Genomic DNA, 227,025 nt, shown 5'->3' on the forward strand with positions numbered 1-227,025 from the left:
GGCCATCGCGGACACCTGAGATACGATGAACCCAGTCACCCGCATGCCCTGTGCGCTGTCCGCCATCGGCGTGAAACGGTGTCCGCGATCAGCGTGAAACGGGTGTCCGCGATCGCTGAAATGCGCATCCGACGAAGGCTGGCACGCAGGATCGAAGGAAGCCGAGGGCGTGATGAAGGGCCTCATCACGGAGCCGACGCTGGTCATCGAAGGCAAGCACAAGGACGCTCGGGGCGGTGTACCGAACCGGCTCAAGCTCATGGTCTTGTCGAACTACGACTGGGTGGTGCCAGCCGGCGCGGACGAGCGCCGCTACTGCGTCATCGACGTGCCCGGCGACCGTGCACAGGACCAAGGCTACTTCGGCAAGCTGAACGCCTGGCTTGACGCCGACGGTGCGCGCATCTTCCTGCACTACCTACTGAACCGCGACCTGTCAGGGTTCAACCCACGTGTCGCGCCCCGCACTGCGGCACTGGACGCCCAGAAGATCGCCGCGATGTCGGCGGTGGATCGGTGGCTGCTCGAAGCGCTGGACACCGGCATCCTCCCGCGCTATCACCTGCCAGCCGCTGAGTGGAGCGAAGCCGGAGTCGAGCTTCGCTGCGATGAAGCCGTCGGCTCCCTCGCGGAGCGCGGGGTGCGACTGAGAAGCCGGGCAGCCGGCAAGGACGCCAGAGAAATCGGAAAGCGCCTGCAGCAGGTCTTCGGCTGCGGCCCCGCCGCCGCCAGGGCAGGTCAACAGCCCGCTGAACGGGACACCCCGCGGCCGACGTGGCGAGCGTGGTCATTGCCAGGTCTGACGGAGGCCAGGGCGCGGGCCGCCAAGGCGTTCGGCCTGACGTACTACGCGTGGGGGCAAGCGTGACGGCGGGCACACGTCCCCACCCACGCACTGGCGGCAGGGCCAGGGCGGAGCCCCTGCTGCATACGCTGAATACGAGGGCCGTCCCGGAGCGTGTGCACGGATGGCCAGCATTCATGCGGCTTGTAGCGATGAATACGATGAATACGATCTTTCTCAAAAGTTTAGAGAAAGCACACAGAGCCAGTGCCAGTCAAAAGCACGCACTGACATTGGCAACAAGTTGCTGGACTGCACATTCATCGTATACATCGTATTTCTTCAATGAATTCAAAGACTTAGCGTGTAGCGCAACTCCGCGTGTTCGTATTCATCGTATACAGGCGGCCTAGATGCGGACGCCGACTGACGACGTTCGGCCTGGTGCCAAGGGCACTGCCCGTGCCCGCCGCCGACTAGCCAAACTAGCCCGGCTCGTCGAGCGATGGTGGCACGCCGTGCCCGATGCCGAGCGCCACGCCTACTACAGCCCCGCCGAACTAGCCGCGCACGTCGGCGCCCCGATCAGCGCCCTGGCTGCCGCCCTGGAATTGCTGGGCTGGCAACGCGGCGCCGTGACGCTCAAGGGCAAACGCATCGCCTACTGGGCCGCGCCCGGCCATCCACCTATCCAACTGCAGCGGGGCCGCCCTGCAGAAGTTGCACGTGACGACAGGGGGAGATACGCATGAGCCACCAATACACCAACGAGATGGAAGACACCAACGACATCGCGTCCGAACTCGCAGCAGTCGCTGCCGCGATGCTCAGGTACACCGACGGCGGGCATCCGTATCGCGTTGCCCAGACTCTGACCGGATCGCCACGGCGCTTTGAGCGCCGAGAGACTGTTGCAGCGTATGCGACGCTGATTCATCAGGCATCCGAAGCCTGGGCCGGCTTGCGGTCGCTGCGGGATGCCTTGCCCGACCCAGATCTCGCGGCGTGGATCTCCGAGCGCCATGCGCGGCTGCAACCTGCGGACGCCTTCGAGCAGCGTGGCGAACTGCTGGCCGATGCTGGTGATGCGTTCGCTGCGCTTGTGCATGCGGTAGTCACCGCCCGTGACGACCTCGAATGCCCCCGCCGCGATACGGGCAGCCGCGCCCGCCGTGTTCGGGCATTGGCCAGCCTGCGCAGCGCGCCGGCCACGCTAGCCGCGCTGATGGTCGAGCAGCTCGTGCCAGCCGCCCAGCAGGTCGGGCACGCCCTCACGTTCATGGAGGTGCCCGGGTACGAGCACAAGCACCGCGCCGTCGAGCACTTGCAGCGGCACCTGAACAGCACGCTTGACCTGCTGGTGCGCGCGTCCACCACAGTGCGCCAGATGGATCGCGCAGCGCTGCAGGCGGAACTGCGAAAGTTCGGCAGGTTCTGGGCGCCGTTCTTCATGGTTGCATCTGTCGTGGAACTGCTGGCGCTGCTGATCCATGAGAACGCCGACGAACTGATTCTGCGTCTTCCCGCCAGGGGCTGGGCCGCTGACTTCCCGGAGGCAGCGAGTCATGCAAACGGCGCCGTGCGTAATGGTCTGCAGTTGGCCCTGGCGAATGGCGGCGGCGGTGCGCACTTGCTTTCCTTCATGGAGGGGCGCTATCGGACACGAGGCGATGCGCTCGACCTGGCTGCGCGGGCCGGGCTAGTGCCGATGCGCGTCGCGTCGTGGTTCATGCCCAAACGCTGGTAAGGCACCTCGTCCAAATCCGTAGCCAAAGCCCCTGGGTAGGCCGCCATCACGGAGGGAGCGCAGGCGGGGGGCCAGGCTATCGAGGCCCGTTGTCCCATGGCACCCCCACCCCTCCGGTGGGGGTGCCCGGAGACGGCGGGCGGTTGCAGTTTTCAATTGGCATGCAACCCAATTGAGTTGCCGCTAGCGTCTCTCTAACGCATTAGCGCAAAGACTAGTCGGGATTGCTTTGCGGCGGTTTCGTGTGAATTGCTATCGTTTAGTTGCGCATTCGAGATGCACGAATCATTGAACTAACTGGAGCAATTCATGAACGCCTGCCGATTCCAGCGAATCACCGCTGAAGAACTCGACGCAGCACTCGGCACCCCGGCCACGTCCCGCCCGACTAGCCGCACCAGCCTGGCCGACTACCTGGAGCGTGCCGCGTCGTGCGACGCCGACCTGTCAGACCTGGACGACCTGGACGACCTGCTGACCAAAGCGGCGGACGGCGCCGCCACCGCCGCACAGATGGCCGAGCTAGAAGCGTGGACACGCTTCTTGCAGCAGGAAGCCAACACCCTTGCCGCCATTGTCGCCTGCCCGGACGAGCGGGCCAGCATCAACCCGATGCCCTGACCAACTCGCCATGCCCGCCCGGAGAGCCGGGCGGGTGAATCCCCGCGCACACCACGAGGCCCACGCAATGAGACGCAAGGCAGCGCCCGCCCCTGCGTCTGCACAGGCCCGCCTAGCCGCGCTGGAACAGTCGCCGATACAGACGCACAGCCATTTGGCCGCTCCGCTGGCCGAGGTGTGCGACAGCCACTTCGGCATGACCTACCGCGAAGCCTGCATGGTAGCAGCGCGCCACTTGTTACCGGTGCCGACCTTCGAGCTGCGCGCCGGCCGGAAGTCGCCATGGAGCCATGGAAACTGAGCGTCGCACACCTGGCCGAGCACATCGAAGCTGCGGCACAGGCTAGCACTAACGAGAGGGAACGCATGCGCATCTAGACCTTGAACAATCACCCAATGCCCGAAGCACCATTCGGGAACTTCCCAGGCCGCTGCATTGCCACTCACTATGCGAACAGCGGCTTGCCTACATTGGCATCCGTGAATCGCATGGCTTTGGCGCTCAGCTAGTAGGGCTGCTCAGACAAAAGCCAGGTAGTTTAAAAGCGCAGATACTTGCTTTCTGTCGGTCACTTCATGACCAAGGTCTGGCAGGCGGCCATGGATTCGCTGCGATCCTCAATGCTGGTTGGGTCGGACCAGCACCGTGAGCGATTCGACACGCTCCAAGATGTCGATACCTTCGGCCCGTCGCGGTGCGTGAGCAAACCGCCGGGCTTTCAACCTAGACAGCATGCTCCGACGCAAGCTGAGCGGCCACCGACGGGTCTGCGTAGGATTGCGGCGCCGACGAGGCTTAAGATTGGTGCCCAAGCTAGGCGCGGGGAAGCACCGGCGACGCATGCGCGACCGCGCAGTGGGACAACTGCTGCAGAAGGTGCGTCACACCGGATTGCCATGACACAGAACTATTGACAAGGGGAATGCACTTGGAAGATCTCGATCTGGATCAGATTGCGACGCTGCTGTCGGAACTATCGCAACCCAGTGTGCTGCCAAAGGTCGATGGACGCCACCACGTGCGGGCGTTCGACGCGGCTGATGTCGATTTCTGCACGAGCAACTGGCTGTACCGAGTTCTGGACGTCATGCCTTGGCTCAACTTGGACGCCAGCTTTGACTCGCAAGAACTTCCCAAGGCAGTGGCGTTTCGCCTGTTTGACGAATTATCTCCCGGGAAGTCCGAGGCGAGCTTTCAGATCAATGACACGTATGTTGTGATTACGGCCTTGGGTGCGCAGACGCTTGAGGATCGGCTAAGCCGGGCCGTTGGCCACCGCAGTGTCTTCTTGCAGATGCTTGAGGACGAACTGTCGATTGCGGCCGCGACAGAAGCTTGGATCGAAGCGTGGAACGAGGCGCCGGCGACAGAGCCGCTGTCTATCAACGCAACGGTCGACAAATGGCGGATTCAAGATTTTGCCGGCCGCGCGAGATCGATGCAACTTGATCTGAACCCAACCTACCAGCGGGACTTTGTCTGGTCAAACGCGGATTCGCAGACGCTGATCGAGTCGATCCTTCGAGGCATTCCACTGCCTTCGATTATTCTTGCGCGCGGTTCGGGCAATCAAAGATATCAGATTGTGGATGGCAAGCAACGCTTGACTGCAATATTGCGCTTCATGGGTGCGCACCCGGAAGGGTTGCAAAATGCCAAAGCAATGGTGGACTTTAATATATTTGATACAAACTTTGCACAGTTCGCGAGGCGCAACAACCTTAGGGCAACAGACATCAGAGAAAAGTACCTGCCGTTTAAGACCAAGAAATACGCTGACGAGAACGATCCGCTGACGTCTCTTGGTGGCCGTTACTACTGCGAGATCAGGGACAAGTCAGTTCGGATTGCGGGCGAAAACATAACCGTCGCTGACTTGTTCGAGCGTACGTGCGATTATTTTATCCCAGTGTTAATCTATCGTGACACCCAAGTTCGGGATATCCACAAGGTCTTCAGAATCTACAACCAACAGGGCACAAAGCTGAATGCGGAGGAGATCCGCAATGCAGTTTTCAACCATCTAGTGATTTCGAGGATGATGCTCTTCGTCAGCGGCGACAGACCTGAGCCGGAGATCGCTCCCGAACTCGTGAGCGCCGGAATCGATCCGACGTCAACGCATGAGATCATTGATGCCCTAGGATTTCGCGTCAATCGGTTTCGCCGAACGAAGGTCCTCTTGTGGACCGTGGCTACCCTCATCCTCAAACCAACCCAGGCGCCGGACGGCGTGTACAGAACGCCGTCAACTGCCAGCCATATTGACGAGTTTTTGCGCGCCATTGAGGATGGGACGCTACGTCAGTTCCGTTCGCGGTCAACCCTTGAGAATCTGGCCCGGGATCTCGTCGGCGCGCTCGCGCTCCACCAAAGCAGCGAGGCCGCCTGGCATCCAAAGTTTCGCCGTAAGGGCAAGAGCGAAATGGCCTCCAAGTGGGAGGAACTCCCCGTCGTCGGAAGCTTGATCGCCTGCTTGGTGCTGACGATCACGGGTCAAGAACAAAGGCTAGAAGAGGGAATTGATGCCGTGCGAGAGTTAACCTCCAAGATGTTGGGACCGCAGAGCACACAGAACAAGACGCAGTGGGCACACATCGCTAGTTCTGCAACCAGGATACTTGAGGAGTTGGGCATCGGCTTGGAGGACGCTCACTCCGCGGTACTCGAGAGGTACGGCGAGAGCGCCATCGAAGCGTTGGCCAACATCCGCAAGCTCTCGACAAACTGATGCGTGGCGTAGAACCGGGCTTCGGCCCAGCCACGGTTGTGCCCGCTGATGACCCCCCGACGACGGGTGATACCACTGCGCCCGGCGACGGCGGCGGGGTATGGTGGACACGCTACCGTGATGCAATATCGGGGCGGCTGTCGAAAGCGGCACTGACGGTACTCGAGGCTGACGCGCGGTACATCGCTGGCAAGGCACTTCCTCGAATCGGCAGCGCGCTTGACGTAGGCGCATGGCCCGAATCCAGAGTCCGTACCGGCATGGTCGTCGGCTCTGTGCAGTCCGGCAAGACTGCCAGCATGCTGGCAGTAGCGGCGATGGCGTTAGACGCGGGGGTCGATTTGCTCATCCTCCTTGCAGGCACGCGGGTGGGCTTGTGGCTCCAAACCTATGAGCGTCTACTGGCGCAACTCGATGGATCCACCGTAGACAATGCCTACAGGCGGCGACACACGCGTCTCATCCTGCCACAGCCGTCTGACGTCTTGAATGATCAGCGCGCCGAGCCGGCGCGCTACCTGCAGCGCCCGCTTGCGCGTCAGGCGCTGCGGTCCGGCATTCCAATCATCTGCGTCGTGCCCAAGGAGGACGACCATCTCTTGATGGTGCGCCGATTCCTGTCCGATGTCGTCACCGGTGAATTTCTAGGCAAGCGCGAAAGGCTGTACTCCATTCTGTTGCTAGACGATGAGGCGGACGACGCAAGCATCCTCGACAGCCAGCGCTCCCAAAAGGTGACGCCGCGGTTCATCACAGCGCTTTGGAGCGGTGACCAGGAGGCGTCCACCACGCGCCATGAAAGGATGTATGCGACGTATGTGGCGTACACAGCAACCCCACAGGCGAACATTCTTCAAGCCACACACAATCCTCTCAGTCCGAGAGACTTCGCTGCAGCCTTGCGGACACCAGGGGTTGCGGGAAACGTGCTCCCTCGATCACTAACGTACGCTGAACCGGCCGGCATAGCCTCCTACTACTGCGGGGGAGAGATGTTCTACGAGCGGCTCCGGCACGCGGGGGATGGCTCGCTTTGCGTTTCGGTGCCCTTCCCCGAGTTACGTCCTGTAGAGACGCAGGCCGACTTGTTGGCTAGAAGGGAAGCCCAGCGTTGGGCGATGCTGTCCGATGCTCTGCGGTGCTTCCTCGTCGGGGCTGCGATCCGTAGCCTTGCGCCGGGCTGGGAGCACGCCTTCGATCGTCAACATTTGTTTGGCACGGAGCCAGAGGCGCGGCGCACTTCGGCCCTTGCGCACACGATGTTGATTCATCCGTCGGCGCGCAAAGAGGACCACTTCACCACTGCGGTCGACATCATCCGCTGGGCGCATGCGGAGCCAGGTCTCGAAGGGGAGACCGAAGTCAGTACCGAGATTGATGAAGCGCCGGGTCTCTTCGCTGCAGCTCTTGCGACGCGAATGGCGAAAGAGGAGTCAGCATGGTCCGTTTGGTTGCAGCGGTTTGAAGCGTCGCGCATAGCGCTGTCGACGCAGCCGCGGGCCCCCTTTACCCCAATCACAGCGACCGATTGGCCAAAGGTAAAGGCTGCGCTTCTCGAGCGCGTCTTCCCTAACGTGAGGCTGCGCGTCCTCAACAGCGATCCAGCTTCGGATGACCGCCCCTGCTTTGAGCCGATCGGCGAAGACAGCGGCTTTCGTGTAGCGCCAGATTGCTTGTCGATCTTCGTTGCGGGCAACGTTCTTTCGCGAGGTCTAACCCTCGAGGGATTGGCCACGAGCCTCTTTCTGCGCGCTGCCACGGAACCCGCAGCAGACACTCAGATGCAAATGCAGCGATGGTTTGGCTATCGCGGTGGGCATCTCCCGTTTTGTCGAGTGTTTCTCTACGAGGACCAACTGGACCTGTTCAGGCGCTACCACGTCAACGACAACACGCTGAAGACCGAGGTGATGGCGTCGATGGACGGCGCGTCGCAGCCAAGCCGCTCGGGACTAGTCTTGGAGGGAGCAGCATTTGTAGCAACTAGCAAAGTGGACGCCCGCAAGGTCCCGCTGTCCCCGGGTCCGCGGCCTTCAGTTCGGCTAATCAACAGTTCAGACAACAAGTCGGCCAACCACAACTTGGGCGTCGCGGCGGACTTGCTTGACGATGGCGAATGGCGACCTCTTGTAGACGACCGGGGACTAGAGCGTGGTGTCATCCGTTCCGAACCGGTAACTCTCGTGCGCCTCGCGGAAATTCTGGAGTCCCTACGCTACTCGCACCACGACCCTGACCTCAGGGCCGAACTAAGCCAGCGCTGGATCCACTATGCGCGGTTGCTCAGCATCCGCGAGCCGCTGTTTAAGCCGCCGATGCGCACGCCGGGCACCTACGACATAGAACCGCAGTCGTGTCCGTACTCGATCGCAGCTTACTTCAGACTCTGGTCCAGCCTTACTGACAACCGCACTGCCCCGGGCTTTTATCCGACAGATTGGCCCGATATCCCTTGGAACTACGCGGAAGCCCCTCGCACGAGCCCGCCGGAGTTCTATGTCGCCTTTCGGTATGGGGAGCACCGAGCGCGTGATCCGCGTCTGGCGATTAGAGGCGTTCGGGCCGTCGCGCGACAAGCACATTCGAATGGGCGCTCGCTCCAGACGCTATGGGGAACTCGAGGGTACGGGGGGAGCTACTACGGTGACGAGTTCGTCGACTACTATCACCATCAAACTAGGCCCGTTCCAAGTATCCAAGGCGGAGCCACCTGGCGTCCGAGAGGCCATCCGGGCCTTGCCTTGTTTCACGTCGTTAACATTCCAGATGTGCCAATCGATCAACTAGCGATCGGACTAGGAATACCGCATGGCGGACCGGATCACATCGCTGCCTTGAGACCATGAGCGAGATTCAGTATGAATCCTTGCGCTCGGAACTCGAGGCGCTTTCTGTTCCTCGCTCGCAGGCGCGGCACCTCAGATGGCTCGCGGCGCCACTCGCCGTCGCGCGCACAGCTTCTGGTGATTTCGAGGTCTTCATCCGCGGGCCGGAACTGCGGGCGGCTTCGCCGCTCGTTCGACGGCAACTGCAGCATGGTTCCTGGCGCCCTGAGGAGGGCGGCGCGGCATTCTCTGCAAGCCGGGTCGCGCTGCCCTCTGCGCCACACTTCGCGTCGATTGCCGCCCTGATCGCCATTGAGTTGATCCGCGCTGGAGTCGCAGGGCCTCGCGGCGTTCAAGCCGCATTTTCAGACGTCGAGCCGATCATCGAGATGGCCATGCGGCGTGGCGCATTGGCCGACAGCGCGATCATTGGTCTCATAGGGGAACTCACGGTCCTGCGCCAGTTGATCCTGCCGCGCGCCCAGCAGCCTGAGTCGCTGATGCGCTGCCTTGAGTTTTGGCAGGGCTGGCAAGACGGCGGCCGGGACTTTCGAATTGGCGTTCACGCGATAGAGGTGAAGGCAACGCAAGCCGAATCCTCCATCCATGAGTACAGCGGCCTGCATCAACTCGAGCCGCAAGTGCTCCCCTCCGGCCAGTTGGAGCAACTGCACTTACTTAGCATCGGGCTGGCTCCCTCGACCTCTGCAGGCGAGTCGCTGCCGGCGATGGTGGAAAGTATTGCCTCGACCCTGCGATTGGCCACGGGCAGCGAAGAACTAGCGACTGAGTTTGTCAGGCGGGTGGCACTCTATGGACAGCGCTCGGGGGTCGGATATTTGCATGACAGCATGGCCGATTGGAGCGTCTACGCGACGCGCTATGCGCACACCTTTGTGCCCAGGCTCTACCGCCTTGATGACCCGGGGATGCTGCTCCTGACTCGCGCCATGCTTGCCCAGACATTCGTCCAGCCGCACGACTTGGCGTTCACGATGCATGTGCCCGAGTCGGTCTCTGCATTCAACCCAGCGCAGGATTGGGCGTCCGAACTTCAAGCGATGAGCAGTGACTGAGACGCGCCGGCTGCGCTGTACGCACATACAGTCCTGGGTTTACACTAGCGTGGATGTTGCTCGCGGCCCCGGGGTCGCGATTGGGGATGACGTGCACAGAAAGTTCAAGTTTGTTGACCTGTTTGCGGGTTTGGGAGGCTTCCATGTGGCGCTTGAAAGGCTCGGCGGCACCTGCGTATTTGCTGCCGAATGGCAGCCGCACCTTCAGGATCTTTATCTTCAGAACTTCGGCCTCGCACCACACGGTGACATTCGCAGAGTGAAGCTGGCAGCAGTGCCGGACCACGACATGCTGTGCGCAGGCTTCCCATGCCAGCCCTTTTCTAAGGCCGGAGAGCAGCGAGGCTTTGAGTGCACGCGGCAGGGCGACCTGTTCTTCAATGTGGCCGACATCCTAGAGGAGAAGCGGCCGCGCTACTTCATCCTTGAGAACGTCCCGAACCTGCTCCAGCATGATGGCGGTCGAACCTTTGAGCGCATCAAGGGCGTTCTCGAAGAGCTCGAATACAAGGTCGATGCCAAGCGACTCTCCCCACACCAGTTTGGCATTCCGCAGATTCGAGAGCGCGTCTACATCGTCGGCTCCTTAGTTGGCCTCGATGGCTTCAAGTGGCCAATGCCCACGAACTTAGACACTAGCATCACCTCGGTACTCGAGGATCATCCTTCAGACGCGAAGCCGTTGTCGAGGCAAGTAGAGAGTTGCCTTGAGGTGTGGGACGACTTTCTAAGGCGAAGCCCCCCTTCAGTTGACTTGCCCTCCTATCCGCTGTGGTCCATGGAGTTCGGCGCAGACTATCCGTACGACGACGAGACGCCCTTTGCAGTGCTATCGGCTAAGGGGACGCGGGGACTAGCGAAATTCAAGGGGGCGCACGGAGTCTCGCTGCGGCAACTCAGGCCCGATGTCCGATGGGAAGCCCTACCGAGCCACGCGCGCACCGAGCAGTTAGAGTTTCCAAAGTGGAAGCGAGATTTCATTCGTCAGAATCGAGAGTTCTACGCGCAGAACCGCAAATGGATCGATCCGTGGCGGTCCAAGATACTGCGCTTTCCTTCCAGCCTGCAGAAATTTGAATGGAACGTCAAAGGTGGCGAGCGCGACATCTGGCGCTATGTCATTCAGTTTCGGGCATCGGGCGTTCGCGTGAAGAGGCCGACGACTGCGCCTAGTCTGATTGCGATGACAGATACGCAGGTGCCCATCATCGGCTGGGAAAGGCGCTACATGACGCCACGGGAGTGTGCAAGGCTCCAGAGTCTCGAGGACCTTGCGCTCCCGGAAAGCCGCCCTCGCGCATTTGCTGCGCTGGGTAACGCAGTCAATGCGAAGGTCGTGGGCAGCATTGCCTCTTACCTGATCGCTGGTTTCAACGAGTTCATCCCAGCCACCGGACCGGCGCACCGAATGCTCGCGGGTGCGTGACGGATCTTTACTGGACCGACCGAACTTGGACGCACAGTTCGGAGACCGCATCGTCATCGACGGCAAGCCGTGTCGGCTGGGCTGCGAGCCTGGCCTGGCCGCTCATCTCCGCATCGTTGAACGAACGCCAGAGGAAGCCGACGCATCGAACCCTCGAACTACAGCAACGTCATGCTGGCGCGGTGACGTCGTTGAGTGGTGCATCGAGGGCGGGCGGCTGTACCTGACGGGCATAACTGGGCGCTACCGGCTGACAGACGGCCCGCCGCTGTTTGCCGACTGGGTCAGCGGGACGCTGGCCGTTCCGACCGGCAAGATCGTCGAGTACCTGCACCGGGGATATCAGACGCGGACAGAGGGACGGCTGGAACGGCGCATATCCGAGGGTGTAGTGCTTGGTCTGCGTGAGACCGCTATCGAGACTGAGCCCGCAAGGCGGCCACGGGCAGAGGACTCGGAGCGTTCAATCTTCGAGATCCTGCCCATCCAACGGCAGGGAGCTGCCGACATATGACGCGCTTCCGTGCGCGGGTCTTGGTATTGTTCCTGGCCCCGGTCGGAATGGCAGTCGCAGAGGACGCCAGCTACAACCCGTTCGGGATTCCCTTCGGATGGCTGCTGTTGCCTGCGGTATTGTTGCTCGTGGGCGGGTGGCGCCTCCTCGGCCATTTCTTCGCATCGCAGGTGGCGGTTGTCTTTGCCATCGTCGGCGGTGCGCTGGTTGCAGGGTTTGTCGCTCGGCACATGCTTGGTGCCGGCGATTTCTTGACGATCGTCGCAGGCATCGGCGGTGCAGTGCTTGGCTTCCGGGCGCTAACTCGGGCGATCGACAAGTCTGGGTCGGACACTAATGCAGCGCCAGAACCATCAGCAACGGTAGCGCGGCCGCCTTTGCCTGGAGATGCGAATCGTCAGGAAGACAGACCTGTAGACGTCGATCCAGTCCTTCTTCGGGAGGTCGAGGCGGGCAACTTCGCGCGCGTCAAGGTCCTGTTAGACCTGGGCAGGCGCCCTGAGGGTCAGGACAGCGCGGGACGCAGCCTCGTACAGATCGCTGAAGCCCGCCGCGACATTCCGATGATTAGCCTCTTGCGCAGCTACCAACTGTCGCAGGCTGGCCAGACAGGCCACCCGCTTGGCCGGTGCCCGAACTGCGACGAGCTTGCCCTGCTGAGTGCCGTCCACTGCCCGAAGTGTTCGAAGCGCTTAGGCAACACATGGGCGTGCCGGCTCGAACGGACTGACTAACGCGCCAGAGTACGAGCCCCAAGTGCGGCGCTTTGAGGCACCGGATAGGCACCGAGGAGCCCCCAAAGCCGATATGGCGCCCTGCTGTTAGCAGGCACTACCGCTGGACGCCGCGTGAAATATGGTCGGGGTGACACGATTCGAACGTGCGACCCTCTGGTCCCAAACCAGATGCGCTACCAGGCTGCGCTACACCCCGAGACGATTCATTCTACCGGTGCCGGCAGCGCCAGCTGCCGCGCCACGGCAGCACACTGCTGGATGTGCTGCTCGCACACGTAACGCAGCGCCGTGTAGGTGAGCGCCGCAGACACGGCCTGGCCTGCCAGCGGCACGTACTTGGCGGCCTGCTGCGTGGTCAGCCGCACGCCGACGATCTTCAGCAGCTTGAGCACCACGTCGCGCGTGATCACCTTGCCGATCACCATCGCACCGCCGGTGCTGATGGCCTTGTAGACCACCATGCGGCGTTCCGGCGAGAGGCGCTCCACCTGGTCAGGCGACAGGCCAAAGGCCTCGTTGATCTTCGGCAGCAGCTTGATCAGGATGCCGACGTCGGTCACCCAGTCCAGCCCCGGCACCGGCACCGTGGCCACGCCGGCAGCCAGCAGCGCACGCTGCGACACCATGCGCCGGCAACGGCGCACGATGGCCTCGACCTCAGGCGGGAGCGGGGGTGACGACGACACCGTCTTCGTCGGCATACAGCCAGTCTCCCGGGCGCACCCACACGCCCTCGATCTGCAAGGCCACGTCCACCTGACCCGGCGCCTTGCGGTCGCTGGGCATGGGGATCAGAGCGCGGGCAAACAGGCCCACGTCGGCCGCGGCCAGTTCGGCCTTGTCGCGCACGGCGGCATTCACCACCACGCCGGCCCAGCCATTGGCGGCAGCGGCGGCGGCGATGTTGCCGCCCACCAGGGCGCGCCGCACCGAGCCACCGCCGTCGACCACCAGCACCGCACCCGCGCCAGGTGACTCCAGCAGCGCCTTCACGGAAGTGTTGTCCTCGAAGCAGCGCACGGTGCGCACGGGGCCGCAGAACTTCGCCCGCCCACCGTAGCTGGCAAACACCGGCGGCAGCACACGGAATGCACCGTCCGTGTCGCCCTTGCGCGGATCGCAGAGGTCGCAGGTGGAGAAGTCGGCGGCGGTCATGGTCGATGGATCACAGCGGCGGGATGCGCAGCATCTGGCCCGGGTAGATCTTGTCCGGGTGCTTGAGCATGGGCTTGTTGGCCTCGAAGATCACCGGGTACTTGTTGGCGTCGCCGTAGAACTTCTTGGCGATCTTCGACAGGTTGTCGCCGCTGACCACGGTGTGGTACTGCGCCTCGGGCGCCGGCGTGACGACAACGATCAGATCGTTGACCTTGGCCACGCCGGCCACGTTGCCGCAGCACAGGAGGATCTTCTCCTTCGTGGCCTGGTCGGCCACCTGGCCGTCGACGGTCACCGTCTCCGTGGCGGGATCGAAGGCCACGTTCAAGCCGTCGGTGGCGATGCCCTGCTGCTGGATGTAGTCGACGATGGACTTTGCCGCGACCTCGGGCTTCGGCGGCTCGGCGGCCTTGGCGCTGCCGATGCCGAACAGCTTCTCACCGGCTTCCTTGATGAAACTCAGCAGACCCATGGTTCCTCCTGTTGGTTGGGTTCGGTCGGTTGGATTTGGACAAACCGACTTTACCGCCCCCGCTGCCGGGCACTGTCGCGGATGGCCGTGAGCGTCGTGCGGCTGGTGATCACGTCGGTGTCGAGCTTGAGGTGCAGCAGCGCCGGGCGGCCGGCAGCCAGGGCTTCGGTGAAGGCCGGCTCGAAGTCCGCGGTGCTTTCCACCCGCGCCGCGTGCCAGCCGAAGGCGCGGGCAAAGGCGGCGAAATCGGGGTTGAACAGGTCGCTGCCGCTCACCCGCCCGGGGTACTCGCGCTCCTGGTGCATGCGGATGGTGCCGTAGCTGCCGTTGTCGACCACGATGCTGATCAACCGCTTCGCGCCATAGCCGGTGGCGGTGGCCAGTTCCTGGCCGGTCATCAGGAAGTCGCCGTCGCCGGCCACGTTGACCACCGTGCGCTCGGGGTACAGCAGCGCCGCACCCACGGCGGCCGGCAGGCCGTAGCCCATGGCGCCAGAGGTCGGCGCCAGCTGCGTGCGGCCGTGGTGCTGCAGGCCGAAATAGCGTACGTAGCGGTGCAGCCAGCCGCTGTAGTTGCCGGCGCCGTTGGTGTAGACGGTGTCGGCCGGGGCCAGTAGCTGCACGGTCTTCATCACCACCGCCAGGTCCAGCGGCGCCACCGGCGGGGCCTCGTGGTTGGCCACGTAGTCGGCCGCGGCGGCATCGGTCCAGGCGCGCCAGGGCAGTTCCGGCGGCGCCGTCAGCGATTCCAGTGCTTTGGCGGCCGCACTGGGCGCGGCCTGCAGCAGCAGGTCGGCGGCATAGACGCGGCCCAGTTCTTCCGGGCCGGCATGCACGTGCACCAGCTTCTGCGCCGGCTTCGGCGGCGTCAGCAGCGTGTAGCCGCCGGTGGTCATCTCGCCCAGGCGGATGCCCAGGGCGATGATCAGATCCGCCTCGCGCACGCGGGCCGCCAGCTTCGGATTGATGCCGATGCCCACGTCGCCGGCGTACTGCGGGTGGCGGTTGTCGAAGGTGTCCTGGAAGCGGAAGCCGCAGGCCACCGGCAGTTGCCAGTTCTCGGCGAAGCGCTGCAGCGCGGCGCAGCCTTCGGCATCCCAGCCGTTGCCGCCGGCAATGACCAGCGGGCGCTGCGCCTCCAGCAGCATCCGCCGCAGGTCCCGCAGCCCCCCGGGTGCGGGCCAGGCCACGGCCGGCTTCGCCACGGGCAGCACGGGCGCGGCCGTGGGCTGGGTCAGCATGTCTTCGGGCAGGGCCAGCACCACCGGGCCGGGGCGGCCCTGCAGCGCGGTGTGGAAGGCGCGCGCCACGTACTCCGGCACGCGGTCGGGGTCCTGGATCTCGGCCACCCACTTGGCCATGCCCAGGGTGCCGGGTGAGAAGAACTGGCGGTAGTCCAGTTCCTGGAAGGCCTCGCGGTCACGCTGGTCGCTGGCCACCTGGCCGACGAAGATCACCATCGGCGTGGAGTCCTGGAACGCCGTGTGGATGCCGATGCTGGCGTTGGTGGCCCCAGGGCCGCGGGTGACGAAGCAGATGCCCGGCCTGCCGCTGAGCTTGCCCTGCGCTTCGGCCATGAAGGCGGCGCCGCCTTCCTGCCGGCAGGCGATGAAGCGGATCCGCTCGCGGTGTTCGTGGAAGCCGTCCAGCACGGCCAGGAAGCTCTCGCCGGGCACGCCGAAGGCGGTTTCCACGCCCTGGGCGACCAGGGCCTCGACCAGCGCATGGCCGGCGGGACGGGTCGGGTTCGTCGTCATGCCGGCGACTGTACCGCCGGCCGCCGGATGCGCAGCCCCACCAGGCCGGCCGACGCGACGCCGAGCCCCAGCGCAACCGCCGCGCCGACGAAGACGCTGGCCGGCTGGCCATGGTCCATCAGCCAGCCGAACACCGGTGCGGCCAGCGCAAAGCCCACGTCCAGGCCCGAGTACACGGTGCCATACACGCGCCCGGTGGCGCCGGGCGGCGCGGCACGCTTGATCAGCATGTCGCGCGACGGCCCGGCCAGCCCGGTGCCGAAGCCGGCCATGGCCGCCAGGGCCATCGCCAGCGTGCCGGGCAGCGCGCCGCTGGCCACCACCAGCAGCGCCACGGCCGAAGCGCTCATGGCCAGCCCGATGACCCGCTCCAGCCGTTCGGCGCGCGCCACCAGGAAGCCGCCCACCACCATGCCGGCCGCGCCGCAGAGCATGTAGCCGGTGACGACGAAGGCGGTGGCCGCCAGCGGCAGGCCATGCATCGCACCCAGCGCCGGGCCGGCGAAGCTCTGCATCGCCGACAGCGCCGCCGTGCTCCAGAAAAAGAAGCTGAAGCACAGCCACACCGACGGCAGACGCAGAAAGGCCAGCGGATGCTCCGGCGCCAGCGCGGCGGCGCCAGCCGGTTTTTGCCAGGCGCCCTGGCTGTCGTCGATGGCGCCGCGGCCGATCCACAGCGCCACGATCACCAACGCCGCCCAGGCCGCCGCGCCCAGGCAGGCGAGGCGCCAGCTCCCGGTGGCCGACTGCAGGCCGATCAGGAACACCGGCGCAGCCGCCCACCCCAGGTTGCCGGAGATGCCATGCACCGAGAAGGCATGGCCCAGCCGCGGCTGCGAGACGCGCTTGTTCAGCACCGTGAAGTCCGCCGGGTGGAACGGGCAGTTGCCCACGCCGGCCAGCGCCGCGGCCAGCATCAGCGTCCAGAACCCCTGCGCCATCGACGCCGCCACACCGGCACCGACGAAACACGCCAGTGCCGCGAACAGGATGGGGCGCGCGCCCACGCGGTCGACGACGAAGCCCGCCAGCGCCTGGCCGATGCCCGAGATGACGAAGAAGCTGCTGACCAGCAGCCCGAGTTCGGCGTAGCTCAGCCCGAAGTCCCGGATGAACACCGGGAACAGCGGCGGCAGCAGCATGTGGAAGAAGTGCGAAGTGCCATGGGCGACGCCGATCAGCGAGATCGTGGTCAGGTCCTGGCGGCGGCGTTGGGGCGTCATGACCGCACTGTAGAAGGGCGTTCGCCGGCCGCGTTACGATAGAAAGCCAAGTTCTGTCGTAAATCGGCCATGCCTGCCACTGCGCGTTCCGCGGGGTCGCTGCGACGCCGCATGCCGTCGCCCGACGCCCTGCTGCCGCTGGACCCGTTGCGCTATGCACCGACGCCGTTGCGCCCGGTACGCGCCAAGGTGCGGGTGCTGGACACCCAGGCCCGTGTGGTGCCGCACAGCCACCCCTGGGCGCAGGTGGTGTTCTCCACCGCCGGCGTGTGCCGCGTGGAGGCCGAGCAGCACAGCTTCATCGTGCCGCCATCGCGCGCCGTGTGGGTGCCGCCCGGCGTGGAGCATGCGGTGACCGTGGTGGAACGCGCCGAGCTGCGCACCCTGTACCTGCTGGAAGCCGGCGTCGGCCAGGGTCCGGCCCCTCTGGACGGCCACCCGTCCGGAGACTGGACCCGCTGCCGCGTGCTCGAGGTCTCGCCCTTGCTGCGCGAGCTGGTGCCGCAGCTGGCCTCCGACCCGGGCGACGCCCTGCCGCCCGCACGCGAGGCCCTGCTCGCCTGCCTGGTGGCCGACGAACTGGCCCGCGCCCGGCCGGTGCCGCTGGGTGTCGAACTGCCCACCGACAAGCGGCTGCGTGCGCTGTGCGAGGCCGTCATCGACGACCCGCTGCGCCACGACCGCCTGGACGCCTGGGCCGCAGAGGCCGGCGCCAGCGTGCGCACCGTGGCGCGCCTGTTCCGCAGCGAGCTGGGCACGAACTTCGGCGCCTGGCGCCAGCAGGTGCTGTTGGCGCGCGCGCTGGCCATGGCCGCTCAGCGGCGGCCGATGGCGCACATCGCCGCCGAACTGGGCTACGCCAGCGCCAGTGCCTTCAGCGCGATGGTGCGGCGGTCGGTGGGCCTGCCGCCCACGCAGCTGCTGGCCGGCGCCGCGGTGCATCCCCCTGTAGCATCCCCCTCCCCCGCCGCGAACCGTGCGCGCTGAGCGCACGCGGAGACTGCCCCACCATGGAACAAGTGCTCTACGACTACACCCGCCAGGACCACGACGGCGCCAGCTGCACCGCGCACGCCTGGGCCAAGGTGCCCGAGGCCCTGATGCCGCCCGAGCGCGACGCCGCCAAGGCGCGCATCAAGGCGCTGCTGAAGGCGCACGACGCCGTGCTGGTGGCGCACTACTACGTGGACGGCGACATCCAGGACCTGGCGCTGGAGACCGGCGGTTGCGTGGCCGACTCGCTGGAGATGGCACGCTTCGGCCGCGACCACGCCGCGAAGACGCTGGTGGTCGCCGGCGTGCGCTTCATGGGCGAGTCGGCCAAGATCCTCAGCCCGGACAAGCGCGTGCTGATGCCCGACCTGGACGCCACCTGCAGCCTGGACCTGGGCTGCCCGGCCGACGAGTTTGCGGCCTTCTGCGACGCCCACCCCGACCGCACCGTGGTGGTCTACGCCAACACCAGCGCCGCGGTGAAGGCGCGCGCCGACTGGATGGTGACCAGCTCCTGCGCGCTGGGCATCGTCAACCACCTGAAGGACCAGGGCAGGAAGATCCTCTGGGCGCCCGACCGCCACCTCGGCCGCTACATCCAGGAGCAGACCGGCGCCGACATGCTGCTGTGGAACGGCGCCTGCATCGTGCACGACGAGTTCAAGGGCCTGGAACTGGACCTGCTCAAGCGCGATCACCCCGAGGCCAAGGTGCTGGTGCACCCGGAGTCACCGGCCAGCGTGGTGGCCCAGGCCGACGTGGTCGGCTCGACCACGCAGATCCTCAACGCCGTGCTCAAGGGCGACGCGCCGGCCTACATCATCGCCACCGACAACGGCCTGATGCACCGCATCCGCCAGCTGGCACCCGACAAGACGCTGATCGAGGCGCCCACCGCCGGCCGCAGCGCCACCTGCAAGAGCTGTGCGCACTGCCCCTGGATGGCGATGAATGCGCTGCAAGGCATCGTCGCCTGCCTGGAACAGGGCAGCGGCGAGATCCACGTGCCCGAGCCCACCCGCGCCCAGGCCCTGGGCTGCATCGAGCGCATGCTGGACTTCACCGCGGCGCACCCGGCGGTGCTGCAGACACCGGGCCTGGTGCGCAACATCGGTGCGGCCTGAAGCGGAACGAACATGTTCGAACACAACGAGACCCTCGAGGACGCCCGCCAGCGCAACATCATGGAGGCGCTGGCCGAGGACATCGGCCGCGGTGACTGGACCGGCATGCTGGTGCCCGCCGGCCGTCGCGTGCGCGCCCGCGTGATCGCGCGCGAACGCGCCGTGCTCTGCGGCCGCGACTGGTTCGACGGCGTGTTCAAGCGCCTGGACACCAGCGCCCACCTGGACTGGGCCTTCGAGGACGGCGCCTGGACCGTGCCCGACCAGCCGGTCGTCACCATCGAGGCCGACGGCCGCGCCCTGCTGGCCGCGGAGCGCCCGGCGCTGAACTTCCTGCAGCTGCTCAGCGGCACGGCCACGATCACCCGCCGCCATGTGGACGCCGTGGCCGGCGCCAGCCCGCGCGCGCATGGCTGCGCCATCCTGGACACCCGCAAGACCATCCCCGGCCTTCGCCTGGCGCAGAAGTACGCGGTACGCATGGGCGGCGGCCAGAACCAGCGCCTGGCGCTGTACGCCGGCATCCTGATCAAGGAGAACCACATCGCCGCCGCCGGCGGCATCCCGCAGGTGCTGGCCGCGGCCCGCGCGCTGGACGCCGGCGTGGAGATCCAGATCGAGGTCGAGACCCTGGACCAGCTGGCCGAGGCGCTGGAACACGGCGCGAAAAGCGTGCTGCTGGACAACTTCGACCTGCCGCGCATGCGTGCGGCGGTGGCCATGGCCGGCGAACGCGCCGAGCTGGAGGTCTCCGGCGGCGTCGGCATCGAGCAGCTGCGAGACATCGCCGCCACCGGCGTGCACCGCATCTCGATCGGCCGGCTGACCAAGGACGTCACCGCAGTCGACTTTTCGATGCGGGTGGTCTGACGCTCAAGTCGATGCGGAAGCGGCCGACAACCGACGGATGAGCGCCGACTTCACCTCCATCCGCAACCACAACGAGCAGGCGGTGTTTGCCGCCGTGCAGGACGCCACGGACCGCTACCCCGGTCTGGCCGACCGCGAGGACCTGCTGGCCGACGTGGCCTGCGTGGCGCTCAACCGGCTGCAGCCACGCTACATCCGGCACAAGGTGGACCTGGCCTTCTACCAGACCGAGCGCGAGCGGGCCGAGCACGACAAGGCCGTGGCCGACGCGGTGGACTACGCCTTCGGCTTCGTGCAGGCGCGCACCGCAATGCGCGCCAGAGCGTAACGCTCCGACCTTCCCTCCGGTCGCTTCTTCACCGAGGGGGCGCCTTGCGACGAGGCCGGAACCTCACCAGTACGTGAAAGATTCAGCGGCTGCTCTTGGCCGCGCGCGTCAGCACGGTCGGGAAGCTCACCGGCAGCGCCCGCGGGAAATCGCGGCTGAAGTGCAGCCCGCGGCTTTCGTGCCGGCGCAGCGCCGAACGCACGATCAGTTCCGCGTTGACCACCAGGTTGCGCAGTTCCAGCAGGTCGCGGTTGACGCGGAAGCTCGCGTAGTAGTCCTGGATCTCGTCACGCAGCAGCTTGATGCGGTGCAGCGCACGCTCAAGCCGCTTGGTGGTGCGGACGATACCCACGTAGTTCCACATCACGAGTCGCAGCTCGTCCCAGTTGTGCGCAATGACCACCTGCTCGTCGGCGTCCTCGACCTGGCTGTCGTCCCAGCCAGGCAGGCGCGCGGGCGGTTCCACCGCGTCGGTCAGCAAGGCACCAGCGCAGCCGCGGCCGAGCACCACACACTCCAGCAGCGAGTTGCTGGCAAGCCGGTTGGCGCCGTGCAGGCCTGTGTACGTGGTCTCGCCGACGGCGAACAGGCCTGGCAGGTCGCTGCGGCCGTCCAGGTCCGTGACGACGCCGCCGCAGGTGTAGTGCGCCGCCGGCACCACCGGGATCGGCTGGTGCGTGATGTCGATCCCCAGCGCCAGGCAGCGGGCATGGATGGTCGGGAAGTGCTCGCGCAGGAAGGCCTCGCCCTTCTCCGCCACGATGGGCCGGGCATCCAGCCAGACGTGGTCGACGCCGTGCTTCTTCATCTCGAAGTCGATGGCGCGGGCCACGATGTCACGCGGCGCCAGTTCGGCCCTGTCGTCGTGCCCAGGCATGAATCGTTCGCCCACGCCGTCGGCCGCGGGCAGGTGCAGCGTGGCACCTTCGCCGCGAAGCGCCTCGGTGATGAGAAAACTGCGCTCCTGCGGGTGGTAGAGGCAGGTCGGGTGGAACTGGATGAACTCCATGTTCGCCACCCGACAGCCGGCGCGCCAGGCCATGGCGATGCCGTCGCCGGTGGCCGTGTCGGGGTTGCTGGTGTAGCGGTAGACCTTGCCCACGCCGCCGGTGGCCAGCACCACGCCGGCGCAGCGCAGGGTCTCCACGTGGCCGCGGTCGATGTCCAGCGCGTAGACGCCGTGGCAGCGCGGCTCGCCGCCCACGTGATGCTGCGTGATCAGGTCCACCGCCATCCAGCGCTCACGCAGCTCGATGTTGGGGTGAACGCGGGCGCGCGCCAGCAATGCGTCGTGGATGGCCTTGCCGGTGGCGTCGGCCGCGTGCGCGATGCGCCGCACCGCATGGCCGCCCTCGCGTGTGAGGTGCAGGCCCAGCGGGCCGGCCGGGTCGTGCGTGAAGGGCACGCCCGCCTCCACCAGCCAGGCCACCGCCTCGGCGCTGTGGCGCGCCACATGGCGGGCCGTGTCCTCGTCGACCAATCCGGCGCCCGCTTCTTGCGTATCCCGGACATGCGACTCGATGCTGTCGTCCTCACCCAGCACGCCGACGATGCCACCCTGGGCCCAGGCCGTGGCGCCTTCGTCCAGCCGCCGCTTGGCCAGCACGATCACCCGGCGGTGTGCCGCCACGTCCAGCGCCACCGTCAGGCCCGCCAGGCCGGCGCCCACCACCACCACCGGCGCGTGCGCGCAGGTTTCGTCTCTTGTTGTCATGAGTGGGCAGGAGTCCGCAGAAATGAAGGGGTCGGGGTATGCCTGAAGTTCATTCTAGAAGTGGCGTCGACCAACCGAAGGGGGATGCCATTTGGCAGCGGCCTGCCTATCATCCCCCCCAAACAAGGGGGGTCAGCATGAACGATGTTTCCAATGCCGCGCGGGGTCAGGCCAACCGCGATGACCTGCTCTCGCCGGCCACGCAGATCGTGCGCAACCGCGCCGACTACCTGGGCGAAGGCCAGGACGACGTCGGCCAGCGCATTGCGGACGACAAGCTCGAGCTGTTCGTCGCCGTCGATCCGGCACAGGCCATGCTGCAGCAGTTCGCCGCGCTGCAGCCGGAGTTCATCGCGCTGCACGACGTGGGCAGCAGCCAATCCCTGCGCCTGCTGGGTGCCATTGCTGGCGCCTTGAACACGCGCGTGCAGACCCTGTCCATCCGCCGCCAGGGCCACGGCGTGGCGCTGGCGGTGTTGCCGTTCGTCGAACTGCCCGGCCGCGGCAACCAGCATCTGCGCGTATACAGCACCGACATCGACACCGATTCGCAGTCCCGCAAGCAGCTGGCCTCCGTGCTGCTGGGGCACGCACGCCTGGGCGTGCTGCTCGTCGGCGAGATGCCCGGGCATCTGCTGACGGGTGCCCTGCAGCCGGTGCGCGAGGCCGTGGTCCGCGGGCCGTGGCCAAACCGCGACCTTCTGATGGTGCCGTTGGGTTCGCCCGGTGCGCTGGCAGCCCAGGCCGCCGCCATCAACGGCCCTCGGGGCCTGAACGTCCGTGTGACGCCGCAGGCTGCGTCGTCGAACGACGCCTGGGGCTACGTCACCGGTGCCTGGAACCGCTTGCGCGAGTCGTCGGCGCCTGCCGCCAAGGCCCCGCTGGCGCAACGGCCGATGCCGTCCAGCACGTCGGAAGCCCCGACCGAGGCCATGCCGCTTCCGGGCGCCGAACCCGACCCGCAGGACCTCAGGGCGGGCCGCTGGGCCGACTACCTGCGGGCATGCCAGGCCATCAAGGGCCTGGTCAGCGCCTGCGTCTTCGAGGCCCGTAGCGGCCACCCCCTGGCCCACTGCGGTGCCCGCCCGGACGCCCGTCATCTGGTGACCGAAGGACTGAAGCTCTTCAATGCGATGGCCGAGTGTGGCCGCGGCCTGGGCCTCGGGCCGTCGCAGCCCGATGCGGCGATCACGCTGACGGGCCACCACCTGCTGATGCACCCGCTGCCAGGCCATCCGGGCATCGTGATGCACGCCGTGCTCGACGCCAGCGTGGCCAACCTGACGCTGGCGCGCATGCAACTGCAGCGCGTCGACACGGCGGTACTGGGCGAGCACTGACCCGTCGGCGACCGGCAGGCGAGGCGGGCGCCGGGCCGGTGGTCAGGCCAGGTGCTGCGCCAGAACGCGCGCCACGTGCAGCGCTTGGCGCTGCGCGCCGTCGGCGATCTGGTGCCGGCAGCTGGTGCCGTCGGCCACGATGATCGCCTCGGGCGCCGCACGCACGGCCGGCAGCAGGGCCGACTCGGCCATCTGCATCGACACCTCATGGTGCACCGCCTCGTAGCCGAAGGCACCGGCCATGCCGCAGCAGGAGCTCTCGATGGCCTGCACGTCGGCTCCGGGGATCAGCTTCAGCACCTCGAGCACGGGTGGCATGGCGCCGAAGGCCTTCTGGTGGCAGTGGCCGTGCACGCGGATCGGCTGGGTGGCCGCTTTCAACGTCGGCGCAAAGCGGCCAGCACGGTGCTCCAGCGCCAGGAACTCCTCCAGCAGCAGCGCCCGGTCGGCCTGCCGCTGCGCCGCCGGGCCCAGGCCCATGACGAGGAACTCGTCGCGCAGGCTCAGCAGGCAGGACGGCTCCAGGCCAACGATGACGATGCCGGCGTCGACAAAGGGCGCGAAGGTGTCCAGCAGCGCGCGGGCGCGCACCTTGGCCTCGTCGGCCAGGCCGGCGGCCAGCAGCGTGCGGCCGCAGCAGGGCGACCGCCCGTCGGCCTGCCGCGCCACGTGCACCGCATAACCCCCGGCCTGCAGCACGCGCACCGCATCCACGGCGTTCTCGGTCTCGAAGGCACCGTTGAAGGTGTCGACGAACAGCACCACGCCCTTGCCGTGCTTCGCGGCGGCCAGCACCTCGTCGCGGCTGGCGAGCTTCAGCGTGGGCGCGGCAGCCTCGAAATCGTCGGCGCGGAAGCGCGGCAGCGAGCGTTTGGCCGACAGCCCCAGCCAGCGCTCCGACAAGGCCGCGGCGCCCGGCACCACATCACGCAGGTTGAACAGCCACGGCAGCCGCCGGCCCCAGCGCGCGATCTCCGGCAGCCGGGCCACCAGGCGGTCCTTCATCGGCACGCCGTGGGTGCGGGCCCGCTGGGCGGCGACCTCCAGCTTCATCTTGGCCATGTCCACGCCGGTGGGGCAGTCGCGCCTGCAGCCCTTGCAGCCCACGCAGAGGTCCAGCGCCTCGGCCACGGCGTCTGACGTCACGCCGCCCTCGATCTGCCCCGACAGCGCCAGCCGCAGCGTGTTGGCGCGGCCGCGCGTGAGGTGCTGCTCGTCACGGGTGACGCGGTAGCTCGGGCACATGGTGCCGGCGTCGAACTTGCGGCAGTGCCCGTTGTTGTTGCACATCTCCACTGCCTTGGCCAGGCCGCCGGTGGTGTCGCCACCGGTGCCGGGTGCCGTGGTCCGCTCGGTGACGGGGTCGTTCTGCACGTCCCAGGCCGACCAGTCGAACACCGGCGTCAGCGGGATGGTGCGGTAGCTGGGCGGGAAGCGGAACAGCGCCGCATCGTCCATCTTCGGCGGGTCGACGATCTTGCCCGGGTTCAGCAGGCCGGCCGGGTCCAGGTGCTGCTTGATGGCGCGGAAGGCCTCGTCCAGCTTCGGGCCGAACTGCCAGCGGATCCACTCGCCGCGGCACAGGCCGTCCCCGTGCTCGCCGCTGTAGGCGCCCTTGAACTTGCGCACCAGGGCCGCTGCTTCCTCGGCGATGGCGCGCATCTTCACGGCGCCGTCGCGGCGCATGTCCAGGATGGGCCGCACGTGCAGCGTGCCCACCGACGCATGCGCGTACCAGGTGCCCCGCGAGCCGTGGCGTGCGAAGACCTCGGTCAGCGCGTCGGTGTACTCGGCCAGGTGCACCAGCGGCACGGCGCAGTCCTCGATGAAGCTCACCGGCTTGCCGTCGCCCTTGAGGCTCATCATGATGTTCAGGCCGGCCTTGCGCACCTCCCACAGCGCCTTCTGTGCTGCCTCGTAGGGCATCTCGACCACACTGCCAGGGAGACCCAGGTCGCCCATCAGGGTCACCAGCGCGGCCAGCTGCTTCAGCAGCACGGCGCCGTCGTCGCCGCTGAACTCGACGAGCAGGATGGCCTCGGGCTGGCCGATCAACGCGGTCTCGATCACCGGCCGGAACGCGGGGTTGGCGCGCGCCAGCTCGATCATCGTGCGGTCCACCAGCTCCACCGCGCTCGGGCCCAGCGTGACGATGTGCTGGGCCGAGTCCATGGCCGCGTGGAAGCGGGTGTAGTTCACCACGCCCAGCACCTTGTGCTTCGGCAGCCGCGCCAGCTGCAGGTGCAGCCGCCGCGTGACGGCCAGCGTGCCCTCGCTGCCCACCAGCAGGTGCGCCAGGTTGACGCTGCCGTCGCCGGTGTAGGGGCGTTCGCTGCGCGGGTGGAAGATGTCCAGGTTGTAGCCGGCCACGCGGCGCAGCACCTGCGGCCAGTGGGCTTCGATCTCGGCGCGGTGGGTGTCGGCCAGGCCGCGCACGAAGTCGGCGATCGCGACGGCATCGCCACTGAGCCGGTCCACCGGCCCGAAGTGCAGGCGGCGGCCGTCGGCCAGCCAGGCGTCGATGCCGCGCACGTTGTGCACCATGTTGCCGTAGGCGATGCTGCGCGAGCCGCAGGAGTTGTTGCCCGCCATGCCGCCCAGCGTGGCCTGCGCGCTGGTGGAGACGTCCACCGGATACCAGAGGCCGTGCCGCTTCAGCTGCGCGTTCAGATGATCCAGCACCAGGCCGCCGTCCACCTCGGCTGTCATGCCGTCCACGTCTACCGCGTGCACCTGGCGCAGGTGCTTGGTGAAGTCGATCACCAGCGCGTCGCCCGTGGTCTGGCCGCACTGCGAGGTGCCAGCACCCCGCGGCAGCACCGGCGTGCCGGTCTCGCGTGCGATGGCCAGCGCGGTGGCCACGTCGTCCTCGGTGCGCGGCACGAAGACGCCGCGCGGCACGATCTGGTAGATCGACGCGTCGGTGGCGTAGCGGCCGCGCGAGGCGGCGTCGAACAACACCTCGCCCGCGGTCTCCCGCTGCAGACGCGCCGCGAGTTCGCCGTTCATGCCACCCCCTGCTGCAGCAACTCCAGCACCGCGTCGCGCTTATGGTTCAGGTGCTGCACCATCAACGCGCGCAGGCCCGCGGCGTCGCGCGTGGCCAGCATGTCGATCATGGCCTCGTGTTCCTTGACCGCGCGCTGCCACTTGCGGTCGTCGAAGTTGGAGCGGAAGCGCAGCGCCTGCAGGCGGGCGTTGACGGTGCGGTAGGTCTGCTGCAGCACCGGGTTGCGCGCCGCGGCGTTGATGGCGTCGTGGATCTGCGCGTTCAGCCGGTAGTAGCCCGACAGGTCGCGCCGCGTGAACGCGGCCAGCATCTCGTAGTGCAGCGCGCGCACCTCGGCCAGTTCGGCGTCGGTGATGCGCTGCGCCGCCAGTTCGCCGGACTGCGCCTCCAGCCCCGCGATGACCTCGAAGGTGTGCGCCACGTCCTGTGCCGAGAGCTGCACCGCCACCGCGCCGCGGTTGGGCAGCAGTTCCACCAGGCCCTCGGCCGCCAGCGTGCGGATGGCCTCGCGCAGCGGCGTGCGCGAGACCTGCAGCCGCTCCGACAGCTCGCGCTCGTTGAGCTTGGCGCCGGGCGCAATCACGCCCTCGACGATCAGCCGGCGCAGGCGCCCGGCCGCGGCCTCGTGCAGCACCTGGCGCGGGATCGTGATCGCGTCGTCGAGGTCGCTCGCAGGGTTTTCCCTTGTTTGCATGCAAATCCGAATCGAGTTCAGCCGTAGTCTACGACGCAACCCGATTGACAAAGGCATTTTGTATGCAAAACTGAATCGCATTGGAGCCTTGCATGCTGACCCTCGACCACCACCCCAGCGGCCGCCACTTCCTGCAGATCCCGGGTCCCAGCCCGGTGCCGGACCGCATCCTGCGGGCGATGAGCCTGCCGACCATCGACCACCGCGGCCCCGAGTTCGGTGCACTCGGCCTGAAGGTGCTGGCCGGGCTGAAGCAGGTGTTCCAGACCGAACATCCGGTGGTCGTCTACCCGGCATCGGGCACCGGCGCCTGGGAAGCGGCACTGGCCAACGTGTGTTCGCCGGGTGATCAACTGCTGATGGTGGAGACCGGCCACTTCGCCACGCTGTGGAAGAAGCTGGCCGAGCGCCTGGGCCTGCAGCCCGAATTCATCACCCTGCCCGGCACCTGCGCGCAGACCGGCCTGCCCAACGCCTGGCGCCACGGCGTGCCGGCCGAGCGCATCGCCGAGCGCCTGAAGGCCGACACCGGCCACGCCATCAAGGCCGTGTGCGTGGTGCACAACGAGACCTCCACCGGCGTCACCAGCGACATCGCCGCCGTGCGCCGCGCCATCGACGCCGCCGGCCACCCGGCGCTGCTGATGGTGGACAGCATCTCCGGCCTGGCCAGCGCCGAGTTCCGGCACGACGCCTGGGGCGTGGACGTCACCGTCAGCGGCTCGCAGAAGGGCCTGATGCTGCCGCCGGGCATCAGCTTCAACGCCCTGTCGCCCAAGGCGCTGGCGGCGGCCCGGACGGCCACGCTGCCCAAGGCCTTCTGGGCCTGGGACGAGATCGTGGAGATGAACCAGAGCGGCTACTGGCCCTACACGCCCAACACCAACCTGCTCTACGGCCTGCACGAGGCGCTGGACATGATCCTCGGCCAGGGCCTGGACGTGATCTTCGCGCGCCACCAGCGCTGGGCCGCCGGCGTGCGCGCCGCGGTGCAGGCCTGGGGCCTGCCCATCCAGTGCGCCGACCCGGCGGTGTACTCGCCGGTGCTCACCGGCGTGGTGACTCCCGAAGGCGTGGACGCCGACGCGCTGCGCAAGCTCATCCACACGCGCTTCGACCTCTCGCTGGGCACCGGCCTGGGCAAGGTCAAGGGCCGCATGTTCCGCATCGGCCACCTCGGCGACTGCAACGACCTCACGCTGATGGCCGCGCTCTCGGGCTGCGAGATGGGCCTGAAGCTGGCCGGCGTCCCGCTGGCCGGCAGCGGCGTGGCCGCTGCGATTGCGCATTTCGCCGCACACCCGGCGCCGACCGCAGGCTGAACGCCTTTCCTTCTTCCACGACGACACAGGAGACACCACCATGCCGATCCGCCGCACCCTGCTGGCCGCCGCCGCCCTCGGCGCCCTGGCCGCCGCCCTGCCCGCCCACGCGCAGATGGAGCTCAAGCTCGGCCACGTCGGCGGCCCGGGCTCGTTGTTCGAGCTTTCGGCCAACGAGTTCGCGCGCATCGCCAACGAGAAGCTGGCCGGCAAGGCCAAGGTGGTCACCTTCGGTTCCAGCCAGTTGGGCGGCGACCGTGAGCTGATGCAGAAGCTGCGCCTGGGCACGGTGGACTTCGCGATCCCCTCCAGCGTGATGTCCAGCGAGGTCGACGCCTTCGGCATGTTCGAGATGCCCTACCTGGTGAAGAACCGCCAGCACATGCAGAAGATCGAGGCCGAGGTGGTCTGGCCGTCGCTGGCGCCGCTGGCCGAGGCCAAGGGCTACAAGATCCTGGCGGTGTGGGAGAACGGCTTCCGCAACATCACCACCAACACCAAGCCCATCGTCAAGCCGGCCGACCTGGCCGGCATGAAGCTGCGCGTGCCGCAGGGCAAGTGGCGCGTGAAGATGTTCCAGGCCTACGGCGCCAACCCCAGCCCGATGGCGCTGTCGGAAGTCTTCGTGGCGCTGCAGACCGGCGTCATGGACGGCCAGGAGAACCCGCTGACGCAGATCTACTCCAGCAAGTTCCAGGAGGTGCAGAAGTTCCTGTCGATGACCGGCCACGTCTACACCCCGGCCTACCTGGTCAGCGGCGCACGCCGCTTCGGCAGCCTGCCGGCCGACGTGCAGGCCGCCCTGGCCGCCGCGGCCAAGGAGACGCAGGCCTACGTCTACGCGCAGGCCGCCAAGCTCGACGACGAACTGCTGGCCAAGATCAAGGCCGCCGGCGTGCAGGTCAACGAGGCCGACAAGGACGCCTTCATCGCCGCCAGCAAGGCGGTGTACGAGGAGTACGCCAAGGAGGTGCCGGCCGGCGGCGCCCTGGTGGACAAGGCCATCGCGCTCGGCAAGGGGATGTGATTCCGTGACCCTGCTGCGCACCGCCTTCGAGCGGGCGCTGACGGCCTTCGTGATCTTCCTGCTGGCGCTGCTGGCGGTGGTGATCCTGGTCGGCGTCGCCTGCCGCAAGCTCGAGATCCCGCTCGTCTGGTACGACGAGGGCGCGTCCATCATGCTCGCCTGGCTCACCTACTACGGTGCGGCGCTGGCGGCGCTCAAGCGCGCCCACATCGGCTTCCCGGGCCTGGTCAACGCCATGCCGCCGCGGCTGCGCGTGGCGGCGGTGCTGTTCGGCGAGGCCTGCGTGATCGGCTTCTTCGGCCTGCTGACCTGGTTCGGCGTGCAGGTGCTGCAGATCCTGGAAGGCGACACCATGGTCAGCCTGACCTGGGTGCCCACGCAGTTCACGCAGTCGGTGATCCCGATCGGCGGCGCGCTGTTCATCGTGGCGCAGCTGCTCAGCCTGCCCGAGGTGCTGCGCCAGGCCCGCGGCGCCGGCATCGTCGACCACGAGCAGGCCCCCGTGGCCGAGGTCATGCAGCAGGGCGAGACCGCCGTCGAAGGGCGTGCGCGGTGATCGTCGCCTTCATGTTCCTGGGCCTGGTGGGCCTGATCCTGCTGAACGTGCCCATCGCGGTGTCCCTGGGCATCGTGGCCATGGGCGCGATGAGCTGGTCCGGCGGCTTCGACAGCCTGCTGAACTCGGCCATCGTGATGTTCAGCGGCGCCACCAGCTTCCCGCTGCTGGCCATTCCGCTGTTCATCTTGGCCGGCGCCATCATGAACTCGTCCAGCCTGTCGCGGCGGCTGATCGCCTTTGCGTCGGCGCTGTTCGGCTTCGTCAAGGGCGGGCTGGCGATGATCAACATCGGCACCTCGATGTTCTTCGCCGAGATCTCCGGCTCGGCGGTGGCCGACGTGGCCGCGATGGGATCGATCCTGATCCCGGCGATGAAGAAGAAGGGCTACCCCAAGGAGTTCGCCGCCGCCATCACGTCCAGCTCGGCCACGCTGGCGGTGATCATTCCGCCGTCGATCCCGATGATCCTGTACGCGGTGATGGCCGATGCCTCGGTGGTGCAGATCTTCGTCGCCGGCATCATCCCCGGCATCCTGGGCGGCGGCGGCATGATGGCCCTGGCCTGGTGGTACGCGAAGAAATACAACTACCCGGTGGAGGAGGTCTTCAACTGGAAGCGGGTGAAGTCCACCTTCAAGGACGCGGCCTGGGCCTTCCTGCTGCCGCTGATCATCCTGGGCGGCATCTTCGGCGGCGTGGTCACCGCCACCGAAGGTGCAGCGCTGGCGGTGCTGGCGGCACTGTTCATCGGCGGCGTGATCTACCGCGAGCTGGACTGGAAGCACCTGTACGCCGCCATGATGGACGGCGCCATGCAGACCGCCACCGTGATGCTGCTGGTGGCCGCGTCGGCCCTGCTGGGCGTGTACCTGACGGAGCAGCAGATGCCGCAGCAGCTGGCGGCCTGGATCTCCGGGCTGACCAGCGACCGCACCGCGGTGCTGATGATCCTGAACGTGTTCTTCCTGATCATCGGCCTGTTCCTGCACTCGGCGGCGGCCATCATCCTGGTGGTGCCCATCGTCATGCCGCTGGTGCACAAGGTGGGCATCGACCCGGTGCACTTCGGCCTCATCGTCACGCTGAACCTGGGCATCGGCCAGCAGACGCCGCCGGTGGCCAGCGTGCTGATGGCCAGCTGCTCCATCGCCAAGGCCGACATGTGGGCCGTCACGCGCGTGAACCTGCCCTTCATCGGCGTGCTGCTGGCGGTGCTGATGCTGGTGACCTACGTGCCGGCGGTGCCGATGTCGCTGGTGCAGCTGTTCTACCGATGAGTGACGAGTTGATCCTGTGCGCGCGAGACGAAGGCGGCATCGCCACCGTCACGCTGAACCGGCCGGACAAGCTCAACGCGATGACCCGGCCGATGTGGCAGCGGCTGGGGGCGCTGATGCGCGAGCTGTCCGCCGACGGGTCGCTGCGCTGCGTGGTCATCCGCGGCGCGGGCGGCAAGGCGTTTTCGCCGGGCAACGACATCGGCGAGTTCGCCACCACCCGCAGCAACTTCGAGCAGGGCAAGGCGTATGGCGCCATCCTGCACGGCGCCCTGGGCGCGATCGCCGAGTGCCCGCACCCCGTCGTGGCGCTCATCGAGGGCATCTGCGTGGGCGGCGGGCTGGAGATCGCGGCGCTGTGCGACCTGCGCATCTGCGGTGAGAGCAGCCGCTTCGGCGTGCCGATCAACAAGCTGGGCCTGGTGATGGCGCACGCCGAGCTGGCGGCGCTGGTGCAGCTGGCCGGCCGCGCCACGGCGCTGGAGCTGCTGCTGGAAGGCCGCATCGTCGGCGCCCGCGAAGCGCTGGACAAGCAGCTGGTGCACCGCGTGGTGGCCGACGATCAGGTCGAGACCGAGGCCTACGCCACGGCCCGCCGCATCGCCGCCGGCGCGCCCCTGGTGGCACGCTGGCACAAGCAGTTCCTGCGGCGGCTGGCGGTGGATGCGCCCTTGTCGGAGGCGGAGCGCGATGAAGGCTTCCGCTGCTACGACACCGAGGACTTCCGCATCGGCTACCGCGCGTTCCTGGACAAGACGACGCCGGAGTTCATCGGCCGATGACCGGCCCGCTGGACGGCGTCGTCGTGCTGGAGCTGGCCCAGATCATGGCCGGCCCCACCTGTGGCAGCCTGCTGGCCGACCTGGGCGCCGACGTCGTCAAGGTCGAGAAGATGCCCGGCGGCGACGACACGCGCCGCTACGCCGAGCCCAGCGTGAACGGCGAATCGGCGGCCTTCATGATGATGAACCGCAACAAGCGGGGCATCGCGCTGGACCTCAAGACCGAAGGCGGGCGCATGGTGCTCAAGCGCCTGGTGCAGCGTGCCGACGTGCTGACCGAGAACTACCGCCGCGGCGCGCTCGACCGCCTGGGCCTGGGCGTGGCCGACCTGCGGGCCCTCAACCCGGCGTTGATCTACTGCTCGATCTCCGGCTACGGCCGCACCGGCCCATCGGCCGACAAGGGCGGCTTCGACCTCATCGCCCAGGGCGTCTCCGGCCTGATGAGCATCACCGGCGAGCCTGGCCGGCCGCCGGTGAAGGTGGGCAGCCCGGTGACCGACCTCAACGCCGGCATCCTGGCCGCGCTGGGCATCGTCAGTGCCTACGTGCACCGGCTGAAGACCGGCCAGGGCCAGTTCGTCGACACCTCGCTGCTCGAGGCCGGCATCCACCAGACGGCCTGGCAGGCGGCCATCTTCTTCGCCACCGGCGAGCCGCCCGGCCCCGGCGGCTCGGCGCACGTGATGGCCGCGCCCTACCAGGCCTTCCCCACTGCCGACGGGTACATCACCATCGGCGGCGCCAACCAGGCGAACTGGGAGCGCATCGCGAAGCTGGTGGACGCGCCGGAGCTGATCGCCGACCCGCGTTTCGTCGACAACACGGCGCGCATGGCCAACCGGGACCAACTCGCTTGGCTGCTGGGCGAACACCTGAAGCAGCGGCCCACGGCCGAGTGGCTGACCCGGCTGGACGAGGCCGGCATCCCGGCCGGGTCGATCCACGACATCGAGGCGATGGCGAACGACCCGCAGACGCTGGCCCGCGAGATGGTGGTGGACCTGCAGCACCCGGTGGCCGGCGCGACGAAGGCGCTGGGGCTGCCGATCAAGCTGGGCGCGACGCCCGGTGGCGTGCGGCGGCCGGCGCCGACCTTCGGGCAGCACACACGCGAGGTACTGCGCGAAGCCGGGCTGGATGACGCCACCATCGATGACCTGCACGCGCAAGGAGCCGTCCACGCGCCAGCCTGAGGTGCACGCGGCGTCGTCCGGGCCCACAGCGCAGGACGCTGCCAGCTCGGACAAGCCACGCTTGCGCCCTGCGCCCGGCCAGATGCCGGCGTCCTCAGGGTGGTAAAAGCGCAGCATGCAGGACTTCGAGCGTCAGGTCACCACGGCCGCGCTGTTCGTGCTGGCCGCCCTGGGCCTTTGGTTGGTCACCGCACTGTGGCGCCTGAAGCGTCTGCACCGACGTGGCCGTCTGGACGCACCGACGGACACCCGCCCCCACCCAGGCCTGCGCCTGCTGCGTGCGCTCGGTTCGCTCGGGCTCGTCGGGCTTGCGATCGGTCTCGCCGATGCCTGGCTCAGCAGCCTTCGGGGCGCACTCTTCCTGTCGATGTCGCTCAAGATCGCGCTGACGGCGACCCTGGTCGTCTGCGTGGCCCTGGAAGTCACCCTTCGCGCGCGGGCCCATGCCCGCCCCGGGGCCTGGCCGTGGATCCGCTCGGGCGTGGCGGCGCTGGTCTTCCTGGCGGCCACGGTGGTGCTGGCCCTGCGGCACCAGGCCTTGCACGCACATCCCCCGGCGTCGGCAGACACGCTGCTGGCCGCCCCGTTCGCCGGCCGGTGGGTGTCCACCGGCGCAGGCCCCACGGCCGCCAGCAACCACCACCATCGCATCGCCTCGCAACGGCATGCGGCCGACATCGTGCGCTTGTGCGACGACGGTCGGCTCTACCACGGGAACGGCACGGCCCCGGCCGACTCATGTACCTGGGGTGCCGAAGTGCTGGCGCCGATCGACGGCAGGGTCGTGCAGGCCGTCGACGGCCTGCCGGACCAGGGCAGCCGAAGCACGCTGGCGGGCAACCATGTGGTGATCCGGCTGGACGACCAGCGCTACGTGGCCCTGGCCCACCTGAAGCAGGGCAGCGTGCGCGTGGCCGTGGGAGACACGGTCCGCTGCGGTCAGTTCATCGCCCTGGCGGGGGCTTCGGGCAACACCGACTTCCCGCACCTGCACGTGCATGTCCAGGATTCGGCGTCGTACGACCTGCACACCAGCCGGTCGATCCCGTTCCGGTTTCGTGACGTAGAACTCCGGCGCCACCTGTGGTGGCAGCGTGTGGATTCGATCGACCTGATCGCCAACGACACGGTGCGTGCCGACGGCACGTGCCCGGGAGTACGTTGATGCGCATCCTGGGCCTCGGCGCCGGAAGCATCGGCGGATGCCTCGGCGGTCGCCTGATCCAGGCGGACGCTGCCCTCATCTTTGCCGTCCGCCCTCTCCGCGCGGCTTAGCTCGCCGCCGACGGCCTGGTGGTCCAGAACCCGCACGCCGACTTCCAACTCGCGCCACCGGCGTTCCACTGTGTCGAAAACAGCGCGCGCATGGCCCACCGCGAGCAGTTGGCGGGGCTGCCGATCAAGCTGGGCGCCACGCCGGGCGGCGTGCGTCGGATTGAAGCGGTGCTGACGCTGCGGCCCGCGCGCCTGCTCCACGCCAAAGGCAGCGGCGGCCTGACGCAGGTCAACGACAGAACGCCGCGGCGTCCTATCGTGCCCCTACCGTCGACATGACGGGGCATCACAAGGCGGAACGTGTCATGAAGTGCCCACAACAGCGTACCCAGTGGCTCGGCATCGGCCTGGCTCTGGTACTGGGCGGGGCGGCCCTGTGGCCGACGCATGCCTCCGCGGATGAGCTTCGACTCAGGCATGCCCACACCTTCGACCGTTATGAGGACGGCGGTTACCGGCGTGTCGGCGTCGCCATGCTGGCGTTGCCCGGAGGACAGCGTGAACCTGCCACGCTCGACCTGCGCGGCTCGCTGACCGGGGCACAGGGGGATGGCTGGTTCGGCATGCGGGTCACGCTGCGCTACCGCTTCGACGATGGCTCCACCATCGAAGGGCGCATGGAAGGCCGGTTTCGGCGCAGCGATATGGGCGAGGTGTCGGGGCCGCAGGAGGCCACCGGCGAGCTCACGGGCGGCAGCGGTCGCTTCCAAGGCATCCAGGGCCGCTTCACCATGGCCGGTGCGGCGGGCCTGTCGGTCCTGTCGCCCGGGGTGATGGCCGAGGTGTATGGCGACCTGATCGGCGAGTACCGCCTGCCGACGCGACCGTAGTCGGGGCCCAGCGTCCCGCGGCGCCCGCCTGGCGGGCTAGCATCGTTGTCCTCAGGAGGTCCACGATGCGCATCCTCGTTCTCGGTGCCGGCGGCATTGGCGGCTACTTCGGCGGGCGGTTGATCCAGGCAGGCGCCGACGTGAGCTTTGCCGTGCGTCCCCGGCGCATGGCGCAACTCATGGCCCAGGGTCTGGTGGTGCAGAGTCCGCACGGCGACTTCCAGCTCGCGCCCACCACCTTCCGCTGCGTGGATTCGAGCACCGTCCGAGGCACCTGGGACCTGATCGTGCTGGCGCCCAAGGCCTACGACCTGGACAGCGCGCTGGACGCCATCTCGCCTGCGGTCGGCTCGGGCACCGCCATCGTGCCGCTGCTCAACGGCCTGCGCCACATCGACGCGCTGCAGGCGCGCTTCGGCGCCGCCCACGTGGCCGGCGGCACCTGCGGGATCCCGGCCACGCTGCGGCCCGACGGCACGGTGGTCCAGCTCGGGCCGCTGCACCGCATCGTCTTCGGCGCCCTGCCCGGCACGTCTGCATCGGCCGCAGCGTTGCTGGCCGCGCTGCGCGACGCGTTCGCACGCACGCCGGTCGAAGCCATCCTCGAACCCGACATGGTGCGCGCACTGTGGGAGAAGTTCGTCGGCCTGACCACGCTGGCGGCGATGACTTGCCTGATGCGCGGCAGCGTGGGCGACATCTTGGCCACCGACGAGGGCGAGGCCTTGTTCGCTGAGACGATGGCGGCCTGCGTCGCGACCGCCACAGCCGCCGGCCAAGCACCGCGCGAGGCGGCCCTGCTACCCTTCCGGAAGATGATGGCGGCACGCGGGTCGAACGTCACCGCGTCGATGCTGCGCGACCTGGAAGCCGGCCACGCCACCGAGGGTGCACACATCGTCGGCGACATGCTGGCCCGGGCACGGTCCTTCGGCATCGACCCCGGCCCCCTGCGGCTGGCGTGGTGCCACTTGCAGGCGGCGGACCACCGCCGGCGGCGCGAGGCCGACGGCGGCTGACTCAGCTCAGTGCACGGTGCGCTCGAAGACGAACTGCCCGCCTTCCACGTCCACCGGGATCACGTCCTTCGGCCCGAAGCGCCCCTGCAGGATCAGCTTGGACACCGGGTTCTCGATCCGGTGCTGGATGGCGCGCTTGAGCGGCCGGGCACCGAACACCGGGTCGAAGCCAGCCTTGGCCAGTTCGGCCAGCGCCTCGGGCGAGACCTCGAGCTTCATCTCCATCTTGGCCAGCCGCTGCTCCAGGTGCTTGAGCTGGATCTTCGCGATGTTCTCGATGTGCGCCTGGTCCAGCGCGTGGAAGACCACCGTCTCGTCGATGCGGTTCAGGAACTCCGGGCGGAAGTGCTGTTTCACCTCGGCCCACACGGCTTCCTTGATGTCCTCGCTCGGTTGCCCGGCCATCTGCATGATGACGTGGCTGCCCAGGTTGCTGGTCATCACGATCACGGTGTTCTTGAAGTCCACGGTGCGGCCCTGGCCGTCGGTCAGGCGGCCATCGTCCAGCACCTGCAGCAGCACGTTGAACACGTCCGGGTGGGCCTTCTCCACCTCGTCGAGCAGCAGCACGCTGTAGGGCTTGCGGCGCACGGCTTCCGTCAGATAGCCGCCCTCGTCGTAGCCCACGTAGCCCGGCGGCGCGCCGATCAGGCGGCTCACGGAGTGCTTCTCCATGAACTCGCTCATGTCGATGCGCACCATGTGGTCCTCGCTGTCGAACAGGAAGCCCGCCAGCGCCTTGCACAACTCGGTCTTGCCCACGCCGGTGGGGCCTAGGAAGAGGAAGCTGCCCAGCGGCCGGTTGGGGTCGCTCAGGCCGGCGCGGCTGCGGCGGATCGCGTCGGCCACCGCGACGATGGCCTCGTCCTGGCCCACCACGCGCTCGTGCAGCTTGCTCTCCATCTGCAGCAGCTTGTCGCGCTCGCCCTGCATCAGCTTGCTCACCGGGATGCCGGTGGCGCGGCTGACGACCTCGGCGATCTCCTCGGCGCCGACCATGGTGCGCAGCAACTGCGGGCCGGCCTTGCCGTCCTTGCCGGCTTCCTTCTTGCCGGTTTCCTTGGCCTGGGCCTCGTGCAGGCGCTTCTCCAGCTCCGGCAGCTTGCCGTACTGGAGTTCGGCCACGGCGTTGAAGTCGCCCTTGCGCTTGAGTTCCTCGATCTGCTGGCGCGCGCGGTCGATCTCCTCCTTCACCTGGGCCGAGCCCTGGGCCTGCGCCTTCTCGCTCTTCCAGATCTCTTCCAGGTCGGCGGCCTCGCGCTCGAGCTTGGCGATCTCCTCCTCGATCAGGCCCATGCGCTTGATCGAGGCCTCGTCCTTTTCCTTGCGCACCGCCTCGCGCTCGATCTTCAGCTGGATCAGCCGGCGGTCGAGCTTGTCCATCGCCTCGGGCTTGGAGTCGATCTCGATCTTGATCTTGGCCGCGGCCTCGTCGATGAGGTCGATGGCCTTGTCGGGCAGGAAGCGGTCGGTGATGTAGCGGTGGCTCAGTTCCGCCGCGGCCACGATGGCCGGGTCGGTGATCTCCACGCCGTGGTGCACCTCGTACTTCTCCTGCAGGCCGCGCAGGATGGCCACCGTGGCCTCCACCGTGGGCTCGTCCACCAACACCTTCTGGAAGCGGCGCTCCAGCGCGGCGTCCTTCTCCACGTACTTGCGGTACTCGTTGAGCGTGGTGGCGCCGATGCAGTGCAGTTCTCCGCGTGCCAGCGCCGGCTTGAGCATGTTGCCGGCGTCGATGGCGCCTTCGGCCTTGCCTGCGCCCACCATCGTGTGGATCTCGTCGATGAACAGGATGATGCGGCCTTCGTCGGCGGCCACTTCCTTGAGCACGGCCTTGAGCCGCTCCTCGAACTCGCCGCGGTACTTGGCACCGGCCAGCAGGCCGGCCATGTCCAGCACCAGCACACGCTTCTCGCGCAGGCTGTCGGGCACCTCGCCGTTGACGATGCGCTGCGCCAGGCCCTCGACGATGGCGGTCTTGCCGACGCCGGGTTCGCCGATGAGCACCGGGTTGTTCTTGCTGCGCCGCTGCAGCACCTGGATGGCGCGGCGGATCTCGTCGTCACGGCCGATCACCGGGTCGAGCTTGCCGTGGCGGGCGCGTTCGGTGAGGTCCAGCGTGTACTTCTTCAGCGCCTCGCGCTGGCCCTCGGCCTCAGCCGAATCCACCGTCTGGCCGCCGCGCACCGCGTCGATGGCGGCTTCCAGCGCCTTGCGCGTCAGGCCATGACCGCGCAAGATGCCGCCGAAGTCGCTCTTGGCGTCGGCCGCCGCCAGCAGGAACATCTCGCTGGCGATGAACTGGTCACCGCGCTTGCTGGCCTCTTTGTCGGCCGCCTGCAGCAGCGTGACCAGATCGCGCGACGGCTGCACCGGCTGGCCGCCGCTGACCTGCACGCTGGGGAAGCCGCCGATGGCGGTCTCCATCGCGGTCTTCAGCGCGGCGGTGTTGGCGCCGGCACGGTCCAGCAGTGCCTTCGGGCCGTCGGGCTGCTGCAGCATGGCCGCCAGCAGGTGCGCCGGCTCGATGTAGGGGTTGTCTCGCGCCACGGCCAGGCTCTGGGCATCACCCAGGGCCTGCTGGAACGCGGTGGTCAGCTTGTCGAAACGCATGGATGAATCCTCCGATTGCGATCAGACATGGGGCCGGGTGCGGGGCTTTCAAGCGAAACGGCATTGCGCCAGCGCAAGGTGCGGCGCCCCTGCCGCTACAGTGTGCAGCGAATCCATGCCCTCGCCCCCCCTGCTCCCACCCCTGCCCCCGGCCCTGTCCGCCAGCCTGCCGGCCAACCTGCCCGATGCGCCCGACGCACTGCGCGCCCTGGCCCGCGAACTCGACCGCACCGACCGCCACGACGACGCCGTGGCCGTGTACCAGCGCCTGCTGGCCCTGCAGCCGGGCTGGCTGGACGGCTGGTACAACCTGGGCCAGGCCCTGTGGCGCGCGCGCCGGTTCGACGATGCGCTGGCGGCCTATCAGCGGGCCCTGGACGGCGGCATCACCCGCCCCGAGGAAGTGCACCTGAACCGCTCGGTGCTGTATGCGCAGCACCTGGCCGATCCTGGCGCCGCACGGCACGAACTCGACCGCGCGCTGGCGCTCAACCCGCACTACCTGCCGGCGTGGCTCAACCTGGGCAACCTGCATGAGCAGGCCGGTGACCGCGTGGCCGCCGCCGACGCCTACGAGCGCGTGCTGGTCATCGACCCCCGGCACGCCCTGGCGCTGTCGCGCCTGCCCAACCTGCGCCGGCTGCACGACCCGCAGGACCCGCTGATCGCGCGCCTGCATCAGGCCCTGGCCGACCCACGACGCCACCCGGCCGAGCGTGCCGACCTGGGTTTCGGCCTCGGCAAGGCGCTGGACGACGTGGGCCGGCACGACGATGCCTTCGCGGCGTATGGCGCGGCCAACGCGGCCAGCCGCCAGGCGGCGGGGCCTGCGGCCCGGTACGACCGGGCCGCACACGAACGCCATGTGGACCGCCTGATCGCCACCTTCACCGCTCCCGCGCCGGCGCGCAAGGGAGATCCCAGCCAGGCGCCGATCTTCATCTGTGGCCTGTTCCGCTCGGGCTCCACCCTGGTGGAACGCATGTTGGCGGCGCACCCGCGCGTGACCGCCGGCGGCGAGCTGGACCTGCTGCCCGCGGTCGCGCGCAAGCACTTGGCTCCCGGCGCCGACTGGACGCTGCTGCAGGACCCGACCTTGCTGCAGGCGATCGCCGACGGCTACTGCGCCGACCTGGCCCGCCGCTTCCCACAAGCGGACCTGCTGACCGACAAGCGCCCCGACAACGTGCTGCACGTCGGCCTTATCAAGACGCTATTCCCGTCGGCGCGCATCGTGATCACGCGCCGGCACCCGCTGGACAACGGGCTGTCGATGTACTTCCTGCACCTCGGCTGGTCCATGGCCTACGCGCTCGACCTGGGTGACCTCGGACACTGGATCGCGCAGCACGAGCGCCTGGTGGCGCACTGGTGCCGCGTCTACGGCGACGACGTGCACGTGGTGGACTACGACGCGCTCGTCGCCGATCCCGAGCCGCCGCTGCGCGCCCTGCTGGCGTTCTGCGGGCTGGGCTGGGACCCGGCCTGCCTGGCCTTCCACACCACGGCCGGCGCCGTGCAGACGGCCAGCCTGTGGCAGGTGCGGCAGCCGCTGTACCGCCATGCCTCCGGGCGCTGGCGCCATTACGCCCGCCACCTCGGCCCGCTGCGCGACGCGCTGGGCTGGCCGGCGGGCCGCGAGGTCTAGGCGCCGCCATGGGCATCCACCAGCTCCAGCTGCGCTACGACCCGGTGGCCGACCGTCTGCTGCTGTCGGTGCGAACGCACCAGGCCGAGCTGTACCGCGTCTGGCTCACGCGACGCATGGTGGCGCGGCTGGCCGCGCCGCTGCGCCAGGCCGTCATGCGCCTGGCGCTGCCACGCCGGCCGGACGCGCCGATGCCGGTGCCCGAGGCCCAGCCACTGCTCGAGCAGGTGGCCCGCGAACGGCCGCTGAAGGACGCGGTCTTCGGCCAGCCCTTTGCGGCCGGCGACCAGGACAGCCACCCGCTGGGCACCGAGCCGCTGCTGCCGGACGAGATCGACGTGCGCACGCCGGCGACCGGCGGCCTGCACATCGCGCTGCGCGAAACGCGTGGCCGCCGCCTGGAAATGGCGCTGGGCGACGACCTGGCCACCGGTCTGACGCGGCTGCTCGACCAGGCCCTGGCCCAGGCCGAATGGGCCCTCCCGCAGCCCGTCGCCGCGACCGATACCGGCGACTCGCCGAAGTTCAGTTGAGCGGATGGACCGCCTGCCCAGCCGCCGCCGTTTCATCGTCCAGGCCATCGGTCGGTCGGCGGCCGTGGCCGCATGCACCGCCTGGCAGGCAATGGGCCGGGCCGCTCCGGCGGCATCGGCCTCGGCGCAGGTCGAGACGCTGCTCGCCCGCGCCGACACGATCGACCGCACCGGTCCCACGATCAACGCCATCGTGGAGCGCAACCCGCTGGCGCTCGCCATCGCCCGCGCGATGGACCACGAGCGCGCGCAGGGCCGTGTGCGCGGCCCGTTGCATGGCGTGCCGGTGCTGCTGAAGGACAACATCGACACCGGCGACGACATGCTCACCACCGCCGGCTCGCTGGCCCTGGCCGAGCGGCCGGCGCCGGCCGATGCGGCGTTGGTCGAACGCCTGCGCGCCGCCGGCGCCGTGATCCTGGGCAAGACCAACCTCTCCGAATGGGCCAACTTCCGCGGCGCACGTTCGGTCAGCGGCTGGAGCGCCCGCGGCGGCCAGACGCGCAACCCGCACGTGCTCGACCGCAGCCCCAGCGGATCGAGCTCCGGCTCGGCCGCGGCCGTGGCCGCCGGCCTGGTGCCGCTGGCCGTGGGCACCGAGACCGACGGCTCGCTGGTCACGCCGGCCTCGATGTGCGGCGTGGTGGCAGTCAAGCCGACGCTGGGCACGGTCAGCCGCCGCGGCGTGGTGCCCATCGCCCACAGCCAGGACACGGCCGGGCCGATGGCCACCAGCGTGGCAGACGCTGCGCTGCTGCTGCAGGTGATGGCCGGCGCTGATGCCGCTGATCCCGCGACGGCGTCACCGGCAGCGGTGCTCGCACGCCGGGGCCTGGCGGACCTGCAGTGGAACCCTGGCGCGCTGGCCGGTGTCCGCCTAGGCGTGGCGCGCGAACACTTCGGCGTCCACCCGGCAGCGGACACGCTGGCCGAGGCCGCGCTGCGCACGTTGCGCAACGCCGGCGCTGTGCTGGTGGACCCGGTGCGCGTGATCGCCGACCCGGCCGCCCTCGGCGCCGCGGAATTCGAGCGCCTGCTGCACGAGTTCAAGGCCGACCTGAACGCCTACCTGGCCTACCGCGGGCCGACGAGCCGGGTGCGCGATCTGGCGGCGCTGATCGCCTTCAACCGCGCCCACGCCGACCAGGAGATGCCCTGGTTCGGCCAGGAGACCTTCGAGGCCGCACAGCGGCGCGGCGGCCTGGACAGCCCGGTGTACCGGAAGGCGCAGGCCACCTGCCACCGGCTGGCCTGGCAGCAGGGGTTGGGGGCGGCGCTGCGGCGTCACCGGCTGGATGCCATCGTTGCGCCGACCACCGGCCCGGCCTACCCGATCGACCCGGTCGGCGGCGACCACTGGGCCGGTGGCTGCTCTCAGCCCGCGGCGGTGACCGGCGCGCCACACGTGACGGTGCCGATGGGCACGGCCTTCGGTTTGCCGGTGGGCCTGTCGTTCTACGGCGCACCGGGGCGGGACGCGCGGCTGCTGCAACTGGCCTGGGCCTACGAACAGCAGGCCCCGGCGCGGCCCGTGCCGGCCTTCCGCCCCTCAGTGTCGGTGCGTCGCTGACGAGCCGCTGCTCGCCACCACCGTGGCGAAGGCTGGCGGTCGCGACGGGCCGAACGCTAGGCCCGCCGCGTGCGGCGCGTCAGGCCGAACAGGGCCAAGGTGCCGGCCAGCCACATGGCCGATGTGCCGGGCTCCGGCACCGCGCTGACACTGACCACCTGGCCAGGCACCAGCGGCGCCGGATCAGCATTGGGGCCGAAAACGGCCAGCCCATACTGCACGACGCCGTCGCCCGACGTGTTCATCAGGGCCTCGAAGGGCAGGCCCGCCACCAGGGGGACGATCACCTGATCGCGCTGAACCGTGTAGCCCGGCGCGAAGTCGCGGATCCAGGCGTAGGCGGTGTAGCCCGCCGGCAGGGACTGGGACAGGGTCTGGCCGCTGAACCGCACCGTCTGGCCGGACAGGTCTACCCCGCTGAAACCCTCGTCGACGTAGACGTTGGACTCCAGCACCTTGTTCGGCTGGTAGCCGCCCTGGCCGTCGGGCTGCCACCAGTACGGGTCGCCGGGTGGCGCGCCGCCGACGCGGTCGTTCGGGCCTACGACCAGCGCCCCGGCGCTGAACACGGCCGGCACCTGGGCGATGTCGGTGCCGAGGAACAGGCCCTCCACGTAGTCACCCCGATCGGTGCCGGGTGCCGTGGGAACGGCGAAGACATTGACGAAGCCGATCCACGGCAACCGGGCGTCGACCACCACGTCGATCACGTCGGACCGCGCCGGTCCGGCGCTCAGCATCAGCATCGCAGCGGCCGAAACGGTCGCCAGCACGCGCAAGCCATCGGACATGACACCTCCTGACGATCGACCTTCATCGACGCCGGATGCCCATCGCGATCCGGCGTCGTGACGCTATCAGAAGCAAGAGGTCTCCGCGAGCGCGCCGTGGCCCGGCCTCCTCAAACGGGTGGAGGCAGGCCCGGCCTACGGCGCTTCAAGCGGCACCCTTCCCGCCCGGAGTCTGCAGGCTGGCCGCGAGCACCGGCCGCTGCACCTTGCCCAACGCCGTCTTCGGCAGCGATGCCGCCACGACCATGCGCCGGGGGTGCTTGAAGCGCGCAAGGCGCGCGTCGAACAGCACACGCAGCACCGCCTCGTCCACCATACGGCCCGCGTGCGGCACCACCACCAGCACCGGCACCTCTCCCCAGCGCGCGTCGGGCAGGCCCACCACGCAGCACTCGGCCACGTCGGGATGCTGCGCGAGCAGGTTCTCGATCTCGGCGGGGTGGATGTTCTCGCCGCCGGAGATGATGAGCTCCTTGCTGCGGCCGACGATGCGGTAGCGGCCATCGGCGTCCTGTTCTGCCAGGTCGCCGGTGTGGAACCAGCCTTCGGCGTCGGAGGCCGGCGTGTCGCTGCGGTGGTAGGCCCGCAGCAGGTTGGGTGCCTTCAGCAGCACCTCGCCATCGGGCGCCAGCTTCACCTGCACGCCCAGCGCCGGACGGCCGCAGGCCCCGACGGCGGACATCGCCTCCCCCGGCCGCAGCACGATGGACACCGGCCCGGTCTCGGTGCTGCCGTACACCTGCGCCACCGGCACGCCGCGCGCGTGGAAGGCCTGGATGAGCGATGGCGGCACCACCTGCGAGCCGCTGTTGACGAAACGCAGCGACGACAGGTCGGTTCGCGCCCAGTCCGGATGCTCGACGATGGCCTTCATCACCGCCGGCACCAGCAGGCTGGTGGTGGGCCGCCACGAGGCCACGTCATGCAGCCAGGCGCCGGGGTCGAAACGTGCATGCAGGCGCACCGTGCCGCCGGCGGCCAGCGTGGGCAGCACCTGTATGCACAGCCCGCCCACGTGAAACAGCGGCAGCACGGCCAGCGTGCGCGTGTTTGCATCAAGGCCTTGGGCGTCGATGGCGGCAGCGATGTTGGCCGCCATGCCGGCGGCCGTGTGCACCGCGCCCTTGGGCGTGCCGGTGGTGCCCGAGGTGTAGACGAGCAGCCGGTCGCCCGGCAGGTGGCCTTCAGCGCGTTCGCGTGGCAGGGCCGCGATGGATGCCACGGCAGCGGCCAGGTCGGCATGCGCCTCGTCGTGCAGCAGGCACTGCACGTCGGCATGCTGGACGATCAGGCCCAGTTCCATGCCGGCCAGGCGCCAGTTCAACGGCAGATAGCGTGCGCCGATGCGCCCGCAGGCCTCCAGCAGCGCCAGCGGGCGCAGGCCGTTGAGACCCAGCCAGGCGACGGTGTCGCCCGCGCCCAGGCCGGCGGCGCGCAGCGCGGCCACTTCGGCATCCGCGGCCCGCGCGACGTCGTCGGCCTGCAGGTCCACGGCCCCGGTGTTCACGCGTCGATCGCTTCGTCGCGCTCGCCCGGCTCGTACAGGCACTCGCGGCCCAGGCGGTCCACGCAGAGCTCGGCCGTCCAGGGCAGCATCAGGCTGCCGCAGCGGCTGTCGCGGTAGATGCGCTCCAGGTGCAGGCTCTTGAGCATGCTCTGCCCGCCGCAGGTGCGGATCGCCAGGCGCGCGATGTCGTTGGCGTTCTCCATGATGGTGTAGTGCGCCGCGTACAGCCGCATGCGGGTGTCGCGGTCGGGGTCCACCTGGGCGTCGCGGGCGTTCTGCAGGAACAGCGCACGCGTCTGTTCCAGCTTGATGCGCATCTCGGCCGTGGCCACCTGCTTGGTGGGGTACATGCGGCGCTTGACCGGCGGCGTGCCCGGCATCTCGCCGCGCAGGTACTGCACCGTGAAGTCGTAGGCCGCCTGCGCCAGGCCCATGTAGGTGGGCGACAGCGTGGCGAACATGTGCGGGAAGCGGCTGGCGGCCTGGAAGTACAGGCCTTCGGGCATCATGCGCGCGTCGTCGGCCACGAAGACGTCCTTGAACTCGAGGTTGCGCGAGACGGTGCCGCGCATGCCCAGCGGGTCCCAGGGGCCGCTGACGCTGACGCCTTCGGCATCGGCCGGCACCGCGAGGTACATGGAGTCGCGCATGCCAGCGCCCGGCTTGTCCAGCGTGCACAGCACGCCGTAGTAGTCGGCGGCACCCGACAGCGACGCGAAGATCTTGCGGCCGGTGACGAGGTAGCCGCCGTCCACCTTCTTTGCCAGCGTGCCCCAGGGCGCCTTGCCGGCGGCGGCGCTGCCGCCTTCGCTGAAGGGCTGGGCGTAGACCTTGCCCTCCTCCACCACGCGCTTGAAGTGCACGGCGCGGCAGCGCTCGTGGTCGGCGCGCTGCTCGGGCGTCATGTCCAGCGCGTCGGCGATGAAGCCGGCCCACATGGCGCTGCAGACGTGCATGTTCCAGGTCAGCGCGGTGGCGCCGCAGTGACGGCCGATCTCGGCGGCCACCATCACGTAGGTCGGGAAGTCGGCGCCCAGGCCGCCGTAGGCCTGCGGCACGCAGATCTTCAGCAGGCCGGCGTCGCGCATGTCGGCATAGTTCTCGAACGGGAACACGGCGTCGCGGTCGATCTGCGCGGCGCGCGAGGCGAACTTCTCGCGGCCCAGCGTCGCAGCGATCTCGATGAGTTCGCGCTGCTGCGCGGTGAGCTTGGCGGGGTTGCCGGCGATGTGGCTGGGGGTCATGGCAGCACCTCGTTCAGGAAGGCAGTGACGGCGGCGTCGAAGGCGGCCGGCGTCTCGACGTTGGCGATGTGGCCGGCACCGGCCAGTTCGGCGTAGCGGGCGCCGGGGATGCGTTCGGCCATGCCGCGCAGCACCTTGGGCGGCGCGGTGCGGTCGTGTTCGCCGGCCAGGCACAGCGTGGGCACGGCGATGGCGGGCAACGCGGCACGGCGATCGAAGGAGACGATGGCCGCCAGCACGGCGCGGTAGGTGGCCTCGGGCACGGCAGCCATCACGCGCGCGGCCAGCGCAGCGCCGGCAGGGTCGGCCGCCGGGCCGAGCATCGGCGGCACCAGGGCGGCGGCCAGGCCGGGCATGCCTTGGCCGGCGTCCAGCGGCTGCAGGCGGCTGGCCACGAACCGGGCCTGCCAGTCGCCGTCGGGCTTGCCGAAGGCCGGCGAGGTGCAGGCCAGCACCAGCGCGCTCACGCGACGCGGTGCGACGGCAGCGACTTCCTGCGCCACCATGCCGCCCATGCTGTGGCCGACCAGCGCGGCGCGGTCCAGGCCCAGTGCATCCATCGTGGCCAGCACGGCCTGCGCCATCACCGGCATGCCACCGGGCGCGACACCCTGCGAGTCACCGTAGCCCGACAGATCGACCGAGATCGCATCGAAGCCCGCGGCAGCCAGCGCGGCCACGCTGCCGGCCCAGATGGCCTTGCCGCCGCCGATGCCGTGCAGCAGGATGACCGGGCGACCAGTCGGGCTGGAAGGGCCGGAACGGGTGAACGCCAGGCTCACGGCAACCGCCCTGAATCGACTTCCACCCGCTCGTCCAGCGTCACCGTGCAGCCGCGCAGCGGCAGGTCGAAGTGCCCCAGCGTGTGGCGCCCGGCCACCTCGTTGGCGCCGGTGCTGTAGAGGAAGTTGCCGCCGAAGGCACGCAGTTCTGTGCCGTTGAAGTCGGCCTTGTCGTAGAAGGTCATCGCGTCCCAGCGCGCGCGGCGGTTGAGGCCCCAGCCGACATGGGACACCGCGTAGGCGCTGCGGTCCCCCCAGGCCTCGAAATAGCCGCGCATCAGGTCGGCGTCCACGCTGGCGCCTTCGATGGCCACCACGTGGTCGTGCTCGATGCGCAGCGTCACCGCGTCCTGCAGGTAGCGCTTGAAGGTCAGGTTGACGTCGCCGCGGTCCATCACCAGCGTGCCCTGCACGGTACCCGCCGCCGGGAAGGCCAGCACCAGGCCACCGGGCCAGTGGGACAGGCTGCCCGGCCGGGCGCTGAAGCCCCAGACGCCGCCCACGCGCGCGTCGGCCAGCGACACCGTCAGGTCGGTGCCGGCGGCGGAAGTCACGCGCATCTGCTTCGCCGCCTTCAGGCGCCGCATGGCGTCGCGCACCGGGGCTTCGTCCTCGGCGCGCGGTGCGGTGCGCTCCAGGATCTCCGGGTGTTCGTTGCTGATGGCCAGCACGCGGGCACCGCCCTTCAGGATGGCCGGCAGCTCCGGCGCGTGCTGCAGGCCCTCCACCGTGCAGTCGGCGATGAAGACGCTGCCCGCCAGCGCCTGCACCACCGGGCCGAGGCCACCGATGGCATCCGACGCGCCCGTGCTGCGCACCGGCACCGGCGCCGTCTGCCGGGGCGTGGGCACGGTGATGTGGAACCAGCGCGCGCCCAGTTTCGCCAGCGCCAGTTCGCTCAGTTGCACGATGGCCGGGCGGGACTGCGTCTCCGACAGGATGGCGCAGGCGTCACCCGCCTGCACGCCGCAGAGGGTGAACACCTCGGCAAAGGTGTCGATCCACTTCGGGTCGAGTCTCATCGGGGCCTCACAGGATCTCGCCGAGCAGGTGGTAGTGCCCGCCGTGGAACAACAGCGGCGGTGTGGCGATGTCGGACAGGGCTACGACGCGGCCGATGAAGAGCACGTGGTCGCCCGCGTCCTGCGCCTGCACGCTGGCGCACTCGAACACGGCCGCGGCGCCCGTGAGCACCGGCGCACCACCCTGCCCGGCGCTCCAGACGCCTTCGGCGAACTTGTCGGCCACCGGTGACGCGAAGCGGCGCGACAGTTCCACCTGCGACTCCGCCAGCACGTTGATCGCGAAGTGGCCGGCCTCGCGAAAGGCCGCGACGCTGGGGCTCGCCTGGCGCAGCGACCACAGCACCAGCGGCGGGTCCAGCGACAGCGCGTTGAAGGAATTGGCGGTCAGCCCGATGCGCTGGCCCGCTTCGTCCACGCAGGTGACGATGGTCACGCCGGTGGCAAAGCGCCCCAGCGTCTGGCGCAGCTGGCGCGCATCGAAGGTGGGTGCCAGGGCCGGGGGCGTGAGAGGGCTGGTCATCACGGCTCCAATATATGAAAATTCATTGACTTTGCGCAAGCCCCGGGCAGACCCGAAGTCATGGCCCCGGACCACAGGACTCGAATGCACCCCGACCGATGACCCACCGTTTCGTCCACCGCCACCTGCCATACCTGCTGGCGCGCGCCAGCCATGCGCTGTGGCGCGGCTTCGAACCGCAGGTGAAGGCGGCGGGCCTGAACTCGCTGGAATGGCGGGTGATGGCCACGCTGTCCGACGCGGAGCCGATGCCGGTAGGCCAGCTGGCATTGGAAGTGCTGGCGCAGCAGCCCACGTTGACCAAGTCGCTGGACCGGCTGCAGGCTCAGGGCTGGGTGGAACGGCGCGCCGACGCCGGCGATGCCCGCCGGTCGCGCGTGGCACTGACGGCGGCGGGCCTGCGCAAGGTGGCGCCGCTGATCGCCGCGGCCGACGCCCACCAGCGGGCGCGCCTGCAGGCTTTGGGCGTGGCCGACGAGGAGACGCTGCGCGACGCCCTGGCGTCACTGGTGCGTCACTTCGACGCCGTGCCCTGATCGGTCGGCCCGGCGTTGTCCGAGGCGATGCCCCAGCGCGCCAGTGCCGCGTCGTCGGCCACGCGGGCGTCCACCCAGCGTGCGCCCTCGGGCGTGGTCTCCTTCTTCCAGAACGGCGCCTGTGTCTTCAGGTAGTCCATCAGGAACTCGCAGGCCTGGAAGGCCTGGCCGCGGTGGGCGGAGGTGACCACCACGAGCACGATCTGGTCGCGCGGCAGCAGCGGTCCCACGCGGTGCACCACGCGTGCGCCGCGGATGTCGAAGCGGCGGTGCGCCTCGTCGATCATGGCCTCGATGGAGGCCTCGGTCATGCCCGGGTAGTGCTCGAGCTCCATCGCGCTGACCTCGCCGGGCGTGCCGCCGTTGCGGTCGCGCACGGTGCCGACGAAGCTGGCCACGGCGCCGACACCGGCGTCTTCCGCGCGCAAGGCCGCCACCTCGGCGGAGAGGTCGAAGTCGGCGGTCTGGATGCGGACGCGGGGCTGGGTCATGTTCAGCCTCCCGTCACCGGCGGGAAGAACGCCACCTCGGCGCCATCCGTCACCGGCGTGGTCTCCGGCACCATGGCCTGATTCAGCGCGCAGCGCACGGGGCGGTTGCCGGCCAGCAGTTCGGCGTGGCGGCCGCCGCGGGCCACCAGGGCCGCGCGCACGTCGGCCACGGTGGCGCCGTCGGTGATCTCCAGCGCTTCGCTGGCGCCGAGCGCCTCGCGCAGCGCGGCGAAATAGCGGATCGTCAGCTTCATCGGTTCACCAGCGCGTCCAGCGGCAGGAAGCGCACGAGGTCGCCGCGCGCGATCGACTGCCCGGCCGGCGTGTCCACCAGGCCGTCGGCCCACACCGTGCTGGTCAGCACGCCGGAGCTCTGGTTGGGGAACAGGTCCAGCCCGCCATCGGCATTGAGCTTCACGCGCAGGAACTCGCGCCGGCGGTCGGGCTTGGGCCAGTCGAAATCGGCGCGCAGCAGTTGTGCCGACGGGCCGGCCGCATCCATGCCCTGGAGTGTGCGCAGCACCGGTGCCACGGCCAGCAGGAAGGTCACGAAGCTGGACACCGGGTTGCCGGGCAGGCCCATGAAGATCGCCTGACCCTGCCCCGATCGCACCGTGCCGAAGGCCAGCGGCTTGCCCGGCTTCATCGCGATCTGCCACAGGTCCAGCGTGCCTTCGGCCATCACGGCCGGACGCAGGTGGTCTTCCTCGCCCACCGACACGCCGCCGCTGGTGAGGATCAGGTCGTTGCCATCGGCCGCGCGCTTGAGCGCATCGCGCGTGGCCTCCAGCTTGTCCGGCACGATACCCAGGTCGGTCACCTCGCAGCCCGCGGCCTGCAGCAGGCCGCGCAGCGTGAAGCGGTTGGAGTTGTAGATGGCGCCCGGCTTCAGCGGCTGGCCGGGCATCACCAGTTCGTCGCCAGTCGAGAACACGGCCACGCGCGGGCGGCGCCAGACGGTCAGCTCCGCCGCGCCGACCGAGGCGGCCAGGCCCAGGGCCTGCGGCGTCAGGCGCGTGCCGGCGGTCAGCACCACGGCGTCGTGCATCACGTCCTCGCCGCGGCGGCGGATCCACTGGCCGCTCTGCGGCACGGTGTTCACGCGCACGGCGCCGTCCAGCGCCTCGCACTGCTCCTGCATCACCACGGCATCGGCGCCCGGCGGCACCTGTGCGCCGGTGAAGATGCGCGCCGCGGTGCCCGGCTGCAGCGGCTGGCCCACCACACCGGCGGGAATGCGCTGGCTCACGGGCAGCACCGTGCCCTCGGCCGGCACGTCGGCCGCGCGCATCGCATAGCCGTCCATCGAGGTGTTGTCGGCCGGCGGCACGTCCAGGCCGCTGCGCACCTCGGCGGCCAGCACGCGGCCCAGCGCGTCGAAGGTGCCGACGGTCTCGGTGCGGTCGATCCGGTGCGCGGCGGCGCCGGCCACGAGGCGTTGCAGCGCCTCGTCCAGGCTCATCAAGGGGGGACGCTTGGGCTCAGTCACAGTGCGATTCGATGTACGCCTTCACACGGTCAGTATCGGCCGGCAGCACCGTGAAGCGCTTGGGCAGCGCCTCGATGCCCTCCAGGCCGGCGGGGCGTTCCGGCTCGCGGCCCAGGGCCTCGCGGATGGTCTCGGCGAACTTGGCCGGCAGCGCGGTCTCGAGCACGAGCATCGGCACGCCGGCATCCAGGTGTTCGCGCGCCACCTTCAAGCCGTCGGCGGTGTGGGTGTCGATCATCGTGCCGCAGCGCTGCCAGGCGTCGCGGATGGTGGCCAGGCGGTCAGCGTGCGTGCTGCGGCCGGAGACGAAGCCGAAGCCGGCCACGCGGGCGAACTCGTCGGCCGTCAGCGTGAAGCCGCCCTCCTTGGCGATCGCATCGGCGAACAGCGCCTTCGTGCGGCCACCGTCGCGCCCGAGCAGGTCGAACACGAAGCGCTCGAAGTTGCTGGCCTTGCTGATGTCCATCGACGGGCTGGAGGTCTCGTGCGTCTCGGCCGTGCCGCGCACGCGGTAGGTGCCAGTGCGGAAGAACTCGTCGAGCACGTCGTTCTCGTTGGTGGCCACCACCAGGCGGTGGATGGGCACCCCCATCATGCGCGCCACGTGGCCAGCGCAGACGTTGCCGAAGTTGCCGGACGGCACCGCGAAGCTCACCCGCTCTGGCGTGGCCTGGACGCGACCGGAGGTCGCTTGGAAATACCCGGCGAAGTAATACACCACCTGCGCCAGCAGCCGCGCCCAGTTGATGGAGTTGACGGTGCCGATCTTCCAGCGGCGCTTGAAATCCAGGTGATTGCTGACGGCCTTGACGATGTCCTGGCAGTCGTCGAACACGCCCTCGATGCTGAGGTTGTGGATGTTGGCGTCCTGGAGGCTGAACATCTGCGCCTGCTGGAACGCGCTCATGCGGCCCTTGGGGCTGAGCATGAAGACGCGCACGCCGCGCTTGCCGCGCATGGCGTACTCGGCCGCGCTGCCGGTGTCGCCGCTGGTGGCGCCCAGGATGTTGAGCTCCTCGCCGCGGCGCGCCAGTTCGTACTCGAACAGGTTCCCGAGCAGTTGCATGGCCATGTCCTTGAAGGCCAGCGTGGGGCCGTTGGACAGGGCCTCGATGTGGATGCCGTCCTCCACCCGGCGCAGCGGCACGATGGCGTCGGTGCCGAAGACCTCGCGGGTGTAGGTCCTGTGCACCAGCGCCTTCAGGTCGGCCGCGGGGATGTCGTCGATGTACAGGCTCAGGATCTCGAACGCCAGGTCGGCATACGACAGGCGACGCCAGCGCGTGAGCGTGGTCTCGTCCACCTGCGGGTAGTGCGTGGGCAGGTACAGGCCGCCGTCGGGCGCCAGGCCCTCGAGCAGGATGTCGGAGAAGCCGCGCGGCGTCGTGTCGCCTCGTGTGCTGAGGTACTTCACATCGACCTCCGCCGGGCCGCCCCAAGGAGGTCGATCGCCCCCACGGGGGGCAGCGAGCGCGAGCGAGCGTGGGGGCTCATTTCAGTTCTTCTTTCCGGAGCTTGACGATCGGCGCCAGCACCGTCGGCAGCGCCTGCATCTGCGCCAGCGCCGCGTCCATGCGGCCTTCCACCGTGTCGTGCGTCAGGATGATGAGGTCGGTCTGGCGCTCGCCCTCGCCGGATTCGCGCTGCAGCACGGCGTCGATGCTGATGTCGTGTTCCGCCAGGATGCCGGTGATGCGCGCCAGGACGCCGGCCTGGTCGGCCACGACCAGGCGCAGGTAGAAGGAGGTCACCACCTCGCTCATCGGCAGGATGGGCGTGTCGGCCATCGCTCCGGGCTGGAAGGCCAGGTGCGGCACGCGGTGGTCGGGGTCGGCGGTGTGCAGGCGGGTCACGTCCACCAGGTCGGCGATCACGGCACTGGCGGTGGGCTCGGCGCCAGCGCCCTTGCCGTAGTACAGCGTCGTGCCCACGGCGTCGCCGTGCACGACGACGGCGTTCATCGCGCCTTCGACGTTGGCGATCAGGCGCGTCGCGGGGATCAGCGTCGGGTGCACGCGCAGCTCGATGCCATGCTGCCGCCGTCGCGTCACGCCCAGCAGCTTGATGCGGTAGCCCAGCTGCTCGGCGTAGCGGATGTCGGCCGCCTGCAGGCTGCTGATGCCCTCCACGTGGCAGCGGCTGAACTGCACCGGCACGCCGAAGGCGATCGCGCTCATGATGGTGGCCTTGTGCGCCGCGTCCACGCCCTCGATGTCGAAGGTGGGGTCGGCCTCGGCATAACCCAGGCGCTGGGCCTCGGCCAGCACGCTGCCGAAGTCCAGGCCCTTGGACCGCATCTCCGACAGGATGAAGTTCGTGGTGCCGTTGATGATGCCGGCCAGCCACTCGATGCGGTTGGCCGTGAGGCCTTCGCGAAGCGCCTTGATGATGGGGATGCCACCGGCTACCGCCGCCTCGAAGGCCACGACCACGCCCTTGGCACGGGCGGCCTCGAAGATCTCGGTGCCGTGCACGGCCAGCAGCGCCTTGTTGGCCGTGACCACGTGCTTGCCCGCGCCGATGGCCGCCAGCACCAGCTCTCGCGCGCGCTCGACACCGCCGATGAGCTCGACGACGATGTCGATCTCCGGGTGCGTGGCCACCGTCATCGGGTCGGCCACCACCTCGGCCGCGTCGCCGACGATCTCGCGCGCCTTGGCCACGTCGCGCCGCGACACCATGCGCACCGCGATGCCGCGCCCGGCGCGGCGGCGGATCTCGTCCTGGTTGCGGCGCAGCACCTCGAAAGTGCCGGTGCCGACGACGCCGAGGCCGATCAGGCCGACTTGAAGGTCTCTCATGCGGAGTGCCGTTTGCGGTAGTGGCCCAGGAAACGCTCGATGCGGTTGAGCGCATCGTCGAGGTCGTCCATGTTGGGCAGGAAGACGAGGCGGAAGTGGTCCGGCGTGGGCCAGTTGAAGCCGGTGCCCTGCACGATCAGCACCTTCTCGTCGGCCAGCAGCTCGTAGGCGAAGTCCTGGTCGTCGGCGATCGGGTAGAGCTTCGGGTCCAACCGGGGGAACATGTACAGCGCCGCCTTGGGCTTGACGACGCTGACGCCGGGCATCGCACTCAGGCGTTCATAGGCCAGGTCGCGCTGCTTGCACAGGCGTCCGGTGGGCGCGACCAGGTCGTTGATGCTCTGGTAGCCGCCCAGCGCCGTCTGGATGGCCAGCTGCCCCGGTGTGTTGGCGCACAGGCGCATCGAGGCCAGCATGTTCAGGCCCTCGATGTAGTCGCCGGCATGGCGCTTGTCGCCCGAGACCACCATCCAGCCCGCGCGGTAGCCGCAGGAGCGGTAGTTCTTGCTCAGGCCGTTGAAGGTGACCGTGAGCACGTCGTCCGACAGTGCGGCCAGGCTGGTGTGGCGATTCCCGTCGAACAGCGTCTTGTCGTAGATCTCGTCGGCGAAGACGATGAGCTGGTGCTGGCGCGCCAGTTCGACGATGTCGCGCAGCAGATCATCCGGATACAGCGCCCCGGTGGGGTTGTTCGGGTTGATGACGACGATGCCCTTCGTGCGCTCGGTGATCTTCGAGCGGATGTCGTCCAGGTCCGGCACCCAGCCGGCGCCCTCGTCGCACAGGTAGTGGCGCGGCGTGCCGCCGGAGAGCGACACGGCGGCCGTCCACAGCGGGTAGTCGGGCGCCGGCACCAGGATCTCGTCGCCGTCGTCGAGCAGCGCGTTGAGCGCCATCACGATCAGCTCCGACGCGCCGTTGCCCAGGTAGACATCGTCCACCGTGACGCCGGCGATGCCCTTTTCCTGCGTGTAGTGCACCACCGACTTGCGCGGCGCGAACAGGCCCTTGCTGTCGGTGTAGCCGGCCGCCGCCGGCAGGTTGCGGATGATGTCCTGGACGATCTCTTCCGGCGGCTCGAGCCCGAACACGGCCAGGTTGCCGATGTTGAGCTTGATGATCTTGTGGCCTTCTTCCTCCATCTGCCGGGCCTTGTCGAGCACCGGGCCGCGGATGTCGTAGCAGACGTTGGCCAGCTTGCTGGACTTGGCAATGGGCTTCATGAAGCGGGGAAGACGCGACGAAACTAGAATTATCGCCGCATGAAGTTCCAGCCCGACACACTGCCCGGCGTCAACGTGTTGACCCGCCATGAACCTGGGCAGGTGTGGGTCGGCGCCACACCGTACACGCACAGCGTGCTGGTGCCCCACCGCGGCGATGTGCTGCACTGGGACGCTGCGCGGTTCGAGGACCTGGGGCCCGCGAGTTTCGACGCGCTGATTGCGCTGGCCCCGGAGGTCGTGCTGTTCGGCAGCGGCGCACGACTGCGTTTCCCGCAGCCGGCGTGGCTGCGCGGTCTGATCGAGCGCCGCATCGGCGTCGAGACCATGGACACCGCGGCAGCGTGCCGCACCTACAACGTGCTCGCGGCCGAGGGCCGTGCCGTGGCCGCGGCGCTGCTGCTGGCCCCGGAGCCGCGGGCGTGATGGGGAGGGTAGTGCCTGAACCGGGCCGCCCTGACACTGGATTTATAATCACCTGTTAGGCCGCAGCCGGCGAAGCACACCATGACCATGACACCCGTCGTCAACAAAGCCCTCCCCGATTTCGAAGCGCAGGCCACCAATGGTGTGACGTTCACGCCGCACGCCTACATCGGCAAGTCCGTGGTGCTGTACTTCTACCCCAAGGATGCCACGCCCGGTTGCACCACCGAAGCCATGCAGTTCCGCGACAAGCACAAGGAATTCGTCAAGGCCGGCGCGGTGATCTTCGGCGTCTCGCGCGACAACATGGCCAGCCACGACAAGTTCAAGGCCAACCTCGAACTGCCGTTCGAGCTGATCGCCGACACCGAGGAAAAGCTGTGCCACATGTTCGGCGTGGTCAAGAACAAGATCATGTACGGCAAGAAGGTCAAGGGCATTGAGCGCTCCACCTTCCTGATCGACGCCGAGGGCGTGATGCGTGCCGAATGGCGCGGCATCAAGGTGGCTGGCCACGTGGACGAGGTGCTGGCCGCCGTGAAGGCGCTGAAGGCCGGCTGACCCCGACCGCGGGCCCAAGCGCCTGTGTATGATGGCCGCATGCCGCTGAGCACGCGCGCTGCACGCCCCCGACGAACAAGCCGCACGGTCTCCCGTGCGGCTTTTTTGTTCACACCCACCTGAACCCCCTGGCCTCGCCGGAGATCCTCGCCCCCATGCCGCTTCCCAAGCCGCCGACCCGCAAGGCCGCCCTGCTGTCCGCCACCGATTTCGAGAAGCAGGCCGCACCACGGGCCAAGGCCCGCAGCAGTGCCCGTAGCGTCTCACCCGCCGAGCCGGCATCGGCGCCGACGGAACTGCGTGCGGCCGTCACCGCGGCGCCGCCTGTCCTGGATCGCCCCGCACCGACCGCGGTGCGCGCTGCCCCTGCGCCGGCAACGGTAGCCAAGGCGACGCCGAAGCGGCAGCGCGGCACCGGGCCGGCCAAGCTGTTCGTGCTCGACACCAACGTGCTGATGCACGACCCGACCTGCCTGTTCCGCTTCGAGGAGCACGACGTCTTCCTGCCGATGATCACGCTGGAGGAACTCGACGGCCACAAGAAGGGCATGAGCGAGGTGGCGCGCAATGCACGCCAGGTCAGCCGTGAACTGGATGCCCTGGCCACCGAGGGCAGCCTGGATCCGAAGGCCGGCATCCCGCTGGCCAAGACCGGGCAGAAGCAGGCCGGCGGCAAGCTGTTCTTCCAGACCACGCTGCTGGACGTGAAGCTGCCCGAGGGCCTGCCGCAGGGCAAGGCCGACAACCAGATCCTGGGCGTGGTCCAGAGCCTGCGCGAGCAGCAGCCGCAGCGCGAGGTGGTGCTGGTGTCCAAGGACATCAACATGCGCGTGAAGGCGCGTGCGCTGGGCTTGGCCGCCGAGGACTACTACAACGACAAGACGCTGGAGGACGGCGACCTGCTGTACACCGGCGTGCTGCCGCTGCCGGCGGACTTCTGGGAGCGCCACGGCAAGACGATGGAGAGCTGGCAGCAGGGCGGCCACACCTTCTACCGCATCAGCGGCCCGCTGGTGCCGGCACTGCTGGTCAACCAGTTCGTCTACCTCGAGACCCCGGGGGCGGCGCCGCTGTACGCCCGCGTGGCCGAGATCACCGGCAAGACCGCGGTGCTGAAGACGCTGCGCGACCACACGCACGCCAAGAACGCCGTCTGGGGCGTGACGGCCCGCAACCGCGAACAGAACTTCGCCCTCAACCTGCTGATGGACCCGGAGTGCGACTTCGTCACGCTCGCCGGCACCGCCGGCACCGGCAAGACCCTGATGACGCTGGCCGCCGGGCTGGCGCAGGTGCTCGACGAGCGCCGCTACAGCGAGATCATCGTCACCCGCGTGACGGTGCCGGTGGGCGAGGACATCGGCTTCCTGCCCGGCGACGAACAGGAGAAGATGGGCCCCTGGATGGGCGCGCTGGACGACAACCTCGAGGTCCTGGCACGCACCGACGGCAGCGCCGGCGAATGGGGCCGTGCCGCCACCAACGACCTGGTCCGCGCCAAGATCAAGATCAAGAGCATGAACTTCATGCGCGGGCGCACCTTCCTGAACAAGTACGTGATCATCGACGAGGCGCAGAACCTGACGCCCAAGCAGATGAAGACGCTGATCACGCGCGCCGGCCCCGGCACCAAGATCATCTGCATGGGCAACCTGGCGCAGATCGACACGCCGTACCTCACCGAGGGCTCGAGCGGCATGACCTATGCCGTGGACCGCTTCAAGGGCTGGCCCCACGGTGGGCACGTCACGCTGGCGCGCGGTGAACGCTCGCGGTTGGCGGACTACGCCAGCGACGTCCTCTAGTGCCGTAGCGTCCAAACCGCTGAAGAAGAAAAGATCGCGGCCGCCGAACGGCCGCAGGGAGTCCGCATGAACGAGTCTGCATGGCGCCGCCTCGGCGCGATGGTCGCCTGCGCGTGGCTGGTGGCAGGCTGCGGTGGTGGTGGCGGTGGCGACACGCCACCGGCGGCCGACACGCGCCCGCCTCCGGCGGCGTCCCGCACCGAGAGCTTCCCGACTGGTGACCTGCTGCCCACCGGCGGCCGCGAGTACCTGCCCTTCGCCCAGGTCGGCCGCTGGGTGTACGAACGACAGGCGGACTCCGGCACGCGCCTGGGCGACGCCGTGATCACGTCGACGCCAGGTGCAGCCGGGCGGTCGACGGTGACGGAGGTCGCCGACGGCACGACCACCACGACCGATTACCGCTGGACGACCCGAGGCTGGGAGTTCGATGGCCAGCAGGCGCTGGACCTGCCACCGGCCACCGCCGAGGTGCTGAGCAGCCTGCTGCTGTACCCGGTGCGTTTCACGGCCACGTCCATGCCGGCCGTCCAGTCCCGCCGCGGCAGCCTCGGCGAGGACCTCGACGGTGACGGCGTCGACGACGGCGTCGATGTCTCGGTCGTGCAGTACGTCTTCGGCCAGGAGATGGTGGCCAGCCCGGGCGGTCCCGTGCTGGCCCTTCGCGTGCGCACGACGGTGACGCTGACCCTGCTGCCGTCCGACTACACGCGCTACGTCGATCTGACGATCGACTTCCAGCAGACCGAGTGGCTCGTCGAAGGCGTGGGCCCCGTGCGCATCGAGTCCACCTACAGCGCCAATGATGGCAGCGCCAGCGAGAGCGAGGTCTGGACACTGAGGTCCGTCACGGTCGATGGGGTCGACCCGTTCACGAGTGGGCGTTTCCCGGTCACCCGCGTGGTGCCGCTGCCGAACGAGGACGTCGTGGCCGACCGCGCCCGCGGTGTGTACTACGCGAGCGTGCCGGCCACCGATCCCACTCGCGGCAACCGGATCGCGACGATCGCCCCCGACACCGGTGAGGTGACGCTGTCGGCACCCGTGGGCTCCTCGCCCGGCGCGATGGCGCTTTCGGCGGACGGGCAATCGCTCTTCGTCGCGCTCGACGGCAGCGGCGAACTCCTGCAACTGCGCCTGCCGGGCATGACCGAGGTGGCACGCCACCGCCTGCCCGTGGTGCCGTTCTACGGCCAGTTGCTGGCCGAGTCGATCGCGCCGTCACCGATCGAGGCGGACACCGTGGCGATCTCGCTCATGCGACCGGGCATCTCGCCCAAACACGCGGGTGTGGTGCTGTTGCGCCAAGGTGAGCTCCAGCCACGGATGACGCAGGACCACACGGGCTCGAATCTGGTCGCCTTCGACGCCACCGGCACGCGCGTCTTCGGCTTCAACAACGAGACCACGGAGTTCGGGCTGCGGCAGCTGGCCGTGCAGTCGGATGGCCTGGTGGAAGAGACCGTCGTGAACGCCGGCGGTGGCTTCTACATCAGCGCCCTGGACCGCATCGGCAACCTTCTGGTCTTCGGCAACCGTGCCCATGGCACGGACCTGTCGGCGCGAGGCACGCTCGCGGGGGCACGCTACTGCCGCGGGCTCTCCGCCACGCGCATCGCCTGCCTGAACGACGACTTCGGAACCACCCGTGCCGTGCTGGTCTTCGAGGCGGCCACGTTCACGCAGGTGGCAGCCCTGCCCTGGGCGGGCACGGAGCCGCTCGACCACGCGGTGCTCGAGCCCGGCACCACCGGCCAGGTGGCCCTGCGCGACGGGATCCAGCACCCGGCCCACCGCACGGCCCAGCGGCTGGTTCTGCTGAGCCAGGACGCCCTACCCTGACCGGGCCTCAGGGCACGCGGCGCACGCGCAGGAAACTGGCGAAGCGCGGCAGGCCAGCCTCGGTGAGGCCGCGATAGGTGTAGGTGACGACGGCGCCCACCGGGGGTGGCGCATCCCGCTCGGCGTCGCTGAGGCCAGTGCCCAGCCGAAACCGTCGGCCATCGGGCGCCTGCACGGCCAGGGCGCCCAGGCGCCCCGCATGCCGCCCCCGCCCGGGCTCGTACCCCAGCACGACGGCCTCGGCATCGGCCAGCGGCTTGAGCTTGAGCAGATCCCCACTGCGACCCGGGCGCCAGTGCGCGGTGGCTCGGTGCAGCATCAGACCCTCACCGCCTTGGGCCACCACGCGCCCCAGCTGCCGTTGCAGCGCGGCCGGGCTTTCCAGCGTCATCTGCGCCACCGCCTGCAGGTGCGACACGCCGGCCTGCGACACGAGGTCGCGGAGCTGCGCGGCGCGCGCGGCGAACGGGTCGGGCGCACCGGGCCGGTCGAACAGCTGGTAGCGCACGTCGTCCCACGCCGCGTCGTCGGGCGTTTGCCGGCGCACCGTGCTCACGAGGGTTTCGAACCGGCCGCGGCCGGCCCAGAGTTCGCCGTCGAGCGGAGTGGCCGGCAGCGCAGCGGTGAACCACCCAGGCGCCACGATGGGAGCGCCGCTTCGAAACCGCAGCGCCTGCCCGTCCCAGACCGCGCGCACGCCATCGAGCTTTTCGCTGACCAGCCAGCCTCGCGGGTCGACGTCGTCAGGCGCGTCCCGCGCCTCCATCAACGACGCGCGCGGTGCGCCGCCGGCCACAACGAGTCCGTGCATGCCCAGGCCCAGTCCGGCCAGGCACTGCAGACAACGGCGACGATCCAACGACATGGTCGGCTCCTGCAAAACGATGCAGGCAGTCTCCCTCCGCCGCCGCCACGCGACCATCGCCAGCACGGGGCCCCACCGGCGGGGGCCCCCGATGGCACGAGGTTCAGCCGCCGACCAGGTCCTTGATCTGCTGGAGTGCCGTCGGGTCCTCGATGGTCGTCAGGTCGCCGGGGTCACGGCTTTCGCAGACCGCCTGGATCGCCCGCCGCAGCAGCTTGCCGCTGCGCGTCTTGGGCAGCACGGTCACGAAGCGCACACGCGCCGGCCGCGCCACCGCCCCGAGCTGGCCATCGACCACCTTCATGATCTCGCCTTCGAGCTTCAGCGCCGCGTTGGCGTCGGTCAGCGCCGTGGTGTCCTTCAGCACCGCAAAGGCCATCGCCACCTGGCCCTTGAGGTTGTCGGCCACGCCCACCACGGCCACCTCGGCGACGTTGGGATGGCTGGCGATGCTTTCCTCGATTTCGCGCGTGCCCAGGCGGTGGCCGGCCACGTTGATCACGTCGTCGGTGCGGCCGAGGATGAAGTAGTAGCCGTCGTCGTCGCGGATCGCCCAGTCGAAGGTGCTGTAGACCTGCCGGCCGGGGATGCTGCTCCAGTAGGTCTTCACGAAGCGGTCGTCGTCGCGCCAGACGGTCTGCAGGCAGCCCGGGGGCAGCGGGCCCTCGATGGCCAGCACACCCTTCTGGTGGGCGCCGGTGAGTTCCTCGCCGGTGTTCTCGTCGAAGAGCTTGACGTCGTAGCCGTAGACCGCCTTGCCCGGGCTGCCGAACTTGCTGGGCGCCCTCTCCACGCCGTTGCAGATGGTCAGGATGGGCCAGCCGGTCTCGGTCTGCCAGTAGTTGTCGATGATGGGCCGGCCCAGGGCCTCGGCGATCCACTGCGCCGTGGGCTCGTCCAGCGGCTCGCCGGCCAGGAACAGCGCCCGCAGGCTGGACAGGTCGTGCTGCTTCAGCGCCGCCGGGTCCTGCTTCTTCAGCACGCGCACGGCGGTGGGCGCGCTGAACATCGAGGTGACCTTGTACTTCTCGACCAGGCTCCACCAGACGGCGGCGTCGGGCCGCGTCGGCAGGCCCTCGTACATGATGGTGGCCATGCCGGCGATCAGCGGGCCGTAGACGATGTAGCTGTGGCCCACGACCCAGCCGATGTCGCTGGTGCTGAAGTAGGTCTCGCCCGGGTTGCCCAGGAAGATGTGCTTCATGCTCGCGGCCAGCGCCACCGCGTAGCCGCCGGTGTCGCGCTGCACGCCCTTGGGCTTGCCCGTGGTGCCGCTGGTGTAGAGCGTGTAGCTCGGGTGGTCAGCCGCGACCCAGGTGCAGGGCACGCGGGCGTCCAGGTGCTGTTCACGCAAGGCGGCGTAGTCCTCGTCGCGACCGACGGTCATCGGCATCTCCGCCAGGCCGCGGTTGACCATCAGCACCTTCGCCGGCTTGTGCGTGGCCAGGCGAATGGCTTCGTCCAGCAGGCCCTTGTAGGGCACGACCTTGCCACCGCGGCTGCCGGCGTCGGCACTGACGATGACGGCGGGTTCGGCATCGTCGATGCGGCTGGCCAGGCTGTGGCTGGCGAAGCCGCCGAAGACCACCGAGTGCAACGCGCCGATGCGCGTGCAGGCCAGCATCGCGAACGCGGCCTCCGGGATCATCGGCATGTAGACCAGCACGCGGTCGCCTTGCTTGACGCCCAGGCCCTGCAGCATGGCGGCCATGCGCTCGACCTCGGCCTGCAGTTCGGCGAAGCTGTAGATGCGCTCCTGGTTCGTTTCGGTGGAGACGAAGATCAGCGCGTTGCGCTCCGGGTGCGTGGCGGCGTGCCGGTCTACCGCGTTGTGGCACAGGTTGGTGGTGCCGCCCACGAACCAGCGCGCGAACGGCGGCTGGCTGTGGTCGCAGACCTGGGTGAACGGGGTCTGCCAGTCGATGAGGGCGGCCTGTTCGGCCCAGAAGGCGTCCCGGTCCTCGATGGAACGGCGATAGAAGTCGGCGTAGGACATGCAGGTCTCCTCCAGTGCAACCCACCACCCGTGCCCAAGGGCGGGCACGACTGGCAGACGATTCTGAATTAATAATTATGGATGGCCCGCTTGCAGGGCGCTGACGCTGGACACCGGCGCCGCGCGTGAGTCGGTCTGTCCTTGATCGAACGCAAGGCTCGTCACCGCACCCTCCGCCGGCCATAGTCGACCCGCAGTGGCGGGTTTCAGCCCACGCGCACCACGCAGCGGCCACGCACCTGGCCGGCCATCAGGCGCTCGGCCCAGGCCGGCGCGTCGGCCAGTCCGATTTCGGTGGTCATGGCCTCCAGCCGCGCCGGATCGAGGTCCTGGGCCAGCCGGTCCCAGGCCTGCTGGCGCAGCGCACGGGGTGCCATCACGCTGTCGATGCCGGCCAGCGTGACACCACGCAGGATGAAGGACGCCACCGAGGCCGGCAGGTCCATGCCCTGCGCAAGCCCGCACGCGGCCACCACACCGCCATAGCGGGTCTGCGCCAGCGCGTTGGCCAGCGTGTGGCTGCCCAACGCGTCGACCACACCGGCCCAGCGTTCCTTCTGCAGCGGTTTGCCGGCGGCGGCGAACTCGGCGCGGTCGACCACGGTAGCGGCGCCCAGACCAATCAGGTAGTCGGCCTCCTGTGGTTTGCCGCTGGCGGCCACCACGCGAAAGCCCAGCTTCGCCAGCAAAGCGATGGCCACGCTGCCGACGCCGCCGGTGGCGCCGGTGACCAGCACCTCGCCGTCGCCGGGCTGCAGGCCGTGGCGCTCCAGCGCCATCACGCACAGCATCGCGGTGTAGCCGGCAGTGCCGATGGCCATGGCCTGGCGGGGGCTGAAGGCCGAGGGCAGCTTCACCAGCCAGTCGCCCTTCAGGCGCGCGCGCTGGGCCAGGCAGCCCCAGTGCGTCTCCCCCACGCCCCAGCCGTTGTGCACGAAACGGTCGCCGGGCTGCCAGTCCGGGTGCGTACTCTCCAGCACCGTCCCCGCGCCATCGATGCCCGGCACCATCGGCCAGGCGCGCACCACGGGCGACTTGTTGGTCAGCGCCAGCGCGTCCTTGAAATTGATGGTCGAGTACGCGGGCTGCACCAGCACGTCGGCACGGTCGGGGCCGGGCAGGCGCGATTCATCGACGTCGGTCAGCGTGCAGGCGAAGCCCGCATCGCCCTTCTCCAGCAGCAAGGCCTGGAACATGGGGAACCTCTCTTGTCTCGGAAACCAGGGAACCGGCATGGCGTCGATTGACAGCCCGCCGTCGGCGCAACTATTGTGCGCGCCGTGTCGATGCCCCGACTGCTCCCCCTGCTGCTGGCCGCCGGCCTGGCCCTGCCCTGCGTCGCCCAGGAGGCCGACGATGCGCTGGGTGCGCTGCTGGCGGAGCGCGGCGTGTGGCCGGCGGCGGCCGAGGCGCCTGCCCCATTTGCTGCCCCTTCACCTGCCGATCACGCAGGAGATCTGGTGATCGCGGCACTGAACTTCCTGGACGTGCGCTACCACCGCGGCGGCGACAGCGCCAGCGAAGGCTTCGACTGCAGCGGCTTCACACGGCACGTGGTCTCGTCGGTGCTGGGCATCACGCTGCCACGCCGCTCGGCCGAGCAGGCGCAGCAGGCCGGCCTGCCGCCGGTGTCCCGCCAGGCCCTGAAACCCGGCGACCTGGTGTTCTTCAACACCCTCAAGCGCGCCTTCTCGCACGTGGGCATCTACATCGGCGACGGCCGCTTCGTCCACGCGCCGCGCAGCGGGCAGCAGGTGCGCGTGGAGCGCATGGACACGCCCTACTGGTCCAGGCGCTTCGACGGTGCCCGCCGGGTCACCCCCACGTCAGGGTCTTGAGCCGCCCGGGCACAATCCGGGCATGGGCGAGAACATCATTCCCCTGGTCGACACCCGCGTGGCGGCGCAGGTGCCGCGCATCCCCGACCGCATCGCGGCACCGCAGGGTCTGCTGTCCGACACGCTGGGCCGGCCGCTGCGCGACCTGCGCATCTCGGTCACCGACCGCTGCAACTTCCGCTGCAGCTACTGCATGCCCAAGGAGGTCTTCGACAAGACCTACCGCTTCCTGCCGCAGACCTCGCTGCTGAGCTTCGAGGAGATCACGCGGCTGGCCCGCCTGTTCGTGGCCCACGGCGTGCAGAAGCTGCGCCTGACCGGCGGCGAGCCGTTGCTGCGCAAGGGCCTGGAGACCCTGATCGGCATGCTGGCCGAACTGCGCACGCCCGACGGTGCACCGCTGGACATCACGCTCACCACCAACGGCTCGCTGCTGGCGCGCAAGGCGCAGGCGCTCAAGGACGCCGGCCTGCAGCGCGTGACGGTGAGCCTGGATGCGCTGGACGATGCCATCTTCCGGCAGATGAACGACGTCGACTTCCCGGTGGCCGACGTACTGGCCGGCATCGACGCCGCGCAGAGCGTGGGCCTGGCACCGATCAAGGTCAACATGGTGGTGCGCAAGGGCACGAACGACCACGAGATCGTGCCGCTGGCGCGCCTGGTGCGTGACCGCTACGGCCCGGGCGTGGTGCTGCGCTTCATCGAGTTCATGGACGTCGGTGCCACCAACGGCTGGCGCATGGACGAGGTGCTGCCGTCGGCCGACGTGGTGCAGCGCCTGGGCGAGGCCTTCCCGCTCGAGCCGCTGGACCCCAACGCGCCGGGCGAGACGGCCGAGCGCTGGCGCTACACCGACGGCGGTGGCGAGATCGGCGTGATCTCCAGCGTCACCCAGGCTTTCTGCCGCGACTGCAACCGCGCCCGCCTGTCCACCGAGGGCAAGCTGTTCCTGTGCCTGTTTGCCAGCCGCGGCCACGATCTCCGTGCCCTGCTGCGCGGCGGCGCAGGAGAGGATCAGATCGCCGCCGTCATCGGCGACATCTGGGGCCGGCGCGATGACCGCTACTCGGAATTGCGCGGCAGCATGGCGGCCGACACGGGCTCGGGCGAGCGCCGTGTGGAGATGCACTACATCGGTGGGTGAGTGTGGACGTGAAACGGTCCCTGCGGACCGTTTCACGCCTCACGAACCGGCTGAGCTCTGCGAAGCCGTGGATGAGCCAGGACGAGGAACGGTCCCTGCGGACCGTTCCTCGCCTTGTGAACCGGGTGAGCTCTGCGAGCCCATGGAGAGAGGGTCAACAGCGGTCAGGCCGCCTGCCCCACGCCCTCCTCCGGCGTGGTGATCTCCCCCGGGATGCCCTTGCGTGCGAGCAGCGTGTAGACCGCCGGCACGACGAAGATCGTCAGCAGCGTGCCCACGCTCATGCCACCGACAATCACCCAGCCGATCTGCTGCCGGCTCTCGGCGCCGGCGCCGGTGGACAGCGCCAGCGGCAGCGCGCCGAGCACCATGGCGCCGGTGGTCATCAGGATCGGCCGCAGCCGCATGCCCGAGGCCTTGACCACGGCATCGGTCAGCGCCAGACCCTGCTGGCGCAGTTGGTTGCTGAACTCCACGATCAGGATGCCGTGCTTGGCGATCAGGCCGATCAGCGTGATCAGGCCGATCTGCGAGTACACGTTCAGCGTGCCTTCGGTGAGGTGCATGGCCCCCAGCGCGCCGACCATCGACAGCGGCACCGCCAGCAGGATGGTGAACGGGTCGATGAAGCTCTCGAACTGCGCCGCCAGCACCAGGTAGATGAACAGCAGTGCCAGCACGAACACCAGGCCCAGCGAACCGGACGAATCCCGGTACTCGCGGCTGACGCCGTTGAGCTCGGTGGCATACCCGGGCGGCAGCACGCGCGCGGCCAGTTCGTCCATGTAGGCCAGCGCATCGCTGAGCGCATAGGTCGGCGTCAGGTTGGCCGTGATCGTGACCGAACGCCGCTGGTTGAAGTGATTCAGCTCGCGCGGGCTCACCGCCTCGCGCACCTTCACCAACTGAGACAGCGGCACCATCACGTCGCCGCGCCCGCGCACGAACAGGCGCTCGATGTCCTCCGGCCGGGTGCGCTCGCGCGCATCGGTCTGCACCAGCACGTCGAACTGGTCGGCGTCGCGCTTGTAGCGCGTGACCACGCGGCCGCCCAGCATGGTCTCCACCGTGCGCGCCACGGCGTCGACCGACACGCCCAGGTCGGCCGCGCGGGCGCGGTCGACGTCCATGAAGATCTCGGGCTTGTTGAGCTGCAGGTCGATGTCCGGCTGCACCAGGCCGGGATTGGTGCGCATCTCGGCGAGCATGCGCTGGGCGTTGGCGGCCATGTTCTCGTAGCTGTCGTTGGCCACCAGCACCACGTTGACCGGCACCGAGCGGAAGCTCTGGCCCAGGCTGGGCGGCGTGGACGGGAACACGCTGACCCCGGGCAGCGCCAGCAGCTTGGGCAGCAGCTGCTGCGCCAGTTCGCGCGTGGTGCGGTCGCGTTCGGCCCAGTCCACGGTGCGCAGCACGCCGAAGGCGCTGGAGACGCCGCCGCCGCCGACGAAGGTGAAGCGGCGGTCGAACTCGGCGTACTGGCTGGTGATGTCCTCGATCGCGTCGAGGTAGCGCGCGGTGTATTCCAGCGTCGCCCCATCGGGCGCGCGCACCGGCATCGCGATCACGCCGCGGTCCTCGTAGGGCGCCAGTTCGCTCTTGGCGGTGCTGAACAGCCACCAGCTGCCGCCAGCCGCCGCCACCATGATGCCCAGCGCGATCCAGCGCGCCCGCAGCGACAGGCGCAGCACGCGTTCGTAGGCACCACCCAGGCCGTCGAGCAGGCGTTCCATGCCGCGGTCGAACGCGCCGGGCTTGGGGTTGTGGCGCAGCAGCTTGCTGCACATCATCGGCGTCAGCGTCAGGGCCACGAAGCCCGAGACCAGCACCGCGCCGGCCAGCGTCAGCGCGAACTCGCTGAACAGGCGCCCTGTGCGCCCCGGGGTGAAGGCCAGCGGCGCGAACACCGCAGCCAGCGTCAGCGTCATCGCCACCACGGCGAAGCTGATCTCGCGGATGCCCTTGAGCGCCGCCTGGAACGGCGTGAGCCCGTCCTCGATGTGGCGGTAGATGTTCTCCAGCACGACGATGGCGTCGTCCACCACCAGGCCGATGGCCAGCACCAGGGCCAGCAGCGTCAGCGTGTTGATCGTGAAGCCGAAGGCGGCGATAAGCGCGAAGGCACCTACCAGGCTCACGGGAATCGTCACCAGCGGGATCACCGACGCCCGCATCGTGCGCAGGAAGACGAAGACCACCAGCGCCACCAGCACCACGGCCTCGGCCACCGTGGTGTAGACAGCCTTGATCGAGCGGTCAATGAACACCGACAGGTCGGTGGCCTGCACCACGGTGACCGACGGCGGCAGGTCGCGCTGGATCTGCGGCAGCACCTTGCGCACGCCGTCGGCCACGTCCAGCGGGTTGGCGGTGGCGTTGCGGATGATGCCGGTGCTCATCGACGGCACGCCGTTCAGGCGCACGCGCGAGCGTTCGTTGGCCGCCGCCTCGGCCACGCGGGCCACGTCGCGCAGGCGAACGGTGTAGCCATTGATGGTGCGCAGCGCCACCTGCTCGAACTGCGCCACCGTGTTGAGGTCGGTACGGGCGGTGACGCTGAACTCGCGCTGCTGGCTCTCGATGCGGCCGGCCGGCACCTCCAGGTTCTGGCGGCGCAGCGCGTCCTCGACGTCCTGCACCGTCAGCCGGTAGGCGGCGAGCTTGTCGGGATCGACCCAGATGCGCATCGCGCGCTGGCGCGCGCCACCGATCTGCACGTCGGCCACGCCGGGCACCGTCTGCAGGCGCGGCTTGACGACGCGGTTGATGATGTCGGTGAGTTCCAGCGGGTCGATGGTCTCGCTGACGTAGGCCAGCCACAGCACCGGCGTCGCGTCGGCCTCCACCTTGGCGATCACGGGCTCGTCGGCCGCATCGGGCAGCCGGCCGCGCACGCGCGAGACGCGGTCGCGCACCTCGGCGGCGGCGGTGTCCGGGTCCTTGCTGAGCTTGAAGCGCACCGTGATCTGGCTCTGCTCGGTGCGGGAGATCGAGGTCAGGATGTCCACGCCGTCGATGCCGGCGATGGAATCCTCAAGCGGCTTGGTCACCTGCGACTCGATGACCTCCGACGAGGCCCCCTGCAGCCGCGTGGAGACGTTGACCAGCGGCTCGTCGATGCGCGGGTACTCGCGCACGCTGAGCTGCTGGAACGACACCAGACCGACCAGCAGCACCAGCAGCGACATCACGCTGGCCAGCACCGGCCGGCGCACCGAGGTTTCCGACAGTTTCATGGTCCGACTCCCGGGGTCTGCCGGATCACGGCGCCGGGCGGGCTGCGCTGCCGGCCCGCGCGGGTGCGGGCGCACCGCCCGCGCCACCCGCGCCACCACCACCGGCCTTGGCCGGGGCCGCGCCGAGCTCGATGATGCGCACCGGCTGGCGATCGCCCTTGCCCCGCATCAGTCGCGCCTGGCCGGCCGTGACCACCCGGTCGCCCGCGGCGAGGCCCTGGAGCACCTCGACCTTGCCCGGCACGCGCATGCCCAGCTGGGCTTCCAGGCGCTCGGCCATCGGCCCCTGGTCGGTGTCGACCACGCGCAGGATGTACTGCTTGCCACCTTCGGGCACCAGGGCCTCCTCGGGCACCACCAGCGCCTGCTCGCGCACGCCGAACTCGGTGCGCGTGCGGGCGAACATGCCCGGGGTCAGCAGGCCGTCGCGGTTGTCCAGCCGCGCACGCACCAGCAACGCACGGCCGTCGGCCTCGACCCGCGCCTCGACGGCTTCCACGCGGCCGGCGAAGCGCCGGTCGGGCAGCGCGTCGAGCGCCACGTCGACGGTCTGGCCCGGTCGCACGCGCGCGGCGTAGCGTTCCGGCAGCCGGTAATCCACCCAGACCTGGCTGGCATCGACCAGGGTGACGATGTCGGCGCCGTCCTTGACGTAGTCGCCCACGTTGACCTGCCGGATCCCGGCCTGGCCGTCGAAGGGCGCGAGCACCCGCAGCCGGGCCAGCTGGGCCTGCGCCAGCGCCACCTGGGCCATGGCCACCTCCAGACCCGCCTCGCTCTGGTCCACGGCACTCTGGCTGACGAAGCCCTGCGCCACGAGTTCGCGGTTGCGGGCCAGCTGCGTGCGGGCGATGGCCGCCTGCGCCTGCGCCTGCTGCAGCTGCGCGCGCTGCAGCGTGTCGTCCAGCTGCACCAGCAGCTGGCCTCGGCGCACGCGGGCGCCGTCGGTGAAGCCCAGCGCCGCCACCCGGCCGCTGACCTCCGGCCGCAGCGTGACCGCCTGGCGCGACTGCAGCGAACCCACGGCCTCGGCCGCGTCGACGATGCGCAGGGCCTCGACCCGGCCGACCTCGACACCCGCCGGCCCGCCACGCCCCCCGGGCACACCCCCGCCCGGCGCCTTGGCGGCGGGCGGGCCGCCAGCGGCCACGTTGCGGGCATCACCGCCGGCCAGCGGTGCCGGGCGCTGCACCCACCACGCCAGCACACCGGCGCCGGCCAGCGCGATCACGGCGATCCCGGTCTTCAAGCTCTTGTTCATGGGCGCTTCCTGGGCAATCCGCCACTGTAGCCGGTCGGCGGCCTGCGTGCCGGTACCGGGGCTTGCGGCGACGGCGTCAGCGCGCGCCAGCGGAGGCCACGCCGCGGTTGGCCAGCGCGTCGGCGCGCTCGTTGCCCGGGTCCCCGGCGTGCCCCTTGACCCAGCGCCAGTCCACCTTGTGCTGCAGCCGCAGCGCGTCCAGGCGCTGCCACAGGTCCTGGTTCTTCACCGGCTTGCGGTCGGCCGTCAGCCATCCCTTGGCCTTCCAGCCGTGGATCCAGGTGGTGATGCCGTTCTTCACGTAGGCACTGTCCGTGTGCAGCGTCACCCGGCTGGGCTGCTTCAGCGCCGACAGTGCCTCGATGACGGCGATCAGCTCCATGCGGTTGTTCGTGGTCAGCGGCTCGCCGCCCCAGAGCTCGCGCTCGTGCGGGCCGGACTTCAGCCACGCCCCCCAGCCACCAGGCCCCGGATTGCCCTTGCAGGCGCCGTCGGTCCAGATTTCGATCTCGCTCATCCTTCGTCGTTCTTTCGTTCAGACATCGGTCTTCTGCGTGGCCGCCGCCGGGCGCCGCTGTGCCACGGCCCGCTGCGCCTGGCGGCTGGTGCGCAGGTCGCGCTTGGCCAGTCCCACCAGCCGCATGCCGCGCACGCGCTTGACAGCGTGCAGGTAGTACACCGCCCCCAGCACCGGCCACCAGCGGTCGCCGATGGGGTCCATCCACGCATAGCGCTGCAGCCAGCGCTCGGTTTCGCAGGGCGGCCGCCAGCAGCCGAAGCGTCCGACCTCGACCTCGAAACCCAGCAGACGCAGCCAGTCGCGCAACCGCCAGTAGCCGATGAAGTCGCCGGCGCGCGGCATGAACAGGTCGTGGGCGCCACGCAGCCGGGCGACGCGCTGGCGCAGGCCCCACAGGCTGGCCGGGTTGAAGCCGGTGATCAGCAGCCGGCCTTCGGGCATCAGCACGCGCTCGACTTCGCGCAGCGTCAGGTGCGGGTCGCGCGCCAGTTCCAGGCTGTGCGGCAGCACCACCAGATCGAGGCTCCCGGCCGGGAACGGCAGCGCGTCGAACTCGCTGCGCAGGTGCACGCGGTCGCCGTCGAGCTGGGTCGTCGAGATGCCGTCTGCCGGCGGCGGCGCCGGCAGCGGCTCGGGTGTGGAGAGCACGTCGCTGGCCACCCAGCGGTGCGGCATGCGGTTGGCACGCAGGCCGTCGAGCTCCGGCATGCCCAGCTGCAGCGCGTGGAAGCCGAACGCGTCGGCCACGTCGTGGTCCAGGCGGTCCTGCTCCCAGGCCAGCAGATAGCGGCCGGGCGGGCTCTGCAGCCACGCGCCCAACTCTACAATCTGCGCTTCGCGCGTCATCAACTGCGACATGACCCTGCTTCCGCTGCCGGCGTTCGACGACAACTACATCTGGATGCTGCACGACGGCCGCGAGGCCGTGGTGGTCGATCCGGGCGACGAAGGCCCGGTGCTCGCGGCGCTGCAGGCCCACGGGCTCACGCTCGTCGGCATTCTAGTGACCCACCACCATGCCGATCACGTGGGCGGCGTAGATGCCCTGCGCCCGCATTTGAAGGGCCCGGTCTGGGCGCCTGCGGGTGAACGTACCCCGGAGCCCCACGTGCCGTTGGCCGACGGCGACACCCTGGAGGTGCTGGGCCGCACGTTCGAAGTGATCGAGGTGCCCGGCCACACCGCCGGCCACATCGCCTACGCCGAGCGCGGCGCCACCCAGGCGCCGCTGCTGTTCTGTGGCGACACGCTGTTCTCCGCCGGCTGCGGCCGCATGTTCGAGGGCACGCCGGCCCAGTTCCACCATTCGCTGCAGCGGCTGGCCGCCCTGCCCGGCGACACCCGGGTGTGCTGCACGCACGAGTACACGCTGTCGAACCTGCGTTTCGCCGCCGCGGTCGAACCCGGCAACGCGGCACGCCAGACCCACCAGGCTTGGTGCGAGGCCGAACGGGCGGCCGGCCGCCCCACCCTGCCGTCGCAGTTGTCGACCGAACGCGCCATCAACCCCTTCCTGCGCTGCGCCGAGCCGGGCGTGATCGCCGCCGCACGTGCGCATGGCGCCGTCGACGACAGCGGCCCGGCCGTCTTCGGTGCGCTGCGGCGCTGGAAGGACGGCTTCCGATGAGCCGCACGCGCCTGCTTGCCACGCTGTCGTTGCTGGCCGCGTTCACCGTGCTGGCTGGCTGTGCCGGCCTGCCCGCCGCCGCGCCGCCCCCGTCGCCCGCGGTCGCCGCGGCGGACGACATGCCGCCGGTGCTGGTGGCGCCGCCCGCGGCGTCGCCCGCTCCCGCGGTGGTGCACCCGAAACCCGTGGACGTCGCCGCTGCACCGCTGCAGGAACCGCTGAGCATCCCCACCGACCTGTGGTTGCGCGTGCGCCAGGGCATGGCCATGCCCGACCTGGACGACCCGCGCGTGGCCAAGTGGGAGGCCTACTACGCGGCCCGGCCCGCCTATGTGGCGCGAATGATGGAGCGCGGCGGGCGCTACCTGTTCCACATCGTCGACGAGGTCGAGGCCCGCGGGCTGCCGATGGAACTGGCGCTGCTGCCCTTCATCGAGAGCGCCTTCAATCCGCAGGCGCGCTCCAGCGCCGCCGCCGAAGGCATGTGGCAGTTCGTGCCCGCCACCGGGCGCGCCTTCGACCTGCGGCAGAACCTGCTGCGCGACGACCGGCGCGACGTGATCGCCTCCACCCGGGCGGCGCTGGACTACCTGACGTCCCTGCACCAGCGCTTCGACGACTGGCACCTGGCGCTGGCCGCCTACAACTGGGGCCAGGGCAGCGTGTCGCGCGCCATGAAACGCAACGCCGCCCGCAGCAAGCCGACCGACTACGCGGCGCTGCGCATGCCCGAGGAAACACGCAACTACGTGCCTAAGCTGCTCGCGATGAAGCACATCGTGATGCGGCCCGAGGCCTTCGGCCTGACCCTGCCGCCACTGGAGGACCACCCGGCGTTCCTGGCCGTGCCGATCGAGCGCGACATCGACGTCGAACTGGCCGCACGCCTGGCCGGCCTGGACGAGGACGATTTCCGCGCCTTCAACCCGCAGCACGCCAAGCCGGTGATCCTGGCCGCGGGCACGTCGGAGGTGCTGCTGCCCTACGACGTGGCGCAGCGCTTCCAGGCCGCGCTGAAGGCCCACCCCGGGCCACTGGCCAGCTGGACGGTGTGGGTGGCGCCGCGCACGATGACACCGGCCCAGGCCGCAGCCATCGTCGGCGCCAGCGAGACGGAACTGCGCAGCATCAACCGCATCCCGCCGCGCATGAAGCTGCGCGCCGGCTCCGCCATCGTCGTGCCGCGGCAACCGGCCCAGAAGGCCGACGTGGCCGAGCATCTGGCGGAGAACGCCAGCATCGCGCTGGTGCCGGAGGCCGGCAACCTGCGCCGCGTGGTGCTCAAGGTCGGCAAGAAGGGAGACTCGGTGGCCGGCGTGGCACGCCGGTATCGCCTCAAGGCTACGGACGTGGCGCGCTGGAACGACGTCGGCGTGAAGGCCAGGTTCCGTGCGGGCACGAAGGTCGTCGTGATGCTGCCGCCGAAGAAGCGCAGCACGCGCAGCGCCGGTGGTGGCAGCAGCCAGGCGAACAAGCCCGTGACCCGCACGGCGAAGTCCAAACGCTGACCGCGCGCGATTCAAGCCCCGCGCACGGGCTGGTCCAGGGACGGCTCAGCCGCTCGCGTCGACGATGGCGTAGGTCTTGGTCAGCGGCTCCAGCACTTCGAACGAGCCTTCGAAACCGGCCGGTAGCACGATGGCCTCGCCCGGCCCGGCCTCGACCACGTGGCCATCGATGCCATGGATGCGGCAGCGGCCCGCCAGCACGGTGAACAGCTCGTGCTCGTGCGGCCCCATCGCGATGCGCCAGCGGCCCGGTTCGCAGCGCCAGACGCCAGCGTAAAGCCGCCCAGGCGGCAACGCTGCATCCACCAGGTTCCAGGTCTCGCGCTTCGGGTTGCCGCGCTCCAGCCGCTCGGGGCGGGGGTGATCCACCTCCGGCGTGCCAGGCATGGTGGCGGTGAGCCTGAAGGCGCGTGGGGTGCTTGTCGTCATCGTCGATCCACCAGCGCGTAGGCGATGGTGCCCAGGTCCACGTACTCCAGTTCGCTGCCCGCCGGCACGCCACGCGCCAGCCGCGTGACGCGCAGGCCGCGCGCGCGCAGGGCCTCCGACAAGGCATGCGCCGTGGCCTCGCCTTCGGCGGTGAAGCTGGTGGCGAGGATGACCTCCTGCACGTCACCATCGGTGGCGCGCGCCAGCAGCCCGCGCGCCTGCAGCGCCTCCACGCCGATGCCGTCCAGCGGCGACAGGCGACCCATCAGCACGTAGTAGTGCCCGCGGTAGCTGCCGCTGCGCTCCAGCGCCGCCTGGTCGGCCGGCGTCTCCACCACGCACAGCAGCCGCGGGTCGCGCTCCGGGTCGCCGCAGGTGGCGCAGACCTCGGCCTCGGTGAAGGTGTGGCAGCGCGCGCAGTGGTGCATGGCGTCCACCGCATGCTGCAGCGCGCCGGCCAGGGCCTGGGCGCCGGGGCGGTCGTGCTGCAGCAGGTGGAAGGCCATGCGCTGCGCCGACTTGCGGCCCACGCCGGGCAGACGCTGCAACGCGTCGATCAGACCCTCCAGGGCCGGCTCGGCCACCGTCGGCGCCCGTGGTTCAGAACGGGAATTTCATGCCGCCGGGCATCGGCAGGCCGGCGGTGAGCTTGCCCATCTTCTCGGCGCTGGTCTCCTCGGCACGGCGCAAGGCGTCGTTGAAGGCGGCAGCCACCAGGTCCTCCAGCATGTCGCGGTCCTCGTCGAACAGGCTGGGGTCGATGGTGACGCGCTTGACGTCGTGCTTGCACGTCATCAGCACCTTCACCAGGCCGGCCCCCGACTGGCCCTCGACCTCGATGGTGGCCAGTTCCTCCTGGGCCTTCTTCAGGTTCTCCTGCATGGCCTGGGCCTGCTTCATCAGGCCGGCGAGCTGGTTCTTCATCATGGCGGCAACCTCTTTCTCGAAGGGGGTCAGACGGGTTTGATCGAACCGGGCACGAGCTGGGCGCCCGGGAACTGGGCCAGCAGGTCCTGCACCAGCGGGTCGTTGCGGATCACGGCCTCGGCCTCGCGCTGGCGGCGTTCGCGTTCGGCCGCTTCGCGCCGCGCCGGCGTGTCGGCCGGCGCGCCGGGCTGCACGGTCAGCGAAATGGTGCCGCCGCTCAGGTCGGTCAGCGCGGCGGCCAGGCGCTCGGCCAGCGCCGGGGCACGCAGGGTCTCGCGCTCCACCTGCAGGGTCCAGCGCGTGCCGTCCACGCGCACCAGGCCGGCCTGCCAGGCGAGCTCGCGCGTCAGCGTGGTGATGGCACCGGCATCGATGAGCTGTGTCACCAGCGCCTGCCACCGGTCGCCCAGCGCCGGGTCGGCCGGCGCTTCTGGCGGCGCAACCGCCACGGCCGGCGCGGCGGGCGGCGTCGCGCGGGGCTGTGGCTCGGCCACGCGAGCCGGCGATGGGGGTGCCGGATCGACGGCCCGAGGCGGCGACGGGTCCGCAGCCAGGGGCGCGGGTGGCCGCACCGCCATCGCCGGCGGCGGCGGCGCTCGCAGCGGCTGTTCGCGGGCCGGCCGCGCGGCCGGCGGCGCCGAACCTGCCGCCGGGAAGGCGAACAGGCGCAGCAGCACCATCGTCAGCGCGCCATATTCGTCGCTCATCAGCGCCAGCTCGGGCCGCCCATGCACGACGATGCTGTAGAGCAGCTGCAGCTCGTCGGCCGGCATCTGCACCGCCAGCGCACGCGCGGCCGGGGTTTCGGGGTCGGTGTCGTCCAGTGCGCCGGGCACGGCCTGCTCCACTGCCGCCTGCTGCAGCAGCGTCGCCATGGCCTCCAGCGTGGCCGCGGCCGACAGGCCGGCTGCGCGCAACGCGTCCACGCCCTGCAAGAGGGCTGGGGCATCGCGCTCGGCCAGGGCCTGCAGCAGGGCCGCGGCCTGGCTGCGGTCCACGCTGCCGAGCATGCCGCGCACCACGGCCTCGTCGACCCGGCCGCCGCCGTAGGCGATGGCCTGGTCGGTGAGCGACAGCGCATCGCGCATCGACCCGCGTGCGGCCTTGCCCAGCACGCGCAGCGCCGCCGGCTCGAAGGGCACGCCCTCGGCGTTCAGCACGGTCTCCAGGTGGCCCTGCACCGTCTCCGGCGCCATTGGCCGCAGGTTGAACTGCAGGCAGCGGCTGAGCACCGTCGGCAGCATCTTCTCCGGGTCGGTGGTGGCCAGCACGAACTTCAGGTATTCGGGCGGCTCCTCCAGCGTCTTCAGCAGGGCGTTGAAGGCGTCCTTGGTGAGCTGGTGCGCTTCGTCGATCATGAAGACCTTGAAGCGGCCGACACTGGGCTTGTAGGCGGCACGCTCGATGAGATCGCGGATCTCGTCGATGCTGCGGTTGCTGGCAGCGTCGAGCTCGATGTAGTCCACGTAGCGGTCGGCATCGATGGCCGTGCACGCCGGGCACACGCCGCAGGGTTCGGCGGTGATGCCGCCCTGCCCGTCGGCCCCGGTGCAGTTCAGGCTCTTGGCCAGGATGCGGCTGATGGTGGTCTTGCCGATGCCCCGCGTGCCGGTGAACAGGTAGGCGTGGTGCAGCCGGCCGCGTTCCAGCGCGTTGCCCAGCGCCTGCACGACATGCGGCTGCCCCACCATCTCGGCAAAGCTGCGCGGCCGGTACTTGCGGGCCAGGACGACGTACGACATCGCGGTCATTCTACGGGTGGGCCCCCGGCGATAATCCCGGCCCATGAGCGCTGAGACCCCTGCCGAGACCCCGGCATCGCCCCCTGCCCCCAGCACCCCGCTGACCTACGAACAGTCCGGCGTCGTCTACGACCTGATCGACCCGTTGAAGGTGGCCGCGCAGCGTGCGGCCGCGTCGACGGCGCCGCTGCTGGGCGCCCATGGCTTCGGCGAAGTGGCCGCGTCGCGCGGCGAGTCAGCCTACGTGGTCGATGTCGGCCCGTTCTACCTGGCCAGCATCGTCGAGTGCCTGGGCAGCAAGGCCCTGGTGGCCGACGAGATGCAGCGCCTCACGGGCCGCAGCTTCTATGCCGGCATCGCGCAGGACACGATCGCGATGGCGGTCAACGACCTCATCACCGTGGGCGCCACACCGCTGGTGGTGCAGGCCTACTGGGCGGCCGGCGGCAGTGACTGGTTCGGCGACGCCGCGCGCGCGCAGGCCCTGGTGGACGGCTGGAAGCGTGCCTGCGAGGTCTGCGGCGTGGCCTGGGGCGGCGGCGAGACGCCGGCGCTAGCCGGCATCGTGGAAGCTGGCCGCATCGACCTGGCCGCGTCCTGCACAGGCCTCGTGAACCCCAAGACACGGCTGACGCTGGGCGACCGGCTCGCGGAGGGCGACGCCATCGTGCTGCTGGCCTCCAGCGGCATCCACGCCAACGGCCTGAGCCTGGCGCGCAAGCTGGTGGAGCGGCTTCCGCAGGGCTACCTGACGCCGCTGGCGGACGGCAGCACCTACGGCGAGGCCCTGCTGGCGCCCACGGTGCTGTACTCGCCGGTGACCGAGGCGCTGGCGAAGGACGGCATCGTGCCGCACTACGCGGCCAACATCACCGGTCACGGCTGGCGCAAGCTGCTGCGCCACCCGGGCACGTTCACGTACCGGATCACCGATGTGCCCCCGGTACCCCAGGTGCTGCGCTTCATCCAGCAGCAGGCACAGCAGGACGACGAGGAAGCCTACGGCACGCTCAACATGGGCGCCGGATTTGCGCTCTACGTGTCGGCCGAAGACGCGGAACGCACCGTGAAGTTGGCACGCGATTGCGGTGTGCCGGCCTGGGTGGCTGGCAGCGTGGAAGTCGGCCCGAAGCGCCTGATCGTGGAACCGCTGAACCTGACCTGGGACGCGGACGCGCTGCAACTGCGCTGAAGGCCCACACACGCCGGTCGATCCGGCGCTGTGGCTAGAATGCGTCCCGCCGGGCCTCCCCGCATGGAAGCGCGCCCAACCGGGTCAGGTGGGGAACCAAGCAGCCCTCAGCGTTGCAACCAGTGCCGGGGTCAGGCTCGGCACCCTTCACCCCACGCCGCGGCGCAAGGCCGTGCTCGCCGAGCAGGCGTCAGGACCCCAGCTGCCTGAAGGCCATCACCGCCTGGTTGCGCAGCGTGCGCAGCAGCGACAGCTCCTTCTCGTCGACCTCGATGCCGCCCGGTCTGCCCTTGTCGGCGTAGATCAGCGCGAAGGTCTTGCCCTTCATCGCCATCGGCAGCAGCAGGAAGGTCGGGGCATTCACGCTGCTTCGGTACCAGGCCGGCAGGCGCTGCGCCACGTTGGCCGCGGTGGCATCGGCGATCAGCGTGTCCATGCCCTTGGTGCAGATGGCGGTGAACAGGTCGGGCGCCCCGGCGGGTTTCAGCGGCACCTTGAACGCGGCCTTGACCGCGTCGACATCGTCGCCGAGGCCGAAGCGGCCGGTCAGCGTCTCGGTCTTCGGGTCGCGCAGGCAGAAGATCACGCGACGGAAGCCCAGGGCCCGGTACATGGTCTCCAGCACCATGCGCAGCACCTCGTTGAGCTTGAAGCCGTCGGCCACCATGCTGTTGGTGATGTCCTGGATGCCCGAGGCCAGCAGTTCCGACGCCGGTGGGCCGGCGGGCTCGTCCGCGGGCCGGTCGTCGAGCACGATGGTCAGGCCGTCGTCCAGCGGCGAATGCGCCGTGGCGGTGAGTTGGTGCGGGGCCAGCGTGTCGGTGGGCGCCTCGTGCGGCGGCACCATCAGCCGGCTGGCCGGCGCGTCGGGCGTCACGTGCAGGCCGAGCGCGTCGGCCAGTTGGGTCAGGCGTTCCCGGGCGGCTTCGGCGGCCCCGAGCACGGTGCGCCGCGGCAGGCCGAGCGCCGGGGCGAACTCGTCGGCCAGGCGGCCGATGCGCGCATCGACACCGGCCACGTCGTCGCCGAGCATCGTGTCGGTGATCTCGTTGGCGATGCGGCCGATCCAGCGCTGGCGCTCGGTGCCCTTGTCCACGCCCTTGGCCGGCGGCTCCCCGTCGGGCATGGCCATCATGCGCTGCAGCGTGTCGGGCAGGTCCCAGGACTTGGCCACGCCCACGCCCAGTTCCCCATAGCTCAGGCCCAGCACCTTCACGGCGGCCTTGTCCTCGGCCGCCATGCCCGACCCCTTGGTGCTCTGCCGGATCTGCTGCGCCTCCTCCGGGAAGTAGTACTGCGTCAGCATGCGCCCGAGGTTCTGGAACATGGCGCCGATGAAGGTCTCCTCGGCCTCGCGCGGGTTGGGCGTGAGTTCGGCAGCCAGCGTGCCGGCCATCAGGCCGCGCAGGAACTCCTCGCGGATCTGTGCTGCGTGCTCTTGGTCCTGCATGTGGTCCAGCAGCACCACGGACAGCGCCATGTTGCGGATGCCGGCAAAGCCGACCAGGGCCACCGCCCGCGAGATGGTGCTGATGTTGCCAGCCCCTGCGTTGGCGAAGTGCACGGTGTTGACCATGCGCAGCAGCTTGTTGGTCAGTGCCACGTCCTTCAGGATCTCGGCCGACAGGCTGGCCAGGCTCTCGGTCTCGGAACTGGCGATACGCTGGATGCGAACGATGGACTCGCCCAGCGCCGGGAAGTCCCGCTTGTGCTTCATGCGCCGGAGCAGGAACTCCAGCGTGCCGTGCCCGCCGCCGGCCGCGGCATCGCCCTGCTCTGTGGGGTTGGCCCAGGCGACAAGGGCATCCCGGAACGAGGCCGCACCGTCGTAGCGCTGGCGCGGGTCGCGGGCCACGGCACGGGCCACGATGGCGCGCAGCGTGTCGTCGATGCGCACATGCGCTGGCACGGCGAAGTCCTCGTGCTGCACGCGGTGGATGGCGCGGTAGGGGTCACGCTCGCGCATCAGGGGCATGCCCGCCAGCAATTCGCCCAGCAGCATGCCGGCGGCAAAGACGTCCATCTGCGGCGCTGGCGGCTCGCCACGCGCCGCCTCGGGCGACATGTAGCCCGGCGTGCCGGCGATGCGGCCGTCGCCGCCACCGGCCACGCGTGCCGCGATGCCGAAGTCCATCACGCGTGCGCGGCCATCGGTGGAGAGCAGCAGGTTGGACGGCTTCAGGTCGCGGTGCACGATGCCCTGCGCATGCGCCGCGGCCAGCGCGGCCAGCACGCCGGTCATCAGCGCCACCGCCTCACGCGGCGGCATCGGTCCCTTGCCACGGCGCGCATCGGCCAGGGTGCCACCGTCGACGTACTCGAACACCAGCATGGGCTGGCCATCGGCGGTGTCGGCCTCGAACACCGGCACGATGTTCGGGTGGGTCAGCCGGCTGACGGCTCGGGCCTCGTGCAGCCATTCCTGCAGTTCGGCGGCCTGGGGATCGAGCAGCTTGATCGCGACCTCACGGTCCAGCCGCGCGTCGTAGCCCAGCCAGACCGTGGCCTGCGCGCCGCGGCCCAGCTGGCGTAGCAGCTCGAACCGGCCTACGCGACGCCCTGCCACGTGCGCCGCGTTCACGCTGCCCTCCGGGCGACGTCGTCGGCGCCGGCGGGCAGGAGCTCGAGTGCCATCTGCAGATCCTTCAAGGTCAGGCCCAGCGGGCGGGCGTATCGCTGCAGCAAACGCTGCAGGGCCTGTTGCACATGCGCCGCAGGCTGCGCCAGCGCGTCGACGGCTTCGATGCCGCAGCTGGCGGTCAGGCGCAGGGTGTCGTCATCGGTGTCGGGTTGGCGTACGGGCGCCGACAGTGGCAGGCGCCTGACCATGTGCTGCACGGCGGTGTCCAGGCCCCAATGGCGCGCGACGGCCACGCCCAGGTCGTCGATGCCAGTGCCCAGCACCGCCCAGGATGCCGCCTCCTCGGTCATGCCCGGGTCGTCCGGCTCGCCGTCCTTCGGGTTCGGCGCCGGCTGCATCAGGCGCGCGATCTGCTGCGCCTCGTCGGGGAAGTGGTAATGCACCGCCAGCCGCCCGAGGTTCTGCAGCAGCGTGACCAGGTAGACGACCTCGGGGTCGTAGCCGGCGGGCCGCAGACTCTGAGCAACGCGGGCGGCACGCTTGACGCGGTCGAACTGTTGCTGAAGCCGCGTGGCGTTGGCCTCGTCCAGCGGCCCGGGCCAGGCACGCAGGGACAGGGCGGCACGGCGAACGCCGTCCAGCCCCAGCATCGCGATGGCACGGCGGATCGTGAGCACCGGGCCGGCACCGGCGACCTGTCCGCCACGCACCTGGGCGGTGTTGACCGCACGCAGCATCTCGAAGGTCAGTGCCAGGTCCTGCAGCACGATGCCGGCGAGTTCGATGGTGCGCTCACGCTCCATCAGTGCCAGCCGCGCGGCCCGATCGGCCACGCCCGGGGACGCTGGCAGCAGGCCCACGGCGTGCAGGCGGTCCAGCAGCAGCGCCAGCGGGCCGGCACCGCCGTCGGCATCGGTCTTCAGCCAGCCCTGCAGGGCCCGCAGCAGCGTGCGTGCGTTGCGGTAACGCTGGCGCTCCTGTCGGTCGGTCGCGCGGTTGACGATGGCCCGCAGCGCGTCGGGCACGGGCTGGCCGGTGGTGAAAGGCAGCCGGATGATCTCGCGGCCCCAGGGCGGCAGTTCGCGCAGGGCCAGTCCGACGTCGGGCTGGTCGAGTGCCGGAGCACCGGCCAGCGCGTGATGGACGATCAGGCCAAAGGCCAGCACGTCACGCTGGGCGGCATCACGCTGGGCCGCCAGGCTGGCCGCGTCCGTCGCGCCCGATGCTGCGTCAGGTGGCATGGCGACGGCCGCGCCCATCAGGCGCACCTGGCCCTGCGGCGACACCAGCACCAAGTACGGCTGCAGGTCGGTGTGCGCGACGCCGGCATCGTGGGCGAAGGCCAGGCCCTCCAGGCCCTGGACCGCCCAGGCAGCGACGTCCGGGGCCGGCTCTCCCTTGCGGCTGATGCGTTCGGACAACGTGGCATCGTCCCGCGGGTCGTGCGCCACGAAGGGCCAGTGGTCGACCACACCACTGTCGACCACCGCCGCAAGGTTGGGGTGGCTCAGCCTCCCGGCACGCCGAACGGCGGCGATCCAGGCGTCCAGCGCGGCGGCGGTCTGGGGCTGGTGCCGCGGCATCACGAGCACGAGGTCCTGCCCGCTGCGGGGATCGTTCACGCGCCAGGCCATGGTCTGCTCGCTCTTGCCCAGCAACTGCAACAGCTGATAGCGACCGAACGTGCGCACGGCTTGCGCACGCGCGGACGTGGCCTGGGGCGACGGCGGGGCAGCGGCAGTCATCGGATCCGATTGGACGCCCATCCGTGAGCGGCGAACCCATGAACAGCCCGGCTATCCGCGTGTTGTTCACGTGCGCCGGCGCATCGGTGACGTTCGGGCGGTCCGGGTGCCTTGGACGCGACGGCATCGGCCGCCGGGCCTTTATGTCAGAATTCCCGGGCAGCCTAGCGTCCGACCGTCACTGGTCGTGCCGTGTGCCCGTTGCACCGCGAGTGGTCGCCCATTGCGCCAGCCGGGGCGGGCCGCTGTTTCCTCAGGAGAACCCCCATGAGCAGTGAGTTGATCAAGCACGTCACCGACGCGACCTTCGGCACCGATGTGCTGAAGTCTGACAAGCCGGTCCTGGTCGATTACTGGGCCGAGTGGTGCGGCCCGTGCAAGATGATCGCCCCGGTGCTCGACGAGTTGTCGAAGACCTACGAGGGCCGGCTGCAGATCGCCAAGCTCAACGTCGACGAGAACCGCGAGATGCCGGCGCAGTACGGCATCCGCGGCATCCCGACGCTGCAGCTGTGGAAGAACGGCGAGCTGGTGCGTTCGCTGGTCGGCGCCAAGCCCAAGGCCGAACTGGCCGCCTTCCTCGACGCGCATCTATAATCCGGCCCGAGCCGGCGGCGCCTGACCAGGCGCGGCAGCCGGCCGCGGCAACACCAGCGCGCACAGGGCCACGACATCGACCTGTCGGCCCCGCCTCCCGAGCGCGCTGGGCTCCTCCCACCGAAGTCCCACCGGGTCGACCCCGGCCGCCTGAACCGCGATGACGCGTCTGGCAGGCCGGCGTCCGGACACCGGCGCCCCACCTGAGGGCCCATCCCCATGCACCTGTCAGAACTGAAGTCCCAGCATGTCTCCGAGCTCATCAAGATGGGCGAGGAACTGGAGATCGAGAACGTCGCCCGCCTGCGCAAGCAGGAGCTGATGTTCGCGATCATGAAGAAGCGCGCCAAGGCCGGCGAGCAGGTCTTCGGCGACGGCGTGCTGGAAGTGCTGCCCGACGGTTTCGGCTTCCTGCGCAGCATCGAAGCCAGCTACATGGCCAGCACCGACGACATCTACCTGTCGCCGAGCCAGATCCGCCGCTTCAACCTGCACACCGGCGACATGGTCGAGGGCGAGGTGCGCGTGCCCAAGGACGGCGAGCGCTACTTCGCGCTGGTGAAGGTGGACCGCGTCAACGGCCTGTCGCCCGAGCAGTCCAAGCACAAGATCATGTTCGAGAACCTGACCCCGCTGTTCCCGAAGGAACAGTTCAGGCTCGAGCGCGACATCAAGGCCAGTGCCGAGAACGTCACCTGCCGCATCATCGACCTCATCGCGCCCATCGGCAAAGGCCAGCGTGCACTGCTGGTCTCGCAGCCCAAGAGCGGCAAGACGATGATGATGCAGCACCTGGCGCACGCGCTGATGGCCAACTACCCGGACGCTCACCTGATCGTGCTGCTGGTCGACGAGCGCCCCGAGGAAGTGACGGAGATGCAGCGCACCGTGCGCGGCGAGGTCATCAGTTCGACCTTCGACGAACCGGCGGCGCGCCACGTGCAGGTGGCCGAGATGGTCATCGAGCGCGCCAAGCGCCTGGTGGAACTGAAGAAGGACGTGGTGATCCTGCTCGACAGCATCACCCGCCTGGCCCGCGCCTACAACAACGTGCTGCCGTCGTCGGGCAAGGTGCTGACCGGCGGCGTGGACGCCAACGCGCTGCAGCGCCCCAAGCGCTTCTTCGGCGCCGCGCGCAACGTCGAGGAAGGCGGCAGCCTGACCATCATCGGCACCGCGCTGATCGACACCGGCTCGAAGATGGACGAGGTCATCTACGAGGAGTTCAAGGGCACCGGCAACTGCGAGATCCACCTCGACCGCCGCATGTCCGAGAAGCGGGTCTACCCGTCGATCCTGATCAACAAGTCGGGCACACGCCGTGAGGAACTGCTGCTCAAGCCCGAGATCATGCAGAAGACCTGGATCCTGCGGAAGCTGCTCTACAACATGGACGAGATCGAGGCGATGGAGTTCGTGCTCGACAAGATGAAGGCGTCGAAGAACAACATCGACTTCTTCGACATGATGCGCCGCGGGGGGTGAGTCAGGACATGAAACGGTCCCTGCGGACCGTTTTGTGCCTGACGAACCGGCTGAGCTCTGCGAAGCCGTGGAGGAGCGTGGACGTGGAACAGTCCTTGAGGACTGTTCCACGCCTCGCGAGCCGGTCGAGCTCTGCGAGACCGTGGACGAGTCAGGACGGGAAGTGGTCCCTGCGGACTGTTTCGTGCATGACGAACCGGCCGGGTTCTGAGAAGCCGTGCAGACGCCCCGCACCCCTTGGCCTCGTCACCCGCTCCGTTCCCCCTATAATCCGCTGTTTCCCTCTTCGGCAAGTGCGCTGCATGGTGCGGCGTGGCTCCCGGCAACATCCGAGGCTCCCATGAAAGAAGGCATCCACCCCAACTACCGCGACGTCTGCTTCGTGGACCTGTCCAACGGCTTCCAGTTCGTCACCCGGTCCTGCCTGCAGACCAAGGAGACGATCAAGCTCGACGACGGCCGCGAACTCCCGCTGATGAAGCTGGAAACGACCAGCGAGACCCACCCGTTCTACACGGGCACGCAGAAGAGCGTGGACAGCCTGGGTGGCCGCGTCGAGAAGTTCCGCAACAAGTTTGCGCACCTCAGCGGCAAGAAGTGAGCCTGCGGGCCACCTCCTGGAACAAGGCAGCTGCGGCTGCCTTTTTTGCGCCTGCCGGAACCGTTCGTACTGCATGACATCATCCGCCGCGTGAACACGCCGACCCCTGCCCTGGTCACACGGCGCGGTGCGGTGCCGCTGCCGCGTCTCGCATTGCTGCTGCTGTGCGCGGCCTATGTGCTGCCGGGCCTGTTCGGGCGCGATCCCTGGCGCAATGCCGACCTGACGGCCTACGCGCTGATGGAGGCCATGGCCAGCGGTCGCACCGGCTGGCTGAACCCCACCCTGGGCGGGATGCCGCTGGACACGCCGCTGCTGCCGCATTGGCTCGGCGCCGCCAGCGTGACCCTGCTGGGGCCGTTGCTGGGCGGCCCGCTGGCTGCACGCCTGCCGTTCGCGCTGCTGCTGGCGGCGACGCTGGTGCTCCTCTGGTACGCCGCCTACCACTTGGCGCGCACCGAGGCCGCCCAGCCGGTGGCCTTTGCCTTCGGTGGCGAAGCGGCACCGGTCGACTATGCGCGCGCCATGGCCGACGCTGCGCTACTCGCCTTCATCGCCACGCTGGGCCTGCTGCAGATGGGCCACGAGACCACCCCGGAACTGGCCCAGCTGGCCGCCATGGCCGGCGTGCTGTGGGCGCTGGCCGCCGCACCGTTCCGGCCGCGACTGGCGCGCGTGGCCGCCTTGATCGCCTGGCCGACGCTGGCCGTGTGTGGCGCCCCGGCCGTGGCCTTGATCACCGGCATCGGCGGCACCGTGGTCTGTCGGCAATCCGGGTATGCCGAGGTGCGCGTGATGGCGCGCTGGGTCGCTGGCGCCACGCTGCTCGCGGTGACGCTGGCAACACTCGGCGGCACCTGGGCCTGGCGCGTCGGCAGTGGCTGGAGCCCGGGCGATGCATGGTCCATCGGCCGACAGTGGCTCTGGTTCCTGTGGCCCGCCTGGCCGGCTGTCCTGTGGACGCTCTGGCGCTGGCGGCGGCACCTGGGTCATCGGCACGTCGCGGTGCCACTGGTGCTGCTGGTGGCCGCGCTGGCCGCCAACCTGGCCATGCGCGGCTCCGACCGCGCACTGCTGCTGGCGCTGCCCGGTGCCGCCGTGCTGGCCGCCTTCGCCCTGCCCACGCTTCGCCGCAGCGCCACCGCCGCGATCGACTGGCTGTCGATGTGCTTCTTCACCACCTGCGCCATTGCCGTGTGGGTGATCTACGTGGCCATGATGACCGGGGTGCCCGCCAAGCCCGCCGCCAACGTCGCCAAGCTGGCACCGGACTTCGCACCGGCGTTCCTGTGGGCCGACCTGCTGCCGGCCCTGCTGGCCAGCGGGGTCTGGCTGTGGCTGGTGCACTGGCGCACCGGGCGTCACCGCGAGGCGGTGTGGAAGAGCATGGTCCTGCCCGCCGGTGGCGTGGCCCTGGTGTGGCTGCTGCTGATGAGCCTGTGGCGCCCGCTGCTCGACCACGCACGCAGCGCATCACCCTGGGTCGAGACCCTGCGCCCACACCTGTCGGCATCGCCCGACTGCCTGGCCGCGCCCGATCTGCCGATGGCCCTGGTGGCCGCGCTGGAAGTGCACGGGCCCTGGCGCGTACAGGCCCGGGCCGATGCCGACTGCGGATGGCAGCTGAAGGTGCTGCGCGACCAGCCGCGCGGCGCGCAGCCACCGCCCGCGCCCGCGGGCTGGGTGTTGCAGGCTGCAGTCCGTCGGCCGACGGACCGCGAGGAACTCACCGTGCTGTGGCGTCGCCTGCCACGTTGAGCATCGGGCCGCCCTGCACCGGCGGCAGGCCAGGCGCATCGCGGCGCACGCGTGCCGGCGGAAACACCAGCCGGAAGGTGGAGCCGGCCCCCGGCGCGCTGTCCACCTCGATGGCGCCGCCATGGCGCTGCATCACGTGCTTGACGATCGACAGCCCCAGGCCGGTGCCACCGGTTTCCCGCGACCGGCTGCCGTCGACGCGGTAGAAGCGCTCCGTCAGCCGCGGCAGGTGTTCACGCGCGATGCCGGGCCCGGTGTCGACGACCTCGACGGCCCCACCGCCATCGGCACGGGGCAGCCAGTTCAGGCGGATACGCCCGCCGTCGGGCGTGTAGCGCACGGCGTTGCTCAGCAGGTTGCCCACGGCACTGAGCAGTTCCGATTCGCTGCCGGCCAACGCCCAGCCATCGACCACCGTGGCGCTGACATGGTGGTGTCCGCCCGACAAGGCGCGCGCATCGGCCAGCGCCTGTTCGAACAGCGCAGGCAGCGCAACCCAGCGGTCCGGCGCCGGCCGAGGGCTGCCTTCCAGCTGCGCCAGCGTCAACAGGTCGGCCACCAGCGTCTTCATGCGTTCGGTCTGCTGGCCCATCAGGGCCAGCACCCGCTGGCGCTCGGCCGCATCCAGCGGCAGCGTGGCCATCGACTCCACGAAGCCCGACAGCACGGTCAGTGGGGATCGGATCTCGTGCGAGACGTTGGCAACGAAGTCGCGCCGCATCGCCTCGTGCCGCTCGCGTTCGGTGATGTCCTGCGACAGCACGAGTTTGAGCCCGTCACCGTACTGGCGCACCACCACCGACAGCGTCGTGTGGCCATCCGGCGCCACGAAGACCACCGGTTCCTGCCACCGCCCGGCGTCCAGGTGCGCCTTGAACGCCGGCGAGCGCACCAGGTTGGTCACGCGCTGGCGGCGGTCGCGGTCGGGCTGGAGGTCGAAATGCAGCGCGGCCACAGAGTTGCACCAGTCGATCTGCTCGTCGGCGTCGATCAGCAGCACGCCGTTGGGCGAGGCTTCCATCGCGGACAGGAACTGCGCCAGGCGCTCGCGCTCGGCCTCCGCGCGGCGCTCGCGGGCCTTCAGGCCCTTCTCGACGCGGTAGCCCACCTCACCCCAGAAGCCGGCGTCCCGTGGCGCGCTGCCGTCGAGCGACCCACGCAGCCACTTCAGCAGGCGGCGCCCACGCCACGCGTCGCGGCCGACAACCGCCCCGATGGCCAGCACTGCCCCTGCCACGGCGCCAACCCGGGGCAGATCATTCAGGCCACCGACCAGCAGACCGGCCAGCGCACCGGCACCACCCGCGCCCAGCACGGCCAGCACGCGAGTGGCCACCCAGCTCACCGGGCAACGCTCCGCGCTGCCATCGTCGGCACACGCGCCTGGCCGCTGCGTGCGCTGCGTGCGCTGCTCATGCGGTCGTCTCCGATGGTGGCTGCACGAACCGGTAGCCAGCGCCACGCACGGTTTCCACCCGCGCCGCCAGGCCGGCAGGCTGCAGAGCCTCGCGCAGCCGCTTGACATGCACGTCGACGGTGCGGTCCTCGATGAAAACGTGGTCGCCCCAGACGCGGTCCAGCAGCTGGGCGCGGCTGTGCACGCGCTCCGGATGGGCCATCAGCACGTGCAGCAGGCGGAACTCCGTCGGCCCCAGGCGCAGTTCCGTGGTCGTGCCGCCGAGCGTGTAGGTCACGCGGCGCGTCGCCGGGTCCAGCTTCAGGCCTGCGCTCTCCAGCGCCGCCTCCAGCGCCTCGGGCAAGCGCCGCCGCAGCACGGCGCGAATGCGCGCCAGCAGCTCCTGCGGCGAGAAGGGTTTGGTCAGGTAGTCGTCTGCACCCGCGTCGAGGCCGGCCACCTTGTCGGCCTCTGCGTGGCGCGCCGTGAGCATGATCACCGGCAGGTCCCGCGTGCGCGGCTGCGCCCGCCAGCGCTGTGCCAGCTGCAGCCCGGACGAGCCCGGCAGCATCCAGTCCAGCAGCACCAGATCGGGAAGCTGGCGGTCGAGGTCGGCCTGCGCCTGCTCGGCCGTGCCGGCGAGCGCCACCTCGTAGCCGGCATGGCGCAGGTTCAGCGCCACCAGCTCGGCGATCGCCGGCTCGTCCTCGACGACCAGGACCCGTGTCACCACCCTGCCCGGCCCGTCACTTGACGGCGTCCTCGACCGCCTGCACGGTGTGGTGCCGCACGTCCGTGCCCTTGACGACGTAGATCACGGCCTCCGCCAGGTTCTTGGCGTGGTCGCCGACGCGCTCGATGGCCTTGGCCACGAAGACGAGGTCGATGCTCGACGAGATCGTGCGCGGGTCCTCCATCATGTAGGTCACCAGCTTGCGCAGCAGGCCGTCGAACTCGGCATCGATCTGGTCGTCGTGCTTGAGCACCTCCAGCGCCTGCTGGGTGTCCAGCCGCGCGAAGGCATCCAGCGCACGGCGCAGCGACGCGATGGCCAGTTCCGACTCGAAGCGCAAGTCGCCCACCGGAAGGCGCAGCCTGGACGGCAGACCCGACGCGATCAGCTTGTCCACCGCGCGCGCGATGCGCGCCGCCTCGTCACCCACGCGCTCGAGGTTCGCGATGGCCTTGCTCACCGCGATCAGCAGGCGCAGGTCGCGCGCCGTCGGCTGGCGGCGCGCGATGATGGTGGACAGGTCGCGGTCGATCTCGACCTCCATCTGGTTGACCCGTTCCTCCTCGCGCAGCACCTGGGCGGCGAGTTCGCCGTCGAAGGCCGCCAGCGCCTGGACCGCCTGGGCCACCTGGGCCTCGACGAGGCCGCCCATCTCGAGCACACGGCTGGAAATGCCGCTGAGCTCGTTGTCGAACTGGGTGGAGAGGTGCTTGTCGCTCATCGTATGGCTCCTGCAGGCCGCCGGCGCTTCAGCCGAACCGCCCGGTGATGTAGTCCTCGGTCTCGCGCTTCTTCGGCTTCATGAACAGGTCGGTGGTGGCGCCGAACTCCACCATCTCGCCCAGGTACATGTAGGCGGTGTAGTCGGAGCAGCGCGCGGCCTGCTGCATGTTGTGGGTGACGATGAGCACGGTGTAGTCGTTCTTGAGCTCGGTGATCAGCTCCTCGATCTTGCCGGTGGAGATCGGGTCCAGCGCCGAGCAGGGTTCGTCGAGCAACAGCACCTCGGGCTTGATCGCGATGCCGCGCGCGATACACAGCCGCTGCTGCTGGCCGCCGGAGAGGCCGGCACCGCTCTGGCCGAGCTTGTCCTTGACCTCGTTCCACAGGGCCGCCTTCTTCAGCGCCCATTCCACGCGCTCGTCCATCTCCACCCGCGGCAGCCGCTCGAACAGGCGCACACCGAAGGCGATGTTGTCGTAGATGGACATCGGGAACGGCGTGGGCTTCTGGAAGACCATGCCGATGCGCGCGCGCAGCAGCGAGACGTCCACGCCGCGGTCGAGCACGTTGCCGCCGTCGACGACGATCCGGCCTTCGGCCCGCTGTTCGGGGTAGAGCTCGAACATGCGGTTGAAGCTGCGCAGCAGCGTCGACTTGCCGCAGCCCGACGGCCCGATGAACGCGGTGACCTTGCGCTCCGGGATGTCGAGGTTGATGTTCTTCAGCGCGTGGAACTTGCCGTAGTAGAAGTTCAGGTCGCGCACGGCGATCTTCGCGGTCTCGCCGGGGGCCAGGGTATGCAGGGCTTCCATGGGGGAACTCGTTCGAATCCGGTCAGTGCTTCTTCTTGAACAGCACGCGCGCTGCGATGTTGAGCAGCAACACGCCGGCGGTGATGAGGAACACGCCGGTCCAGGCGAGCTGCTGCCAGTTCTCGTAGGGGCTCATCGCGAACTTGAAGATCGTGACCGGCAGGCTGGCCATCGGCTCGCCGAGGTCGCTGGTCCAGAACTGGTTGGACAGCGCCGTGAACAGCAGCGGCGCCGTCTCGCCGGCGATGCGCGCCACCGCCAGCAGCACGCCGGTGATGACGCCGGCACGCGCCGCCTTGAGCGTGATGGTCAGGATCACCCGCCACTTCGGCGTGCCCAGCGCGTAGGCCGCTTCGCGCAGCGAGTTCGGGATCAGCAGCAGCATGTTCTCGGTGGTGCGGATGACCACCGGGATCACGATCAGCGCCAGCGCCAGCACCCCGGCCCAGGCCGAGAAGCCACGCATCGGCGCCACCACCACGGCGTAGATGAACAGGCCGATGACGATGGAAGGGGCCGACAGCAGGATGTCGTTGATGAAGCGCGTGAGGCTGGCCAGCCGACGACCCTGCCCGTACTCGGCCAGGTAGACACCGGACATCACGCCCACCGGCGTGCCCACGGCGGTGGCCAGCGCCACCATCACGAGCGAGCCGAAGATGGCATTGGCCAGACCACCGCCTTCGGCCTGCGGCGGCGGGGTCATCTCGGTGAACACACTCACCGCCAACCCGCCGATGCCCAGTCGTACGGTCTCGAAGAGGATCCAGATCAGCCAGAACACGCCAAAGGCCATCGCCGCCAGCGACAGCGTCAGGGCGACGGCGTTCACGCGCCGGCGCCGGGCGTACATCGCGCGGCGGGCCGAATCCATTGCGGCTGCAGTGGTGGGACTCATGCCTTGCTCCCCTCGCTCTTCTGCAGCTGCATCAGCAGCACCTTGGACAGGGCCAGCACGACGAAGGTGATGAAGAACAGCACCAGGCCCAGGTAGATCAGCGACGCCTGGTGCAGGCCCTCGGTGGCCTCGGCGAACTCGTTGGCCAGCGCGGAGGTGATGCTGTTGGCCGCCTCGAACAGCGACAGCGACTCCAGCTGGTTGAAGTTGCCGATGACGAAGGTGACGGCCATGGTTTCGCCCAGCGCGCGGCCGAGACCGAGCATGATGCCGCCAATGACGCCGGTCTTCGTGTACGGCAGCACCACCTGCCAGACGACCTCCCAGGTCGTGGAGCCCAGGCCGTAGGCCGACTCCTTCAGCAGCGGCGGCGTGACCTCGAACACATCGCGCATCACCGACGCGATGAAGGGGATGATCATGATGGCCAGGATGATGCCGGCCGACAGGATGCCGATGCCCACCGGTGGGCCGGACACCAGGGCCTCGAGCAGCGGCACGCCGTCGAAGGCCTGCTGCAGCGGCTGCTGCACGTACTCGGCCAGGATGGGCCCGAAGACCAGCAGGCCCCACATGCCGTAGACGATGGACGGCACGGCCGCCAGCAGTTCCACCGCGATGCCCAGCGGCCGCTTCAGCCAGCCGGGGGCGAGTTCGGTCAGGAACAGCGCGATGCCGAAGCTCACCGGCACGGCGATCAGCAGCGCGATCAGCGAGCTGGCCACCGTGCCGTAGATCATCACCAGGCCGCCGAAGCGTTCCTGCACCGGGTCCCACTCCGCCGACCACAGGAAGGCGATGCCGAATTCCTGGATCGCCGGCCAAGCGCCGATGACCAGCGAGCCAATGATGCCCGCCAGCAGGGCCAGCGTCAGCCAGACCGCGCCATGGGCCAGAGCGGCGAAGAGCGCGTCGCCCCAGGGCGCGCGCGGCCGGCGAACGGGCACAGGGCCCTCGGGAGACACGCGGGACATGCGCTCGACGCTCTCGGATGACGGATGGGCGGGCAGTGTAGCGGCCATGGTGACGGGTTCTGCAGGACGGCTGGGCTTCACGTGCGACAGCGCCGGGAGTGACCCTCCCGGCGCCGTCGGACAACGAAATCAGACGCCGGTCACTGCCAGGCGATCGCCTTGCCGGAAGCGTCCTTGAGCGCCTGGCTCCACTGCTGGCGGGTCAGGTTCTTCACCGAATCCGGCAGCGGCACGTAATCCAGGTCGGCGGCCATCTTGTCGCCATTGGCGAAGGCCCACTGGAAGAACTTCAGCGCGTTGGCCGCCTGCTCGGGCTTCTCCTGCTGCTTGTGCATGAGGATGAAGGTGGCGCCGGAGATCGGCCAGCTGTCCTTGCCGGGCTGCTCGGTCAGCACCTGGTAGAAGCTGCGGGCCCAATCCGCACCGGCGGCGGCAGCCTTGAACGTGGCGTCGTCCGGCGCCACGAACTGGCCATCCTTGTTCTGCAACAGCACGTAGGACATCTTGTTCTGCTTGGCGTAGGCGTACTCCACGTAGCCGATGGCGTTGGGCAGGCGCTGCACGAAGGCCGAGACACCCTCGTTGCCCTTGCCGCCGGCGCCGGTGGGCCACTTGACCGCCGTGCCCTCCCCCACCGACGCCTTCCACTCGGCGTTCACCTTCGACAGGTAGTTCGTGAAGATGAAGCTGGTGCCGGAACCGTCGGCCCGGCGCACGGGGGCGATGCTGCTGTCGGGCAGAGGCAGGCCGGGGTTCAGCGCCGCGATCGCCGGGTCGTTCCAGCGCTTGATCTTGCCCAGGTAGATGTCGCCCAGCACCTGGCCGGTGAGCTTCATCTGGCCGGGGCCGATGCCCTTGATGTTGACCACCGGCACCACGCCGCCGATGACCATCGGGAACTGGATCAGGCCATCGGCGGCGAGCTGCTCGTCGGTCAGCGGCGCGTCCGACGCGCCGAAGTCCACGGTCTTCGCCTTGATCTGCCGGATGCCGGCACCGGAGCCCACCGACTGGTAGTTGATGCGCGCACCGGTGGCCTTGTTGTAGGCGTCGGCCCACTTGGCATAGACCGGCGCCGGGAAGGAGGCACCGGCACCGGTGACGTCCTGGGCCTGGGCCGACAGGGCCGCCAGGGCGACGGTGGCCGCCAGGGCGGCGGAGCGGAACAGGGCGTGCGACATGCGGGACCTCACGACGGGTGTTGTTTCGACGTGAGGAGATGCTAGGGACTGTCTGTGACAGTCCTATGACAGTCGTCACATGGCACCTGGGGCCACAATGGGCCGGAGGTCAGCGACCGCTGACGGCGCCGAGGCGGTGCTCAGGCCGTCAGGGCGGCCGCCAGCCGTTCAGCGCAGCGGCGCGCCAGCGCCGGATCCTGCGCTTCCACCATCACCCGCAGCACCGGCTCGGTGCCCGACGCGCGGATCAGCACGCGGCCCCGCGAGGCCAGTTCCCGTTCGACGGCTTCGCGCTCGCGGGCGAGGCCCGCGTGCTGCTGCCAGCCGTCCAGCCGCGGCAGGCGCACGTTGATCAGGGTCTGCGGAAACAGCGTGACCTCGTCCAGCCACTGCGCCAGGGAACGTCCGCCGCGCTGCACCGCGTGCAGCACCTGCAGCGCACTGACGATGCCATCACCGGTGGTGTGACGGTCCAGCGCCAGCAGGTGGCCGGAACCCTCGCCCCCCAATTGCCACCCTCTGGCCGTGAGTTCCTCCAGCACGTAGCGGTCGCCCACCTTGGCGCGTACCAGCGGCACGTCGCGCGCCTGAAGGGCCAGCTCGACGGCCATGTTCGTCATCAGCGTGCCGACGACACCGGGCACCGGGCGCTGCTGGTTCAGGCGGTCGGCCGCCATCACGTAGAGCAGTTCGTCGCCGTTGTAGAGGCGGCCGTCGCCGTCCACCAGCTGCAGCCGGTCGGCGTCGCCGTCGAGCGCGATGCCGTAGTCTGCACCGTGCTTCTTCACCATGTCCACCAGCGCCTCGGGCGCTGTGGCGCCAACCCCTTCGTTGATGTTGGTGCCGTCGGGCTCGCAGCCCAGGCGGATCACTTCGGCGCCCAGCTCGTGGAAGACATCGGGCGCCACATGGTAGGCCGCTCCATGGGCCGCGTCCACCACCACCGTCATGCCGCGCAGCGACATCGAGTGCGGAATGGTGCTCTTGCAGAACTCGATGTAGCGGCCGGAGGCGTCCTCCAACCGGCGCGCCTTGCCCAGCGCCGACGAGTGCACCCAGGACGGCTCTTCGTCCATCGCTGCCTCGACCTCGAGCTCCCAGCCGTCGGGCAGTTTGGTGCCGTCGGCAGAGAAGAACTTGATGCCGTTGTCGTCGAACGGGTTGTGTGAGGCGCTGATCACGACGCCCAGGTCCAGGCGCAGGGCGCGCACGAGGTAGGCCACGCCTGGCGTCGGCAGCGGGCCGCTGAGCAGCACATCGACGCCGGCAGAAGCGAAGCCGGCCTCCAGCGCCGACTCGATCATGTAGCCCGACAGCCGCGTGTCCTTGCCGATGAGCACGGTCGGCCGCTCATGGGAGCGGCGCAGCACGCGGCCCACCGCATGCCCCAGCCGGAGCATGAAGTCGGGCGTGATCGGTGCCGTGCCGACGGTACCGCGGATGCCGTCGGTGCCAAAGTAGCGTCTGCTCATTCTTCTTCCTCCTCAGCCTGTCCTGCCGGCGGCCCGAAGGCCGCCGCCCATACCTTCAGTGCGTCCACGGTCTCGGCCACGTCGTGCACGCGCACGATGCGGGCCCCCTCATGGACCGCGAGCACCGCGGCCGCCACGCTGGCCGCCACCCGCTGCGCGGCCGGCCGGCCTGTCAGCGCACCCAGCGTCGACTTGCGTGACCAGCCCAGCAGCATCGGCCGCTGCAAAGCCAGCAGTTCCCGCTGCCGCCGCAGCAGTGCCAGGTTGTGTGCCGGCGTCTTGGCGAAGCCGATGCCGGGATCCAGCACGATACGCTCGGGGGCAATGCCCGAGGCCACCGCGGCGGCCATCCGCTTGCGCAGGAAGTCACGCACGTCGGCCACGACATCGGGGTAGTCGGGCACCTCGGCCTGCATCGTGGCCGGCTCGCCGTGCATGTGCATGAGGCACAGACCTGCCGCCGGATGGGACGCCACGGCCTGCAGCGCGCCGGGCCGGGCCAGCGACCGCACGTCGTTGACGATGTCGACGCCCGCGTCCAGCACGGCGCGGATCACCTCGGGGTTGCTGGTGTCCACCGACACCGGCACGCCCAGGCTCACCACCTCACGCAGCACCGGCATCAGCCGGGCCAGTTCCTCCGTGGTGTCGGGGCTTCGCGCACCGGGCCGCGTCGACTCCGCGCCCAGGTCCAGGATGTGTGCACCGTCACGCACCAGTCGCTCGGCGTGCGCGATGGCTTCGCCGGGCGCCAGGAAGCGGCCGCCGTCTGAGAACGAGTCGGGCGTGATGTTGACGATGCCCATCACGCGCGGGCGCGTGAGGTCGATGCGGTAGCGGGTGGTCTGCCAGTGCATGCGGTTTGGCTCGCAGAAACAGAAACGGGGCCCGGCGTTGGCCAGGCCCCGTAGGGAACGGTCTGCGGTCGACTCAGGCCGCAGCCGGCGCGCCGTCGGGATTCACCGGCGGCGTGCTGCCACCACCCGGCTTGGACGACGAAGGCGTCCAGTCCTTCGGTGGCCGCGGTGGCTTGCCGCCCATGATGTCGTCGATCTGCTCGCTGTCGATGGTTTCCCACTCCAGCAGGGCCTGGGCCATCGCGTGCATCTTGTCCTGGTTGGACTCGATGAGCTGGCGCGCCATGGCGTACTGCTCGTCGATGATCCGGCGCACCTCGCGGTCCACCTTCTGCATCGTGGCCTCGGACATGTTGGTCGTCTTGGTCACGCTGCGGCCAAGGAAGACCTCGCCCTCGTTCTCGGCATAGACCATGGGGCCCAGCTCGTCGGTCATGCCGTAGCGCATGACCATGTCGCGGGCGATGGAGGTGGCGCGCTCGAAGTCGTTGCTGGCGCCGGTGGTCATCTGGTTCATGAAGACCTCCTCGGCGATGCGGCCGCCGAACAGCACGCTGATCGTGCTGAGCATGCGCTCCTTGTCCATGCTGTAGCGGTCGGTCTCCGGCAACTGCATGGTGACCCCCAGCGCGCGACCGCGCGGGATCACGGTCACCTTGTGCACCGGATCGGTCTTGGGCATCAGGCGCGCCACCAGAGCGTGGCCGGCCTCGTGGTAGGCGGTGTTCTTCCGCTCCTCCTCGGGCATGACCATGGACTTGCGCTCGGGGCCCATCATGATCTTGTCCTTGGCCTTCTCGAAGTCGACCATCTCCACCACGCGGGCGTTGCGCCGCGCGGCGAACAGGGCCGCCTCGTTGACCAGGTTGGCCAGGTCGGCACCGCTGAAACCGGGCGTGCCGCGGGCCAGGATGTCGGCCTTGATGTCGCTGCCGACCGGCACCTTGCGCATGTGCACGCCCAGGATCTGCTCGCGGCCGCGCACGTCAGGAAGGGTCACGTAGACCTGGCGGTCGAAGCGGCCCGGGCGCAGCAGCGCCGGGTCCAGGATGTCGGGCCGGTTGGTGGCCGCCATCACGATGACGCCGAGGTTGGTCTCGAAGCCGTCCATCTCGACGAGCATCTGGTTGAGCGTCTGCTCGCGCTCGTCGTTGCCGCCGCCCAGGCCGGCACCACGGTGGCGACCGACGGCGTCGATCTCGTCGACGAAGATGATGCAGGGCGCGCTCTTCTTGGCCTGCTCGAACATGTCGCGCACGCGCGCCGCGCCGACGCCGACGAACATCTCGACGAAGTCCGACCCGCTGATGCTGAAGAACGGCACCTTGGCCTCGCCGGCGATGGCCTTGGCCAGCAGCGTCTTGCCGGTGCCCGGAGGGCCGACGAGCAGCACGCCGCGCGGGATGCGGCCACCGAGCTTCTGGAACTTCTGCGGGTCCTTGAGGAAGTCGACGAGTTCCTTGACCTCCTCCTTGGCCTCGTCGCAGCCCGCGACGTCGGCGAAGGTGGTGGTGTTGTTGCTCTCGTCGAGCATGCGCGCCTTGCTCTTGCCGAAGCTGAAGGCACCGCCCTTGCCGCCGCCCTGCATCTGGCGCATGAAGTAGATCCACACGCCGATCAGCAGCAGCATGGGGCCCCAGCTGACGAGGATGCTCATCAGCAGCGAGGGCTCCTCGCGCGGGCGCACGTCGAACTTGACGTTGTTGTTGATCAGGTCACCGACCAACCCGCGGTCAAGGTAGGTCGCGGTGCTGCGCACGCGGCGGTCGTCGCTCGTGAGCGCCACGATCTCGGTGCCGCCGTTGCCTTCCTGCAGCGTCACCGACTTGATGCGCCCGGCGCGCACCTCATCGAGGAAGTCCGAATACGCGATCTGGTTGCCGGCGGTCGTCGTGCGGTCGAACTGCTTGAACACGGTGAACAGCACGAGCGCGATCACCAGCCAGACTGCGACCTTCGAAAACCATTGATTGTTCACCGGGGCTCCTTGAAGACGATGGCGGCCAGCACGCTGCCGAAGGCAATGCACGCCGGACCATCGGCATATATGGCCAATTCTAGTTCAGGCAAGGGTTTGCGCCCTTGATCGGGGACTATCGGAAACATAGTGAAAACCGGCGCTATTCGGACCGCCGCGCCTTCAGACCCATGCCGACGACAAAGGTTTCCGCCGATCGGTCGCGCGACGCCTTGGGCTTGATCGGCTTGACGACCCGGAAGTGCTGCTTGAAGAGGGCCACCAGCTGACTGTAGCCGCTGCCGTGAAAGACCTTGCACACCAGCGCGCCTTCCGGGCGCAGGTGGCGGGTGGCGAACTCCACAGCCAGCTCGACCAGGTGAGAAATGCGTGCTGCATCCGACGCCGGGATGCCCGACAGGTTGGGCGCCATGTCGGACACCACCAGGTCCACCGGGCGGCCGGCCAGCTCGGCCTCCAGCGAGGCCGTGACCTCGTCCTCGCGGAAATCGCCCTGCAGGAAGGTGACCCCGTCCACCGGCTCGAAGTCCAGCAGGTCCAGCGCGATGATGGTGCCCGTGGTGCCCAGCTTGCGTCGCAGGTACTGGCTCCAGGCGCCTGGCGCCGCACCCAGGTCCACCACGACCTGGCCGGGCTTGACCAGCTTGAGCGTCTCGTCGATTTCCTTGAGCTTGTACGCCGCGCGCGCGCGGTAGCCCTCCTTCTGCGCCAGTTTGACGTAGGGATCGGTCAGGTGGTCGTGCAGCCAGGCGCGGTTGACCTTCTTGGACTTGGACGACTTCATCGATTCACCGCAGTTCTCGCCGTGGGGCCGGGATTCCGACCGGATAATAGGCAGATGCCCGCCATCGTTCTCTCCCCGGCGCAGCGCAAGGAACACCGCGCCGCCGCCCACCACCTCGACCCGGTCGTCATGATCGGTGCCGAGGGCCTGACCGATGCGGTCGCCAAGGAAGCCGACGCGGCGCTCAAGGCCCACGGCCTGATCAAGGTGCGGGTGTTCTCAGACGACCGGGCCACCCGTGAAGCGTTGCTGGCCACGCTGGCCGACCGGCTGAACGCCGCGCCCATCCAGCACATCGGCAAGCTGCTGGTGCTGTGGCGGCCGATCCCCCTGAAGGCCGCGCCGGAAGCGGTCGACCGTGGCGCCGGCCCGCGCGTGGTCAAGCTGGTCAAGTTCTCCAAGAGCGGCAACCATCGGGCCACGGTCAAGAAGGTCAAGGTGCTGGGCAACGAGCGCGTGACCGCCGGCGGCCTGATCAAGCGCGCCAAGCCGCGCGCGGCTGGCGGCGTCAAGAAGAAGACGCTGGGCTGACCGGGGGGCGGGCCGCGCGCCAGGCCAGCGCCAGCACCAGGAGCAGCTTGACGCCGTAGAAGGCGCTGCTGATGGCGTGCAGCTGGCCGAAACTCAGGCTGCCCTGCCCGGCCCGTGCCGCATCCATCATCGGCTGCACGCCAAAGTACCCGGCCACGGTGCAGAACAGCGCGCCGGCGGCCAGGCCCATGCCCACGCTGAACTGGCTGCCGCGGCCGGCCTCTGCGTCATCACGGGCCGCGATCCGTTCCAGCATCAGCAGCAGCAGGGCCAGCGCCAGGCTCACGTAGGCCTCCTGGCCCAGGATGCGCGCCACCATGCGCCCGGCATCGGGCCGCTGCAGCAGCGCAAAGGCCGCTGGCGTGGCCACCGCTGCCACGCACAGCAGGAAGCCGGCCCAGAGGCCGGGCAGCAGTCTTCGCAGGCGCTCGGCCATAGCGCTCTGTTGGCTCAGACGTAGCGGACGGCGATGATCTCCCAGTGCTTCAGGCCACCGGGCGCCTGTACCTCGGCCACGTCGCCGGCTTCCTTGCCGATGAGCGCACGCGCGATCGGGCTGCTGATGGAGATCAGACCGAGCTTCAGGTCGGCCTCGTCGTCGCCGACGATCTGGTAGGTGGCCTTGGCGCCGCTGTCCTCGTCCTCGAGGTCGACGGTGGCGCCGAACACCACCTTGCCACCCGCGTCCAGCGACGACGGGTCGATGACCTGGGCCGCGGCCAGCTTGCCTTCGAGTTCCTGGATGCGGCCTTCGATGAAGCCCTGCTTGTCCTTGGCCGCGTCGTACTCGGCGTTCTCCGACAGGTCACCCTGGGCACGGGCCTCGGCGATGGCCTGGATCACGGCATGGCGCTCCACGGTCTTCAGCCGGTGCAGCTCTTCCTTCAGCTTCTCGGCGCCGCGTTGGGTCAGAGGGATGGTGGGCATGGGAATTCCTGATCAGCCAAAAGCAAGACCGCCGCAAGCGGCTGGACGGTCACCCGTGAAGCCTGCCCTGCGGCGGAATGTGCGCGTAGTTTAAGTCAGTTCGGCGTGCAGTTCCTGCAGCGACAGCACGCTGAGGTCGTCGTCGTGCTTGAGCGCCTCGGTCACGGCCTCGCAGCCGGCCATCGTGGTGTAGTAGCTCACGCGGTTGGCGATGGCGGCGGTGCGGATGTAGCGGGAGTCCGCAATTGCGGTGCGCGTTTCATCGACGGTGGTGAACACCAGCTGGATCTCGCCGGCCTTGACCATGTCGGCGATGTGCGGCCGGCCGTCCTTGACCTTGTTGACCAACGTCACCGGCACGCCGGTCTCGGCGATGGCCGCGGCCGTGCCCTTGGTGGCCACGATGCGGAAGCCCAGGTTCACGAGGTCGGACGCCACCTTGACGGCGCGGTCCTTGTCGGCATCCTTGACGGTGATGACCACCGTGCCCTCGTCCGGCAGCTTGGAGCCGGCGCCGAGCTGGCTCTTGAGCATGGCCTCGCCGAAGGTCGTGCCCACACCCATGACCTCGCCGGTGGAGCGCATCTCCGGGCCGAGCACCGGGTCCACGCCCGGGAACTTGTTGAACGGGAACACCGCCTCCTTGACGCTGAAGTACGGCGGGATCACCTCGCGCGGTGCGCGGCCGTCCGTGCCGCGCTGGTCGCGCAGCCGGGTGCCGGCCATGCAGCGCGCGGCGATCTTGGCCAGCGGCTGGCCGGTGGCCTTGCTGACGTAGGGCACGGTGCGGCTGGCGCGCGGGTTGACCTCGAGCACGTAGACCTGCGCCTCGTCGCCTTCGCCCTGGATGGCGAACTGGGTGTTCATCAGGCCCACCACGCCCAGCGCCTTGGCCATCAGCGCGGTCTGGCGGCGCAGTTCGTCCTGCAGCGCGGGGCTCAGCGAGTACGGCGGCAGCGAACAGGCCGAGTCGCCGCTGTGCACGCCGGCTTGCTCGATGTGCTCCATGATGCCGCCGATCATGACCTCGTCGCCGTCGGCGATGCAGTCGACGTCGACCTCCACCGCGTCGTCGAGGAAGCGGTCCAGCAGCACCGGGCTCTTCTCGGACACGCGCACGGCCTCGCGCATGTAGCGTTCGAGATCCTTGTCGCCGTGCACGATCTCCATCGCGCGGCCGCCGAGCACGTAGCTCGGGCGCACCACCAGCGGGTAGCCGATCTCCTGCGCCATCAGCAGCGCGGCCTCTTCGGTGCGCGCGGTGCGGTTGGGCGGCTGCTTCAGGCCGAGTTCGTGCAGCAGCTTCTGGAAGCGCTCGCGGTCCTCGGCGATGTCGATGCTGTCGGGGCTGGTGCCGATGATGGGCACGCCGGCACGTTCCAGGTCCAGCGCAAGCTTCAGCGGGGTCTGGCCGCCGTACTGCACGATGACGCCGGTCGGCTTTTCCTTGTCGACGATCTCGAGCACGTCCTCCAGCGTCACCGGCTCGAAGTACAGGCGGTCACTGGTGTCGTAGTCGGTGGACACGGTCTCCGGGTTGCAGTTGACCATGATGGTCTCGTACCCGTCCTCGCGCATCGCGAAGGCCGCGTGCACGCAGCAGTAGTCGAACTCGATGCCCTGGCCGATGCGGTTGGGGCCGCCGCCCAGCACCATGATCTTCTTCTTCGTCGACGGCTCGGCCTCGCACTCCTCGTCGTAGGTGGAGTACATGTAGGCCGTCTCGGTGGCGAACTCCGCCGCGCAGGTGTCCACGCGCTTGTAGACCGGGCGCACGCCCATCGCATGACGGGCCGCGCGCACCGCGTGCTGGTGAGTGGACATCAGCGTGGCCAGGCGCTTGTCGGAGAAGCCCATGCGCTTGAGGTGCCGCAGTTCGGCCGCGCTCAGGCTGGCCAGCGTGCGGCTCTTCACCTGCGCCTCGGTGGCGACGATCTCCTCGATCTGCGCCAGGAACCACGGGTCGATGGCCGTTTCCTCGTGGATCTCGTCCAGCGTCATGCCGATGCGGAAGGCGTCGCCGACGAACAGGATGCGCTCCGGTCCCGGCTCGCCGATCTCCTGAACGATGTCCTCGCGGTCGGTGCTGCGCTCGTCCAGGCCGGAAATGCCCGTCTCCAGGCCACGCAGCGCCTTCTGGAAGCTCTCCTGGAAGGTGCGGCCGATGGCCATCACTTCGCCCACCGACTTCATCTGCGTGGTCAGGTGCGGGTCGGCCTCGCGGAACTTCTCGAAGGCGAAACGCGGGATCTTGGTGACCACGTAGTCGATGCTGGGCTCGAACGACGCCGGCGTGGCGCCGCCAGTGATGTCGTTCTTCAACTCGTCCAGCGTGTAGCCCACCGCCAGCTTGGCCGCGATCTTGGCGATCGGGAAGCCGGTGGCCTTGGACGCCAGCGCCGAGCTTCGGCTCACGCGCGGGTTCATCTCGATGACGATCATGCGCCCGGTCTTCGGGTCGATCGAGAACTGCACGTTGGAACCACCAGTGTCGACGCCGATCTCGCGCAGGATCGCGATCGAGGCGTCGCGCATCAGCTGGTATTCCTTGTCGGTCAGCGTCTGCGCCGGGGCCACGGTGATGGAATCCCCGGTGTGGATGCCCATCGGGTCCAGGTTCTCGATCGAGCAGACGATGATGCAGTTGTCCGCACGGTCGCGGACCACCTCCATCTCGTACTCCTTCCAGCCGATCAGGCTCTCCTCGATCAGCAGTTCATTGGTCGGCGAGAGGTCGATGCCGCGCTTGCAGATCTCCTCGAACTCCTCCGGGTTGTAGGCGATGCCGCCGCCGGTGCCGCCCATCGTGAAGCTCGGGCGGATGACCATCGGGAAGCCGGTGCTGCCGGTCTCGGCCTGGATGCGCTTCTGCACCGCCCAGGCTTCCTCCATGCTGTGCGCGATGCCGCTCTTGGCCGAGCCGAGACCGATCTTGGTCATCGCGTCCTTGAACTTCAGGCGGTCCTCGGCCTTCTCGATCGCGTGTTCGTTGGCGCCGATCATCTCGACGCCATACTTCGCCAGCACGCCATTGCGGTGCAGGTCCAGCGCGCAGTTCAGCGCCGTTTGGCCGCCCATCGTCGGCAGGATGGCGTCCGGCCGCTCCTTGGCGATGATGCGTTCCAGCACCGGCCAGGTGATGGGCTCGATGTAGGTGGCGTCGGCCATGCCGGGGTCGGTCATGATCGTCGCCGGGTTGCTGTTGACGAGGATGACGCGGTAGCCCTCCTCGCGCAGCGCCTTGCAGGCCTGGGCGCCGGAGTAGTCGAACTCGCAGGCCTGGCCGATGACGATCGGGCCGGCGCCGATGATGAGGATGCTCTGGATATCGGTGCGCTTCGGCATCTCAGTCCTCCCGCCGGGCCGCCCCAAGGGAGGACGCTGCCCCCTCGGGGGGCCGCGAACGCAGTGAGCTTGGGGGCTCCATCTTCTTCTCCATCAGATTCACGAAGCGATCGAACAGGTAGCCGATGTCGTGCGGGCCCGGGCTGGCCTCGGGGTGGCCCTGGAAGCAGAAGGCCGGCTTGTCGGTTCTCGCCAGGCCCTGCAGCGTGCCGTCGAACAGGCTCACATGCGTGGGGCGCAGGTTCGATGGCAGCGATTGCGCATCCACCGCGAAGCCGTGGTTCTGGCTGGTGATGCTGACGCGGCCGTTGTCCAGGTCCTTCACCGGGTGGTTGGCCCCGTGGTGGCCGAACTTCATCTTGAAGGTCTTCGCACCCGAGGCCAGCGCCATGATCTGGTGACCCAGGCAGATGCCGAAGGTGGGCAGGCCGGATTCGATCAGGTCGCGTGCCGCGGCGATGGCGTAGTCGCAGGGCTCCGGGTCGCCCGGGCCGTTGGACAGGAAGATGCCGTCCGGCTTCATCGCCAGCACGTCGGCCGCCGGCGTCTGCGCCGGCACCACCGTCAGCCGGCAGCCGCGGCTGGCCAGCATGCGCAGGATGTTGTGCTTGACGCCGAAGTCGTAGGCCACGACGTGGAAGCGCGGCGCGTCCTGCGTGCCGTAGCCCTGGCCCAGCGCCCACTCCGTGGTCCGCCAGTCGTACGCGGTGTCGGTGGTGACGACCTGGGCCAGATCCTGGCCCGCCATCGACGGTGCAGCGCGGGCCGCAGCCACGGCCTCGGCGATGCGCGTCTCGTCGATCGCCATGCCCGGTTCGAAGGCCATGATGCAGCCGTTCTGCGCACCGGTGGTGCGCAGCCGGCGCGTCAGGCGCCGGGTGTCGATGTCGGCGATGGCCACCGTGCCCTCGGCGCGCAGGTACTCCGGCAGCGTGCGGCTGGCGCGGAAGCTGGACGCGCGCCGCGGCAGGTCGCGGATCACGAGGCCGGCGGCATGCACGCGGCGGGCTTCGACGTCCTCGTCGCTGACCCCGTAGTTGCCGATGTGCGGATACGTCAACGTGACGATCTGCCGGCAGTACGACGGGTCGGTGAGGATCTCCTGGTAGCCGGTGAGCGCGGTGTTGAACACCACCTCGCCCACCGTGCGACCGGCCGCGCCGATCGAGGTGCCCAGGAAGGTCGAGCCGTCTGCAAGTGCCAGGAGGGCGGGGGGCAGGACAGGCAGCAAGACAATGGCTCCGGTGTGTGCAGCCCAGCCCGGCCGCCGCGCCGGCCGGATGGGCTGGGCGGCAGGCCGTCCTGAGGAAACCGAAGGCGGATTTCGCTAGGCTGCGCTGTTGGCAGGTAAACCGCCGAAGTATAGCCTGTCCAGCACTCTTCCCCGGGACAACCCTCAGCCGCCGGCGGTGCCGGGAGACCTCAGCTGGCCGTCAACGCCGCGATGCCGGCGCGCGCGATCTGGGCATCCTGTTGGCTCTGGACCCCGCTGACCCCCACTGCACCAAGGTGGTGCCCATCGACGATGATCGGCACGCCGCCCTCGAGCATGCCGCGCAGAGCCGGCGCGCTGAGGAACGAGGTGCGCCCCTGGTTGATCGTCTCTTCGTAGACACGGCTCTCGCGCCGGCCCAGCGCCGCGGTGTTGGCCTTGGCCGGGGCGATCTGCGCCGAGATCGGCGCGGCGCCGTCCAGGCGCTGCAGCCACAGCAGGTGGCCGCCGTCATCGACGATGGCGATGCTCACCGCCCAGCCGTTGGCCAGGGCCTCGGCCTCCGCGGCGGCAGCGATGCGCTTGATGTCGGCCAGTTCCAGGGTGGGTTTGGATTTCATGGTCAGATTCCTCGTCGTGAATACGGACAACGATAGCGCCCGGATTGATGACGGGAACTAAAATGACTTTCGACAAGTCCACCGCTGGACCTGTATCCACAACCCCCACCCCTGGAGGCTCTTCGATGATCGACAACGTGCAAACCTACCCCGGCCACGCGGGCGCAGGCGCACTCTCGTCGCAACGCAACCGCGTCCTGCGCAACACCTACTGGCTGCTGGCCCTGTCGATGGTGCCCACGGTGCTGGGTGCCTGGATCGGGGTGAGCACCGGGCTGGCGGCGGCCATGTCGCCGGGTATCGGCCTCGTCGTGTTCCTGGTCGGCGCCTTCGGCTTCATGTTCGCCATCGAGAAGACCAAGAACTCCGCCGCCGGCGTGCCGGTGCTGCTGGCGTTCACGTTCTTCATGGGCATCATGCTGGCGCGCCTGATCGGCGTCGTGCTGGGCCTGGCCAACGGCATGAGCCTGATCATGACCGCCTTCGCCGGCACGGCCGCCATCTTCTTCACGATGGCGTCGCTGAGCACGGTGATCAAGCGCGACCTGAGCGCGATGGGCAAGTGGCTGATGATCGGTGCCGTGATGGTGCTGGTGGCCGGCATCGCCAACTTCTTCATCCAGTCCAGCGCGCTGATGATCACACTGTCGGTGTTGGTGATCGGCATTTTCTCGGCCTTCATCCTGCACGACCTCAAGCGTGTGCAGGACGGCCTTGAGACGAACTACATCACCGCCACGCTGGGCGTGTACCTGAGCATCTACAACGTGTTCCAGGCCCTGCTCTCGCTGCTGGGCATCTTCGGCGGCGAAGACTGATCCAGGCGCTGAAGGATCGAAAGGGGCCCGCGGGCCCCTTTTTTTCGTTCATTCAGGGCCGCTCGAACACCGCCATGCTCTCCACGTGGGCGGTGTGGGGGAACATGTTCACCACACCCGCCTGCGTACAGCGGTAGCCCGCCTGATGCACCAGCAACCCGGCATCCCGCGCCAGCGTGGCCGGGTTGCAGCTGACGTAGACGATGCGCTTAGGCGGTGCCCATGACGCGCCAGCCTGCACCAGATCCGCGGCCGCCTTGGCGAGTGCGAACGCCCCCTCGCGGGGTGGATCGACCAGCCAGCGATCGACCGGGCCCAGCGCCTGCAGGTCGTCCGCCGTCAGCTCGAACAGGTTGCGCACCTCGAAGTCGGCCCGCAGCCCGTTTCGCCCAGCATTCTCTCCGGCCCGCTGCACCAGCGCCTGGCTGCCCTCGATGCCCAGCACGGTGGCACCGCGCCGTGCGATCGGGAGTGTGAAGTTGCCCAGACCGCAGAACCAGTCGATCACGCGCTCGCCCGGCAGCGGGTCCAGCCGCGTGAGGGCACGCTGCACCAGCACGCGGTTGATGTGCGGATTGACCTGGGTGAAGTCCGTCGGCTTGAACGGCATGTGCACGCCGAACTCCGGCAGGTCATAGGCCAGTTCAGGACCGTCGTCGTCAAGGCGATGCACGGTGTCCGGGCCCTTGGGCTGCAACCACCACTGCACGCCGTGTTCCGCGGCGAAGGCCCGCAGGCGGGCCAGGTCGCCATCGGGCAACGGGGCCAGGTGGCGCAGCACCAGCGCCACCACCGCGTCACCCATCGCGAGCTCGATCTGCGGCAGGCGGTCGCGTTCGGCCATCCCCGCCACCAGCGCACGCAGCCTGGGCAGCAGTGCGCTCACCGCCGGCGGCAGCACCTCACAGCGGCCCATGTCGGCCACGTAGCGCGACTTGCGCTCGTGGAAGCCCACCAGCACCACGTCCTTGCGGGCCACGTAGCGCACCGACAACCGGGCCCGGTAACGGTAGCCCCAGGCCGGGCCTTCGATGGGCCGCAGCAGGCGCTCGGGCTTGACCTTGCCCAGGTGCCAGAGGTTGTCCTCCAGCACGCGCTGCTTCACCGCCACCTGCGCCGCCGGGTGAAGGTGCTGCATCTTGCAGCCGCCGCAGGCCTCGCGGTGCAGGCCGAAGTGCGGGCAGCCCGGCGCCACACGCTGCGCACTTTCGCGCGCGATGGCCGTCACCTGGCCCTGCTCCCACTGGTTCTTGCGCCGGCCCACGTTGACCTGCACCCGCTCACCCGGCAGGGCGCCCTCGATGAAGACCACCTTGCCATCGGCGCGGTGTGCCACGCCCTGCCCGTCGAGGTCGAGCGACTCGACCTCCAGCCATTCGTCATTCAGTGCCGACATGCCCGGGATTATCCGGTCGCCATGAAGAAGGGCCGCCCGAAGGCGGCCCATGCTTGCCAAGAACCGATCGTGCTCAGGGCTTCATGTAGTCCGACACCACCTTCCAGCGCTGGCCCTGCAGCTGCGACAGCCGCGAGGTGTCGTTGCCCAGGCGCTTGGTGGCGGTGAACGTGGCCGGCGGGCTGCCGAAGATGTCGGCCGGGATGGTCATCGAGTCCATCGCCTTGATGAAGCTGTCCACCGTCAGGTTCGGACCAGCCTTCTGCGCCGCCTTGGCAAAGGCATCGATGGCGTTGTAGCCATAGACGGAGAAGACGGTGGGGTCCTCGTTGAACTTGGTCTTGTACTTCTTGGCCCAGAAGCTGATGGCCGGCGAGGCGTCGTCCAGGTAGGGATGCTGCGACGTGTGGGTGGCATACAGGCCGTCCATGGCGGCGCCGCCGAGCTTGTGGATCAGGTCGGTATACGACGCGCTCGAACCCAGGAACGTCGGGCTGAAGCCCAGCTTGCGTGCGGTGGCGATGCCCCCGATGGTCTCGCGGATGATGGTGCCCATCACCACCATGTCGCAGCCGGCCGACTGCAGCTTGGCCATCTGCGACGAGAAGTCGGTGGCGCCGCGCTTGTACGAGGTCTTCTCGGTCATCTCCATGCCGGCGGCCTTGAGACCATCCTCGGCGCCGCGCAGCACCTCCAGGCCGAACTCGTCGTCCTGGTACATCGAGCAGACCTTCTTGGCGCCCTTCTCCTTGGCCAGCTTCGGTGCGGCGATGCGCATCTGGTCGTAGTACGTCGCGGCGAACGCGTACTTGAGCTTGTGGAAGGGGTCGTACATCTGCCGCGCCGCAGTCACCGGAAAGAAGTTGAAGACGTTCTTCTGGAACTGCACCGGCATCGCGGCCATGTTCTGCGCGGTGCCAATGTGGCCGATCATCGCGAAGATCTTGTCGCTGTTGACCAGCTTCTGCGCCGCCAGCACGGCCTTCTTGGGGTCGTAGGCCGAATCCTCGACCTGCAGCTTGAGCTGGCGGCCGTTCACGCCCCCGAGCTCGTTGATCTCGTCGACGGCCAGCAGCATGCCCAGGCGCACCTGCTTGCCGAAACCGGCGATGGGGCCGGAGAGATCCTGGATCGAGCCCAGCATGATCTCGTTCTTGCTGACACCCTGGGTCTGTGCCCAGGTGCTGCCCACGGCCATCGCGGCGGCGATGGCAACCAGGTGGCGGATCTTCATCTCAGGTCTCCTTCGAAGGGTCGAACGGCACGATGGTCGCACCGGGCGGGACGGCTTCCCATTGGCGTTAGTGCTGAATCGGGCCCCGGTCAGCCGGCGTACATGGCCTCGATCTGCGGGGCGTACTTCTTCTGCACCAGCTTGCGCTTGAGCTTCATCGTCGGCGTGAGTTCCTCGTCCTCGGCCGTGAGCTGGGCGTCGATGAGGTGGAACTTCTTGATCTGCTCGACGCGGGCGAACTTCTTGTTCACGCGGTCGATCTCGGCCTGGATCAGCGCCCGCACCTCCGGCGCGCGCGTCAGGCTGGCGTAGTTGCTGAAGGGCACGTCGTTGTCCTGCGCGTACTTCTCGACGTTCTCCTGGTCGATCATGATCAGGACCACGAGGTACGGTCGTGCGTCGCCGATCACCACGGCGTCGGTCACGTAGGGCGAGAACTTCAGCTCGTTCTCGATCTCGGTGGGCGTGACGTTCTTGCCGCCGGCCGTGATGATGATGTCCTTCATCCGGTCGGTGATGCGGAAGGTGCCTTCGGCATCAACCTGACCCACGTCGCCGGTGTGCAGCCAGCCGTCCTTGTCGATGGTCTCGGCCGTCTTCTCCGGCTGGTTCAGGTAGCCCGTGAAGACGTTGGGGCCGCGCACCAGGATCTCGCCGGTGACCTCGTCGATGCGCACCTCGTTGTACGGCGCCGCGATGCCGATGCGGCCGGGGCGGATGCGGTCAACCGGCGTGTAGGTGCTGATGCCGCCGGTCTCGGTCATGCCCCAGACCTCGGCCATCGGCACGCCCAGGGCCATGTACCAGCGCACCAGGTCGGGCGAGATCGGCGCGGCGCCGGTGATGCAGGCGCGCGCGCGGTGGATGCCGATGAGCTTGCGCACGTTGTCCAGCACCAGCAGCCGCGCCAGGCGGAACTTCAGCTTCAGGCTACCCGGCACCGGCTGGCCGGCCATCACCTTGTCCACCACCTGCATGCCGGTGGCCACGCCCCAGGCGTAGGCCAGCTGCTGCAGGCGGCCGGATTCCTTGATAGCGATCGTCACCGCCGAATAGAACTTCTCCCACACCCGCGGCACGGCCACGGCCACCGTGGGGGCGATCTCGCGCACGTTCTCCGGCACGGTCTCCGGGTTCTCGACGAAGTTCAGCTTCGAGCCGGTGTACATGCAGAAGTACTCGCCGCCCATGCGCTCGGCGATGTGGCACAGCGGCAGGAAGCACATGCGCTCGTCCTGCTCGTCCTGGCCGCCGGTCAGGTTGTAGCCGCGCATCGACGTGACGAGCGTGCGATGGCTGTGCATCGCGCCCTTGGGCTTGCCGGTGGTGCCCGAGGTGTAGACCAGGATGGCCAGGTCGTCAGGCTGCACGGCAGACACCCGCTGCGCGATCGCGTCGGGATGCTGCTGCCGGTGCGCGCGGCCGAGTTCGCGCAGCGCCTCGAGCGAGATCACGCCGTCGTCCTGGAGATCGTGCAGGCCTTCCATGTCGAAGACCACGATCTTGCGCAGCAGCGGCAGCTGCGCGCGCACCTCCAGCGCCTTGTCGAGCTGCTCGTCGTTCTCGACGAACAGCACCACGGTGCGCGAGTCCTCGCAGAGGTAGTGCACCTGCGACGCGGCGTCGGTGGGGTAGATGCCGGAACTGACGCCGCCGCAGCTGAGCACGCCCAGGTCGGCCAGCACCCATTCGACGACCGTGTTCGACAGGATGGAGACCGTCTCACCGCGCTCGAAGCCCAGCGCCATCAGGCCGTGGGCGATCTCGGTCACCGCATCGGCCACCCGCTGCCAGGTCCAGGCGCGCCAGATGCCCAGGTCCTTCTCGCGCAGCCAGGTCTGGTCGGCGCGCTGCTTCGCCGCGTTCCAGAAGATCGCCGGCACCGTCTCGCCGGGCACGACGATGGTCTCGATCCGCCGAGGCTGCACATCCCAGAGGTTGGACATCGTGGTTCTCCTCAGCGCCAGGTCTTCTTCTTCTTCCAGCGCCGCTCGCCGCGCACGCCCTCTTCCTTCATGCCGAGGTAGAACTCCTTGACATCCTCCTTCTCGCGCAGCACGGCGCAGCGGTCCTCCATCACGATGCGGCCGTTCTCCAGCACATAGCCGTAGTCGGCCACGTTGAGCGCCATGTTCGCGTTCTGCTCCACCAGCAGGATGGTGGTGCCACGCTCGCGGTTGATGCGCACGACGATCTCGAAGATCTCCTTGGTGAGCTTGGGGCTCAGGCCCAGGCTGGGCTCGTCGAGCAGGATCATCTGCGGCGAGGCCACCAGCGCGCGGGCGATGGCCAGCATCTGCTGCTGGCCACCGGACAGCAGGCCCGCGTCCTGGCGCTCGCGCTCGCGCAGGATCGGGAAGTAGGTCATCGCCGCCTCGATGTCGCGCGCCACGGCGTCGCGATCGCTGCGCGTGTAGGCGCCCATCAGCAGGTTGTCGTGCACCGAGAGCAGCGGGAACACCTCGCGGCCCTCGGGGACGTGGCTCAGGCCACGGCGCACCACGTCGGCCGGGTCCTTCGCGGTGATGTTCTCGCCGCGGAAGTGGATGCTGCCGCGGTTGGGGTCGATGATGCCGGAGATGGTCTTGAGGATGGTGGACTTGCCCGCGCCGTTACTGCCGAGCACGGTGGCGATCTCGCCCTGGCGCACCTTCAGGCTCACGCCCCGGATGGCCTTGATGGGGCCGTAGGCGCTCTCGACGTTGGAGAGGACCAGGATCTCCTCGGCACCCTGGCTCATGCCGGCCTCCGCAACGACGCCACGTCCTCGGCCGTGCCCAGGTAGGCCTCGATCACGCCCGGATGCGCCTGCACCTCGGCCGGCGTGCCCATCGCCAGCACCTGACCCTGGTTCATCGCCAGCACGCGGTCGGACACGCTGGAGACCAGCGACATGTCGTGCTCCACCATCAGCACCGTGATGCCGAACTCGCGCCGGATGTCGTCGATCCAGAACGCCATGTCCTGGGTCTCCTCGACGTTCAGGCCCGACGAGGGCTCGTCCAGCAGCAGCAGCTTCGGCTCCGCGCACAGCGCGCGGGCCAGTTCCACCACCTTGCGCACGCCATAGGGCAGACCGGCGATGAGCGATTCGCGGTGGTGCTGCAGGTCCAGGAAGTCGATCACGCGCTCGACCTTCTCACGGTCGTCGAGGGCCGCTCGGCGTGCCTTCGGCGTGAACAGCAGGTCGTCCAGCAGGTTCGTGCGACGGTGCGTGTGGCGGCCGATCAGCAGGTTCTGCAGCACGCTGGCGTGCTCGAACAGCTCGATGTTCTGGAACGTGCGCGCGATGCCCAGGCTGGCAACGGCATGCGGCGGCTGCGCCGTGAGGTCCATCCCGTCGTACTGGATGCGCCCGCTGGTGGGCGTGTAGATGCGGCTGATGAGGTTGAAGACCGTGGTCTTGCCGGCACCGTTGGGGCCGATCAGCGTGAACACCTCGCCGCGCTTCACGTCGAAGCTGACACGGTCGACCGCCAGCACGCCGCCGAAGCGCACGCTGATGTCCTGGGCCGACAGAAGAAAATCGCCGCTCATTTCAATCGATCCGACTTCTGGAACGATTTCTGCCGCTTGAACATGCCCTTGCGGTAGAACGGGAACACTTGGAAGAAGGTGCGGACCTTCAGCCAGCGGCCATACAGGCCCATGGGTTCGAAGAGCACGAAGGCCACGAGCACGATGCCATAGACCGTGCTCTGAAGACCTGGCGCCTCACCGATGGCAGGAGGGAGCCAGTCCTTGCCCAGCGCGATCAGCTGCGGCATGGTGATCAGGAAGATCGCGCCCAGGAAGGCGCCATGCACCGACCCGAGCCCGCCGATGACCACCATCAGAAGCAGGTCGATCGACTGGATGATGCTGAACTGCTCTGGCGACAGGAATTGGATCTTGTGCGCGTACAGGGCGCCGCCCAGCCCGGCCAGTGCAGCCGAGAGCGCAAAGGACAGCGTCTTGTAGCGCGCCAGATGGATGCCCATGCTCTGCGCAGAGATCTCGGAATCCCGGATGGCCACGAAGGCACGCCCGGTGGGCGAACGCAACAGGTTCAGGATCGCCAGCGTAGACAGCACCGCGATCACCAGGCACAGGAAGTAGAAGCCGGTGCCGGAGTCGATCTGCCAACTGCCGATGGCGGGCGGGTTGACGAACAGGCCGGCATTGCCACCCGTCACGTGCTCCCAGCGCGCGAAGACCTCCTCGACGACGAAGCCGAAGGCCAGCGTGGCAATGCCCAGGTAGATGCCCTTCACACGCAGCGCCGGCATGCCGACGACCACGCCCACCAGCGCCGACAGCAGCCCCGCCGCCGCGAGCGCGATCGGGAACGGCACGCCCATGTTGTTGAGCACCGCCTGCGTGTACGCACCGACGCCGAGGAAGGCAGCGTGTCCGATGGAGAACAGCCCGGTGAAACCGGCCAGCAGCATCAGGCCCAGACCCACCACCGCATAGATCAGCACGAAGGTCAGCTGCGCCAGCCAGTACTCCGGCAGAAGCCACGGCGACAGCGCCAGGAACACGCCGAGCGCGGAGTACCAGAACACATGGCCGCCGTGCTTGGCCAGGCGCACGTCCTGCTCGTAGCTGGTCTTGAAGATGAACCGCATGCGACCCTCAGACCTTCTTGCGCAGCGATTCGCCGAACAGCCCGTTGGGCCTGACCATCAGCATCACGAGCACGACCACGTAGGCGGCGATGTCCTTCACGCCCTCGGGCAGGTAGAAGCCGGCCAGCGACTCGACGATCCCGATGATCAGCCCGCCGACGATGGCGCCCGGCAGGCTGCCGAATCCACCCACCACCGCGGCCGGGAAGGCCTTCAGGCCGATGAAGCCCATGTTGGCGTGCACGAAGGTGATGGGCGCCAGCAGCAGGCCGGCGATGGCCGCCACCGCCGCCGCCAGGCCCCACACCATGCCGTTGAGCCGCTTGACCGGGATGCCCATGTAATACGCCGCCAGCTGGTTCTGCGACGCGGCCTGCATCGCGATACCGATGCGGCTGTAGCGGAACAGCGCGAACAGCGCCCCGCAGAGGATGGCAGTGACCACGATCACCACCACCTGCTCGACGTTGAACACCAGTCCGCCCAGGCGCCAGATCTGGTCCTTGTAGGGCACCGGCAGCACGTGCGTCTCGGTGCCGATGCCGGGGATCATGGTGATGAGGCCACGCGCGATATAGCCGATGCCGATGGTCAGCATCACGATGGAGAACGCCGGCTGGCCCAGGATGGGCCGGATCACGGCGCGCTCGGCCAGCATGCCGAAGGCAGCCATCGCGGCGATGGCGGACAGCACGGCCAACCAGAAGGGCCAGCCGAGGAAGGTCATCAGCGCCAAGCCGCAGAAGGCGCCCAGCATCATCAGGTCGCCCTGGGCGAAGCTGACGGTCTCGGTGGCCTTGTAGATGAGCACGAAGCCCAGTGCGATCAGGCCGTAGATGCAGCCTTGCGCGATGCCGCTGATGATCAGCTGGACCAGTTGCAACCCATCCCCCTGCGCTGCCGAACGGCCCATTGCCGTCCGTGTCGAAGCCAACGCATGCTAGCGGCCGAGGCCCGCTGCATCACTTCAGGGAAACGCTGACGCCTGCGTGACACCGCGGCTCCGGCGTGGAACGCCTCGGCGCGCGATGACCGCGCCGATGGGGCGCGTCAACGCGGCGGCAGAAAGCGTGTGGGGTCCACCGGCTTGCCGAGGCGCCGGATCTCGAAGTGCAGCTGCACGCGCTCCGCATCGCTGGAGCCCATCTCGGCGATCTTCTGGCCACGACGCACCACCTGGTCCTCCTTCACCAGCAAGGCCTGGTTGTGCGCGTAGGCGCTCAGGTAGGTGGCGTTGTGCTTGACGATGACCAGATTGCCGTAGCCACGCAGGCCCGAACCGGCGTAGACAACGCGGCCGTCGGCGGCCGCCAGCACGGGATCTCCGGCTTGGCCGCCGATGGCCACGCCCTTGGTCCGGGCCTCGTCGAAGCCGCGCAGGACCGCACCGGTCGCCGGCCACTGCCAGGCCAGTCCATCCTCGGCGTCCCGGGTGGCCGCCGTCGACGCGGCTGCGGGCGGAGGCGTCGTCGGTGCGGCTGCGGTTGCCGTGCCACCTGCCGCACCGGCTGCGGACGGCAGCGGCTTGGCATCGGCACGTGCCGGTGGTGCCACGGCCTGGGTCACGGCCGCGCCGGGCGCAGGCTCGGGCGGCGCCACCCGCAACACCTGACCCACCTCCAGTGCGTTCGGATTCTCCAGCCCGCTCCAGCGCGCGATGTCGCGCCAGTTCTGTCCGGTCTCCAGGCCGATGCGGATCAGCGTGTCGCCAGGCCTGACCACGTAGGACCCCGCCGCCACGCGCGCGGTCTCGTCCGGCTGCGTGGCCGGTTTCATCGGTTCGGCGACGGCCGGCAAGGACGCCGCAGGCGCAGGCGCCGTGGCCACGACAGGCGGCCGCGAGACGGTGCCCCGCTCCTCGACCGGGGCCCGGTGCCTGGGCGACGTGCAGGCGGCCAGCGTGATCGCTGCGCCCGCCAGGGCGATAGTCAGAGGTCTCATTCCACGCCGGATTTTAAAGGGACGAACAGCACCGTCTCGCAGCGTTGCCGCAGGTAACGTTCACCGTCACGGTCGATCACGACCAGCGCCTGCTGTGCACCCTGGTGCACCGGCGCCACCAGGCGCCCACCGTCGGCCAGTTGCGCCAGCCAGGCCGGCGGCACGTCCTCGCCACCGGCGGCAGCAACGATGGTGTCGTACGGTGCCTGCGGCGCGTGACCGATGCGGCCGTCGCCCCAGACCAGGCGCACGCGAGGGCGCCCTGCATCGTCGGCCAGGTTGGCACGAGCCTTCTCGTGCAAGGGCTGCAGCCGCTCGATCGACACCACGCTGCGCCCCAGCCGGGCGAGCAGCGCGGACTGGTAGCCGCAGCCGGTGCCGATCTCCAGCACCCGGCCCAGCGACCCGCGCTGCCGCGCAGCGGCAGAGGCCAGCGCGAGGGCCAGCATGCGCGCCACGACCGAGGGCTTGGAAATCGTCTGCCCGAGGCCGATGGGCAGGCTCGTGTCCTCGTAGGCCTGGGTGGCCAGGGCGCTGTCGACGTACCGGTGCCGCAGGACATCGCCGAAGGCCGCCAGCACCTGCTCGTCACTGATGCCATCGGCCCGCAAGCGCTGCACCATGCGGGCCCGCACGGCGGCCGAGTCCAGGCCCAGCCCGGTGGGCGTACTGCGCCTCGCGGCTTCGCGCGCCGCATCGGCCAACGGGCGTTGGGGCCGACTCAGTGGCGGCGCCGCCCCAGGGCGGGCAGTCGGCGCCGCCAGCACGGCCGGGAATCGACGTTTCGGCGGCGGGGTCAATCCGCGTCCCCATGCAAGGTCGGCGGTGCAGCCGTGAGCCCTGCGCGGCGGCAGGCCCTCAAGCCCGGCTCCGCGCCAGGCGTGTGGCCCAGACCCCCAGCCGGGCGTGGTCGGTCAGGTCCACCTGCAGCGGCGTGATCGACACCTGCCCCTTCGCCGCGGCATGGAAGTCCGTGCCCTCGCCGGCCTCCCGCGCATCGCCCGCAGGGCCGATCCAGTAGAGCGGGTCGCCACGCGGGCTGTCCTGGCGGATGACCGGCTCGCTAGCGTGACGGCGCCCCAGCCGCGTGACGTGCCGCGGCAGCGCGTCGGCGTCGGGTCGGTTGGGGACGTTGACGTTGAGCAGCCACGGGCCGTCTGGCATGCCGCCACCGAGCAGTTCGTCGATCACCGCACGCGCCGTGCGTGCCGCGGCGTCCAGGTGCTGCCAGCCCTTGTCCACCAGCGAGAACGCGATGGCCGGGATGCCGAACAGGTAGCCCTCCATCGCAGCGGCCACGGTGCCCGAATACAGCGTGTCGTCGCCCATGTTGGCACCGTTGTTGATGCCCGAGAGCACCAGGTCCGGGCGGCGCGGCAGCAGCCCCGTGAGCGCCACGTGCACGCAGTCCGACGGCGTGCCGTTGACCACCCGCCAGCCGGCCGGGTTCTCGAACACCGACAGCGGCCGGGTCAGCGTCAGCGCGTTCGACGTACCGCTGGCGTTCTGCTCCGGCGCCACGACGTCGATCGTGCCCAGGCCTTCACACGCCGCCACCAGGGCGGCAATGCCGGGCGCGAGGTAGCCATCGTCGTTGGCGATCAGGATGTGCATGGCCTCATTGTAGGGATCGCGAATGATCGGCACGCCGAGCCACCCCCAAGGGTGCGAGTCGCGCAGGGCACTGCCTGCGCTAGGATCAATGGCTTTCCAGCCATGGCTCGAGAAGGGCCGGGAATCCGTGCTGCCGCAGCCGTTCGAGGTCGCTGGACGACCCTCGAACAGCCCCGAGAAGTCCGCACGGCAGATTCCTGAGGAGAACACGATGCCGGTGAAAGTGCTGATCCTGGAGGACAACCCCGTCGCGCGCAGCTTCCTGTGCCGCGTCGTGCGCGAGAGCTTCAGCGACGCAAACGCCATCACCGAGGCTGGCGACCTGGAAACCGCGCGCAAACACATCGCGCTGGCCGGTGGCGCCACCGGGCTACATGGTGTGGACCCGTTCAAGCTGATCCTCGTCGACCTGGAACTGCCCGACGGCAACGGCATGGAACTGCTGGCCGAACTGGCGCACTATCCGGCGACCAAGATCGTCACCACGCTCTACTCCGACGACGACCACCTGTTCCCGGCGCTGCAGCGCGGGGCGGACGGCTACCTGCTCAAGGAAGATCGCTTCGAGGTGCTGGTGGAGGAACTGCAGAAGATCGTGCGCGGCCAGCCGCCGCTGTCGCCGGCCATCGCGCGGCGCCTGCTCACCCACTTCCGCGACAGCAGCCTGGGCGATGCCCAGGCGCCCGATTCCGGCCTCATGCGGGCCACCGGCTTCACCACCAGCCGCCCGGTGCCGATGGAGAAGCTGCCCGACCACGAGCGGCTGACCCCGCGCGAGAGCGAGGTGCTCACGTACCTGAGCAAGGGCTTCACGATCAAGGAGATCGCCAGCCTGATGGGCATCAAGTGGTTCACCGTGAACGACCACATCAAGTCCATCTACAAGAAGCTCAACGTGTCCAGCCGGGCCGAGGCGGCCGTGCTGGCCAGCAAGCAGGGCCTGGTGTAGCGGCACAGCGCCGCGTCTCGTGATGGCCGCTGTCGCGCCCGGCGCAGACGACTCGCTGTTCGAGGCCAGCGCCTTCGAGCGCGTCATCGCGCGGCGGCCGTCGCGCTGGATCGGCTGGCGCCGGCGGATCATGATGGGCGTGGCCCTGGCAGCGTGCCTGGGCCTGTTCGTCGTGATCCGACTGCTGGTCCAGGCACCGGCGCTGGACGCCCAGTGGCAGCCGGACCCGCGTGGCAAACCCATGCTGCTGGCCACCGGCGAGCCATTGTTGCAACCCTTCGTAGGCCGCCGTCTCGAGCGCCTGACGGCCAACGGCGCCAGCCTGGTGCCACGGCACATCAACGCACTGGGTGCCCCACGCTGGACCGTGGACGACCAGGAGCGCGCGGCGCTGGTGCAGGCACGGACGGCCCTGAACCGCGTGCTTGCCAGCGGCATCGTCACGCTGCACTTCGACGACGGCAGCCAAGCCAAGGTGCGCACGGTCCCGCGTGGCCATGCCGGGCTGGGGGTGGCCTTCTGGCTGCTGGCCATCCCGGCGCTGGCGCTGCTGCTCATCGGCGCCGTCGTGCTGGTGGCCAAGCCCATGCTGCCCAACGTCCTGTTCGCCCTGATGACCCTGTGCCAGTCGGTGAGCCTGCTGTGGATCGGCGTCGAGTCCGGCAGCACGCTGACGCCGGTGCCGGGCTGGCTCGTCGACGATCTGCCGTGGCGCCTGGGGCTGGATCTGGCCACCGGCGCCGCAGCCGTGCATGCCTTCGCCCTCTACCCGCGCCGCATCGCCGGGCACCACGCCGCTGCCGCGGTGGCCTGGCTGATCGCGGCCGGCACCACGCTGGCCGTCGCCCTGCCCAACCTGACGCACGCGTGGTGGTGGGGCCAGGGGGCGATCCTGGCCCTGGGCCTCGCGGCGCTGGTGGTGCTGACGCGCTCGTACGCCGAGGAGCCCAACCCGTTCGCGATGGTGATGCGCCGCTTCGGCTTCGCCGCGCTGGGCACGATGGTGGTCGTCAATGCGGCCCTGGTCGCTGCCGACTGGCAACCCGGCCTGGCCAGCAGCGTGGCGGCCTCGGCGGTCATCGTCTGGTCGCTGTTCTTCGCGTCGCTGATGGCGCTGGTGCCGTTCCTGTCGCGCGCGCGCCGCCTGCTGCGCGAGTTCGCCATGCTCGCGGGGCTGTCCACCGTGGCCACCTCGCTGGACCTGCTGTTCATCACGCTGTTCTCGCTCGAGCCCTTCGCGTCGCTGACGCTGGCGGTGTTCATCGCGCTGGCAGGCTACGCCGCCGCGCGGCAGTGGATGCTCGACCAGATGGTCGGCAGCCGCGTGATGACCACCGAGCGCACCTTCGAGCAGCTCTACCGCATCGCCCGCGAGGTGCAAAAGGCGCCCGAACGGCGCCCTGCCCTGCTGTCCCAGCTGCTGCGCAGCCTGTTCGATCCGCTGGAGGTGCTGCACGTGCCGCGCGCCGCGCCGCGCTCGCGCGTGCTGGCCGATGGCTCGGCGCTGGTCGTGCCGGTACGCGGCCAGGGCGAACGCGAGCCGCTGTCGCTGGTGCTGCGCTTCTCGCGCCACGGCCGGCGCATCTTCACGCGCGAGGACGCACGCCTGACCGACCGCATCGTCGACCAGTTGCGGCGTGCGGTAGCCTACGATCAGGCGGTCGAACGCGGCCGTACCGAGGAGCGCCAGCGCATCGCCCAGGACCTGCACGACGACATCGGCGCCCGGCTGCTGACGCTGATGTACAAGGCCCAGGACCCGGAGATCGAAGACTACCTGCGTCACACGCTGCAGGACCTGAAGACGCTGACCCGTGGCCTCGCCGCCAGCGACCACCGGCTGTCGCATTCGGTGGCCGAGTGGAAGGCCGACATTCAGCAGCGGCTCACGGCGGCGCACATCGACCTCGACTGGTCGTTCGCCTTCAACGACGACCCGGAACTGGGCGTCGTGCAATGGTCGGCGCTGACACGGGTGCTGCGCGAACTGGTGAGCAACGCCATCTACCACGCGCGCGCCACCCGCATCCAGATCGACGCCGGTCTGACCGCCGGCGTGCTCAGCCTGCGCGTGGCCGACGACGGCATCGGACGCAACCCGCAGGCCTGGTCCCACGGCCTGGGCCTGGGTGGCGTGCGCAAGCGCGTGAAGCTGCTCGGCGGCGAGGTGGCCTGGCGCGAGAACGGCGCCCAGGGCATCGTCTGCGAGGTCCGTATCCCCGACCTGTTCAAGCGCGGGTGACCCCGCGCGCCGTGCACCGCCGGCCGGCGGCGCACTGGCGCGAAGCGATCACTGCAGCGGCACGCCGGTCTTGCTCTGCAGTTCGTCGCGGGTCACGCCCGGCGCCATCTCCACCACCTTCAAGCCGTGTGGCGTCACGTCCAGCACGGCCAGGTCGGTGATGATGCGGTCGACCACGCCCACGCCGGTCAGCGGCAGCGTGCAGGCCGGCAGGATCTTCAGGTCGATCGTGCCGTCCTTCTTCCTGGCCACGTGCTCCATCAGCACGACCACGCTGCGCACGCCGGCCACGAGGTCCATCGCGCCGCCCATGCCCTTGACCATCTTGCCCGGGATCATCCAGTTGGCCAGGTCGCCCTTCTCGCTGACCTGCATCGCGCCGAGGATGCTCAGGTTGATCTTGCCGCCGCGGATCATCGCGAAGCTGTCGTGGCTGCCGAAGATGCTGCTGCCGGGCAGCGTGGTCACCGTCTGCTTGCCGGCGTTGATGAGGTCGGCGTCGACTTCGGCCTCGTCGGGGAACGGGCCGATGCCCATCATGCCGTTCTCGCTCTGCAGCCAGACCTCGATGTCCGCCGGCACGTGGTTGGCCACCAGGGTCGGCAGGCCGATGCCCAGGTTCACGTAGAAGCCGTCCTGCAGTTCCTTGGCCGCGCGCGCGGCCATCTCGTCGTGGGTCCAGGGCATGTCAGACTCCCTTGGGGTTCTGTTTGGTCGTGCGCTTCTCGATGCGCTTCTCGGGCGAGGCATTGAGCACCAGGCGGTGCACGTAGATGCCGGGCAGGTGCACCGCATCCGGGTCGAAGCTGCCGGTCTCGACGATCTCCTCGACCTCCACCACCGCGATCCGCCCGGCCATGATGCAGGCCGGGTTGAAGTTGCGCGCCGTGCGGCGGAAGATCAGGTTGCCGCTCTTGTCGGCCTTCCAGGCCTTGGCCAGCGCCACCTCGGGGTTCAGTGCACGCTCCATCACGTAGGTGTGGCCGTCGAACTCGCGCAGCTCCTTGCCCTCGGCCACCATGGTGCCGACGCCGGTGCGCGTGAAGAAGGCCGGGATGCCGGCGCCGCCCGCGCGCAGCTTCTCGGCGAGCGTGCCCTGGGGCGTGAACTCCAGCTGCAGTTCGCCGGCCAGGAACTGGCGTTCGAACTCCTTGTTCTCGCCGACGTAGCTGCTGATCATCTTGCTGATCTGGCGCGTCTCCAGCAGCTTGCCCAGGCCGAAGCCGTCGACACCCGCGTTGTTGGAGATCACCGTCAGGTCGCGCTTGCCGCTGTCGCGCAGGGCGTCGATGAGCGCTTCGGGGATGCCGCACAGGCCGAAACCGCCGACGGCGATCAACTGGCCGTCGCGCACGATGCCGTCCAGGGCCGCCGCGGCGCTGGGATACAGCTTGTTCATGGGAGGGACCTCCTTCGGGGGTCGGACAAGGGTTGAGCGAGAATGCGAGCGTACTGCGTAACCCCTTACGCAGTCTGTACGTCGAATCGCTTAAATCGAATCACCGAGGAGAGGAGCAGGGATGACGGCTGCGGAACTTGACGTGGCGGCGCTGAACGCCATCCTGGCCGACGTCACGGCCCCGTTCGTCAAGGTGCTGGACCTCAGCGTCACGGCGGCCACGCCGCAGCAGGTGACGCTGCGCATGCCGGTCACCCCCACGGTGGTTCACGCCGGTGGCGTGGTCTGCGGCCAAGCCCTGATGGCGGCGGCCGACACCGCCATGATCCTGGCCGTGGCGGCCAGCCTGGGCGAATTCCGGCCGATGACCACCGTGCAGCTGCAGACCAGCTTCCTCAAGCCGGTGCCGAAGGACTGCCCAGAGGTGCAGGTGGTGTGCACGCTGCTGCGCCGGGGCAGGAGCCTGGCCTTCGGCGAGGTCGCGCTGCGCACACCCGACGGCACGCTGGCAGCGCACGCCACCACCACCTACGCCCTGCTCTGATCCGTACCCGCGTGGCCGAGGACCTCGACTACCGCACCGCCTTCGAGCAGGCGCCCATCGGCCTGGCCCTGTCGCGGGCGCGCCAGATGGTCGACGTCAACCACGAGGCCCTGGCCATGTTCCGCGCGCGGCCCGACCAGCTCGTCGGCCGTTCGTTCGAGGTGCTCTACCCCACCCTCGAGGAGTTTGAGCGCACCGGCGCGCGCATCACCGCCAGCCTCGATGCCAGCGGGCGATACGCCGACGAGCGGGTGATGAAACGCATGGACGGCGAGCTCTTCTGGTGCCACGTCACCGGTCGCGCGCTGAACCCCGCTGATCCGCACGCGGCCGGCATCTGGACCTTCGAGGACCTGTCGGCCCGGCGCGTGCTGAAGGTCGATTTCACGCCGCGCGAGCGCGAGATCGCCGCGCTGCTGGTCGACGGCCTCACCAGCAAGGGCATCGGCAAGCGGCTGGCCATCAGCCCGCGCACCGTGGACGTGTACCGCGCCCGGCTGATGCGCAAGCTCGGCGCCTCCACGACGCCGGAACTCGTCAACAAGCTGCTCAGCGGATGACGCACGACGACGCCCTGCGCACCGAATGCGCCAACTGCGGCGCCGCGCTGGCCATCGACCCGCACCCCCACTTCTGCCCGCTGTGTGGCCAGGAAACGCGCGTGCACCCGCCGAGCTTCGCCGAGTTCGTCCACGAGTTCGTCGGCCACTACGTGGCGCTGGAAGGCGCCCTGTGGCGCACGCTGGGCCTGCTGCTGCTCAAGCCCGGGCGTCTCACGCGCGAGTACCTCGACGGCCGGCGCCGGCGCTACGTGCTTCCGCTGCGGGTGTACCTGAGCGCGAGCTTCCTGTTCTTCCTCGTCGCCAAGTTCCTGGCGGCCACGCCCGCCGGCATGCCAGCGGTGCAGGTGGACGCCGCGCCCGAAGGTCCTGTCGCCTCGGCCCAGGTGGAAGGTGACGGGGGTGCGTTCCAGGCCTGGCTCGAGCGTTGCGCGAGGCCCGACGCCTGCGGCTGGCTGGAGGCGCGTGCGGCCCGCGGACTGCAGCGCATCTCCACCACCGACGGCACACACGCGGTCAGCGCGCGCATGGCCGGCGCCGCCCCCTATGCCGTGTTTCTGATGGTGCCTGTCTTCGCCGGCCTGCTGCGCCTGGCATGGCGCGGCACCGGCCTGACCTACGGGGCCCACTTCGTGATGGCGCTGCACCTGCATGCCTTCGCGTTTCTGGTCCTGCTGGCGGCCGACCTGCTGCCGGCCAGCCTGGACGGCGTGGCCATGCTGCTGATCGGCGCCCACGCCGTCCTGGCGGCACGGTGTGTCTATGGCACCGGTTGGCTCGGCACGCTGGCCCGGGCGCTGATGGTCGGCACCGTGTACGGCCTGCTGCTCGCACTGGGCACGGCAGCGCTGCTGCTGCTCAGCATCTTCCTGGCCTCTGGAGCCTGAACCATGATCACCGTCCACCACCTCGAACATTCCCGCTCGCAGCGCGTGCTCTGGCTGCTGGAGGAACTGGGCCTGGACTACGAGGTCAAGCGCTACGCGCGCGACCCGAAGACCATGCTCGCGCCGCCGGAGCTGGCCGCGGTGCATCCGCTGGGCAAGTCGCCCGTGATCACGGACGGCGACGTGGTGGTGGCCGAGTCCGGCGCCATCGTCGAGTACCTGGTGGACACGCACGGCGGTGGCCGGCTCAAACCACCGGCGGGCACGCCGGCGCACCGCCAGTACGTCTACTGGCTGCATTTCGCGGAAGGCACGGCCATGCCGCCGCTGCTGATGAAGCTGGTGTTCGACAAGGTGCGCAGCGCCAAGATGCCCTTCTTCGCCAGGCCCATCGCGCGCGGCATCGCCGACCAGGTGGAGAAGTCCTTCCTGCGGCCCAACCTGGAGCGCCAGTTCGCCTTCATGGAAGCCGAGCTGAAGGAGCGCGACTGGTTCGCCGGCGGCGACTTCAGCGCCGCCGACGTGCAGATGAGCTTCCCGCTCGAGGCGGCCAGCGCCCGCGGCGGCCTGGACCAGCGCTTCCCGCGGCTGAGGGACTGGCTGGCCCGCATCCACGCCCTCCCAGCCTACCAGCGTGCCCTGGCGCGCGGCGGCCCCTACAAGATCCTGGATTGACGCCGACCCGCGGCGTCAGCTGACCAGCGCCCGCAGCCAGTCGGGCATCGGCGCCGACTTCTGCGCCGCGAAGTCGGTCCACACCGTCGTCGCGCCGCCTTCGGCATCGATGCGGCCCGGGCAGTCGGTGCGCTCCATCGTGATGAAGGTGTCGAAGCTGCTGCGCCCCGGGTTGGCCACGTAGTGCTTCGCCAGGATCTCGCCGGGGAACTCGAACTGGCGGATGAAGCTGCAGAAGGCGTTGACGATCACCGGCCCGCACCCCTTGGGGTCCGGCGGGCCGCCGACCTGGTACAGCCACTCCAGGCGCACGATTTCCATGTAGCGGAAGTAGATCGTGTTGTTGACGTGGCCCATCGCGTCCATGTCGCCCCAGCGGATGGGGATCACGGTCTCGTGGACCAGCTTCTTCTCGGCGGGGATGAGGAAACGCATCGGTGGATTCCGGGGTTCAGTCGGTCGACGACAGGTCGACGCGGCAGCAGTGTTCGCGCACCGGCGTGCCGTGCGCGTCGAAGACGTTGTGCCCGACGGGCAGGGCTCCCATCGCCGCGTAGAAGCGCTCGGCCGGGTTGCCGGCGATGACCCACAGCCGCAGCGCCGGGTAGCCGATCTCGCGCGCGGCCTGCAGCACCGCTTGCCACAGCGCACGGCCGATGCCGCGCCGGAAGTGGCCCGGGCGCAGGTACAGCGCCGTGAGTTCACCCTCCCCGGCCCCTGCCTCCGCAGCTTCATGCGGCTGCCTGCGGTAGGGGCCCAGGCAGGCAAAGCCCAGCACCGGTGCGTCGCTGGCCGGCAGGTCGGCCACGGCCACCAGCAGGCGCCGCCCGGGCGCCGTGTTCGCCGCCTCGCGCTGCCAGACCTCGCGCCGCGCCGCCAGCGGAAAGGCGTCGAAGCTGGCTTGAGGGAACACACCAGTGTAGGTGGCCACCCAGCTGTCCCAGTGCACCTGCGCGATCGCCTCGGCATCGGCCGGCGTCGCCACGCGCACCCGCCAGCTCACTGGATGCCCAGCTCCGCGGCCATGCGCTGGACCAGCGCGCGCAGCTCGGCCAGTTCCGCGCCCTGGCGCGTGACCTCCGCCTTCAGTGCCGCCAATTCGCCTGCGGCCACGCTGGCGCCGGCCGCGACGGCCAGCGCGGCGGCCGACGCAACGTCAGGCAGCGCCACCTCGCCGCACAGCAGGTGCGCCCAGCGCGCCTCCCGCTCGCCCGGGCCACGCGGCAGCTTGACCACGCGCGGTGGGTCCTTCGCGGCCAGTTCCTCGAGAAAACCTTCCACCGACGAGATGTCGGCAAAGCGGTGCAGCCGCTCGCAGTTCAGCCGCAGCTCGGCCGCGGTCTGCGGCCCGCGCAGCATCAGCACCGCCAGCAGCGCCACTGCCGCCCCCGGCACACCCAGCACACGCGCCGTGTTGTGCTCGAACTTGACCACCCGGCTGCCGCTGCCCTCGAAGACCAAGCTCAGGGCCTTGAGCCCGTCCACCGCCGTCAGCACTTCCGCGTCCGTGGCCTCGATGACCGGCTGGCGCGCCGTCTTCTGGTTGCAGCCGGCCACCAGCGCGTTCAGGCTCAGCGGGTAGGTGTCGGGCACGGTGGCCTGCTTTTCCACCAGCACGCCCAGCACCCGGGCTTCCAAGGGCGTCAGTGCGCGCATCGGCCTTCCGTGATCGGGTCACTACTGAGGCGTGCAGATTCCGTCGCGAGCGGGCCGAGGTCACGCCGAGCAGCGCAGCCGTACTCCTGTACGGCGAGCAGCACAGGCGTGAGATCGGATCGCGCAGCAGGAAGATGCATGCCTCAGACGCCGAAGCCGTCGTCGGCCGAGATGATGGCGCCATTGACGAAGTGGCTCTCGTTGGCGCACAGCATCATCAGCACCGCGTCCAGGTCCTTGGGCTGGCCCACGCGCTTGCGCGGCAGCATCGCCACCAGTTTCTGCCCGGCCTCGGTCTGCCAGTGGTGATGGTTGATCTCGGTGTCGATGTAGCCCGGGCAGATGGCGTTGACGTTGATGCCGTAGCGCCCCCACTCCAGCGCCATCGCGCGCGTCATGTGGACCACCGCCGCCTTGCTCATGCAGTAGACGCCGATCTGGCCCAGCACGCGCAGCCCGGCCATCGACGCGATGTTGACGATGCGCCCGCCGGTGAAGGTGCCCGGCGCCGCGCCGCGGCTGCGCGCGATCATGCGCTTGCCCACCTCCTGCGCGACGAAGAAGGCGCCGCGCGCATTGGTGTTCATCACGTAGTCGAAATCCTCCGGCTGCACGTCCACCAGCTTCTGCGTGGTGCTGACGCCGGAGTTGTTGACCAGGATGTCGATCGTGCCCATCTCCGTCTCGGCATGGGCCACCGCGGCCTTGATGCTGTCGTGATCGGTGACGTCCAGCGTGACCACATGTGCATCGCCACCGGCAGCCTCGATCTCGGCACGCAGCGTCTTCAGGCGCTCCACGCGTCGTGCGGCCAGCACCACGCCGGCGCCGGCCGCGGCCAGCGTGCGCGCGAACTGCGCGCCCAGACCCCCGGACGCCCCTGTCACCAGCGCGACACGGCCGGAAAGATCGATGTCGTAACCCATGCTCGCTCCCGAGAACTGCCTCTAACGGATGCGGGAAACGATAGCACGCGCACTTCTAGAATCGCCGGCCATGACCTCCGCAGAACTGCTCGCGCAACACGGCCCTCGCGAAGCCATGGAATACGACGTCGTGGTCGTCGGTGCCGGCCCGGCGGGGCTGTCCACGGCGATCCGCCTCAAGCAGCTCAATGCCGACCTGTCGGTGGTGGTGCTCGAGAAGGGCTCGGAGCCCGGCGCGCACATCCTCTCCGGCGCCGTGATGGACCCGCGCGCGATCACCGAGCTCTTTCCCGACTGGAAGGACCGCGGTGCACCGCTGAACCAGCCGGTGACAGAGGACGAGGTACTGTTCCTCGACGCCGGCGGCGCCAAGCGAACGCCGCAGTGGCTGATCCCCGGCGTGTTGCACAACGCCGGCAACTACGTCATCAGCCTGGGCGCGCTGTCCAAGTGGCTGGGCGAACAGGCCGAGGCCCTGGGCGTGGAGATCTTCCCCGGCTTCGCAGCGGCCGAGGTGCTCTACGGCGATGATGGTGCGGTGCGGGGCGTGGCCACGGGCAACATGGGCGTGGGCAAGGACGGCCAGCCGCACGGCGGGTTCCAGCTCGGCATGGAGCTGGTGGGCAAGTACACCGTGTTCGCCGAAGGCGCGCGCGGCCACCTGGGCAAGCAGCTGATCGCGCACTACAAGCTCGACGAGGGCCGCGACCCGCAGAGCTACGCGCTGGGCATCAAGGAGCTCTGGGAGATCGACCCCGCCAAGGCCAAGCCCGGCCTGGTGGTGCACACGGCTGGCTGGCCGATGGACGGCCAGACCTACGGCGGCGGCTTCCTCTACCACCTGGAGGGCAACAAGGTCACGCTGGGTTTCGTCACCGGGCTGGACTACCAGAACCCCTGGCTCAGCCCCTTCGAGGAGATGCAGCGCTGGAAGACGCACCCGTCCATCCGCGCGCACCTGGAAGGCGGCAAGCGCATCGGCTACGGCGCACGCGCCATCACCGCCGGCGGCCTGCTGAGCCTGCCCAAGCTGGTCTTCCCGGGCGGCTGCCTGGTGGGCTGCGACGCCGGCACGCTCAACGCCGCCCGCATCAAGGGCAGCCATGCCGCCATCAAGACCGGCATGCTGGCCGCCGAGGCCATTGCCCCGGCGCTGGCCGCCGGCCGCAGCGGCGACGAACTCGCCGCCTACCCCGAGGCGTTCGCCAAGAGCTGGCTCCATGAAGAGCTGCACGCCAGCCGCAACTTCAAGCAGTGGTTCAAGAAGGGCAACCTGGTCGGCACCGCGATGACCGGCATCGAGCAGTGGCTGCTGCCCAAGCTGGGCCTCAAGAGCCCGCCGTGGACGATCCACCGCCACGGCCCCGACCACGCGCGCCTCAGCGGCGCCGCCGCCTGCGAGCCCATCCGCTACCCCAAGCCCGACGGCGTGCTCACCTTCGACCGCCTGAGTTCGGTGTTCATCAGCAACACCAACCACGAGGAGAACCAGCCGGCCCACCTGACGCTGAAGGACGCAGCGGTGCCGGTGGCGGTGAACCTGAGCCAGTACGCCGGCCCCGAGAGCCGCTACTGCCCGGCCGGCGTGTACGAGTTCGTGAACACCGACGGCGAGGACCGCCTGGTGATCAACGCCCAGAACTGCGTGCACTGCAAGACCTGCGACATCAAGGACCCGACGCAGAACATCGTCTGGGTCACCCCCGAGGGCGGCGGCGGGCCCAACTACGCCGGCATGTGATGCCTCACGCAGCGCCGGCCTGATGTGAACCTGCCCCGGCCGTCGTACCGCCAGTGGCTGGTGCTGGCCTTCGTCGGCGTGGCGGCGCTGCTGTCGGCCGCCACGCTGCGTGGGCTGGGCACGCTGGAACAGCTGCTGACCCAGAGCCGCGACGGTGCGGCACGCGCGCTGCAGCTGTCCACCGCCGCCGAGCGGCTGGGCGAGCAGGTCACGGCGATGGAACGTGCCGCGCGTCAGTACCTGGTGCTGGCCGACCCGGCACTGGAACGCAACTTTGTCGCCCATGCGGCCGAAGCGCAGCGCGAGGTCGGCCTGCTGTCCCCCGTGCTGCCCACGGCACTGAAGACGCAGTGGCAGGACAGCCTGGCCGCGTTGCGCGAGCAGGTGCGGGAGGGTGCCGACGACACCACGCTGGTCGACGGATTCCGTGCGCTGGCCGCGCTTCAGCAACGCATGAGCGAAGCGGCCCGGCGCCACACCGAGGCGCGCAACGCCGCGCTGCAGCAGGAGCTCGAGGCCGGCCGGCTGGCGCTGGGCCAGCAGCTGCTGGGCACCGTGGCCCTGGCGCTGACGCTGGCGCTGGGCTTCGCCTGGTGGCTGGCGCGGCCGCTGCAGCGCGTGGAGCAGGCCATCCGCGGCCTCGGTGAAGACGGTCTGGAGACGCCGGTGCACATCCGCGGGCCGTCGGACGTGCAGCGCATCGCGCGCCGGCTGGACTGGCTGCGCCAGCGCCTGGCCGAGACCGAGGCCGACAAGGCGCGCTTCCTGCGCCACGTCTCGCACGACCTGAAGACCCCGCTGGCCGCGCTGAAGGAAGGCGTCTCGCTGCTCGAGGACGGCACCGCCGGCCCGCTGACCGACAACCAGCGCGAGATCGTGCGCATCCTGCACGACCACGGCGCGCTGCTGCAGCAGCGCATCGAGGACCTGCTGCGCTGGAACGCCAGCGCCTTTGCCGCGCAGCACGTCGTGCGCAGGCCCGTGGAGCTTGGTGCGCTGATCCAGGGCTTGGTCGACGCCCAGCAACTGGTCTGGCGGGCGAAGTCGCTGCGCATCGTTGTGCAGGGCGTGCCGTTGACGGCCGAGGTCGACGGTGACCTGCTGGGCAGCGCGCTGGGCAACCTGCTGTCCAACGCCATCCGCTTCAGCCCGCCGGGCGCGCGCGTGCTCATCGACGTGCAGCGCATCGGCAGCGGGCTGCGCATCGAGGTCACGGACGCCGGGCCTGGCGTGCCCGCCGACGAGCAGGCGCGCGTGTTCGAACCTTTCTTCCGCGGTCGCGTGCAGCCCGTGGACGGCCTGCCGGGCACCGGCATCGGCCTGTCCATCGTGGCCGAGACGGTGCGCGCCCATGGCGGCCAGGTCAGCGTGCTGGCCCCAGAATCCACCACGGCGGGTGCCACCCCGGGCAGCCGCTTTCGCATCGACATCCCCCATGCCCTGTCGGACTGATCCCTGGCGCCCCTGGCGGTGGCCCGCCGCCCTGCTGGCCGGCGCCCTGCTGGCGGCCGGCTGCGGCACCGCCCCGCCAGTGGCCGATCCGCCGGCACCACCACCCATGGACCCACCCGTGGCGGCCCAGGCGCCGGCGGCCAGCGCGCCCACGGTGGCGGCTGCGCCCGCGGCAGCGCCGTCGACACCGTCGCATGCCCCGGCAGCGGACGCCCTGCTCGGCCGTCTGCTGGCGTTCCACGAGCGCTTCCGCACCCTGCCCGCTGCCGACGCCGCCCGCGAGCAGGCAAGGCTGGCCGCCGACGGCAGCGCCGAGGCCACGCTGCAGCTGGCCTGGGCGCTGGGTCTGCCCCAGGCGCCGGGCCGTGCGCCGGGCGACCTCACGCGCGCACTGGCCCTGCTCGACCCGCTGGCGCGCGGGGACAGCCCGGAAGCGCCCCTGGCCCGCCTGCTGCTGGCCCGGCTGACCGAGCAGCGCCGGCTGGAAGAGCAGCTGGACCGCCAGGCCCAGCAGCAGCGCGACCTGCAGCGTCGCAACGACCAGCTGCGCGAACAGCTCGACGCGCTGCGGGCCATCGAACGCAGCCTGGGGCCGCGCCAGTCCGCGCCGGCGTCGGCGCCACGCACACCCTGACGGCCCGATGAGCACCGCCGGCGCCCACATCCTCGTCGTCGACGACGACCCCGACCTGCTGCGCCTGCTGGGCATGCGGCTTAACGCGGCCGGCTACCGCGTCGAGGGTGTGCCCTCGGCCGAGGCGGCCCTGGATGCCCTGGCCCTTCAGCGGCCGCGGCTCGTGATCAGCGACGTGCAGCTGCCCGGCGCCGACGGGCTGGCCCTGTTCGACGCCATCCGCGCGCGCCACCCGTCGCTGCCGGTGATCCTGCTCACCGCCCACGGCACCATCCCCGACGCCGTGGAAGCCACGGCCCGCGGCGTCTACACCTACCTGACCAAGCCCTTCGACGGCAAGGCCCTGCTGGACACCGTGGCCCAGGCCCTGGCGCTGTCGGCGCCCGAGCCAGCCGCCGGCCAGGCGCCGGAGGCCTGGCGCGCCGACATCGTCAGCCACAGCCCGCGCATGCAGGACCTGCTGGAGGAGGCGCGCCTGGTCGCCGCCAGCGATGCCAGCGTGCTGATCCGCGGCGAAAGCGGCACCGGCAAGGAACTGCTGGCCCAGGCCATCCACCGCGCCAGCCGGCGTGCCAGCCGGCCCTTCGTCGCCGTCAACTGCGGCGCGATCCCGGAGGCACTGCTGGAGTCGGAGCTGTTCGGCCACGTCAAGGGCGCCTTCACCGGCGCCACCAAGGACCGTGACGGCCTCTTCCGGGCCGCCGATGGTGGCACGCTGTTCCTCGACGAGATCGGCGACATGCCGCCGGCCCTGCAGGTCAAGCTGCTGCGCGTGCTGCAGGAGCGGGCCGTGCGGCCGTTGGGCGCCAACCGCAACGTGCCCATCGACGTGCGCGTGCTCTCGGCCACCCACCGTGACCTGGAAGCGCTGCTGGCCGACGGCAGTTTCCGCGAGGACCTGTTCTACCGCCTCAACGTGGTCACCCTGCGCCTGCCGCCGCTGGCCGAGCGGCGCGAGGACATCCCGCTGCTGGCCCAGCACTTTCTGACCACGCTGGCCGCCCGCCATGGCCGCACGCTGCACGGCTTCGCGCCCGATGCGCTGCGCGCGCTGGCCACCGCGGCTTGGCCGGGCAACGTGCGCCAGCTGCACAACGTGGTCGAGCAGGTCTGCGCGCTGAGCACCAGCCCGCTGGTGCCGCTGGCCCTGGTGCAGCGCGCGCTGCGCACGCCGGACGTGGCCGTGCTGCCCTACGCCGAGGCGCGCCGCCGATTCGAGCGCGAGTACCTGGTCGGCCTGCTCAAGCTCACCGACGGCCAGGTGGCCGACGCCGCCCGCCTGGCCGAGCGCAACCGCACCGAGTTCTACCGCCTGCTGCAGAAGCACGACCTGGCGCCGGAGCGTTTCCGTGACGCTGTCGCCGAAGAGCGACAGGACAAAGACGAGGCCTGACAGGCACTTGCGCGCACAGGCCGGGAAAGCTGTCGCCGATCGGCGACAGGACCACCGTGGACAACGACCCGGAATCGCGCCTAAGCCCTTGATTTGACTGGACCCGGAGGGGTGGCACGCCGCTTGCGCTGTGAACGTGCATGTGGCGAACCCTGTGGCTGTCCCTGTGCCTGGCCTGGCCTCTGGCGGGCTGGGCCTTCGGCTTCGACGATGTGGCGGCGCTGGCGCAGCGCCAGGCGGCCGCCCCGTGGCAGGGCACCGCCACGCCGATGCCGGGGGCGCTGGCCCGCCTGACCTACGACGAGGCGCGTGAGATCCGCTACCGCCCCGACCACGCCGTCTGGCGCGGTGGGGACTTCGAACTGCAGTTCTTCCACCGCGGCTACGTGCAGCGCGATCTGGTGGCCGTGCATCTGGTGGAAGGCGACCAGGTGCGCCGCATGGGTTACGACCCGGCGGCCTGGGACTTCGGTACCTTGGGCCCCAAGCGCGGACTGAACCCCGATCAACTCGACGAGCCTGGCCCGGCGGGCTTTCGCATCCACCACGCGCTCAACGGCCCGGCCTACAAGGACGAGCTGGTGGTGTTCCTGGGCGCCAGCTACTTCCGTGCACTCGGCCGCGGCCAGCGCTACGGGCTGTCGGCACGCGCCCTGGCCATCGACACGGTCGGTGGCGGGCCGGAGGAGTTTCCGCGCTTCACCGCCTTCTGGATCGAGCGGCCCGCCCCCGGCGCCGATGGCGTGACCGTTTACGCGCTGCTGGACAGCCCGCGCGCCAGCGGCGCCTGGCAGTTCGTGATCCGCCCCGGCGAGGACACCGTGATGGACGTGCGCGCCCGTCTGTTCCTGCGCGCGCCGGTGGCCATGCTGGGCCTGGCGCCGCTGACCAGCATGTACCAGCACGGCGAGAACCAGCCGCGGCCGGGCGACTTCCGCCCCGAGGTGCACGACTCCGACGGCCTGTCCGTCGCCGCCGACGGCGAATGGCTGTGGCGCCCGCTGGTCAACCCCGGCACGCCGCTGGCCAGCAGCTTCCAGGTTCGCCGGCTCCAGGGCTTCGGCCTCATGCAGCGCGACCGCCGCTTCGCGGCCTACGAGGACGACGAAGCGCACTACGAACGCCGCCCGTCGGCCTGGGTCGAGCCGGTGGGCGACTGGGGCCCGGGCCGCGTGGTGCTGCTGCAGCTGCCCACACCCGACGAGACGCACGACAACATCGTCGCCGCCTGGCAGCCCGACAGGCCGCCCGCGCCAGGTGAAGCCCTGGACCTGGCCTACCGGCTGCACTGGCAGGGCGAGCAGGCCGCGCGCCCGGCCACCGGCTGGACGGTGCAATCCCGCCGCGGCCGCGGCTGGGCGGCGCCGACACCGGGCGAGCTGCAGTTCATCGTCGACTTCGACGGCCCCGCGCTGCAGGCGCTGCCGGCCGACGGCAGCGCCGATGCCGCCGTCGCCCCCGTGATCACCCCGTTGGCCAACGCCCGCGTGCTGCAGGCCCACGCCTGGCGGCACCCGGCCGGGGGCTGGCGCATGGCGCTGCGCGTGCAGCGACCCGACCCCGCGCAGCCGATGGAGCTGCGCGCCTTTCTCCAACGCGGCGCGCAGGCGCTGACCGAGACATGGACCGCACTGATTCCACAGGACTGACCGGCGTGACGGGCCTGAGCACCGGGCTGCGGGCCCTGCGCCGCTACACCCACCACGCCGCGCCACCGCTGCAGCGGGGCTCGATGCCGGCCCGCCCGTGGGGCCAGGCCTGGCAGGGCGGAGATGCGCCGGACGCCGGCCAGCCCGCCGGCCGCCGGCGGCTGCTGGTGGCCGTGGTGCTGAGCGTGGCCGCGCTGGCCGCCGTGGCCCTGCTGCGCACGCAGCCGCTGGGCGTGGCCCTGGACGCGCTGCGGCTGCTGCAGGTGGCGCTGTTCGCGCTGCTCTTCGGCTGGGTGGCCGCCGGCTTCGCCACCGCGCTGATGGGCTTCGTCGTGCTGCGCCGCGGCGACCGCCAGATGCTGTCCTACGCCGACGTGGCCCGCCAGCCACTGGCCGCGGACGCCAGCACCGCCGTCATCATGCCCATCTGCAACGAGCACGTGGACACCGTGTTCGCCGGTCTGACCGCCACCGCCGAGTCCGTGGTGGCCAGCGGCGGCGCCCGGCTGCTGGCGTTCTACGTGCTGTCGGACACGTCCAACCCGGCGGTGCGCGAGGCCGAATTCGCCGCCTGGCAGGCCCTGCGCCAGCGCATGGCGCCGCACGGTCTGCAGGTGCACTACCGCTGGCGTGCCCGGCGCACGCACCGCAAGGCCGGCAACGTGGCCGACTTCTGCCGCCGCTGGGGCGCGCGCCACCGCTACATGGTGGTGCTGGACGCCGACAGCGTGATGAGCGGCGAGGCCATCCTGGGCCTGATGCGGCTGATGGAGGCCCACCCGCAGGCCGGCATCATCCAGTCGGCCCCGATCTCCTGCGGGCTGGACACGCTGCACGCACGCGCCCAGCAGTTCGCCAGCCGCGTCACCGGCCGCCTGTTCGCCGCCGGCATGCAGTTCTGGCAGCTGGGCGAGTCGCACTACTGGGGCCACAACGCCATCATCCGCATCGCACCCTTCATGGCCCACTGCGGCCTGGCACCGCTGCCCGGGCGCGGCGGCCTGTCGGGTTCCATCCTGTCGCACGACTTCGTCGAGGCGGCACTGATGCGCCGCGCCGGCTGGCAGGTCTGGCTGGTGCCCGACCTGCCCGGCAGCTGGGAACAGCAGCCGCCGCACCTGCTGGCGGAACTGCAGCGTGACCGCCGCTGGTGCCAGGGCAACCTGATGAACGCGCGCCTGATCGCCGAACCCGGCCTGCACCGCGTGCACCGCGCCATGCTGGCCACCGGCGCCATGGCCTACCTCTCGGCGCCGCTGTGGCTGGGTTTCGTGGCCCTGGGCATGGTGCTGTGGCTGGACGGCCGCCACCTGCTGCAGGTGCCGGCCGGCGCGGCCATGGTGCTGTGGGCGCTGACCGGCACCATGCTGCTGCTGCCGCGCGTGCTGGGCGCGCTGACCGTGTGGCTGGAGGGCCAACAGCGCGCCTTCGGCGGCACGCCGGCCCTGATGGCCAGCGCCGTGGCCGAGGCCCTCTGGTCGGCCCTGACGGCCCCGATCCGCATGGCGGCGCACACGCTGTTCGTCGCCACCGCGCTCAGCGGCCTGAAGCTGGACTGGCGCAGCCCGCCGCGCGAGGCCGAGGCCCTGCCCTGGCGTGACGCGGCAAGGCTGCTGCTGCCGCTGTCGGCGGTGGCCGCGGCAGTGCTGGCCGCCGTGGCCTGGCGCGACCCATCGGCCGCGCTGTGGCTGGCGCCGGTGGCGCTGCCGCTGCTGGCGGCCACGCCGCTGGCGGTCTGGGGGGCACGCCCGGTCATCGGCCAGGCCTTGCGCCGCGCCGGGCTGCTGCTGATCCCGGAAGAGACCCAGACCGCGACGGAACTGCGCCGCGCCTGGGGCGCACCGCGCCTGGCCATGGCCTGAGACGGACCACCACGGGCCACGCCTGCGGGCGTGGCGTCGCCGCCGTGTGAAATCTGGCGTGATCGCACCCCGGCCAGCGGCGTCCGCCGCTGGGGCCGGGGTGACGCACCCCTAGAATTTGGGGGTCATTGCCCCTGCCATGGTCGCTGCGCCCCTACGCCCTCACGCTCCGTTCGCGGCCGACCGTTCTCATCGACAGCACCGACCGTGTACCGCCGCCGCGTGGCACTGGGTGCGATGCAGCCTGGCGTGGCTGCAGTTGATCTGGCTGCTGCTGGGGGCGACGGCCGTGCTGGCGGCGGCACCCGCCCCTGCCGGTGCGCCACTGGCACTGGACGACCGCGTGGCGCGTGTCGACGCCTGGCCGGCGCTGAGGGTGCTGGCCGATCCTGACGGCCACTGGACCTTCGACGACGCGCTGGCCCGACGCACCGACTTCGGCCCGCCGGAAGGCGCCCCGGGCACGCTGGGCCTTCAGCGCGGTGCCGCGTGGCTGCACGTGCCGCTGCAGGCGTCGCCCGACTCCGAAGGCCGCTGGGTGCTGGACCTCGGTTACGCCGTGCTCAACCGCGTGGACGTCTGGCTGCTGCTGCCCGGCCGGCCGCCCCAGCACTGGGCAACAGGCAACGAGGTGCCACGCGCCGAGCGGCCACTGGACAGCCGCACCCCGGCGGTGGTGCTGGATCTCCCGCCGGGCACGACGGCCGAACTGCTGCTGCGCGTGCGCAGCGCCGGCGCGCTGATCCTGCCAGTGACCCTGTCCACCCCGACGGCCTTCCACCGCCAGGCGCTGGACGAACAGGTGCTGCAGGGCCTGCTGTCCGGGCTCGGCCTGTTCCTGGTGCTCTACAGCCTGTCGCAGTGGTGGAGTGTGCGCGAGTCGATGTTCCTGCGCTATGCGCTGCTGACCTTCGCCAGCGTCATGTTCTCGGTGGCGCAGTTCGGCCACGGCGCGATGTACCTCTGGGGCGACAGCCAATGGTTCGAGCGCCATGTGCCCGGGCTGGCCGCGCTGATCGCCTCCACCGGCAGCTGCCTGTTCGTGCAGGCGGTGCTGGCCGACGACCGGCCCCAGGGCTGGATCAGCCGCGCCCTCTACGGCTGCGCCGCGTTGCTGGTGGCCACCGCGCTGGCGTTCGCGACCGGCCTGATCGACGTGCACGCGGTCAGCGCCGTGGTCGGATCACTGGGCCTGGCACCGGCGCTGCTGGGGCTGCCCGGCGCGCTGCGCCGCCTGCGGCGGGGCGATGCCGTCGGCGGCTACTTCCTGGTCGCCTGGATCGGCTATTTCTTCAGCACCTGGGTCATGGTGCAGGTCATCTACGGTCGGCTGCCCGCCACCTGGAGCACGCTGCACGCCTTCCAGTTCGGGGCCACGCTGGACATGCTGATCTTCCTGCGCGTGATCTCGCTGCGGCTGGCGGCGGTGCACGCCGCCGCCCTGGAGCGGGATGCCCTGCGCTCGATGGCGCACACCGACCCGCTCACCGGGCTGCCCAACCGGCGCGGCCTGCCGGAGCAGATCGAGCAGCGCCTGCTGGCCGTGCGGCCAGACCGCCTGCTGGCCCTGGTGGTGCTGGACCTGGACGGCTTCAAGGCCGTCAACGACCGACTCGGCCACGCGGTGGGTGACGCGCTGCTGGTGGACGTGGCCCGGCGGCTGCGCACCAGCGTGCGCGAGCACGACCTGGTGGCACGCATGGGTGGCGACGAGTTCCTCGTTGTGGCCGATGGGCTGCGCAACGAGGCGCAGGCGCAGGCCATGGCCCAGCATCTGCTGCAGGCCTTTGCCGAACCGTTCGAGGTGGCGGGCCACCGCTGCGAGGTCGGGCTCACCGCCGGCTACGTGCTGGCCCCGACCGACGGCCGCAACGCCCACGAACTGCTGCGCGCGGCCGACAGTGCGATGTTCGACGGCAAGCGCAGCGGCAAGGGTCGGGTGATCCGGGCGACCGCGCCGCAAGCCCTCTGACGCGCCAGGCCAGGGTGGTCAGCCGACGTCGGTCTCCAGCCGCCCCTGCTGCGCCAGCACCTGCAGCGCGTGCTCGTAGCCGATCTGCACGATGCGGTCGAAGCGCTTCCACTGCAGCAGACCCACACGCTCCAGCGGCGGGTGGAAGTACAGGTCGGCCAGTGCCCTGGCCTGGCGGCCGCGCGCCATGCTGTTGAGCACCATCACCGTCATCAGGTAGGCCGGCAGCGACGGCAGGCGGTATTTGCGCTTGCGCAGCGGGCGCAGCCAGTCCAGGAACAGGTCCCAGCCGCCCGGCACCTCGTCCAGGTCCACGCGCAGCGGCTGGCGCACGTCCAGGTCGACGCCGATCACATGACCCACGCCGCGCTGGCGCCGCATCACGTCGACCGGGAAGTTGTTGAAGCTGCCACCGTCGCAATGCAGCTCGCCATCGATCAGCACCGGCGGCAGCGCGCCCGGGATCGAGGTGCTGGCCAGCAGCAGCCGCGCCAGCGGGCCGCGCTGCAGCACCTGCTCGCGCGCCTGGCTGTAGTTCGTGGCCACGCAGAAGAAGCCCTTCCACAGGTCCTCGGCATCGGCCTCGTGCCCTGTGAGTCCACGCACGCCATCGTCGAGCACGCGCCGCAGGCGCCGGCCGCGGAACACCGACAGCCAGGGCCAGGGGCTGTAGTCGCCGGTGGGCTTGGCCTCGAAGGCGCGGCGGGCATTGAGCATGACGTCGTCCCAGCTGCGGTCGGACGCCACGTAGGTGGCCATCACCGCACCGATGCTGGTGCCGCCGACGAAGTCCACGGTCACGCCCTGTTCGCGCAGCGCACGCACCACGCCCAGGTGCGCCAGGCCGCGCGCGCCGCCGCCGGCCAGCACCAGGCCCGTGGCGCTGCGGTTGAGGAAGCGCGCCAGGCGGCCGACGTCGTCGTCGTGATCCGTGCGCAGGTGCAGGTGGCCGGCCACCGGGCGGCGGTCCAGCCACGCGCGGGTGCCGCGTGGCATGGCCGTGCCCGGCGGATGCAGCAGCAGCAGGATCTCGGCCGCATCGGTCGTCTCGGCGCGGCCCATCAGGCACAGCCGCTCGGTCGGATGGATGTCGGGCGCGGCCGTGGCGTCGGCCAGCAGCAGCAGCTCGTCGGCACCGCGGCAGCAGCGGGCCGTCCAGGCCGTGGGCTCGTCGTCGGCCACCAGCAGCACGAACTCGGCACGCGACTCGATGCGGTCGAGCAGCATGGCCACGCGGCGCTCCTCGGCCAGCATCGACGCCGGGCCCAGCGTCGCGTCGCCCGCTTCGGCATGACCGTGCACACGGGCTGCGTCGACCACTTCCACGCGGCCGAAGACGGCCAGCGCCGCCGCCAGCCGATCCGCGAACGCGCGCACCGGCAGCCCGCGCGAGATCGGCACCAGCGTGACCGTGCCGGGCCGCGGGTGCAGGCCGTCGCTGGCCGGGCTTTGCAGCCGGCGCACCATCTGCCGTGTCAGCGCCAGGTGGCGCGTGAGCGCCATCGACAGCGCGGCGTGGCTGGCCAGCAGATCGTTGAAGGCGGTGCGGTCCAGGCGCGCGAGCAGCGAGTCGCGCACCGCGATGACGGTGGCATTGCGCGCGTCGCCGGTGATCAGCGCGAGCTCGCCGACGATCTGGCCGCGGCTGATCTCGCCGACGATGCGCTGCCCGCCCGGGACGCTGGCATCCACGATGGTGGCGCGCAGGCGGCCGCTGACCAGCAGGTACAGTGCATCGCCCGGTTCGCCCTGGCGCATCAGCACCTGGCCGCCGGCGAGCTCGGTCCACGTCATCGCCTGCTGCAGGCGTTCCAGCGCCGCGGCGTCGACGTCGCCGAAGTCCTCCTGCAGCAGCCGCGACAGCAGCTCGTCGTGGTACGGCTGGCGGCCCGCGCTGCCGCCGGGCCGGCGCGCGCCCGGGGCGCTCAAGACCAGGCCGGCGGACGCTTGTCGATGAAGGCCTGCACGCCCTCCAGCGCCGACGCGTCCATCATGTTGCAGGCCATGGTCTCGGCCGCGAGGTCGTAGGCGGCGGCGATGCCGGTCTCCAGCTGGCGGTAGAACAGGCCCTTGCCGGCCGCGATGGCCACGCGCGGCTTGGCCACCACGGCGGCGACCAGACGCTCGACCTCGGCGTCGAGCTCGGCCGCGTCCACCACACGGTTGACCAGGCCCTTCTCGCGCGCCTCGTCGGCGGAGATGAAGGCCCCGGTGACCAGCATCTCGAAGGCGGCCTTGCGCGGCAGGTTGCGGCTGAGCGCCACGCTGGGCGTGCTGCAGAACAGCCCCAGGTTGACGCCACTGACCGCAAAACGTGCGTCTCGCGCTGCCACCGCCAGGTCGCACATGGCCACCAGCTGGCAGCCGGCGGCGGTGGCGATGCCCTGCACCTGGGCCAGCACCGGCACCGGCAGGCGCTGGATCGTCATCATCATGCGGCCGCACTGCGCGAACAGCCGCCGGTAGTAGTCCAGCGACGGCTCGGCGCGCATCTCCTTGAGGTCGTGGCCGGCGCAGAAGGCCTTGCCGGCGGCCCGGATCACGACGATGCGCGCCGTCTCGTCGGCGGCGATGGCATCGAGCTGCGCCTGCAGCGCGTCGAGCACGCCTTCGGACAGCGCGTTAAAGGCCTGCGGCCGGTTCAGCGTCAGCGTCACCACGCCGCGCGCATCCTTGGCGCAGAGAACCGGTGCGTCGTCGTTCATCGCTCCCTCGTTCGTTCGGTCGGTCATGTCACTCGATGGCCGAGGCGCTCTTCGCGCGCTCGCGCAGCTGGAACTTCTGAATCTTGCCGGTGCTCGTCTTCGGGATCGGCTCGAAGCGGATGTCCCTGGGCACCTTGTAGCCGGCCAGCAGCTGCCGGCAGTGTGCCACCAGCGCCTCGGCCGTCACCTCGGCCCCGGGCTTCAGTTCGACGAAGGCCAGCGGCGTCTCGCCCCACTTCGGGTCGGGCCGGGCGACCACCGCGCAGGCCAGCACGGCCGGGTGGCGGTAGAGGGCGTCCTCCACCTCGATGGAGCTGATGTTCTCGCCGCCGCTGATGATGATGTCCTTGCTGCGGTCCTTGATCTTCACGTAGCGGTCGGGCTCCAGCACCGCCAGGTCGCCGGTGTGGAACCAGCCGCCTTCGAAGGCCTTCGCGGTCGCCGTGGGGTTCTTCAGGTAGCCCTTCATCACGATGTTGCCGCGGAACATGATCTCGCCCATGGTCTGGCCATCGGCCGGCACCTCGGTCATGGTCTCCGGGTCCATCACGGTCATGCCTTCCTGCAGCGGGTAGCGCACGCCCTGGCGGCCGTTCAGGCGCGTCTGCTCCGACAGGTCGGCCTGGGCCCAGCTGGCGCGCTTGGACGCCACCGCTGCCGGGCCATAGACCTCGGTCAGGCCGTAGACGTGCGTGATGTCGAAGCCCAGCTGCGCCATGCCTTCGATCATCGCCGCCGGCGGCGCGGCGCCGGCGACCATGCCGCGCACGGCGCCGATGCCCTCGCGCAGCGCCGGGTCGGCCGCCACGGCACCGAGGATGCCGTTGTGCACGATGGGTGCGGCGCAGTAGTGGTCCACGCCGTGCGCGCGCATGGCCGCCAGGATGCTGGCCCCGTCCACCCGGCGCAGGCACACGTGCACGCCGGCCTGCATGGCCACCGTCCACGGGAAGCACCAGCCGTTGCAGTGGAACATCGGCAGCGTCCACAGGTAGCGCGGGAACTGCGGCATCGTCCAGGTGACGGCATTGCTGACCGCGTTCAGGTAGGCGCCGCGGTGGTGGGTGACCACGCCCTTGGGGTCGCCGGTGGTGCCGCTGGTGTAGCTGACGGCGATGGCATCCCACTCGTCGGCCGCGCCGTCCAGACGCGGCAACGGGTCATGCGCCGCCAGCAGGGCCTCGTAGTCGTGGGAGCCCAGCCGATCGCCGGGACCGGTGTACTCGCTGTCGCAGACGTCGATGACGACGATCTCGCGCCCCATGTCCTTCAACTGGGCCAGGGCGGCCGACACCGTGGGCGAGAACTCGCGGTCGGTGATCAGCACCTTGGCGGCGCAGTGGTTCATCTGCCAGGCCAGCAGCGCCGCATCCAGCCGCGTGTTGAGCGTGTTGATCACCGCACCCAGGGCGGGCACGGCGTAGTGCGCCTCCACCATCTCCGGCGTGTTGGGCAGCAGCGTGCTGACCGTGTCGCCGCGGTCGATGCCCAGGGCCTGCAGCGCCGCCGCCAGGCGCGCGGATCGGTCGCGCAGCGTGGCCCAGTCGCAGCGCCGCGCGCCGTGGATGATGGCCGGCAGGTCGCCAAAGACCTCGGCCGTGCGCTCGACGAAGCTCATCGGCGTCAGGGCCACGAAGTTCGCCGGCGTGCGGGGCAGGTCTTGGTCGTAGATGTTCATGCCGGCATCGTAGCCATTCGGCCGCCCCGCCGACCCGGGGACAGCCCTGGGAACGGCCAGGAACAGACCCGGCTGGTGCCGGGGCTGTGGTATCACCGCGCCCCATGTTCCGGGTGCAGATCATCGGCGGCAGCGGCGCCGGCAAGACCACGCTGGGCCGGCGGCTGGCCCAGCGCCACGGCCTGCCCTTCATCGACCTGGACGATCTGTTCTGGGAACCCGGCTGGGTGGACGTGGGCCACGCCGAGCTCGCCCGCCGGCTGGCGCCACGCGTGGCCGGCGACGGCTGGGTGGTGGCCGGCAACTACGGCCCGACCACCGAACCGCTGCTGTGGCCGCGCCTGACCCACCTGCTGGTGCTGGACCTGCCCTACCCTCTGATGATGCGGCGCACGGTGTGGCGCACCGTGTGGCGGGGACTGACCGGCGCACCCTGCTGCAACGGCAACCGCGAGTCGCTGCGGCGGATGTTCGACGAGGGCGGCGTCATCCGCTACCTGCACCGCACCTGGGACAAGCGGCACGCCCGCTTCGCCGGCATCGCCGACGAGCCGAAGCTGGCCCACGCGCAGGTGGAGCGGCTGCGCCACCCGCGCGAGGTGGCCGCATTCGAGGCGCAGGGCCTCGGATGACGCCGATCACATGACGCCGAACGTGCGGAACGCCTCCATCGTGCTCATGCCGGCCTGGATGGCGTCGCGCACCTTGTTCTCCGTTTCCGACTTCTCCAGCGCGCGGCGGATGGCCTCCTGCTCCACCGCACGCGGGATCACCAGCACGCCGTCGAGGTCGCCGAAGACAATGTCGCCCGGCGCCACTCGCACGCCGGCGATCTCCACCGGCACGCGCCAGTCGACCACCTTGCCGCGCGGCCCCTGGTCCTGCGCGTAGCCACCGAAGCCGAACACCGGCAGGCCACTGGCGGCCACCTCCGGCGTGTCGCGCCAGTAGCCGTCCAGCACCGCACCGGCAGCCTTCAGGTGCATCGCGCGGGTGGTCATCAGCCCGCCCCAGAGCGCGAAGCGCGGCGCGCAGCCGGTGGCCACGTAGACCTCACCCGCCTTCAGGTCGTCCAGCGCCTCGAACAGCAGGCCAAAGGGACGCTCGCTGAGCGGGCCACGGCCGTCGGGCTCCCTGCTGCCGAAGGCGTTGGCCTCCAGCACCGGCATCGCGCGGCCGACGATCACGTGCTCCGGCTTCAGCGGCCGGATCTCCGGCTTCAGGAACTGATGCAGGTGGCCCATCGTGTCGAGGATGTCGCCCACCAGGGCCGGGAAGAGCTTCGCGCGCATCAGCGCGAAGAGTTCGGTGTCGTCGGTCCAGGGTCGGGTCACGTCGTCTCCTTGTCGTTTTGGGGGGTGGCGACGCCGTGGCTATGCGGTGGCCTTGGCGAGCGCCTGGTCCACGTCCCACAGGATGTCGTCCACGTGCTCCAGCCCCACCGACATGCGCACCATGTCCGGCAGCACGCCGGCGGCCAGCTGCTGCGCTTCGTCGAGCTGGCGGTGCGTGGTGCTGGCCGGGTGGCTGATCAGCGTGCGCGTGTCGCCGATGTTGACCAGGTGGCTCATGAACTGGGCCGACTCGATGAAGCGCACGCCGGCGTCCAGCCCACCCTTGACCCCGAAGGCCAGCAGGCCGGAACCAGCGCGCATCTGCCGCTGCATCAACGCATGCTGCGGGTGATCCGGCAGGCCCGGGTAGCTGACCCAGGACACGCGCGGGTCGGCCTGCAGCGCCCGCGCCACGGCCAGCGCGTTGGCGCTGTGGCGCTCCATGCGCAGCGGCAGCGTCTCCACGCCCTGCAGGATCTGCCAGGCACTCATCGGGCTCAGCGCGGCGCCGTAGACACGCAGCGCCTCCATGCGGCAGCGCATCGTGAAGCCGAAGTCGCCGAAGGTCTCGTAGAACTTCACGCCGTGGTAGCCCGGAGACGGCTCGGTCATGCCCGGGAACTTGCCGTTGTCCCAGGGGAACTTGCCGCCCTCGACGATGACGCCGCCCAGCGTGGTGCCATGGCCGGCCAGGTACTTGGTCGCCGAGTGCACGACGATGTCGGCGCCGAAGGCCAGCGGGTTGCACAGCGCCGGGGTGGGCACGGTGTTGTCGATGACCAGCGGCACGCCGTGCGCATGCGCCACGTCGGCCACCGCGGCGATGTCCAGCACCACCAGGCTGGGGTTGCCCAGGCTCTCGGCGAAGACGGCACGCGTGTTCGGCCTCATCGCGGCCGCGAAGGCCTCGGGCTGCGTGGCGTCGACGAAAGTGGTCTCGATGCCGAACTTGGCCAGGTTCACCGCCAGCATCGTCACGCTGCCACCATACAGCGCCCCGGCGGCCACCACATGGTCGCCAGCCTGCAGCAGCGTCATCAGCGCCATCGCCTCGGCCGCCATGCCGGACGCGGCGGCCACCGCGGCCCGGCCGCCTTCGAGCGCGGCCACGCGTTCCTCCAGCGCGGCCACGGTGGGGTTGCTCAGCCGGGAGTAGACGTTGCCGAAGGTCTGCAGGTTGAACAGGCTGGCCGCGTGGTCGGCGCTGTCGAAGACGAAGCTGGTGGTCTGGTAGATCGGCAGCGCACGCGCGCCGGTGGCCCCGTCGGGGATCTGGCCGGCGTGGATGGCCAGGGTCTCGGGGCGGAAGACGTGGTCGGACATCGTCGGTTCAAGGTTCAGACCGGCCGCCGCGCGGAGATCACCTTGGTGTCCACGCCGGCCCAGTTCAGCCCGCCGAACAGGCGCGCGTGCTCGATCTTCGTGCAGCGGTCCATCACGCTGTCCAGCCCGGCGGCGCGGGCCGCGGCGTCGGCCTCGGTGCTGGTCACGCCGATCTGCTGCCACAGGCACTTCGCCCCGATGCGGATGGCCTGTTCGGCGATCGGCGGCACGTCGGCGCTGCGGCGGAACACATCCACCATGTCCACCGGCACCGGGATGTCGTCCAGGCTGGCGTAGACCATCTCGCCCAGGATCTCGCCGCCGGCATAGCGCGGGTTCACCGGGATGACGCGGTAGCCGTGCTGCTGCAGGTACTTGGCGACGAAGAAACTCGGGCGGTGCCACTCGGACGAGAGCCCGACAACCGCCACCGTGCGGCAGGACTTCAGGATGCGGCGCAGCGTCGCGATGTCGTCGTGCATGGCGGCACTGTAGCGCCGGCGGTGATGATGCAACATCTGTTTCACTGATGCGTCTTTGCTACACTTGGCGCATGCTTCCCGACATGGCCTTCGTCGAGCAACGGCTGGACGAGCAGTTCGACAGCCTGAGCCCCGAGCTGCAGCGTGCCGCCCGCTGGCTGCGCCAAAACGGGCCGGCGGTGGCGGTGCATTCCATGCGCCAGTCGGCGCGGCTGGCCGGCGTGGCGCCGGTGACGATGACACGGCTGGCGCGCCGCCTGGGCTTCGCCGATTTCGACAGCCTGCGTGCCCCGTACGCCCGGCGGCTGGTCAGCGGCCATGCATCCCCTCCGCGCCGACAGGCAACGGCGCGCGGCGGCAGCCTGCCGGCGCAGCTGGGCGCGCTCAACGCGGCGCAGATCGCGCACGTGGGTGCCGTCACGGCGCACAACCCGGCACCGGCGCTGCAGGCGGCCGCGAAGACCCTGCTGCGCGCCCAGCGCGTGGGTTTCCTGGGCCAGCGCATCTCGCATGGCGTGGCCTTCCAGCTGCACTACGGCTACGGCCTGCTGGCGCCCAACGGCGTGCTGCTGGGCGATGCCGGCGGCACGCTGGCGGACCAGCTGGCCACCTTCGGCCCCGGCACCGTGCTGGTGGCCATCAGCCAGTCGCCCTACACACGCAGCGTGGTGGAGGCGGTGGCGCGTGCGCACCAGCAGGGCGCGGCCGTGGTGGCGCTCACCGACAGCCCGCTCTCCCCCATTGCGCGCGGCGCCGCCCATACCCTGCTCTACGGCGGGGGCGCGCCCGCGCTGCTGCACTCCACCTGCGGCGCGCTGGCCCTGGCCGAAGCGCTGCTGGCGGCCGTGGCCCACGCCGGCGGCACCGCGGTGCAGACGCACTGGGCGCAGCGGCAGCGCCAGCTGGCCCTGGACCGCGCGTACCACGAATCCCCCAAGGACACCCCATGAACGCCCCCGACACCCGCATCCTGCACCGCCAGATCCACCACCGCCTGCCGGTGGCCGCCCACGCCAGTGGCGTGACCATCACGGACACCGCCGGCCGCGACTACATCGACGCCAGCGGCGGCGCGGCCGTCTCCTGCCTGGGCCACGGCCACCCGGAGGTGATCGCGGCCATGCACGCGCAGATCGACCGCGTGGCCTACGCCCACACCAGCTTCTTCACCACCGACGTGGCCGAGGAACTGGCGGCCGAACTGGTGCGCACGGCGCCCGAGGGCATGACGCATGCCTACTTCGTCTCCGGCGGGTCGGAGGCCGTGGAGGCAGCGCTGAAGATGGCGCGCCAGTTTTTCGTGGAGATCGGCCAGCCGCAGCGCCGGCACTTCATCGCCCGCCAGCAGAGCTACCACGGCAACACGCTGGGCGCGCTGGCCGTGGGCGGCAACGAGTGGCGGCGGCGGCAATTCGCGCCGCTGCTGATCCCGGTGACGCACGTGTCGGCCTGCTACGAATACCGCGGCCGCGCCGACGGCGAAACGGCCGAAGCCTACGGCCAGCGCCTGGTGCAGGAACTGGCCGGCGCCATCGACCGCCTGGGCGGCGAGAACGTGATCGCGTTCGTTGCCGAGACCGTGGGCGGCGCCACCTCGGGGGCGCTGACGCCGGTGCCCGGCTACCTGAAGGGCGTGCGCGACCTGTGCAGCCGGCACGGCATCCTGCTGATCCTCGACGAGGTGATGTGCGGCATGGGCCGCACCGGCACCCTGCACGCCTGCGAGCAGGAAGGCGTCGTGCCCGACCTGATCACCATCGCCAAGGGCCTGGGCGGCGGCTACCAGCCCATCGGTGCGGTGCTGGCGCAGGGCCGGATCGTCGACGCCTTCGCCAAGGGCTCGGGCCTTTTCCAGCACGGCCACACCTACCTGGGCCACCCGGTGGCCTGTGCAGCGGCGCTGGCGGTGCAGCGCATCATCCACCGCGACGGCCTGCTGACCGAGGTGCAGCGCCTGGGGTACGGCCTGCGCGAACGCCTGCAGGCGGCCTTCGGGGCCCATGACCACGTGGGCGACATCCGCGGCCGTGGCCTGTTCCAGGCCATCGAACTGGTGCAGGACCGGGCCAGCAAGAACCCCTTCGACCCCGCACTGAAGCTGCATGCCAGAATCAAGGCGCAATGCATGGAGCGGGGCCTGATGGTCTACCCGATGGGCGGCACCATCGACGGCGCGCGGGGCGACCACGTGCTGCTGGCACCGCCCTTCATCGCCACCGATGCCGACCTGGACGCCATCGTCGGCCGCCTGGCCGACGCGGTGCAGGCAGCACTGGCGTCGGTGCGTTGAACCCGGGCAACCCCCCGTGCATCCCAACCCCGCCGGCGCGTATCGTGCCGGCAGTCCTTCGAAGTAACCCGCACAAGGAGTGAGAAGCCCATGAAGCTGAAGTCCACCCTGGCCCTGGCCGCCACCGCCGCCATCCTCGGCCTGCCCGCCTCCAGCGCCTTCGCGCAGCAGAAGTTCGTCACCATCGGCACCGGTGGCGTGACCGGCGTGTACTACGCCGCCGGCGGCGCCATCTGCCGCCTGATGAACAAGGACCGAGCGCGCCACGGCATCCGCTGCTCGGTGGAGTCCACCGGCGGTTCGGTGTTCAACATCAACACCATCAAGGCCGGCGAGCTGGACTTCGGCGTCGCCCAGTCCGACTGGCAGTTCCACGCCACCAACGGCTCCAAGGTCTTCGAGAAGGACGGCAAGCACACCGACCTGCGCGCGGTGTTCTCGGTGCACCCGGAGCCCTTCACCGTGCTGTCGCGCAAGGAAGCCGCGATCGGCAAGTTCGAGGACCTCAAGGGCAAGCGCTTCAACGTCGGCAACCCCGGCTCGGGCACGCGCGCCTCGGCCGAGGAACTGCTGAACGCCATGGGCTGGAAGATGGGCGACTTCTCGCTCGCGTCCGAGCTGAAGGCCGACGAGCACGGCGCCGCGCTGTGCGACAACAAGATCGACGCCTTCTTCTACGGCGTGGGCCACCCCAGCGCCAACATCCAGGACCCGATCACCACCTGCGGCGCCAAGCTGGTGCCGCTGACCGGTGCGGCCATCGACAAGCTGGTCTCCGGTGCGCCTTACTACGCCAAGGTCAACATCCCCGGCGGCCTGTATGCCGGCCACCCGAACCCCACGCCCACCTACGGCGTGCTGGCCACCTTCGTGACCAGCGCCAAGGTGCCGGACGCCACGGTGTACGAGCTGGTCAAGGCGGTGTTCGACAACTTCGAGGAGTTCAAGAAGCTGCACCCGGCCTTCGGCGCGCTGCAGCCGCAGGACATGGTGAAGAACGGCAACTCCGCCCCGATGCACCCGGGCGCGGTCAAGTACTACAAGGAAAAGGGCTGGATGTAAGCCCGGGCATGACAGCTGCTTGACCGAGGGGCCCCGCCAGCGGGGCCCCTTGTCGTTTGCGATCGGTAGAAGAGGACCCCATGGCCCAGAACAAGAAGGACACGAAGGACGTCGACGTCGCCCAACTGGCCGCCGACAGCGACACCGGTGGCCGCAAGCCCGGCCCGCTGGTCACGAAGCTGCTGCTCGGCGTGACGCTCGCCTGGAGCCTGTTCCAGCTGTGGATCGCCTCCCCGCTGCCGTTTGCCGTGGGCTTCGGTGTCTTCAACGACACGCAGTCGCGCGCCATCCACCTGGCGTTTGCGGTCTTCCTGGCGTACATGGCCTACCCGGCCTTCAGCATGTCGCGGCGCGACCGCGTGCCGGTGCTCGACTGGGTCTTCGCGCTGGTGGGCGCCTTCTGCGCCAGCTACCTGTTCTTCTTCTACCGCGAGCTGGCCGACCGCCCCGGCCAGCCCAACACGCAGGACCTGGTGGTCGCCGTCACCGGCCTGGTGCTGCTGCTCGAGGCCACACGCCGTGCGCTGGGCCTGCCGATGGTGATCGTGGCGCTGGTGTTCCTGGGCTACACCTTCGGCGGCCCCTACATGCCGGACCTGATCGCGCACAAGGGCGCGTCGCTGAGCCGGGCCATGTCGCACCAGTGGCTCACCACCGAGGGCGTCTTCGGCGTGGCGCTGGGCGTGTCCAGCGGCTTCATCTTCCTGTTCGTGCTCTTCGGCAGCCTGCTCGACCGCGCCGGCGCCGGCAACTACTTCATCAAGAGCGCCTTTGCGCTGCTGGGCCACATGCGCGGCGGGCCGGCCAAGGCGGCGGTGGTGTCCAGTGCCGCCACCGGCATCATCAGCGGCAGCAGCATCGCCAACGTGGTGACCACCGGCACCTTCACCATCCCGCTGATGAAGCGCGTGGGCTACCGCGGCGACCAGGCCGGCGCGGTGGAGGTGTCGAGTTCCGTCAACGGCCAGATCATGCCGCCGGTGATGGGCGCGGCGGCCTTCCTGATGGTGGAGTACGTGGGCATCCCGTACTCGCAGGTGATCAAGCATGCCTTCCTGCCGGCGCTGATCAGCTACATCGCGCTGTTCTACATCGTGCACCTGGAAGCGCTGAAGGCCGGCCTGACCGGCCTGCCACGCCGCAGCCAGGCCACGGCCGCGCAGCGGCTACTGTCCTTCGGCCTCACGGTGGCCGGCTTCGTGGTGCTGGCCGGCATCACCTACGCCGCCATCGGCTGGGTCAAGGGCGTGGCCGGCGCCGCGGCCACGCCGATCATCGGCATCGGCCTGCTGGCGGCCTACATCGGCCTGGTCTGGGTGGGCACGCGCCAGCCCGAGCTGACGATGGACGACCCCAACGCACCGGTCTACGAACTGCCGGAAACCGCACCCACGCTCAAGAGCGGCCTGCACTACCTGCTCAGCGTGGTGGTGCTGATCTGGTGCCTGATGGTCGAGCAGCTGTCGCCGGCGCTGTCGGCCTTCTGGGCCACGGTGTTCATGATCTTCGTGATGCTCACGCAGCGCCCGCTGGTGGCGCTGATGCGCGGCCAGGGTGCGCTGGGCAACGCCTTCATGACCGGCGTGAAGGACCTCGTGGCCGGCCTGGAGGCCGGCGCGCGCAACATGATCGGCATTGGCGTGGCCACGGCCGCGGCCGGCATCATCGTCGGCACCGTTTCACTCACCGGCGTGGGCCTGGTGATGACGGAGGTGGTGGAACTGCTCTCCGGCGGCAACCTGATGCTGATGCTGGTGCTGGTGGCGCTGATCAGCCTGATCCTGGGCATGGGCCTGCCCACCACGGCCAACTACATCGTGGTGTCCACGCTGATGGCGCCGGTGGTGGTGGAACTGGGCGCGCAGAGCGGCCTGCTGGTGCCGCTGATCGCGGTGCACCTGTTCGTCTTCTATTTCGGCCTGATGGCCGACGTGACACCGCCCGTGGGCCTGGCCAGCTTCGCGGCGGCCGCCATCGCACGCGCCGACCCGCTGAAGACCGGCGTCACCGCCTTCTACTATTCGATGCGCACGGCCATCCTGCCGTTCCTTTTCATCTTCAACACGCAGTTGCTGATGATCGGCATCGACAGCCCCTGGCACCTGGCGCTCACGGTGGCCAGCGCCATCGTCGCGATGCTGGTCTTCGCCGCGGCCACGCAGGGCTTCTTCCTCGTCAAGACGCGCTGGTACGAGACCATCGCCCTGCTGCTGGTGACCTTCACCCTCTTCCGCCCCGGCTTCTGGTGGGACATGCTCTTCCCGCCCTACGACGAGCGCCCGGCCAGCGAGCTGATGACCCTGGTGGAACAGGCCCCGGCGGGCGAACGCAAGCGGATCTGGGTCGAGGGCCTGAACCTCAACGGCGACGAGGTGCGCAAGGGCGTGCTGCTCCCGCTGGGCGACCCCGGCCCGGCGCGCGAGCGCCTGCGCAAGATCGGCCTGACGGTGATGACGCTGGGCCCCGACGTGCAGGTGGCGGCGGTGCAGTTCGGCTCGCAGGCCGAGAAGCTGGGCTTGGAGCAGGGCTTCAAGGTCACGGCCATCGAGATGCCGGCCGACCGGCCGGCCAAGGAATGGGCCTTCATCCCGGCGCTGGCACTGCTGGGCGTGGTGGTGATGCTGCAACGGCGCCGCCGCGGCGCCGCGGCATGACGGTGCGCATCGCGCTGATCCACGCGCTGGTGCACTCGCCAGCGCCGATCAACGCCGCGCTGGCGCGCGACTGGCCGCACGCCGTGCGCATGAACCTGCTGGACGACAGCCTGTCGGCCGACCTGGCGCGCTCCGGTGCGCTGGACGAGCGCATGACGCAGCGCTTCCTGGCCCTGGCCGACTACGCCGTGGGCACCGGCGCCGACGCCATCCTGTTCACCTGCAGCGCCTTCGGCCCCTGCATCGACGCCGTGAAGGCGCGCCACGCCGGCATCCCGGTGCTCAAGCCCAACGAGGCCATGGTGGACGAGGCCGTGGCCCTGGCCGCCGGCACGCCCATCGGCCTGCTGGCCACCTTCGGCCCCACGCTGCAGACCATGCCGCCGGAGTTCCCGGCCACGGCCGTGCTGCGCACCGCGCTGGCCGAGGGCGCCATGGCGGCGCTGGATGCCGGCGACGTCGACACCCACGACCGCCTGGCCGTGCAGGCGGCCCTTCGCCTGGCCGACCAGGGCTGCCGCGTGATCGCGCTGGCGCAGTTCAGCCTGGCCCGCGCGCGGGATGCCGTGGCCGCGGCCACCGGGCTGCCGGTGCTGACAACGCCGGATTCGGCGGTGGCGCGATTGAAGGCGCTGCTGGGCACGGGCTGAAGCGCCGCCACGCCCAGGCCCCGGGCCCTGGCCGGCGGGTGCGGTGTCAGCGCGGCGCGGAAGCCGCCGCCGAAGGCACCGGCGCATGGTCCGGGAACCGGGCCACGCATTCGGGGATCGGCTGCACGTCCTTGAGCACCACCTGCCAGGGCCGCAGCCCGGTCATCGTCTCGTGCCGCGCCACGAAGCTGTAGCGCAGGCAGGCCTTGGCGTTCAGCGGCACCAGCACCGCGGGGTCCACCGCGCGGCGGTTGCGGGCCGTGTCCAGCAGCAGCACGTGAGCACCGGGTTCGATGGTCACTTCGCGCAGGCCGTCGAAGTCGAGTTTGCCGTCCACGCCGCGGATGATGATCTCCTCCTCGTGGCCGTCGGCGCGCGCGGTCTTGTAGCCGCTGACTTCGACGTACGGGGCGTTGGTGGCGCAGGCGGTCACGCCAAGAGCAATGGCCAACGGCAGCAAGCCGATGCCGGCACCGCTGGATCGACGCGGCGATTCGACCCGCACACCAGAGGCATCGGCAGACACCCGCGGGCTCAAATGGTTGCGGCGCCTGTTCACGGCAAGAACCCCCGCTCCTCGAACAACACCCGCAGCTTCTCCGAATCCTCCCGGAACCGCTTCGGCGCGTATTTCAGGTCGCAGGTGTAGAACTTGGCCAGCGAGTCCACGCCCAGTTCGGCCATGCGGGCCAGGAAGCCTTCGTGCAGGCTCTGGTAGCGCGCCCAGCCCTTGACCTCGCGGTCGTGGAACTGGGCGTCGATCTGCTCGCCGCTGGGCCGCTGGTAGGTCTCGTCGTGGCACCACGCAGCCATCGGCAGGCGGTCGCGCTGCGCCGGCGCCTCGTCGGGCCAGCCGACGACCAGGCTGGTGGCCGGCAGGCAGTTGGGCGGCAGTTCCAGGAAGTCGGCAATCTCGCGCATCGCGTGCAGCGTGGTGCCCATGTAGCAGATGCCCAGGCCCTCGGCCTCCAGCGCCAGCGCCGTGGTCTGCGCCACGATGATCGCGTCGAACGATGCCACGTGCCAGGCCAGCAGGTTGTCGAAGTTCAGCCGCGCATCACGCCGCTGCAGCCACTGGCGGGTGCGCCAGGTGTCGGCGCAGAAGGTCAGCACCAGCGGCGCCTGCAGCACCATGTCCTGCTCGAAGTGCAGTTCGTAGAGGCGCCGCTTGCGCTCGGCGTCGCGCGTGCGCACCACCGAGACCATGTTCAGGTTGCCCGACGACGAGGCGCCGGCGAAGGCGTACTGCAGGACGGCGTCGAGCAGCGCGGGGTCGATGGGTTCGGACTTGTAGCGGCGGATCGAGCGGTGGCGCTGGAGCAATGGCGAGAGTGCGGTCGGGGTGGTCATCAGGCGATGGCTGGCGTGTCGTGAGGCCCCCGATCCTGTCATCCCGCCCCACGCTCGCGGAAGCCCGGGGCGCGCTGATACACTGGCACTGCCAGGAGAGAGTCTCCGCCCCGATCGGGGAGCGAGGCCGCCGAAGGCGCAGGGGACGCCCCCGAACGCTCAGGCCAAAGGACTGGCTGGTTGACCTCACTGGAGAGAGGCGCCGGCATCAACGCCGTCGCCCACCGAAGGGGCAAGGGCCGTCACCGGGCGGACCCGAATCTCTCAGGTAAAGCGGACAGCGAGGGCCCCCGGACACCGGTACGCGCGGTGGCCGAGGCAGCGCCCTCGAAAGGTTCCGCGATGTCCGACCTGCTCACCACCCCCCTGCATGCGCTGCACGTCAAGCTCGGCGCGCGCATGGTGCCCTTTGCCGGCTACAGCATGCCGGTGCAGTACCCCGCAGGCATCATCGCCGAGCACCGGCAGTGCCGTTCCGCGGCAGCGCTGTTCGACGTGTCGCACATGGGGCAGCTGCGCCTGGTGGGCGACGATGCCGCCGCGGCGCTGGAGACCCTGGTGCCAGTGGACGTGGTGGACCTGGGGCTGCACAAGCAGCGCTACGCACTCTTCACGAACAGCACCGGCGGCATCCTCGACGACCTGATGGTCACGCGCCGCGACGACGACCTGTTCCTCGTCGTCAACGCCGCCTGCAAGGCCGCAGACACGAAACACCTGATCACGAACATCGGCCACCGCTGCACCGTGGTGCCGCTGCCCGACCGCGCGTTGCTGGCCCTGCAGGGCCCGCAGGCGGTGGCCGCGCTGTCGCGGCTGAACCCGGATGTCGCACGGCTGGTCTTCATGACCGGCGGCCATTTCACGCTGGCCGGCGCCGACTGCTACGTCACGCGCAGCGGCTACACCGGCGAGGACGGCTTCGAGATCTCGGTGCCCGCAGACGCCGCCGAGGCCCTGGCCGAGGCCCTGCTGGCGCAGCCCGAGGTGGCGCCCGCCGGCCTGGGCGCGCGCGACACGCTGCGCCTGGAGGCCGGCCTGTGCCTCTACGGCCACGACATCACCGACACCACCAGCCCCATCGAAGCCGGCCTGACCTGGGCGATCCAGAAGGTGCGCCGCCCGGGTGGGGCGCGCCATGGCGGTTACCCCGGTGCCGCGGTCATCGACAAGCACCTGGGTGGCGGCGCACCGAGCAAGCGCGTCGGCCTCGTCGGCCTGGAGCGGGCGCCGGTGCGCGAAGGCGCCCCCATCGTCGACGCCCATGGCCACCGCCTTGGCACCGTGACCAGCGGCACGCTGGCGCCGACGGTGGACAAGCCCATCGCCATGGCCTACCTGCCCATCGACCACACGCAGGCGCAGCACGAGGTCTACGCCGAGGTGCGCGGCAAGCGCCTGCCGATGCGCGTGACGCCGATGCCCTTCAACCCCCACCGCTACCACCGCGGCTGATTCCCCGCCCGGACAACCCCAAGGAGAGACTCCGATGACGACCATGTTCACCCCCGACCACGAGTGGATCAACATCGAGGACCACGAGGCCGCCGTCGTCGGCATCACGCTGCACGCACAGGAAGCGCTGGGCGACGTGGTCTTCGTCGACCTGCCGGAGGTGGGCCGCAGCTACGCCAAGGGCGAGGTGGCCGGCGTGGTGGAGAGCGTCAAGGCCGCGGCCGACATCTACATGCCCGTGACGGGCGAGGTGGTGGAAGTGAACGAGGCGCTGCGCGCCGACCCGGCGCTGGCCAACACCGACCCGATGGGCGCCGGCTGGTTCTTCAAGGTCCACGTCACCAAGATGGAAGAGTTCGACGCGCTGATGGACCCGCCGGGCTACGACGCGCTGCTCAAGACCCTGTGACCTTCCGCTTCGCCTGACCGCCCCGCCGCCATGCTGATGTCCGCCTTGCCCCCGCTTGCCGAGCTCGAAGACGCCGGCGAATTCCTGCCCCGCCACATCGGGCCCGACGACGCCGACCAGGCGCACATGCTGTCGGTGATCGGCGCGGCGTCGCGCCGGGCGCTGATCAGCGCGGTGATGCCGGGCGACATCGCGCGCAAGCAGCCGATGGACCTGCCTCCGGCGGTCACGGAGGCTCAGGCGCTGGCCGAACTGAAGGCCATCGCCGCGAAGAACAAGCTGCTGCGCAGCTTCATCGGCCAGGGCTACCACGGCACGCACACGCCGGGCGTCATCCTGCGCAACATCCTCGAGAACCCGGCCTGGTACACCGCCTACACGCCCTACCAGGCCGAGATCTCGCAGGGCCGGCTGGAGGCGCTGATCAACTTCCAGACCCTGGTGACCGACCTCACCGGGCTGGACGTGGCCGGCAGTTCGATGCTCGACGAGGCCACGGCCGCCGCGGAGGCGGTGACTCTGGCCAAGCGCAGCGTGAAGTCGAAGAGCGACACCCTGCTGGTGGCCAGCGACTGCCACCCGCAGACCATCGAGGTCATCCGCACGCGCTGCGAGCCGCTGGGGCTGAACGTGCTCGTCGGCCCGGTGCCGGCGCTGCTGGCCGAGCACGACTGCTTCGCCGTGGTGGCGCAGTACCCGGCCACCACCGGGCTGGTGCACGACATGGCGCCGTTCGTCGAGCAGGCGCACGCGAAGAACGCCGCCTTCATCGTCTGCGCCGACCTGCTGGCGCTGACGCTGCTGAAGCCCCCGGGCGAATTCGGCGCCGACATCGCCGTGGGCAACACGCAGCGCTTCGGCGTGCCGATGGGCGCCGGCGGCCCGCACGCGGCCTACCTGGCCTGCCGCGACGCCTTCAAGCGCCAGATGCCGGGCCGGCTGGTGGGTGCCAGCATCGACGCCCATGGCAACCCCGGCTACCGCCTGGCGCTGCAGACGCGCGAACAGCACATCCGGCGCGAGAAGGCCACGTCCAACATCTGCACGGCGCAGGTGCTGCTGGCGGTGATCGCCAGCATGTACGCGGTCTACCACGGCCCGGTCGGCCTGACGCGCATCGCGCGCCGCGTGGCCAGCTACACCGCCATCCTGGCCGAGGGACTGAAGACGCTGGGTCACAAGATCCTCACCGTGCACGCCTTCGACACGCTGACGGTGGAGACGGGCGACCGCACCGACGCCGTCATCGCCCGCGCACTGGCCGCCGGTGCCAACCTGCGCCGCGTGTCGCCGACGCACGTGGGCGTGGCGCTGGACGAGACCACCACGCGCGCCGACATCAGCGCGTTGTGGTCCTGGTTCTCCGAGCCCGGCCAGGCGCTGCCCGACGTGGCCCGCTGGGAACGCGGCATCGACACGCTGATTCCGGACAACCTGCGCCGCAGCACGCCGTTCCTGACGCACCCGGTCTTCAACACCCACCACAGCGAGACCGAGATGCTGCGCTACATCCGCAGCCTGTCGGACAAGGACCTGGCGCTGGACCGCAGCATGATCCCGCTGGGCTCGTGCACGATGAAGCTCAACGCCACGGCAGAGATGATCCCCATCACGTGGCCGGAGTTCGCCCACCTGCACCCCTTCGCACCGGCCGACCAGCTGGCCGGCTACGCCGAACTGAACGCGCAGCTCACCGGCTGGCTCAGCCAGGCCACGGGTTATGCCGGCGTCAGCCTGCAGCCCAACGCCGGCAGCCAGGGTGAATACGCCGGCCTGCTGGCCATCCGCGGCTGGCACCGGTCGCGCGGCGAGGGCCACCGCGACGTCTGCCTGATCCCGGAATCGGCGCACGGCACCAACCCGGCCAGCGCGCAGATGGTGGGCATGAAGGTGGTGGTCGTGAAATGCGACGCCGCCGGCGCCATCGACATGACCGACCTGCAGGCCAAGTGCGCGGCGCACGCCAGCGACCTGGCCGCGATCATGATCACCTACCCCAGCACCTACGGCGTGTTCGACCGCAACGTCAAGGCGCTGTGCGATCTGGTGCACGCCCATGGCGGGCGCGTCTACGTGGACGGCGCCAACATGAACGCGCTGGTGGGCCTGGCCGCGCCCGGCGAGTTCGGCGGCGACGTGAGCCACCTGAACCTGCACAAGACCTTCTGCATCCCGCACGGCGGCGGCGGTCCGGGCGTGGGGCCGGTGTGCGTGGTGGAAGACCTGGTGCCCTTCCTGCCCGGCCACGCCACGGCCACCGGCGTGGAAACGCCGGTGGGCGCGGTGTCGGCCGCGCCGCTGGGCAATGCGGCGGTGCTGCCCATCCCGTGGATGTACATCCGCATGATGGGCGCCGAGGGCCTGCAGGCCGCCACCGAGACCGCCATCCTGTCGGCCAACTACGTGGCCGCGCGCCTGGCGGACCACTACGACATCCATTTCAGCAGCGACGTCCCCGGCCTCAAGGGCGGCGGCGTGGCCCACGAGTGCATCCTGGACCTGCGCCCGCTTCAGAAGACCAGCGGCGTCACCGCCGAGGACGTCGCCAAGCGGCTGATCGACTATGGCTTCCACGCCCCCACGCTGAGCTTCCCGGTGGCGGGCACGCTGATGGTGGAGCCCACCGAAAGCGAGCCGCGCGTGGAACTGGACCGCTTCTGCGACGCCATGATCGCCATCCGCGGCGAAATCGCGAAGGTGGAAAAAGGCATCTGGCCGCAGGACGACAACCCGCTGAAGCACGCGCCGCACACGGCGGCCTCGCTGGCGGTGGCCGACTGGCCGCACGGGTATTCGCGCGAGGAAGCGGCCTACCCCGTGGCCTCGTTGCGAAAGGCCAAGTACTGGAGCCCGGTGGGCCGCATCGACAACGTGCACGGCGACCGCAACCTGTTCTGCAGTTGCCTGCCGGTGAGCGACTACCAGTAACACGAGCAGGCGCTGCGCCGTGGCCGTCTCGGTCTTCGACCTGTTCAAGATCGGCATCGGCCCGAGCAGTAGCCACACCGTGGGGCCGATGCGCGCAGCGCGGCTGTTCGCGCTGCGCCTGCAGCACGACGGCGCGCTGCCGCGCACGGCGCGTGTGCTCGCGCAGCTCTACGGCAGCCTGGGTGCCACCGGCAAGGGCCACGGCAGCGACAAGGCGGTGCTGCTGGGGCTGATGGGGCACGAGCCGGACACGGTGGACGTGGACGCGATCCCCGACCTGCTGCAGGCCGTGCGCACCCAGCGCCATCTGGCGTTGCTGGGCGAGCAGGGCATCGCCTTCCAGGAACGCGACGACCTGAAGTTCCACCGCCGCGAGACCCTGCCCTTCCACACCAACGGCCTGCGTTTCACGGCCTTCGACGCCGAGGGCCGCGAACTGCTGCAGCGCGTGTACTACTCGGTGGGCGGCGGTTTCGTCGTCAGCGACGAGGTGGCGGCCGACGGCTCGAAGCAGAAGGTCATCGCGCCCGACGCCACGGTGCTGCCGCACCCCTTCCGCAGCGGTGCGGAACTGCTGGCACTGACGCAGCAACACGGGTGCAGCATCGCCGCGCTGATGCGCCGCAACGAACGCCACTGGCGCACCGATGCCGAGATCGACGCCGGCCTGCTGCGCATCTGGCAGGTGATGCAGGACTGCGTGACCCGCGGCTGTGCCGCCGATGGCACGCTGCCCGGTGGCTTTCACGTCCGCCGGCGGGCCAGGGCGCTGCGCGAGGCGCTGGTCGCCCAGCCCGAGGCCGCGCTGCGCGACCCGCTGCAGGTGCTGGACTGGGTGAATCTGTACGCGCTGGCGGTCAACGAGGAGAACGCCGCCGGCGGCCGCGTGGTCACCGCGCCCACCAACGGCGCGGCGGGCATCGTGCCCGCGGTGCTGCACTACTACCGGCGCTTCGTGCACGGCGCCACCGACACCGGCGTGGTGGACTTTCTGCTCACCGCCGCGGCCATCGGCATCCTCTACAAGGAGAACGCCAGCATCAGCGGCGCCGAGGTGGGCTGCCAGGGCGAGGTGGGCGTGGCCTGCAGCATGGCCGCCGGCGCGCTGTGCGCGGTGCTCGGCGGCACGCCGGAACAGGTGGAGAACGCCGCGGAGATCGGCATGGAACACCACCTGGGGCTGACCTGCGACCCGGTGGGCGGCCTGGTGCAGATCCCCTGCATCGAGCGCAACGCCATCGCGTCGGTCAAGGCCATCAACGCCGCGCGCATGGCGCTGCGCGGCGACGGCACGCACCACGTCAGCCTGGACAAGGTCATCAAGACGATGCGCGAGACCGGCGCCGACATGATGACGAAGTACAAGGAAACGGCCCGCGGCGGGCTGGCGGTCAACATCGTGGAGTGCTGAAGACCCTGGGCGTCGGGGGGTCGGGGTGATCCCGGTTTCAGCAGTTGCGCCTTTCGGCCGATAGTGACAGGACAACCCGCTGTCTTCCACCACGCCGCCGACATGCCCGTACCGTCCCGCGTGCAACACCGCACCACTGGGACCGAGCGCACACCAGAGACGTCATCTATCGTCGCCGGTGACAGTTCTGCGTCCAGCACGTCACTGCCTCGACCCGACGAGGCGCAGCGTCTGGCAGCGCTCCAGGCCACCGAACTGCTGGACACGGCGGAAGAACAGAGCTTCGACGATCTGACTGCGCTGGCCGCCGAGATCCTCGACGTGCCGATCGCGCTGGTGTCGCTGGTCGACGAGCAGCGCCAGTGGTTCAAGAGCCACCATGGCCTCCCTGCGCGCGAGACACCGCGCGAGTGGGCCTTCTGTGCGCACGCCATCCAAGGCGACGGCATCTTCGAGGTGCCCGACGCGGCCGCCGATCCCCGCTTCCGGAACAACCCGCTGGTCGTGCAGGATCCGCGCATCCGGTTCTACGCCGGCATGCCGCTGCGGCTGCCCACCGGCGAGGCCCTGGGCACGCTGTGCGTGATCGACCGCACGCCACGCCGGCTCGAGGCACGCCAGCGCGACGCCCTCGTGCGACTGGCACGACAGGCCTCGCACCTGATCGAACTGCACCGCAGCCGGCTCGAGCAGCACCGCACCTCGCGCGAGTTGCGGCGCCTGGCGCTGGTGGCCCAGCGCACCGACAACGTGGTCATCCTGGGCGACACCGAGGGTCGCACCACCTGGGTCAATGCCGCCTTCGAGCGGGTTACCGGCTACAGCGCCGACGAGGTCATCGGCCGCACGCCAGGCTCTGTGCTGCAGTTCGAGGGCAGCGCGCCGGCGGCGCGCGAGGCGCTCGGTCACGCGGTGCGCGCGCGCAAGGCCTGCCGCGTGCAGATCCTCAACCGGTCCAAGGGTGGCAGACCCTACTGGATGGACGTGGACCTGCAGCCGCTGCACGGCGAAGACGGCACGTTCGAAGGCTTCGTGGCCGTCGAGACCGACGTCACCGAAGTCGTCCGCCAGCGCGAGCATGCGCAGGCACTGCTCGACGCCCTGCCGGCCGGCGTGCTGCTGCAGTCGCGCAGCGCGGCCATCCTGCGCGCCAACCCGGCGGCGCACGACATCCTGGGCATGCCCCCTGGCGGCCTGGTCGGACGCGACACGCGGGCAGCCCGCTGGCTGACGGTGGACGCCGAAGGTCAGCCGCTGCGCGACGAGGACCGCCCCCTGACCCAGGTGCTGGCCACGGGTCGGCCCACCGAACCCCGCCGGATCGGCGTGCACAACGGCCAGGGCCAGCGGCGCTGGCTGGACCTGCGCTGCGTGCCTTTGCGCGGCCCCGATGGCGAACTGGAGGCGGCGCTCACCTGCTTCACCGACATCACCGACGCGGTGCGCACCGACGGCATGCTGCAGACCGCGCTCGGTGCGGCCGACCTGGGTTCCTGGACCTGGGACCCGGACGACGACCAGTGGACGCTGTCGCCGAACTGGGTGGAGCGTTTCGGCCCGTTGACCAACGAAGGCCGCTGGCTGGAACGGGTGCACCCCGACGACCTCCCGATGTCACAGGACACGATGCTGGCGTTGCTGCGTGGCACCGAACAGCGCTATCGCGCCGAGTTCCGCTTGCGCATGCGCAGCGGGGCCTGGCATTGGCTGCTGGCCTACGCCGCCGTCGCCGAACGGGCACCGAACGGGCGCGTGCTGCGGGTCAGCGGCGTGCTGATGGACATCAACGAACGCAAGCGGGCCGAGGAGCGGCTGCGCGCCGCGGCCACCACCGACGCACTGACCGGCCTGCCCAACCGCAGCCTGCTGGCCGACCGCGTGGGGCAAGCTCTGGCCAGCTGCCGCCGTCGGCGCCGGCTGGGTGCGCTGATCTTCCTCGACCTCGACCATTTCAAGCGGGTGAACGACAGCCATGGGCACGCCGCGGGCGACGCACTGCTGTGCGAGGTCACGCGCCGCCTGCGCGACACGCTGCGCGTGGACGACACCCTGGCGCGCATGGGCGGCGACGAGCTGATGGTGCTGCTGCCCGATGCCGGCGCCGACCCCGACGAGGCAGAGCGGGCAGCACGCGAGGTGGTGCGCAAGCTGCGCGTGGCGCTGGACGTGCCGGTGCAGGTCGGGCTGATGGAGTACCGCGTCGGCGCGAGCATTGGCATCACGGTGTTCCCGCGCGACGACACGCCGACGGTGGACGATCTCGTCCGCGAGGCCGATACGGCGATGTACGCGGCCAAACAGGCCGAGCGCGGCAGCACGCGGCTCTACGAGCCGGCCATGCACGAGCACGTGGCGTCGCGGGTGGCGATGGAACGTGCGCTGCGGCAGGCCATCGACGACGACGCCATCACCCTGCACCTGCAAGGCCAGTGGACATCCGACGGCACGATCGCCGGCCTGGAAGCCCTGGCACGCTGGCACGACCCGGACCAGGGCATGGTGCCGCCAGCGCAGTTCATCTCGGTGGCCGAGGACTCCGGCCTGATCCTGCCCCTGGGGCGGCGGATGATCGAGCAGGCCTGCGCCCTGGCCTGCCGGCTGCGGGACGCCGGCGTGGACGTTCCGCTGGCGGTCAACGTCAGCCCGCGCCAGTTCGCCGACCCGGGGTTCACAGCGCATCTGGTCCGGACCGTCGGCGCCTACGGCATCTCTCCGCGGGCGCTGCAGCTCGAGCTCACCGAAAGCATGCTGGCGGACGATGCCTCCGAACAGGTGATGAAGCACCTGGCCGCCGAAGGCTTCCGTTTCTCGATCGACGATTTCGGCACCGGATGGTCGAACCTGCTGTACCTCAAGCGCCTGCCGGTGCACGAGCTGAAGATCGACCGCGCCTTCGTGCGCGACCTGGTGGAGGACGCCGACGACGCCGCCCTGGTGCTGGCCATCATCGGCATCGCGCGGCGCTTCGGCATCCAGACCGTGGCTGAAGGTGTGGAAACCGCCGCCCAGGCCCGCTTCCTGGTGGAAGCGGGCTGCGACCGCCTGCAGGGCTGGCTGTTCGACCGCGCGCGCCCCATCGACGAGGTGCTCGCGTCGCCGCTGCGCCGGCCGGCCGTCGCCGACGCCTGGTCGGCCTGAGTCGGCGGCCCGGCTGGCCTACGGGCGCGCCCGCAGGCCGGGGGCGTGGTCAGTCCCGGTCCGCCGGCATGGCCGCCGGCATGCCCGCCCCGCCGGCGGGCAGTGCCTCCGGAGCGACGCCAACCCGCTTCTCGCGCACCACGTAGCTGTAGAGCACCGGCACGACCACCAGCGTCAGCAGCGTGCTGGTCAGCAGGCCGCCGATGATGGCGCGGCCCATCGGCGCCTGGATCTCGCCGCCGTCGTTGAGCGCCAGCGCCAGCGGCAGCATGCCGAAGACCATGGCCGCGGTGGTCATGATGATGGGGCGCATGCGGATCTGGCCCGCCTCCAGCAGCGCGTCGCGCACCGACGCCCCTGCCTTGCGCGCCTGGTTGGCGAAGTCCACCAATAGGATGGCGTTCTTCGTCACCAGGCCCATCAGCATCACCAGGCCGATCATCGAGAACACGTTGAGCGTGCTGCGGGTGACCAGCAGCGCCAGCATCACGCCGATCAGCGCCAGCGGCAGGCTGGCCATGATGGCGATGGGCTGCACGAAGCTGCCGAACTGGCTGGCCAGCACGATGTAGATGAAGATCGCGGCCAGCGCCATCGCGCCGAGCAGGCCGCTGAAGGCCTCGGCCTGCTCCTGCATCTGGCCGCCGATGTCGAAGCTGTAGCCCGGCGGCAGCTGCGTCTCCTTGATCAGCTTCTGGACGTCGGCGCTGACGTCGCCCGGGCTGCGGTCCTTGACGCCGGCGAACACCGCCTCGCGCCGCTGCAGGTTCTGGCGGCGGATGTTCTGTGGGTTGAACACCGGCTCGATGTCGGCCACGCTGGCCAGGGTCACCGGCACGCCGTTCGCGGCAAAGGCCACCGGCAGGTCGCGCAGCTGCGCCACGCGCTCGCGGTCGGCCTCGTTCAGGCGCAGCACCACGTCGACCTGGTCGCCGTCGGGCGTGGTCCAGGTGGTCGCCGGGTCGCCGTTGACGAAGGCCCGCAGGCTGCTGCCCAGCTGCGATGGCGTCAGGCCCAGCTCACGCACCGCGTCGGGCTTCAGGCGCACGGCATAGGCGGGCACGCCGGCCTGCACCGAGGTCTCGACGTCCACCGCACCGGGGATCTTGCGCACCTTGTCGGCAAACTCGGTGGCCACCTGGGCCAGGCCCTCGCTGTCGTTGCCGAGGATGGCCACGTAGATGGGCCGGTTGAAGCCCAGCGCCGCGTCCACGCCCGGGATGCCGGCCACGGCATCGCGGATCACGCCCTCGACCTCCTTCTGCGTGCGGTTGCGCTCGCGGCGGTCGGTCAGGCGGATGTTCAGCCACGCCTGGTGGCGCTGGCCGGGGCCGCCGATCCAGGTGGCCACGTGCTTGACCTCGGGCACCGCGAGCACGCGGGCCTCGATCTGGCGCACTTTCTCGTCGGTGCGCTCCAGGCTGCTGCCCACCGGCAGCTTGACGGCCAGCTGCGTGAAGCCCTGGTCCACCTGCGGCACGAACTCGCTGCCCACCAGCGGCGCCAGGCCGAGCGCGGCGACGAAGCTCAGCGCCCCGCCGGCCACCACCAGGCCGCGCGGCGTGATCGTGGCGCTGCGCCAGCGGCGACGGGTGCCGCGGTCGCGCCGGCCATCGGCGTCGAAGCCGCGGCCGTAGGCCGGGATCCACACCCGCCAGCGGCGGGCGCTGAAGATCCAGTGGATGGCGCTGGCGTACACGCGGTGCAGCACGTCCATCATCGCGTCGGTGCCGCGGATGGCGTGGCCGATCACCGGCACGCGCGCCAGCTTGGCCGCCGGCGGGTCGTGCCAGACCGAACTGAGCATCGGGTCGAGCGTGAAGCTGACGAACAGGCTGATCAGCACCGCCACCACCACGGTGACGCCGAAGGGGTGGAAGAACTTGCCGATGATGCCGCCCATGAAGGCCACCGGCGCGAACACCGCGACGATGGCGAAGGTGGTGGCCATCACCGCCAGGCCGATCTCGTCCGTGCCCTCGCGCGCTGCGGTCATGTGGTCCTTGCCCATGTGCACGTGGCGCACGATGTTCTCGCGCACGACGATGGCGTCGTCGATCAGCAACCCGATGCACAGGCTCAGCGCCATCATCGTCATGAAGTTCAGCGTGAAGCCGAACAGGTAGACGGCGATGAAGCTGGAGATCACCGCGATCGGTAGCGTCAGCCCGGTGATGATGGTGCTGCGCCAGCTGTGCAGGAACAGGAAGACGATGGCCACGGTCAGCAGCGCACCTTCGATCAGGGTGCTGCGCAGGCCGTCCAGGCTGCCCTTGATCCAGTCGCTGCCGGCGTTGACGAGCTTGAGCTCCACGTCGGCAGGCAGCGTCTTCTGCAGTTCGGCCAGCGCCGCCTTCACCGCCTCGCCGGTGGCCACCACGTTGGCGTCCTGCTGGCGGAAGACGTTGAAGTTGATCGCCGGCTGGCCGCTCAGGCGCGCCAGCGATTCCGGCTCGCGCTCGCGCTCCACCAGCGTGCCCAGGTCGGCCAGGCGCAGCGGCAGGCCGTTGCGGTGGGCGACGATGATGTTGCCGAAGTCGCGCGGATCACGGATGCGGCCCTCCACGCGCAGCAGCGTGTCCTGCCGGCTGTCGGACAGGCGCCCCACCGGCTGGTCGTTGTTGGCCGCACGCAGCGCGTCGGCGATCTGCGCCGGCGTGACGCCGTAGGCGCGCAGGCGCATCGGGTCGAGGTCGATGCGCACCTCGCGCTCGGTCAGGCCCTGGATCTCCACCCGGGCCACGCCAGGCACGCGCTGCAGCCGCTTGCCCACGGTGTTCTCGCCGATCACCGACAGCTCGCGCATGTTGCGCGTGGCACTGACCAGCGCCATCGTCACCACCGGCTCGGCGTTGTCGTTGTTCCAGCGCGCCAGCATCGGCGGCTTCACGTCGCGCGGGAAGCGGCTCTGCACGGCCGCGACACGGTCGCGCACCTCGGTCATGGCGCGGTCCATGTCGGTGTCGAGGCCGAACTCGACGCTGATGTCGCCCCGGCCCTCGAAGGCACGCGACATGATCTTGCGCACGCCCGCGATGCTGTTGATGGACTCTTCCACCGGCTTGAGCACCTCGCGCTCCACCGCCTCGGGCGTGGCGCCGGGGTATTCGATGTTCATCCAGGCGCCGGGCGGCTGGATGTCGGGCAGCTGTTCGACGCCCAGCTTGTTGTAGCTGAACAGGCCGAGCACGCACAGCGCCACCATCACCATGGTCGCGAAGACCGGGTGCTGGATCGAGACGCGGGTCATCCACATGGCGCGGCTCCTTACTGCAGGCGCGCCGGCGCCGACGCCGACGTCGACGCCACCGCGGCCGCCTGCTCGGCACTCACCGACGCCAGCCGGCCTTCGCTGAGCCCGTCGAAGCGCGCCGCGACGACGACACTGTCGACGGTCACGCCGTCGAGCACCTCGACGCGGCCGGTGGCCTCGTCGAGCCGCCCCAGCCGCACCGCACGGCGGGCCAGCTTGCCGCCGTCGATGAGCCAGACCTGGTCCTGCCCGGCCGACTGGCTGACCGCCGTGGCCGGCACCGACAGGCGGTCGCGGTCATCGGGCAGCACGGCGGTGGCCGCGGCGTACTGGCCGGCGCGCAGGCGCTCGTCGGCGTTGGGCAGTTCGATGGTGACGCCGATGGCCCGCGTGCCCGGCTCGGCGGCTGGCGCAATGCGCGCGATGCGGCCCGACACGGGGCTGTCCACCCCCTCCACCTGCACCTGCACCGGCATGCCGGCCGACAGGCGGGCCACCTCATGGGTGCCGACGCTGCCGGCCAGTTCAAGCCGGCGCAGGTCGACGATGGTGAGCACCGGCTGGTCGGGCGTCACCTTCTCGCCCGGCAGCACTTGGCGTTTGGCCACGATGCCGTCGATGGGGGCCAGCAGGGTGGCGTCGCGCAGCGCCACCCGGGTGGCCGCGGCCGACGCCTGGGCCGCGTCGAGCTGCGCGCGCGCCGTCTCCAGCGCCGCGCGCGAGCCGTCGAGTGCCGCGCCGGAGATGAACTGCTGGCCGGCGAGCCGCTCGTTCTGCGCATGCGTGCGCTGGGCCTGGGCCAGCGTGGCGCGGGCGGCGGCCACGTTGGCCTCGCGCTCGGCGACACGGCTGCTCACGTCGGCGAGGTCGATGCGGCCCACGGCCTGGCCGGCACGGACGCGGTCGCCCTCGGCCACCGCCAGCGTGGTGAGCGTACCGGCGGCACGCGCACGCAGCGTGGCCGTGCCCGGCGCCACCAGCGGGCCGGAGAAGGCCACGCGGCCGGGCATCGGTGCCGATTGCGGGCGCACCACCTCGCGGGCGGTGAAGGTCAATGGCGGCGGCGCCTTCTCGGCATTGCCGTCCGGCCCGGCTCCGCCGCGCGCAGGGATGGCGCCACTGACGAAGGCCACGCCCGCACCGACGACCAGCACTGCGGCCAGCCCTCCACCGATGAGCCACTTCTTCTGCATGTGTCGTCCTCTTCGGGCCCTGGCGCGCCTGAGGCAGGCTCACGTGGGCCACGTGTGTTCTGAAGTGGGGGCAGTGTAGGAGCCCCCTTCCGGCGGCAACAGAGGGGCTGCGACGAACTGCAGATGGCAGGGGTCGGGCTGCGCCGCGGTGCGACCGGGCCTGTACAGGTGCATCCGGCGTGAACGCCGGAAGACCGCCTCAGGCGGCGCGGACCGTCGACGACGTCGACCAGCCGCTGGCCGCGTCGGACGCTTCCCGCCAGGGGCCGCAGACCTCGCCGACGCCGAGGTCGCAGCCCAGGACCGCGAGCGCGAGCACCTGGCTGTCCTGCGTGATGCCTTCGGCCAGTGTCGACATGCCCATCGACGCGGCCAGCTTCGCCGTCGACTCCACCACCCAGCGTTGCGGGGTGGTGGGGCCGGCACGCTCGACGAAGGACGGTGCGAGGCAGACGGTGCGCACCGGGAGACGGTCCAGGTGCGTGAGCGATGCGCTGCCGGCGCCGAAGGCATCGACCGCCAGCGTGACGCCCTGCGCCTGCAGGTCCAGCACCGCCTGCGGCAGCCTGGCCTGGCGCCCCTGCGCCTGCAACGGCACGCGCAGCACCAGGCACGATGGGTCCAGCCCGGCGTCGGCCAGGGCCTGCGTCAGGCGCGACCCGAACGTCGGCAGCGCGCCCCAGGCGGCCGGCAGGCGCAGCCACATGGTGGCGCCACCACGTTCGCGGAGGTCGGGCAGCCAGCGTGCGAACTGAGGCAGCGCGGTGCCCAGCCAGGCGTCCAGCAGGGCCGCTGCCGTGTCGGGGGCCAGGGTCTGTGGCCAGGCCAGCGGCGGCAGGAGTTCACCCCCTGGCAGGCGCCAGCGCAGTTCGGCCTCGATGCCACGCAGGTGCAGCTCCGGCAGGCTGCGCAACGGGCGGAAGAACAGCGTCGTGTCCACCACGGACGCCAGGGGCGACGTGGGGACGTCCATCCCCGGCACCGGCGGCGCGCCGGCGGCAGGCTCGCCGTCGGGTACTGCAGGCGACATCCGCGCCCGCCAGGCCAGCCCGGCCACGGCAAAGGCCGCGGTCAGCGCGGCTGCCGTCGGGCCGATCCACACGGCGGCCGCGGCCACGCCGGTGACCGCCAACGCAGCGGCGACCCAGGGCACCTGCCCGTTCGCGGCCGCCCGCTGCGCGGGCGCCTGCGGAGCAGCCGTCGAGCGGGAACCTGGCGCGTGCATGTCCATGCTCGGCGTATCGGCCGGCAGCGCGGAATCTGTAGGTCAGGAGGCTGTCGGCTCCTGGGCCAGCGCCCGCTCGGCCCGGCGCAGAGCCGCCCAGGCCAGCATCGCCACGCCGGCCGCGGCCCAGAACACGGCGGTGAACCCGAACCGTTCACCGATCCAGCCCCCTGCCACGCCGCCCAGCACGCCCGGCAGGCCATAGCCCAGCACCGAGTACAGCGCCTGCCCGCGCCCGCGCAGCCGGCCGGGGAAGAAGCGGTGGACCATGGCGATGCAGGCGGCGTGCTGGGCGGCGAAACTGACGGCGTGCAGCGTCTGCGCCAGCAGCAGCAGCGCCAGCGACCCGCCGAAGGCCGCCGTCAGCGCGAAACGCAGGGCCGCCACGACGGCGGCCAGCTGCAGCCAGCCGATCGGGCTCAGGCGGTCGAAGATCCGACCCTGGGCCCAGAAGAACACGATCTCCACGCCCACCGCCACACCCCAGGCCAGGCCGACGACACCGCTGCCATGCCCCTGCTCGTTGAGGTAGAGGGAGAAGAAGGCGTACAGCGCGGTGTGCGCCAGCACGGTGAGCGACACCCCGCCGAAGAACCAGGCCACCGCCGGCCGCCGCAGCACGCTGCGCACCGGCGGCGCAGGCGTGTCGTCGGCATTGACGGCGGCGGCCTCGGGCAGACGCAGCGTGGCCCACCACAGCAGCACGAAGGCGGCCAGCACCAGCATCGCGAAGTGGCGGATGCCCCAGCGTTCGAAGACCGCGCCAGCGGCTGCCACCGACACCACGAAGCCCAGCGACCCCCACAGGCGCACGCGCCCGTAGCGCGCGTAGTCCAGCAGACCACCACGCTGCAATTGCTGCGACAGCGCCGCCTCCGACAGCGGCACCACGCCGCCGTTGGCCAGGAACAGCAGCACCGCAAAGACCGGCAGCGCCGCTGGATCGGGCCACAGCCACAGGCCGCCGGCCGCCGCCACCGACAGCCCTGCCGCCCAGCGCACGCCGCGGCTGCGCTGCCCGCTGCGGTCGCCGAACCAGCCCCAGCCGTAGGGCGCGACCACGCGCGTCCAGCTGATGGCCGACGCGATGGCGCCGATGGCGAGCGTGGAGTAGCCCAGCTCCTTGAACCACAGCGGCGCGTAGGGGTTGTAGAGCCCGATCGCCGCGAAGTAGCAGAACCAGACCGCGGAGAAGGCGCCGAGCGATGCCGGCGCGGCGCTCACGATCCGGGCGCCTGCGCCGGGATGGGCGGCAGCGGCAGCGCCACGTCGCCGCACTGCGCACGGTGGCGCAGCACGTGGTCCATCACCACCAGCGCCAGCATGGCCTCGGCGATGGGCGTGGCGCGGATGCCGACGCAGGGGTCGTGGCGGCCCAGGGTCTCGATGACGGTGGGGTGGCCGGCGCGGTCGATCGACGGCTTGGGCACGCGGATCGAACTGGTGGGCTTGATCGCCAGGCGAACGACCAGGTCCTGCCCGGTGCTGATGCCACCCAGCACGCCGCCGGCGTGGTTGCTGGCGAAGCCCTGCGGGGTGAGCCCGTCGCCGTGTTCGCTGCCGCGCTGGGCGACGACGCCGAAGCCGTCGCCGATCTCCACGCCCTTGACGGCGTTGATGCCCATCATCGCGTAGGCGATGTCGGCGTCGAGCTTGTCGAACAGCGGCTCGCCCAGGCCCACCGGCACGCCGGCGGCACGCACCTCGATGCGGGCGCCGCAGCTGTCGCCGGCGCGGCGCAGCTGGTCCATGTACGCCTCGAGCTGCGGCACGATGCCGGCGTTGGGCGCGTAGAACGGGTTCAGCGGGATCTGGGCCGCGTCGTCGAACGGGATCTCGATGGGGCCCAGGGCACTCATCCAGCCGGTGAACGTGGTGCCATGGCCTTCGCGCAGCCACTTCTTCGCCACCGCGCCGGCGGCCACCATGGGCGCCGTCAGCCGGGCGCTGCTGCGGCCGCCGCCGCGCGGGTCGCGGTGACCGTACTTGCGCCAGTAGGTGTAGTCGGCATGCCCGGGACGGAAGGTGTCGAGCAGGTTGCCGTAGTCCTTGCTGCGCTGGTCGGTGTTGCGGATCAGCAGCGCGATCGGCGTGCCGGTGGTCAGGCCCTCGTGCACGCCGGAGAGGATCTCCACCGCGTCGGGTTCGTTGCGCTGGGTGACGTGGCGGCTGGTGCCGGGGCGGCGGCGGTCGAGCTCCGGCTGGATGTCGGACTCGGACAGCGCCAGCCCGGGCGGGCAGCCGTCGATCACGCAGCCGATGGCCGGGCCGTGGCTCTCGCCGAAGTTGGTGACACGGAACAGATCGCCGAAGGTGGAGCCAGCCATCGTCCGGATTGTAGGAGCGCGCCTGTCGGCCGCTGCATCGGCCGCGGCAGCTGCCGCTGCGTCAGCGCCCGCCCTGCATCACCTTGAGTTCCGGTCGCGCCAGGCGCACGCGGCCCCGTCCCTGGCGTTTGGCCTCGTAGCAGGCGGCGTCGGCCTGGGCCATCCACTGCGCGGCGCTCTCGTGGTGCTCGCCCAGTTCGGCCACGCCCAGGCTGGCACCGACGCGCAGCGTGTGGGCCTCCCAGGTGAGCGCGAGGTCGGCGATGGCCTCGCGCACCTTCTCGGCCACGCCCAGCGCCCGCTCGTGGGGGCAGTGCGGCAGCAGCAGCGCGAACTCGTCGCCGCCCAGGCGCACGACGATGTCGGTGGCGCGCACGCGCGAGCCGATGGCCTGCGCCACCGCCACCAGCATCGCGTCGCCCGCGGCGTGGCCGGCGGTGTCGTTGATCGGCTTGAAGTGGTCGAGGTCGATCATCACCAGTGACGCCGGCCGCGAGCCGGGCTGGGCATCGAACAGCGCCTGCAGCGCGCCTTCGAAGCCCTGGCGATTGACCACCCCGGTCAGCGCATCGTGGTGGGCGGCATGCTCGAGCTGGCGCCGTGCGGCCACCTGCTCACTGACGTCGTTGAGGCTCCAGATCGTGCCGGCGGCCGGGTCTTCGGGCGCCACCGGCCGCGCGCGCAGCAGGCCCCAGAAGCGGGAGCCGTCCGCGCGCAGCATGGGCCACTCCCCGCTGTAGGGCTGGCCGCTGGCGAAAGCGGCCGCTACCATCGGCCCCAGCGCGGCGTAGTCCTCGTTGGAGGCGAAGATCGTCTGTGTGCGCTGGCCGAGGATGTCGTCCTGGTGGCGCCCAAGCAGGCGGCACAGCTCCTCGCTGACCAGTTCGAAGCTCTGGTTGCGGGTGAAGGCCAGGCCCACCGGTGCCGCGGCCATCACCGACCCCAGCTTCTGCAGCACCTGGGCGTTGAAGGACTCCATCTGCGTGCGCTCGGCCCACAGGTGGTGCAGGGTGCGGGCCAGGCGGCCGATCTCGCCGTCGGCCTGCGGCCAGTCGCCGCGGGTCTCGCCGGCCAGCATGGCACGGGCGTGGCGCTCCAGGCGATGCAGCGGCCTCAGCTGCCAGCGCAGGAAGGCGCCCAGCACCAGCGTGAAGCCGCAGGCCACCATGGCCGCCTCGAGCAGCACCCAGTGCCGAGCCTGATGCAACGGCGCCAGCAGCTCGGCACGCGTCGTGTTGGTCCAGACCAGCCAGCCATGGCCAGGCACCGTGGCCACGGCATGCAGGGTTGCCCCGTCGCCCCAGGCCACGGGCGCACGGGACGACCCGGTCTGCTGCAGGTGCTGCCACGCCGCCGACAGGCCGGCGTCGTCGACCATGCTGCCCGCCACGCGTTCGCGGGTGGCGTGTGCCAGCAGGCGGCCGGCGCCGTCGGTGAGGAACCAGCCCTCGCCCTGCAATGACGAAGGCAGTGCCTGCAGCGACGCCCAAATGTCCCGGCTGGCCAGACGCAGCGTGCCACCGATCACGCCGACGACCTGACCTTCCCGGTGAACCGGATGCACCAGCACCACCACGGGCTCGCCGGAGATGCGCCCCCGCAGCGGCGGGCTGAGCATCGGACGTCCGGTGTCCACGGCCTGCTGCACCACCGCCAGGTCGTCGGCTTGCGTCTCCAGACGGCGCGTGCCGGCTGTATCCGCGTACGCCCAGTTGCCCCGCCCCGGCACACCGGCAAAGACGCTGGACATCGGGGACTGCGGCAGGACCTCACGAGCCAGCGTGGCGGCCAGCCGGTCCTGGTCGTTCCAGGCGGACGCCGGCACGCTGCCGGCGAAGCGAGACAACTGATCGAACATGCGGTCCAGGCCCTGTCCGACCTGCTCCGCGGCGTGCGACACCTCGGCGGCGCTGCGCGCCTGCGCCTGCGCCAGGATCCCCTGCTCCACGTGGTACGCCATCAGCGCGGTCACGCCCAGCAGGGACAGCAGCAGCGCCGCCAGGCTCCCGACCATCAGGCGCAGCTTCAGCGACCCGAGCCACGGCGGCATCTGCCAGCCGGTCAGCGCCAGACGCAGCCGCTGCCATCGTGTCGATGCGGGCGCGGGTGCGCTGTCGTCGAAGAAGAGATCGGCGTCCATGTCCGACGGTTTTCGCCGTCTGACTGGGAGACTTTAGGTTTGCCGTGTTGCGAATCACCCGTGTGCGCACTTGTTCGCAGCAATGGCGACCGTGCCGACCGGTGGCGGAGCCCATCCCGAGCAGCCGCCGCGCCCGTGGGGCGCAGAAGGAAGCAAGAGGTTGCCGGAGTCTGGGTGGTCGGCGTTGTTCGCGGCCCCGCCTTGGCGCCATCCGGCGCCTCAGGCAGGAGCATGGCCGAGGGCGATGGCCCAAGTTCTCCCCATTTGCCATCGTGCCCCGCCCTGACAAGGGCCACGGCCCACCCGGCCGCCCGACATGGCGAAGGAGGCCTCGGGTGCGCCGGGAGGCCCGCCGAAGGAAATCTGCGAACCGCTCGTTGCCGAGCCTCGATAGGCGGCACGACAGTCCCGCCAATCGCCGTGGATCTCAGCGCAGCCAGGCCACGCCCGCCGCGGTGGCGGCGCCCCGCATCCGGATGCCGCTCCGGACGGGCGTCGGCAGTGCGGACGGAGAGGCCACGGCGGGCACCGACCGCTGATCGGTCGCGAGATCCAGCCCCTCGCCAGACGACGCGGCCCGTCCAGCCGTCTCCAGCGCCCAGCCCTCGGTGGCCTGGTCGAGCGGCAGGCACCGCCAGCCCGACGGCGCCAGCCGATGGGCCACCAGCCTCTCGACGATGCGCTCGCACTGTGCCGAGGTGAGCGCCGCGGCCACCGCCTGCCAGCGGCGCAGGATGGCCGGCTCGGCCCAGGCGGCCTCCATCGCGCGCTGCACGGCCGCCGGCCGGGCGCCCGTGCCCGCCGAGATGCGCCGCGACAGCAGGCTGACCATCAGCATCAGCACCGGCGTGCGCAGGGCGGGCGGGAACAGCGCGGCCAAGCGGTCGGCACGCGCCGGCTGGCCGGGCTGCATGAAGCGCAGCGTCAGCAGGATCTGCAGCACCTGGGCCGGGTTGAGCACGCGCAGCCGTGCCGGCGGCAGCACCAGCAGCGGCAATGCCGCGGCCTGGGCGTGCGGCAGCGGGGTGCAGAAGCTCATCAGCACCGCCAGTCGCGACCACTGGTGCGCGGTGAGGCCGTCGATCTCGCCCAGGCCACCGCGCTCGATCTGGCGGGCGAAGCCGACGGCGTCCTCCCAGTCGTACTCGGACTTGGCTCTGTTCGCGTGCGTACTCATGACCGCCAGGTTGCCCACGGCGTAACCGGCCCGGTTGTTGACGCGGTCCACCGACGCATCGCTGCCGGTGCCGGTGCCCTGCGTCAGCAACCCGCCGGTGATCGGGCACACTGGCACGGCAATGCGCTTGAGGAAGGCCGGCGTCACGCCGACCGGCTCGAAGGCCTTGCCGCGCAGCCAGGCGCCCAGGCGCAGCTGCAGCCACTTGCGCACCTGGGGCGTGGCCTGGAGGGTGCGGGTGCCGAAGACGGCCTGACCGGCTTCCCAGCCCTGGCGCACCGGGTTGCCGGCGTGCAGGTGGTCGGCCGGTGGCACCAGGCGGTGGTGGGCGTGGTCCCAGCCGATCTCGAAGCCGGTGCGGTCGGCATCGGATCCGGGTCGGTCCAGCATCGGCTGGGCGACGACGGCGGGGCGGCGGGCGAGGACTGCGGTGGCGCACAAGGCTGGACTCCGGTGGTTGTCGGCGGGCACCGTGCCCACCGTCGAGATCAGCATGAGGGCTCACTGGCTCATAGCGTGAGCCAGTGGTGCGCGATGATCGGGGCATCGACACGATCGAGAGCCACACCATGGACTGGTTCGAGCGGCTGACAGGCTTCCGGGAAGCCGGGTACGAGGACACGCGCCGCCGTCTGGTCGTCGACGGCACGTGCCTGGTCTCGACGGTCAACGGCCGACGCATGGGCATCGGCACGCTCACGCTGCCGTCGCTGGCCGAGCTGCGAGACCAGGTACGGCGCACCAGGCCCTCGCCCGGGCGCCTCGCCGTGCGATCCGTCGTCGGCGATGTCCGGCAGCTGCACCGCGACCCGGCGCTGCGCGGTGCGCTGTTCCAGGTGGCCAGCCAGTTCAACCTGCTGGAGATGGTCGGGCCGGACGTCACGCCGGAGCACGGGGTGACGATCTACGAGCACGACCGGACGCAAGGCCCGGCCTGCGCCATCGCCGCCGGCGCTGCGACGATCTACCGGAACCACTTCGTGCCGGTGCCCGCGGCCGGCGGCCACCCGCCCAGGACGGGTCAGACCGCCGAGCACCAGCTGGACGGCCTGGCCGACCTGGGCGCGGCGCTGGCCGGGATCACCGGGCTGGCGGCCGAAGCCCTGTGGACCATGCGCAATGGCTACGCGATGTGCACGCTGCAGGGCCTGCAGGCGATCGGCGACGCGCTGGCGACGTGCGGTGAGCCGAAGCGCGACGAACTCAGAGCCCGGTTGCGGATCGGCTTGCACCGCGACGTGGAGGTCACCGACGCCCCTCTGGGCGACACCCCGGGCGACCCGATGCAGGTGTCGCAGGTCTTCTGCTCGGCGTTGCCGGTGGCCTACGGGCGCCTGCCCCGTCCCGTGTGGCAGCCACTGGCCCAGCTGGTGCTGGAGGCGGCGTACGAGGCGACGCTGCAGGCCGCGGTGCTCGGCGCGTCGCAGGGCGGCAGCCGCGTGGTGCTGCTCACGCGGCTGGGTGGCGGGGCCTTCGGCAATCACGACGCGTGGATCGACGCGGCGCTGCGGCGGGCCCTGGATCTCCACCGCCACCATGACCTGGACGTGCGGCTGGTGAGTTACGACCGGGCCGATGCCTCGTCCTTGGCCATCGAGAGGGACTACGCATGACGCGCACCGCACGGCTGTACCGCATCGAGCGCCTGATCAAGGCCAAGGGCGAGATGAGTTTCCGGGGGCTGATCGACGAGCTGGAGATCTCGCCGGCGACGCTCAAGCGCGATCTGGCCTACCTGCGCGACCAGCTCGGCGCGCCGATCGAATACGACCGCCACGCCAATGCCTACCGGTTCGTCACCGAGACACGCGGGCCGCGGCACGAGCTGCCGGGCCTGTGGTTCGACGAGAAGGAGCTCTACAGCCTGCTGATGGCGCACCAGTTGCTCAGCGAGCTGGACGGTGAAGGTGTGCTGAGCCGGCATCTCCAGCCGCTGCTGGAGCGCATCCACGGCATGCTGGGGAACACGGAGGCCGAGGCGAAGACGATCGTGCAGCGTGTGAGGATCATCAGCGCCGGGCGCCGGCCGGTGTCGTCACGGTGCTTCGAACTGGTGGGCGAGGCGCTGGTCAAGCGCAGGCGGCTGCAGCTGCGCTACCTGACGCGAGGCCGGGGCGAAGTCACCGAGCGGGAGGTCTCACCCCAGCGCCTGGTGCACTACCGCAACACCTGGTACCTGGACGCCTGGTGCCATCGCTCGGACGGGCTGCGGCGCTTTGCACTGGACGCGGTGGAAGGTGCCACGCTGCTGGAGACGACCTCACGGGATGTCGCGAAGAAGCAGTTGGAGGCCGAGATGGACGGCGGCTACGGCATCTATGCCGGCAGCCAGCTGAAGTGGGCGACGATCCGGTTCGCGCCGCAGGCCGCTGCCTGGGTCAGCTGCGAGCAGTGGCACGCGGCCCAGGCGGGCCGCTGGTTGCCCGATGGCAGCTACGAACTGCGCGTGCCGTTCGCCACGGACACCGAGATCGCCATGGACATCATGCGGCACGGCAGCCAGGTGCTGGCCATCGAGCCCGCATCGCTCCGGGAAGCCGTGCTGCAGGCGCACGACGCCGCATCGAGGCAGCTGCGCGGCAGCGCGCTCGGCAAGGGGGTGGCCTGAGGCAATGGTGGCGACCATGCCGCAGCTTCGGCATGGCGCCGGCGTGGTGCGCCACTGAAGGCCAACGGGCCCTTGCGGGTCCGCGAAACGTCGACGAAACGCAAACAGCGGCGGTCTCGCATGCCCGGGTCACCTGAAGGTGCGCACCGCGCCGCATCGGGTTCTGCTGATCAGACCCGCACCCCCAGGATGGCCCCGAACACGACACCGAACCGAAGGCCATCGACCGGACAAGCTGCGACGCAGCAAGCAAAGAACCCCAGTCGAATCAACGAACCGGGGTTCTGATCGGGACCGCGCGGGACGCTGTGGAGCGTCCCTGGCAGGTGTCACATGTGGTCGATCATCACATGGAAATCGCGCCTAAGTCCGCGTCGCATAACGTTCCGGCCCCGCTGGCACCCTCCATCTCCCGTCAAAGGACCCTCCATCGGAAATCCTCCAACTTTCATGGGTGGGGCCAGATGCACGCTTGTCACTTGGCCGAACACTGAGCAGGATCGCCTCCAATGTAGCAGCAAGGACCCTGCGGTGAAACCTCTCGCGGGCTGCCGTCGCAACGGTCATCGCCCACCTGGCAATCGAAGCTCAAGCGCCGGTCTCTTGAGCGGTTGACTGTTCTTTTATACAGTCTTGAGGCTACCAGCTTCAGATTGGATTACGCGATGAGCAAACCTCAGGACCGCACTGTCTCTCGACGGGACGATGGCACTTGGCAGAACAAGAGGCAGGACGCGGAACGCGCTTCCTCGGTCCACACCACCCAAGCGGAGGCCCAGGAGGCGGCCCGGCGCATGCTGGGCAACCAGGGCGGTGGCGAACTGACGACGATGGGCGTCAAGGGCAAGATCGTCAGCAAGGACACGATCAAGCCCGGCAACGACCCCAATCCGCCGCGCGACACCGAACACTGATCCGTCGTCGTCGATGGCGCTTGGCGGTTCGGGCGGAAGCCCACGCCGACCTCCGCTACACGACGGCCTTTGGATTGCTGGGCGACACCAAGCAGGATCCAGACGACGCGGCGTCGTTTCGTTTGTTGCGATTTTCGTTTGTTTCGATTAAGATCCTGGCACCGACCTTGATCCGGAACACGCCATGACCCGCGCCCAAGCCCTGGAAACCGCACTGCCTGTCGAGCGCGAAGTTGCCGCGGCAGTGGAGAGCCAGCGTGCCCTGGCCGCCTTCCTGAGCACGCAGTTCGAGACCCAGCGCATCCAGATCTTCGACGCGAAGAACCAGGCCCACCAGGTCGAACTGCCCACGTCCGCCCTCCGCTTGCTGGTCGACGTCCTGTCGGAGTTGGCCGAAGGCAATGCGGTCAAGGTCGTGCCGATCCATGCCGAGCTGACGACACAGGAGGCCGCTGACATGTTGAACGTGTCCCGCCCCCATCTCGTCAAGCTGTTGGAGAGCGGTGCTTTGGCCTTTCACAAAGCCGGCAAGCATCGGCGCATCCGCTTCGTGGACCTGATGGCCTTCAAGACCGAACAGGATCGTGCGAGTGCGCAGGCGATGGAGGCGCTCGCGAAGCAGGCACAGGAACTTCAACTGGGCTACGAGTGAGGAGTTCGCCGTTCACCGCGGTCTACGACGCCTGCGTGCTGTATCCGGCGCCGCTGCGCGATTTCCTCATGTGGCTGGCCCTGTCCGGGCGCTTTCGTGCGCGCTGGAGCGCCCAGATCCACGATGAGTGGAAGCGGAACCTGATCAAGAACCGGCCCGACATCACGGCCGAGCAACTTGATCGCACTGCTGACCTGATGGACTTGGCGATCCCTGACGGGCGGGTGACCGGGCACGAGGTCTTGATTGAAGGTCTGACCCTTCCCGACTCTGGGGACCGGCATGTCCTCGCTGCAGCCATCCGCTGTCACGCCAGCGTGATCGTGACCTTCAACGAGCGCGACTTCCCGGCCGACGTACTGGGTGCTTTCGGTCTGGAGGCCCAACACCCGGATCTGTTCGTAGAGAACCTCTTCGATCTCGACCCGGCCGCGGTGGTCGCCGCTGCACAGCGGCAGCGACAGCAGTTGAAGAACCCGCCGATCGACGTCGATCGCTACCTCGACATCCTGCTTCGGCAGGGCCTCACGCAGACGGTGAAGGGCCTCGCCGGGTTTCGAGGCGTGCTGTGATCAGCGGCTGAAGCGCCTTCACGCACTCAGATCACAGAGCCTCGCACCCCCTCAGGAGTCGCTGGCCGGCCTGTCCAGCCTCCAACGCTGCAACCAAGTCAACGTCCGCCTCGCTCACGGCTCGCAGGGCCTCGAGCAGCGCAGCGCCGCGCGAGGCCTGCAAGGCATGGATCACCAGATCGCCCGACTTGTTACGCGAGATGCTGACATGGTCAGCGTCGAGTCGGAACTCTGCAGGAATGCGCACGGCCTGGCCGTCGTCGCTGTTGAAGACTGTGGTCGTGAGCCTTTCCATGCTGCTCTCCATTCGAGTACGTCGACATGCGCATCTTCGTTCAGGCATCGCCGGCGAGCAACGGCATCGGGCATGTTCCGCCTCTACCGCACTCGCCGCTGGTGCCGCGCGTCGTACACCGGCGGCTACTGCTTGTCGTCCCATGAGGCGACCCGTCGGATCAGCGAACACTGAACCCTTCGCCTGAAGTGTCGTGGCGCCACCTACGGTGCCAGCCCACATCGATCGCGAAACCCGCAGGCACGGCAAGTCCGCTGGCTTGCGGGCCAACGAGGCTCGACCAGTCCGCGCTGCAACGCTTCCCGTCGGCGCATCAGGTCCTCGACCTCCTCCCGGGCCATGAGGTTGACAGGCAGAGGAATCAGCGAGGTGCCCCGATGCCCCCGAGGAATCAGCACGTAGGCTTCATCGGCGACGGTGACGTGCAGTTCGTCCTCCATCGCCATTCGCTGCGCCGACAGCTGGATGACATCCGAACGCGTCACCATTGGGCTCGCACGGGTCTTCAACTCCACGAGCACCAGGATCCCCGATGGATTCCGATAGACCCTGTCGACGCGTGCGACGACCGGCCAGCGACCCGACGACCTGAACTGCCTCTCGACGAAGACCAGCTCGGCATCCCGGAGGCGCGCCGGTCTCTGCCTCCGCTCCTCGGCCGCAGCGCGCCTGCCAGCGATGACCCATCCGACGAAGCCGATCACGACGGCAAGAATCATCATCGCCAGTACGACTTCGATCATGTTCATCGTCCAGCCTCTCGTGACCACCACCTCCACAGCCAAGCGGCCTGCCCGAGCAGCCATCGCATGCATCCGAGAAGTGCCGGAGACGCTTCAAGCACCGCGCAGATGCGGGGACCGGCGCGGTAGTAGTGGTACACGATCGACCGTCCCCAGCCTCGGCGTCGCAGCACGGCATCCCGGAAGTGGCGGAGTGTCTGTGTCTGCCATCCCTCGCCGAAGGCCAGGGTGGCGACGAAGCAGCGCCCCTTCGGCCCAGGTGGCGGCACACGGCCAACACCCATGGCCAGCCTCGCCTGACGTTCGAATCGCGCATGGCAGACCAATCCGCGCTCCCGGGCCACTTGCAGCGGTCTGGAACGGGGGCGGCCATGCCGCTGCTCAAGGACGACCCACCGCTCGCAAAATCCCATCTCGGCCAGCCGGGAGGCGCTGAGCGCCCGTTCGGTCGGGTTCCCGTCCACGATCGACCTGCGTCCAGCCCGGCGTCGACGCTTGTCGACCTTCATTCCGGAATGGCAGGCTGAAACAGCCCGTTCGTCACCGCAGCGGCCTGTTGCACGTCAGGCTCCTTCGGGACCTTGACGGTGTCGGGCGTCTGCAGGCTAGCCATCGCAAACACGCCGTGCTGCGCCAGCAGGCCGTCGTAGGCCAGCAGACGCAGACGGTTGACCCGCTTGCGCCCCTGCCGAAACTGGCTCAGTTCATCGAACAGGCGCGGGTTCTCCTCGCGCGAGAGCTCGAACACCAGCCGGATCGGTCGAAGGGCTCCGCGTTCCTGCGCGCTCATGCACCACCCCCTGGTGCACGATCCGAAGGCGCCGGCGTCGCGAGCGACGTCATAGCGTAGTTCTGCCCGGCCAGCTGGAAGCCCCTCACGTTCGCGTAAAGGGGCTCCTTCACCTCGTGGATCCTGTGCTTGGGGAAGGCGGCCTTCACGGCCTTCTTGAAGAGGAACGCGCCGCCGCCGACGAGGATGATGTTCTGCAGGCTCTCGGGTGTCTCGATCCACTGGCGCATCGTCGACACGGCCTGCTGTGCCACGCTTTCGGCGATGGGAAGGTGCCGTTTCATGTCGTAGGGCTTCTGGAAGATGACCGGCGCCTTGCCGGTCCGCAGGGCGAGGTCGATGGCGTCGTAGTCGCGGTAGGGTGTCCCGATGTCCTTCGAGATCTCGGCCGCCATCAGGCGAAGCACGTCGGACATTCCCCGGTTGATCGAGTGCGACTGCTTCTGCACCAGCCGCATGCCGCGGCAGACCAGCCAGTCGAAGGTCCTCGATCCCGGGTCGATGACCAGGCTCTGCTCCGTGCCGATCGAGGCCAACTTCTCGTGCTCGGCCGCGTAGTGGACGAGCGCACCCTGCGGCTGCGCCACCGCCAGTGCCTTGCGGACCGTGATGGTCCGTCCCGCCGCAATCTCGTGGCTGCCCGTCATCGCCTTCTCGAGTGCCGCCTTCTTCAGTGCCAGCAGCGCGACGGGCAGCCCGACGACGAGCAGGTCGATGTGCGGCACCTTCATCATCGACAGCGCCCCGCGCAGCAGCGCCATGTACTCCGGCGACTCGGTGTACTCGTCGTGCAACTGCTTCGCGCGGAACGTGTCCGCGGCCAGGTGGATGTCCGGACCCACCTCATAGAACAAGGAGCCGACAGGGATGCAGACCGTCTTGCGCTTCTCCGCGGCAGGCATCGCCGACGTGTCGGCGCTCGACGGATAAGCGACCGATGGGAAGCTGGCACATCGGATGTCGGCTCCCGAGATGCCGGTGACGAATTTCGTGTTGCCTGACCCGACATCCACGGCTCTGACGATGAGTTCCATGCGTTGCTCCCTGGCGCAGTTGCCTGCCTTTGAAAGGCTGATCAGCGTCGCCGCACCGGGCCGCGTTCTCCACGCTCAATGGCCTCGAATCGGCGCGTCTTTCGACTTCAGTGCCAATGCAGGATCAGCGGAACTGCATCGCAGCGACAGAAGGCGCCCCGCGGCTCGCCATGAGCCTGTTCGCAGGGCGCACTTCTGTCACCACGGTCTCACCTCGCGCGGGCCTTTCAACCCCTGTCCAGTTCGGCGCGCGCGGACAGGCTGCGGACACGCCACCCAGACCGACGGCCGCGCGAGGTACCTGAGGCGGCAGCCTTGTCTGTCAACCCCGCGCCGTTGCTGGCGATCCGGGCCATTGCGACGCTAGATGGGCCCTGCCGCCGAATCTCGCGCCGTCAACTGCCTGCCCCAAGGGCCGCCCGATCAGGGGTCTTGCGGCGGGCGCTTCCCACGCGGCCTTGACCGTGGATGGCGTCGCGGTTTCCACTGTGGGCTCCCGAGGGCTCCTGGCCCGCTCCGTCCTCTCGAAGAAGACGAGCATTGCAGGCGTCGCAGTCGTTACCTGCCTCGTGCCTTCAACCGAAGTTCCCGTCCTGAGCGGGTGGCGCGACCGGCCTCGACCTCCAGAAGGATCGACGCTGCGAGCGTGCCGAGTCATCCACCCCAGCAGTGACCTGCCCGGTCCTTGCCAGCCGCATCCCCGCGATGACGGCTGGGCGCTCCTGCAAGCGCACCGGCGCAGCAGAACCCCGTGCCGGCACCTGATGCCGCGCACCGTTCCCGCCAGCCCTTGAGCACGCGCGCATGACGCGCATCGCGCGGCGTGATGGCCTCCATGAGGCTCCCCGCACGACCCTCGCTCATCAACTCGACACCGCCCTGGACTCTCGGTCAGGGGTGGACCCATGCGAGCGGCCGGCGCTGCACACCAGGCCTGATCCACCGAATGACCCAGGGCTCAACCCTGGCGTCGATGTCGCACCCAGCCCCGAGCGGGGTGGACATCACCCTTGTCGTCGCGTCGCAGAAATGCGCAGACGGCCTGGATCAACGTGTTCCATTTTTAAGTCTGACCGAGCTGACCAGGCCCCTCGCCGAAGACCATGAGGAGCCCGGACAGCAAAGCCATGGGTGGGTGTGGCGCTGCAGAGATCGACCGCCGCACCGACGTTGCACACGATCTCCATCGCCGTGGGCTTGCCAGGAATCGGCCCCGGGGATGTCCAGATGGATTCCTCCAATTCCGGTCCCCCGGAGTGTTCATCCACCGGCGTGCTGTTCGGGCAGTCCGCCACCTTGCAGAAAGTCCACCATGTCCCGTATCCGCCGTGAAGAACCCTCACGCCGCCGCCGGCAGGCACCGCTCTCCCTCAACGACCGCCGCAACGACCCGCGCAATGGCTCCACCCTGCCCCCCTCATCCACGCGCCCTCCCAGGAACACCTCGATGACCTCGGCCAGCCCAGGCCGCTTGCATGGCCAGGACTCGCCACGCCGCCAGAACTGGGCCGGCAAGTCGCCCCAGCAGGTGCTGGACATGTACCCGCCGGGCAGGACGCCCGTGAACCGGGTGGTGGACGTGCTGATCGAGCTGTTCAACCCGCTGCACACCGCGCTGGAGAAGACCGTGTCGCACAAGACGCGCTACGAGCGCGCCCACTTCCTGCGACGCTTCTTCCGCGAGCTGCACACCGACGCCGGCTTCAAGCTGGCGCCCGATCCCCGCAACCTGGGCCAGCGGCATGTCCAGGCGATGGTGAAGGTCTGGCAGCGCCGGAAGCTTTCGCCGGGGACGATCCAGACCTACCTGAGCTTTCTGCGTGGCCTGGCGATGTGGCTCAACAAGCCGGGCTTCATCCGCAGGCCCGAACACTACGGCCTGACGCCTGACGAGTACGAGCGCCACGAGAACGCGCAGCGCGACAAGAGCTGGAGCGGCAACGGCATCGACGTGGAGGCCTTGCTGGCCCAGGTCTCTGCCTACGATGCCCGCATCGGTGCGTCGATGCGCCTGATGGTGAAGGTCGGCCTGCGGCGCAAGGAGTCCGTGATGTGCCGCCCCTACGCCCATGTCCACGCCTTCGAGGAGACAGGCCTGCCCGACGAACAACGGGAGGCGGATCGGTATCTGTGGACAAAGGGCAAGGGAGGCCGTGCGCGCTGGCTGCCGCTGGCCACCGAGGAGCAGCAGTCGGCCATCGCGCATGCCCGCAGCGTGGTCAGCGGCCATGACGCACACATGGGGGCGCCGGATCGGGACCTGAAGTCCAACCTCCGTCGCCTGGACTATGCGCTGCGCAAGTTCGGCCTCACGAAGCGCGAGAGCGGCACCACCGGGCACGGGGCGCGGCACGACCACCTTCAAGGCCAGTACCAGGACACGACGGGCACGCCCGCGCCGGTGCGTGGTGGTGGGCCTGTCGATCAGGACCTTGACCGCCAGGCGCGGCTGCGTGTGGCCCGTATCGCGGGCCATGCCCGCCTGCGCTCGGCCGGCGCCTACATCGGTGCGGTCCGGCGCTCGCCTGCAGGGAGCCGCGACCCGGCCCAGGGCGAGACCGGTAAGCCCGGGCCGCGGAGCATCGGGGACGACGGTGACACGCCTGTCCCGATCGCCTGAGCCTGCCCGGTCCGGGCCGGCCCTGCGTTCAGGCGCAGGCGGGCGCCTCGGTCCGGGCACGATCGTTGGCGTCGACCTCCTCGCCACCCGACGCCGGGGCATCGGCGTGCGGCTGCACGCGCAGGCAGTCGGGCAGCCAGCCACGCCCGGCGAGCAGTTGTTCGGCCTGCGCCACCGCGGCATCCTTCTTCAGCGCCGCGAGCGGACCTGCCGCCTTGGCGCCGGCCACGGTGTGCACCACTTCGACCACCCTCGCCTTGGACACGTGCTGAAGGTAGGCCTCCCCCGTCGCCGACCACCATCGCGTCATGTCCAGGCCGAGGGCGCGGGCCAGACCGTCATTGACCGGTCGGCCGGCGTCGGTGACGGCAATGCCGTTCACGGTGGACGCGACCAGGAAGGTCAGCAGCCGCTGCACCGTCTGCGGCGGCTGCCGCAGCATCCAGTCGAACACCTCGTCGGGTTCCTTGGGCAGGTTCTCGATCCAGGCGATGCGGTCGGCTTCGATGCGCCGGGCCGCCGGGCTCGCCTCGATGTCCTCGGCCGCGCCCCGCAGCTCGTGCTGGTTGCCGGTCGCGCTGATCGCCAGCAGGTTTGGCAGTCGGTAGGCGCCATGGAGCGGGTCGGCCAGCAGCTTCAGCGTCAGGTGGGTCGCCAGTGCCGCCAGCGAAACCTCGGGGCGGTCCAGCAGCTCGGCCTGGATCGCGGCGACACGGTGGGCCGTGAGGCGGCGCATGAGCTTCTCGGAGTGCACGGGCCGTGCCGTGGCGCCGGCTGCCGATGGAAGCGACTGCAGGGCCGGGAGCCCCGAGCCGCGCGCAGAGTCCGCGCCGTCTTCCGAGCCGCCGCCACCGGCCGACTTCTGTCCGGCAGCCTCGGTGATGGCCTGCGCCAGGTCGGCCCGATCCTCGGGACGGATGAGCCCTGCCTTGACCGCGGCACGGCCGTCCGTGCCCACATGCAGCACGCATCCGGCGAGCGCCATCCAGGCCACGGGCCATTCGGTCAATGCCTCGAGCCTGGCCTTGCGCTCTTCCTCCAGCCCATCGGCCTCGGACTCCAGGGCGAGGAAGGCACGGTCGCGCGACGCGTCGTCCTCGTCGGCGCCGTCGTTCGCCTCGCCGCCATCGCTGACGCCCTCGCCGGCATCACCATCGCCGTCGCGGTCCACCAACGCGTCCATCTGCTCATGCAGGGCAGCGATGCGCGTGTCCAGCGCCTTCAGCGCCTGGGCTTCCTCGGGCGTCGGTGCGCGGCGGGGCTTGCGCAGCTCGCCGTGCTTGACGTACTCGTCGTAGGCGAAGCGCGGACGGATGTCGACCCACTTCCAGCCTTCAGACAGCAGTTGCTTCGCGCGCTTGCCCAGTTTGTCGGCGGCGAGGCGCTCCAGCAGGGCCGGGTCCAGCAGGTAGGCCTTGCGGTCGTCGTCGCTGAACAGGTCGCGGCGCAGGGGGCCGCCGGCCTTCTCGTAGGCCTTGACGGTGACGAACCGGGCCAGCGGGTCCGCGTCCGATTCGATCTCGCCCCGGGTCAGCAACTGGCGCAGATGCTCCGGGCGCTGGTTCCAGCTCGGCAGACCGGCCCAGGCCTGCTCCTGGCGCTGATGATCGTCGACCGAGGCCAGCACCATGAGGCAGTCCAGGCCGATGCCGCCTTCGCGGTACAGGGCCATCAGCTGGGGCGAGACGGTGGCGAGCTTCATGCGCCGCTTGACGATGAGCGGCGTCACGCCGAAGGCTGCGGCCACGTCCTCGACGGACTTGCCCTGCGCAAGCAGTCTGGCGAAGGCGGCGAACTCGTCGGCCGGGTGCATCGGCACGTGGAAGCAGTTCTCGGCAAGGCTTGCGACGAGCGCCTTGTCAGCCGGCACGACGAGCACCGGCACGGGGTAGTTGTCGGCGATGTCGCCCTGCTGCACGAGCAGCGTGAGCGCGGCGAGCCGCCGTCCGCCGGCGCAGACCTCGTAGCGCCCGCGCGCCGCCTGGACGACGACGAGGTTCTGCAGCACGCCGCTGTCCTTGATCGACGCGGCCAGTTCCGGCAGCGACATCGCGGGCGTCGTGGCGCTGCGGGCCTGGTGGTCCTCGGACAGCACCAGCTTGTTGAAGGGAACGAAGGTGCGAGGGGACGCCTCGATGATGGCGTCGACCTCGGCTTTGGAGAATTTCATGAGGGACTCCTGATTGGTTGCATGGCAGGCCCGCGGCCCACCATGCAGTCAGGATCCCATTGAGCCCGTGCACTTCAAGGGTGGCGAGGAGCGCTCGCCGGTGGTTCGGTCAGGACGCCGGACCGCGCGTCGGCTCGCCTACGACTGCTCGCCCGACTTCAGGGCTGCCAAGCGCTCCACCACCTCGCGCTTGCCAACCCCGCGCAAGGCAGCGATGGCCGCGAGGTTCCTGCCCCTGGGGCGCGCCTTGCCCTGTTCCCAGGCGTACACGCTTTGTCCCGATGCGCCGACCAGCAGCCCGAAATCCGCAGCCGACAGGCCCAGGCGCTTGCGATTGCTGGCCATGCCGGAGGCGCGGAACCGGAAATTGTCGGCCCCGTCCCCTTCCTCGACCGCAGGTGGCGATGGCAGCCGAGCGGGGGCGGCGCGCGCGGACTGCCGCACGGACCGCTCCAGTTCGCTGACCCTGCGCTTCAACGCGGCGCTTTCCGCGCGCGAAGCCGCGAGCGCCTTCCTGATCGAATCGACCTCGCTGCGCAACTCCTTGCGAGCCAGACGAACGATCTCGGCCTTGAGCACGGATGCAATGTTGGGCATACAAGGATTGTGCCAAGAGCTCGAGGAAGGGCGGGGGTCGTGTCTACGGGTGGAAGCCGTCAGGAGCAATGTCGCACTTCAAGAAGCGACCGCTTTCCGGCGTTCAAATCAGCGACGCCGCTGTCCCTGGACGACCCATAGCCGCCAGTCGGGCTTCTCCATGGCTGCCGACGCTCGGCCGTCACCTAGTCGAGTTTCGCATCCGCAAAGCAGGCGTTGGCGGCCACCGGCGGCCGACCACAACCGGACTGTTGCAACGGCCAAGCGAATGTTCCTTCAAGACTGGACACCGTCATCCCGTGTTGGTGTCTCCACGAGAGTTCGCATGAGCGGCACCCACTCGCTGTTCGCCCAAGCGAATCCCCGCTTTCACGAGAGACCCTATCCTTGTAAAGGCTGTGGCCATGGTCATTCAGTGAGAGCTTGATCAGCCGCAGCACCGTGTCGGGCGCCGCCGCCTCATCTCATAGAGCGCCCGTAAGCTCCGGCACGGCCTCGAACAGATCGGCCTCCAGGCCGTAGTCGGCGACGCTGAAGATCGGGGCCTCGGGGTCCTTGTTGATCGCGACGATGACCTTGGAGTCCTTCATGCCGGCCAGGTGCTGGATCGCGCCGCTGATGCCGGCGGCGATGTAGAGCTGGGGCGCGACGATCTTGCCCGTCTGGCCGACCTGCCAGTCGTTCGGCGCATAGCCCGCATCGACCGCGGCGCGGCTGGCGCCGAGCGCGGCGCCGAGCTTGTCGGCCAGCGGCTCCAGCACCTCGTGGAACTTCTCGCTCGAGCCGAGCGCACGGCCGCCGGAGACGATGATCTTGGCCGAGGTCAGTTCCGGCCGGTCGAGCTTGGCGATCTCGCTGCCGACGAAGCTGGACCCGCCGGCCGCGGCCATGGCGGGCACGCTCTCGACCGCGGCGCTGCCGCCGGTCGCGGCCGCCGCATCGAAGCCGGTACTGCGCACGGTGATGACCTTGACGGCGTCGGTGCTCTGCACCGTGGCAATCGCATTGCCGGCGTAGATCGGGCGCTCGAAGGTGTCGGCGCTGACCACCTTGCTGATGTCGCTGACCTGCGCCACGTCCAGCAGCGCGGCCACGCGCGGGCCGATGTTCTTGCCGCTGGCGGTGGCGGGCAGCAGCACGTGGCTGTAGTCCTTGGTGTCATTCACCAGGGCGACGATCTGGGCGGCGACGTTCTCGGCCAGGCCGTGTGCGAAGCCTTCAGCGTCGGCGTGCAGGACCTTGGCCACACCGGCGATCTGGCTGGCGGCCTGGGCGGCGCCGCCAGCGTCGTGGCCAGCGACCAGGACATGGACATCGCCGCCGCAGGCGGCCGCGGCGGTGACGGTGTTCAGCGTCGCGGGCTTGACCTGCGCGTTGTCGTGTTCGGCAATGACGAGGATCGACATTCAGATCACCTTCGCTTCGTTCTTGAGCTTGTCGACCAGCGTAGCGACGTCCGGCACCTTGACGCCGGCACCGCGCTTGGGCGGCTCACTGACCTTGAGGGTCTTGATGCGCGGGGTGACGTCGACGCCCAGGTCCTCGGGCTTGACGACGTCCAGCGTCTTCTTCTTGGCCTTCATGATGTTGGGCAGCGTGACGTAGCGCGGCTCGTTCAGGCGCAGGTCGGTCGTGACGACCGCCGGCAGCGTCAGGCTGACCGTTTCCAGACCGCCGTCGACCTCGCGCGTGACGGCCACCTTGCCGTCGGCCACCTCGACCTTGCTGGCAAACGTGCCCTGCGGCCAGCCGGCCAGCGCGGCCAGCATCTGGCCGGTCTGGTTGCAGTCGTCGTCGATCGCCTGCTTGCCCAGGATGACGAGCTGCGGCTGCTCCTTGTCGGCCAGCGCCTTCAGCAGCTTGGCCACGGCCAGGGGCTGGAGCTCTTCCGCGGTCTCGACCAGGATGGCTCGGTCGGCGCCGATCGCCATCGCGGTGCGCAGCGTCTCCTGGCACTGGGTGACGCCGCAGGACACGGCGATCACCTCGGTGGCCACGCCCTTCTCCTTCAGGCGCACCGCCTCCTCGACGGCGATCTCGTCGAAGGGGTTCATGCTCATCTTGACGCCCGAGAGGTCGACGTCCGAACCGTCCGCCTTGACGCGCGCCTTGACGTTGTAGTCCAGCACGCGCTTCGTGCACACCATGACCTTCATGCGATCGTCTCCTCGTGTTCGGGGGGGCTTAGGCGGTCACGCCCGCAGCCGTCGCCTGGGCCACCTGGGCCATCTGGGCGGCCTTCGCCTCCCGCCGCGCGCGCGAGGTCGTCATGACCTGCGCCTCGCCCTCGATGACCACGGTGTCGCGCACGCTGCACACGGTGGACAGCACGGCGCGCGCCTTGGCGGTGTCGACAGACACCACGGTGACGCAGGCGTGCACCGTGTCGCCCGGACGCACCGGTGCCTTGAAGCGCATCTGCTGGCCGAGGTAGATCGTGCCCGGGCCGGGCAGCCGGTTGGCGACGGCGGCGGAGATCACGCTGGCGGTCAGGAAGCCGTGCGCGATGCGGCCGCCGAAGGCGGTGCCGGCGGCGAACTCCTCGTTCACGTGGACGGCGTTGTTGTCGCCCGAGACGCCGGCGAACAGCACGATGTCCGCCTCGGTGATCGTCTTGGAGAAGGTTGCGCTCATGCCGGGCTGCAGGTCCTCGATGTCGTGGCCGTTCATCTCGTTCATGGGGAGTTCCTCGCGGTCGGGTTCGGGTGTCAGAGCTGGTCGGCGGTCAGTCCGAGAGTGGACGCCGCGCCGCGCAGGACGCCGTCGCGCCAGGCCGCGGCGTGCGGCATCACGTGCAGGGCGAAGTGCAGCGCCGTCACCCGCTTGGCCGCGAGGAAGTCTTCGCCGTCGCTGCCACTGTCCAGCTGTGCGGTGGCGGCGACGGCCGCGCGCGTCAGCAGCCAGCCGCCGATGACCGTGCCGGCCAGCCAGAGGTAGGGCACGGCGGCGGCCGCGGCCTCGCGCGGCGCCTGGCCGAGCAGGCCGTCGGTGGCCTCGTCCAGGGCCTGCACGCCTCGTTGCAGCGAAGCATGCAGGTCGACCAGCAGGGCGTCGGACTCGTGCCCGACGGCGTTCGCGTCGGCACGCATCTGCGCCAGCAGGCCCTTCATCGCCGTGCCGCCGTCGCGCGCGAGCTTGCGGCCGATCAGGTCGTTGGCCTGGATGCCCGTCGTGCCTTCGTAGATCGTCGTGATGCGCGCGTCGCGCTGGTGCTGCGCGGCGCCGGTCTCCTCGATGAAGCCCATGCCGCCGTGGACCTGCACGCCGGTGGCGGTGACCAGCTGCGCACCCTCGGTGCACCAGCCCTTCACGACCGGGATCAGCAGGTCGACCAGGGACTGCGCCTGGCGCCTCGGCCCGGCCTCGGGATGGCCGTGCGCGCGGTCCATCCAGCCGGCGGCGAAATAGGCCAGCGCACGCTGGGCCTCGGTGCGCGCCTTCATGTCCATCAGCATGCGTCGCACGTCCGGATGGCCGGCGATGGTGGCGTCGCCGACCAGGGTCCTGCCCTGCACGCGCTCCAGCGCGTAGCCGCGGGCCTGCTGGTAGGCGCGCTCGGAGATCGCCACGCCCTCCAGCCCGACGTTCAGACGAGCATGGTTCATCATCGTGAACATGCAGGCCAGGCCCTGGTTCTCCTCGCCGAGCAGGTAGCCGATCGCGCCCGGTCCCTCGCCGAAGCTCATGACGGCCGTGGCGCTGGCGCGGATGCCCATCTTGTGCTCGATGGAGGCGCAGGTCAGGTCGTTGCGGTCGCCCAGGCGGCCGTCGTCCCCGACGAGGTACTTCGGCACCAGGAACAGCGAGATGCCCTTGACGCCCGGCGGCGCGTCGGGCAGGCGGGCCAGCACGAGATGGACGATGTTCTCGGCCATGTCGTGCTCGCCCCAGGTGATGAAGATCTTCGTGCCGCTGATGCGGTAGTGGTCGCCCTCGCGCACGGCCTTCGCGCGCAGCGCGGCCAGGTCGGAGCCCGCCTGAGGCTCGGTCAGGTTCATCGTGCCCGTCCAGCGGCCTTCGACCATCGGCGGCAGGTAGCGCGCCTTGAGCGCCTCGCTGCCGTGGTGCACGATCGCCTCGACCGCGCCGAGCGTGAGCATCTGGCACAGGCTGAAGGCCATGTTGGCCGACTTCCACATCTCCAGCACCGCGGTGGACAGCAGCGTGGGCATCCCCTGGCCGCCGAAGTCGACGCTGGCCGGCATGCCGTTCCAGCCGGTCTCGCAGAAGCTGGCGTAGGCTTCCTTGAAGCCGTCGGCCGTGTGCACCGCGCCAGCGTCCCAGCGGTTGCCCTGGCGGTCGCCGGGCTGGTTCAGCGGTGCGAGGACCTCGGCCGCGAACTTGCCGGCCTCCTCCAGGATGGTCTCCACCAGGTCGGGGGTGACCTCCTCGTGGCCGGGCTGGGCCAGCACGGCGTCCAGGCCGCCGATCTCCTTCATCGTGAACAGCATCTCGCGCACGGGGGCGACGTAGCTCATGGTGGGGTGCTCCGGGTCGATGGGTGGGGCGGAAGAAGGGCCGGGTGCGTGGAGGGGTTCACTCGTCGGGGGCGCGCCGACCGCGCAGGGCCAGCAGCTCGCCGACGACGCCGCGGCGGAAGGCCAGGACGCAGGCCACGAAGATCGCGCCCATGATCACCATGACCCAGGAGCCGACCTTGTCGGCCAGTTCGTTCTCCAGCGTCACGATGACGAGCGCGCCGACGGCCGGCCCGAACAGCGTGCCCACGCCGCCGATCAGCGACATCAGCACCACCTGGCCGCTCATGTGCCAGTGCACGTCGGTCAGCGTCGCCAGCTGGAACACCAGCGCCTTGAGCGCGCCGGCCGTGCCGGAAAGACCGGCGGACAGCACGAAGGCGAGCAGCTTGTGCCGGTTGACGTCGTAGCCCAGCGAGATGGCGCGCGGCTCGTTCTCGCGAATGGCCTTCAGCACCTGGCCGTACGGCGAGTGCACGGTGCGCTGGATGAGCCAGTAGCCCAGGACGAACACGGCAAAGACGAAGTAGTACATCGCCGTGTTGTCGTTGAGGTCGATCAGCCCGAACAGCCGGCCGCGGGGCACGCCCTGCAGGCCGTTCTCGCCGCCGGTGAACGGCATCTGCAGCGCCAGGAAGAACACGAGCTGTGCCAGGGCCAGCGTGATCATCGTCAGGTAGATGCCGCTGCGGCGGATGGCCAGCCATCCGAACAACGCCCCGAGCGCGGCCGCGAAGGCCGTGGCCCCGAGGATCGCGAGCTCGGGCGACAGCCCGTGGTCCTTGGCCAGCGACGCGCCGATGTACGCGGCGCCGCCGAAGAAGGCTGCGTGGCCGAACGACAGCAGGCCGGCATAGCCCAGCAGCAGGTTGAAGGCGCAGGCGAACAGCGCGAAGCACAGGACCTTCATCAGGAAGGTCGGGTAGATCAGCCAGGGCGCGGCGAGGCCGAGCAGCAGGGCGATGCCCCAGGCCATGAGGTGGCGGTTGCCCGAGGCCGGTGCGGTGGCGGGCGGGGTCGACGTGACGGTGGACATCGGGGTCTCCTTCGCAGGCGTCAGGCCTGCTTGCCGAACAGCCCGGCCGGGCGGAAAAGCAGCACGAAGATCATGATCACGAAGATCACGACGGCGGAGGCTTCGGGGTAGACGACCTTGGTCAGGCCCTCAACGAGGCCGAGGCCGAGACCGGTGAGGATGGCGCCGGCGATCGACCCCATGCCCCCGATCACGACGACGGCGAACACCACGATGATCAGGTTGGACCCCATCACCGGGTTCACCTGCACCACCGGCGCGGCGAGCACGCCGGCGAAGGCGGCCAACGCGGTGCCGGCCGCGTAGGTGGCGGTGACCAGCACCGGCACGTTGATGCCCAGCGCCTGCACCAGGTCCGGCCGCTGCGTCGCGGCGCGCAGCGTCGCGCCCAGGGAGGTCCGCTCGATCACGTACCAGGCGGCCAGGCACACCACCAGCGAGGCGACGATCACCCAGCCGCGGTAGATCGGCAGGAACATGAAGCCCAGGTTCACGCCGCCAGCGAGCTGCTCGGGCACCGGGTAGCTCTCGCCCGAGACGCCGAAGTAGTTCTTGAACAGCCCCTCCAGGATGAGCGACAGCCCGAAGGTCAGCAGCAGGCCGTAGAGGTGGTCGAGCTGGTACAGGCGGCGCAGCATCGTGCGCTCGATCACGACCCCCAGGGCCCCCACCACCAGTGGCGCGACGATCAGCGCCACCCAGTAGTTCATGCCCAGGCGGTTGAAGGCGAGCAGGGCGACGAACGCGCCCAGCATGTACTGCGCGCCGTGCGCGAAGTTGATGATGTTGAGCAGGCCGAAGATGATGGCCAGGCCGAGGCTGAGCACGGCGTAGAACGACCCGTTGATCAGGCCCAGCATGAGCTGGCCCATCAGGACCTGGATCGGGATGTCGAAGAGCGGCATGGCGGCGTGTCCTTCCAGAGCGCACCGGCCCGGCCCGCACGGGACAGGTGCGGGGCGGCGGCCGGGTGGAGCGCATGGGCGGGGCGCCCCGGCGGCGCCCCGCATCCGGCGGCGGTTACTTCTTGACCAGCGGGCAGCGCGACTGCGACAGCGGCTGGAAGGCGTCGGCCGCGGGGATCGTGGCCTTCACGCTGTAGTAGTCCCAGGCGTACTTCGAGTCGGCCGGCTTCTTGACCTGCACCAGGTACATGTCGTGCACCATGCGGCCGTCGTCGCGGATGCTGCCGTTCTTGGCGAAGAAGTCGTTGATCGGCAGCTTCTTCATGTTGGCCATCACCGTGGCCGCGTCGTCCGAGTCGCCCGCCTTGACCGCCGACAGGTAGTGGTACACGGAGCTGTACTGCCCGGCCTGCACCATCGTGGGCATCTTCTTCTGCTTCTCGAAGAAGCGCTTGGACCAGGCGCGCGTCTCGTCGTTGCGGTCCCAGTAGAAGCCCGTCGTCAGGTACATGCTCTGCGTCGGCTTCAGGCCGAGCGCGTGCACGTCGGTGATGAACATCAGCAGGCCGGCCAGCGACTGCGTGGGCGTGACGCCGAACTCGGCCGCCTGCTTGATCGCGTTGGTGGTGTCCGCGCCCGCGTTGGCCAGGCCGATGATCTGCGCGCCCGAGGCCTGGGCCTGCAGCAGGAAGGACGAGAAGTCGGAGCCCGGGAACGGGTGGCGCACCGAGCCCACGACCTGGCCGCCGTTGGCCTTGATGACGGCACTGGAGTCCTTCTCCAGGGCCTGCCCGAAGGCGTAGTCGGCGGTCAGGAAGAACCACTTCTTGCCGCCCTGCTGCGTCACCGCCTTGGCAGTGCCGTTGGCCAGCGCGTAGGTGTCGTAGGTGTAGTGCACCGTGACGTCGTTGCACTGCTCGTTGGTGATGGGGGTGGAGGCGGCGCCGCTGATCAAGGCGATGCGGTTCTTCTCCTTGGCGACCTTCATCACGCCCAGCGCCACCGACGTCGTGACCAGCTCGGTGGCCGTGTCCACGCCCTCGCGCTCGAACCACTCGCGCGCCTTGTTCGACGCGATGTCGGCCTTGTTCTGGTGGTCGGCGGTGAGCATCTCGACCTTGAACGACGGCTTCTCCTTGGCGATGAAGTCGTCGATCGCCATCTGCGTGGCCAGCACGGCGCCGCTGCCGGCCAGGTCGGCGTAGGTTCCGGACAGGTCGGTCAGCACGCCGATCTTGACGACGCCGCCGGACACGGCGGCTTGGGCGCCGGCGGCGGCGAGGGCGAGGGTGACGGCCAGGGCGATGGGGCGCAGTTGCATCGGATGTCTCCTTGTGGATGCGGTGGGGAGGGATGGGGTAGGACGCGGACGCGGCGCGTTGTCACACGCCGAGCAGCGCATGCAGCTCGTCGGTCTTGGATGCCAGCTCAGCCTGGTCGATGGTCATGACAACGCGGCCGTGCTCGAGCACGTAGTGGCGGTCCGCCAGCGGGGCCGCGAAACGGAAGTTCTGCTCGACCAGCACGATCGTGAAGCCGCGCGACTTGAGCAGCCGAATGACCTCGCCGAGCTTCTTGACGATCACCGGCGCCAGGCCCTCGGTGATCTCGTCGAGCAGCAGCAGCCGTGCGCCGGAGCGCAGGATGCGCGCCATGGCCAGCATCTGCTGCTCGCCGCCGGACAGCCGGGTGCCGGGGCTGTGGCGGCGCTCGTACAGGTTGGGGAAGATCTCGTAGATCTCCTGCACCGTCAGGCCGCCGGAGCGCACGATGGGGGGCAGGCGCAGGTTCTCCTCGGTCGTCAGGCCGGCGAAGATGCCGCGCTCCTCCGGGCAGTAGCCCACGGCCAGCCGCGCGACGCGGTGCGGCGCCATGCCGACCAGCTCGTTGCCATTGAACATGATCGAGCCGCTGCGCCGCCCGACCAGGCCCATCACGGCCTTGAGCGTCGTCGAGCGCCCCGAGCCGTTGCGGCCCAGCAGCGTGATCAGCTCGCCCTCGTCGACGTGCAGGTCGATGCCATGCAGCACGTGCGACTCGCCGTAGAAGGCGTGCAGGTCGGCGACGCGCAGCATCTCGTTGCCCCAGGCCTTGTGTGCCGCGGGCCCATGCGACCGTGCGTGGCGGGGGGTGGCGACCGTGCTCATGCTTCGACTCCGACATAGGCCTCGAGCACGCGCGGGTCGTTCGAGACCTCCGCGTACGTCCCTTCGGCCAGGATCTCCCCGCGCTGCAGCACCGTGATGCGGTCGCACAGCTTCTCGACCACCGACAGGTTGTGCTCCACCATCGCGACGGTGCGCTTGGCGGCCACGCGCTTGATGAGCTCGGCGACGCGGTCCACGTCCTCGTGGCCCATGCCCTGGGTGGGTTCGTCCAGCAGCATCAGCGCCGGGTCGAGCGCCAGCGTCGTCGCGATCTCCAGCGCGCGCTTGCGCCCGTAGGGCATCTCGACGGCCAGGGTGCGCGCAAAGCTGCCCAGATCCACCTGCTCGAGCAGGTCCATCGCCTGGTCGTCGAGGACGCGCAGCGAGCGCTCGGCACGCCAGAAGTGGTAGGACGTGCCGAGCCGGCGCTGCAGCGCCACGCGCACGTTCTCCAGCGCCGTCATGTGGCCGAAGGTGGCCGAGATCTGGAAGGAGCGCACGACGCCACGGCGGGCGATCTGGGCCGGCTCGTCGCGCGTGATGTCCACGCCGTCGTAGAAGATGGTCCCGCGCGTGGGCTGCAGGAACTTGGTCAGCAGGTTGAAGACCGTGGTCTTGCCCGCGCCGTTCGGTCCGATCAGCGCGTGGATGGTGCCGCGCTGGATCTTCAGGTCCACGTTCTGGACCGCGGCGAAGCCCTTGAACTCCTTGGTCAGGCCCCGCGTCTCGAGGAGGTAGTCGCTCATCGGGGTGCCTCAGTCGATCGCGCTGGCGGACTGGACCCGCGCGCGCAGCTGAAACTTCTGGATCTTGCCGGTCGAGGTCTTGGGCAGCTCGCCGAAGACCACCCGCTTGGGCACCTTGAAGCGCGCGAGCTGGCTGCGGCAGAACTCGAGGACGCCGGCCTCGTCGGCCTGGGCGCCGGCCTTGAGCTCGATGAAGGCGCAGGGCACCTCGCCCCACTTGGCGTCGGGCAGCGCGACCACGGCGGCCAGCATCACCGCCGGGTGGCGGTGCAGGACGTCCTCGACCTCGATCGACGAGATGTTCTCGCCGCCGGAGATGATGATGTCCTTGCTGCGGTCCTTGATCTTGACGTAGCCGTCCGGGTGCATGACCGCCAGGTCGCCGGTGTGGAACCAGCCGCCGGCGAAGGCCTCCTCGGTGGCGCTCGGGTTCTTCAGGTAGCCCTTCATCACCACGTTGCCGCGGAAGAAGATCTCGCCGATGGTCTCGCCGTCGGCCGGCACCGGCTGCATCGTCTCGGGATCGAGCACGGTGACGGCCTGCTGCAGCGGGTAGGTCACGCCCTGGCGCCCGTTCAGACGTGCGCGCTCGTCGGCCGGCAGGTCGTCCCAGGCGGCCTGCTTGGCACACACGGCGGCCGGGCCGTAGACCTCGGTCAGCCCGTAGACGTGGGTCAGCGAGATGCCGGCGGCCTCGCAGCCCTCGATCACGGCGGCCGGCGGCGCGGCGCCGGCGATCAGGCCCTTCACCTCGTGCGCGATGCCCTCGCGCAGGCCGGCCGGGGCGTTGATCAGCATGCTGTAGACGATCGGGGCGCCGCACATGTGCGTGACGCCGTGCTCGCGGACGAGCGGGAAGATCACCGCCGGGTCGACCCGGCGCAGGCACACGCTGGTGCCGGCCACCAGCGCCATCGTCCAGGGGAAGCACCAGCCGTTGCAGTGGAACATCGGCAGCGTCCACAGGTACACGGGGTGGTGCGGCAGGCTCCACGCGATGACGTTGTTGGCCGCGTTGAGGTAGGCGCCGCGGTGGTGCGTGACCACGCCCTTGGGGTTGCCGGTGGTGCCCGAGGTGTAGTTCAGCGCGATCGCGTCCCACTCGTCGGCTGGCAGCTGCCAGGCGAAGGCCGGGTCGCCCTCGTCCAGCAACGCCTCGTAGGTGATCTCGCCGAGGCGTTCGCCCGGCGGGGCGAGCAGGTCCTCGACCTCCACCACCAGCGGGCGGCGCGCGCCCAGCATCGCCAGCGCCTTGCCGACGACGGGCGCGAACTCGCGGTCCGTCAGCAGCACGCTGGCCTCGCCGTGCTGCAGCATGAAGGCGATGGCCTCGGGGTCGAGCCGGGTGTTCAGCGTGTTCAGCACGGCGCCGCTCATCGGCACGCCGAAGTGCGCCTCGAACATGGCCGGCGTGTTGGGCAGCATCGCGGCCACGGTGTGGCCGACGCCGACGCCACGCCGGCTCAGGGCACTGGCCAGGCGGCGGCTACGGGCGTAGGTGGTGCGCCAGTCCTGGCGCAGGTCGCCGTGGACGATGGCGATGCGGTCCGGGTAGACGTGCGCGGCGCGTTCGAGGAAGCTCAGGGGCGACAAGGCCACGTGGTTGGCCGCGTTCCTGTCCAGCCCGATCGCGTACGGATTGGCGAGTGCCATGGTGTCTCCTGTGGCGTGCGCAGCGATCAGGGGTCGCCGCTGCGGACGCAAGGATGAGAGACGACCTTTGCATCACCTCCGATGCAATGTGACGAATGTTTGCGTGGCCCCTCGGGGCGTCGCCCGGCTTCCTAGAATTCCCGACATCACGCCGAACCTGGCCGCCATGTCCACGCCCTCTTCGCCCATCGAGGACCCGCTGAAGCGCTACCGGTCGCTGCAGGCGGCGCTGGACCTGATCGACCAGGGCTTCACCTTGATCGACAACGACCTCGGGCTGCTGGCGTGGAACCGGTCGTTCCTCCGACTGCTGGACTTCCCGGACACGTTGGCCTTCCCGGGGGCGCCGTTCGAGGGTTTCATACGCTACAACGCCGACCGCGGCGAGTACGGGCCTGGCGACGCCGCCGCGCAGGTGGCCGAGCGGGTGGAGGCGGCGCGGCGCTTCGAGTCGCACGAGTTCGAGCGCGTGCGCCCGGACGGCACGGTGCTGAAGGTGCGTGGCGTCCCGGTGCCCGGGATCGGCTTCATCACGCTGTACTCGGACATCACGGCACAGAAGCGCGCCGAGCGGCAGATTCTGGAGCATGCCGCCGAGCTCGAGCGCCGCGTGGCCGAACGCACGAGCGAGCTGAGGCTGAGCGAGGCGCAGATGCGCCTGATCACGGACAGCATCCCGGCGCTGATCGCCTATTTCGACCACCGCAAGGCCTACCGCTACATCAACCGTGGCTACCAGGACTGGTTCGGCCTGGACCCGCGGCGGCTGGACCGTGTCAGCGCGCGCGAGTTCCTGGGGGACACCACCTACGAGGCGATCCGGCCCAACGTGACGCGTGCCTTTGCCGGCGAGGCCGTGACCTACGAGTACGAGGCCCGCTGCGTCGACGGCCGCGTCCGCACGGCGCGCACGACGCTCATCCCGGAGAAGTCGGCCGACGGCGCCGTGGTCGGCTGCTTCGAGCTGACCTTCGACGTGTCCGAGCTGCGCCGCACGCAGCAGCAGCTGGCGCAGGCCGAGAAGATGGAGGCGCTCGGCCAGCTCACCGGCGGCATCGCGCACGACTTCAACAACATGCTGACGGTCATCATCGGCAACTTGGGCGCGCTGCGCGAGCGCATGGGCGACGGCGAGCAGGCCGCCGACTTCGTCGACCCGACCTTGGCCGCCGCGCGGCGTGGCGTGGACCTGATCCGCGCGCTGCTCGGCTTCGCCCGCAGGCAGCCGCTCAACGCGGGGGCGGCCGACATCGCGCCGCTCGCGGGCACGGTGGTTAAGCTGCTCCGCCGGTCGATGCCCGAAGGGCTGAAGCTGGAGGTCGACGCCGGCGAGAAGCCGCTGCGCGCCTGGGTGGACGCCAGCCAGTTGCAGGACGCGCTGGTCAACATGATCCTGAACGCGCGCGACGCCAAGGCCAGCCGGGTCACGGTGCGCACCGCGCCGGCCGTGCTGACGCCCGAACGCGCGGAGGAACTGCAGGCCACGCCCGGCCCCTGCGTGCGCATCGACGTGGCCGACGACGGCCAGGGCATGGACGCCGCCACCCGGGCGCGCGTCTTCGAGCCCTTCTTCACCACCAAGCGCCACGGCGCCGGCACCGGCCTGGGCATGTCGATGGTCTACGGATTCGTGCGCCAGTCCGGCGGCGCGATCGACATCGACAGCGCGCTCGGGCGCGGGACCGTGGTGTCGCTGTGGCTGCCCGTGGCCGCCGGCGCGGAACGGGCCGACATCGAGGTCGAGGCCGCCGGGGCCGAGCGCGTGGCCGGGCGCTCGCTGGCGCTGCTGGTGGAAGACGACCCCGACGTGCGCAAGGTGGTGCGGCGATCGCTCATCGACCTCGGGTTCGCCGTGGTCGAGGCCGAGAACGGCACCGAGGCGATGACCATCCTCGACCACACGCCCCAGATCGACCTGCTGCTTTCCGACGTCGTGATGCCGGGCCCGGTGGACGGTCGCGAGGTGGCACGCCACGCGCTGGCACGGCGCGTGCCCCGTGTGGCGCTGATGAGCGGCTACGCGCCCGGCGAGATCGGGAACGGGCCGGAAGGCGTGCCCATGCTGGCCAAGCCCTTCACCCAGCGGCAGCTGGCCGACCTGGTGCGGCACCCGGCCCGTGACTGAGCCCCACCGCGCGCTCGTCTTCGTCGTCGACGACGACCCCGAGGTGGTGCGCCTGGTCACGCGCACGCTGGGCGAGTTCGACTTCGCGACCCAGGCCTTCCGAGACGGGGCCTCGGTGCTGCGGCGCTTGATGACCGAGCGGCCGGACCTGTGCATCGTGGACCTGGGCCTGCCGGACATGGACGGCATCGAGCTGGTCCGCGAGATCGCCCGCCGCTGCGACTGCGGCATGCTGATCCTCACCGGCCGCGGCTACACCGCCGACCGCGTGATGGGGTTGGAGGGCGGCGGCGACGACTACGTGGTCAAGCCCTTCGAGCCGCGCGAGCTGGTGGCACGGGTGCGCAGCATCCTGCGCCGCCGCGGCGGCGGCGCGTCGGTGGCGGGCGCCCTGCAGCGCCGCTATGCCCGCTTCGGCGACTGGACGCTGGACTGTGCCGCCAACACCCTGCGCGGCCAGGACGACGGCGAGCAGGTGCTGGGCACGGCCGAGGCGCAGGTGCTGCGCACCTTTCTCGAACGCCCCAACCAGATCCTCACGCGCGAGCAGCTGATGGGCACGCGCGACCTGTCTCCCATGGACCGCAGCATCGATGTGCGCATCTCGCGCCTGCGTCGGCGTCTGGAGTCCGATCCGCACAACCCCAGGATGATCAAGACCGTCTACGGCGCCGGCTACATGTTCTGCGCCGTCGTCAGCTGGTCGTAGCGCGCGCCGGCCTCGGGATCGGCGCCACAGGTGAACCATGAACACTGAACAGATCGTTGCGCAGCACGGCCCGCGCGAATCGATGGAGTACGACGTGGTGGTCGTCGGCGCCGGCCCGGCCGGCCTGGCCACGGCGATCCGTCTCAAGCAGCTGAGCGCTGACCTGTCGGTCGTGGTGCTGGAGAAGGGCTCGGAGCCGGGCGCGCACATCCTGTCCGGCGCGGTGATGGATCCGCGTGCACTGACGGAGCTGCTGCCCGACTGGCAGGCGCAGGGGGCCCCACTGCTGCAGCCGGTGACCGGTGACGAAGTGCTGTTCCTGAACGCCCGCGGCGCCATGCGCACCCCCGACTGGCTGGTGCCGGCCTGCCTGCACAACGACGGCAATTTCGTCATCAGCCTGGGCGCGGTGACGAAGTGGCTGGCCGAACAGGCCGAGGCGCTGGGCGTGGAGATCTTCCCCGGCTTCGCGGCGGCCGAGGTGCTCTACGACGATGCGGGCGCCGTGCGCGGCGTGGCCACGGGCAACCTCGGCGTCGGCAAGGACGGCCAGCCGCACGGCGGCTTCCAGCTCGGCATGGAACTGCTCGGCAAGTTCACCGTCTTCGCCGAGGGGGCGCGCGGCCAGCTGGGCAAGCAGCTGATCGCCCGCTTCCAGCTTGACGAAGGGCGCGACCCGCAGACCTATGCCATCGGCGTCAAGGAGCTGTGGGAGGTGCCCGAGGCGCAGGCCCGGCCCGGCCACGTCGTGCACACCGCCGGCTGGCCGATGGACGAGCACACCTACGGCGGCGGCTTCCTGTACCACATGGCCGGCCGCCAGGTAACGCTCGGCTTCGTCACCGGGCTGGACTACATCAACCCCTGGATCAGCCCCTTCGAGGAGATGCAGCGCTGGAAGACGCATCCGTCGATCCGGGCCCACATCGAAGGCGGCAAGCGCATCGGCTACGGCGCGCGCGTCATCACCGCCGGCGGGCTGCTGAGCCTGCCCAAGCTGGTCTTCCCCGGCGGCTGCCTGGTGGGCTGCGACGCCGGCACGCTGAACGCCGCGCGCATCAAGGGCAGCCACGCCGCGATCAAGACCGGCATGCTGGCCGCCGAGGCCATCGCCCCGGCGCTGGCCGCCGGGCGCAGCGCCGACGAGTTGAGCGCCTACCCGGACGCGTTTGCCAAGAGCTGGCTGCACGCCGAGCTGGACGCCAGCCGCAACTTCAAGCAGTGGTTCAAGAAGGGCAACACCGTCGGCGCCGTGATGACTGGCGTGGAGCAGTGGCTGCTGCCCAAGCTGGGCTTCCAGAGCCCGCCCTGGACGGTGCGCCGCCACACGCCCGACCACGCCCGCCTGTGGCCGGCGTCGGCGTGCGAGAAGATCGACTACCCCAAGCCCGATGGCCGGTTGACCTTCGACCGCCTGAGCTCGGTCTTCATCAGCAACACCAACCACGAGGAGAACCAGCCGGCCCACCTGACGCTGAAGGATGCGTCGGTGCCGGTGGCGGTCAACCTCGCGCAATACGCGGGTCCCGAGAGCCGCTATTGCCCGGCCGGCGTGTACGAGTTCGTCGACGACGAGGCCTCGGCAGGTCAGCGCCTGCAGATCAACGCGCAGAACTGCGTGCACTGCAAGACCTGCGACATCAAGGACCCGACGCAGAACATCGTCTGGGTCGCGCCGGAAGGCGGCGGCGGGCCGAACTACGCCGGGATGTGAAGGCGTCGATGGCCATCGCCCAGTGTTCGGGGCTGCGGTCCCAGGCGCGTGTGGATCGGCGGGTGCTTGGCGGGGCCAAATGCAATCGCGATCGTGCCTCTTGTTGCACTGAAGTGGTCAACCTACCTGTGACCACCCTTCTGGGCGTCGCCTGACAATGGGCTTCCCGGGGGCAGTCATGGCCGGATTCCGGCGCTGCGCGGCAACCCAATCGCGCGGTTGATGGGCAACCCGGTCGAGTTCGGTGTCGCGCGAAGTGCCGAGCCGGTGACCGACTTGGTCGCGAACAGTGTCCTTCGGCGTGAGCCACCAAACGCATCATTGGTCAGTGAACTTCCCGCGCAGTTGATCAGCACGCGTTCGAGCTCTGTGCGGAGGTTCTTCAATCGGCGAAACCCAGTGTCAGCAGATGTCCTGGTCGAGCCGAAGCGGCACTCAGATTCGTCGCCGGAAAGTGGACCTTCGCCGGCGCTCCGGACGAAGAAGCTCGAGCACCACGGCTAGGACCGCTTGTGGCCGAGTCCGGGTACTTGTGTAGGGCCGCTGTGTAGACACTCATCGCCACGTCGCTGGCCAACTCGAGCAGCGCAACTGCCGTAGTCGCCGGGGTCCGACCAGCGCTCTCGCATAGACGTTCCAGTCTGCCTTCGCCACCTCGCGTGTTTCACCCAGGATGGGTTTCGCCGGTCCCCGGTGGATCAGCGGCGGCGACAACCGGCCCGACACAGCCCGCATCCAGCAGGCGCTCCCAATCGGCCAGGGTCAGATCGAGCTCGCGGCCACCCAGGCGCACGCGGAACACCAGCGATCGCCGCTCGACATGGTGAACGCCAGCGTGAATGCGCAGCGGCACGCCTGCCGCCGTGGAGGCTTCGCAGTCATGGAAGGCATAGCGCTCGACGGTCATGGACAGGGCGGAACCGGTCTGCAGGAGATGTTGATCCGCCCACTATACGAACCGTCAGCCTACCCGCACGCCCAGCAACTGGGCAGCGCCGCGTTCCGGGCCCCCGACGTGGAGGACTCGGAATCGATTGCCCGCCCAAGCGTCGGCCGAGCCGGTCGCTTGGGCGGGCATTGCCGCGATGAGACCTCGGGTCCGTTGCCGACCTAGGGACCCCGTCCGATACTGACGTGGCTACCTGCGGACATCGCGTCTGCTCAGCCTTCATCGGTGGCTCCGGTCGCCCTGAAGTCCAGCCCAGCTGGCGTCGCAGTCGTTACCTGCCTTGTGTCCCGTCCGGCACCTCCGTGTGCCGGGCCGATTCAGATCCATCCGGATCCGAAACCAGGAGCCGGCCATGACCCTGTGTCGTGGCCCCTCCTCGCATGCGCTGACCACGACCTCTGCGTCGTGACGCGCCCTGCGCTCACCAGCCCGGCCTGATCTCGATCAGAAGCCTGGCCTGACGCACGCATCTGCCCTGGCCCCGCCCTCTCGGACGCGGACCTCTGCAACTCGCGCACGCACCTGTGCGCGACGACGCGCCTTGCCTTCCCGGCAAGGCATCCCAGACGGGGAACCCCAGTTCCCCGCCAGGGATGGGCGTTCCCCTTCACCCCTGAAGGAGAACCCCCATGAGTCCCGTTCCGTGGAACCGCGCCCTTCCACCGAGGAATGCGCCGGTGTGTGCACTGCTGGGTGGTACCGGGCATGCCCGTGTGCCCGCCCGGCGGCCTGTCACCCTTCCGGCGCTGCTCCGGCCCCGGCCCTGCACGCCCCATGCGTCCATGCGCGTGGTGTGCGAGGCCGCGGACCCGCTGGCGTCCGAGCGCTGCACGACGGTGTGCTGACCATGACGGTCGACACCTACCGCAGGCGCATCGCCTCGACGGCCATCGTGCTGGCCCGGGAGGATCCCCTCCTCGTCAAGGAAGTCATCGCCCGGCTCCGCGCCTCGGGCGAGATCGCGGCCGACGACCTGGTCTATCTGGACCGGATCGCCGACCGCTGGATCGGCATTGCCGAGGGCCTGCACCGAGGCGCCGCTCGCGTGCTCACGACCTGATGGTCGCGGGCTCGAGTCGTCCGTCGCGGCACCGCCGTCGGCTCAAACTCTTGCCGACCGAGTCCTCGGGTCTCGGGGATGGTGAACCGACCGCCAGCGATGGCATCGGGACGCCATCACCCGACACCCCGTTTCCTGCGGCTTTCTGCCGTCCTCGCCATCCACCCTCCGGGAGTCACCGTCTCCCGTCGGGGTCGGGGTTCCCTCGCCTTCTTGGAGAACCCCATGAGTCATGCTTTCCCAGACAGATCCTTCCACAGCCCGTCACCGCGACGCAGCACCATCGACATCGAGGAGCAGCGCGCCTGGGTCGGCTTCTACAGACGCGTCGGCCGTGACGTCGCCCTCGCCGCCGAGGTGATGGCGCAGCTCGACGGCGACGCCGAGATGAAGCGTCGCCACCTGGCGCTGTACCTGTCCTGCAAGCAGTCGCTGCGCGTCCACAAGGCGCGCCAGGCCCGCGACAAGCGCATCGGGCAGTGGCTGCGCCTGCTGGTCCAGTGGACGCTGCAGCGACCCGCAGCCTTCGTCGGCGGCGTCACGCAGAAGGCGTACCACCGCACTGCGGACGTCCTGGACGAGGCCATTGCCGCTGCACCGCCAGCCTCGCCAGCAACATCGAAGCGGGGCGCGCGCCCAGCCGCGGCCAGTGACGCCGACAGCAGGCCCGAACCGGCCGCCGCGCAGGTTCGTCAGCTGCTGGGCGATGCCGAGTTCGCCGACGCGCACGCCCGCTTCCAGCACCAGGCCGGCATGTCCCCGGCGTCGCCGGTCAGTGGCTCCGAAGGCGGCTCCGAGCGTGCCCCGGAACCTCCCGTCGACGGCCCCGCACCCGCCGTCCAGATCAGCCGGCGCTGATCCGAAGAACGAGCCCCGGCGCAGCCCCATCGGCTGCACCGGGTTCGATCGCTGACGTGCCTCGGCCATGGACTGACGTCCAGCGGCCTGGCGCGACCAGCACCCCATCCAACCGCCCGCGGGCCCGTCCCGCCAGGGCCGGTGTCCGCCCTCCCAACTTCGAGAGTTCCCCATGCGAGACATCACCCTGAATCCCGAGCAACGCCTGTATGTGATCGCCACCGAAGGTGGCGTGACCTGCTTCGGCTTCGACAACGCACGTGACCATGCCCGGCAGATCGCGCAGCGCCTCGATCGTCCCGACCTGATGCCCACCGCCGATGACGCGGCCAGCCTCACCGGCTACGAGAAGTACCTCGCTTCGGTGCGTGCCTGGGGCGAGTCCGCCCAGGGCCACCGCACCTACTTCGATCCCGGCACGGACCCTCGCCTGGCGAGGGTGCTGGAGACCTGCCGCCGGGACGGCCGCAAGGTGCGGCTGGTGCTGGGCGACACCCGCACCGGCGCGAGCTGGCTCGACGAGTTCGACGTGGTCGGCACGGTCGGCCGCTCGACCGGCCTGCTGAAGATGCCCCTGCTCGTCGAGCCGGGCGAGGCAGCCGGCACGGCCATCCTCTGTGCGCATGTGCTGGCACTGATGGACTGGGACACCGGCCTGCCCCTGTACCGCCACCCGCGCTGGCAGCCACCGGAACTGCGCATCCGCGCCAGTGATGACGATAACCGTCCCTGGGCCGTGGTGCTGCACGAGCAGCCCGTGGCGACCTTCGACGACATCGGCAAGGCCGGTGCGTACCTCGCGTTCATGCGCGGGGCAAGCGTCGAGCCGCGCGTGTTCCGCTGAGCCATTCGGTCGACCGTTCGAGACTGTCCAGACGGCGCGATCCAGATCCACTCCAGGCCGTCACCCTGCACGCCCCCGGTCCAGCACCGGGGGCGTTCCTGTTTCCAAGACTGCGAACGGGGCGACGGGCGCTCAGCGTCCGATCAGGAACTGCACCTCACGCTCGATCAGCCAGTGCAGGAAGCGGGTGTCATCGGAGTGGCCCCAGTAGTGGGCCTTGCAGCGGCGGACGTAGGCCTGCAGGTCCGCGACGCTGCGGATGGACCCCGGCTCGATGGCGGTGATGCGGGCCAGCCGCGCCCGTTCGGGTCGCGTCAGTCGAAGCTGGTTTCCGGATCGCAGCATGTCGGGTCGGCCTTGTCGGGAAGCCGCGCATCTTCGCGTGCCGGCGCAGGTCTGTGCACATCCGCTGCTGCCCGCGGCGAAGAAATTTCTGCAGTGACAGCCGAGTGCCTCTGCGGTGTCACTTTTGCGGTCTGCCCGCCAGGACATCCGGGCAGGCCGTGGCCCAGCGACAACGGCGCGGCCACGCGCAGTGCGGTCATGCGAATGGCGGCACCTACCCGCGCCCCGATGACCGACCAAGGCCCGGACCCTGGCGCCTGTTGCGCGGGCAAGCACGGCAAAGGCGCGGTGGCTGGCACCACCCCGGTTGAATCCCCGGCGCCGATGGCGCAGACTTGACGGGCTCACACCCACTCCCGACAGGAGTGTTTCCGATGCCGACCGAACCGGCGGCAGCGGCGTCGCAGTCGTTACCTGCCTCGGATGACCATCTGAGCCACCGTGCTGGCCACGATTCGTCGTGTGCCTGCACATCCTTCCCTTGCGGGGACACCAGTCCCTTGCCTGTGAAGGAAGGGAACGGCGTTCCCGTCTTCCTTTTCGCCACGAGAGGAGAACGCCATGAACTTCCACCCTTTCCAGGGTCATCAACATCTGCCGGACCTGCCCGATGCCGCCCATGCGTCGCGCGAGGACCTCGTGGCAGAGATGCTGGGCCTGCCGGCCCACCCATTGCCAGGCCCCACGCCGGCTGCGCTGCGCGTCAGCGACCGGGAGACGCCCCACGAGGACCCGGCCACGCAGCAGCTCCTGACGCGCCGCCTCGATGTCGCCCGCGAGCTGCTGATGCGCGAGCTGCGTGACCGGATTGCGCAGGGGCCGGTGATGTCCTCGCCCCAGGTCCTGCGCGACTGGCTGCGGCTGCGCTGCGCCGGCCTGCAGCACGAGGTCTTCCTCGCGCTGTACCTGGATGCCAACCACCGGCTGATCACCCACGAGGAGGTATTCCGGGGCACGCTCACCCAGACCTCGGTGTACCCGCGGGAACTGGTCAAGAGCGCCCTGGCCCGCAACGCCGCCGCGATCGCGGTGGCCCACAACCACCCGAGCGGCCAGGCCGAGCCGAGCCGCGCGGACGAGTTCCTGACGCAGACGCTGAAGTCGGCGCTGGCGCTGGTGGACATCCGCCTGATCGACCACTTCGTCGTCGCCGGCGACCAGTGCGTCAGCTTCGCGGAGCGCGGACTGCTCTGACGCCATGTGCGGCAGTCACGCCCTGCACGACCCAGTTGCGAGAAGGGCGCCGCCGAGGCGGTGCCCCTCCCGCCGATCCCACCCCAACCAAGGATGCCCATGTCGGAGAGAAGACCCCCGACCTGCCCCTGCTGTGCCGGCCACGGCGTGCCTCTGGGCGCGCTCGGTCGCCTGCACTGGTTCCGCTGCCGCGACTGCGGCATGACGTTCGCCCGAGCCGGACGATCGAAGCGCTCCACCCAAGCGCCCACGACCGCAAGGCGGGTGACCGAGCCCCCCACTTCTCCCAGTTCATCCCGAGGAGGAAGCCACGATGCATACCCTGCCCGCCACCGGCCTGCGACAGCAGGCCGAGATGCTGGCCAGCCTGTCCCTGAAGCATCTGAGTTCGGCGACGCGCAACAAGCTCGCCGATGACGATCTGTCCGTGAACGCCTACCCGACCGACTGCGGCGGGTTCGTCTATGTCGGGGCACCGAAGTACCGGGTGCCGTCGGAACCCGATCTGGCCATGCTGTTCGAGGTGGCCGAATCCGCCGGCGTGGCCTGGCTGATGTTCGATCGCGAGGCGGCGGTCATCGACGGGCTGCCCGTGTTCGACAGCGCGGAGCCGGGACCATGAGCCAGCACCTCGCGACGGCGACGCTCGACGGACACCCCGTCGAGATCGTGGCCGGCTTCGATCGACGCCTGGGGGACTACTTTCTCCAGGTCGTCGACGAGCGCAACGACATGCTCTACACCAGCCTGCAGGAGCCCCTGCTGGACTGGACCGACATCGCGACCTTGCGCGTCAAGGTCGCCGATCTCGGCCTTCAACTGCCGACGCAGTTGCTCGACGAAGTCGAAGCCGACGGTCTGCGGCGCGCGGGAAACCGCATCGTGCGCCACACCGCCAATGGCCAACCCATGACGCTGGTGGCCGGCTGAAGCAGTTCACTGCCCAATCACGGCGCCGTGCTCCCATCCCGTCAGGGAAGGGGCCGGCGCCGCTTCCTTTCATGGACTGAGCCTAGGTTCGCTAAGGCCGCCCAGGCTGGCGATGCCCGTGCACTGGTGTCGTCGGAGGAGGCGGGCCAGGCGTCCAACTCTGGCGACCATTCGGCGCCAAGCCGCAAAGCACAGTCGCGGTCACGAACGGCGTTCGCGACTTTCGACCACATCCTCGTCATTTAAGCTCCTGGCGTACGTCCGCTCGCGTGCCCAAGCTTCCGCCAGTGCGTTCACCCTGGCCGTCGGTGTTCCAGCCTTCAATGCCAAAGCCACGCTCCTGCCTCCAAGGGCCCCGTGATCGCGCAGCCAAAACATCACCCTCTCGGTGTCGTGGAGGTTCCGGAGATCGCGGCAGATCGCGCCTGCGGTCAAGCGATCGATGCTCAGCAATGCCGCGGGGTAGTACTGGCAGTTGTCGATGTGGATGCTGACCACCTCGCCGCTTGCCGAGGTCGTCGCCAATGCCTCCTGGGGAATCCCCCACGCTTGCGCCAGTTGCGGACCGAGGACTACCAGCCCTTCCCTGATCCACTGAGCTCGCGCCGATGCACCGCGAACCTCAGCAGCCGCCAAGCCGCCTCGTGCCGAAGTCGGATGCTTGTTTCCTCCACGAATCATGGCGCGCAAACCTCCTGCAGGAAACCTCACCAAGCGAACAACTTCCCGTCATTCATCGCTGTCGCGGAGCGCTGGAAGGGACATGACGTCCCGCGCGAGAGCGATCGGCGGCGCGCTCGCGCTCGGCCGCGCCGATCTCGGCGTCCAGGGCGACCATGACCTCGTCGAACGAGAGACCCGGACGCGGATCGTCCAGCGCGTCCTGGATCGCGGCTGCGAGCCAGCGGTTGTGAGCTGCGGTCTGATGGTCGGTTCGCATCAGTTCGGCTTGGCTGGCGTCGCGGGGGTCCATGTCGTTCACGGTGGTGGTCAAGTCTTGGCGACGGTTCCATCGCACTCAAGATGGAAGCATCATGCGCATTTGACTGACCCGGCGCAACGGCCGTGTCCGGCGGGGGCGCGATTCAGTAAGATTGTCGGCTCGGATCGCCAGTCGTCCAAGACGGCCACGGAACTCGTGGCCCTACGGTTCGACGCCTCCGCCAGAGAGGCGGCGCGGCCCACGACAGCGGTGGCGTTGACGTCTTTGGCCAGAGAGAGCCGAGGACGCAACCGCCACTTTGCGTCACCTCGGCGCAACGGTCGCAAGCAGGCTGATCGCAAGCAGGCTGAATGAGCGACTTTAATGTTTATGTCAATTCTTGAGGATTGCGGGTACTACGTACCCCGCACGGCGGCGTAAAAACTCGTACGAAGGCAATTGGCGGCGGCAACTCCACCTTCCGAGAGACAGGCCGTCGACGTGAGTGTTGGCGTTACCGCAAAACACAGCCCTCGCCGTAGCACGTTGGCCGTGCCTTGCCAGTTCCGACGCGATCTGGGAGCACCGCCGCCGCGACCGCCGGTCTTTCCGCCAGCAACTGCCCGATCGCTGCGCCCAGCACCAGGTCGTCGACAACCCCAAAGCGGTGCAGTCTCGCGCGGCCCTGCCGATCGAGCAGCACGACACTCGGCGTGCCACGCAGACCCCACTGCGACATGGTCACAGGCAGCGGTCCAGTCTCGTCTGCCTGGTCGATGCCAATCGGGAATGGCAATCGGTACTCGTGGATGAAGGCCTGCAAGGCCGGTGACCCCATCACCTCGTGATGCTCGAACACCGTGTGCAGCCCAATGACCGTCACGGCCTCGCCCTGAAACACCTCATGCACACGCAGCGCCTGGGGCAGGCCGTGCGCCACGCACGCCGGGCACAGCATCTGGAACGCATGGATCAGCACAACGCGCCCCCGAAGGTCGTCCAGATCGATGCGCGTCGTGGTGTTGAACCAGTGCGAGATCTGCCAGCCGGGCAGCTCAGTGGACTGCCCGGCTGGCGACTCGGTGCCCGCACGCCGCGGCGTCGCAGGCGACGGCATCAGAACTCCCCATCCTTGATGTACGGGTGGCTCCACAGGATGGCCTGCATCAGCACGGCCTTCACCCAAGCTGCGTGCATCCTCTCGACGTCCGCAACCGAAGCGCCCTTCTTGGCCAGAAAGGGCTTGAGCGTCGTGGTGATGGGGATGGTCAGCGCCGGCAGGTAGCGGAAGTCCACCTGGGCCGGGCCATGCGCGCCGTCGGTCTTGTTCTTCTTCAACCGATTGTGGCGCAGGCCGATCTCGTACTGCCAGTCGAGCCAAGCCTGGTCGTAGGTGGCATCGGCAGTGTCCAGGATCCACAGCGCAAATCGCTTGCGCACGGCGCCCAGGTAGTTGGCGTCCGGCTGGCCGCTGCGGGTGTCGCCGAAGAACACCACCAGTTCGGGAGTCGAGGCCACAAAGCCGTACCAGACATCGAGGATGGCCTCGGTCTGGTCGGCCAGGATGGCCTTGCTCTGGCGCAACGCGGCCACGTCGTCGGCACCGAACAGCATCGACTTCTGCAGTGCCGTGAGGTCGGCCATCGAATAGGGTGCCCGGGCCAGCGTTGCCTGGCCCAGCGCATAGCCGGGCACGTCAGGGCGCGGCGGAGCCGCTCCGGCATCCGCGACCACACCGAGCGAGGTGGCCGCAAGCAGCAGTTTCAGCATCTTCATGAACAACTCCTGGTGTCTTGTATTGGGACGGGTCAAGGACCCGGATGTCGTTGCGCAACGCCGCCAGTGTGCCCACCTGGTCTGTACCATGGGTGCTGTGACGTACACAAAACACTACCCATCATTCAAAGCCGGGGCGACCACCCTGCCACCGGCCATCGATCGGCTATCCGGTCTGCTGGATCGCTTCCGCGTCCGGGCCCACCTGTTCCACGCCGGCGCGCTGTGCGGCACAACGGCCTTCGAGGCGAAGCCGGGTCGCGCCTTCCTGCACGTGCTTCGCCGGGGCGAACTGGTGGTGACGCACGACAAGGTCAAGGGTCTGAAGCGTCGCGTCGTCGTGAGCGAGCCGACGCTGATGCTTTATCCCCGACCGGTGGCACACACCTTCCACAACCCGCCGCGCGACGGATCGGACTTCACCTGTGCCACGCTCGACTTCGATGGTGCCGAGCACAACCCGTTGGTGGCAGCGCTGCCGGCGCTCGTTCTCGTTCCGCTGGCGCAGGTCGATGGCCTGCAGCCCGCGCTGGACCTGCTGTTTGCCGAGACCGACCGTGTGCGCTGCGGCTCGCGGCTGCTGGCCGACCGCCTGTTCGAGGTCGTGCTGATCCAGTTACTGCGCTGGCTGATCGATCACCCCGGCGCCGGCGGCATCGGCACCGGGCTCATCTCAGGGCTGGCGGATCCGCGGCTGGCCAGGCTGCTCGTCGCGCTGCACGCGGCACCGGCCGCGGCCTGGTCGCTCGAGCGCATGGCGGCGCAGGCAGGCATGTCGCGCACGGCGTTTGCCGTTGCCTTCAAGCAGACCACCGGCGCCACGCCGGCGGGCTACCTCGCCGACTGGCGACTGACCCTGGCCATGTCCGAGCTGCGCGCGGGCGGTTTGCTCAAGGCCGTGGCCGACTCGGTCGGGTACGGCAGCGCCACGGCGCTGTCCAAGGCCTTCAAGCAGCGCTATGGTGTGTCGCCGCGAGATTGGCGCAAGGCTGACCAGGAGCGGTACGAGACCTGAACAGTACTCGGGGCTGCGCCGGCATTGACGCCCCTACAGCGCCCGCCCCACCCCGATGCAGGCCAGACCGGCACAGACCACGCCGGCCGCCATAGCCCTCCGCTTCCACTGTGTGCGCTCGTGGAACACGAGCAGCGACGTCATGGTCGCCAGGACGATGCCCGCGTTGGTGTAGGCGACCACCTCGGCTGCAGGCAGGATCCGCATGGCGTGGATGACCAGGGCGTAGGCCAGCCCGACGCACAGGCTGCCCACCAGCAACACCACGGCACCCGGTCGGGCCTTGGGCGCCCACCGCCCGGTGCTGCGCCACACTCGCGCCGTCATGGCCAGCCAGGCGGCCAGGTAGCCGACGCTGAGGTAGCCCATGATGCCGCCGAAGCCGGCAATGCGCCGTGGCGGCCTTGTCGGACAGCGAGCAGACGCAGGTGGCCAGCATGGCCAGCAGCGTCCAGGGCAATGCCTTGCTCTCGTCGTTGCCGCGCGCCATGAGGGCCATCGCCACCAGTCCCAGGACGCTGATGGCGATGCCGGTCCAGGCCAATGCTCCCAGCGACTCGCCGAAGAACAGCAGGCTCCACCCGGCGACCAACAAGGGCGAACTGCCTACCAATGGATAGAAAAAGGCGAGCCTCCTCGCGGACGATCACATTGCACGGCAGCAGCAGACCGACGTCCGGCTCGGCCTGCAGGGTCTGATGCGCCAGCGGCGGATTTCAGGCGCCCAAGATGCGGTAGGGCAGTATGTCGGTGCCGAGCCCCTCCTTGATCGCGCGCTGGACATCGATGTCGCTCAGCACGCCGAACCCCAGGCCTTGAGTGCCACCGTGGTCTTGGCCAAGGCGTCGTCGAAGGACAGTCCCGCGAGTGTGGTGGCGAATCTGTACATGTCAGACCTCTCGAGGCGTTGTGGCCGGGAGCAAGGGGCAACCTGCCGTACCGACAGGTGCATATACCCGCTGTCGCGCAGTGGCGGTTGACGCGCATTTGCTGATACATCGCAGCGTATTTCGTAGTCAGAGTATAGTGGTAAGTAGTTGATGACTTACCAAACGCCGCGACCATCATGCACATTCGCCTCTCCACCGAAGAACGCCAGGTCGAGATCGTCGAGGCCGCCTTGCGTCTGGCGTGCGAAAGCAGCCCGGCGCTGATCACCACTGCCGATATCGCCACGGCAATCGGCGTCACGCAGGGTGCGGTCTTCAAGCACTTCCCCACCAAGGACGCCATCTGGCTGGCTGCCATGCGCTGGGTCCGCGAAACCCTGCTGCACAAGGTTCGGGCCGCTGCGGAAGAGGCCGCCACGCCGGTGGACGCGCTGGCCGGCATGTTCCGCGCGCACGTCGAGTTCGTCATCGCGCATCCGGGCGTGCCTCGGTTCATCTTCCACGAGCTCCAGCAACCTGCTGACTCAGCGGCAAAGCTCGAGGTGCGTGGCGTGCTCCAGGGCTACCGCAAGCTGCTGCTCGGCCAACTGGCCGAATCCATCGAACAGCGACAGGTCAGCACGGACCTGGACCCCGAGGCTGCCGCCACCAGCTTCATCGGCCTGATCCAGGGTCTTGTCATGCAATCGATGCTGACGGGCAAACCCGCGGCCATGCGCCAGCAGGCCAACGCCATCTTCGCCCTCTACCGGCGCGGTCTCGGGGAGGCGCGATGAAAGCCTCATCGATCGGAACGCGCCGGCTCGCGCTGATCGGGCTCGGCATCCTGCTGGTTGCAGCGATGAGCTACGTGGTCATGCGCTCCGGGCCGTTGGCGCCGACCCGCGTCACGGTCGTGCAGGCGGCCGAGGGCCAGATCACCCCACAACTGTTCGGCATCGGCACGGTCGAGGCCCGGCGCAGCTACCTGATCGGGCCGACCACGGCCGGCCGGGTGCGTTCGGTGACTGTCGATGTGGGCGACACGGTCAAAACCGGCCAGCCGGTGGCCGAAATGGACCCGGTGGACCTGGACGAACGCACCGCCGCACTCGACGCCTCGGTCGCTCGCGCCGGCAGCGCCATGGCGGCCGCCGAGGCACAGCGACGAGACGCCCAGGCCCGCAGGGAACTCGCGGCCGTCAATGCGCGCCGCTACGTTGAGCTGGGCCGTCAGAATTTCATCAGCACCGGTGCCGTCGAGGCAAGGCTGCAGGAGGAGGCGTCGGCCGACGCCCTCGTCAACACCGCTGACGCCAACCTGGCCGCGGCCCGGCAAGACCAGCAGCGCCTGGCGGCCGAACGAGCCGGCCTGCGCCAGCAGCGAGCGAATGTGCGCCTGCTGGCGCCGGCCGACGGCGTGGTCACCAGTCGCGATGCCGAGCCGGGCTCGACGGTCGTGGCCGGGCAGGCCGTGCTGCGCGTGATCGAGCCTTCGTCGCTGTGGGTCAAGGTGCGCTTGGACCAGGCGCGCTCGGGCGGCTTGGCGGTGGGCCTGCCTGCCCAGATCGTGCTGCGCTCGAGTCAGGGCCGCCCCTTCCCGGGCAAGGTCGCTCGCGTCGAGGCCCTCAGCGACAGCGTGACTGAAGAGCGCGTGGCGCAGATCGGCTTCGACCAGGTGCCCGCCGGCCTGTCGGTGGGTGAACTGGCGGAGGTGACCTTGTCGCTGCCGGCGACCGCGAAGACGGTGCTGCTGCCAAATGCGGCCATCAAGCGCCGGCAGGCGCAGACCGGTGTCTGGGTGATTGACGCAGGCACCTTGCGCTTCACGCCCGTGCGAATTGGCCAGGCAGGCCTGGACGGTCAGATCCAGGTGCTCGACGGCGTGAATCCCGGCATGACCGTCGTTGTCCACAGCGAAAAGGAAATCGGCGAGCGCAGCCGAATCACCGTCGTCGATGCGCTCACGGGGCGGCAACCGTGATCAGTCTGGCCGGCCGGGACATCCTGCATTCCTGGAGCAAGTTCGTGCTGACCGGCATCGGCCTGGGCCTGCTGATCGGCGTCACCCTGACCATGGCGGGGGTGTACCGCGGCATGGTGGACGACGCGCGGGCGCTGCTCAACAACAGCGGCGCCGACCTCTGGGTGGTACAGCAGGATACGCAGGGGCCCTACGCCGAATCGTCGAGCCTTCGCGACGATGCAGTGCGCAGTGTGCTCGGACTGCCCGGCGTGGCGCGCGCCGCCAACGTGACCTACCTGACGATGCAGGTGCGGCGGGCCTGGGCCAGCGGCGCGGCGCCGGCCGGCAGCGGCGATGACGACGTGCGCGCGATGGTGGTTGGCTTCGAGCCCGGCCAGCCGGGCGAACCGGGCTATTTGGTGGCCGGCCGGCACATCACACGCAGCCACTACGAGGCTGTCGCCGACGTGCGTACGGGCTTCACCCTGGGCGAACGCATCCGCATCCGCCGCCACGACTACACGGTGGTCGGGCTGACGCGGCGCATGGTGTCGTCGGGTGGCGACCCGATGGTCTTCATCCCGCTGAAAGACGCTCAGGAAGCGCAATTCCTGAAGGACAACGACGCCATCGTCAACGAGCGCGCCCGCACCGCGGCCAACCCGAGCCTCAACCGCCCGGGCGTGCCGGGGCTGCTGGAGGCGATCCAGGCGTCGCAGGCCAACAACCGCAATGTGAACGCCATCCTCGTGCAGGTGCAGCCTGGCACCGACGCCGAGGTGGTGGCCGAACCGGTGCGCCGGTGGAAGCACCTGGAAGCCTTCACGCGCGAGCAAATGGAAGAGATTCTCGTGGCCAAGCTGATCGCCACGTCGGCCAAGCAGATCGGCATGTTCCTGGTGATCCTGGCGATCGTCAGCGCGGCCATCGTGGCCTTCATCATCTACACGATGACGCTGGGCAAGATCCGCGAGATCGCGGTGCTCAAGCTGATCGGCACGCGCAACCGCACCATCGCCGGCATGATCCTCCAGCAGGCGCTGGGCCTGGGCCTGATCGGCTTCGTCGTCGGCAAGGTGGCGGCGACCTTCTGGGCGCCGATCTTCCCGAAATACGTGCTGCTGGAGCCGGGCGACGCGGTGCGCGGGCTGGTGGCGGTGGTGGTGATCTGCGCGCTGGCCAGCACGCTGGCGATCCGCGTCGCGCTGAAGGTCGACCCGGCCGCGGCGATCGGAGGCTGAGGTGGGTGAACTCGGCATCCGCATCGAACACCTGCGCAAGCGCTACGGTGAGGGCGACACGGCCGTCGACGCGCTGAAGGACGTGAACATGACCGTGGCCCCGGGCGAGGTGGTGGGCCTGATCGGCCCATCCGGCTCGGGCAAGAGCACGCTGCTGAAGTGCCTGGGCGCGGTCATCGAGCCAAGTGGTGGCCGGATGGTGCTCGGCGGCGAAGCCATCTACGACGACGGCTGGAAGATCCCCGACCTGCGCGCTCTGCGGCGCGACAGCATCGGCTTCGTGTTCCAGGCGCCCTACTTGATCCCCTTCCTCGATGTCACCGACAACGTCGCCTTGCTACCGATGCTGGCCGGACGCCCCAATGGCGAGGCGCGCGCGCGTGCGCTCGAACTGCTGGCCGCACTGGACGTGGGGCACCGCGCTGCGGCGCAGCCGTCCGAGCTGTCGGGCGGTGAACAGCAGCGCGTGTCTATCGCGCGCGCCCTGGCGAACCGGCCACCGGTCATCCTGGCCGACGAGCCCACGGCGCCGCTGGACAGCGAACGGGCCTTGGCCGTCGTGCGCATCCTCAACCAGATGGCCACGCAGTACCACACGGCCATCATCGTAGTAACCCATGACGAGAAGATCATCCCGACCTTCAGGCGGATCTATCACATCCGCGACGGCCGGACCGAAGAAGAGGCGGGGCTAGGCTTGAGCCTCTGACCCGATCCAGCCCGGTTGCAGCAGCCGTCAACCAGGAGCAGGTGTGTGAGCACATCCAAGGCGGATTGGCTGGCGAAGTCACTGGCAGGGGTCGCTGTGCTCTTCGGGCTGCTGACGGTCCTGTCCGGCGGTCGCCCACTGTTCGGTGGCGAAGCGGCGCGCCTGGCCGCCGGGGCCATAGTGCCCTTCGTGCTCTGGTTCAACTTCGTCGCCGGGTTCGCCTACGTGGCCTGCGGTCTGGGGCTTTGGCAGCGGCGGCGCTGGTCGGTACCGCTGGCCGTCTTCATCGCCGCCGCAACCGGCCTGGTGTTCGCCGCCTTCGGCGTCCATGCATGGAGTGGTGGTGCGTACGAGACGCGAACCGTCGGCGCGATGGCGCTGCGCACGTTGCTGTGGGCGGGGATCGCAGCAACCGCCCACCGCGTGCTCCGGAAACGCATCTGACTGAACGGCCGGCACGAGGTGGCGATCGGAGGTGACCAAGCCGGGCCCGTCGGCTGGTCTATCGGCACTGAGCGAACCCAGTCCTGGCAATCCTCGGCGAACGAATCGCCTACTACCGCATCCGCGCTGTTGCGCCGCGTCTTCGCGCAACAGTTTGGGGCCCCGCAGTTCAGCGGGGGATGAAGAACGTCGACTTCTCGAACTGGATGGCCGCTCGGTCTGCGCTGGTGCCGGAGGTGGGCTCCACGCCCGTGACCTCAAACATCACGGGCACCGACCGGCCTGCGAGCCCTTGCGCCACGACGAAAGGTAGGCGCAAGCTCACGGACGTCGACGTCACGGCAGCCGGGCCGGCGCTGGCCGGCGTTGCCACGACCTCCAACCCGTCGATCCCGGAGGCGGCAACCCGGTAGGTCTGCGGAGCCCCCGTGCGATTCATGATCTGGATGCGGTAGACGTTCTCAACCGCGCCCTCCTCCACCACACGGGCCAACGCGCCACGGTCCTTGACCACATCGAACTTGAACGGGCTGCGCATGGCCACGCTGGCCGCGAAGGCGACGCTGGCCGCCGAAAGCACTGCGCCGTAGATCAGCACACGCGGGCGCAGCGCGCGCTTGAACATCTGCAGCCGCGTCCAGCCGTTCACCACGCCGTTCTCCGTGGAGTAGCGGATGAGACCCTGGGCATAGCCCATCTTGTCCATCACGTCGTTGCAGACGTCGATGCAGGCCGCGCAGCCGATGCATTCGTTCTGCAGCCCGTTGCGGATGTCGATGCCAGTAGGACACACCTGCACACACAGCGTGCAGTCGATGCAATCACCAAGTCCGTGGGCGGCCGAGTCCGCCTTGCGCGAGCGCGATCCGCGCGGGTCGCCTCGCTTCGCATCGTAGGTGATGATCAGCGAGTCCTTGTCGATCAAGGCGCTCTGAAAGCGTGCGTAAGGGCACATGTACTTGCACATCTGCTCGCGCAGGAAGCCCGCGTTACCGTAGGTGGCAGCGCCGTAGAACAGGACCCAGAACGCGTTCCATCCCGACAGGTTCCAACTCGCCAGGTCCATTGCGAGCTCGCGGATCGGCGTGAAGTAGCCGACGAAGCTGAACCCCGTGAACAAGGCGATCGACAGCCACGCCGAGTGCTTGGCGCCCTTGCGCCAAATCTTGTGCCACCGCCACGGTTGCTGGTCCAGGCGCATGCGGGCGACCCGATCGCCCTCGATCTTCCGTTCGGCCCACATGAAGATCTCGGTGTAGACCGTCTGCGGACAGGTGTAGCCGCACCACAGGCGACCCGCCACGGCGGTGAAGAAAAATAGCGCCAATGCAGACAGCACCAGGAGCGCCGCCAAAAAGATCAGGTCCTGCGGATAGAGCAGCAGACCGAAGATGTAGAAGCGCTGGGCCTCGAGGTCGAACAGCACGGCTTGCCGGCCACTCCACTGCAGCCAAGGCAACCCATAGAACAGCAGTTGCGTCAGCCACACGAATACCCAGCGCCAGTTCGCGAACCAACCCTTGACCGCCCGCGGGTAGATCGTCGGCTGCTTCTGGTACATCGAGACGAACTGAGCGCTGTCCTCCACCTTGGCGCTCGCCGCGACGATGGGGATGACCTTTGCCGGCTTGGACATGCTCAGCGCCCGTGGGGAAGCCGGAAGATGAGGGTCGTGCGTCGAGTCATCGCTTCAGCTGGTCGAGCTTGCGCTCGATCCGGCTCCACTCCTCAGCGTCCGGTAGCGCCAGCTTGGTCTTCGTGATGGGCTTCCACTCCCTGGAAAGCTCGGCGTTCAGCGCCGTGAAGTGCTGTTGATCCGCGGGTACGTCTTCCTCGCCGTAGATCGCATTCACGGGGCACTCGGGCACGCATACCGCGCAGTCGATGCACTCGTCCGGGTCGATGACCAGGAAGTTCGGCCCCTCCCGAAACGCATCGACTGGACAGACGTCGACGCAGTCGGTGTACTTGCACCGGATGCAGGCCTCGGTGACGACGAAGGTCATCGTGCACGGCGCCCGAGGTCAGCCGCAGCAGGCGCCGCCCGAGCAGCAGGAATCGCCGCGCGCAGCGGGTTGCGCGGTGGCGGCGTTCGCAGTGCGGGCGATCTGGATGCGCCAGACCGACGGGCCGGCCTCCAGCACCGTCCACTCAAACTGCCCGTACGAACGGTCATCGAACTGGTAGTGCAAGGGTTGCGGGTTGTGGTCGTTGACCAACTGCAGCGCCTGCCCGACGGCCAGGCCGTCGAAGCGGCCGAAGATCAGCGGGTGGCGCTCGCGGGGCGGGATGGTCCGCAGATCGAGCACGTGGGTCGGTTGGATCGGGGTGGCAGTCATGGGGACCTTTCAGGGGGCGTTGGGCATCACCGCGAGCGCAGCCGCGCCTTGGTGATGCTTTGAAGAACTTCAGACTGGGATCGGCTTGTAGAAGAGCCCGAGCGCTGCGTCGCGTCACCCATCCTTGCCGTCCAGCCGGCTGGACACGAGCCAGGGGCCGAAGCGCCAAAGGTAGAGGGTGAACGCCAGCGCCCAAGCGACTGCCGCCGCGATCAGCGCGTCGGCGGTGAGTGCCGGTGCGAGCAGCGGCAGGGCCACGCGGACCACTGCCGCGGCCAGGACCAGCACATAGGCCGTCACCTCAAGCCGTGACGCCTTGAGCGGGCGGCCGGTATGGCCGCGCGCGGTACGGGTGATCATGCCGACGATGAGTCCAGCCGTGGCGCCGACGGCAAGGGCATGGATGCCGACAGATGTCGACACGAAACGCATTTGAGCGGCTGCGAGCAACGCGAAGCCCAGGGGCAGCCAGGCGTAGGCCATATGCAGCACCCACAGGATGGGCCGCGCCTTCGTGCGCCAGGGCTGCCAGTGCCACAGCCGCGATGTGTGCAGCAGCGCAGCCAAGCTGAAGCCTGCAGCCGTGATCGGGTTCACGGGCAACAGCACCCAGGCCGCCAACGACAACGCGGTCGTGGCCAGCGCGGCACGCTCAAGCCACGGCGGCGTCTGGAGTTTCAGACCCGGCAATGCCGACATCGTGAAGGCCGGGATGACGCGCCCGGCGATCACGCACTCGATCATCACGATCAAAGCGAGGCCAGCGTACAGCGCACGCAGGGGGTCGATGCTCAACCATCCCAGCGCCGCCGCATGAAACGCGAGGTTGGAGGACGCCAGCAGCACGACCACGGCACCCAGCGGGAGATTGCGGCGGTTCCCCGACTTCCAGAGCACCCGCAGCAACACCCCGGCCACCCAAGGCAGCAACAGGGCATCGAGCAACGCGTACATGGCGTACGGCGCACCAAGCGCTGCCAGCCGCGCCGCCAGCCAGATTGTCGCCATCACGGCCAGGGTGGCGCCGCGCGGCGTGGACAAGCCGGTCCAGGCCTTTCCGGCCGTCAGCAGGAAACCCACGATCACCGCGACCGCAAAGCCGAACAGCATCTCGTGGGCGTGCCACAACAGCGGGGGCATCGTCGCCGGCAGCGCCGCCACGCCCAGAAGGGCTGCGACCCAGTACGGCACCGCGAGCGCCGCGAAGGCCGCCGCGCCGAGGTAGAACGGACGGAAGCCCAGCCGGAACAGCGGCCAGCCAGGCAGCGGGAACTCCATGCTCGGCGCCCTGGCGTCAGCGCTCGGCACGCCGGCCTGCGGGACGAGAGGAATGGCGCTTGACGGGCTTTTCATGATGGAGACCTGGCTTCGGGGAAGCGACGAAGCCGAATCTAAAGCTGTACGGTGTGTGCATGTTAATGACAACCGATCCTTAAAGCAATACACTGCATGCATCTTTAAGAGGTCCCATGCGCCTTTCTGAATACACGGACTACACATTGCGGGTGCTGATGTACTGCGCCGCACATCGGGACCGCCTAGTCACGATCGGTGAACTGGCCGAGCAGCACGGGCTGTCCCGGAATCACCTGATGAAAGTGGTCAACGACCTGGCGCACCGTGGCCTGCTCGAGACCACGCGCGGACGCGGCGGCGGGCTGCGGCTGCGGGCCGAGCCCGATCAGATCCGCATCGGCGATGTGGTGCGGGCCACCGAGACCGACTTTCGCCTGGTGGAGTGCTTCGACGCCACGACCAACGCGTGCTCGCTATCACCGGCCTGCCGACTGAAGCACCTTTTCGACGATGCCCTGGCCGGCTACTTCAAGGCCCTGGACGGCGCCACGCTGGCGGATATGACACAGGGCCCCACCCTACCCCGAAGCCGGACGATCGCGCCACCGGCCAGCCGCCGGCGCGCACTGGGGGCAGGACCGACCGAGGCCCGACGCGTCGCCCGACCCCGAAGCGGCGCGTGAAGACCGAACACCGATCGGAGACCCCAATCGATGACCAACGCCATCCCAGGCCACAGCGCACCCGCTGTTGGCTTCGAAGTGCCGCTGGAGATGCTGGCAGCCTGTCACGGTCGCGTCCAGCACCAGTGCGCCACCCTGCAGCGCCTGTTGCCCCACCTTCAGCATCACGGCGCCGACCGGGACGCGCAGGAAGCAGCCAGAGCCATCATGCGCTACTTCGATTCAGCGGCACGCCACCACCATGAAGACGAGGAACACGATCTGTTCCCGGCGCTGTTGGAATCGATGGCAGGGTCGGACGCAGTGTGTCTTCGGGAACTCACCGCGTCACTTTGCGGCGACCACCGCAAGCTCGAGCAACTCTGGGGCGCACTGCGCCCTCAACTCTTGAGCGTCAGCGAGACGACGGGCCACATCGTCGACGCCGCTCTGGTCTCTTCCTTCGTTGAGCGCTACGAGGCGCACATCCGACGTGAAGAAGGCGAACTGCTGCCCATGGCCGCACGCCTGCTGGGCGAGACCGAACTGGACCGCATCGGCGTGGCGATGCGGCGCCGACGTACTCGCGTGGCTGAGCGTTGAACCGGCTTCTCATTCGTACCCAAGGGACGAGCGCGACGACCGGCAACTGAAAGCGCACCTCTTTTCCAGCAGGAGATCATGATGCCCCGGCAAGACGAAGAAGGCTATCTCGTGGAGCCAACCGACTGGACTTCAGCGTGGTCTGGCCAGATCGCCGCTGAGCAGGGAATCGCATTGACAGATGATCACTGGTTCGTGATCAGCTTCATGCGCGAACAGCAGCAAGAGCACCAGGTCACGCCGGACGCCCGGCATGTCATGCGTCACCTCGAACAGCGATACCCCGGCCAAGGTCGAAAGCGGCTCTTTGAACTGTTTCCCTACGGCTACGTCGCTCAGGCCTGCAAGATAGCCGGCATGAAGCGTCCGCGCGCTTGGAGCACGGGCTAGAAGTGTCCGAGAGATGCCAACCGCGCCGTCTCTGCAGTGCACCGCGTCGACCCGAACGGCCCGTGAGGTAAATCGCGGCCTGAACGCGCGAGCGGAGAATCGGCTGTCGTAGGATGTTCTTGACATGGGTCTCCACGATCGCCTCGGCAATGCAGACCTCGCGCGTCACTTCGTTGCTGCTGGCGCGACCACATGGCCAACGAGGCAAGTCACCCCGCCGGGCAACGCCTGCAGCATCTAGGTTCGACTGTCCACGGAAACGAAGAGCTTTGCCAATGACCTGCAGGAACGCATCCGGCTGGCGAACACGCAATGGCACGCCGGCCGGTGCAAATGGACGGCGAGATAGTGCAGGGGTTCAACGGCGTTCACCACTGGTGGGCGAACCACGGTAGCGAACCAGAGGTCCCCATTTCGGTTGGTGTCACGAAGACGTGATCCGAATGCGGAGTGGACCTGACGCACATCCGACGTGAAGTAGCCGAACTGCCGCCATTGGCCGCACTGCTGCTAAGCGAGACCGAACTGGCCCGCATAGGCGTGGCGATGCGGGCTCGGCGCGGCATCGCGCCCACGGAAGCCGATCAGGCCTGAGTCGGACGCCAAGTCTCCAGGAGAGGGGCGACGGGCTCTGGCTGCCGGGGGTGCGCTGGCTGCCGCGGTCGCCCGGCAACGATCCAGCAGGCCAGACTCTCATCCGCGCCGCAGAAGGCGGCCTTGATCGCTTCATCCGACACCGAGAGGCCACTGAGGGACTTCGCCGCGAAGCCCATTCCATGGAGGGCGTTCAAGAAGTTCATCAGTCCAGCGCCCACGCACATCCATTGTTCGTGCACCGGCACGTCGGGAACATCGGGGCAGATGCGGCCCACAAGAGCGGCCAGCCCAGGGCCGTTGAAGGCCCGTGCCCTGGCCCTATCGACGTCGTCGGGCGGCTGGCCACGTTCCAGGGCACCTTGCGCGAACAACTCCGATAGCGCAGGCCGCTGGTCGTCGCCGACGATGACGAACCGGAACGGCCGAAGCGCGCCGTGGTCCGGCGCCCGCTCCGCGAGCCGGGCCGCGCGCGTCCATTCCTCGATGGTCGGTCCCGGCGCTGCGAGGTACTTCGGGCTAGTCGAGTAGCGCTGACCGAGCAGGTGCAGCAGATCCTGCCCAGCAGACGCGGGCAGCGGATTCGAGCCCGGAGGCACAGTCTCCACCGTCATCCGGACCGCCCGGCCAAGTACACCGCAGCCTGAACGCGCGAGCTGAGATTCAGCTTGCGCAAGATGTGCTGGACATGGATCTTCACGGTCGCCTCGGCGATGCTCAGTTCGCGCGCCACTTCCTTGTTGCTGGCCCCCTTGGCGATGAGTGCCAGGATCTCGCGTTCGCGTGGCGACAGGCTGTGGATCGGATCCTGATCGATCGCAGGCGGCGGCATCGCCTCGCCCAGCCCGGCCTGGAAAGCGCTGACCAGCTTGCTGGTCATCTCGGGGCTCACCACCGATTCCCCGGCCATCGTGCGTTGGATGACCGACGCCAGCATCTCGCTGTCCATCGTCTTGAGCAGGTAGCCTCGGGCGCCGCCTCGGAGTGCCGCGGCCAGGTCGCGCTCGTCTTCGCTGACCGTCAGCATCAGCACCCGCGCCTGCGGCGCCGCGGCCTTGAACCCCGGCAGCGCATCCACACCGTTGACGCCAGGCATGTGGTTGTCCAGCAGGATCACGTCAGGCTGGGTCGCGAGGGCCCTTTGGTGCGCCTCGTTGGCGTCACCGGCTTCACCGACCACCTCGAAGCGCACGTCTCCTGACAACAACGAGATCAAACCTCGACGGAACAGCGTGTGATCGTCGACGACCAGCACCCGGATGGCTGCAGGCTGCGTCACGCCGCCATCCCCAGCCGCTCCGGCAGCTTCAGGACCACGCAGGTGCCCGAACCCGGCACCGAGGCCACTTCCACTGAGGCGCCAATGTTCTGCGCGCGTTCACGCATGATCCGCAGTCCGACGTGCGTCTCGTCGAGCCCGGTGCCGTCGGCCTCGAAACCGCAGCCGTCGTCGCGAACCTCGACGCGCCACTGCGGCGACTGCTGCACTTCCACCCACACTTCACGTGCGCGGGCATGCTTGCGCACGTTCGACAAGGCCTCTTGCACCACGTGCAGGACCTGCACCTGAACGTCCGCCGGCAGCGGCATGCCCTCGCCTTCGATGTCGAGGTGGGTGGTCAGCCCTGTCTGGTGCTCGAACTTCTGCAGCGTGGTCTTCAGCGCGGGTGCAATGTCTTCCGCGTTGGTGCGGGTGCGGAAGTGAACCAGCAGCTCGCGCACGTCGCCCAGGCTCTCGTGCACGCCCGCATCGAGCTCGGCCAGCGTCTTCTCGATGCGGGCCGGATCGGCGCTGCGGATGTCGCTGCGCAGCAGGCCCAGCTGGATCTTCAGGAACGCCAGGCTCTGGGCGATGGAATCGTGCAGTTCTCGTGCGATGAAGCTGCGTTCCTCGGCTACGGCGGTCTCCCGCTGCAGGGCCGCTGCCCGAAGACTCTCGATGGCGCCGGCTAGGTGGCTGGCGATCGTCTCCAGCAAGACGCGGTCTTCGTCGGCCAGCGGTCGGGTATCGCGGTAGAAGAGGTTGATCTCGCCGACCAGGCGCTCGTGCAGGCGGACGGGCACGCTGACAACGGACTCGAAGCCCTCGCGCGCGCAATGCGCCAGACGCGAAGGGGTGCCTTCCGGATGGATCGGGATCACCCGTGTCATCGCACCCGACTGGGGTTGGCCGCACAGGCAGTCACCGGTCGGGATGCAGTGCTCCTCATCGATGACCGACTGAGGCAGGCAGTCGGACGCGAGCAGCAGGTACTTGCGATTGGCTTCGTCCGACCAGCGCACGGCTGAGGCGTCGGCCCGCGCCACCCGCCGGACCTGCCGGGCGATCCCCTTCGCCAGCGCCTCCAGCGTGTCGGCACGGGCAACAAACGCTGCCGACTCGTACAGCGCCTCGAGCCGCGCGCGCTGGGCTTCGAGGCGCTCGGTCTTTTCCTGGACCTTCCCCTCTAGATTCTGGTACAGCCCCTGAAGCGTCTCGGCCATGCGATTGAAGCCTCTGGCCAACGATCCGAACTCGTCGTCCGCACCGGGTGCGACGCGCGCCGCAAGATCCCCCTTTTCCACGCTTGAGAGCCCGGCCTGCAGCCGGGACAGTGGATTGAAGATGAACAGGTAGGCGGAGTACAGCAAGGCGATTGCGCTACCGATGGTGAGCGCCACCATCACGAACTGCACGGCGTTGAGGATCGTCGTCAGGCCGGACAGGTGCTTCTCGATCGCGGAGACGAAGGCATCGATACGGCTCACGAAAGCGTCGGCCTGCTCCGCGACGCGCTCCGCACCCGGGGCCGGTGACGTGCGCCAGGCCGCCTTGAGCACATCCCACTCGCGCTGCACCACGGCGAAGGCCTCCTGGGACGCGTGATCGTGGGGAACGAACAGTGGTCGGGCCGGGTCGCCCGTGCGAAGCACGCCGATGCTGCGGTCGAACTGTTCGAACAGCGCACTCCTCTGCCGCTCGTCGACGCGTTCCAGTGTCTGGGCCAGGCGCCAGGTCTGCATGCGCATCCGGCCGGCTTCGTTGACCGCGGCCGCACCGCCTTCGAGCTGCCAGGTCACCCACAGCGTGAGGCCGATCGAAGCGAAGGCCATCAGCAGCAACGCGGCGCCGATCGCCCCGAGCTTGGCGGAAAGACTCCATGACCTTGGCATGGCATCACTGTAATGGAGACCCGACTCGGCGCTGACGCCTCCAGACCATGTCAGGGTCTCAGCCGCCATGCGACACCCAGGGCAAGAGCAGACCCAGCGGATCGTGCATGTAGGCAACGGATGCCATGAATCCATAGACTGCCAGGGCGGCCACGAGGCAAGTCTGCTGGACGACGCGCGTCCGCACGCGCTTGAGCGCCATCGAGCCGAGCACCACGTAAACAAGCAAGAGGCAGAGCTTGGCTCCCAGCCAGAGATGCATCAATGGATTCAGTGAGAGTGTGGCCCACAGCGTGGCACCCGCGGCCAGCAAACCCGTGTCGATGACATAGCTGAACATCCGCCAGTGCCGACCCATGACCCAGGTGCGCCCCGCCAGGACCATCGCGCCACGCCAGGCGAACAACATGCCGCTGGCCACGACCAGCGAGATGTGGGCCATCTTGATCTGTGGGTACCAAGGCAGCAGTTCAGGCACGGTCCGGGAAGGGAATAAGCTCGCGACCATGGACATCAGCCATTTCAACGACTTGCTGGCCGCAGCGCGGCATCAGCCCGACACACAGCGATTGCTGCTGGTGTTTGCCGGGGCCAGCCTTCCGGCGGACGCCACCCCAGACCAACGCCGGAGCTTCGAGGCCGGCGAGTCCGGGGAACTGTCGCCGTTGATGTGCGTGGA

The 227,025-nt window shown here is 69.5% G+C and carries 208 protein-coding genes, 1 tRNA gene, 1 other RNA gene, 1 pseudogene and 1 riboswitch (1 of these 212 only partly in view); of the genes and pseudogenes, 94 read left to right on the plus strand and 117 right to left on the minus strand.

From position 1 onward, the window contains the following. On the minus strand, nt 1–186 hold a 186-nt coding region (locus ENE75_RS25385), incomplete at its 3' end, for a hypothetical protein (RefSeq protein ID WP_233259103.1). Between ENE75_RS25385 and ENE75_RS15120 the strand changes: the two genes are divergently transcribed. The 9 genes from ENE75_RS15120 (at nt 173) to ENE75_RS15165 (ending at nt 12,459) form a co-directional block, all read left to right on the plus strand. Continuing rightward, on the plus strand, nt 173–868 hold the full coding sequence (locus ENE75_RS15120; protein WP_128199175.1) for a primase-helicase family protein: 696 nt from the start codon (nt 173–175) through the stop codon (nt 866–868). The genes ENE75_RS25385 and ENE75_RS15120 overlap by 14 nt on opposite strands. Before the next feature lie 664 nt (nt 869–1,532). Next, a complete protein-coding gene (locus ENE75_RS15130; RefSeq protein WP_128199177.1) occupies nt 1,533–2,531 on the plus strand; it encodes a hypothetical protein in 999 nt (332 codons plus the stop codon). Between the two features lie 309 nt (nt 2,532–2,840). Then, nucleotides 2,841–3,152 (plus strand): hypothetical protein, encoded by a 312-nt coding sequence (locus ENE75_RS15135; protein ID WP_128199178.1) that lies wholly within the window; start codon nt 2,841–2,843, stop codon nt 3,150–3,152. Nucleotides 3,153–4,081: 929 nt separating this feature from the next. Beyond that, on the plus strand, nt 4,082–5,884 hold the full coding sequence (locus ENE75_RS15140; protein WP_158288963.1) for a DUF262 domain-containing protein: 1,803 nt from the start codon (nt 4,082–4,084) through the stop codon (nt 5,882–5,884). After that, nucleotides 5,884–8,730, plus strand: coding sequence for a Z1 domain-containing protein (locus tag ENE75_RS15145; protein WP_128199180.1), 2,847 nt, complete (start codon nt 5,884–5,886; stop codon nt 8,728–8,730). The genes ENE75_RS15140 and ENE75_RS15145 overlap by 1 nt, the downstream gene beginning before the upstream one ends. After that, nucleotides 8,727–9,785 carry a PD-(D/E)XK motif protein gene (locus ENE75_RS15150; protein ID WP_128199181.1) on the plus strand — a complete coding sequence of 353 codons (1,059 nt, stop codon included), beginning with the start codon at nt 8,727–8,729 and terminating at the stop codon, nt 9,783–9,785. Before ENE75_RS15145 ends, ENE75_RS15150 begins: the two co-directional genes overlap by 4 nt. 91 nt (nt 9,786–9,876) lie before the next feature. Beyond that, nucleotides 9,877–11,211 carry a DNA cytosine methyltransferase gene (locus ENE75_RS15155; protein WP_128199182.1) on the plus strand — a complete coding sequence of 445 codons (1,335 nt, stop codon included), beginning with the start codon at nt 9,877–9,879 and terminating at the stop codon, nt 11,209–11,211. Between the two features lie 25 nt (nt 11,212–11,236). Next, on the plus strand, nt 11,237–11,725 hold the full coding sequence (locus tag ENE75_RS15160; protein WP_128199183.1) for a hypothetical protein: 489 nt from the start codon (nt 11,237–11,239) through the stop codon (nt 11,723–11,725). Then, nucleotides 11,722–12,459 carry a hypothetical protein gene (locus tag ENE75_RS15165; RefSeq protein ID WP_128199184.1) on the plus strand — a complete coding sequence of 246 codons (738 nt, stop codon included), beginning with the start codon at nt 11,722–11,724 and terminating at the stop codon, nt 12,457–12,459. The genes ENE75_RS15160 and ENE75_RS15165 overlap by 4 nt, the downstream gene beginning before the upstream one ends. Before the next feature lie 122 nt (nt 12,460–12,581). Here ENE75_RS15165 and ENE75_RS15170 read toward each other — a convergent pair. The 6 genes from ENE75_RS15170 to ENE75_RS15195 form a co-directional block, all read right to left on the minus strand. Beyond that, nucleotides 12,582–12,658 (minus strand) — tRNA-Pro (locus ENE75_RS15170). 7 nt (nt 12,659–12,665) lie between these two features. Beyond that, nucleotides 12,666–13,163 carry a hypothetical protein gene (locus tag ENE75_RS15175; protein ID WP_128199185.1) on the minus strand — a complete coding sequence of 166 codons (498 nt, stop codon included), beginning with the start codon at nt 13,161–13,163 and terminating at the stop codon, nt 12,666–12,668. Then, entirely contained in the window at nt 13,120–13,617 is a 498-nt protein-coding gene (gene rraA, locus ENE75_RS15180; protein WP_128199186.1) for a ribonuclease E activity regulator RraA, read from the minus strand. The genes ENE75_RS15175 and rraA overlap by 44 nt, the downstream gene beginning before the upstream one ends. A gap of 10 nt (nt 13,618–13,627) precedes the next feature. Beyond that, nucleotides 13,628–14,092: a peptidoglycan-binding protein LysM gene (gene lysM, locus ENE75_RS15185; protein WP_128199187.1), complete on the minus strand. Its 465-nt coding sequence runs from the start codon at nt 14,090–14,092 to the stop codon at nt 13,628–13,630. A 50-nt stretch (nt 14,093–14,142) separates the two neighbouring features. Next, nucleotides 14,143–15,849 carry a thiamine pyrophosphate-binding protein gene (locus ENE75_RS15190; protein ID WP_128199188.1) on the minus strand — a complete coding sequence of 569 codons (1,707 nt, stop codon included), beginning with the start codon at nt 15,847–15,849 and terminating at the stop codon, nt 14,143–14,145. Then, the gene (locus ENE75_RS15195; RefSeq protein WP_128199189.1) at nt 15,846–17,072 is read right to left on the minus strand and encodes an MFS transporter; all 1,227 of its coding nucleotides are present in this window, start codon (nt 17,070–17,072) and stop codon (nt 15,846–15,848) included. The genes ENE75_RS15190 and ENE75_RS15195 overlap by 4 nt, the downstream gene beginning before the upstream one ends. A 111-nt stretch (nt 17,073–17,183) precedes the next feature. Here ENE75_RS15195 and ENE75_RS15200 point away from each other — a divergent pair, with 111 nt between their 5' ends. From ENE75_RS15200 to ENE75_RS15215, 4 genes are read left to right on the plus strand one after another with little or no spacing between them, the layout of a single operon-like run. After that, complete coding sequence (locus tag ENE75_RS15200) at nt 17,184–18,059, plus strand: AraC family transcriptional regulator (RefSeq protein ID WP_128199190.1); 876 nt, start codon at nt 17,184–17,186, stop codon at nt 18,057–18,059. A gap of 23 nt (nt 18,060–18,082) precedes the next feature. Then, nucleotides 18,083–19,189: a quinolinate synthase NadA gene (gene nadA / locus ENE75_RS15205; RefSeq protein ID WP_128199191.1), complete on the plus strand. Its 1,107-nt coding sequence runs from the start codon at nt 18,083–18,085 to the stop codon at nt 19,187–19,189. A gap of 12 nt (nt 19,190–19,201) precedes the next feature. Beyond that, a complete protein-coding gene (gene nadC / locus ENE75_RS15210) occupies nt 19,202–20,059 on the plus strand; it encodes a carboxylating nicotinate-nucleotide diphosphorylase (RefSeq protein ID WP_128199192.1) in 858 nt (285 codons plus the stop codon). A gap of 37 nt (nt 20,060–20,096) precedes the next feature. Continuing rightward, nucleotides 20,097–20,387 carry a late competence development ComFB family protein gene (locus tag ENE75_RS15215; RefSeq protein ID WP_128199193.1) on the plus strand — a complete coding sequence of 97 codons (291 nt, stop codon included), beginning with the start codon at nt 20,097–20,099 and terminating at the stop codon, nt 20,385–20,387. Between the two features lie 82 nt (nt 20,388–20,469). Here the strand turns inward: ENE75_RS15215 and nadB are convergent, their stop codons facing one another. Continuing rightward, nucleotides 20,470–22,101 (minus strand): L-aspartate oxidase, encoded by a 1,632-nt coding sequence (nadB, locus tag ENE75_RS15220; protein ID WP_128199194.1) that lies wholly within the window; start codon nt 22,099–22,101, stop codon nt 20,470–20,472. Nucleotides 22,102–22,238: 137 nt separating this feature from the next. Here nadB and ENE75_RS15225 point away from each other — a divergent pair, with 137 nt between their 5' ends. After that, complete coding sequence (locus ENE75_RS15225; RefSeq protein ID WP_128199195.1) at nt 22,239–23,441, plus strand: hypothetical protein; 1,203 nt, start codon at nt 22,239–22,241, stop codon at nt 23,439–23,441. A gap of 42 nt (nt 23,442–23,483) precedes the next feature. Here the strand turns inward: ENE75_RS15225 and ENE75_RS15230 are convergent, their stop codons facing one another. Together ENE75_RS15230 and ENE75_RS15235 are read right to left on the minus strand one after the other, a co-directional pair. After that, on the minus strand, nt 23,484–26,450 hold the full coding sequence (locus ENE75_RS15230) for an FAD-binding and (Fe-S)-binding domain-containing protein (protein ID WP_128199196.1): 2,967 nt from the start codon (nt 26,448–26,450) through the stop codon (nt 23,484–23,486). After that, nucleotides 26,447–27,145, minus strand: a complete 699-nt coding sequence (locus ENE75_RS15235) for a GntR family transcriptional regulator (protein WP_128199197.1) — start codon at nt 27,143–27,145, stop codon at nt 26,447–26,449. Before ENE75_RS15235 ends, ENE75_RS15230 begins: the two co-directional genes overlap by 4 nt. 92 nt (nt 27,146–27,237) lie before the next feature. Between ENE75_RS15235 and ENE75_RS15240 the strand changes: the two genes are divergently transcribed. The 10 genes from ENE75_RS15240 to ENE75_RS15285 all read left to right on the plus strand — a co-directional run bounded on the left by ENE75_RS15240 (nt 27,238) and on the right by ENE75_RS15285 (nt 36,432). Then, a complete protein-coding gene (locus ENE75_RS15240; protein ID WP_128199198.1) occupies nt 27,238–28,467 on the plus strand; it encodes a pyridoxal-phosphate-dependent aminotransferase family protein in 1,230 nt (409 codons plus the stop codon). Nucleotides 28,468–28,507: 40 nt separating this feature from the next. Beyond that, nucleotides 28,508–29,494, plus strand: coding sequence for a TRAP transporter substrate-binding protein (locus tag ENE75_RS15245; protein ID WP_128199199.1), 987 nt, complete (start codon nt 28,508–28,510; stop codon nt 29,492–29,494). Between the two features lie 4 nt (nt 29,495–29,498). After that, nucleotides 29,499–30,050, plus strand: a complete 552-nt coding sequence (locus ENE75_RS15250; protein WP_128199200.1) for a TRAP transporter small permease — start codon at nt 29,499–29,501, stop codon at nt 30,048–30,050. Then, complete coding sequence (locus ENE75_RS15255) at nt 30,047–31,330, plus strand: TRAP transporter large permease (protein ID WP_199232320.1); 1,284 nt, start codon at nt 30,047–30,049, stop codon at nt 31,328–31,330. Before ENE75_RS15250 ends, ENE75_RS15255 begins: the two co-directional genes overlap by 4 nt. Continuing rightward, on the plus strand, nt 31,327–32,112 hold the full coding sequence (locus ENE75_RS15260; RefSeq protein ID WP_128199201.1) for an enoyl-CoA hydratase/isomerase family protein: 786 nt from the start codon (nt 31,327–31,329) through the stop codon (nt 32,110–32,112). The genes ENE75_RS15255 and ENE75_RS15260 overlap by 4 nt, the downstream gene beginning before the upstream one ends. Then, on the plus strand, nt 32,109–33,308 hold the full coding sequence (locus tag ENE75_RS15265) for a CaiB/BaiF CoA transferase family protein (protein ID WP_128199202.1): 1,200 nt from the start codon (nt 32,109–32,111) through the stop codon (nt 33,306–33,308). The genes ENE75_RS15260 and ENE75_RS15265 overlap by 4 nt, the downstream gene beginning before the upstream one ends. A gap of 115 nt (nt 33,309–33,423) precedes the next feature. After that, entirely contained in the window at nt 33,424–34,473 is a 1,050-nt protein-coding gene (locus ENE75_RS15270; RefSeq protein WP_128199203.1) for a M23 family metallopeptidase, read from the plus strand. A 128-nt stretch (nt 34,474–34,601) separates the two neighbouring features. After that, nucleotides 34,602–34,862, plus strand: coding sequence for a hypothetical protein (locus ENE75_RS15275; protein WP_128199204.1), 261 nt, complete (start codon nt 34,602–34,604; stop codon nt 34,860–34,862). Nucleotides 34,863–34,888: 26 nt separating this feature from the next. Further along, complete coding sequence (locus ENE75_RS15280; RefSeq protein WP_158288964.1) at nt 34,889–35,413, plus strand: hypothetical protein; 525 nt, start codon at nt 34,889–34,891, stop codon at nt 35,411–35,413. A 65-nt stretch (nt 35,414–35,478) separates the two neighbouring features. Then, nucleotides 35,479–36,432 carry a 2-dehydropantoate 2-reductase gene (locus ENE75_RS15285; RefSeq protein ID WP_128199206.1) on the plus strand — a complete coding sequence of 318 codons (954 nt, stop codon included), beginning with the start codon at nt 35,479–35,481 and terminating at the stop codon, nt 36,430–36,432. Between the two features lie 6 nt (nt 36,433–36,438). Here the strand turns inward: ENE75_RS15285 and clpB are convergent, their stop codons facing one another. Then, nucleotides 36,439–39,048 (minus strand): ATP-dependent chaperone ClpB, encoded by a 2,610-nt coding sequence (clpB, locus tag ENE75_RS15290; protein ID WP_128199207.1) that lies wholly within the window; start codon nt 39,046–39,048, stop codon nt 36,439–36,441. A 115-nt stretch (nt 39,049–39,163) separates the two neighbouring features. Between clpB and ENE75_RS15295 the strand changes: the two genes are divergently transcribed. The 3 genes from ENE75_RS15295 to ENE75_RS15305 are packed head-to-tail and all read left to right on the plus strand — an operon-like array spanning nt 39,164 to nt 42,799. Then, on the plus strand, nt 39,164–40,696 hold the full coding sequence (locus tag ENE75_RS15295) for a tetratricopeptide repeat-containing sulfotransferase family protein (RefSeq protein WP_158288965.1): 1,533 nt from the start codon (nt 39,164–39,166) through the stop codon (nt 40,694–40,696). 8 nt (nt 40,697–40,704) lie between these two features. Beyond that, entirely contained in the window at nt 40,705–41,229 is a 525-nt protein-coding gene (locus ENE75_RS15300; protein ID WP_128199209.1) for a hypothetical protein, read from the plus strand. Nucleotides 41,230–41,233: 4 nt separating this feature from the next. After that, nucleotides 41,234–42,799: an amidase gene (locus tag ENE75_RS15305; RefSeq protein ID WP_199232321.1), complete on the plus strand. Its 1,566-nt coding sequence runs from the start codon at nt 41,234–41,236 to the stop codon at nt 42,797–42,799. Nucleotides 42,800–42,855: 56 nt separating this feature from the next. On the opposite strand, the gene ENE75_RS15310 is transcribed toward ENE75_RS15305, so the two are convergent. From ENE75_RS15310 to ENE75_RS15335, 6 genes are all read right to left on the minus strand, one after another. After that, nucleotides 42,856–43,590 (minus strand): PEP-CTERM sorting domain-containing protein, encoded by a 735-nt coding sequence (locus ENE75_RS15310; protein ID WP_128199210.1) that lies wholly within the window; start codon nt 43,588–43,590, stop codon nt 42,856–42,858. 145 nt (nt 43,591–43,735) lie between these two features. Continuing rightward, a complete protein-coding gene (locus ENE75_RS15315) occupies nt 43,736–45,097 on the minus strand; it encodes an AMP-binding protein (protein WP_233259104.1) in 1,362 nt (453 codons plus the stop codon). Further along, nucleotides 45,094–46,341, minus strand: a complete 1,248-nt coding sequence (locus ENE75_RS15320) for an acyl-CoA dehydrogenase family protein (protein ID WP_128199211.1) — start codon at nt 46,339–46,341, stop codon at nt 45,094–45,096. Before ENE75_RS15320 ends, ENE75_RS15315 begins: the two co-directional genes overlap by 4 nt. Continuing rightward, complete coding sequence (locus tag ENE75_RS15325) at nt 46,338–47,123, minus strand: alpha/beta fold hydrolase (protein WP_233259105.1); 786 nt, start codon at nt 47,121–47,123, stop codon at nt 46,338–46,340. The genes ENE75_RS15320 and ENE75_RS15325 overlap by 4 nt, the downstream gene beginning before the upstream one ends. Beyond that, nucleotides 47,120–48,145 (minus strand): 2,5-dihydroxypyridine 5,6-dioxygenase NicX family protein, encoded by a 1,026-nt coding sequence (locus tag ENE75_RS15330; protein WP_128199212.1) that lies wholly within the window; start codon nt 48,143–48,145, stop codon nt 47,120–47,122. Before ENE75_RS15330 ends, ENE75_RS15325 begins: the two co-directional genes overlap by 4 nt. A gap of 7 nt (nt 48,146–48,152) precedes the next feature. Continuing rightward, nucleotides 48,153–48,668, minus strand: a complete 516-nt coding sequence (locus ENE75_RS15335) for a flavin reductase family protein (RefSeq protein WP_128199213.1) — start codon at nt 48,666–48,668, stop codon at nt 48,153–48,155. 98 nt (nt 48,669–48,766) lie between these two features. Between ENE75_RS15335 and ENE75_RS15340 the strand changes: the two genes are divergently transcribed. After that, nucleotides 48,767–49,204, plus strand: coding sequence for a MarR family winged helix-turn-helix transcriptional regulator (locus ENE75_RS15340; protein ID WP_128199214.1), 438 nt, complete (start codon nt 48,767–48,769; stop codon nt 49,202–49,204). Here the strand turns inward: ENE75_RS15340 and ENE75_RS15345 are convergent. The 6 genes from ENE75_RS15345 to ENE75_RS15370 all read right to left on the minus strand — a co-directional run bounded on the left by ENE75_RS15345 (nt 49,183) and on the right by ENE75_RS15370 (nt 55,208). Next, nucleotides 49,183–49,695 carry a molybdenum cofactor biosynthesis protein MoaE gene (locus ENE75_RS15345; RefSeq protein WP_128199215.1) on the minus strand — a complete coding sequence of 171 codons (513 nt, stop codon included), beginning with the start codon at nt 49,693–49,695 and terminating at the stop codon, nt 49,183–49,185. The genes ENE75_RS15340 and ENE75_RS15345 overlap by 22 nt on opposite strands. A 2-nt stretch (nt 49,696–49,697) precedes the next feature. Beyond that, a complete protein-coding gene (moaD, locus tag ENE75_RS15350; RefSeq protein WP_128199216.1) occupies nt 49,698–49,949 on the minus strand; it encodes a molybdopterin converting factor subunit 1 in 252 nt (83 codons plus the stop codon). Further along, entirely contained in the window at nt 49,946–51,157 is a 1,212-nt protein-coding gene (locus tag ENE75_RS15355) for a molybdopterin molybdotransferase MoeA (protein ID WP_128199217.1), read from the minus strand. The genes moaD and ENE75_RS15355 overlap by 4 nt, the downstream gene beginning before the upstream one ends. 19 nt (nt 51,158–51,176) lie before the next feature. Further along, nucleotides 51,177–52,598, minus strand: a complete 1,422-nt coding sequence (thrC, locus tag ENE75_RS15360; RefSeq protein WP_128199218.1) for a threonine synthase — start codon at nt 52,596–52,598, stop codon at nt 51,177–51,179. 76 nt (nt 52,599–52,674) lie between these two features. Next, nucleotides 52,675–53,985, minus strand: coding sequence for a homoserine dehydrogenase (locus tag ENE75_RS15365; RefSeq protein WP_128199219.1), 1,311 nt, complete (start codon nt 53,983–53,985; stop codon nt 52,675–52,677). Beyond that, on the minus strand, nt 53,982–55,208 hold the full coding sequence (locus ENE75_RS15370) for a pyridoxal phosphate-dependent aminotransferase (RefSeq protein ID WP_128199220.1): 1,227 nt from the start codon (nt 55,206–55,208) through the stop codon (nt 53,982–53,984). Before ENE75_RS15370 ends, ENE75_RS15365 begins: the two co-directional genes overlap by 4 nt. 39 nt (nt 55,209–55,247) lie before the next feature. Between ENE75_RS15370 and ENE75_RS15375 the strand changes: the two genes are divergently transcribed. The 4 genes from ENE75_RS15375 to ENE75_RS15390 all read left to right on the plus strand — a co-directional run bounded on the left by ENE75_RS15375 (nt 55,248) and on the right by ENE75_RS15390 (nt 59,842). Beyond that, nucleotides 55,248–55,634, plus strand: coding sequence for an Mth938-like domain-containing protein (locus ENE75_RS15375; protein ID WP_128199221.1), 387 nt, complete (start codon nt 55,248–55,250; stop codon nt 55,632–55,634). An 87-nt stretch (nt 55,635–55,721) separates the two neighbouring features. Next, a complete protein-coding gene (locus ENE75_RS15380) occupies nt 55,722–56,195 on the plus strand; it encodes a peroxiredoxin (protein ID WP_128199443.1) in 474 nt (157 codons plus the stop codon). 155 nt (nt 56,196–56,350) lie between these two features. Then, nucleotides 56,351–58,000, plus strand: a complete 1,650-nt coding sequence (locus tag ENE75_RS15385) for a PhoH family protein (RefSeq protein WP_128199222.1) — start codon at nt 56,351–56,353, stop codon at nt 57,998–58,000. A 66-nt stretch (nt 58,001–58,066) separates the two neighbouring features. Beyond that, on the plus strand, nt 58,067–59,842 hold the full coding sequence (locus ENE75_RS15390; protein WP_128199223.1) for a YncE family protein: 1,776 nt from the start codon (nt 58,067–58,069) through the stop codon (nt 59,840–59,842). A 7-nt stretch (nt 59,843–59,849) separates the two neighbouring features. On the opposite strand, the gene ENE75_RS15395 is transcribed toward ENE75_RS15390, so the two are convergent. The 3 genes from ENE75_RS15395 to acuI form a co-directional block, all read right to left on the minus strand. After that, nucleotides 59,850–60,653, minus strand: coding sequence for a DNA ligase (locus ENE75_RS15395; RefSeq protein ID WP_233259106.1), 804 nt, complete (start codon nt 60,651–60,653; stop codon nt 59,850–59,852). A gap of 157 nt (nt 60,654–60,810) precedes the next feature. Then, entirely contained in the window at nt 60,811–62,703 is a 1,893-nt protein-coding gene (locus ENE75_RS15400) for a propionate--CoA ligase (RefSeq protein WP_128199225.1), read from the minus strand. A 206-nt stretch (nt 62,704–62,909) separates the two neighbouring features. Beyond that, nucleotides 62,910–63,899: an acrylyl-CoA reductase (NADPH) gene (gene acuI / locus ENE75_RS15405; RefSeq protein WP_128199226.1), complete on the minus strand. Its 990-nt coding sequence runs from the start codon at nt 63,897–63,899 to the stop codon at nt 62,910–62,912. A 90-nt stretch (nt 63,900–63,989) separates the two neighbouring features. Between acuI and ENE75_RS15410 the strand changes: the two genes are divergently transcribed. Continuing rightward, on the plus strand, nt 63,990–64,541 hold the full coding sequence (locus ENE75_RS15410) for a C40 family peptidase (RefSeq protein WP_128199227.1): 552 nt from the start codon (nt 63,990–63,992) through the stop codon (nt 64,539–64,541). A 22-nt stretch (nt 64,542–64,563) separates the two neighbouring features. Then, the gene (moaA, locus tag ENE75_RS15415) at nt 64,564–65,688 is read left to right on the plus strand and encodes a GTP 3',8-cyclase MoaA (RefSeq protein WP_128199228.1); all 1,125 of its coding nucleotides are present in this window, start codon (nt 64,564–64,566) and stop codon (nt 65,686–65,688) included. Nucleotides 65,689–65,852: 164 nt separating this feature from the next. Here the strand turns inward: moaA and ENE75_RS15420 are convergent, their stop codons facing one another. The 4 genes from ENE75_RS15420 to ENE75_RS15435 all read right to left on the minus strand — a co-directional run bounded on the left by ENE75_RS15420 (nt 65,853) and on the right by ENE75_RS15435 (nt 71,563). Beyond that, the gene (locus tag ENE75_RS15420; protein WP_128199229.1) at nt 65,853–68,924 is read right to left on the minus strand and encodes an efflux RND transporter permease subunit; all 3,072 of its coding nucleotides are present in this window, start codon (nt 68,922–68,924) and stop codon (nt 65,853–65,855) included. Nucleotides 68,925–68,949: 25 nt separating this feature from the next. Next, on the minus strand, nt 68,950–70,185 hold the full coding sequence (locus tag ENE75_RS15425) for an efflux RND transporter periplasmic adaptor subunit (protein ID WP_128199230.1): 1,236 nt from the start codon (nt 70,183–70,185) through the stop codon (nt 68,950–68,952). A 76-nt stretch (nt 70,186–70,261) separates the two neighbouring features. Next, nucleotides 70,262–70,702 (minus strand): ribonuclease HI, encoded by a 441-nt coding sequence (rnhA, locus tag ENE75_RS15430; protein WP_128199231.1) that lies wholly within the window; start codon nt 70,700–70,702, stop codon nt 70,262–70,264. A gap of 18 nt (nt 70,703–70,720) precedes the next feature. After that, nucleotides 70,721–71,563 (minus strand): class I SAM-dependent methyltransferase, encoded by an 843-nt coding sequence (locus tag ENE75_RS15435; protein ID WP_233259107.1) that lies wholly within the window; start codon nt 71,561–71,563, stop codon nt 70,721–70,723. On the opposite strand from ENE75_RS15435, the gene gloB reads away from it, so the two are divergent. Both gloB and ENE75_RS15445 read left to right on the plus strand, forming a co-directional pair. Further along, nucleotides 71,562–72,332, plus strand: coding sequence for a hydroxyacylglutathione hydrolase (gene gloB / locus ENE75_RS15440; protein ID WP_128199232.1), 771 nt, complete (start codon nt 71,562–71,564; stop codon nt 72,330–72,332). The two genes, ENE75_RS15435 and gloB, sit on opposite strands and share 2 nt — an antisense overlap. After that, complete coding sequence (locus ENE75_RS15445) at nt 72,329–73,840, plus strand: transglycosylase SLT domain-containing protein (protein ID WP_128199233.1); 1,512 nt, start codon at nt 72,329–72,331, stop codon at nt 73,838–73,840. Before gloB ends, ENE75_RS15445 begins: the two co-directional genes overlap by 4 nt. Nucleotides 73,841–73,885: 45 nt before the next feature. Here ENE75_RS15445 and ENE75_RS15450 read toward each other — a convergent pair whose 3' ends face one another. From ENE75_RS15450 to dnaX, 4 genes are read right to left on the minus strand one after another with little or no spacing between them, the layout of a single operon-like run. Further along, entirely contained in the window at nt 73,886–74,269 is a 384-nt protein-coding gene (locus ENE75_RS15450; protein ID WP_233259108.1) for a cupin domain-containing protein, read from the minus strand. Further along, complete coding sequence (recR, locus tag ENE75_RS15455; RefSeq protein ID WP_128199234.1) at nt 74,266–74,853, minus strand: recombination mediator RecR; 588 nt, start codon at nt 74,851–74,853, stop codon at nt 74,266–74,268. Before recR ends, ENE75_RS15450 begins: the two co-directional genes overlap by 4 nt. Nucleotides 74,854–74,869: 16 nt before the next feature. Further along, a complete protein-coding gene (locus tag ENE75_RS15460) occupies nt 74,870–75,196 on the minus strand; it encodes a YbaB/EbfC family nucleoid-associated protein (protein ID WP_128199235.1) in 327 nt (108 codons plus the stop codon). A gap of 26 nt (nt 75,197–75,222) precedes the next feature. Continuing rightward, complete coding sequence (gene dnaX / locus ENE75_RS15465) at nt 75,223–76,938, minus strand: DNA polymerase III subunit gamma/tau (protein WP_128199236.1); 1,716 nt, start codon at nt 76,936–76,938, stop codon at nt 75,223–75,225. Nucleotides 76,939–76,981: 43 nt separating this feature from the next. Here dnaX and ENE75_RS15470 point away from each other — a divergent pair, with 43 nt between their 5' ends. Continuing rightward, nucleotides 76,982–78,130 (plus strand): AIR synthase-related protein, encoded by a 1,149-nt coding sequence (locus ENE75_RS15470; RefSeq protein WP_128199237.1) that lies wholly within the window; start codon nt 76,982–76,984, stop codon nt 78,128–78,130. A 48-nt stretch (nt 78,131–78,178) separates the two neighbouring features. Then, nucleotides 78,179–78,275: signal recognition particle sRNA small type (gene ffs, locus ENE75_RS15475), an RNA gene on the plus strand. 45 nt (nt 78,276–78,320) lie between these two features. On the opposite strand, the gene ENE75_RS15480 is transcribed toward ffs, so the two are convergent. Both ENE75_RS15480 and ENE75_RS15485 read right to left on the minus strand, forming a co-directional pair. Then, nucleotides 78,321–80,711 carry a serine/threonine protein kinase gene (locus tag ENE75_RS15480; protein ID WP_233259109.1) on the minus strand — a complete coding sequence of 797 codons (2,391 nt, stop codon included), beginning with the start codon at nt 80,709–80,711 and terminating at the stop codon, nt 78,321–78,323. Further along, nucleotides 80,708–82,456 carry a serine/threonine protein kinase gene (locus ENE75_RS15485; protein ID WP_233259110.1) on the minus strand — a complete coding sequence of 583 codons (1,749 nt, stop codon included), beginning with the start codon at nt 82,454–82,456 and terminating at the stop codon, nt 80,708–80,710. Before ENE75_RS15485 ends, ENE75_RS15480 begins: the two co-directional genes overlap by 4 nt. Nucleotides 82,457–82,723: 267 nt before the next feature. Here ENE75_RS15485 and trxA point away from each other — a divergent pair, with 267 nt between their 5' ends. From trxA to ENE75_RS15505, 4 genes are all read left to right on the plus strand, one after another. After that, complete coding sequence (gene trxA / locus ENE75_RS15490) at nt 82,724–83,053, plus strand: thioredoxin TrxA (protein ID WP_128199238.1); 330 nt, start codon at nt 82,724–82,726, stop codon at nt 83,051–83,053. A gap of 219 nt (nt 83,054–83,272) precedes the next feature. Beyond that, nucleotides 83,273–84,538 carry a transcription termination factor Rho gene (rho, locus tag ENE75_RS15495; protein WP_128199239.1) on the plus strand — a complete coding sequence of 422 codons (1,266 nt, stop codon included), beginning with the start codon at nt 83,273–83,275 and terminating at the stop codon, nt 84,536–84,538. Between the two features lie 340 nt (nt 84,539–84,878). Then, nucleotides 84,879–85,139: a type B 50S ribosomal protein L31 gene (locus ENE75_RS15500; RefSeq protein WP_128199240.1), complete on the plus strand. Its 261-nt coding sequence runs from the start codon at nt 84,879–84,881 to the stop codon at nt 85,137–85,139. A 90-nt stretch (nt 85,140–85,229) separates the two neighbouring features. Next, on the plus strand, nt 85,230–86,897 hold the full coding sequence (locus ENE75_RS15505) for a hypothetical protein (protein WP_128199241.1): 1,668 nt from the start codon (nt 85,230–85,232) through the stop codon (nt 86,895–86,897). Here the strand turns inward: ENE75_RS15505 and phoR are convergent. The 11 genes from phoR to ENE75_RS15560 all read right to left on the minus strand — a co-directional run bounded on the left by phoR (nt 86,866) and on the right by ENE75_RS15560 (nt 98,705). Beyond that, nucleotides 86,866–88,242, minus strand: a complete 1,377-nt coding sequence (gene phoR, locus ENE75_RS15510; protein WP_233259111.1) for a phosphate regulon sensor histidine kinase PhoR — start codon at nt 88,240–88,242, stop codon at nt 86,866–86,868. The two genes, ENE75_RS15505 and phoR, sit on opposite strands and share 32 nt — an antisense overlap. Nucleotides 88,243–88,309: 67 nt before the next feature. Then, entirely contained in the window at nt 88,310–89,023 is a 714-nt protein-coding gene (gene phoB, locus ENE75_RS15515; protein WP_128199243.1) for a phosphate regulon transcriptional regulator PhoB, read from the minus strand. A 16-nt stretch (nt 89,024–89,039) separates the two neighbouring features. Further along, nucleotides 89,040–89,747, minus strand: coding sequence for a phosphate signaling complex protein PhoU (gene phoU, locus ENE75_RS15520; RefSeq protein WP_128199244.1), 708 nt, complete (start codon nt 89,745–89,747; stop codon nt 89,040–89,042). A 28-nt stretch (nt 89,748–89,775) separates the two neighbouring features. Further along, a complete protein-coding gene (pstB, locus tag ENE75_RS15525; RefSeq protein ID WP_128199245.1) occupies nt 89,776–90,561 on the minus strand; it encodes a phosphate ABC transporter ATP-binding protein PstB in 786 nt (261 codons plus the stop codon). A gap of 22 nt (nt 90,562–90,583) precedes the next feature. Then, nucleotides 90,584–91,459 carry a phosphate ABC transporter permease PstA gene (gene pstA / locus ENE75_RS15530; RefSeq protein WP_128199246.1) on the minus strand — a complete coding sequence of 292 codons (876 nt, stop codon included), beginning with the start codon at nt 91,457–91,459 and terminating at the stop codon, nt 90,584–90,586. Further along, the gene (gene pstC, locus ENE75_RS15535; protein ID WP_128199247.1) at nt 91,456–92,433 is read right to left on the minus strand and encodes a phosphate ABC transporter permease PstC; all 978 of its coding nucleotides are present in this window, start codon (nt 92,431–92,433) and stop codon (nt 91,456–91,458) included. The genes pstA and pstC overlap by 4 nt, the downstream gene beginning before the upstream one ends. A gap of 140 nt (nt 92,434–92,573) precedes the next feature. Next, nucleotides 92,574–93,614: a phosphate ABC transporter substrate-binding protein PstS gene (pstS, locus tag ENE75_RS15540; protein WP_128199248.1), complete on the minus strand. Its 1,041-nt coding sequence runs from the start codon at nt 93,612–93,614 to the stop codon at nt 92,574–92,576. A gap of 140 nt (nt 93,615–93,754) precedes the next feature. Next, nucleotides 93,755–95,086, minus strand: a complete 1,332-nt coding sequence (gene glmM, locus ENE75_RS15545) for a phosphoglucosamine mutase (protein ID WP_128199249.1) — start codon at nt 95,084–95,086, stop codon at nt 93,755–93,757. Next, the gene (gene folP, locus ENE75_RS15550; protein WP_128199250.1) at nt 95,083–95,943 is read right to left on the minus strand and encodes a dihydropteroate synthase; all 861 of its coding nucleotides are present in this window, start codon (nt 95,941–95,943) and stop codon (nt 95,083–95,085) included. The genes glmM and folP overlap by 4 nt, the downstream gene beginning before the upstream one ends. Nucleotides 95,944–96,016: 73 nt before the next feature. Next, complete coding sequence (ftsH, locus tag ENE75_RS15555) at nt 96,017–97,921, minus strand: ATP-dependent zinc metalloprotease FtsH (protein ID WP_128199251.1); 1,905 nt, start codon at nt 97,919–97,921, stop codon at nt 96,017–96,019. A gap of 142 nt (nt 97,922–98,063) precedes the next feature. Next, a complete protein-coding gene (locus ENE75_RS15560; protein ID WP_128199252.1) occupies nt 98,064–98,705 on the minus strand; it encodes an RlmE family RNA methyltransferase in 642 nt (213 codons plus the stop codon). A 54-nt stretch (nt 98,706–98,759) separates the two neighbouring features. Between ENE75_RS15560 and ENE75_RS15565 the strand changes: the two genes are divergently transcribed. After that, nucleotides 98,760–99,236, plus strand: coding sequence for a YhbY family RNA-binding protein (locus ENE75_RS15565; RefSeq protein WP_128199253.1), 477 nt, complete (start codon nt 98,760–98,762; stop codon nt 99,234–99,236). Here the strand turns inward: ENE75_RS15565 and ENE75_RS15570 are convergent. The 5 genes from ENE75_RS15570 to ENE75_RS15590 form a co-directional block, all read right to left on the minus strand. Continuing rightward, entirely contained in the window at nt 99,214–99,672 is a 459-nt protein-coding gene (locus ENE75_RS15570; RefSeq protein ID WP_128199254.1) for a DUF4149 domain-containing protein, read from the minus strand. The two genes, ENE75_RS15565 and ENE75_RS15570, sit on opposite strands and share 23 nt — an antisense overlap. Nucleotides 99,673–99,686: 14 nt before the next feature. Further along, nucleotides 99,687–100,163 carry a transcription elongation factor GreA gene (greA, locus tag ENE75_RS15575; RefSeq protein ID WP_128199255.1) on the minus strand — a complete coding sequence of 159 codons (477 nt, stop codon included), beginning with the start codon at nt 100,161–100,163 and terminating at the stop codon, nt 99,687–99,689. A gap of 90 nt (nt 100,164–100,253) precedes the next feature. Beyond that, a complete protein-coding gene (gene carB / locus ENE75_RS15580; protein ID WP_128199256.1) occupies nt 100,254–103,508 on the minus strand; it encodes a carbamoyl-phosphate synthase large subunit in 3,255 nt (1,084 codons plus the stop codon). 1 nt (nt 103,509) lies between these two features. Continuing rightward, nucleotides 103,510–104,739, minus strand: coding sequence for a glutamine-hydrolyzing carbamoyl-phosphate synthase small subunit (gene carA, locus ENE75_RS15585; RefSeq protein WP_128199257.1), 1,230 nt, complete (start codon nt 104,737–104,739; stop codon nt 103,510–103,512). 191 nt (nt 104,740–104,930) lie between these two features. Next, nucleotides 104,931–105,341 (minus strand): GlcG/HbpS family heme-binding protein, encoded by a 411-nt coding sequence (locus ENE75_RS15590; protein WP_128199258.1) that lies wholly within the window; start codon nt 105,339–105,341, stop codon nt 104,931–104,933. Nucleotides 105,342–105,466: 125 nt separating this feature from the next. Here ENE75_RS15590 and ENE75_RS15595 point away from each other — a divergent pair, with 125 nt between their 5' ends. Further along, complete coding sequence (locus ENE75_RS15595; RefSeq protein ID WP_128199259.1) at nt 105,467–106,159, plus strand: Bax inhibitor-1/YccA family protein; 693 nt, start codon at nt 105,467–105,469, stop codon at nt 106,157–106,159. Nucleotides 106,160–106,211: 52 nt separating this feature from the next. Here ENE75_RS15595 and rlmD read toward each other — a convergent pair whose 3' ends face one another. The 10 genes from rlmD to surE form a co-directional block, all read right to left on the minus strand. Further along, nucleotides 106,212–107,555, minus strand: coding sequence for a 23S rRNA (uracil(1939)-C(5))-methyltransferase RlmD (gene rlmD, locus ENE75_RS15600; RefSeq protein WP_128199260.1), 1,344 nt, complete (start codon nt 107,553–107,555; stop codon nt 106,212–106,214). Nucleotides 107,556–107,628: 73 nt separating this feature from the next. After that, complete coding sequence (locus tag ENE75_RS15605; protein WP_128199261.1) at nt 107,629–108,789, minus strand: ABC transporter substrate-binding protein; 1,161 nt, start codon at nt 108,787–108,789, stop codon at nt 107,629–107,631. An 89-nt stretch (nt 108,790–108,878) separates the two neighbouring features. Next, nucleotides 108,879–110,735 carry an AMP-dependent synthetase/ligase gene (locus ENE75_RS15610; RefSeq protein ID WP_128199262.1) on the minus strand — a complete coding sequence of 619 codons (1,857 nt, stop codon included), beginning with the start codon at nt 110,733–110,735 and terminating at the stop codon, nt 108,879–108,881. Between the two features lie 11 nt (nt 110,736–110,746). Next, a complete protein-coding gene (locus tag ENE75_RS15615; protein ID WP_128199263.1) occupies nt 110,747–111,529 on the minus strand; it encodes an ABC transporter ATP-binding protein in 783 nt (260 codons plus the stop codon). Next, nucleotides 111,526–112,326, minus strand: a complete 801-nt coding sequence (locus ENE75_RS15620) for an ABC transporter ATP-binding protein (RefSeq protein WP_128199264.1) — start codon at nt 112,324–112,326, stop codon at nt 111,526–111,528. The genes ENE75_RS15615 and ENE75_RS15620 overlap by 4 nt, the downstream gene beginning before the upstream one ends. Then, nucleotides 112,323–113,399, minus strand: a complete 1,077-nt coding sequence (locus ENE75_RS15625; RefSeq protein WP_128199265.1) for a branched-chain amino acid ABC transporter permease — start codon at nt 113,397–113,399, stop codon at nt 112,323–112,325. Before ENE75_RS15625 ends, ENE75_RS15620 begins: the two co-directional genes overlap by 4 nt. A gap of 7 nt (nt 113,400–113,406) precedes the next feature. Next, the gene (locus ENE75_RS15630) at nt 113,407–114,282 is read right to left on the minus strand and encodes a branched-chain amino acid ABC transporter permease (protein ID WP_128199266.1); all 876 of its coding nucleotides are present in this window, start codon (nt 114,280–114,282) and stop codon (nt 113,407–113,409) included. Nucleotides 114,283–114,449: 167 nt separating this feature from the next. Further along, nucleotides 114,450–115,340: a peptidoglycan DD-metalloendopeptidase family protein gene (locus tag ENE75_RS15635; protein WP_128199267.1), complete on the minus strand. Its 891-nt coding sequence runs from the start codon at nt 115,338–115,340 to the stop codon at nt 114,450–114,452. Continuing rightward, on the minus strand, nt 115,337–116,140 hold the full coding sequence (locus ENE75_RS15640; RefSeq protein WP_199232322.1) for a protein-L-isoaspartate(D-aspartate) O-methyltransferase: 804 nt from the start codon (nt 116,138–116,140) through the stop codon (nt 115,337–115,339). The genes ENE75_RS15635 and ENE75_RS15640 overlap by 4 nt, the downstream gene beginning before the upstream one ends. Before the next feature lie 58 nt (nt 116,141–116,198). Next, the gene (surE, locus tag ENE75_RS15645) at nt 116,199–116,954 is read right to left on the minus strand and encodes a 5'/3'-nucleotidase SurE (RefSeq protein WP_128199268.1); all 756 of its coding nucleotides are present in this window, start codon (nt 116,952–116,954) and stop codon (nt 116,199–116,201) included. Between the two features lie 211 nt (nt 116,955–117,165). Between surE and ENE75_RS15650 the strand changes: the two genes are divergently transcribed. Beyond that, nucleotides 117,166–117,903: a LuxR C-terminal-related transcriptional regulator gene (locus tag ENE75_RS15650; protein ID WP_128199269.1), complete on the plus strand. Its 738-nt coding sequence runs from the start codon at nt 117,166–117,168 to the stop codon at nt 117,901–117,903. Nucleotides 117,904–117,925: 22 nt separating this feature from the next. Further along, nucleotides 117,926–120,145 (plus strand): sensor histidine kinase, encoded by a 2,220-nt coding sequence (locus ENE75_RS15655; RefSeq protein WP_128199270.1) that lies wholly within the window; start codon nt 117,926–117,928, stop codon nt 120,143–120,145. A 48-nt stretch (nt 120,146–120,193) separates the two neighbouring features. Here ENE75_RS15655 and ENE75_RS15660 read toward each other — a convergent pair whose 3' ends face one another. Then, nucleotides 120,194–120,832: a 3-oxoacid CoA-transferase subunit B gene (locus ENE75_RS15660; protein WP_128199271.1), complete on the minus strand. Its 639-nt coding sequence runs from the start codon at nt 120,830–120,832 to the stop codon at nt 120,194–120,196. A 1-nt stretch (nt 120,833) separates the two neighbouring features. Further along, nucleotides 120,834–121,544 carry a CoA transferase subunit A gene (locus ENE75_RS15665; protein WP_128199272.1) on the minus strand — a complete coding sequence of 237 codons (711 nt, stop codon included), beginning with the start codon at nt 121,542–121,544 and terminating at the stop codon, nt 120,834–120,836. A 121-nt stretch (nt 121,545–121,665) separates the two neighbouring features. On the opposite strand from ENE75_RS15665, the gene ENE75_RS15670 reads away from it, so the two are divergent. The 4 genes from ENE75_RS15670 to ENE75_RS15685 are packed head-to-tail and all read left to right on the plus strand — an operon-like array spanning nt 121,666 to nt 124,210. Further along, nucleotides 121,666–122,088: a PaaI family thioesterase gene (locus ENE75_RS15670; RefSeq protein WP_128199273.1), complete on the plus strand. Its 423-nt coding sequence runs from the start codon at nt 121,666–121,668 to the stop codon at nt 122,086–122,088. An 11-nt stretch (nt 122,089–122,099) separates the two neighbouring features. Next, a complete protein-coding gene (locus tag ENE75_RS15675; RefSeq protein ID WP_128199274.1) occupies nt 122,100–122,648 on the plus strand; it encodes a LuxR C-terminal-related transcriptional regulator in 549 nt (182 codons plus the stop codon). Further along, on the plus strand, nt 122,645–123,535 hold the full coding sequence (locus tag ENE75_RS15680; RefSeq protein ID WP_128199275.1) for a DUF3667 domain-containing protein: 891 nt from the start codon (nt 122,645–122,647) through the stop codon (nt 123,533–123,535). Before ENE75_RS15675 ends, ENE75_RS15680 begins: the two co-directional genes overlap by 4 nt. A 3-nt stretch (nt 123,536–123,538) precedes the next feature. Then, a complete protein-coding gene (locus ENE75_RS15685) occupies nt 123,539–124,210 on the plus strand; it encodes a glutathione S-transferase (protein ID WP_128199276.1) in 672 nt (223 codons plus the stop codon). A gap of 15 nt (nt 124,211–124,225) precedes the next feature. Here the strand turns inward: ENE75_RS15685 and ENE75_RS15690 are convergent, their stop codons facing one another. The 4 genes from ENE75_RS15690 to ENE75_RS15705 all read right to left on the minus strand — a co-directional run bounded on the left by ENE75_RS15690 (nt 124,226) and on the right by ENE75_RS15705 (nt 126,792). Next, nucleotides 124,226–124,645: an acyl-CoA thioesterase gene (locus ENE75_RS15690; protein WP_128199277.1), complete on the minus strand. Its 420-nt coding sequence runs from the start codon at nt 124,643–124,645 to the stop codon at nt 124,226–124,228. A gap of 16 nt (nt 124,646–124,661) precedes the next feature. Continuing rightward, a complete protein-coding gene (locus ENE75_RS15695; protein WP_158288966.1) occupies nt 124,662–125,213 on the minus strand; it encodes a GNAT family N-acetyltransferase in 552 nt (183 codons plus the stop codon). Beyond that, nucleotides 125,210–125,866, minus strand: coding sequence for a YceH family protein (locus ENE75_RS15700; protein ID WP_128199279.1), 657 nt, complete (start codon nt 125,864–125,866; stop codon nt 125,210–125,212). The genes ENE75_RS15695 and ENE75_RS15700 overlap by 4 nt, the downstream gene beginning before the upstream one ends. 143 nt (nt 125,867–126,009) lie before the next feature. After that, on the minus strand, nt 126,010–126,792 hold the full coding sequence (locus ENE75_RS15705) for an SDR family oxidoreductase (RefSeq protein ID WP_128199280.1): 783 nt from the start codon (nt 126,790–126,792) through the stop codon (nt 126,010–126,012). A gap of 70 nt (nt 126,793–126,862) precedes the next feature. On the opposite strand from ENE75_RS15705, the gene ENE75_RS15710 reads away from it, so the two are divergent. From ENE75_RS15710 to ENE75_RS15740, 7 genes are all read left to right on the plus strand, one after another. Beyond that, nucleotides 126,863–128,533 carry an electron transfer flavoprotein-ubiquinone oxidoreductase gene (locus tag ENE75_RS15710; protein WP_128199281.1) on the plus strand — a complete coding sequence of 557 codons (1,671 nt, stop codon included), beginning with the start codon at nt 126,863–126,865 and terminating at the stop codon, nt 128,531–128,533. A gap of 24 nt (nt 128,534–128,557) precedes the next feature. Then, nucleotides 128,558–129,985 carry a HAMP domain-containing sensor histidine kinase gene (locus ENE75_RS15715; protein ID WP_233259113.1) on the plus strand — a complete coding sequence of 476 codons (1,428 nt, stop codon included), beginning with the start codon at nt 128,558–128,560 and terminating at the stop codon, nt 129,983–129,985. Next, the gene (locus ENE75_RS15720; protein WP_233259114.1) at nt 129,969–130,619 is read left to right on the plus strand and encodes a hypothetical protein; all 651 of its coding nucleotides are present in this window, start codon (nt 129,969–129,971) and stop codon (nt 130,617–130,619) included. Before ENE75_RS15715 ends, ENE75_RS15720 begins: the two co-directional genes overlap by 17 nt. Before the next feature lie 7 nt (nt 130,620–130,626). Further along, nucleotides 130,627–132,012, plus strand: coding sequence for a sigma 54-interacting transcriptional regulator (locus tag ENE75_RS15725; protein WP_128199282.1), 1,386 nt, complete (start codon nt 130,627–130,629; stop codon nt 132,010–132,012). A 140-nt stretch (nt 132,013–132,152) separates the two neighbouring features. Next, nucleotides 132,153–133,661, plus strand: coding sequence for a glucan biosynthesis protein G (locus ENE75_RS15730; RefSeq protein WP_128199283.1), 1,509 nt, complete (start codon nt 132,153–132,155; stop codon nt 133,659–133,661). Further along, nucleotides 133,634–135,523 carry a glucans biosynthesis glucosyltransferase MdoH gene (mdoH, locus tag ENE75_RS15735; protein WP_128199284.1) on the plus strand — a complete coding sequence of 630 codons (1,890 nt, stop codon included), beginning with the start codon at nt 133,634–133,636 and terminating at the stop codon, nt 135,521–135,523. Before ENE75_RS15730 ends, mdoH begins: the two co-directional genes overlap by 28 nt. 259 nt (nt 135,524–135,782) lie before the next feature. Then, on the plus strand, nt 135,783–137,495 hold the full coding sequence (locus ENE75_RS15740; protein ID WP_158288967.1) for a diguanylate cyclase: 1,713 nt from the start codon (nt 135,783–135,785) through the stop codon (nt 137,493–137,495). An 18-nt stretch (nt 137,496–137,513) separates the two neighbouring features. Here ENE75_RS15740 and ENE75_RS15745 read toward each other — a convergent pair whose 3' ends face one another. From ENE75_RS15745 to ENE75_RS15755, 3 genes are read right to left on the minus strand one after another with little or no spacing between them, the layout of a single operon-like run. Next, on the minus strand, nt 137,514–139,424 hold the full coding sequence (locus ENE75_RS15745; protein WP_233259115.1) for a patatin-like phospholipase family protein: 1,911 nt from the start codon (nt 139,422–139,424) through the stop codon (nt 137,514–137,516). Beyond that, on the minus strand, nt 139,421–140,200 hold the full coding sequence (locus tag ENE75_RS15750) for an enoyl-CoA hydratase (RefSeq protein WP_128199452.1): 780 nt from the start codon (nt 140,198–140,200) through the stop codon (nt 139,421–139,423). Before ENE75_RS15750 ends, ENE75_RS15745 begins: the two co-directional genes overlap by 4 nt. A 28-nt stretch (nt 140,201–140,228) precedes the next feature. Continuing rightward, nucleotides 140,229–141,878 (minus strand): acyl-CoA synthetase, encoded by a 1,650-nt coding sequence (locus ENE75_RS15755; RefSeq protein WP_128199286.1) that lies wholly within the window; start codon nt 141,876–141,878, stop codon nt 140,229–140,231. A 104-nt stretch (nt 141,879–141,982) separates the two neighbouring features. On the opposite strand from ENE75_RS15755, the gene ENE75_RS15760 reads away from it, so the two are divergent. Continuing rightward, on the plus strand, nt 141,983–142,510 hold the full coding sequence (locus tag ENE75_RS15760; RefSeq protein WP_128199287.1) for a shikimate kinase: 528 nt from the start codon (nt 141,983–141,985) through the stop codon (nt 142,508–142,510). A 6-nt stretch (nt 142,511–142,516) separates the two neighbouring features. Here the strand turns inward: ENE75_RS15760 and ENE75_RS15765 are convergent, their stop codons facing one another. From ENE75_RS15765 to ENE75_RS15775, 3 genes are read right to left on the minus strand one after another with little or no spacing between them, the layout of a single operon-like run. Beyond that, complete coding sequence (locus tag ENE75_RS15765) at nt 142,517–143,212, minus strand: RraA family protein (protein ID WP_233259116.1); 696 nt, start codon at nt 143,210–143,212, stop codon at nt 142,517–142,519. A 39-nt stretch (nt 143,213–143,251) separates the two neighbouring features. Next, nucleotides 143,252–144,535: an O-acetylhomoserine aminocarboxypropyltransferase/cysteine synthase family protein gene (locus ENE75_RS15770; RefSeq protein WP_128199288.1), complete on the minus strand. Its 1,284-nt coding sequence runs from the start codon at nt 144,533–144,535 to the stop codon at nt 143,252–143,254. Nucleotides 144,536–144,549: 14 nt separating this feature from the next. Beyond that, nucleotides 144,550–145,017: a CoA-binding protein gene (locus ENE75_RS15775; protein WP_128199289.1), complete on the minus strand. Its 468-nt coding sequence runs from the start codon at nt 145,015–145,017 to the stop codon at nt 144,550–144,552. A 71-nt stretch (nt 145,018–145,088) separates the two neighbouring features. On the opposite strand from ENE75_RS15775, the gene ENE75_RS15780 reads away from it, so the two are divergent. The 5 genes from ENE75_RS15780 (at nt 145,089) to ENE75_RS15800 (ending at nt 151,673) form a co-directional block, all read left to right on the plus strand. Next, nucleotides 145,089–145,967, plus strand: coding sequence for a MurR/RpiR family transcriptional regulator (locus ENE75_RS15780; RefSeq protein WP_158288968.1), 879 nt, complete (start codon nt 145,089–145,091; stop codon nt 145,965–145,967). Beyond that, nucleotides 145,964–147,307, plus strand: coding sequence for an aspartate aminotransferase family protein (locus ENE75_RS15785; protein ID WP_128199291.1), 1,344 nt, complete (start codon nt 145,964–145,966; stop codon nt 147,305–147,307). The genes ENE75_RS15780 and ENE75_RS15785 overlap by 4 nt, the downstream gene beginning before the upstream one ends. Before the next feature lie 90 nt (nt 147,308–147,397). Next, nucleotides 147,398–148,369 (plus strand): TAXI family TRAP transporter solute-binding subunit, encoded by a 972-nt coding sequence (locus ENE75_RS15790; RefSeq protein ID WP_128199292.1) that lies wholly within the window; start codon nt 147,398–147,400, stop codon nt 148,367–148,369. 80 nt (nt 148,370–148,449) lie between these two features. Then, on the plus strand, nt 148,450–151,023 hold the full coding sequence (locus tag ENE75_RS15795; RefSeq protein ID WP_128199293.1) for a TRAP transporter permease: 2,574 nt from the start codon (nt 148,450–148,452) through the stop codon (nt 151,021–151,023). Further along, nucleotides 151,020–151,673 (plus strand): aspartate/glutamate racemase family protein, encoded by a 654-nt coding sequence (locus ENE75_RS15800; protein ID WP_128199294.1) that lies wholly within the window; start codon nt 151,020–151,022, stop codon nt 151,671–151,673. Before ENE75_RS15795 ends, ENE75_RS15800 begins: the two co-directional genes overlap by 4 nt. A 46-nt stretch (nt 151,674–151,719) precedes the next feature. Here the strand turns inward: ENE75_RS15800 and ENE75_RS15805 are convergent, their stop codons facing one another. Next, nucleotides 151,720–152,199: a hypothetical protein gene (locus ENE75_RS15805; protein WP_128199295.1), complete on the minus strand. Its 480-nt coding sequence runs from the start codon at nt 152,197–152,199 to the stop codon at nt 151,720–151,722. Between the two features lie 29 nt (nt 152,200–152,228). Then, nucleotides 152,229–153,023, minus strand: coding sequence for a nitroreductase family protein (locus ENE75_RS15810; RefSeq protein ID WP_158288969.1), 795 nt, complete (start codon nt 153,021–153,023; stop codon nt 152,229–152,231). Between the two features lie 179 nt (nt 153,024–153,202). After that, nucleotides 153,203–153,314, plus strand: a riboswitch (glycine riboswitch). Nucleotides 153,315–153,365: 51 nt separating this feature from the next. Here ENE75_RS15810 and gcvT point away from each other — a divergent pair. The 5 genes from gcvT to ENE75_RS15835 all read left to right on the plus strand — a co-directional run bounded on the left by gcvT (nt 153,366) and on the right by ENE75_RS15835 (nt 162,364). Next, nucleotides 153,366–154,478, plus strand: coding sequence for a glycine cleavage system aminomethyltransferase GcvT (gene gcvT / locus ENE75_RS15815; protein ID WP_128199297.1), 1,113 nt, complete (start codon nt 153,366–153,368; stop codon nt 154,476–154,478). Nucleotides 154,479–154,512: 34 nt separating this feature from the next. Then, nucleotides 154,513–154,887: a glycine cleavage system protein GcvH gene (gene gcvH, locus ENE75_RS15820; RefSeq protein WP_128199298.1), complete on the plus strand. Its 375-nt coding sequence runs from the start codon at nt 154,513–154,515 to the stop codon at nt 154,885–154,887. A 30-nt stretch (nt 154,888–154,917) separates the two neighbouring features. Further along, nucleotides 154,918–157,815 (plus strand): aminomethyl-transferring glycine dehydrogenase, encoded by a 2,898-nt coding sequence (gcvP, locus tag ENE75_RS15825; protein ID WP_128199299.1) that lies wholly within the window; start codon nt 154,918–154,920, stop codon nt 157,813–157,815. Between the two features lie 19 nt (nt 157,816–157,834). Continuing rightward, complete coding sequence (locus ENE75_RS15830) at nt 157,835–159,226, plus strand: L-serine ammonia-lyase (protein ID WP_128199300.1); 1,392 nt, start codon at nt 157,835–157,837, stop codon at nt 159,224–159,226. 102 nt (nt 159,227–159,328) lie between these two features. Next, nucleotides 159,329–162,364: a bifunctional diguanylate cyclase/phosphodiesterase gene (locus ENE75_RS15835; RefSeq protein WP_128199301.1), complete on the plus strand. Its 3,036-nt coding sequence runs from the start codon at nt 159,329–159,331 to the stop codon at nt 162,362–162,364. 49 nt (nt 162,365–162,413) lie between these two features. Here ENE75_RS15835 and ENE75_RS15840 read toward each other — a convergent pair whose 3' ends face one another. From ENE75_RS15840 to ENE75_RS15870, 7 genes are all read right to left on the minus strand, one after another. After that, nucleotides 162,414–165,620, minus strand: coding sequence for an efflux RND transporter permease subunit (locus ENE75_RS15840; RefSeq protein WP_128199302.1), 3,207 nt, complete (start codon nt 165,618–165,620; stop codon nt 162,414–162,416). An 11-nt stretch (nt 165,621–165,631) separates the two neighbouring features. After that, nucleotides 165,632–166,810 (minus strand): efflux RND transporter periplasmic adaptor subunit, encoded by a 1,179-nt coding sequence (locus ENE75_RS15845; protein WP_128199303.1) that lies wholly within the window; start codon nt 166,808–166,810, stop codon nt 165,632–165,634. A gap of 199 nt (nt 166,811–167,009) precedes the next feature. Further along, nucleotides 167,010–168,041 carry an EAL domain-containing protein gene (locus ENE75_RS15850; protein WP_128199304.1) on the minus strand — a complete coding sequence of 344 codons (1,032 nt, stop codon included), beginning with the start codon at nt 168,039–168,041 and terminating at the stop codon, nt 167,010–167,012. A gap of 36 nt (nt 168,042–168,077) precedes the next feature. After that, nucleotides 168,078–169,259, minus strand: a complete 1,182-nt coding sequence (locus ENE75_RS15855) for an MFS transporter (protein WP_233259117.1) — start codon at nt 169,257–169,259, stop codon at nt 168,078–168,080. Next, nucleotides 169,256–170,362 (minus strand): chorismate synthase, encoded by a 1,107-nt coding sequence (gene aroC / locus ENE75_RS15860; protein WP_128199305.1) that lies wholly within the window; start codon nt 170,360–170,362, stop codon nt 169,256–169,258. Before aroC ends, ENE75_RS15855 begins: the two co-directional genes overlap by 4 nt. Nucleotides 170,363–170,423: 61 nt before the next feature. Further along, nucleotides 170,424–172,502 carry a sensor domain-containing diguanylate cyclase gene (locus ENE75_RS15865; RefSeq protein WP_128199306.1) on the minus strand — a complete coding sequence of 693 codons (2,079 nt, stop codon included), beginning with the start codon at nt 172,500–172,502 and terminating at the stop codon, nt 170,424–170,426. A 427-nt stretch (nt 172,503–172,929) separates the two neighbouring features. Beyond that, the gene (locus ENE75_RS15870; RefSeq protein ID WP_128199307.1) at nt 172,930–174,174 is read right to left on the minus strand and encodes a hypothetical protein; all 1,245 of its coding nucleotides are present in this window, start codon (nt 174,172–174,174) and stop codon (nt 172,930–172,932) included. Between the two features lie 32 nt (nt 174,175–174,206). Here ENE75_RS15870 and ENE75_RS24870 point away from each other — a divergent pair, with 32 nt between their 5' ends. The 5 genes from ENE75_RS24870 to ENE75_RS15895 all read left to right on the plus strand — a co-directional run bounded on the left by ENE75_RS24870 (nt 174,207) and on the right by ENE75_RS15895 (nt 178,425). Further along, nucleotides 174,207–175,292 carry a hypothetical protein gene (locus ENE75_RS24870; RefSeq protein WP_158288970.1) on the plus strand — a complete coding sequence of 362 codons (1,086 nt, stop codon included), beginning with the start codon at nt 174,207–174,209 and terminating at the stop codon, nt 175,290–175,292. Then, nucleotides 175,289–176,287 (plus strand): helix-turn-helix transcriptional regulator, encoded by a 999-nt coding sequence (locus ENE75_RS15880; RefSeq protein WP_128199308.1) that lies wholly within the window; start codon nt 175,289–175,291, stop codon nt 176,285–176,287. Before ENE75_RS24870 ends, ENE75_RS15880 begins: the two co-directional genes overlap by 4 nt. Nucleotides 176,288–176,952: 665 nt before the next feature. Then, nucleotides 176,953–177,201 carry a DUF2188 domain-containing protein gene (locus ENE75_RS15885; protein WP_128199309.1) on the plus strand — a complete coding sequence of 83 codons (249 nt, stop codon included), beginning with the start codon at nt 176,953–176,955 and terminating at the stop codon, nt 177,199–177,201. A gap of 184 nt (nt 177,202–177,385) precedes the next feature. Then, entirely contained in the window at nt 177,386–177,853 is a 468-nt protein-coding gene (locus ENE75_RS15890) for a helix-turn-helix domain-containing protein (protein ID WP_128199310.1), read from the plus strand. After that, nucleotides 177,850–178,425 (plus strand): PIN domain-containing protein, encoded by a 576-nt coding sequence (locus ENE75_RS15895; protein ID WP_128199311.1) that lies wholly within the window; start codon nt 177,850–177,852, stop codon nt 178,423–178,425. The genes ENE75_RS15890 and ENE75_RS15895 overlap by 4 nt, the downstream gene beginning before the upstream one ends. A 31-nt stretch (nt 178,426–178,456) precedes the next feature. Here the strand turns inward: ENE75_RS15895 and ENE75_RS15900 are convergent, their stop codons facing one another. From ENE75_RS15900 to ENE75_RS15915, 5 genes are all read right to left on the minus strand, one after another. Then, on the minus strand, nt 178,457–178,720 hold the full coding sequence (locus tag ENE75_RS15900; protein ID WP_128199312.1) for an antitoxin: 264 nt from the start codon (nt 178,718–178,720) through the stop codon (nt 178,457–178,459). A gap of 203 nt (nt 178,721–178,923) precedes the next feature. Beyond that, nucleotides 178,924–179,469: a CRISPR-associated protein Cas4 gene (locus ENE75_RS15905; protein ID WP_158288971.1), complete on the minus strand. Its 546-nt coding sequence runs from the start codon at nt 179,467–179,469 to the stop codon at nt 178,924–178,926. Next, a complete protein-coding gene (locus ENE75_RS25735; protein WP_310733637.1) occupies nt 179,466–179,972 on the minus strand; it encodes a CFI-box extended C-terminal domain-containing protein in 507 nt (168 codons plus the stop codon). Before ENE75_RS25735 ends, ENE75_RS15905 begins: the two co-directional genes overlap by 4 nt. Beyond that, a complete protein-coding gene (locus ENE75_RS15910; protein WP_128199314.1) occupies nt 179,969–180,253 on the minus strand; it encodes a hypothetical protein in 285 nt (94 codons plus the stop codon). Before ENE75_RS15910 ends, ENE75_RS25735 begins: the two co-directional genes overlap by 4 nt. Continuing rightward, nucleotides 180,250–181,287 (minus strand): PRTRC system protein D, encoded by a 1,038-nt coding sequence (locus tag ENE75_RS15915; RefSeq protein ID WP_128199315.1) that lies wholly within the window; start codon nt 181,285–181,287, stop codon nt 180,250–180,252. Before ENE75_RS15915 ends, ENE75_RS15910 begins: the two co-directional genes overlap by 4 nt. A 1,447-nt stretch (nt 181,288–182,734) precedes the next feature. On the opposite strand from ENE75_RS15915, the gene ENE75_RS15920 reads away from it, so the two are divergent. Beyond that, entirely contained in the window at nt 182,735–183,907 is a 1,173-nt protein-coding gene (locus ENE75_RS15920) for a phage integrase N-terminal domain-containing protein (protein ID WP_128199316.1), read from the plus strand. A gap of 28 nt (nt 183,908–183,935) precedes the next feature. Here ENE75_RS15920 and ENE75_RS15925 read toward each other — a convergent pair whose 3' ends face one another. From ENE75_RS15925 to ENE75_RS15980, 12 genes are all read right to left on the minus strand, one after another. Further along, a complete protein-coding gene (locus ENE75_RS15925; RefSeq protein WP_128199317.1) occupies nt 183,936–186,077 on the minus strand; it encodes a ParB/RepB/Spo0J family partition protein in 2,142 nt (713 codons plus the stop codon). A gap of 138 nt (nt 186,078–186,215) precedes the next feature. Then, nucleotides 186,216–186,674: a helix-turn-helix domain-containing protein gene (locus ENE75_RS15930; protein ID WP_128199318.1), complete on the minus strand. Its 459-nt coding sequence runs from the start codon at nt 186,672–186,674 to the stop codon at nt 186,216–186,218. A 464-nt stretch (nt 186,675–187,138) separates the two neighbouring features. Then, a complete protein-coding gene (locus ENE75_RS15935; protein ID WP_128199319.1) occupies nt 187,139–188,080 on the minus strand; it encodes an electron transfer flavoprotein subunit alpha/FixB family protein in 942 nt (313 codons plus the stop codon). Next, nucleotides 188,081–188,830, minus strand: coding sequence for an electron transfer flavoprotein subunit beta/FixA family protein (locus ENE75_RS15940; protein WP_128199320.1), 750 nt, complete (start codon nt 188,828–188,830; stop codon nt 188,081–188,083). A 28-nt stretch (nt 188,831–188,858) separates the two neighbouring features. Beyond that, entirely contained in the window at nt 188,859–189,353 is a 495-nt protein-coding gene (locus ENE75_RS15945; protein WP_128199321.1) for a MaoC family dehydratase, read from the minus strand. Nucleotides 189,354–189,382: 29 nt separating this feature from the next. Further along, complete coding sequence (locus ENE75_RS15950; protein WP_128199322.1) at nt 189,383–191,152, minus strand: acyl-CoA dehydrogenase; 1,770 nt, start codon at nt 191,150–191,152, stop codon at nt 189,383–189,385. A gap of 58 nt (nt 191,153–191,210) precedes the next feature. Further along, nucleotides 191,211–192,128, minus strand: coding sequence for a branched-chain amino acid ABC transporter permease (locus ENE75_RS15955; RefSeq protein ID WP_128199455.1), 918 nt, complete (start codon nt 192,126–192,128; stop codon nt 191,211–191,213). An 80-nt stretch (nt 192,129–192,208) separates the two neighbouring features. After that, entirely contained in the window at nt 192,209–193,093 is an 885-nt protein-coding gene (locus tag ENE75_RS15960; protein ID WP_128199323.1) for a branched-chain amino acid ABC transporter permease, read from the minus strand. 115 nt (nt 193,094–193,208) lie between these two features. Next, entirely contained in the window at nt 193,209–194,414 is a 1,206-nt protein-coding gene (locus ENE75_RS15965; protein WP_128199324.1) for an ABC transporter substrate-binding protein, read from the minus strand. Between the two features lie 61 nt (nt 194,415–194,475). Next, the gene (locus ENE75_RS15970) at nt 194,476–195,168 is read right to left on the minus strand and encodes an ABC transporter ATP-binding protein (RefSeq protein ID WP_199232331.1); all 693 of its coding nucleotides are present in this window, start codon (nt 195,166–195,168) and stop codon (nt 194,476–194,478) included. Nucleotides 195,169–195,236: 68 nt separating this feature from the next. Then, entirely contained in the window at nt 195,237–195,986 is a 750-nt protein-coding gene (locus tag ENE75_RS15975; RefSeq protein ID WP_128199326.1) for an ABC transporter ATP-binding protein, read from the minus strand. A gap of 9 nt (nt 195,987–195,995) precedes the next feature. Beyond that, nucleotides 195,996–197,639, minus strand: a complete 1,644-nt coding sequence (locus tag ENE75_RS15980; protein ID WP_128199327.1) for an acyl-CoA synthetase — start codon at nt 197,637–197,639, stop codon at nt 195,996–195,998. 166 nt (nt 197,640–197,805) lie between these two features. On the opposite strand from ENE75_RS15980, the gene ENE75_RS15985 reads away from it, so the two are divergent. Genes ENE75_RS15985 through ENE75_RS15995 form a run of 3 tightly spaced genes read left to right on the plus strand, consistent with a single transcriptional unit; the run spans nt 197,806 to nt 202,187 of the window. Further along, nucleotides 197,806–199,764, plus strand: a complete 1,959-nt coding sequence (locus ENE75_RS15985; protein ID WP_128199328.1) for a PAS-domain containing protein — start codon at nt 197,806–197,808, stop codon at nt 199,762–199,764. Next, nucleotides 199,757–200,473 (plus strand): response regulator, encoded by a 717-nt coding sequence (locus tag ENE75_RS15990; RefSeq protein WP_128199329.1) that lies wholly within the window; start codon nt 199,757–199,759, stop codon nt 200,471–200,473. The genes ENE75_RS15985 and ENE75_RS15990 overlap by 8 nt, the downstream gene beginning before the upstream one ends. A 37-nt stretch (nt 200,474–200,510) precedes the next feature. Next, the gene (locus ENE75_RS15995) at nt 200,511–202,187 is read left to right on the plus strand and encodes an electron transfer flavoprotein-ubiquinone oxidoreductase (RefSeq protein ID WP_128199330.1); all 1,677 of its coding nucleotides are present in this window, start codon (nt 200,511–200,513) and stop codon (nt 202,185–202,187) included. A gap of 176 nt (nt 202,188–202,363) precedes the next feature. On the opposite strand, the gene ENE75_RS24875 is transcribed toward ENE75_RS15995, so the two are convergent. Both ENE75_RS24875 and ENE75_RS16000 read right to left on the minus strand, forming a co-directional pair. Next, nucleotides 202,364–202,573: a hypothetical protein gene (locus tag ENE75_RS24875; RefSeq protein ID WP_158288972.1), complete on the minus strand. Its 210-nt coding sequence runs from the start codon at nt 202,571–202,573 to the stop codon at nt 202,364–202,366. Nucleotides 202,574–202,851: 278 nt separating this feature from the next. Then, entirely contained in the window at nt 202,852–203,094 is a 243-nt protein-coding gene (locus ENE75_RS16000; protein ID WP_128199331.1) for a hypothetical protein, read from the minus strand. Nucleotides 203,095–203,983: 889 nt separating this feature from the next. Here ENE75_RS16000 and ENE75_RS16005 point away from each other — a divergent pair. From ENE75_RS16005 to ENE75_RS16015, 3 genes are all read left to right on the plus strand, one after another. Beyond that, nucleotides 203,984–204,196, plus strand: coding sequence for a hypothetical protein (locus ENE75_RS16005; protein WP_128199332.1), 213 nt, complete (start codon nt 203,984–203,986; stop codon nt 204,194–204,196). Between the two features lie 225 nt (nt 204,197–204,421). Continuing rightward, nucleotides 204,422–205,054 (plus strand): hypothetical protein, encoded by a 633-nt coding sequence (locus ENE75_RS16010; RefSeq protein ID WP_128199333.1) that lies wholly within the window; start codon nt 204,422–204,424, stop codon nt 205,052–205,054. A gap of 172 nt (nt 205,055–205,226) precedes the next feature. Continuing rightward, a complete protein-coding gene (locus ENE75_RS16015) occupies nt 205,227–205,898 on the plus strand; it encodes a hypothetical protein (protein ID WP_128199334.1) in 672 nt (223 codons plus the stop codon). A 132-nt stretch (nt 205,899–206,030) separates the two neighbouring features. Here the strand turns inward: ENE75_RS16015 and ENE75_RS16020 are convergent, their stop codons facing one another. Then, a complete protein-coding gene (locus ENE75_RS16020) occupies nt 206,031–206,243 on the minus strand; it encodes a hypothetical protein (RefSeq protein ID WP_128199335.1) in 213 nt (70 codons plus the stop codon). Nucleotides 206,244–206,891: 648 nt separating this feature from the next. Between ENE75_RS16020 and radC the strand changes: the two genes are divergently transcribed. From radC to ENE75_RS16035, 3 genes are all read left to right on the plus strand, one after another. Then, nucleotides 206,892–207,437 (plus strand): RadC family protein, encoded by a 546-nt coding sequence (gene radC / locus ENE75_RS16025; RefSeq protein ID WP_128199456.1) that lies wholly within the window; start codon nt 206,892–206,894, stop codon nt 207,435–207,437. A 313-nt stretch (nt 207,438–207,750) separates the two neighbouring features. Then, complete coding sequence (locus ENE75_RS16030) at nt 207,751–208,059, plus strand: DUF5983 family protein (protein WP_104301980.1); 309 nt, start codon at nt 207,751–207,753, stop codon at nt 208,057–208,059. After that, the gene (locus tag ENE75_RS16035) at nt 208,056–208,367 is read left to right on the plus strand and encodes a hypothetical protein (protein ID WP_054018257.1); all 312 of its coding nucleotides are present in this window, start codon (nt 208,056–208,058) and stop codon (nt 208,365–208,367) included. The genes ENE75_RS16030 and ENE75_RS16035 overlap by 4 nt, the downstream gene beginning before the upstream one ends. 201 nt (nt 208,368–208,568) lie before the next feature. Here ENE75_RS16035 and ENE75_RS16040 read toward each other — a convergent pair whose 3' ends face one another. From ENE75_RS16040 to ENE75_RS16055, 4 genes are all read right to left on the minus strand, one after another. After that, nucleotides 208,569–209,003, minus strand: a complete 435-nt coding sequence (locus ENE75_RS16040) for a hypothetical protein (RefSeq protein WP_158288973.1) — start codon at nt 209,001–209,003, stop codon at nt 208,569–208,571. A 97-nt stretch (nt 209,004–209,100) separates the two neighbouring features. Beyond that, entirely contained in the window at nt 209,101–209,361 is a 261-nt protein-coding gene (locus tag ENE75_RS16045; RefSeq protein ID WP_128199337.1) for an antitoxin PaaA2 family protein, read from the minus strand. Between the two features lie 442 nt (nt 209,362–209,803). Further along, complete coding sequence (locus ENE75_RS16050) at nt 209,804–210,406, minus strand: peroxiredoxin family protein (RefSeq protein WP_128199338.1); 603 nt, start codon at nt 210,404–210,406, stop codon at nt 209,804–209,806. After that, nucleotides 210,406–211,065, minus strand: coding sequence for a protoglobin domain-containing protein (locus ENE75_RS16055; RefSeq protein WP_199232325.1), 660 nt, complete (start codon nt 211,063–211,065; stop codon nt 210,406–210,408). The genes ENE75_RS16050 and ENE75_RS16055 overlap by 1 nt, the downstream gene beginning before the upstream one ends. A 145-nt stretch (nt 211,066–211,210) precedes the next feature. Between ENE75_RS16055 and ENE75_RS16060 the strand changes: the two genes are divergently transcribed. Then, nucleotides 211,211–212,080 carry an AraC family transcriptional regulator gene (locus tag ENE75_RS16060; protein WP_233259137.1) on the plus strand — a complete coding sequence of 290 codons (870 nt, stop codon included), beginning with the start codon at nt 211,211–211,213 and terminating at the stop codon, nt 212,078–212,080. A 33-nt stretch (nt 212,081–212,113) separates the two neighbouring features. Here ENE75_RS16060 and ENE75_RS25390 read toward each other — a convergent pair whose 3' ends face one another. Further along, nucleotides 212,114–212,449 (minus strand): EamA family transporter, encoded by a 336-nt coding sequence (locus ENE75_RS25390; protein ID WP_233259118.1) that lies wholly within the window; start codon nt 212,447–212,449, stop codon nt 212,114–212,116. 26 nt (nt 212,450–212,475) lie between these two features. Here ENE75_RS25390 and ENE75_RS25395 point away from each other — a divergent pair, with 26 nt between their 5' ends. Then, nucleotides 212,476–212,700, plus strand: coding sequence for a hypothetical protein (locus ENE75_RS25395; RefSeq protein WP_233259119.1), 225 nt, complete (start codon nt 212,476–212,478; stop codon nt 212,698–212,700). A gap of 69 nt (nt 212,701–212,769) precedes the next feature. On the opposite strand, the pseudogene ENE75_RS25995 reads toward ENE75_RS25395, so the two are convergent. Then, nucleotides 212,770–212,880 (minus strand): annotated as a pseudogene (locus ENE75_RS25995) (DUF302 domain-containing protein); the annotation flags it as partial. A gap of 266 nt (nt 212,881–213,146) precedes the next feature. On the opposite strand from ENE75_RS25995, the gene ENE75_RS16075 reads away from it, so the two are divergent. From ENE75_RS16075 to ENE75_RS16095, 5 genes are read left to right on the plus strand one after another with little or no spacing between them, the layout of a single operon-like run. After that, nucleotides 213,147–213,746: a TetR/AcrR family transcriptional regulator gene (locus ENE75_RS16075; RefSeq protein ID WP_128199339.1), complete on the plus strand. Its 600-nt coding sequence runs from the start codon at nt 213,147–213,149 to the stop codon at nt 213,744–213,746. After that, complete coding sequence (locus ENE75_RS16080) at nt 213,743–214,933, plus strand: efflux RND transporter periplasmic adaptor subunit (protein ID WP_128199340.1); 1,191 nt, start codon at nt 213,743–213,745, stop codon at nt 214,931–214,933. The genes ENE75_RS16075 and ENE75_RS16080 overlap by 4 nt, the downstream gene beginning before the upstream one ends. Beyond that, entirely contained in the window at nt 214,930–216,156 is a 1,227-nt protein-coding gene (locus tag ENE75_RS16085; protein ID WP_128199341.1) for an ABC transporter permease, read from the plus strand. Before ENE75_RS16080 ends, ENE75_RS16085 begins: the two co-directional genes overlap by 4 nt. 1 nt (nt 216,157) lies before the next feature. Next, nucleotides 216,158–216,865 carry an ABC transporter ATP-binding protein gene (locus ENE75_RS16090; RefSeq protein ID WP_128199342.1) on the plus strand — a complete coding sequence of 236 codons (708 nt, stop codon included), beginning with the start codon at nt 216,158–216,160 and terminating at the stop codon, nt 216,863–216,865. Nucleotides 216,866–216,910: 45 nt separating this feature from the next. Then, nucleotides 216,911–217,309, plus strand: coding sequence for a hypothetical protein (locus ENE75_RS16095; protein WP_128199343.1), 399 nt, complete (start codon nt 216,911–216,913; stop codon nt 217,307–217,309). A gap of 169 nt (nt 217,310–217,478) precedes the next feature. On the opposite strand, the gene ccoG is transcribed toward ENE75_RS16095, so the two are convergent. The 4 genes from ccoG to ENE75_RS16115 form a co-directional block, all read right to left on the minus strand. Continuing rightward, nucleotides 217,479–218,945: a cytochrome c oxidase accessory protein CcoG gene (gene ccoG / locus ENE75_RS16100; RefSeq protein WP_128199344.1), complete on the minus strand. Its 1,467-nt coding sequence runs from the start codon at nt 218,943–218,945 to the stop codon at nt 217,479–217,481. A gap of 46 nt (nt 218,946–218,991) precedes the next feature. Next, entirely contained in the window at nt 218,992–219,315 is a 324-nt protein-coding gene (fdxA, locus tag ENE75_RS16105; RefSeq protein ID WP_128199345.1) for a ferredoxin FdxA, read from the minus strand. 18 nt (nt 219,316–219,333) lie between these two features. Beyond that, complete coding sequence (locus ENE75_RS16110; protein WP_128199346.1) at nt 219,334–219,648, minus strand: DUF2249 domain-containing protein; 315 nt, start codon at nt 219,646–219,648, stop codon at nt 219,334–219,336. 114 nt (nt 219,649–219,762) lie between these two features. Next, nucleotides 219,763–220,926, minus strand: coding sequence for an NnrS family protein (locus tag ENE75_RS16115; protein WP_128199347.1), 1,164 nt, complete (start codon nt 220,924–220,926; stop codon nt 219,763–219,765). A gap of 191 nt (nt 220,927–221,117) precedes the next feature. Here ENE75_RS16115 and ENE75_RS16120 point away from each other — a divergent pair, with 191 nt between their 5' ends. From ENE75_RS16120 to ENE75_RS16130, 3 genes are all read left to right on the plus strand, one after another. After that, complete coding sequence (locus tag ENE75_RS16120; protein ID WP_128199348.1) at nt 221,118–221,627, plus strand: RrF2 family transcriptional regulator; 510 nt, start codon at nt 221,118–221,120, stop codon at nt 221,625–221,627. 30 nt (nt 221,628–221,657) lie between these two features. Beyond that, nucleotides 221,658–222,209 carry a hemerythrin domain-containing protein gene (locus ENE75_RS16125; protein WP_128199349.1) on the plus strand — a complete coding sequence of 184 codons (552 nt, stop codon included), beginning with the start codon at nt 221,658–221,660 and terminating at the stop codon, nt 222,207–222,209. An 81-nt stretch (nt 222,210–222,290) separates the two neighbouring features. Then, nucleotides 222,291–222,599: a TusE/DsrC/DsvC family sulfur relay protein gene (locus tag ENE75_RS16130; RefSeq protein ID WP_128199350.1), complete on the plus strand. Its 309-nt coding sequence runs from the start codon at nt 222,291–222,293 to the stop codon at nt 222,597–222,599. Between the two features lie 584 nt (nt 222,600–223,183). Here ENE75_RS16130 and ENE75_RS16135 read toward each other — a convergent pair. The 4 genes from ENE75_RS16135 to ENE75_RS16150 are packed head-to-tail and all read right to left on the minus strand — an operon-like array spanning nt 223,184 to nt 226,824. After that, nucleotides 223,184–223,807 carry a nitroreductase family protein gene (locus ENE75_RS16135; protein WP_128199351.1) on the minus strand — a complete coding sequence of 208 codons (624 nt, stop codon included), beginning with the start codon at nt 223,805–223,807 and terminating at the stop codon, nt 223,184–223,186. Further along, on the minus strand, nt 223,804–224,472 hold the full coding sequence (locus ENE75_RS16140; protein ID WP_128199352.1) for a response regulator: 669 nt from the start codon (nt 224,470–224,472) through the stop codon (nt 223,804–223,806). Before ENE75_RS16140 ends, ENE75_RS16135 begins: the two co-directional genes overlap by 4 nt. Beyond that, nucleotides 224,469–226,346 (minus strand): type IV pili methyl-accepting chemotaxis transducer N-terminal domain-containing protein, encoded by a 1,878-nt coding sequence (locus ENE75_RS16145; RefSeq protein ID WP_128199353.1) that lies wholly within the window; start codon nt 226,344–226,346, stop codon nt 224,469–224,471. Before ENE75_RS16145 ends, ENE75_RS16140 begins: the two co-directional genes overlap by 4 nt. A gap of 58 nt (nt 226,347–226,404) precedes the next feature. Then, nucleotides 226,405–226,824 carry a SirB2 family protein gene (locus ENE75_RS16150; protein WP_233259120.1) on the minus strand — a complete coding sequence of 140 codons (420 nt, stop codon included), beginning with the start codon at nt 226,822–226,824 and terminating at the stop codon, nt 226,405–226,407. 28 nt (nt 226,825–226,852) lie between these two features. Between ENE75_RS16150 and ENE75_RS16155 the strand changes: the two genes are divergently transcribed. Next, nucleotides 226,853–227,025, plus strand: partial view of a ribonucleotide reductase subunit alpha gene (locus ENE75_RS16155; RefSeq protein ID WP_128199354.1) — the 5' end (the start) only. 232 nt of this gene lie beyond the right edge of the window; the window shows 173 of its 405 coding nt (coding positions 1–173); the start codon lies at nt 226,853–226,855; its stop codon lies beyond the right edge, outside the window.

It is taken from the genome of Rubrivivax albus (assembly GCF_004016515.1).
Classification (GTDB): Bacteria; Pseudomonadota; Gammaproteobacteria; order Burkholderiales; family Burkholderiaceae_C; genus Rubrivivax; species Rubrivivax albus.

Bases quoted from the DNA above. Each gene is read 5' to 3' on its own strand.
- ENE75_RS15310 (WP_128199210.1), bottom strand. From the start codon at position 43,590: ATGTCCGATGGCTTGCGCGTGCTGGCGACCGTTTCGGCCGCTGCGATG.
- ENE75_RS15225 (WP_128199195.1), top strand. From the start codon at position 22,239: ATGAACGATGTTTCCAATGCCGCGCGGGGTCAGGCCAACCGCGATGAC.
- ENE75_RS15760 (WP_128199287.1), top strand. From the start codon at position 141,983: ATGTTCCGGGTGCAGATCATCGGCGGCAGCGGCGCCGGCAAGACCACG.
- ENE75_RS15330 (WP_128199212.1), bottom strand. From the start codon at position 48,145: ATGAGACTCGACCCGAAGTGGATCGACACCTTTGCCGAGGTGTTCACC.
- ENE75_RS15750 (WP_128199452.1), bottom strand. From the start codon at position 140,200: ATGAACGACGACGCACCGGTTCTCTGCGCCAAGGATGCGCGCGGCGTG.
- ENE75_RS15705 (WP_128199280.1), bottom strand. From the start codon at position 126,792: ATGGGTTACGACATCGATCTTTCCGGCCGTGTCGCGCTGGTGACAGGG.
- ENE75_RS15945 (WP_128199321.1), bottom strand. From the start codon at position 189,353: ATGAACGAGATGAACGGCCACGACATCGAGGACCTGCAGCCCGGCATG.
- ENE75_RS15120 (WP_128199175.1), top strand. From the start codon at position 173: ATGAAGGGCCTCATCACGGAGCCGACGCTGGTCATCGAAGGCAAGCAC.
- ENE75_RS16020 (WP_128199335.1), bottom strand. From the start codon at position 206,243: ATGCTGCGATCCGGAAACCAGCTTCGACTGACGCGACCCGAACGGGCG.
- ENE75_RS15195 (WP_128199189.1), bottom strand. From the start codon at position 17,072: ATGACGCCCCAACGCCGCCGCCAGGACCTGACCACGATCTCGCTGATC.
- ENE75_RS15560 (WP_128199252.1), bottom strand. From the start codon at position 98,705: ATGAAGTCGTCCAAGTCCAAGAAGGTCAACCGCGCCTGGCTGCACGAC.
- ENE75_RS15840 (WP_128199302.1), bottom strand. From the start codon at position 165,620: ATGTGGATGACCCGCGTCTCGATCCAGCACCCGGTCTTCGCGACCATG.
- carB (WP_128199256.1), bottom strand. From the start codon at position 103,508: ATGCCGAAGCGCACCGATATCCAGAGCATCCTCATCATCGGCGCCGGC.
- ENE75_RS15570 (WP_128199254.1), bottom strand. From the start codon at position 99,672: ATGGCCGAGCGCCTGCGAAGACTGCTGCCCGGCCTCTGGGCCGGCTTC.
- ENE75_RS15610 (WP_128199262.1), bottom strand. From the start codon at position 110,735: ATGTCCAACCTCTGGGATGTGCAGCCTCGGCGGATCGAGACCATCGTC.
- rraA (WP_128199186.1), bottom strand. From the start codon at position 13,617: ATGACCGCCGCCGACTTCTCCACCTGCGACCTCTGCGATCCGCGCAAG.
- pstS (WP_128199248.1), bottom strand. From the start codon at position 93,614: ATGTCGCACGCCCTGTTCCGCTCCGCCGCCCTGGCGGCCACCGTCGCC.
- ENE75_RS15970 (WP_199232331.1), bottom strand. From the start codon at position 195,168: ATGCTGCGCGTCGCCGACCTGCACGCCTTCTACGGCGAGTCGCACGTG.
- ENE75_RS15980 (WP_128199327.1), bottom strand. From the start codon at position 197,639: ATGGCACTCGCCAATCCGTACGCGATCGGGCTGGACAGGAACGCGGCC.
- folP (WP_128199250.1), bottom strand. From the start codon at position 95,943: ATGCACTGGCAGACCACCCGCTACCGCATCGACCTCACGCGCCCGCGC.
- ENE75_RS16005 (WP_128199332.1), top strand. From the start codon at position 203,984: ATGACGGTCGACACCTACCGCAGGCGCATCGCCTCGACGGCCATCGTG.
- ENE75_RS15340 (WP_128199214.1), top strand. From the start codon at position 48,767: ATGACCCACCGTTTCGTCCACCGCCACCTGCCATACCTGCTGGCGCGC.
- ENE75_RS15335 (WP_128199213.1), bottom strand. From the start codon at position 48,668: ATGACCAGCCCTCTCACGCCCCCGGCCCTGGCACCCACCTTCGATGCG.
- ENE75_RS15655 (WP_128199270.1), top strand. From the start codon at position 117,926: ATGGCCGCTGTCGCGCCCGGCGCAGACGACTCGCTGTTCGAGGCCAGC.
- ENE75_RS15685 (WP_128199276.1), top strand. From the start codon at position 123,539: ATGATCACCGTCCACCACCTCGAACATTCCCGCTCGCAGCGCGTGCTC.
- ENE75_RS15780 (WP_158288968.1), top strand. From the start codon at position 145,089: ATGCTTCCCGACATGGCCTTCGTCGAGCAACGGCTGGACGAGCAGTTC.
- ENE75_RS15590 (WP_128199258.1), bottom strand. From the start codon at position 105,341: ATGAAATCCAAACCCACCCTGGAACTGGCCGACATCAAGCGCATCGCT.
- ENE75_RS15305 (WP_199232321.1), top strand. From the start codon at position 41,234: ATGGACCGCCTGCCCAGCCGCCGCCGTTTCATCGTCCAGGCCATCGGT.
- ENE75_RS15150 (WP_128199181.1), top strand. From the start codon at position 8,727: ATGAGCGAGATTCAGTATGAATCCTTGCGCTCGGAACTCGAGGCGCTT.
- ENE75_RS15665 (WP_128199272.1), bottom strand. From the start codon at position 121,544: ATGAACAAGCTGTATCCCAGCGCCGCGGCGGCCCTGGACGGCATCGTG.
- greA (WP_128199255.1), bottom strand. From the start codon at position 100,163: ATGCCCACCATCCCTCTGACCCAACGCGGCGCCGAGAAGCTGAAGGAA.
- ENE75_RS15235 (WP_128199197.1), bottom strand. From the start codon at position 27,145: ATGCAAACAAGGGAAAACCCTGCGAGCGACCTCGACGACGCGATCACG.
- ENE75_RS16050 (WP_128199338.1), bottom strand. From the start codon at position 210,406: ATGCCGTCGCCTGCGACGCCGCGGCGTGCGGGCACCGAGTCGCCAGCC.
- trxA (WP_128199238.1), top strand. From the start codon at position 82,724: ATGAGCAGTGAGTTGATCAAGCACGTCACCGACGCGACCTTCGGCACC.
- ENE75_RS15960 (WP_128199323.1), bottom strand. From the start codon at position 193,093: ATGCCGCTCTTCGACATCCCGATCCAGGTCCTGATGGGCCAGCTCATG.
- ENE75_RS15940 (WP_128199320.1), bottom strand. From the start codon at position 188,830: ATGAAGGTCATGGTGTGCACGAAGCGCGTGCTGGACTACAACGTCAAG.
- ENE75_RS15435 (WP_233259107.1), bottom strand. From the start codon at position 71,563: ATGTCGCAGTTGATGACGCGCGAAGCGCAGATTGTAGAGTTGGGCGCG.
- ENE75_RS15870 (WP_128199307.1), bottom strand. From the start codon at position 174,174: ATGCTGATCTCGACGGTGGGCACGGTGCCCGCCGACAACCACCGGAGT.
- nadB (WP_128199194.1), bottom strand. From the start codon at position 22,101: ATGACAACAAGAGACGAAACCTGCGCGCACGCGCCGGTGGTGGTGGTG.
- aroC (WP_128199305.1), bottom strand. From the start codon at position 170,362: ATGGCTGGCTCCACCTTCGGCGATCTGTTCCGTGTCACCAACTTCGGC.
- ENE75_RS15880 (WP_128199308.1), top strand. From the start codon at position 175,289: ATGACGCGCACCGCACGGCTGTACCGCATCGAGCGCCTGATCAAGGCC.
- ENE75_RS15280 (WP_158288964.1), top strand. From the start codon at position 34,889: ATGAAGTGCCCACAACAGCGTACCCAGTGGCTCGGCATCGGCCTGGCT.
- ENE75_RS15930 (WP_128199318.1), bottom strand. From the start codon at position 186,674: ATGCCCAACATTGCATCCGTGCTCAAGGCCGAGATCGTTCGTCTGGCT.
- dnaX (WP_128199236.1), bottom strand. From the start codon at position 76,938: ATGTCGTACGTCGTCCTGGCCCGCAAGTACCGGCCGCGCAGCTTTGCC.
- ENE75_RS15135 (WP_128199178.1), top strand. From the start codon at position 2,841: ATGAACGCCTGCCGATTCCAGCGAATCACCGCTGAAGAACTCGACGCA.
- ENE75_RS15230 (WP_128199196.1), bottom strand. From the start codon at position 26,450: ATGAACGGCGAACTCGCGGCGCGTCTGCAGCGGGAGACCGCGGGCGAG.
- ENE75_RS15635 (WP_128199267.1), bottom strand. From the start codon at position 115,340: ATGAGACCTCTGACTATCGCCCTGGCGGGCGCAGCGATCACGCTGGCC.
- ENE75_RS15965 (WP_128199324.1), bottom strand. From the start codon at position 194,414: ATGCAACTGCGCCCCATCGCCCTGGCCGTCACCCTCGCCCTCGCCGCC.
- ENE75_RS16115 (WP_128199347.1), bottom strand. From the start codon at position 220,926: ATGGAGTTCCCGCTGCCTGGCTGGCCGCTGTTCCGGCTGGGCTTCCGT.
- ENE75_RS15470 (WP_128199237.1), top strand. From the start codon at position 76,982: ATGAGCGCTGAGACCCCTGCCGAGACCCCGGCATCGCCCCCTGCCCCC.
- ENE75_RS15845 (WP_128199303.1), bottom strand. From the start codon at position 166,810: ATGCAGAAGAAGTGGCTCATCGGTGGAGGGCTGGCCGCAGTGCTGGTC.
- ENE75_RS16015 (WP_128199334.1), top strand. From the start codon at position 205,227: ATGCGAGACATCACCCTGAATCCCGAGCAACGCCTGTATGTGATCGCC.
- ENE75_RS15950 (WP_128199322.1), bottom strand. From the start codon at position 191,152: ATGAGCTACGTCGCCCCCGTGCGCGAGATGCTGTTCACGATGAAGGAG.
- ENE75_RS15910 (WP_128199314.1), bottom strand. From the start codon at position 180,253: ATGAGCGCGCAGGAACGCGGAGCCCTTCGACCGATCCGGCTGGTGTTC.
- ENE75_RS15380 (WP_128199443.1), top strand. From the start codon at position 55,722: ATGACACCCGTCGTCAACAAAGCCCTCCCCGATTTCGAAGCGCAGGCC.
- ENE75_RS15190 (WP_128199188.1), bottom strand. From the start codon at position 15,849: ATGACGACGAACCCGACCCGTCCCGCCGGCCATGCGCTGGTCGAGGCC.
- ENE75_RS15920 (WP_128199316.1), top strand. From the start codon at position 182,735: ATGACCTCGGCCAGCCCAGGCCGCTTGCATGGCCAGGACTCGCCACGC.
- ENE75_RS15345 (WP_128199215.1), bottom strand. From the start codon at position 49,695: ATGACCCAGCCCCGCGTCCGCATCCAGACCGCCGACTTCGACCTCTCC.
- ENE75_RS15935 (WP_128199319.1), bottom strand. From the start codon at position 188,080: ATGTCGATCCTCGTCATTGCCGAACACGACAACGCGCAGGTCAAGCCC.
- ENE75_RS15200 (WP_128199190.1), top strand. From the start codon at position 17,184: ATGCCGTCGCCCGACGCCCTGCTGCCGCTGGACCCGTTGCGCTATGCA.
- ENE75_RS15445 (WP_128199233.1), top strand. From the start codon at position 72,329: ATGAGCCGCACGCGCCTGCTTGCCACGCTGTCGTTGCTGGCCGCGTTC.
- ENE75_RS15500 (WP_128199240.1), top strand. From the start codon at position 84,879: ATGAAAGAAGGCATCCACCCCAACTACCGCGACGTCTGCTTCGTGGAC.
- ENE75_RS15670 (WP_128199273.1), top strand. From the start codon at position 121,666: ATGACGGCTGCGGAACTTGACGTGGCGGCGCTGAACGCCATCCTGGCC.
- ENE75_RS15295 (WP_158288965.1), top strand. From the start codon at position 39,164: ATGCCCTCGCCCCCCCTGCTCCCACCCCTGCCCCCGGCCCTGTCCGCC.
- ENE75_RS16125 (WP_128199349.1), top strand. From the start codon at position 221,658: ATGACCAACGCCATCCCAGGCCACAGCGCACCCGCTGTTGGCTTCGAA.
- ENE75_RS15410 (WP_128199227.1), top strand. From the start codon at position 63,990: ATGCCCCGACTGCTCCCCCTGCTGCTGGCCGCCGGCCTGGCCCTGCCC.
- ENE75_RS15730 (WP_128199283.1), top strand. From the start codon at position 132,153: ATGTGGCGAACCCTGTGGCTGTCCCTGTGCCTGGCCTGGCCTCTGGCG.
- ENE75_RS16030 (WP_104301980.1), top strand. From the start codon at position 207,751: ATGCATACCCTGCCCGCCACCGGCCTGCGACAGCAGGCCGAGATGCTG.
- rlmD (WP_128199260.1), bottom strand. From the start codon at position 107,555: ATGTCGGCACTGAATGACGAATGGCTGGAGGTCGAGTCGCTCGACCTC.
- fdxA (WP_128199345.1), bottom strand. From the start codon at position 219,315: ATGACCTTCGTCGTCACCGAGGCCTGCATCCGGTGCAAGTACACCGAC.
- ENE75_RS15390 (WP_128199223.1), top strand. From the start codon at position 58,067: ATGAACGAGTCTGCATGGCGCCGCCTCGGCGCGATGGTCGCCTGCGCG.
- ENE75_RS16055 (WP_199232325.1), bottom strand. From the start codon at position 211,065: ATGAAGATGCTGAAACTGCTGCTTGCGGCCACCTCGCTCGGTGTGGTC.
- clpB (WP_128199207.1), bottom strand. From the start codon at position 39,048: ATGCGTTTCGACAAGCTGACCACCGCGTTCCAGCAGGCCCTGGGTGAT.
- ENE75_RS16000 (WP_128199331.1), bottom strand. From the start codon at position 203,094: ATGACCGTCGAGCGCTATGCCTTCCATGACTGCGAAGCCTCCACGGCG.
- ENE75_RS15775 (WP_128199289.1), bottom strand. From the start codon at position 145,017: ATGCACGACGACATCGCGACGCTGCGCCGCATCCTGAAGTCCTGCCGC.
- ENE75_RS15240 (WP_128199198.1), top strand. From the start codon at position 27,238: ATGCTGACCCTCGACCACCACCCCAGCGGCCGCCACTTCCTGCAGATC.
- nadA (WP_128199191.1), top strand. From the start codon at position 18,083: ATGGAACAAGTGCTCTACGACTACACCCGCCAGGACCACGACGGCGCC.
- ENE75_RS15425 (WP_128199230.1), bottom strand. From the start codon at position 70,185: ATGAACAAGAGCTTGAAGACCGGGATCGCCGTGATCGCGCTGGCCGGC.
- ENE75_RS15900 (WP_128199312.1), bottom strand. From the start codon at position 178,720: ATGGAAAGGCTCACGACCACAGTCTTCAACAGCGACGACGGCCAGGCC.
- ENE75_RS15460 (WP_128199235.1), bottom strand. From the start codon at position 75,196: ATGATGAAGAACCAGCTCGCCGGCCTGATGAAGCAGGCCCAGGCCATG.
- ENE75_RS15375 (WP_128199221.1), top strand. From the start codon at position 55,248: ATGAAGTTCCAGCCCGACACACTGCCCGGCGTCAACGTGTTGACCCGC.
- pstB (WP_128199245.1), bottom strand. From the start codon at position 90,561: ATGGAAGCCCTGCATACCCTGGCCCCCGGCGAGACCGCGAAGATCGCC.
- ENE75_RS15885 (WP_128199309.1), top strand. From the start codon at position 176,953: ATGAGCAAACCTCAGGACCGCACTGTCTCTCGACGGGACGATGGCACT.
- ENE75_RS15355 (WP_128199217.1), bottom strand. From the start codon at position 51,157: ATGAGCCTGGACGAGGCGCTGCAACGCCTCGTGGCCGGCGCCGCCGCG.
- ENE75_RS15770 (WP_128199288.1), bottom strand. From the start codon at position 144,535: ATGTCCGACCACGTCTTCCGCCCCGAGACCCTGGCCATCCACGCCGGC.
- ENE75_RS16130 (WP_128199350.1), top strand. From the start codon at position 222,291: ATGCCCCGGCAAGACGAAGAAGGCTATCTCGTGGAGCCAACCGACTGG.
- ENE75_RS25390 (WP_233259118.1), bottom strand. From the start codon at position 212,449: ATGGGCTACCTCAGCGTCGGCTACCTGGCCGCCTGGCTGGCCATGACG.
- moaA (WP_128199228.1), top strand. From the start codon at position 64,564: ATGGGCGAGAACATCATTCCCCTGGTCGACACCCGCGTGGCGGCGCAG.
- ENE75_RS15995 (WP_128199330.1), top strand. From the start codon at position 200,511: ATGAACACTGAACAGATCGTTGCGCAGCACGGCCCGCGCGAATCGATG.
- gcvT (WP_128199297.1), top strand. From the start codon at position 153,366: ATGTCCGACCTGCTCACCACCCCCCTGCATGCGCTGCACGTCAAGCTC.
- ENE75_RS15905 (WP_158288971.1), bottom strand. From the start codon at position 179,469: ATGAACATGATCGAAGTCGTACTGGCGATGATGATTCTTGCCGTCGTG.
- gloB (WP_128199232.1), top strand. From the start codon at position 71,562: ATGACCCTGCTTCCGCTGCCGGCGTTCGACGACAACTACATCTGGATG.
- ENE75_RS15605 (WP_128199261.1), bottom strand. From the start codon at position 108,789: ATGAAGATCCGCCACCTGGTTGCCATCGCCGCCGCGATGGCCGTGGGC.
- acuI (WP_128199226.1), bottom strand. From the start codon at position 63,899: ATGTTCCAGGCCTTGCTGCTGGAGAAGGGCGATGCGGGCTTCGCCTGC.
- ENE75_RS15710 (WP_128199281.1), top strand. From the start codon at position 126,863: ATGACCTCCGCAGAACTGCTCGCGCAACACGGCCCTCGCGAAGCCATG.
- ENE75_RS15975 (WP_128199326.1), bottom strand. From the start codon at position 195,986: ATGAGCGACTACCTCCTCGAGACGCGGGGCCTGACCAAGGAGTTCAAG.
- rho (WP_128199239.1), top strand. From the start codon at position 83,273: ATGCACCTGTCAGAACTGAAGTCCCAGCATGTCTCCGAGCTCATCAAG.
- ENE75_RS15365 (WP_128199219.1), bottom strand. From the start codon at position 53,985: ATGAGAGACCTTCAAGTCGGCCTGATCGGCCTCGGCGTCGTCGGCACC.
- ENE75_RS15565 (WP_128199253.1), top strand. From the start codon at position 98,760: ATGCCCGCCATCGTTCTCTCCCCGGCGCAGCGCAAGGAACACCGCGCC.
- ENE75_RS16080 (WP_128199340.1), top strand. From the start codon at position 213,743: ATGAAAGCCTCATCGATCGGAACGCGCCGGCTCGCGCTGATCGGGCTC.
- ENE75_RS15720 (WP_233259114.1), top strand. From the start codon at position 129,969: ATGCCCTGTCGGACTGATCCCTGGCGCCCCTGGCGGTGGCCCGCCGCC.
- ENE75_RS15795 (WP_128199293.1), top strand. From the start codon at position 148,450: ATGGCCCAGAACAAGAAGGACACGAAGGACGTCGACGTCGCCCAACTG.
- ENE75_RS15615 (WP_128199263.1), bottom strand. From the start codon at position 111,529: ATGAGCCAGGGTGCCGAGGAGATCCTGGTCCTCTCCAACGTCGAGAGC.
- ccoG (WP_128199344.1), bottom strand. From the start codon at position 218,945: ATGTCCAAGCCGGCAAAGGTCATCCCCATCGTCGCGGCGAGCGCCAAG.
- rnhA (WP_128199231.1), bottom strand. From the start codon at position 70,702: ATGAGCGAGATCGAAATCTGGACCGACGGCGCCTGCAAGGGCAATCCG.
- ENE75_RS15420 (WP_128199229.1), bottom strand. From the start codon at position 68,924: ATGAAACTGTCGGAAACCTCGGTGCGCCGGCCGGTGCTGGCCAGCGTG.
- ENE75_RS15955 (WP_128199455.1), bottom strand. From the start codon at position 192,128: ATGGCCTGGGGCATCGCCCTGCTGCTCGGCCTCGCCGCGCCCTGGCTG.
- ENE75_RS15620 (WP_128199264.1), bottom strand. From the start codon at position 112,326: ATGAGCGGCGATTTTCTTCTGTCGGCCCAGGACATCAGCGTGCGCTTC.
- ENE75_RS15395 (WP_233259106.1), bottom strand. From the start codon at position 60,653: ATGCACGGACTCGTTGTGGCCGGCGGCGCACCGCGCGCGTCGTTGATG.
- mdoH (WP_128199284.1), top strand. From the start codon at position 133,634: ATGGACCGCACTGATTCCACAGGACTGACCGGCGTGACGGGCCTGAGC.
- ENE75_RS15165 (WP_128199184.1), top strand. From the start codon at position 11,722: ATGACGCGCTTCCGTGCGCGGGTCTTGGTATTGTTCCTGGCCCCGGTC.
- ENE75_RS16120 (WP_128199348.1), top strand. From the start codon at position 221,118: ATGCGCCTTTCTGAATACACGGACTACACATTGCGGGTGCTGATGTAC.
- ENE75_RS15450 (WP_233259108.1), bottom strand. From the start codon at position 74,269: ATGACGACAAGCACCCCACGCGCCTTCAGGCTCACCGCCACCATGCCT.
- ENE75_RS15145 (WP_128199180.1), top strand. From the start codon at position 5,884: ATGCGTGGCGTAGAACCGGGCTTCGGCCCAGCCACGGTTGTGCCCGCT.
- ENE75_RS15660 (WP_128199271.1), bottom strand. From the start codon at position 120,832: ATGCCCTGGACCCACGACGAGATGGCCGCGCGCGCGGCCAAGGAACTG.
- ENE75_RS15285 (WP_128199206.1), top strand. From the start codon at position 35,479: ATGCGCATCCTCGTTCTCGGTGCCGGCGGCATTGGCGGCTACTTCGGC.
- ENE75_RS16075 (WP_128199339.1), top strand. From the start codon at position 213,147: ATGCACATTCGCCTCTCCACCGAAGAACGCCAGGTCGAGATCGTCGAG.
- ENE75_RS15260 (WP_128199201.1), top strand. From the start codon at position 31,327: ATGAGTGACGAGTTGATCCTGTGCGCGCGAGACGAAGGCGGCATCGCC.
- ENE75_RS15925 (WP_128199317.1), bottom strand. From the start codon at position 186,077: ATGAAATTCTCCAAAGCCGAGGTCGACGCCATCATCGAGGCGTCCCCT.
- ENE75_RS15850 (WP_128199304.1), bottom strand. From the start codon at position 168,041: ATGGACATGCACGCGCCAGGTTCCCGCTCGACGGCTGCTCCGCAGGCG.
- ENE75_RS15755 (WP_128199286.1), bottom strand. From the start codon at position 141,878: ATGAACATCTACGACCAAGACCTGCCCCGCACGCCGGCGAACTTCGTG.
- ENE75_RS16145 (WP_128199353.1), bottom strand. From the start codon at position 226,346: ATGCCAAGGTCATGGAGTCTTTCCGCCAAGCTCGGGGCGATCGGCGCC.
- ENE75_RS15245 (WP_128199199.1), top strand. From the start codon at position 28,508: ATGCCGATCCGCCGCACCCTGCTGGCCGCCGCCGCCCTCGGCGCCCTG.
- pstC (WP_128199247.1), bottom strand. From the start codon at position 92,433: ATGTCCCGCGTGTCTCCCGAGGGCCCTGTGCCCGTTCGCCGGCCGCGC.
- radC (WP_128199456.1), top strand. From the start codon at position 206,892: ATGCTGGGCCTGCCGGCCCACCCATTGCCAGGCCCCACGCCGGCTGCG.
- ENE75_RS15890 (WP_128199310.1), top strand. From the start codon at position 177,386: ATGACCCGCGCCCAAGCCCTGGAAACCGCACTGCCTGTCGAGCGCGAA.
- ENE75_RS16135 (WP_128199351.1), bottom strand. From the start codon at position 223,807: ATGACGGTGGAGACTGTGCCTCCGGGCTCGAATCCGCTGCCCGCGTCT.
- ENE75_RS15625 (WP_128199265.1), bottom strand. From the start codon at position 113,399: ATGCGGTTCATCTTCAAGACCAGCTACGAGCAGGACGTGCGCCTGGCC.
- pstA (WP_128199246.1), bottom strand. From the start codon at position 91,459: ATGAGTCCCACCACTGCAGCCGCAATGGATTCGGCCCGCCGCGCGATG.
- ENE75_RS15800 (WP_128199294.1), top strand. From the start codon at position 151,020: ATGACGGTGCGCATCGCGCTGATCCACGCGCTGGTGCACTCGCCAGCG.
- ENE75_RS15865 (WP_128199306.1), bottom strand. From the start codon at position 172,502: ATGGACGCCGATCTCTTCTTCGACGACAGCGCACCCGCGCCCGCATCG.
- ENE75_RS15915 (WP_128199315.1), bottom strand. From the start codon at position 181,287: ATGGAACTCATCGTCAGAGCCGTGGATGTCGGGTCAGGCAACACGAAA.
- nadC (WP_128199192.1), top strand. From the start codon at position 19,202: ATGTTCGAACACAACGAGACCCTCGAGGACGCCCGCCAGCGCAACATC.
- ENE75_RS15270 (WP_128199203.1), top strand. From the start codon at position 33,424: ATGCAGGACTTCGAGCGTCAGGTCACCACGGCCGCGCTGTTCGTGCTG.
- ENE75_RS25735 (WP_310733637.1), bottom strand. From the start codon at position 179,972: ATGAAGGTCGACAAGCGTCGACGCCGGGCTGGACGCAGGTCGATCGTG.
- ENE75_RS15320 (WP_128199211.1), bottom strand. From the start codon at position 46,341: ATGACCCCCAGCCACATCGCCGGCAACCCCGCCAAGCTCACCGCGCAG.
- ENE75_RS15400 (WP_128199225.1), bottom strand. From the start codon at position 62,703: ATGTCCTACGCCGACTTCTATCGCCGTTCCATCGAGGACCGGGACGCC.
- ENE75_RS15370 (WP_128199220.1), bottom strand. From the start codon at position 55,208: ATGAAGCCCATTGCCAAGTCCAGCAAGCTGGCCAACGTCTGCTACGAC.
- ENE75_RS16110 (WP_128199346.1), bottom strand. From the start codon at position 219,648: ATGACTGCCACCCCGATCCAACCGACCCACGTGCTCGATCTGCGGACC.
- gcvP (WP_128199299.1), top strand. From the start codon at position 154,918: ATGCTGATGTCCGCCTTGCCCCCGCTTGCCGAGCTCGAAGACGCCGGC.
- moaD (WP_128199216.1), bottom strand. From the start codon at position 49,949: ATGAAGCTGACGATCCGCTATTTCGCCGCGCTGCGCGAGGCGCTCGGC.
- ENE75_RS15265 (WP_128199202.1), top strand. From the start codon at position 32,109: ATGACCGGCCCGCTGGACGGCGTCGTCGTGCTGGAGCTGGCCCAGATC.
- ENE75_RS15595 (WP_128199259.1), top strand. From the start codon at position 105,467: ATGATCGACAACGTGCAAACCTACCCCGGCCACGCGGGCGCAGGCGCA.
- ENE75_RS15785 (WP_128199291.1), top strand. From the start codon at position 145,964: ATGAACGCCCCCGACACCCGCATCCTGCACCGCCAGATCCACCACCGC.
- ENE75_RS15485 (WP_233259110.1), bottom strand. From the start codon at position 82,456: ATGACTGCCGCTGCCCCGCCGTCGCCCCAGGCCACGTCCGCGCGTGCG.
- ENE75_RS15690 (WP_128199277.1), bottom strand. From the start codon at position 124,645: ATGCGTTTCCTCATCCCCGCCGAGAAGAAGCTGGTCCACGAGACCGTG.
- ENE75_RS15680 (WP_128199275.1), top strand. From the start codon at position 122,645: ATGACGCACGACGACGCCCTGCGCACCGAATGCGCCAACTGCGGCGCC.
- ENE75_RS15810 (WP_158288969.1), bottom strand. From the start codon at position 153,023: ATGACCACCCCGACCGCACTCTCGCCATTGCTCCAGCGCCACCGCTCG.
- gcvH (WP_128199298.1), top strand. From the start codon at position 154,513: ATGACGACCATGTTCACCCCCGACCACGAGTGGATCAACATCGAGGAC.
- ENE75_RS15790 (WP_128199292.1), top strand. From the start codon at position 147,398: ATGAAGCTGAAGTCCACCCTGGCCCTGGCCGCCACCGCCGCCATCCTC.
- ENE75_RS15215 (WP_128199193.1), top strand. From the start codon at position 20,097: ATGAGCGCCGACTTCACCTCCATCCGCAACCACAACGAGCAGGCGGTG.
- ENE75_RS15985 (WP_128199328.1), top strand. From the start codon at position 197,806: ATGTCCACGCCCTCTTCGCCCATCGAGGACCCGCTGAAGCGCTACCGG.
- lysM (WP_128199187.1), bottom strand. From the start codon at position 14,092: ATGGGTCTGCTGAGTTTCATCAAGGAAGCCGGTGAGAAGCTGTTCGGC.
- ENE75_RS16035 (WP_054018257.1), top strand. From the start codon at position 208,056: ATGAGCCAGCACCTCGCGACGGCGACGCTCGACGGACACCCCGTCGAG.
- ENE75_RS15835 (WP_128199301.1), top strand. From the start codon at position 159,329: ATGCCCGTACCGTCCCGCGTGCAACACCGCACCACTGGGACCGAGCGC.
- ENE75_RS15385 (WP_128199222.1), top strand. From the start codon at position 56,351: ATGCCGCTTCCCAAGCCGCCGACCCGCAAGGCCGCCCTGCTGTCCGCC.
- ENE75_RS15175 (WP_128199185.1), bottom strand. From the start codon at position 13,163: ATGCCGACGAAGACGGTGTCGTCGTCACCCCCGCTCCCGCCTGAGGTC.
- ENE75_RS15130 (WP_128199177.1), top strand. From the start codon at position 1,533: ATGAGCCACCAATACACCAACGAGATGGAAGACACCAACGACATCGCG.
- ENE75_RS15700 (WP_128199279.1), bottom strand. From the start codon at position 125,866: ATGCGCGCACTGACGCCCTTGGAAGCCCGGGTGCTGGGCGTGCTGGTG.
- surE (WP_128199268.1), bottom strand. From the start codon at position 116,954: ATGCACATCCTGATCGCCAACGACGATGGCTACCTCGCGCCCGGCATT.
- phoU (WP_128199244.1), bottom strand. From the start codon at position 89,747: ATGAGCGACAAGCACCTCTCCACCCAGTTCGACAACGAGCTCAGCGGC.
- glmM (WP_128199249.1), bottom strand. From the start codon at position 95,086: ATGAGCAGACGCTACTTTGGCACCGACGGCATCCGCGGTACCGTCGGC.
- ENE75_RS16010 (WP_128199333.1), top strand. From the start codon at position 204,422: ATGAGTCATGCTTTCCCAGACAGATCCTTCCACAGCCCGTCACCGCGA.
- ENE75_RS15725 (WP_128199282.1), top strand. From the start codon at position 130,627: ATGAGCACCGCCGGCGCCCACATCCTCGTCGTCGACGACGACCCCGAC.
- ENE75_RS15300 (WP_128199209.1), top strand. From the start codon at position 40,705: ATGGGCATCCACCAGCTCCAGCTGCGCTACGACCCGGTGGCCGACCGT.
- ENE75_RS15650 (WP_128199269.1), top strand. From the start codon at position 117,166: ATGCCGGTGAAAGTGCTGATCCTGGAGGACAACCCCGTCGCGCGCAGC.